The organism is Sphingomonas immobilis (genome assembly GCF_030580995.1).
In the GTDB taxonomy this organism is placed as follows: domain Bacteria; phylum Pseudomonadota; class Alphaproteobacteria; order Sphingomonadales; family Sphingomonadaceae; genus Sphingomonas; species Sphingomonas immobilis.
In genome coordinates, this window is record NZ_JAUQSZ010000002.1 from 224,554 (window position 1) to 438,290 (window position 213,737).

202 protein-coding genes, 1 tRNA gene, 1 pseudogene and 1 riboswitch (1 of these 205 running past the window's edge) are annotated in these 213,737 nt (G+C 67.8%); of the genes and pseudogenes, 108 read left to right on the forward strand and 96 right to left on the reverse strand.

What is annotated here, in order from left to right; all coding sequences use genetic code 11:
- The 8 genes from Q5H94_RS04155 to Q5H94_RS04190 form a co-directional block, all read left to right on the forward strand.
- On the forward strand, nucleotides 1-212 hold the 3' portion of the coding sequence (locus Q5H94_RS04155) for a flagellar basal body L-ring protein FlgH (protein WP_304560162.1). Its footprint begins 484 nt before the window's first position; only the last 212 of its 696 coding nucleotides appear in the window; its start codon lies off the left edge, out of view; the stop codon is at nucleotides 210-212.
- A 17-nt stretch (nucleotides 213-229) separates the two neighbouring features.
- On the forward strand, nucleotides 230-1,327 hold the full coding sequence (locus tag Q5H94_RS04160; RefSeq protein ID WP_304559960.1) for a flagellar basal body P-ring protein FlgI: 1,098 nt from the start codon (nucleotides 230-232) through the stop codon (nucleotides 1,325-1,327).
- Nucleotides 1,324-1,662 carry a rod-binding protein gene (locus Q5H94_RS04165; protein WP_304559961.1) on the forward strand — a complete coding sequence of 113 codons (339 nt, stop codon included), beginning with the start codon at nucleotides 1,324-1,326 and terminating at the stop codon, nucleotides 1,660-1,662. The genes Q5H94_RS04160 and Q5H94_RS04165 overlap by 4 nt, the downstream gene beginning before the upstream one ends.
- Nucleotides 1,659-2,996 carry a flagellar hook-associated protein FlgK gene (gene flgK / locus Q5H94_RS04170; RefSeq protein ID WP_304559962.1) on the forward strand — a complete coding sequence of 446 codons (1,338 nt, stop codon included), beginning with the start codon at nucleotides 1,659-1,661 and terminating at the stop codon, nucleotides 2,994-2,996. Before Q5H94_RS04165 ends, flgK begins: the two co-directional genes overlap by 4 nt.
- 10 nt (nucleotides 2,997-3,006) lie before the next feature.
- Nucleotides 3,007-3,906: a flagellin N-terminal helical domain-containing protein gene (locus tag Q5H94_RS04175; RefSeq protein WP_304559963.1), complete on the forward strand. Its 900-nt coding sequence runs from the start codon at nucleotides 3,007-3,009 to the stop codon at nucleotides 3,904-3,906.
- Nucleotides 3,907-4,162: 256 nt separating this feature from the next.
- On the forward strand, nucleotides 4,163-5,026 hold the full coding sequence (gene motA, locus Q5H94_RS04180; protein ID WP_304559964.1) for a flagellar motor stator protein MotA: 864 nt from the start codon (nucleotides 4,163-4,165) through the stop codon (nucleotides 5,024-5,026).
- Between the two features lie 3 nt (nucleotides 5,027-5,029).
- Nucleotides 5,030-5,932: a flagellar motor protein MotB gene (locus Q5H94_RS04185; protein WP_304559965.1), complete on the forward strand. Its 903-nt coding sequence runs from the start codon at nucleotides 5,030-5,032 to the stop codon at nucleotides 5,930-5,932.
- Nucleotides 5,933-5,968: 36 nt separating this feature from the next.
- Nucleotides 5,969-7,108, forward strand: coding sequence for a GNAT family N-acetyltransferase (locus tag Q5H94_RS04190; RefSeq protein WP_304559966.1), 1,140 nt, complete (start codon nucleotides 5,969-5,971; stop codon nucleotides 7,106-7,108).
- Nucleotides 7,109-7,245: 137 nt separating this feature from the next.
- Here the strand turns inward: Q5H94_RS04190 and Q5H94_RS04195 are convergent, their stop codons facing one another.
- The 6 genes from Q5H94_RS04195 to Q5H94_RS04220 form a co-directional block, all read right to left on the reverse strand.
- Nucleotides 7,246-8,850 carry a hypothetical protein gene (locus Q5H94_RS04195; protein ID WP_304559967.1) on the reverse strand — a complete coding sequence of 535 codons (1,605 nt, stop codon included), beginning with the start codon at nucleotides 8,848-8,850 and terminating at the stop codon, nucleotides 7,246-7,248.
- 9 nt (nucleotides 8,851-8,859) lie between these two features.
- Nucleotides 8,860-10,401, reverse strand: coding sequence for a glycosyltransferase family protein (locus tag Q5H94_RS04200; RefSeq protein WP_304559968.1), 1,542 nt, complete (start codon nucleotides 10,399-10,401; stop codon nucleotides 8,860-8,862).
- A complete protein-coding gene (locus Q5H94_RS04205) occupies nucleotides 10,398-12,092 on the reverse strand; it encodes a hypothetical protein (RefSeq protein WP_304559969.1) in 1,695 nt (564 codons plus the stop codon). Before Q5H94_RS04205 ends, Q5H94_RS04200 begins: the two co-directional genes overlap by 4 nt.
- A 131-nt stretch (nucleotides 12,093-12,223) precedes the next feature.
- Nucleotides 12,224-13,474 carry an argininosuccinate synthase gene (locus Q5H94_RS04210; RefSeq protein WP_304559970.1) on the reverse strand — a complete coding sequence of 417 codons (1,251 nt, stop codon included), beginning with the start codon at nucleotides 13,472-13,474 and terminating at the stop codon, nucleotides 12,224-12,226.
- Nucleotides 13,475-13,485: 11 nt separating this feature from the next.
- A complete protein-coding gene (locus Q5H94_RS04215) occupies nucleotides 13,486-14,841 on the reverse strand; it encodes an MATE family efflux transporter (RefSeq protein WP_304559971.1) in 1,356 nt (451 codons plus the stop codon).
- A gap of 138 nt (nucleotides 14,842-14,979) precedes the next feature.
- Complete coding sequence (locus Q5H94_RS04220) at nucleotides 14,980-15,663, reverse strand: DUF2490 domain-containing protein (RefSeq protein ID WP_304559972.1); 684 nt, start codon at nucleotides 15,661-15,663, stop codon at nucleotides 14,980-14,982.
- Between the two features lie 123 nt (nucleotides 15,664-15,786).
- Between Q5H94_RS04220 and Q5H94_RS04225 the strand changes: the two genes are divergently transcribed.
- A complete protein-coding gene (locus Q5H94_RS04225; protein ID WP_304559973.1) occupies nucleotides 15,787-16,185 on the forward strand; it encodes a DUF1801 domain-containing protein in 399 nt (132 codons plus the stop codon).
- Here Q5H94_RS04225 and Q5H94_RS04230 read toward each other — a convergent pair.
- The 3 genes from Q5H94_RS04230 to Q5H94_RS04240 all read right to left on the reverse strand — a co-directional run bounded on the left by Q5H94_RS04230 (nucleotide 16,182) and on the right by Q5H94_RS04240 (nucleotide 19,185).
- Nucleotides 16,182-17,408: an SAM-dependent methyltransferase gene (locus tag Q5H94_RS04230; protein ID WP_304559974.1), complete on the reverse strand. Its 1,227-nt coding sequence runs from the start codon at nucleotides 17,406-17,408 to the stop codon at nucleotides 16,182-16,184. The two genes, Q5H94_RS04225 and Q5H94_RS04230, sit on opposite strands and share 4 nt — an antisense overlap.
- Before the next feature lie 287 nt (nucleotides 17,409-17,695).
- A complete protein-coding gene (locus tag Q5H94_RS04235; RefSeq protein ID WP_304559975.1) occupies nucleotides 17,696-18,457 on the reverse strand; it encodes a molybdopterin-dependent oxidoreductase in 762 nt (253 codons plus the stop codon).
- Nucleotides 18,454-19,185, reverse strand: coding sequence for a cytochrome b/b6 domain-containing protein (locus Q5H94_RS04240; protein ID WP_304560163.1), 732 nt, complete (start codon nucleotides 19,183-19,185; stop codon nucleotides 18,454-18,456). The genes Q5H94_RS04235 and Q5H94_RS04240 overlap by 4 nt, the downstream gene beginning before the upstream one ends.
- A gap of 96 nt (nucleotides 19,186-19,281) precedes the next feature.
- On the opposite strand from Q5H94_RS04240, the pseudogene Q5H94_RS04245 reads away from it, so the two are divergent.
- Nucleotides 19,282-19,374: pseudogene (locus tag Q5H94_RS04245) on the forward strand (flavin reductase family protein); the annotation flags it as partial.
- A 95-nt stretch (nucleotides 19,375-19,469) separates the two neighbouring features.
- Here Q5H94_RS04245 and rlmN read toward each other — a convergent pair.
- Nucleotides 19,470-20,678 carry a dual-specificity RNA methyltransferase RlmN gene (gene rlmN / locus Q5H94_RS04250; protein WP_304560164.1) on the reverse strand — a complete coding sequence of 403 codons (1,209 nt, stop codon included), beginning with the start codon at nucleotides 20,676-20,678 and terminating at the stop codon, nucleotides 19,470-19,472.
- Between the two features lie 32 nt (nucleotides 20,679-20,710).
- The gene (locus tag Q5H94_RS04255) at nucleotides 20,711-21,169 is read right to left on the reverse strand and encodes a hypothetical protein (protein ID WP_304560165.1); all 459 of its coding nucleotides are present in this window, start codon (nucleotides 21,167-21,169) and stop codon (nucleotides 20,711-20,713) included.
- A gap of 361 nt (nucleotides 21,170-21,530) precedes the next feature.
- On the opposite strand from Q5H94_RS04255, the gene Q5H94_RS04260 reads away from it, so the two are divergent.
- Entirely contained in the window at nucleotides 21,531-22,214 is a 684-nt protein-coding gene (locus tag Q5H94_RS04260) for an outer membrane protein (RefSeq protein WP_304559976.1), read from the forward strand.
- A gap of 154 nt (nucleotides 22,215-22,368) precedes the next feature.
- On the forward strand, nucleotides 22,369-23,481 hold the full coding sequence (gene dnaN, locus Q5H94_RS04265; protein ID WP_304559977.1) for a DNA polymerase III subunit beta: 1,113 nt from the start codon (nucleotides 22,369-22,371) through the stop codon (nucleotides 23,479-23,481).
- Nucleotides 23,482-23,701: 220 nt separating this feature from the next.
- Here the strand turns inward: dnaN and Q5H94_RS04270 are convergent, their stop codons facing one another.
- Entirely contained in the window at nucleotides 23,702-24,535 is an 834-nt protein-coding gene (locus Q5H94_RS04270) for a hypothetical protein (protein ID WP_304559978.1), read from the reverse strand.
- 10 nt (nucleotides 24,536-24,545) lie between these two features.
- Complete coding sequence (locus Q5H94_RS04275; RefSeq protein ID WP_304559979.1) at nucleotides 24,546-25,112, reverse strand: carboxymuconolactone decarboxylase family protein; 567 nt, start codon at nucleotides 25,110-25,112, stop codon at nucleotides 24,546-24,548.
- A 100-nt stretch (nucleotides 25,113-25,212) separates the two neighbouring features.
- Between Q5H94_RS04275 and Q5H94_RS04280 the strand changes: the two genes are divergently transcribed.
- Nucleotides 25,213-26,370 carry a DNA replication/repair protein RecF gene (locus Q5H94_RS04280; RefSeq protein ID WP_304560166.1) on the forward strand — a complete coding sequence of 386 codons (1,158 nt, stop codon included), beginning with the start codon at nucleotides 25,213-25,215 and terminating at the stop codon, nucleotides 26,368-26,370.
- A gap of 81 nt (nucleotides 26,371-26,451) precedes the next feature.
- Nucleotides 26,452-27,225: an OmpA family protein gene (locus Q5H94_RS04285; protein ID WP_304559980.1), complete on the forward strand. Its 774-nt coding sequence runs from the start codon at nucleotides 26,452-26,454 to the stop codon at nucleotides 27,223-27,225.
- Nucleotides 27,226-27,298: 73 nt separating this feature from the next.
- On the opposite strand, the gene ribA is transcribed toward Q5H94_RS04285, so the two are convergent.
- From ribA to Q5H94_RS04305, 4 genes are all read right to left on the reverse strand, one after another.
- Nucleotides 27,299-28,336: a GTP cyclohydrolase II gene (gene ribA, locus Q5H94_RS04290; RefSeq protein WP_304560167.1), complete on the reverse strand. Its 1,038-nt coding sequence runs from the start codon at nucleotides 28,334-28,336 to the stop codon at nucleotides 27,299-27,301.
- 20 nt (nucleotides 28,337-28,356) lie between these two features.
- A complete protein-coding gene (locus Q5H94_RS04295) occupies nucleotides 28,357-29,139 on the reverse strand; it encodes an exodeoxyribonuclease III (RefSeq protein ID WP_304559981.1) in 783 nt (260 codons plus the stop codon).
- 365 nt (nucleotides 29,140-29,504) lie between these two features.
- A complete protein-coding gene (locus Q5H94_RS04300) occupies nucleotides 29,505-30,119 on the reverse strand; it encodes a LolA family protein (protein WP_304559982.1) in 615 nt (204 codons plus the stop codon).
- Nucleotides 30,120-30,187: 68 nt separating this feature from the next.
- The gene (locus tag Q5H94_RS04305) at nucleotides 30,188-32,512 is read right to left on the reverse strand and encodes a DNA translocase FtsK (protein WP_304559983.1); all 2,325 of its coding nucleotides are present in this window, start codon (nucleotides 32,510-32,512) and stop codon (nucleotides 30,188-30,190) included.
- Nucleotides 32,513-32,748: 236 nt separating this feature from the next.
- Between Q5H94_RS04305 and Q5H94_RS04310 the strand changes: the two genes are divergently transcribed.
- Nucleotides 32,749-33,966: a UbiH/UbiF/VisC/COQ6 family ubiquinone biosynthesis hydroxylase gene (locus Q5H94_RS04310; RefSeq protein WP_304559984.1), complete on the forward strand. Its 1,218-nt coding sequence runs from the start codon at nucleotides 32,749-32,751 to the stop codon at nucleotides 33,964-33,966.
- A gap of 153 nt (nucleotides 33,967-34,119) precedes the next feature.
- On the opposite strand, the gene Q5H94_RS04315 is transcribed toward Q5H94_RS04310, so the two are convergent.
- The 4 genes from Q5H94_RS04315 to Q5H94_RS04330 form a co-directional block, all read right to left on the reverse strand.
- On the reverse strand, nucleotides 34,120-34,422 hold the full coding sequence (locus tag Q5H94_RS04315; RefSeq protein WP_304559985.1) for a hypothetical protein: 303 nt from the start codon (nucleotides 34,420-34,422) through the stop codon (nucleotides 34,120-34,122).
- Entirely contained in the window at nucleotides 34,419-34,568 is a 150-nt protein-coding gene (locus Q5H94_RS04320) for a hypothetical protein (protein ID WP_304559986.1), read from the reverse strand. Before Q5H94_RS04320 ends, Q5H94_RS04315 begins: the two co-directional genes overlap by 4 nt.
- Nucleotides 34,569-34,786: 218 nt before the next feature.
- Nucleotides 34,787-35,428 (reverse strand): LON peptidase substrate-binding domain-containing protein, encoded by a 642-nt coding sequence (locus tag Q5H94_RS04325; RefSeq protein ID WP_304559987.1) that lies wholly within the window; start codon nucleotides 35,426-35,428, stop codon nucleotides 34,787-34,789.
- Complete coding sequence (locus tag Q5H94_RS04330; protein WP_304560168.1) at nucleotides 35,425-36,321, reverse strand: tetratricopeptide repeat protein; 897 nt, start codon at nucleotides 36,319-36,321, stop codon at nucleotides 35,425-35,427. Before Q5H94_RS04330 ends, Q5H94_RS04325 begins: the two co-directional genes overlap by 4 nt.
- Before the next feature lie 178 nt (nucleotides 36,322-36,499).
- Here Q5H94_RS04330 and Q5H94_RS04335 point away from each other — a divergent pair.
- Together Q5H94_RS04335 and Q5H94_RS04340 are read left to right on the forward strand one after the other, a co-directional pair.
- A tRNA-Gly gene (locus tag Q5H94_RS04335) sits at nucleotides 36,500-36,574 on the forward strand.
- Between the two features lie 149 nt (nucleotides 36,575-36,723).
- Entirely contained in the window at nucleotides 36,724-37,521 is a 798-nt protein-coding gene (locus Q5H94_RS04340) for a DUF72 domain-containing protein (RefSeq protein WP_304559988.1), read from the forward strand.
- Here Q5H94_RS04340 and Q5H94_RS04345 read toward each other — a convergent pair.
- Genes Q5H94_RS04345 through hemC form a run of 3 tightly spaced genes read right to left on the reverse strand, consistent with a single transcriptional unit; the run spans nucleotide 37,511 to nucleotide 40,044 of the window.
- On the reverse strand, nucleotides 37,511-38,443 hold the full coding sequence (locus Q5H94_RS04345; protein ID WP_304559989.1) for an MICOS complex subunit MIC60: 933 nt from the start codon (nucleotides 38,441-38,443) through the stop codon (nucleotides 37,511-37,513). The genes Q5H94_RS04340 and Q5H94_RS04345 overlap by 11 nt on opposite strands.
- 30 nt (nucleotides 38,444-38,473) lie before the next feature.
- Entirely contained in the window at nucleotides 38,474-39,136 is a 663-nt protein-coding gene (locus Q5H94_RS04350; RefSeq protein ID WP_304559990.1) for a uroporphyrinogen-III synthase, read from the reverse strand.
- A complete protein-coding gene (hemC, locus tag Q5H94_RS04355; protein ID WP_304559991.1) occupies nucleotides 39,133-40,044 on the reverse strand; it encodes a hydroxymethylbilane synthase in 912 nt (303 codons plus the stop codon). The genes Q5H94_RS04350 and hemC overlap by 4 nt, the downstream gene beginning before the upstream one ends.
- Nucleotides 40,045-40,107: 63 nt before the next feature.
- Between hemC and tsaD the strand changes: the two genes are divergently transcribed.
- Entirely contained in the window at nucleotides 40,108-41,145 is a 1,038-nt protein-coding gene (gene tsaD / locus Q5H94_RS04360; protein ID WP_304560169.1) for a tRNA (adenosine(37)-N6)-threonylcarbamoyltransferase complex transferase subunit TsaD, read from the forward strand.
- On the forward strand, nucleotides 41,142-42,113 hold the full coding sequence (locus Q5H94_RS04365; protein WP_304559992.1) for an NAD(P)H-dependent glycerol-3-phosphate dehydrogenase: 972 nt from the start codon (nucleotides 41,142-41,144) through the stop codon (nucleotides 42,111-42,113). Before tsaD ends, Q5H94_RS04365 begins: the two co-directional genes overlap by 4 nt.
- 112 nt (nucleotides 42,114-42,225) lie before the next feature.
- Here the strand turns inward: Q5H94_RS04365 and Q5H94_RS04370 are convergent, their stop codons facing one another.
- A complete protein-coding gene (locus Q5H94_RS04370) occupies nucleotides 42,226-42,384 on the reverse strand; it encodes a DUF1674 domain-containing protein (RefSeq protein WP_304559993.1) in 159 nt (52 codons plus the stop codon).
- Between the two features lie 62 nt (nucleotides 42,385-42,446).
- Here Q5H94_RS04370 and Q5H94_RS04375 point away from each other — a divergent pair, with 62 nt between their 5' ends.
- Genes Q5H94_RS04375 through purH form a run of 4 tightly spaced genes read left to right on the forward strand, consistent with a single transcriptional unit; the run spans nucleotide 42,447 to nucleotide 47,765 of the window.
- Nucleotides 42,447-43,724: an RsmB/NOP family class I SAM-dependent RNA methyltransferase gene (locus Q5H94_RS04375; RefSeq protein WP_304559994.1), complete on the forward strand. Its 1,278-nt coding sequence runs from the start codon at nucleotides 42,447-42,449 to the stop codon at nucleotides 43,722-43,724.
- A gap of 10 nt (nucleotides 43,725-43,734) precedes the next feature.
- A complete protein-coding gene (gene rpe, locus Q5H94_RS04380) occupies nucleotides 43,735-44,397 on the forward strand; it encodes a ribulose-phosphate 3-epimerase (RefSeq protein ID WP_304559995.1) in 663 nt (220 codons plus the stop codon).
- Nucleotides 44,394-46,151, forward strand: a complete 1,758-nt coding sequence (locus Q5H94_RS04385; protein ID WP_304559996.1) for a heparinase II/III family protein — start codon at nucleotides 44,394-44,396, stop codon at nucleotides 46,149-46,151. The genes rpe and Q5H94_RS04385 overlap by 4 nt, the downstream gene beginning before the upstream one ends.
- Before the next feature lie 48 nt (nucleotides 46,152-46,199).
- A complete protein-coding gene (purH, locus tag Q5H94_RS04390) occupies nucleotides 46,200-47,765 on the forward strand; it encodes a bifunctional phosphoribosylaminoimidazolecarboxamide formyltransferase/IMP cyclohydrolase (RefSeq protein WP_304559997.1) in 1,566 nt (521 codons plus the stop codon).
- Nucleotides 47,766-47,868: 103 nt separating this feature from the next.
- On the opposite strand, the gene Q5H94_RS04395 is transcribed toward purH, so the two are convergent.
- The 7 genes from Q5H94_RS04395 to Q5H94_RS04425 form a co-directional block, all read right to left on the reverse strand.
- Nucleotides 47,869-49,371 carry a lipopolysaccharide biosynthesis protein gene (locus tag Q5H94_RS04395; RefSeq protein WP_304559998.1) on the reverse strand — a complete coding sequence of 501 codons (1,503 nt, stop codon included), beginning with the start codon at nucleotides 49,369-49,371 and terminating at the stop codon, nucleotides 47,869-47,871.
- Nucleotides 49,372-49,382: 11 nt separating this feature from the next.
- A complete protein-coding gene (gene polA, locus Q5H94_RS04400) occupies nucleotides 49,383-52,148 on the reverse strand; it encodes a DNA polymerase I (RefSeq protein WP_304559999.1) in 2,766 nt (921 codons plus the stop codon).
- 92 nt (nucleotides 52,149-52,240) lie between these two features.
- Complete coding sequence (locus tag Q5H94_RS04405) at nucleotides 52,241-53,311, reverse strand: serine hydrolase (RefSeq protein WP_304560000.1); 1,071 nt, start codon at nucleotides 53,309-53,311, stop codon at nucleotides 52,241-52,243.
- A gap of 193 nt (nucleotides 53,312-53,504) precedes the next feature.
- Nucleotides 53,505-55,103: an L-aspartate oxidase gene (nadB, locus tag Q5H94_RS04410; protein ID WP_304560001.1), complete on the reverse strand. Its 1,599-nt coding sequence runs from the start codon at nucleotides 55,101-55,103 to the stop codon at nucleotides 53,505-53,507.
- Nucleotides 55,104-55,199: 96 nt separating this feature from the next.
- Nucleotides 55,200-55,475, reverse strand: a complete 276-nt coding sequence (locus Q5H94_RS04415; protein WP_304560002.1) for a hypothetical protein — start codon at nucleotides 55,473-55,475, stop codon at nucleotides 55,200-55,202.
- The gene (locus tag Q5H94_RS04420) at nucleotides 55,465-56,391 is read right to left on the reverse strand and encodes an ABC transporter ATP-binding protein (RefSeq protein ID WP_304560003.1); all 927 of its coding nucleotides are present in this window, start codon (nucleotides 56,389-56,391) and stop codon (nucleotides 55,465-55,467) included. Before Q5H94_RS04420 ends, Q5H94_RS04415 begins: the two co-directional genes overlap by 11 nt.
- Nucleotides 56,392-56,406: 15 nt before the next feature.
- On the reverse strand, nucleotides 56,407-57,366 hold the full coding sequence (locus tag Q5H94_RS04425; protein ID WP_304560004.1) for a glycosyltransferase family 4 protein: 960 nt from the start codon (nucleotides 57,364-57,366) through the stop codon (nucleotides 56,407-56,409).
- 100 nt (nucleotides 57,367-57,466) lie between these two features.
- On the opposite strand from Q5H94_RS04425, the gene Q5H94_RS04430 reads away from it, so the two are divergent.
- Together Q5H94_RS04430 and tldD are read left to right on the forward strand one after the other, a co-directional pair.
- Nucleotides 57,467-57,700: a zinc-finger domain-containing protein gene (locus tag Q5H94_RS04430; protein ID WP_304560005.1), complete on the forward strand. Its 234-nt coding sequence runs from the start codon at nucleotides 57,467-57,469 to the stop codon at nucleotides 57,698-57,700.
- 18 nt (nucleotides 57,701-57,718) lie between these two features.
- Nucleotides 57,719-59,149: a metalloprotease TldD gene (gene tldD, locus Q5H94_RS04435; protein ID WP_304560006.1), complete on the forward strand. Its 1,431-nt coding sequence runs from the start codon at nucleotides 57,719-57,721 to the stop codon at nucleotides 59,147-59,149.
- 104 nt (nucleotides 59,150-59,253) lie between these two features.
- Here the strand turns inward: tldD and Q5H94_RS04440 are convergent, their stop codons facing one another.
- Nucleotides 59,254-59,550 (reverse strand): CcdB family protein, encoded by a 297-nt coding sequence (locus tag Q5H94_RS04440; protein ID WP_304560007.1) that lies wholly within the window; start codon nucleotides 59,548-59,550, stop codon nucleotides 59,254-59,256.
- A complete protein-coding gene (locus Q5H94_RS04445) occupies nucleotides 59,550-59,798 on the reverse strand; it encodes a type II toxin-antitoxin system CcdA family antitoxin (protein WP_304560008.1) in 249 nt (82 codons plus the stop codon). The genes Q5H94_RS04440 and Q5H94_RS04445 overlap by 1 nt, the downstream gene beginning before the upstream one ends.
- A 48-nt stretch (nucleotides 59,799-59,846) precedes the next feature.
- On the opposite strand from Q5H94_RS04445, the gene Q5H94_RS04450 reads away from it, so the two are divergent.
- The 4 genes from Q5H94_RS04450 (at nucleotide 59,847) to Q5H94_RS04465 (ending at nucleotide 62,961) form a co-directional block, all read left to right on the forward strand.
- Nucleotides 59,847-60,782, forward strand: coding sequence for a DUF5996 family protein (locus Q5H94_RS04450; protein WP_304560009.1), 936 nt, complete (start codon nucleotides 59,847-59,849; stop codon nucleotides 60,780-60,782).
- Nucleotides 60,779-60,982, forward strand: coding sequence for a putative signal transducing protein (locus tag Q5H94_RS04455; RefSeq protein ID WP_304560010.1), 204 nt, complete (start codon nucleotides 60,779-60,781; stop codon nucleotides 60,980-60,982). The genes Q5H94_RS04450 and Q5H94_RS04455 overlap by 4 nt, the downstream gene beginning before the upstream one ends.
- A 170-nt stretch (nucleotides 60,983-61,152) precedes the next feature.
- Nucleotides 61,153-61,491 carry a P-II family nitrogen regulator gene (locus Q5H94_RS04460; RefSeq protein WP_304560011.1) on the forward strand — a complete coding sequence of 113 codons (339 nt, stop codon included), beginning with the start codon at nucleotides 61,153-61,155 and terminating at the stop codon, nucleotides 61,489-61,491.
- A gap of 15 nt (nucleotides 61,492-61,506) precedes the next feature.
- On the forward strand, nucleotides 61,507-62,961 hold the full coding sequence (locus Q5H94_RS04465) for an ammonium transporter (protein WP_304560012.1): 1,455 nt from the start codon (nucleotides 61,507-61,509) through the stop codon (nucleotides 62,959-62,961).
- A gap of 361 nt (nucleotides 62,962-63,322) precedes the next feature.
- On the opposite strand, the gene Q5H94_RS04470 is transcribed toward Q5H94_RS04465, so the two are convergent.
- Together Q5H94_RS04470 and purD are read right to left on the reverse strand one after the other, a co-directional pair.
- Entirely contained in the window at nucleotides 63,323-63,946 is a 624-nt protein-coding gene (locus Q5H94_RS04470; RefSeq protein ID WP_304560013.1) for a hypothetical protein, read from the reverse strand.
- 76 nt (nucleotides 63,947-64,022) lie between these two features.
- Nucleotides 64,023-65,279, reverse strand: a complete 1,257-nt coding sequence (purD, locus tag Q5H94_RS04475) for a phosphoribosylamine--glycine ligase (RefSeq protein ID WP_304560014.1) — start codon at nucleotides 65,277-65,279, stop codon at nucleotides 64,023-64,025.
- On the opposite strand from purD, the gene xseA reads away from it, so the two are divergent.
- From xseA to Q5H94_RS04495, 4 genes are all read left to right on the forward strand, one after another.
- Complete coding sequence (xseA, locus tag Q5H94_RS04480; RefSeq protein ID WP_304560015.1) at nucleotides 65,278-66,657, forward strand: exodeoxyribonuclease VII large subunit; 1,380 nt, start codon at nucleotides 65,278-65,280, stop codon at nucleotides 66,655-66,657. The two genes, purD and xseA, sit on opposite strands and share 2 nt — an antisense overlap.
- 18 nt (nucleotides 66,658-66,675) lie before the next feature.
- Nucleotides 66,676-66,873: a DUF2093 domain-containing protein gene (locus Q5H94_RS04485; RefSeq protein WP_304560016.1), complete on the forward strand. Its 198-nt coding sequence runs from the start codon at nucleotides 66,676-66,678 to the stop codon at nucleotides 66,871-66,873.
- Nucleotides 66,873-67,796 (forward strand): M23 family metallopeptidase, encoded by a 924-nt coding sequence (locus tag Q5H94_RS04490; protein WP_304560017.1) that lies wholly within the window; start codon nucleotides 66,873-66,875, stop codon nucleotides 67,794-67,796. The genes Q5H94_RS04485 and Q5H94_RS04490 overlap by 1 nt, the downstream gene beginning before the upstream one ends.
- A 221-nt stretch (nucleotides 67,797-68,017) precedes the next feature.
- On the forward strand, nucleotides 68,018-71,164 hold the full coding sequence (locus Q5H94_RS04495; RefSeq protein ID WP_304560018.1) for a TonB-dependent receptor domain-containing protein: 3,147 nt from the start codon (nucleotides 68,018-68,020) through the stop codon (nucleotides 71,162-71,164).
- Nucleotides 71,165-71,222: 58 nt separating this feature from the next.
- On the opposite strand, the gene Q5H94_RS04500 is transcribed toward Q5H94_RS04495, so the two are convergent.
- Complete coding sequence (locus Q5H94_RS04500) at nucleotides 71,223-72,839, reverse strand: tetratricopeptide repeat-containing sulfotransferase family protein (protein ID WP_304560019.1); 1,617 nt, start codon at nucleotides 72,837-72,839, stop codon at nucleotides 71,223-71,225.
- A gap of 70 nt (nucleotides 72,840-72,909) precedes the next feature.
- Between Q5H94_RS04500 and Q5H94_RS04505 the strand changes: the two genes are divergently transcribed.
- Nucleotides 72,910-73,167 (forward strand): hypothetical protein, encoded by a 258-nt coding sequence (locus Q5H94_RS04505; RefSeq protein WP_304560020.1) that lies wholly within the window; start codon nucleotides 72,910-72,912, stop codon nucleotides 73,165-73,167.
- On the opposite strand, the gene Q5H94_RS04510 is transcribed toward Q5H94_RS04505, so the two are convergent.
- Entirely contained in the window at nucleotides 73,164-74,186 is a 1,023-nt protein-coding gene (locus Q5H94_RS04510) for a hypothetical protein (protein WP_304560021.1), read from the reverse strand. The two genes, Q5H94_RS04505 and Q5H94_RS04510, sit on opposite strands and share 4 nt — an antisense overlap.
- A gap of 66 nt (nucleotides 74,187-74,252) precedes the next feature.
- Between Q5H94_RS04510 and Q5H94_RS04515 the strand changes: the two genes are divergently transcribed.
- A complete protein-coding gene (locus Q5H94_RS04515; protein WP_304560022.1) occupies nucleotides 74,253-75,539 on the forward strand; it encodes an aspartyl/asparaginyl beta-hydroxylase domain-containing protein in 1,287 nt (428 codons plus the stop codon).
- Here the strand turns inward: Q5H94_RS04515 and Q5H94_RS04520 are convergent.
- Nucleotides 75,529-76,506 carry a hypothetical protein gene (locus Q5H94_RS04520; RefSeq protein WP_304560023.1) on the reverse strand — a complete coding sequence of 326 codons (978 nt, stop codon included), beginning with the start codon at nucleotides 76,504-76,506 and terminating at the stop codon, nucleotides 75,529-75,531. The two genes, Q5H94_RS04515 and Q5H94_RS04520, sit on opposite strands and share 11 nt — an antisense overlap.
- Before the next feature lie 50 nt (nucleotides 76,507-76,556).
- Between Q5H94_RS04520 and Q5H94_RS04525 the strand changes: the two genes are divergently transcribed.
- Together Q5H94_RS04525 and Q5H94_RS04530 are read left to right on the forward strand one after the other, a co-directional pair.
- The gene (locus Q5H94_RS04525) at nucleotides 76,557-77,540 is read left to right on the forward strand and encodes a TauD/TfdA family dioxygenase (protein WP_304560024.1); all 984 of its coding nucleotides are present in this window, start codon (nucleotides 76,557-76,559) and stop codon (nucleotides 77,538-77,540) included.
- Between the two features lie 66 nt (nucleotides 77,541-77,606).
- The gene (locus tag Q5H94_RS04530; protein ID WP_304560025.1) at nucleotides 77,607-77,921 is read left to right on the forward strand and encodes a GIY-YIG nuclease family protein; all 315 of its coding nucleotides are present in this window, start codon (nucleotides 77,607-77,609) and stop codon (nucleotides 77,919-77,921) included.
- Nucleotides 77,922-78,002: 81 nt separating this feature from the next.
- On the opposite strand, the gene clpB is transcribed toward Q5H94_RS04530, so the two are convergent.
- Complete coding sequence (clpB, locus tag Q5H94_RS04535; protein WP_304560026.1) at nucleotides 78,003-80,582, reverse strand: ATP-dependent chaperone ClpB; 2,580 nt, start codon at nucleotides 80,580-80,582, stop codon at nucleotides 78,003-78,005.
- 71 nt (nucleotides 80,583-80,653) lie between these two features.
- On the opposite strand from clpB, the gene Q5H94_RS04540 reads away from it, so the two are divergent.
- The 4 genes from Q5H94_RS04540 to Q5H94_RS04555 are packed head-to-tail and all read left to right on the forward strand — an operon-like array spanning nucleotide 80,654 to nucleotide 86,662.
- Entirely contained in the window at nucleotides 80,654-81,664 is a 1,011-nt protein-coding gene (locus Q5H94_RS04540) for an aspartyl/asparaginyl beta-hydroxylase domain-containing protein (protein WP_304560027.1), read from the forward strand.
- A 51-nt stretch (nucleotides 81,665-81,715) separates the two neighbouring features.
- On the forward strand, nucleotides 81,716-84,532 hold the full coding sequence (locus Q5H94_RS04545) for a M16 family metallopeptidase (RefSeq protein ID WP_304560028.1): 2,817 nt from the start codon (nucleotides 81,716-81,718) through the stop codon (nucleotides 84,530-84,532).
- Nucleotides 84,533-84,545: 13 nt separating this feature from the next.
- The gene (locus Q5H94_RS04550) at nucleotides 84,546-84,854 is read left to right on the forward strand and encodes a hypothetical protein (RefSeq protein WP_341850086.1); all 309 of its coding nucleotides are present in this window, start codon (nucleotides 84,546-84,548) and stop codon (nucleotides 84,852-84,854) included.
- Nucleotides 84,854-86,662, forward strand: coding sequence for a DUF885 domain-containing protein (locus tag Q5H94_RS04555; RefSeq protein WP_304560030.1), 1,809 nt, complete (start codon nucleotides 84,854-84,856; stop codon nucleotides 86,660-86,662). Before Q5H94_RS04550 ends, Q5H94_RS04555 begins: the two co-directional genes overlap by 1 nt.
- 142 nt (nucleotides 86,663-86,804) lie before the next feature.
- Here the strand turns inward: Q5H94_RS04555 and Q5H94_RS04560 are convergent, their stop codons facing one another.
- From Q5H94_RS04560 to purE, 3 genes are all read right to left on the reverse strand, one after another.
- Complete coding sequence (locus Q5H94_RS04560) at nucleotides 86,805-87,299, reverse strand: hypothetical protein (protein WP_304560031.1); 495 nt, start codon at nucleotides 87,297-87,299, stop codon at nucleotides 86,805-86,807.
- A 44-nt stretch (nucleotides 87,300-87,343) separates the two neighbouring features.
- Nucleotides 87,344-88,414: a 5-(carboxyamino)imidazole ribonucleotide synthase gene (locus tag Q5H94_RS04565; RefSeq protein ID WP_304560032.1), complete on the reverse strand. Its 1,071-nt coding sequence runs from the start codon at nucleotides 88,412-88,414 to the stop codon at nucleotides 87,344-87,346.
- Nucleotides 88,415-88,545: 131 nt separating this feature from the next.
- The gene (gene purE, locus Q5H94_RS04570) at nucleotides 88,546-89,025 is read right to left on the reverse strand and encodes a 5-(carboxyamino)imidazole ribonucleotide mutase (RefSeq protein ID WP_304560033.1); all 480 of its coding nucleotides are present in this window, start codon (nucleotides 89,023-89,025) and stop codon (nucleotides 88,546-88,548) included.
- A 126-nt stretch (nucleotides 89,026-89,151) separates the two neighbouring features.
- On the opposite strand from purE, the gene Q5H94_RS04575 reads away from it, so the two are divergent.
- Nucleotides 89,152-90,156, forward strand: a complete 1,005-nt coding sequence (locus Q5H94_RS04575) for a fumarylacetoacetate hydrolase family protein (RefSeq protein WP_304560034.1) — start codon at nucleotides 89,152-89,154, stop codon at nucleotides 90,154-90,156.
- Here Q5H94_RS04575 and Q5H94_RS04580 read toward each other — a convergent pair.
- The 5 genes from Q5H94_RS04580 to Q5H94_RS04600 form a co-directional block, all read right to left on the reverse strand.
- Nucleotides 90,153-90,314, reverse strand: a complete 162-nt coding sequence (locus tag Q5H94_RS04580) for a hypothetical protein (RefSeq protein ID WP_304560035.1) — start codon at nucleotides 90,312-90,314, stop codon at nucleotides 90,153-90,155. The genes Q5H94_RS04575 and Q5H94_RS04580 overlap by 4 nt on opposite strands.
- A complete protein-coding gene (locus Q5H94_RS04585; RefSeq protein ID WP_304560036.1) occupies nucleotides 90,311-90,640 on the reverse strand; it encodes a hypothetical protein in 330 nt (109 codons plus the stop codon). Before Q5H94_RS04585 ends, Q5H94_RS04580 begins: the two co-directional genes overlap by 4 nt.
- A 35-nt stretch (nucleotides 90,641-90,675) precedes the next feature.
- Nucleotides 90,676-94,020 carry an error-prone DNA polymerase gene (locus tag Q5H94_RS04590; protein WP_304560037.1) on the reverse strand — a complete coding sequence of 1,115 codons (3,345 nt, stop codon included), beginning with the start codon at nucleotides 94,018-94,020 and terminating at the stop codon, nucleotides 90,676-90,678.
- 115 nt (nucleotides 94,021-94,135) lie between these two features.
- Nucleotides 94,136-96,085 (reverse strand): DUF6504 family protein, encoded by a 1,950-nt coding sequence (locus Q5H94_RS04595; RefSeq protein WP_304560038.1) that lies wholly within the window; start codon nucleotides 96,083-96,085, stop codon nucleotides 94,136-94,138.
- Nucleotides 96,000-96,734 carry an ImuA family protein gene (locus Q5H94_RS04600; RefSeq protein WP_304560039.1) on the reverse strand — a complete coding sequence of 245 codons (735 nt, stop codon included), beginning with the start codon at nucleotides 96,732-96,734 and terminating at the stop codon, nucleotides 96,000-96,002. The genes Q5H94_RS04595 and Q5H94_RS04600 overlap by 86 nt, the downstream gene beginning before the upstream one ends.
- A gap of 180 nt (nucleotides 96,735-96,914) precedes the next feature.
- On the opposite strand from Q5H94_RS04600, the gene Q5H94_RS04605 reads away from it, so the two are divergent.
- The 3 genes from Q5H94_RS04605 to Q5H94_RS04615 all read left to right on the forward strand — a co-directional run bounded on the left by Q5H94_RS04605 (nucleotide 96,915) and on the right by Q5H94_RS04615 (nucleotide 100,694).
- A complete protein-coding gene (locus tag Q5H94_RS04605) occupies nucleotides 96,915-98,201 on the forward strand; it encodes a 3-methyl-2-oxobutanoate dehydrogenase (2-methylpropanoyl-transferring) subunit alpha (RefSeq protein ID WP_304560040.1) in 1,287 nt (428 codons plus the stop codon).
- 172 nt (nucleotides 98,202-98,373) lie between these two features.
- Entirely contained in the window at nucleotides 98,374-99,378 is a 1,005-nt protein-coding gene (locus Q5H94_RS04610) for an alpha-ketoacid dehydrogenase subunit beta (RefSeq protein WP_304560170.1), read from the forward strand.
- 5 nt (nucleotides 99,379-99,383) lie between these two features.
- Nucleotides 99,384-100,694 carry a dihydrolipoamide acetyltransferase family protein gene (locus Q5H94_RS04615; protein WP_304560041.1) on the forward strand — a complete coding sequence of 437 codons (1,311 nt, stop codon included), beginning with the start codon at nucleotides 99,384-99,386 and terminating at the stop codon, nucleotides 100,692-100,694.
- 102 nt (nucleotides 100,695-100,796) lie between these two features.
- On the opposite strand, the gene Q5H94_RS04620 is transcribed toward Q5H94_RS04615, so the two are convergent.
- The gene (locus Q5H94_RS04620) at nucleotides 100,797-100,943 is read right to left on the reverse strand and encodes a lmo0937 family membrane protein (protein WP_304560042.1); all 147 of its coding nucleotides are present in this window, start codon (nucleotides 100,941-100,943) and stop codon (nucleotides 100,797-100,799) included.
- Between the two features lie 116 nt (nucleotides 100,944-101,059).
- Between Q5H94_RS04620 and Q5H94_RS04625 the strand changes: the two genes are divergently transcribed.
- Complete coding sequence (locus tag Q5H94_RS04625; protein ID WP_304560043.1) at nucleotides 101,060-101,380, forward strand: ArsR/SmtB family transcription factor; 321 nt, start codon at nucleotides 101,060-101,062, stop codon at nucleotides 101,378-101,380.
- On the forward strand, nucleotides 101,377-101,895 hold the full coding sequence (locus Q5H94_RS04630) for an SRPBCC family protein (protein WP_304560044.1): 519 nt from the start codon (nucleotides 101,377-101,379) through the stop codon (nucleotides 101,893-101,895). Before Q5H94_RS04625 ends, Q5H94_RS04630 begins: the two co-directional genes overlap by 4 nt.
- A gap of 90 nt (nucleotides 101,896-101,985) precedes the next feature.
- Here Q5H94_RS04630 and Q5H94_RS04635 read toward each other — a convergent pair whose 3' ends face one another.
- Nucleotides 101,986-102,771 (reverse strand): SDR family NAD(P)-dependent oxidoreductase, encoded by a 786-nt coding sequence (locus Q5H94_RS04635; RefSeq protein ID WP_304560045.1) that lies wholly within the window; start codon nucleotides 102,769-102,771, stop codon nucleotides 101,986-101,988.
- 92 nt (nucleotides 102,772-102,863) lie between these two features.
- Between Q5H94_RS04635 and Q5H94_RS04640 the strand changes: the two genes are divergently transcribed.
- Both Q5H94_RS04640 and Q5H94_RS04645 read left to right on the forward strand, forming a co-directional pair.
- Nucleotides 102,864-104,954 (forward strand): RelA/SpoT family protein, encoded by a 2,091-nt coding sequence (locus Q5H94_RS04640; protein ID WP_304560046.1) that lies wholly within the window; start codon nucleotides 102,864-102,866, stop codon nucleotides 104,952-104,954.
- 72 nt (nucleotides 104,955-105,026) lie between these two features.
- A complete protein-coding gene (locus Q5H94_RS04645) occupies nucleotides 105,027-106,025 on the forward strand; it encodes a glycosyltransferase family 2 protein (RefSeq protein WP_304560047.1) in 999 nt (332 codons plus the stop codon).
- Between the two features lie 125 nt (nucleotides 106,026-106,150).
- Here Q5H94_RS04645 and Q5H94_RS04650 read toward each other — a convergent pair whose 3' ends face one another.
- Together Q5H94_RS04650 and Q5H94_RS04655 are read right to left on the reverse strand one after the other, a co-directional pair.
- Nucleotides 106,151-106,876, reverse strand: coding sequence for a class I SAM-dependent methyltransferase (locus Q5H94_RS04650; RefSeq protein WP_304560048.1), 726 nt, complete (start codon nucleotides 106,874-106,876; stop codon nucleotides 106,151-106,153).
- Between the two features lie 3 nt (nucleotides 106,877-106,879).
- Nucleotides 106,880-107,263, reverse strand: coding sequence for a GtrA family protein (locus Q5H94_RS04655; protein WP_304560171.1), 384 nt, complete (start codon nucleotides 107,261-107,263; stop codon nucleotides 106,880-106,882).
- 107 nt (nucleotides 107,264-107,370) lie between these two features.
- Between Q5H94_RS04655 and Q5H94_RS04660 the strand changes: the two genes are divergently transcribed.
- Nucleotides 107,371-109,167: an AcrB/AcrD/AcrF family protein gene (locus Q5H94_RS04660; RefSeq protein WP_304560049.1), complete on the forward strand. Its 1,797-nt coding sequence runs from the start codon at nucleotides 107,371-107,373 to the stop codon at nucleotides 109,165-109,167.
- 105 nt (nucleotides 109,168-109,272) lie between these two features.
- Here the strand turns inward: Q5H94_RS04660 and Q5H94_RS04665 are convergent, their stop codons facing one another.
- The 4 genes from Q5H94_RS04665 to Q5H94_RS04680 form a co-directional block, all read right to left on the reverse strand.
- On the reverse strand, nucleotides 109,273-109,896 hold the full coding sequence (locus tag Q5H94_RS04665) for a MarC family protein (RefSeq protein WP_304560050.1): 624 nt from the start codon (nucleotides 109,894-109,896) through the stop codon (nucleotides 109,273-109,275).
- The gene (locus Q5H94_RS04670) at nucleotides 109,893-110,462 is read right to left on the reverse strand and encodes a hypothetical protein (RefSeq protein WP_304560051.1); all 570 of its coding nucleotides are present in this window, start codon (nucleotides 110,460-110,462) and stop codon (nucleotides 109,893-109,895) included. Before Q5H94_RS04670 ends, Q5H94_RS04665 begins: the two co-directional genes overlap by 4 nt.
- Before the next feature lie 128 nt (nucleotides 110,463-110,590).
- Nucleotides 110,591-111,466 carry a bifunctional methylenetetrahydrofolate dehydrogenase/methenyltetrahydrofolate cyclohydrolase FolD gene (gene folD / locus Q5H94_RS04675; RefSeq protein ID WP_304560052.1) on the reverse strand — a complete coding sequence of 292 codons (876 nt, stop codon included), beginning with the start codon at nucleotides 111,464-111,466 and terminating at the stop codon, nucleotides 110,591-110,593.
- Nucleotides 111,467-111,468: 2 nt separating this feature from the next.
- The gene (locus tag Q5H94_RS04680; protein WP_304560053.1) at nucleotides 111,469-111,771 is read right to left on the reverse strand and encodes a YggT family protein; all 303 of its coding nucleotides are present in this window, start codon (nucleotides 111,769-111,771) and stop codon (nucleotides 111,469-111,471) included.
- Nucleotides 111,772-111,880: 109 nt separating this feature from the next.
- Here Q5H94_RS04680 and Q5H94_RS04685 point away from each other — a divergent pair, with 109 nt between their 5' ends.
- Nucleotides 111,881-112,759, forward strand: a complete 879-nt coding sequence (locus Q5H94_RS04685) for an alpha/beta hydrolase (protein WP_304560054.1) — start codon at nucleotides 111,881-111,883, stop codon at nucleotides 112,757-112,759.
- 134 nt (nucleotides 112,760-112,893) lie between these two features.
- On the opposite strand, the gene argB is transcribed toward Q5H94_RS04685, so the two are convergent.
- Nucleotides 112,894-113,799: an acetylglutamate kinase gene (argB, locus tag Q5H94_RS04690; protein WP_304560055.1), complete on the reverse strand. Its 906-nt coding sequence runs from the start codon at nucleotides 113,797-113,799 to the stop codon at nucleotides 112,894-112,896.
- A 134-nt stretch (nucleotides 113,800-113,933) separates the two neighbouring features.
- Nucleotides 113,934-114,587 (reverse strand): queuosine precursor transporter, encoded by a 654-nt coding sequence (locus Q5H94_RS04695; RefSeq protein ID WP_304560056.1) that lies wholly within the window; start codon nucleotides 114,585-114,587, stop codon nucleotides 113,934-113,936.
- A 252-nt stretch (nucleotides 114,588-114,839) separates the two neighbouring features.
- Between Q5H94_RS04695 and Q5H94_RS04700 the strand changes: the two genes are divergently transcribed.
- A complete protein-coding gene (locus Q5H94_RS04700; RefSeq protein ID WP_304560057.1) occupies nucleotides 114,840-116,189 on the forward strand; it encodes a NupC/NupG family nucleoside CNT transporter in 1,350 nt (449 codons plus the stop codon).
- A gap of 147 nt (nucleotides 116,190-116,336) precedes the next feature.
- On the opposite strand, the gene Q5H94_RS04705 is transcribed toward Q5H94_RS04700, so the two are convergent.
- A complete protein-coding gene (locus Q5H94_RS04705; protein ID WP_304560058.1) occupies nucleotides 116,337-117,626 on the reverse strand; it encodes a phospholipid carrier-dependent glycosyltransferase in 1,290 nt (429 codons plus the stop codon).
- A gap of 206 nt (nucleotides 117,627-117,832) precedes the next feature.
- Here Q5H94_RS04705 and Q5H94_RS04710 point away from each other — a divergent pair, with 206 nt between their 5' ends.
- The 6 genes from Q5H94_RS04710 to Q5H94_RS04735 all read left to right on the forward strand — a co-directional run bounded on the left by Q5H94_RS04710 (nucleotide 117,833) and on the right by Q5H94_RS04735 (nucleotide 121,712).
- Nucleotides 117,833-119,041, forward strand: coding sequence for a trans-sulfuration enzyme family protein (locus tag Q5H94_RS04710; protein WP_304560172.1), 1,209 nt, complete (start codon nucleotides 117,833-117,835; stop codon nucleotides 119,039-119,041).
- A gap of 17 nt (nucleotides 119,042-119,058) precedes the next feature.
- On the forward strand, nucleotides 119,059-119,457 hold the full coding sequence (gene apaG / locus Q5H94_RS04715; RefSeq protein WP_304560059.1) for a Co2+/Mg2+ efflux protein ApaG: 399 nt from the start codon (nucleotides 119,059-119,061) through the stop codon (nucleotides 119,455-119,457).
- 138 nt (nucleotides 119,458-119,595) lie between these two features.
- Nucleotides 119,596-120,387: a LysR family transcriptional regulator gene (locus Q5H94_RS04720; protein WP_304560060.1), complete on the forward strand. Its 792-nt coding sequence runs from the start codon at nucleotides 119,596-119,598 to the stop codon at nucleotides 120,385-120,387.
- Between the two features lie 10 nt (nucleotides 120,388-120,397).
- Nucleotides 120,398-120,925 carry a GNAT family N-acetyltransferase gene (locus Q5H94_RS04725; RefSeq protein ID WP_304560061.1) on the forward strand — a complete coding sequence of 176 codons (528 nt, stop codon included), beginning with the start codon at nucleotides 120,398-120,400 and terminating at the stop codon, nucleotides 120,923-120,925.
- Entirely contained in the window at nucleotides 120,922-121,200 is a 279-nt protein-coding gene (locus Q5H94_RS04730; RefSeq protein WP_304560062.1) for a hypothetical protein, read from the forward strand. Before Q5H94_RS04725 ends, Q5H94_RS04730 begins: the two co-directional genes overlap by 4 nt.
- A complete protein-coding gene (locus tag Q5H94_RS04735; protein WP_304560063.1) occupies nucleotides 121,182-121,712 on the forward strand; it encodes a YybH family protein in 531 nt (176 codons plus the stop codon). Before Q5H94_RS04730 ends, Q5H94_RS04735 begins: the two co-directional genes overlap by 19 nt.
- Nucleotides 121,713-121,831: 119 nt before the next feature.
- Here the strand turns inward: Q5H94_RS04735 and Q5H94_RS04740 are convergent, their stop codons facing one another.
- The 4 genes from Q5H94_RS04740 to crtY all read right to left on the reverse strand — a co-directional run bounded on the left by Q5H94_RS04740 (nucleotide 121,832) and on the right by crtY (nucleotide 126,232).
- The gene (locus Q5H94_RS04740) at nucleotides 121,832-122,788 is read right to left on the reverse strand and encodes a phytoene/squalene synthase family protein (protein WP_304560064.1); all 957 of its coding nucleotides are present in this window, start codon (nucleotides 122,786-122,788) and stop codon (nucleotides 121,832-121,834) included.
- Between the two features lie 93 nt (nucleotides 122,789-122,881).
- The gene (locus Q5H94_RS04745) at nucleotides 122,882-123,463 is read right to left on the reverse strand and encodes an LOG family protein (protein ID WP_304560065.1); all 582 of its coding nucleotides are present in this window, start codon (nucleotides 123,461-123,463) and stop codon (nucleotides 122,882-122,884) included.
- 130 nt (nucleotides 123,464-123,593) lie between these two features.
- On the reverse strand, nucleotides 123,594-125,090 hold the full coding sequence (locus tag Q5H94_RS04750; RefSeq protein ID WP_304560066.1) for a phytoene desaturase: 1,497 nt from the start codon (nucleotides 125,088-125,090) through the stop codon (nucleotides 123,594-123,596).
- Nucleotides 125,087-126,232, reverse strand: coding sequence for a lycopene beta-cyclase CrtY (gene crtY, locus Q5H94_RS04755; protein WP_304560067.1), 1,146 nt, complete (start codon nucleotides 126,230-126,232; stop codon nucleotides 125,087-125,089). The genes Q5H94_RS04750 and crtY overlap by 4 nt, the downstream gene beginning before the upstream one ends.
- A gap of 144 nt (nucleotides 126,233-126,376) precedes the next feature.
- Between crtY and Q5H94_RS04760 the strand changes: the two genes are divergently transcribed.
- The 7 genes from Q5H94_RS04760 to Q5H94_RS04790 all read left to right on the forward strand — a co-directional run bounded on the left by Q5H94_RS04760 (nucleotide 126,377) and on the right by Q5H94_RS04790 (nucleotide 134,190).
- Nucleotides 126,377-127,132 carry a sterol desaturase family protein gene (locus Q5H94_RS04760; protein WP_304560068.1) on the forward strand — a complete coding sequence of 252 codons (756 nt, stop codon included), beginning with the start codon at nucleotides 126,377-126,379 and terminating at the stop codon, nucleotides 127,130-127,132.
- A 112-nt stretch (nucleotides 127,133-127,244) separates the two neighbouring features.
- On the forward strand, nucleotides 127,245-128,123 hold the full coding sequence (locus tag Q5H94_RS04765; protein ID WP_304560069.1) for a MipA/OmpV family protein: 879 nt from the start codon (nucleotides 127,245-127,247) through the stop codon (nucleotides 128,121-128,123).
- A 132-nt stretch (nucleotides 128,124-128,255) separates the two neighbouring features.
- A complete protein-coding gene (locus Q5H94_RS04770; RefSeq protein ID WP_304560070.1) occupies nucleotides 128,256-129,239 on the forward strand; it encodes a ferritin-like domain-containing protein in 984 nt (327 codons plus the stop codon).
- A gap of 22 nt (nucleotides 129,240-129,261) precedes the next feature.
- Nucleotides 129,262-130,329 (forward strand): ferritin-like domain-containing protein, encoded by a 1,068-nt coding sequence (locus Q5H94_RS04775; RefSeq protein WP_304560071.1) that lies wholly within the window; start codon nucleotides 129,262-129,264, stop codon nucleotides 130,327-130,329.
- A 33-nt stretch (nucleotides 130,330-130,362) separates the two neighbouring features.
- Nucleotides 130,363-130,469, forward strand: a riboswitch (TPP riboswitch).
- A 38-nt stretch (nucleotides 130,470-130,507) separates the two neighbouring features.
- Complete coding sequence (thiC, locus tag Q5H94_RS04780; protein WP_304560072.1) at nucleotides 130,508-132,370, forward strand: phosphomethylpyrimidine synthase ThiC; 1,863 nt, start codon at nucleotides 130,508-130,510, stop codon at nucleotides 132,368-132,370.
- A gap of 79 nt (nucleotides 132,371-132,449) precedes the next feature.
- The gene (locus Q5H94_RS04785; protein ID WP_304560073.1) at nucleotides 132,450-133,322 is read left to right on the forward strand and encodes a hypothetical protein; all 873 of its coding nucleotides are present in this window, start codon (nucleotides 132,450-132,452) and stop codon (nucleotides 133,320-133,322) included.
- A 55-nt stretch (nucleotides 133,323-133,377) separates the two neighbouring features.
- Nucleotides 133,378-134,190 carry a hypothetical protein gene (locus tag Q5H94_RS04790; protein ID WP_304560074.1) on the forward strand — a complete coding sequence of 271 codons (813 nt, stop codon included), beginning with the start codon at nucleotides 133,378-133,380 and terminating at the stop codon, nucleotides 134,188-134,190.
- Between the two features lie 130 nt (nucleotides 134,191-134,320).
- On the opposite strand, the gene ung is transcribed toward Q5H94_RS04790, so the two are convergent.
- Both ung and Q5H94_RS04800 read right to left on the reverse strand, forming a co-directional pair.
- Nucleotides 134,321-135,016, reverse strand: coding sequence for a uracil-DNA glycosylase (gene ung, locus Q5H94_RS04795; protein ID WP_304560075.1), 696 nt, complete (start codon nucleotides 135,014-135,016; stop codon nucleotides 134,321-134,323).
- Between the two features lie 54 nt (nucleotides 135,017-135,070).
- Nucleotides 135,071-135,451, reverse strand: coding sequence for a hypothetical protein (locus Q5H94_RS04800; protein WP_304560076.1), 381 nt, complete (start codon nucleotides 135,449-135,451; stop codon nucleotides 135,071-135,073).
- Nucleotides 135,452-135,608: 157 nt separating this feature from the next.
- Here Q5H94_RS04800 and Q5H94_RS04805 point away from each other — a divergent pair, with 157 nt between their 5' ends.
- Together Q5H94_RS04805 and Q5H94_RS04810 are read left to right on the forward strand one after the other, a co-directional pair.
- Complete coding sequence (locus Q5H94_RS04805) at nucleotides 135,609-136,103, forward strand: hypothetical protein (protein WP_304560077.1); 495 nt, start codon at nucleotides 135,609-135,611, stop codon at nucleotides 136,101-136,103.
- A gap of 22 nt (nucleotides 136,104-136,125) precedes the next feature.
- A complete protein-coding gene (locus tag Q5H94_RS04810) occupies nucleotides 136,126-136,566 on the forward strand; it encodes a hypothetical protein (RefSeq protein ID WP_304560078.1) in 441 nt (146 codons plus the stop codon).
- 302 nt (nucleotides 136,567-136,868) lie between these two features.
- On the opposite strand, the gene Q5H94_RS04815 is transcribed toward Q5H94_RS04810, so the two are convergent.
- Both Q5H94_RS04815 and Q5H94_RS04820 read right to left on the reverse strand, forming a co-directional pair.
- Nucleotides 136,869-137,891 (reverse strand): GGDEF domain-containing protein, encoded by a 1,023-nt coding sequence (locus Q5H94_RS04815; RefSeq protein WP_304560079.1) that lies wholly within the window; start codon nucleotides 137,889-137,891, stop codon nucleotides 136,869-136,871.
- A gap of 163 nt (nucleotides 137,892-138,054) precedes the next feature.
- Nucleotides 138,055-139,146: a phospholipase A gene (locus tag Q5H94_RS04820; RefSeq protein WP_304560080.1), complete on the reverse strand. Its 1,092-nt coding sequence runs from the start codon at nucleotides 139,144-139,146 to the stop codon at nucleotides 138,055-138,057.
- A 61-nt stretch (nucleotides 139,147-139,207) separates the two neighbouring features.
- On the opposite strand from Q5H94_RS04820, the gene hisN reads away from it, so the two are divergent.
- Nucleotides 139,208-139,990 carry a histidinol-phosphatase gene (gene hisN, locus Q5H94_RS04825; RefSeq protein ID WP_304560081.1) on the forward strand — a complete coding sequence of 261 codons (783 nt, stop codon included), beginning with the start codon at nucleotides 139,208-139,210 and terminating at the stop codon, nucleotides 139,988-139,990.
- A 105-nt stretch (nucleotides 139,991-140,095) separates the two neighbouring features.
- Here hisN and Q5H94_RS04830 read toward each other — a convergent pair whose 3' ends face one another.
- Nucleotides 140,096-142,255 (reverse strand): AsmA family protein, encoded by a 2,160-nt coding sequence (locus tag Q5H94_RS04830; RefSeq protein WP_304560082.1) that lies wholly within the window; start codon nucleotides 142,253-142,255, stop codon nucleotides 140,096-140,098.
- A gap of 168 nt (nucleotides 142,256-142,423) precedes the next feature.
- Between Q5H94_RS04830 and rpmI the strand changes: the two genes are divergently transcribed.
- The 9 genes from rpmI to Q5H94_RS04875 all read left to right on the forward strand — a co-directional run bounded on the left by rpmI (nucleotide 142,424) and on the right by Q5H94_RS04875 (nucleotide 151,713).
- Nucleotides 142,424-142,627 carry a 50S ribosomal protein L35 gene (rpmI, locus tag Q5H94_RS04835; protein WP_304560083.1) on the forward strand — a complete coding sequence of 68 codons (204 nt, stop codon included), beginning with the start codon at nucleotides 142,424-142,426 and terminating at the stop codon, nucleotides 142,625-142,627.
- A gap of 17 nt (nucleotides 142,628-142,644) precedes the next feature.
- Nucleotides 142,645-143,010, forward strand: a complete 366-nt coding sequence (gene rplT, locus Q5H94_RS04840) for a 50S ribosomal protein L20 (RefSeq protein WP_304560084.1) — start codon at nucleotides 142,645-142,647, stop codon at nucleotides 143,008-143,010.
- 80 nt (nucleotides 143,011-143,090) lie between these two features.
- Complete coding sequence (locus tag Q5H94_RS04845) at nucleotides 143,091-143,711, forward strand: LysE family translocator (RefSeq protein WP_304560085.1); 621 nt, start codon at nucleotides 143,091-143,093, stop codon at nucleotides 143,709-143,711.
- 59 nt (nucleotides 143,712-143,770) lie between these two features.
- On the forward strand, nucleotides 143,771-144,886 hold the full coding sequence (pheS, locus tag Q5H94_RS04850) for a phenylalanine--tRNA ligase subunit alpha (RefSeq protein WP_304560086.1): 1,116 nt from the start codon (nucleotides 143,771-143,773) through the stop codon (nucleotides 144,884-144,886).
- Nucleotides 144,883-147,264 (forward strand): phenylalanine--tRNA ligase subunit beta, encoded by a 2,382-nt coding sequence (gene pheT / locus Q5H94_RS04855; protein ID WP_304560087.1) that lies wholly within the window; start codon nucleotides 144,883-144,885, stop codon nucleotides 147,262-147,264. The genes pheS and pheT overlap by 4 nt, the downstream gene beginning before the upstream one ends.
- 181 nt (nucleotides 147,265-147,445) lie before the next feature.
- Nucleotides 147,446-148,831 carry a pyridoxal phosphate-dependent decarboxylase family protein gene (locus tag Q5H94_RS04860; RefSeq protein ID WP_304560088.1) on the forward strand — a complete coding sequence of 462 codons (1,386 nt, stop codon included), beginning with the start codon at nucleotides 147,446-147,448 and terminating at the stop codon, nucleotides 148,829-148,831.
- Nucleotides 148,824-149,255 carry a hypothetical protein gene (locus tag Q5H94_RS04865; RefSeq protein ID WP_304560089.1) on the forward strand — a complete coding sequence of 144 codons (432 nt, stop codon included), beginning with the start codon at nucleotides 148,824-148,826 and terminating at the stop codon, nucleotides 149,253-149,255. The genes Q5H94_RS04860 and Q5H94_RS04865 overlap by 8 nt, the downstream gene beginning before the upstream one ends.
- Nucleotides 149,252-150,124: an aldose 1-epimerase family protein gene (locus Q5H94_RS04870; protein WP_304560090.1), complete on the forward strand. Its 873-nt coding sequence runs from the start codon at nucleotides 149,252-149,254 to the stop codon at nucleotides 150,122-150,124. The genes Q5H94_RS04865 and Q5H94_RS04870 overlap by 4 nt, the downstream gene beginning before the upstream one ends.
- A 17-nt stretch (nucleotides 150,125-150,141) precedes the next feature.
- Nucleotides 150,142-151,713, forward strand: a complete 1,572-nt coding sequence (locus tag Q5H94_RS04875) for a peptide chain release factor 3 (RefSeq protein ID WP_304560091.1) — start codon at nucleotides 150,142-150,144, stop codon at nucleotides 151,711-151,713.
- A gap of 247 nt (nucleotides 151,714-151,960) precedes the next feature.
- Here Q5H94_RS04875 and Q5H94_RS04880 read toward each other — a convergent pair whose 3' ends face one another.
- The 5 genes from Q5H94_RS04880 to rpmF all read right to left on the reverse strand — a co-directional run bounded on the left by Q5H94_RS04880 (nucleotide 151,961) and on the right by rpmF (nucleotide 154,957).
- The gene (locus tag Q5H94_RS04880) at nucleotides 151,961-152,314 is read right to left on the reverse strand and encodes a MerR family transcriptional regulator (RefSeq protein WP_304560092.1); all 354 of its coding nucleotides are present in this window, start codon (nucleotides 152,312-152,314) and stop codon (nucleotides 151,961-151,963) included.
- The gene (locus Q5H94_RS04885) at nucleotides 152,314-152,613 is read right to left on the reverse strand and encodes an integration host factor subunit alpha (protein WP_304560093.1); all 300 of its coding nucleotides are present in this window, start codon (nucleotides 152,611-152,613) and stop codon (nucleotides 152,314-152,316) included. Before Q5H94_RS04885 ends, Q5H94_RS04880 begins: the two co-directional genes overlap by 1 nt.
- Before the next feature lie 98 nt (nucleotides 152,614-152,711).
- A complete protein-coding gene (locus Q5H94_RS04890; protein ID WP_304560094.1) occupies nucleotides 152,712-153,671 on the reverse strand; it encodes a beta-ketoacyl-ACP synthase III in 960 nt (319 codons plus the stop codon).
- A gap of 52 nt (nucleotides 153,672-153,723) precedes the next feature.
- Nucleotides 153,724-154,755 (reverse strand): phosphate acyltransferase PlsX, encoded by a 1,032-nt coding sequence (plsX, locus tag Q5H94_RS04895; protein ID WP_304560095.1) that lies wholly within the window; start codon nucleotides 154,753-154,755, stop codon nucleotides 153,724-153,726.
- Nucleotides 154,756-154,777: 22 nt separating this feature from the next.
- A complete protein-coding gene (rpmF, locus tag Q5H94_RS04900; protein ID WP_304560096.1) occupies nucleotides 154,778-154,957 on the reverse strand; it encodes a 50S ribosomal protein L32 in 180 nt (59 codons plus the stop codon).
- Nucleotides 154,958-155,151: 194 nt separating this feature from the next.
- Here rpmF and Q5H94_RS04905 point away from each other — a divergent pair, with 194 nt between their 5' ends.
- A complete protein-coding gene (locus tag Q5H94_RS04905) occupies nucleotides 155,152-155,574 on the forward strand; it encodes an MAPEG family protein (protein ID WP_304560097.1) in 423 nt (140 codons plus the stop codon).
- On the opposite strand, the gene Q5H94_RS04910 is transcribed toward Q5H94_RS04905, so the two are convergent.
- Nucleotides 155,571-156,239, reverse strand: coding sequence for an MBL fold metallo-hydrolase (locus tag Q5H94_RS04910; RefSeq protein ID WP_304560098.1), 669 nt, complete (start codon nucleotides 156,237-156,239; stop codon nucleotides 155,571-155,573). The two genes, Q5H94_RS04905 and Q5H94_RS04910, sit on opposite strands and share 4 nt — an antisense overlap.
- An 80-nt stretch (nucleotides 156,240-156,319) precedes the next feature.
- On the opposite strand from Q5H94_RS04910, the gene pabB reads away from it, so the two are divergent.
- Together pabB and Q5H94_RS04920 are read left to right on the forward strand one after the other, a co-directional pair.
- The gene (pabB, locus tag Q5H94_RS04915; protein WP_304560173.1) at nucleotides 156,320-158,074 is read left to right on the forward strand and encodes an aminodeoxychorismate synthase component I; all 1,755 of its coding nucleotides are present in this window, start codon (nucleotides 156,320-156,322) and stop codon (nucleotides 158,072-158,074) included.
- 49 nt (nucleotides 158,075-158,123) lie between these two features.
- Nucleotides 158,124-159,323 (forward strand): pyridoxal phosphate-dependent aminotransferase, encoded by a 1,200-nt coding sequence (locus Q5H94_RS04920; protein ID WP_304560099.1) that lies wholly within the window; start codon nucleotides 158,124-158,126, stop codon nucleotides 159,321-159,323.
- 264 nt (nucleotides 159,324-159,587) lie between these two features.
- Here the strand turns inward: Q5H94_RS04920 and Q5H94_RS04925 are convergent, their stop codons facing one another.
- Together Q5H94_RS04925 and murA are read right to left on the reverse strand one after the other, a co-directional pair.
- Nucleotides 159,588-161,249 carry a formate--tetrahydrofolate ligase gene (locus tag Q5H94_RS04925; protein WP_304560100.1) on the reverse strand — a complete coding sequence of 554 codons (1,662 nt, stop codon included), beginning with the start codon at nucleotides 161,247-161,249 and terminating at the stop codon, nucleotides 159,588-159,590.
- 171 nt (nucleotides 161,250-161,420) lie between these two features.
- A complete protein-coding gene (gene murA / locus Q5H94_RS04930) occupies nucleotides 161,421-162,704 on the reverse strand; it encodes a UDP-N-acetylglucosamine 1-carboxyvinyltransferase (RefSeq protein ID WP_304560101.1) in 1,284 nt (427 codons plus the stop codon).
- A gap of 198 nt (nucleotides 162,705-162,902) precedes the next feature.
- Between murA and Q5H94_RS04935 the strand changes: the two genes are divergently transcribed.
- Complete coding sequence (locus tag Q5H94_RS04935; RefSeq protein WP_304560102.1) at nucleotides 162,903-163,604, forward strand: Crp/Fnr family transcriptional regulator; 702 nt, start codon at nucleotides 162,903-162,905, stop codon at nucleotides 163,602-163,604.
- Nucleotides 163,605-163,736: 132 nt separating this feature from the next.
- On the opposite strand, the gene clpS is transcribed toward Q5H94_RS04935, so the two are convergent.
- From clpS to Q5H94_RS04950, 3 genes are all read right to left on the reverse strand, one after another.
- Entirely contained in the window at nucleotides 163,737-164,069 is a 333-nt protein-coding gene (gene clpS, locus Q5H94_RS04940; RefSeq protein WP_304560174.1) for an ATP-dependent Clp protease adapter ClpS, read from the reverse strand.
- Between the two features lie 168 nt (nucleotides 164,070-164,237).
- The gene (locus Q5H94_RS04945; RefSeq protein ID WP_304560103.1) at nucleotides 164,238-165,110 is read right to left on the reverse strand and encodes a phasin family protein; all 873 of its coding nucleotides are present in this window, start codon (nucleotides 165,108-165,110) and stop codon (nucleotides 164,238-164,240) included.
- A gap of 103 nt (nucleotides 165,111-165,213) precedes the next feature.
- Nucleotides 165,214-166,989, reverse strand: a complete 1,776-nt coding sequence (locus tag Q5H94_RS04950; protein WP_431312136.1) for a PHA/PHB synthase family protein — start codon at nucleotides 166,987-166,989, stop codon at nucleotides 165,214-165,216.
- Between the two features lie 110 nt (nucleotides 166,990-167,099).
- On the opposite strand from Q5H94_RS04950, the gene Q5H94_RS04955 reads away from it, so the two are divergent.
- The 5 genes from Q5H94_RS04955 to Q5H94_RS04975 all read left to right on the forward strand — a co-directional run bounded on the left by Q5H94_RS04955 (nucleotide 167,100) and on the right by Q5H94_RS04975 (nucleotide 173,834).
- Entirely contained in the window at nucleotides 167,100-168,305 is a 1,206-nt protein-coding gene (locus tag Q5H94_RS04955; protein WP_304560104.1) for an LL-diaminopimelate aminotransferase, read from the forward strand.
- Nucleotides 168,306-168,438: 133 nt separating this feature from the next.
- Nucleotides 168,439-170,175, forward strand: coding sequence for a sensor domain-containing diguanylate cyclase (locus Q5H94_RS04960; RefSeq protein WP_304560105.1), 1,737 nt, complete (start codon nucleotides 168,439-168,441; stop codon nucleotides 170,173-170,175).
- A gap of 110 nt (nucleotides 170,176-170,285) precedes the next feature.
- Nucleotides 170,286-170,975, forward strand: a complete 690-nt coding sequence (locus tag Q5H94_RS04965; protein WP_304560106.1) for a response regulator transcription factor — start codon at nucleotides 170,286-170,288, stop codon at nucleotides 170,973-170,975.
- Nucleotides 170,966-172,525, forward strand: coding sequence for a sensor histidine kinase (locus Q5H94_RS04970; protein ID WP_304560107.1), 1,560 nt, complete (start codon nucleotides 170,966-170,968; stop codon nucleotides 172,523-172,525). Before Q5H94_RS04965 ends, Q5H94_RS04970 begins: the two co-directional genes overlap by 10 nt.
- Nucleotides 172,526-172,649: 124 nt before the next feature.
- Nucleotides 172,650-173,834: a BaiN/RdsA family NAD(P)/FAD-dependent oxidoreductase gene (locus tag Q5H94_RS04975; RefSeq protein WP_304560108.1), complete on the forward strand. Its 1,185-nt coding sequence runs from the start codon at nucleotides 172,650-172,652 to the stop codon at nucleotides 173,832-173,834.
- Here Q5H94_RS04975 and Q5H94_RS04980 read toward each other — a convergent pair.
- Both Q5H94_RS04980 and Q5H94_RS04985 read right to left on the reverse strand, forming a co-directional pair.
- Nucleotides 173,752-174,954 (reverse strand): acyltransferase family protein, encoded by a 1,203-nt coding sequence (locus Q5H94_RS04980; protein ID WP_304560109.1) that lies wholly within the window; start codon nucleotides 174,952-174,954, stop codon nucleotides 173,752-173,754. The genes Q5H94_RS04975 and Q5H94_RS04980 overlap by 83 nt on opposite strands.
- Before the next feature lie 47 nt (nucleotides 174,955-175,001).
- Complete coding sequence (locus tag Q5H94_RS04985) at nucleotides 175,002-175,163, reverse strand: hypothetical protein (RefSeq protein WP_304560110.1); 162 nt, start codon at nucleotides 175,161-175,163, stop codon at nucleotides 175,002-175,004.
- Nucleotides 175,164-175,317: 154 nt separating this feature from the next.
- On the opposite strand from Q5H94_RS04985, the gene Q5H94_RS04990 reads away from it, so the two are divergent.
- Nucleotides 175,318-177,030: a DEAD/DEAH box helicase gene (locus tag Q5H94_RS04990; protein WP_304560111.1), complete on the forward strand. Its 1,713-nt coding sequence runs from the start codon at nucleotides 175,318-175,320 to the stop codon at nucleotides 177,028-177,030.
- Nucleotides 177,031-177,063: 33 nt separating this feature from the next.
- Nucleotides 177,064-178,158, forward strand: coding sequence for a histidinol-phosphate transaminase (gene hisC / locus Q5H94_RS04995; RefSeq protein ID WP_304560112.1), 1,095 nt, complete (start codon nucleotides 177,064-177,066; stop codon nucleotides 178,156-178,158).
- Nucleotides 178,159-178,215: 57 nt separating this feature from the next.
- Here hisC and Q5H94_RS05000 read toward each other — a convergent pair whose 3' ends face one another.
- Nucleotides 178,216-179,205, reverse strand: coding sequence for an aldo/keto reductase (locus tag Q5H94_RS05000; protein ID WP_304560113.1), 990 nt, complete (start codon nucleotides 179,203-179,205; stop codon nucleotides 178,216-178,218).
- 96 nt (nucleotides 179,206-179,301) lie between these two features.
- Here Q5H94_RS05000 and Q5H94_RS05005 point away from each other — a divergent pair, with 96 nt between their 5' ends.
- Complete coding sequence (locus tag Q5H94_RS05005; RefSeq protein WP_304560114.1) at nucleotides 179,302-180,195, forward strand: LysR family transcriptional regulator; 894 nt, start codon at nucleotides 179,302-179,304, stop codon at nucleotides 180,193-180,195.
- A gap of 3 nt (nucleotides 180,196-180,198) precedes the next feature.
- Here the strand turns inward: Q5H94_RS05005 and Q5H94_RS05010 are convergent, their stop codons facing one another.
- The 5 genes from Q5H94_RS05010 to Q5H94_RS05030 all read right to left on the reverse strand — a co-directional run bounded on the left by Q5H94_RS05010 (nucleotide 180,199) and on the right by Q5H94_RS05030 (nucleotide 187,423).
- Complete coding sequence (locus Q5H94_RS05010) at nucleotides 180,199-180,378, reverse strand: hypothetical protein (protein WP_304560115.1); 180 nt, start codon at nucleotides 180,376-180,378, stop codon at nucleotides 180,199-180,201.
- A gap of 125 nt (nucleotides 180,379-180,503) precedes the next feature.
- Nucleotides 180,504-182,099 (reverse strand): isocitrate lyase, encoded by a 1,596-nt coding sequence (locus Q5H94_RS05015; protein WP_304560116.1) that lies wholly within the window; start codon nucleotides 182,097-182,099, stop codon nucleotides 180,504-180,506.
- A gap of 138 nt (nucleotides 182,100-182,237) precedes the next feature.
- Entirely contained in the window at nucleotides 182,238-184,622 is a 2,385-nt protein-coding gene (locus tag Q5H94_RS05020) for a hypothetical protein (RefSeq protein WP_304560117.1), read from the reverse strand.
- Nucleotides 184,619-186,316 (reverse strand): Hsp70 family protein, encoded by a 1,698-nt coding sequence (locus Q5H94_RS05025; protein ID WP_304560118.1) that lies wholly within the window; start codon nucleotides 186,314-186,316, stop codon nucleotides 184,619-184,621. The genes Q5H94_RS05020 and Q5H94_RS05025 overlap by 4 nt, the downstream gene beginning before the upstream one ends.
- A 12-nt stretch (nucleotides 186,317-186,328) precedes the next feature.
- The gene (locus tag Q5H94_RS05030; RefSeq protein WP_431312140.1) at nucleotides 186,329-187,423 is read right to left on the reverse strand and encodes a DUF3667 domain-containing protein; all 1,095 of its coding nucleotides are present in this window, start codon (nucleotides 187,421-187,423) and stop codon (nucleotides 186,329-186,331) included.
- A gap of 60 nt (nucleotides 187,424-187,483) precedes the next feature.
- On the opposite strand from Q5H94_RS05030, the gene Q5H94_RS05035 reads away from it, so the two are divergent.
- The 13 genes from Q5H94_RS05035 (at nucleotide 187,484) to Q5H94_RS05095 (ending at nucleotide 197,071) form a co-directional block, all read left to right on the forward strand.
- Complete coding sequence (locus Q5H94_RS05035) at nucleotides 187,484-188,749, forward strand: glutamate-5-semialdehyde dehydrogenase (RefSeq protein WP_304560120.1); 1,266 nt, start codon at nucleotides 187,484-187,486, stop codon at nucleotides 188,747-188,749.
- Nucleotides 188,750-188,780: 31 nt separating this feature from the next.
- The gene (locus tag Q5H94_RS05040; RefSeq protein ID WP_304560121.1) at nucleotides 188,781-189,035 is read left to right on the forward strand and encodes a CopG family transcriptional regulator; all 255 of its coding nucleotides are present in this window, start codon (nucleotides 188,781-188,783) and stop codon (nucleotides 189,033-189,035) included.
- Nucleotides 189,032-189,316 (forward strand): type II toxin-antitoxin system RelE/ParE family toxin, encoded by a 285-nt coding sequence (locus Q5H94_RS05045; RefSeq protein ID WP_304560122.1) that lies wholly within the window; start codon nucleotides 189,032-189,034, stop codon nucleotides 189,314-189,316. The genes Q5H94_RS05040 and Q5H94_RS05045 overlap by 4 nt, the downstream gene beginning before the upstream one ends.
- Nucleotides 189,313-189,939 carry a nicotinate-nucleotide adenylyltransferase gene (locus Q5H94_RS05050; protein WP_304560176.1) on the forward strand — a complete coding sequence of 209 codons (627 nt, stop codon included), beginning with the start codon at nucleotides 189,313-189,315 and terminating at the stop codon, nucleotides 189,937-189,939. The genes Q5H94_RS05045 and Q5H94_RS05050 overlap by 4 nt, the downstream gene beginning before the upstream one ends.
- Before the next feature lie 8 nt (nucleotides 189,940-189,947).
- Nucleotides 189,948-190,337 carry a ribosome silencing factor gene (gene rsfS / locus Q5H94_RS05055; RefSeq protein ID WP_304560123.1) on the forward strand — a complete coding sequence of 130 codons (390 nt, stop codon included), beginning with the start codon at nucleotides 189,948-189,950 and terminating at the stop codon, nucleotides 190,335-190,337.
- Between the two features lie 34 nt (nucleotides 190,338-190,371).
- Nucleotides 190,372-190,794 carry a 23S rRNA (pseudouridine(1915)-N(3))-methyltransferase RlmH gene (locus tag Q5H94_RS05060; RefSeq protein ID WP_304560124.1) on the forward strand — a complete coding sequence of 141 codons (423 nt, stop codon included), beginning with the start codon at nucleotides 190,372-190,374 and terminating at the stop codon, nucleotides 190,792-190,794.
- Between the two features lie 3 nt (nucleotides 190,795-190,797).
- Nucleotides 190,798-191,985 carry a murein hydrolase activator EnvC family protein gene (locus tag Q5H94_RS05065; RefSeq protein WP_304560125.1) on the forward strand — a complete coding sequence of 396 codons (1,188 nt, stop codon included), beginning with the start codon at nucleotides 190,798-190,800 and terminating at the stop codon, nucleotides 191,983-191,985.
- A gap of 241 nt (nucleotides 191,986-192,226) precedes the next feature.
- Nucleotides 192,227-193,555, forward strand: a complete 1,329-nt coding sequence (locus Q5H94_RS05070) for a S41 family peptidase (protein ID WP_304560126.1) — start codon at nucleotides 192,227-192,229, stop codon at nucleotides 193,553-193,555.
- A 2-nt stretch (nucleotides 193,556-193,557) separates the two neighbouring features.
- On the forward strand, nucleotides 193,558-194,046 hold the full coding sequence (locus tag Q5H94_RS05075; protein ID WP_304560127.1) for a disulfide bond formation protein B: 489 nt from the start codon (nucleotides 193,558-193,560) through the stop codon (nucleotides 194,044-194,046).
- Nucleotides 194,047-194,090: 44 nt separating this feature from the next.
- The gene (locus Q5H94_RS05080) at nucleotides 194,091-194,582 is read left to right on the forward strand and encodes a demethoxyubiquinone hydroxylase family protein (RefSeq protein WP_304560177.1); all 492 of its coding nucleotides are present in this window, start codon (nucleotides 194,091-194,093) and stop codon (nucleotides 194,580-194,582) included.
- 30 nt (nucleotides 194,583-194,612) lie between these two features.
- The gene (locus tag Q5H94_RS05085) at nucleotides 194,613-195,032 is read left to right on the forward strand and encodes a hypothetical protein (protein ID WP_304560128.1); all 420 of its coding nucleotides are present in this window, start codon (nucleotides 194,613-194,615) and stop codon (nucleotides 195,030-195,032) included.
- Between the two features lie 67 nt (nucleotides 195,033-195,099).
- Nucleotides 195,100-195,606 (forward strand): DUF2306 domain-containing protein, encoded by a 507-nt coding sequence (locus tag Q5H94_RS05090; protein WP_304560129.1) that lies wholly within the window; start codon nucleotides 195,100-195,102, stop codon nucleotides 195,604-195,606.
- Nucleotides 195,607-195,610: 4 nt separating this feature from the next.
- Nucleotides 195,611-197,071 (forward strand): glycosyltransferase family 39 protein, encoded by a 1,461-nt coding sequence (locus tag Q5H94_RS05095; RefSeq protein WP_304560130.1) that lies wholly within the window; start codon nucleotides 195,611-195,613, stop codon nucleotides 197,069-197,071.
- Here Q5H94_RS05095 and Q5H94_RS05100 read toward each other — a convergent pair.
- Nucleotides 197,058-197,687 (reverse strand): DedA family protein, encoded by a 630-nt coding sequence (locus Q5H94_RS05100; protein WP_304560131.1) that lies wholly within the window; start codon nucleotides 197,685-197,687, stop codon nucleotides 197,058-197,060. The genes Q5H94_RS05095 and Q5H94_RS05100 overlap by 14 nt on opposite strands.
- A gap of 274 nt (nucleotides 197,688-197,961) precedes the next feature.
- Between Q5H94_RS05100 and rpiA the strand changes: the two genes are divergently transcribed.
- The 5 genes from rpiA to Q5H94_RS05125 all read left to right on the forward strand — a co-directional run bounded on the left by rpiA (nucleotide 197,962) and on the right by Q5H94_RS05125 (nucleotide 203,813).
- Nucleotides 197,962-198,642, forward strand: coding sequence for a ribose-5-phosphate isomerase RpiA (gene rpiA / locus Q5H94_RS05105; protein ID WP_304560132.1), 681 nt, complete (start codon nucleotides 197,962-197,964; stop codon nucleotides 198,640-198,642).
- Nucleotides 198,643-198,739: 97 nt separating this feature from the next.
- The gene (gene tkt, locus Q5H94_RS05110) at nucleotides 198,740-200,821 is read left to right on the forward strand and encodes a transketolase (RefSeq protein WP_304560133.1); all 2,082 of its coding nucleotides are present in this window, start codon (nucleotides 198,740-198,742) and stop codon (nucleotides 200,819-200,821) included.
- 3 nt (nucleotides 200,822-200,824) lie between these two features.
- Nucleotides 200,825-201,934, forward strand: coding sequence for a transaldolase (tal, locus tag Q5H94_RS05115; protein WP_304560134.1), 1,110 nt, complete (start codon nucleotides 200,825-200,827; stop codon nucleotides 201,932-201,934).
- A 95-nt stretch (nucleotides 201,935-202,029) separates the two neighbouring features.
- Nucleotides 202,030-203,016, forward strand: a complete 987-nt coding sequence (gene gnd / locus Q5H94_RS05120) for a phosphogluconate dehydrogenase (NAD(+)-dependent, decarboxylating) (protein WP_304560135.1) — start codon at nucleotides 202,030-202,032, stop codon at nucleotides 203,014-203,016.
- Nucleotides 203,013-203,813, forward strand: a complete 801-nt coding sequence (locus Q5H94_RS05125) for a Cof-type HAD-IIB family hydrolase (RefSeq protein ID WP_304560136.1) — start codon at nucleotides 203,013-203,015, stop codon at nucleotides 203,811-203,813. Before gnd ends, Q5H94_RS05125 begins: the two co-directional genes overlap by 4 nt.
- Before the next feature lie 33 nt (nucleotides 203,814-203,846).
- Here the strand turns inward: Q5H94_RS05125 and Q5H94_RS05130 are convergent, their stop codons facing one another.
- On the reverse strand, nucleotides 203,847-204,401 hold the full coding sequence (locus Q5H94_RS05130) for a cytochrome b (RefSeq protein ID WP_304560137.1): 555 nt from the start codon (nucleotides 204,399-204,401) through the stop codon (nucleotides 203,847-203,849).
- A gap of 112 nt (nucleotides 204,402-204,513) precedes the next feature.
- Between Q5H94_RS05130 and Q5H94_RS05135 the strand changes: the two genes are divergently transcribed.
- Nucleotides 204,514-205,947, forward strand: a complete 1,434-nt coding sequence (locus Q5H94_RS05135; RefSeq protein ID WP_304560138.1) for a glycosyltransferase family 2 protein — start codon at nucleotides 204,514-204,516, stop codon at nucleotides 205,945-205,947.
- Nucleotides 205,948-205,965: 18 nt separating this feature from the next.
- Here the strand turns inward: Q5H94_RS05135 and Q5H94_RS05140 are convergent, their stop codons facing one another.
- The 7 genes from Q5H94_RS05140 to infB all read right to left on the reverse strand — a co-directional run.
- On the reverse strand, nucleotides 205,966-206,796 hold the full coding sequence (locus Q5H94_RS05140; RefSeq protein ID WP_304560139.1) for a hypothetical protein: 831 nt from the start codon (nucleotides 206,794-206,796) through the stop codon (nucleotides 205,966-205,968).
- A gap of 125 nt (nucleotides 206,797-206,921) precedes the next feature.
- On the reverse strand, nucleotides 206,922-209,297 hold the full coding sequence (pnp, locus tag Q5H94_RS05145; RefSeq protein WP_304560140.1) for a polyribonucleotide nucleotidyltransferase: 2,376 nt from the start codon (nucleotides 209,295-209,297) through the stop codon (nucleotides 206,922-206,924).
- A 222-nt stretch (nucleotides 209,298-209,519) separates the two neighbouring features.
- Nucleotides 209,520-209,789 carry a 30S ribosomal protein S15 gene (gene rpsO, locus Q5H94_RS05150; protein ID WP_304560141.1) on the reverse strand — a complete coding sequence of 90 codons (270 nt, stop codon included), beginning with the start codon at nucleotides 209,787-209,789 and terminating at the stop codon, nucleotides 209,520-209,522.
- Nucleotides 209,790-209,808: 19 nt separating this feature from the next.
- Nucleotides 209,809-210,690 (reverse strand): tRNA pseudouridine(55) synthase TruB, encoded by an 882-nt coding sequence (gene truB / locus Q5H94_RS05155; protein ID WP_304560142.1) that lies wholly within the window; start codon nucleotides 210,688-210,690, stop codon nucleotides 209,809-209,811.
- Between the two features lie 6 nt (nucleotides 210,691-210,696).
- Nucleotides 210,697-211,278, reverse strand: a complete 582-nt coding sequence (locus Q5H94_RS05160) for a thymidine kinase (protein WP_304560143.1) — start codon at nucleotides 211,276-211,278, stop codon at nucleotides 210,697-210,699.
- Entirely contained in the window at nucleotides 211,279-211,677 is a 399-nt protein-coding gene (gene rbfA, locus Q5H94_RS05165) for a 30S ribosome-binding factor RbfA (protein WP_304560144.1), read from the reverse strand.
- A 92-nt stretch (nucleotides 211,678-211,769) separates the two neighbouring features.
- The coding region (gene infB / locus Q5H94_RS05170) for a translation initiation factor IF-2 (protein ID WP_304560145.1) at nucleotides 211,770-213,737 on the reverse strand (1,968 nt) is incomplete at its 5' end.

A 213,737-nucleotide genomic window follows, 5' to 3' on the forward strand; every position in this document is an offset into this window, starting at 1 on the left:
TCCAGGGGCAGAAGCGCGTCACGCTCAACCGCGGCGACGAGTTCGTCCAGATCAAGGGCCTGATCCGCGTGGCCGATATCGACGCCAACAACCGCGTTCTGTCGACGCGCGTGGCCGATGCCCAGATCGCCTATACCGGCAAGGGCGACGTCGCCCGCGCCAGCCGCCAGGGCTGGTTCAGCCGCTTCTTCGGCGTGATCAGCCCGTTCTGATGATGAAAGTGCCTTCCATGATCCGCAAACTGCTCATCCTGATCGCCGCGATGCTCGTCGCGACGCCGGCTTATGCCGACCGGATCAAGGATCTGGGGACGTTTCAGGGCATCCGCAGCAACCAGCTGACGGGTTATGGCATCGTCGTCGGCCTGCCGGGGTCGGGCGACGACAATCTCGAATATACCATCCAGTCGATGAAGGCGGTCGCCTCGCGTTTCGGCCTGCAACTGCCTGCCAACGTCAATCCGGGGTTGAAGAACGCCGCGGTGGTGATGGTGACGGCGGAACTGCCGCCCTTCGCCAAGCCGGGCCAGAAGCTCGACATCACCGTCGCATCGATGGGCAAGGCCAAGTCGCTGCGTGGCGGCGCGCTGATCCTGACGCCGATGCTCGGTGCGGACGGCCAGATCTACGCGATGGCGCAGGGCAACCTCGCGGTCGGCGGCCTCGGTGCCGAGGGCAAGGACGGCTCCTCGGTCGTCGTCAACATTCCCTCGGCCGGCCGCATCCCCGAAGGGGCGACGGTCGAGCGCGCGGTGCAGACCGGTTTCGAGACCGCGCCGAACCTGACCTACAACCTCGCCCATGCCGATTTCACCACCGCGCAGAACGTCGCGGGCGCGATCAACAGCCGCCTCGGCGCGGGCACCGCTCAGGCGATCGACGCCGTGTCGGTGGCGGTGCGCGCGCCGGTCGGCGGCGATGTCCGCGCGACGCTGATGAGCGAGATCGAGAACCTCGACGTGGTCTCCGCAGAGCCGCCCGCGAAAGTAATTGTTAATGCCCGCACCGGGACGGTCGTTATCAACAGCACGGTGCGCGTCGGCGCAGCTGCCGTCACCCACGGCAAGCTGACGGTGCGCATCGACGAGAAGGAAACGGCCAGCCAGCCGGCCCCCTTCAGCAACACGGGCACGACCGAGAAGCTGCAGAAGAGCGGCGTCGGGGTCGATGAGGAAAAGCATCCGATGTTCATCATCGAAGCGTCGCCGAAGCTTGCCGACGTCGTGAAGGCGGTCAACGCCATCGGCGCGTCGCCGGCCGATCTCGTCGCCATCCTCGAGGCGCTAAAGGAAGCCGGTGCGCTGAAAGCGGAGTTGATCATCCTGTGACCGATGTTCCGAACCTTTCGACGGTTGCGGCGCCGACCCAGGGGGTCGACGTCGACGCCAGCCGTCTGGCGAGCCGCGCCAACCTCGAAGCTGCGGGCAAGCAGTTCGAGGCCGTCTTCACGTCGATGATGGTCAAGTCGATGCGCGCGCCGCATCTGGCCGAGGACATCTTCGGATCGAAGGCCGGCGACACGTTCCGCGAGATGCAGGACCAGCAATTCGCCAAGACGATGGCCGAGCATGCACCGCTCGGCATCGGCAAGGCGATGACCGAGTTCCTGTCGAAATCGCAGGCGAATCTCCAGGCTGCTTCGGCTGAGAGCACCACCAAATGAGCGACATGCTCAACATCGGCGCGAGCGGCGTGCGGGCGTATCAGAGCGCGCTCACGACGGTGTCCGACAATATCGCCAATGCCGGCACCACCGGCTATGCGCGCCGCACCACCGGCCTTGCGGAAATCGCGGCGCCGAGCGGTGCGATCCAGCGTCAGGCTGTCGCGGGCAATGGCGTCATGGTCACCGGCACGGTGCGCCAGGCCGACCAGCTGCGTTCGGCCGACGTTCGCTCCGCCGCGACCGATCTCGCCAAGAGCGAGACGAGCATCACCTGGCTGACCGGCATCGAGAGCGCGCTGACGGGCAATCAGCTCGGCGACCGGCTGACCGAATTCTTCAATTCCGCGACCACCGTCGCGTCCGATCCCACCGCGAGCGCGCCGCGCACCGCGATGCTGGGCTCGGCGAGCGCGGTGGCGGGCGCGTTCACCGCGACGGGCAAGGCGCTCGACGCGATCAACGTCGATCTCGACACGACGGCGGAGACCGCGGTCTCGCAGTTGAACGGCCTCGCCGCGACGCTCGCCAAGGTCAACGAAGGCATCAGCCGTACCGCGCCCGGCACCAGCAGTGCCGCGCAACTGCTCGACCAGCGCGACCAGATCCTCGACCAGATGAGCGCGATCAGCGACACGAGCGTGTCGTTCGATGCCGCCGGCCGCGCGAGCGTCAAGCTCGGCAACGCGACCGGCCCGGTGCTGGTCGCGGGCAATGACGCCGGCGCGGTGACGTACGTGCGTTCCGACAGCGGCAACGTCTCGTTCGCGGTGCATCGCACCGGCACCGTCACCGGCTATGTGCCGCAGGGCGGCGCGCTCGCGGGTGTCGTCGACGGCGCGCAGCGCATCGCCGACGCCAAGACGCAGCTCGCGGCGGTCGCCAAGTCCTTCACCGACGGCGTCAACGCCGTGCAGGCGCAGGGCCGCGATCTCGACGCCAATGCCGGCACCGCGATGTTCAGCGCGACCGGCACCAACGTCACGCTGACGCTCAGCGACCCGCGCGGCATCGCCGCGGCGGCGGTCGGCGGCGGCCCGCGCGACAACAGCAACCTGACCGCGCTCGCCACCCTGCGCACGTCGGGCGCGTTCGAATCGAACACGACGCAGATCACCGCCAACAACGCCGCCACGCTCGCCAGCCGCAAGCAGGTGGCCGAGGCGCAGACGTCGATCCACGACGGCGCCGTCAGCGCGCGCGATGCGGTGTCGGGCGTCAATCTCGATACCGAAGCGGTCGATCTGATGCGCTTCCAGCAAGCCTATCAGGCGTCGAGCCGCGTGATCCAGGTCGCGCGCGAGACACTGCAATCCATCCTCGATATCCGCTGAGACCCACGCCATGCAGATCAGCACCAACGCCTTCTACAACCGCAACACGACGCTGATGCAGCAGTTGACGGGCAAGGCGAACGACATCCAGACGCAGATCTCGACCACCAAGAAGTTCAGCGATCCGTCGCAGGACGTGGTCGCCTATCAGCGGCTGGCGAACATCAAGCAGGGCACCGCCGACGATACCGCCTATGGCAGCAACATCGGCCTCGCGCAGAGCGTGCTCCAGCAGTCCGACACGACGCTGACGGCGGTCGAGGACCGGCTGCAGCAGGCGTCCGAGCTGGCGGTCCAGGCGAACGACGGCACGCTGACCGATTCGGCGAAGAAGACGATCGCGGTGCAGATTCGCGGTATCCTCGACGATATCGCCAACCTCGCCAACACCAAGGACGCGCGCGGCCAGCCGCTCTACGGTGCCGCGACCGGCGACACCGCCGTCACCAAGAACAGCGACGGCACGTACAGCTTCACCGGCACCGGCGATCCGGCCTCGATCCCGATCGGCGACGACGTCTCGATCCAGGCGACCGACAGCGCGAGCCGCGTGTTCGGCGGCCTCACCACGACGAGCGGCGCGACCGACGTCTTCGGTGTCCTCTCGAAATTCGCCGACGCGCTCGAAAGCGGCGGCGACACGTCGCAGGCCAGCACCGACGTCACGACGGCGCTCAACCAGATAACGAGCGTCCACGGCGCGGTCGGCGCGCGCGCCAAGCGCGTCGATCTCGAGGCGACGCGGCTGAAGGACGTCGCGGCGAATCGCGAGATCGATCGGTCGGCGCTGGAAGATACCGACATCACCGCCGCCATCACCGAGCTGCAGAAGACCATGACGGTCCTCTCCGCCACGCAGGCGAGCTTCACCAAGCTCAGCTCGCTCTCGCTGTTCGATTATCTGAAGTAATTTCGGTGGGGGCCTGATCGCCCCCGCTACCGTTCGTCCTGAGCGAAGTCGAAGGACGTGTTACGGGCGATTCCGCTGGTGGCACGTGCTTCGACTTCGCTCAGCACGAACGGGCGATTTGGTGCCTGTGCAGGCCCCGAAAAAGAATCGGCAGGCTGGTAACCGGATGGCGACGAAAGCCGGTTAATCGACAGGCCTTCCGGTCGTTTAAGCATATGACCGCGTTTCCGTGTCTCAAGGGGGATTTTCGCCAGCCATGTTCGTCATAATTGGCCTTGTCGTCCTCCTCGTCATGATCTTCGGCGGGTTCGCGATCACCGGCGGCGCCCTCGGCCCCGTCATGGAGGCGATCCCGCACGAAATGCTGATCATCGGCGGCGCGGCCGTCGGCGCGCTCATCATCGGCAACTCGATGAAGGAGCTGAAGGCGTTCGGCGGCGGCCTGGGCAAGGTGTTCAAGGGCCCGCAGTACAAGAAGCAGGATTATCTCGACGTCATCTTCCTGGTGTCGAAGCTGATGAAGATGCTGCGTACCGACGGTCCGATCGCGCTGGAGCCGCATGTCGAAGATCCCAAGTCCTCCGCGATCTTCGCCGAATATCCGCGCCTGCTGAAGGACCATTCGCTGGTCGATCTCATCGCCGACACGCTGCGCCTCGTCGTCGTCTCTTCGGGCACGCTCGACGTGCATGCGGTCGAGGAGGTCATGGACAACAAGATCAAGACGCATCACCACGAGGTCGAAGGCCCTGCCGGCACGATCGCCGGCCTCGCTGACGCGCTTCCCGCGCTCGGCATCGTCGCGGCCGTGCTCGGCGTCGTGAAGACGATGGGCTCGATCGACAAGCCGCCCGCCATCCTCGGCGGCATGATCGGCTCGGCGCTGGTCGGCACGTTCATGGGCGTGTTGCTCGCTTACGGTATCGTCGCGCCGCTCGCCAACCGGCTGAAGCAGGTGATCGATGCCGACGGCGCGATCTATCACGTCGTCAAGCAGATCATCATCGCGTCGCTCCACGGCCATCCGCAGCCGCTGGTGATCGAGGCGGCGCGCTCGGGCATCGCGCACAGCAACCAGCCGGGCTTCGCCGAAGTCTTCGACGGCCTGCGCGGACGTTAAGAGATGGCGGCGAGGGCCCCTCACGGATCGAACCAACCCCCGAAGATCATCTACAAGAAGGTCTATATCGAGGGACACGGCGGCCATCACGGCGGCGCGTGGAAGGTCGCCTATGCCGATTTCGTGACGGCGATGATGGCGTTCTTCCTGCTGATGTGGCTGCTCGGTGCCACGTCCGAGAAGCAGCGCAAGTCGATCGCCGACTATTTCTCGCCCACGCTGGTGCAGTTGAAGCAGAACAGCGCGGGTTCGAACGGCTTCTTCGGCGGCGATTCGATCACCGCGAAGGACAATTATCCGCACGGTTCGGGCCAGACCGGCACGCGCTCCATGACGATCCCGGTCGATGCGACCGGGGGGCCGCAGGTCGGCACCGGCAACCAGGGCTCGCTCAAGAACAAATCCTCGATGATGGAGGATTCGAAGAATTTCGACACGATGCGCAAGCGCGTGATGCAGGAAATGGCGTCGAGCCCGCAGCTGTCGAAGCTCAGCAGCCACGTCCGTTTCGTGCGTACCCGCGACGGCATGCGCGTCGATCTGGTCGACGATGCCGATTATTCGATGTTCGCGCTCGGCACGACGCAGCTCGACCCCAAGGCGGCGCAGTTGATCGGCATGATCGGCGAATCGCTCAAGGGGCTGCAGAACCCGATCATGATTCGCGGCCATACCGACAGTCTGGGCTACGGCGACCCGCTGGCGATGAACAACTGGATGCTGTCGACCGGCCGCGCCGAGGCGACGCGCCGCCGGCTTGCGAATGCCGGCATCCCGGAGAATCGCTTCAACCGGATCGAGGGCGTGGCGGACCGCCAGCCGATGATCGAGAAGAACCCGAGCGACCCGCGCAACCGCCGCGTCGCGATCACCCTGCTGTATCGCGCGACCGGCTTCGGCGAGTAAGTTGCCGTAAGTGCTCGCGCGCCCTAGCTAAAGGGCGTGAACGAGAACGCCGTCACCGCCCGAATCGCCGATGGCCTCGCCTCCGTCCCCGCCGCCGACTGGGATGCGTGCGCGGGGGCCGGCCACCCGTTCCTCAGCCACGCCTTCCTTTCGATCCTGGAAGACTCGGGCAGCGCCACCGCCGAGGCTGGGTGGCAGCCGGTGCCGGTGGTGATCGACGGTGCGGACGGCCGCGCGGCGGCGGTCGCGCCCGCTTATGCCAAGGGCCACAGCCAGGGCGAATATGTGTTCGATCACGGCTGGGCGGATGCCTATGCGCGGGCGGGCGGCGAGTATTATCCCAAGCTGCAGATCGCCGTGCCGTTCACGCCCGCGCCGGGTCCGCGCCTGCTGCTGCGCGACGAAAGCCTCGGCCCTGCCTTGATCGGCGCGCTCGAGGCGGTGACGCAGCGCCACGGCCTGTCCTCCGCGCATGCGACCTTCGTGTCGCCCGATCAGGTGCCGCTGTTCGAGGCGGCGGGCTGGCTGATCCGCGAGGGCACGCAATTCCACTGGCGCAACCAGGGCTATGCCAGCTTCGACGAATTTCTCGGCGCGCTCTCCAGCCGCAAGCGCAAGGCGATCCGCAAGGAGCGCAGCAACGCGCTGGAGGGCGGCATCACCGTGCGGCACCTGACCGGCAGCGACCTGACCGAAGGCGCGTGGGACGCCTTCTGGCGCTTCTATCAGGATACCGGATCGCGCAAATGGGGGCGGCCGTATCTGACGCGCGCCTTCTTCTCGCTGCTGGGCGAGCGGATGGGCGACGCGGTGCTGCTGATGCTCGCCGAGCGCGACGGGCGGCCGATCGCCGGCGCGCTCAACCTGATCGGCGCGGATACGCTCTACGGCCGCTATTGGGGCTGTACCGAGGAGGTGCCCTTCCTCCATTTCGAACTCTGCTATTACCAGGCGATCGACGCCGCCATCGCGCTCGGCAAGACGGTGGTGGAGGCCGGCGCGCAGGGCGAACACAAGCTCGCGCGCGGCTATGCGCCGGTGCCGACCTGGTCGGCGCATTACATCCCCGACCCCAATTTCCGCCGTGCCATCGCCGATTTCCTGGTGCGCGAGCGGGCGGCGGTGGAGAATGATCAGGCGTATCTGAACGAGCTGACGCCGTTCAGGAAGGCTTGATCCCCCAACACCGTTCGGGCTGAGCTTGTCGAAGCCCTGCTCTTTCTTCGTGCCAAGAAGGACAGACCCCTTCGGCTGGCTGGCAAAGCCAACCGCTCAGGACAGGCTTCGACAAGCTCAGGGCGAACGGGCGTTACTTACTGCACCCGCCGCCGCGGCGGGGTGAGCGGCGCGCGCAGCTCGACGTCGCTCACCACCGGGCCGGGCTGGCTGTGGTCGACGCGGTAGAGCACGTTGTTGCCGTCGCGCCATGTCTCCACGAGCCCCGTCGCCAGCCGCGCATCATAGGCGGGGGGATCGATCAACCAGACGTAATCGAAAGCCTCACGCGGGAAGCGCGCCAGCGAGGTCGAGATCGGCCGCCACCATTCGCGCGGGCATTGCACGCCGGTCACGATCTCCGATGGATCGTGCGCATACCGCTTGGCGGCGGCGTAGCGTGTCGTCAGCAACTGCGCGCCTGCCATCGACCATTGATCGTTCGAATAGGCCAGTCGCCGCTCCAGCGCGATCGCGGGCAGATGCTCGAGCCGGTGCCCCGACCAGTCGCTGTAGCATTTCTCGCCGACGAAGCTGACCAGCTTCGCGCCGACCGGCACATGATCGAGCGCCTTCAACTGCCGCTCGTAGCTTTGCGCGTAGATCCAGAAGCTCGCCGTCGTCGCGCCGATCCGCACGAGGAAGAAGATGAGCCCGAGCGTCGCCAGTACCGACGTGCCGCGGATCGACAGGCCGGCCTTGGGCCGCAGCGCGATCACGCCGATCGCGATCATGAACGGCACCAGCCGCATGTCGGCATAGGCCGATCCGAACACGATGCGCGGCAGGAGGATGAAGACCAGCAGCAGGAATGCCGCCGAAAGCCCCAGATTGCGCGAATATTCGATGTTCGGGTCGCGCAGGCCCTTGATGAGGATCATCAGCACCACCGCCATGCTGGCGATGTCGAACCATTCCCAGCGATCGCGAAAGACCATCACGATCCACCCGATCTTGGCCTGCCAGTTGAACCAGTCCGCCGTCTGCCCGCCGACGTGATCGCCGCTGCGCCAGAAGATCATCAGCGCCATCGGCAGCGCAAGCGGGATACAGGCGACACCGGCGTGGAAGAAGGCGCGGTGCCAGCGCCGCCCGGCATCGTGCTGGCGCATCAGCTCCGCAGAAAACGCCATCACGCCGAGCACGCCCCAGCCGAAGGTGTGGCACAGCCACAGCAGGCAGGAGAGCGGCAGGAACAGCCCGGCGCGCAGCCGGAAATGCCCGGTCCGCGCCAGCCGCAGCCAGAGCGCGAAGGCGTTGAACGCCAGCGCCATCGACAAAGCGAAGTTCACGAAACCGAAGTGGAAGGGATAGCCATAAGCGAGCGGCAGCGCGAACAAAGCGGTTGCGGGGATGCGCCCATGCACCTCGCGCGCGATCCACAGCAGGCCCGACACGGTGAGCGCGGGGATGGCGATGACGATCAGCTTCACGCCGAGCTCCAGCCCGAAGACTTTCGCGAAGGGAATGATCAGCAGGTCGATGCCGAGATTGCCGATCAGCTGCCACCGGAAATCGAACCACTCGTTGAGGAACGGATGGTCCGCGAGCGCGAGCTGCACGCGGTAGCGACCCATATGGCCGGGCAGATCGACCAGCGGCGGAATCTCGGGGCGCAGAAGCGGCAGCGCCGCGATCAGCGTGACGGCAATGACGAACAGGCGCGTCTGCCACCAGCGTGGCGCTTGGGCGGGCTCCTCCATCGCTTCGCTTTAGGGCGCGGGCTGTGGTTGCGACAAGCCGCGATGGGGAATGGCGAACAGGAAATCGCGCCCGTCGCTCCAGACTGGCCTCAGCCCGGCGGTGCGCGTTGCGAAACCGGGCGGCGGGGTGATGAGCCACACCATGTCGAACCGGTCGCGCGGCAGTTGCGTCAGCGCCTGGTCGAGGGTGCGGAATTCGGGGCTTTGCGGGCAGGGCGCGTCCATCACGATCTGCGAGGGATCGTGCGCGAAGCCGGCGATGCCGGGCGCCGTGACCGTCATCAGCGCGGTGCCGCTCTCCGCATCGAACTGGTCGTTGGAGAAGGCCGCGCGCCGTGCGATCGCCATGCCGGGCAAATGGCCGCTCCGCGCCATCCGCCACGGCTGGTCGCAGCTGTTGGCGACGAAGGCGACGACGCGGGCGCCCCTGGGTACGTGGTTCAGCGCGGCGAGGTGGCGGTCCCAGTCGGCGCTTTCGATGGCGAAGCTCGCCGTGGTCGCGGCCGTGCGCACGAGGAAGAAGGCGAGGCCGATCGCCGCGACCAGCCGCCGCTCGCGCCCGCTGATCTTCGGCCCGATGCGGATCGACAGCAATGCGAGGATGATGACGTACGGCGCGATCCGCATGTCGGCATAGGCCGCGCCGAACGGCATGGCGACGAACAGGGCGAGCATGCCGATCGCGGCGGCGAGCAGCATCGGCGCGGACTTCACGCGCGCATCGCGGAAGGCGCGGTGAAGGAGCAGCGCGATCAGAATGGCGCAAGCGACGTCGAAGATCTGCCAGCGGTCGCGCAGGACCATCACCAGCCAGCCGGGCTTCAGGCGCAGGCTTTCCAGCCAGTCGCTCGCGCCGCCGCTGCCGGGATGCCAGCCGAGGAACATCAGAACGGGCAGCGCCAGCGGGAGACAGGCGATCCCGGCCCGAAGCATCGCCTGCGGCCAGCCGTGCGCGGCGGCGCGCTGGCGCGCAACCTCAGCGGAGAAGATCACGACGCCAAGGCATAGCCAGCCGAACAGATGCGCCGTCCAGATGACGCAGGCGAGCGGCACGAACACGGCCGCCCGCACGCGCCAGTCGCCGCGCCCCATCCGCAGCCACAAGGCAAAGGCGTTGAGCGCGAGCGCCATCGCCAGCGTGTAGTTCGCGAAGCCGTAGAGGAAGGCGAGATTATAGGCGTAGGGCAGCGCGAACAGCACGGTCGGCTGCACGCGGCCGTGCGCCTCCTTGCTCAGCCAGAGGATGCCGGTGACGGTCAGCACCGGGATCAGGATGACGATCAGCTTGGTCGCGGGCTCGAGCCCGAGCAGCGGCGCAAGCGCGGCGACCGACAGATCGACGCCGAGATAGCCGATCGGCCGCCATGCGAAACGATACCAGGCGTCGAGCGTCGCGGCATCGGTGCCGAGCATCACGCGGTAGCGGCCGATGTGTCCGGGCAGGTCGGTGAGCGGCGGGATCGTGGGCCACAACAGCGGCACGGCGCTCAGCACGATGACGAGCGCGATGAACCAGCGCGTCGTCCACCACTGCTTGGGAACCGGCGTCACGAAGCGGGCGCGACTTCGTAGAGCGACAGGCCGTCACGATGCCCGAGCGGGCGCAGCCAGGCGGGCGCATGCCCGGCGCGGAGCTGGCCTGCGAAGCGCGGGGTCACGGGCAATTCGGCGAAACTGTCGTCACACACGGCGACATAGCGCACCCGCCAGCGGCTGGCGATGGCGGCGGCTTGGTCCGGCGAACCGAGGAAGAAGTGGTAGACGGCGAGGTTGCCGGCGTTGTTGCGGTGGTACGGCGCGCCGACCACGTCCAGCTTCGTGGCGGGCAGCGCCCATGCGCCGAGATCGAGCGGGGCGAGCAGGCGGCCGGGCGGCAGCGTGGCGAGGCGGGCGAGCGCGGGCGCTCCGGTGCAATCGCCGGTCAAGGTCTGCGTGGACGGCTTCGCGGCGGGCGTCAGTGCCTGTGCGGCGATCGGATAGATCATCCCCGCCGAGCCGAGCCACGCCGCCGCGAGGAACCCCGCGCCGCGCGCCCGCGCCGCCGCGATCACCGCCGCCAGCGCAGGCGCGGCGAGGATCGCGCCGGCATAGGCCCCGCGCAATTGCACGCACGTCAGCGCGACCGCGGCGAGCTGCAGCGCGAACAGCGCCGCCCAGCGCGGATCGCGCGTGCGCCGCCATTGCCACGCCGAGGCGAGCGTCCCCGCGGTCATCACCCCGGCATAGCCGAACGCGGTGGCGAGCGGCGCGGAGAACAGCGCCTGCGCCTCGCCGACGCGGCCGAGCCACAGGGTCTTGAGCAGCGGATCGACCGCGCCGTAGGGGGAGAGGCAGGCCGGCGAAACGGCCAGTGCGACCGCAGTGAAGATCGCGCCGGTGACGGCGGCGACGGCGAGGCGGTGCCGCGTGTGGCGTCCGGCCAGCACCATCGCGACGGGCGCGACCGCGAGGATCATTTCCGCGCGCCAGGCGGTGGCGGTGAAGCCGTCGCAGGCGGGGTAGAGCCACTGGTCGGTGTGAAACACGAAAGACGCGGCGAGCAGGCTTCCCGCCGTGCCGATGCCGAAGCCGAGCAGGCGCGCGCCGGTGCCACCGCGCAGCCACTCCACCACCAGCAAAGCGCCGAGCACGCCGAGCAGCGGCGCGGTTTCGAGCCCGACGACGAGGCTCGCCGCCGTCGCGGCGCCCGCGATGACGCCCGCGCGCAACGTCGGAACGGACAGCGACGCGTGGATCGCGACGAGCAGTAGCACCACCTGAAGCCCATGGTGATCGATACGGCCGGGCAGGAAGATCGTCGTCGCGGGGTAGGCGATAGCCGCGACCACTATGGCGGTCCGCGCGATATTGGCGTCAAGGCCGCGGGCGATGCGCGCGACCAGCGCCAGCGCCACGGCGAAGAGCGCGCCCGGCCAGACGATCACGGCGGTCAGTTCGGCGGCGTGCGCGCCGGTCAGCGGCGTCAGCGCGGCGATGATCGCGCCCGGCACGAGGTCCGCCAGCCGCGACCAGTGCATCGCGAGCCCCCCACCGAGCCGGTGCTGCGAAAGATCGGCGAAACGCTGCCCCGCGAGCCAGTCGCGGATCTGCTGCAGCCGCATGACGTCATCGGTATCGGGCAGCCGCAGCGCGGAGAGGTTCGGCCAGTCGCGCAGGGCCCACACGCCACCGAGCACCAGCGCCAGCAGGCACGCCACCGCGATATCGCCGAAAAATGCCTGCCGATCGGACCGGGTCGCCATCCCTGCGGCCTAGCGCAACAGGGTTAATGGCGCGTTAGGCCCAGCATCGTCACCCCAGCGCAAGCTGGGGTCTTTCGGGGCGCGGGCGCACCCGCCTCCACAAGATCCCAGCTTTCGCTGGGATGACCTGTTTACTCCCGGTCGCGCCGCCCCAGCAGCCGCAGGCGCAGCGCATTGAGCTTGATGAAGCCCGCCGCGTCGCGCTGGTCGTAGGCGCCCTGATCGTCCTCGAAGGTGACGACCTTCTCCGAATAGAGCGAATAGGGCGACTTCCGCCCCGTCACATAGACGCCGCCCTTGTAGAGCTTGAGGCGGACGGTGCCGGTCACCTTGTCCTGGCTGTGGTCGATCGCCGCCTGCAGCATCTCGCGCTCGGGCGAGAACCAGAAGCCGTTGTAGACCAGCTCGGCATAGCGCGGCGCGAGCTCGTCCTTGAGGTGCGCCGCGCCGCGATCGAGCGTGAGCTGCTCGATGCCGCGATGCGCGAGGTGATAGATCGTGCCGCCCGGCGTCTCGTACATGCCGCGCGATTTCATGCCGACGAAGCGGTTCTCGACGAGATCGAGGCGACCGATGCCGTGCCTGCGGCCGAGCTCGTTGAGCGCCTCCAGCAGCGTCGCGGGGCTCATCGCCTCGCCGTTGAGCGCGACGCCGTCGCCATGCTCGAAATCGATCGTGATGACCTCGGGCGTGTCGGGCGCGTCCTCCGGGTTCACGGTGCGCGAGTAGACATAGTCGGGAACCTCGTCCCACGGGTCTTCCAGCACCTTACCTTCGGACGAGGTGTGGAGCATGTTGGCGTCGGTCGAGAAGGGCGCTTCGCCGCGCTTGTCCTTGCTGACCGGGATCTGGTGCTGCTCGGCGAATTCGATCAGGCGCGTGCGGCTGGTGAGATCCCACTCGCGCCACGGCGCGATCACCTTGATGTCGGGGGCGAGCGCGTAATAGCCGAGCTCGAAACGGACCTGATCGTTGCCCTTGCCGGTCGCGCCGTGGCTGACGGCGTCGGCGTTGACCTGACGCGCGATCTCGATCTGGCGCTTGGCGATCAGCGGCCGTGCGATCGAGGTGCCGAGCAGGTACAGCCCCTCGTAAAGCGCGTTGGCGCGCATCATCGGGAAGACGTAATCCTTGACGAACGTCTCGCGCAGGTCGTCGATGAAGATATGCTCGGGCTTGACCCCCGCCATCTCCGCCTTCTTGCGCGCCGGCTCCAGCTCCTCGCCCTGGCCGAGATCGGCAGTGAAGGTCACGACCTCGCAACTGTAGGTCTGCTGGAGCCACTTGAGGATGACGGATGTGTCGAGGCCGCCCGAATAGGCGAGGACGACACGGTTTATGCCGGCGTCGCCGGCGGGACGCTTGATGGAGGAATCGGTCATGGGGCGGGCGTCTAGGGTCCGACGGCCGGTTCGGCAAGGCTTCGTGGGCCCTTGGCGTCACGAAGCAGCGCGGGAAACCACAGGCCGAGTGCCCCGGCGCGAAAGACGTAGCTGAGCGTGAGCGCGATCCACACCCCGGCCGCGCCGAACGGCCGCAGCGCCAGGTCGACCGCGATGTAGAGCGCGGTCGCGAGGATCGCGGCGTTGCGCAAAGCTCTGCCCCGAGTCGCGCCGATGAACACGCCGTCGAGCAGCCACGCGGGCGCGCCGATCAGCGGTTGCACCGCGGCGAAGGCGATGAGCGGAAGCGCGGCGGCGCGGACGGCGGCGTTGCTCGTCAGCAGATCGATCAGCGACCCGCCGCAGGTGAGGATCAGGAGCGCGAAGGCGAGCCCCGTTGCGGCGCAGAACTCCCCCGTCAGCCGAATCGCGCGGAGCATCGCCGTCCGGTCGCGCGCGCCGAATGCCGCGCCGACGCGCGCCTCGGCGGTGAAGGCGAACCCGTCGAGCACGAAGGCGGAGAAAGATACGAACTGCAGCAGCACGTGATTGGCGGCGAGCGCGACGTCGCCGAGCCGCGCGCCCGCGTTGGCGAGCCAGCCGAACATCGCCAGCAGCGCGACGGTGCGCACCATGATGTCGGCATTGACGCCGAACAGTCGCCTCAGCGCGGAAGATTCGAAGGCATGAGCGGCTTCGGCGCGCAGCGCGGTGCGGCCCTCGCGGCCGAGCAGATGCGTGACGATGCCGAGCCCGGTCGCCAGCGCGACCCACTCCGCGCTCGCCGTGCCGAAGGCGATGCCGCGCGCGCCCCAGCCGAAATGCCAGACCAGCAGGATATCGAGCCCGACGTTGGCGAGGTTCATCACCACCTGCAGCAGCAATGCGTGGCGCGTCCTCCCGAGCGCGAGCAGCCAGCCGTTGATCGCGAAGCCGGCGAGTGCCGCGGGCGCACCGAACAGCCGCGCCGCCACGAAGCCGCGCGCGGCATGGTCGAGCGTCGCCGATCCGCTCATCAGCGCGAAGGCGGCGGGGATCAGCACGATCTGCAGCGCGAACAGCGCGGCCCCCAGCGCGAGCCCCGCCGCGACCCCGCGCAGCAGCAGCGCCCGCACCTCGCGCGCGTCGCCTGCGCCGTGCGCCTGTGCGGTGAGGCCGGTCATGCCCATGCGCAGGAAGCCGAACGCCCAGAACAGGAAGGTGACGACGAACCCGCCGAGCGCCACCGCCGCCAGCGCCGCCGCGTCGCCAGTCCGCCCGATGATCGCGGTATCGACCAGCGCCACCAGCGGCACGGTGATCTGGCCGAGCATGATCGGCCACGCCTGCCGCGCGATCGCGCGGCGGGTGAGCGGGGCGGGGGTCATGGGAGGCGGATAGGCGGCAGGCTATCGTGACGCCAGCCTTCCGTCGTCGCCCCGGCGCAGGCCGGGGCCGCTGCGTTTGTGGCGGCTGCTTCGTCAAATCGCCCAAAGGCCCCGGCCTGCGCCGGGGCGACGACCATGTCAAAAGCGGTAGATCAGCATGGTCGCCGCGATATGGTCCATGCGGTCGTTGCCGGTGCGGCGCCAGATATAGCGGTTCATATAGCCGAGGTCGGTGCTCAGGCCCTTGCCGACGGGCACGTTGACGCCGACGAAGTTGCGGATCTGGTCCATGCCGCCGGCCTGACCGAAGGCGGTATCGTTGAGCGCGACGAAGGGCTCGCTCTGCAGCACGATCAGCGTCTTTCCGCGCGAGATAGGGTGGGTGTAGCGCAGCATCTCGCGCAGGCGGTATCCCGTCCCCGCCTGCCCCTCGACGAAGCGCGCCTCGATGCGTGTGCGCGCGACGAGCGCGCTGCGGCCCGGCAGCGGCGGGTTCCACAGGATCTGCCCGACCGCGCGGTGTTCGGCGGTGACGCCGGTGGCATTGGGGCCGGCATCGGGATAGGTCGCGACATAGGTATAGCCGCCCCACAGGCTCAGCCGCTTGGTGACGGCCACGCCGATCAGCGGGCGCAGCAGGAGGGTGGGGCTGCGCGTGCCCTTGTCGTCGGCGCGCAGCGACACGTCGACCGAGGCGAGCAGCTTGCCCGAGACCTTGCCGGTCGCCCAGCCCGACACCCAGATCTCGCCGTCCGAATCCTGCGCCTGGACGGCGGCGGGAACGAGCAGGGCCAAGGCGGCGAGGATGCGGAGCAGGATCATAAGCCGGGAAAGCCGTAGCCGATCCGGCGATGCAAGTAACGTAATGTTGCTGGCGGTGCCGACCATGCGCGCCGGATATGAATCGCGCTAGACTGTCGCCGCGACTCGAACGGGGAGGGGGCGATGGCGGCGGCGAACAAGACGCGGGCGACGGCGGTGAGCGTCGATGCGTTTCTCGGCGGCATCGAGCCGCCCGCGCGCATCGCCGACGCACATGCGCTCGCCGCGCTGATGGCGCGCGTGTCGGGCGAGCGCGCGACGATGTGGGGCCCGGCGATCGTCGGCTTCGGCGTGCGCCACTATAGATACGACAGCGGGCACGAGGGCAGCATCTGCCGCGTCGGCTTCTCGCCGCGCGCGGGCAAGTTCGCGCTCTATCTCAGCTGCGATCTCGACGCGCAGCAGCCGCTGCTCGATCGGCTCGGCAAGCATAAGCGCGGGAAAGGCTGTCTCTACATCAAGACGCTGGCCGATGTGGACGCGGGCGCGCTGGAGGGTCTGGTGCGCGCGGGGCTGGGTTAGCCCCGCAACGCCCGCTCGCCCGCGATCATGTAATCGCGCGTGATCGGCAGGACGTGGCGGTCGCGCGAATATTGCAGCTGGTAATTGACGAGGCTGCCGTTCTTGAACGCCGCCGCCGCGCCCGCAAGGTAGAAGGTCCACATGCGGAAGAACGGTTCGTCATAAAGCGCGACGATGGCGTCCTTCGCGGCGACGGTGCGGTCGTACCAGTGATCGAGCGTGTAGCCATAGTGCAGCCGCAGCACCTCGACGTCGGTGAGCATGAAGCGCAGGCCCTCATTGGCCTCGACGATCTCCGACAGTGCCGGGTTGTAGCCGCCGGGGAAGATGTATTTCGCCGTCCATTTGTCGGTGACGCCGCGCTTGCCCGCACGGCCGATCGTGTGGAGCAGCATCACGCCCGTGTCGGTCAGCAGGCTGCGGCATTTCCTGAAGAAGGTGGTGTAATGCGCCGGGCCGACATGCTCGAACATGCCGACCGAGACGATGCGGTCGAAAGGACCGGTCACGTCGCGGTAATCGATCAGTTCGAAACGCACCTTGTCGGCGACGCCCGCTTCCTCGGCGCGGCGGCGGGCGACCTTGAGCTGTTCCTCGGACAGCGTGATGCCGAGCACCTCGGCGCCGAGCTTCTCGTGCAGGTACAGCGCCATCCCGCCCCAGCCGCAGCCGATATCGAGCACCTTCATGCCCGGCTCGATGGCGAGCTTGGCGGCGATATGCGCCTTCTTGTCGGCCTGCGCCTGTTCCAGGCTGTTGGCGGGATCGGTGAAGTACGCGCAGCTATATTGCCGGTCGGCGTCGAGGAAGAGATCGTAGAGCCGGTCGTTGAGATCGTAATGATGCGCGACGTTCTTCTTCGACCGGCGCGCCATGTTGATGCGGCCGAGCCGGTGCGTGACGGCCTGCAGCGCGCGGACCGGAAGCGGGGGGAGGAAATAATCGCCTGCCACCTCCCACGGATCATTGCCGGTCAGCAGGTTGATGAGGTCGCGGATATCGCCCTGCTCGACGACGAGGCGGCCGTGCATATACGCCTCGCCCGCGCCCACGCCGGGATCGCGGATGATCGAACCGACCACATATTTGTCGGTGAAGCGGATCGTGACGGTCGGGAAATCGGGGTCGGGCGTCCCGAAAACCTTGGTCTTGCCGTCTGCGTCGTGGAGGGTGAGTTGCCCGCGCTTCACCCGCGCGGAGAGGAACATGTCGATCAGCGCCATGGACGGCAGCGTAACGAATGGGGGTCGAAACTCAACTAGAACGCGGTCGTGACGGAGCCGATTTTGGCGCCAGGCAAGGCGCAAGGAGGGAGCGATGGATTTCCATCGTGACCGACGCGGGGGCGCCGCGTGGCGCCAAAATCGGCCCGCCCCGAAGGGGTTGTCCGGAGAAGCCCGCCGGCTACGTCACTTGCTTGCGCGTAGCTTCAGCTACGCGTCTGCGCTGCGTTCCTTGCCGGCGGGCTTCTCCGGGCAATCACGATCCGTGTTCTAGTTGAGTTTCGACCCTAGATGCCCGCATACCAATCGTAATCGACATGATCTTCCCAATATCCGCCCTTGCCGAGGCCGATACCGGCGAGGCTGGCGACCGCGTCGATCTTCATCACATATTTCGCGTGCTTGTAGCCGAGCTGGCGCTCGACCCGCAGGCGCAGCGGCGCGCCGTGGCCGACGCTGAGCGCGTGGCCGTTGAGCGCCCACGCCATGATCGTCTGCGGGTGGAAGGCGTCGATCAGGTCGATCGATTCGTAATAGGGCTTGCCGTCCATCAGATCTGCGCAGGTGAAAACGACGTAGCGCGCGCTGCTCCGCACCCCCGCCGCCTTCAGGATCGTGCCGAGCAGCGGGCCGTGCCACTTGCCGATCGCGCTCCAGCCCTCGACGCAGTCATGGCGGGTAATCTGCGTGCGCGCCGGGATGCCGCGGATCTGCGCGAGCGACAGTGCGAGGGGGCGATCGACGAGGCCGCCGACCTGTAGCCGGTAGCTCGCGAAATTCTCGGCGAGGAGCGCGTCGTAGGCCGGATTGACCGGCTTGTGCGTGCCGTTGACGCGGAAGCGCGGCGACATCTGTGCCTCGCTGAATTCGGGCGCGAGCGCAGCGCGGTCCGACAGCGCGCGTTGCAGGCCCTGGTTCATCGCGTCGCCCGACAGCAGGATCTTGCGGAACGCCGGCACCTGCGCGACCTGGTCGCAGCCCGAGAGCAGCAGCCCGGCCGAGGCGGCGCCCCCCGTGATCAGCGCGCGGCGGGTGAGGATGCCGCTCATGCCTCTTCCTCATCGGGAACGGTCCAGCGGCCGGTGACCATCGAGCGCACCTCGTTCCACGCGCCCGCCAGGATGACGAGGGTGAGGTGGACGATGATGAAAACCACCAGTCCGCTCGCCGCGATGAAGTGAATCGACCGCGCCGACTGCCGCCCGCCGAACAGATCGAGCAGCCACGGCCACGCCGCATCCATCGCCGGCGACATGGCGAGGCCGGTGAAGATCATCGTCGGGATCAGCCCGAAGACGACGAGCACGTAGGAGAGCTTCTGAAAGATATTGTACGCACCCGGGTTCGCCGCATCGTGGAAGCGGAAGGCGAGATGCTCTTTCAGGTCGTGCCACAGATGCCGCGCCGACAGCTCCTTCGCCCGCACGCGCAGATCGCGCTGGAAGTGGCGGTTGACGACGCTGACGATCATATAGCTCAGCAGGCCGAACCCCAGCACCAGCGCGAACAGCAGGTGCCAGCGCCGCGCGATCGCGAGGTTGTAATGGCCCGGAATCGTCAGAAAGCCGGGCCAGCGCGGCGTGTGCAGCCACGCGTGATCGTAGTTCGCGCCGTACGCCCCCCAATAGAGATGCGGGTGCGCGTTGAGGATCGTCAGCCCGCTGCCGATCATGATGATGATCGTGACCGCGTTGACCCAGTGCCACAGCCGCGTCGAGGCACGGTGACGGTAGATCGCGGGCCGCGGCGGGCCCGGCGCGGGGGCGGCATCCTCCATCGGCAGGGCAGCATCGATCGGCATGGTATTCCTATACGCGAGGTGCGGAAGAACGGTTACAGGCTAATCGCACTTACGAACGAGAACGGCCGCCGGATGCCCGAGCCGCATTTCTACCAGCCCTCCGAAGGCCACGGCCTCGCGCACGATCCGATGAACGCGATCGTGGCACCGCGCCCGATCGGCTGGAGGGCGGGGTCTACGCGCAGCCGGTGACGTGTGGCTGCGGCCCGGCGGACTGGTTCGAAGTGGGCGAGCTGTTCAGGCTCGTCCCGCTCGATCCCTCAGCCTAGCGCCGCCAGTTTCTCCTCGGCCTGACGGTCGAGCTCCGCCCGCGACTTCTTCTCGCTCGCGGTCTTGAGCTGGCCGCAGGCGGCGTCGATGTCGCGCCCGCGCGGCGTGCGGACAGGCGCGGAGATGCCCGCCTCGAACACGATGTTCGAGAAGCTCCGCACGCGCTCTGGCGTGGAGGTGTCGTAAGGCGCGCCGGGCCAGGGATTGAAGGGGATCAGGTTCACCTTGGCGGGCAGCTTGTAGTGTTTGATGAGGCGGACGAGCTCGCGTGCGTCGGCGTCGCTGTCGTTCTTGTCCTTCAGCATCACATATTCGAAAGTGATGCGGCGCGCGTTGTTGGCCTGCGGGTAATCGGCGCAGGCCTGCAACAGTTCCTCGATGCCGTATTTGCGGTTGAGCGGCACGATCTCGTCGCGCACCTCCTTCGTCACCGCGTGCAGCGACACAGCGAGGTTGACGCCGATCTCCGCGCCGGCGCGCGCCATCATCGGCACGACGCCAGAGGTGGAGAGCGTGATGCGGCGCTTCGACAGCGCGAGGCCGTCGCCGTCCATCACGATCTTGAGCGCATCGCGCACCGCGTCGAAATTGTAGAGCGGCTCGCCCATGCCCATCATCACGATGTTGGTGAGCATGCGCCCCTCCGGCTGCGACGGCCATTCGCCGAGCGCGTCGCGCGCCAGCATCACCTGCCCGACGATCTCCGCCTCGGTGAGGTTGCGCACGAGGCGCATCGTGCCGGTGTGGCAGAAGCGGCAGTTGAGCGTGCAGCCGACCTGCGAGGAGACGCAGAGCGTGCCGCGGTCGGCATCGGGGATGAAGACCATCTCGTAATCCTGCGCGTCGGGCGTGCGCAGCAGCCATTTGCGCGTGCCGTCCGTCGAAACCTGCGCCTCGATCACTTCCGGCCGCGAGATGACGAAGCGATCGGCGAGCCAGGGCTGCATCGTCTTGGAGATGTCTGTCATCAGCGAGAAATCGGTGACGCCGCGATTGTAGATCCAGTGCCAGAGCTGTTTCGCGCGCAGCTTCGCCTGCTTGGGCTCGAGTTGCGCGGTCTCCAGCGCGAGGCGGAGATCGGGCTTGCCGAGGCCGAGCAGATCGATGCGGCCGTCGGGCCGGGCGACGAAAGCGCGCGGCACGGGCACGGGATCGATGTGCCCGGGGATGGGCATGGAGAGCGGCGCATCTGTCTGCATGCGGGCCATATAGCCGCTTTCGCGCAATTTTTCTACTGGCGCTTCACGCACCCAAGCGACGCTGCGTCGATCGCTGTGGCGGCACCGCGCAGCGCATACGTGTCGGCGAAGGGGCCGCCGGATTTCGCGACCGTCTCCACGCTCATGCTGCGGCCCGAGCGGATCGCCGCCACGACGGCGGCGTCGGTGCGGGCGTCGGGCGCCCAGGCGTCGGCGCGGCCGGCGACGAGTTCAAAGCGGCGCTCGCCGACCGACAATGTGACGTGCGCGCGCGGATCGCGTTCGCGGCTGAGGCGGATGTGGAGTTGGTTGCGCGCCAGCACGCCGCCCTTGCTCGCGGGCCAGGTCGCGATGCTGGCGAACGGCCGCCAGCGCGACGCGCCGCCGCTGCGCACCGGCTCGGCGATGGCGAAGCAGCGCGCCGGGGCGGTGTCGGTAAAAGCACCCCAGCTATCGAACACGCCCAGCGAATCGCGCGCGATCGCGGGCATGGCGAACAGCAGCGCGGCAACGGCACCCGCTTGCCTTGTCTTTTTCCAGACCGGCGCGTGCGCGTTTGTTGCGATCTTGAAACGGGTGGCCACGATATGGGCTCGATTGAGGCATGCGCCGAGCCGTTCGACACCGTTGGCGCCCGGCCCGTCCTGCGAAACGGGCCCATCGCGGCGACATTCGGGCAGCATCGCGGCGTTGGCGTCCATCGCCGGGGTTTCAACCCCCCGTGGCCCAGAAGCAACGGTTTTCCGCGTTTATCTGAGGTTCATGCAACCTCCGCCGCGTAAGGCCATTTGAGCATCCCCGCACCGCAGCATTTCCCTTCGCGGTGCGGGAAAATGCAATGGAGTTCGTACTATGCGTAAGTTTCTTCTCACCGCCGCCGTCGCCTCGATCGGTCTGGGCGCCGCCGTTCCCGCGCTCGCGCAGGACGGTCCGCCGCCCCCGCCGCGCGACGATCGCGGCGCCTTCGATGGCCCGCGCGCCGGCGTGATCCTCGGCTATGACAAGCTGCAGCCGGGCCGTGGTCCGAACTCCGACATCGGCAGCGATCGCAAGGCGGACGGCCTGCTCTATGGCGGCGACATCGGCTACGACAAGGATCTCGGCCGCGTCGTGATCGGTGCCGAAGCCGAACTGACCGGATCGACCGGCGACGTCAGCAACGCGCCGACCTCCGCGGGCGCGCTCGGCTATGGCCGCGTCAAGCAGGGCCGCGACATCTACGGCGGCGTGCGTGTCGGCTACAAGGTCGCGCCGGATACGCTCGTCTACGCCAAGGGCGGCTACACCAACGGCCGGCTCGATCTGACGGCGGACAACGGCACCGTGACCACGGCGGCGCACTATAATCTCGACGGCTACCGCGTCGGCGCGGGCGTGGAGGAAAAGATCGGCCGGACGACCTATGCCAAGATCGAATATCGCTATTCGAACTATGGCAGCGCGCGGCTGGAATATCCCAACGGCACCAACACCAACAACTTCGCGGTCGATACCGACCGGCACCAGATCGCTGTCGGCGTCGGCGTCCGGTTCTGATCCAATCGGGTGACCGACGGCCTGTTTCTCAGGCGTTAAAAGGGGGTCGGGGCGCTTGCCCCGGCCCCTTTTTCCGTTAAGGATCGGATACGGCGTATTGCCCTTCGGATGGGGCTCCGGCGGGATTGATTGGCCATAGGGCCGGGGGATTGTGATGAAGGCGACGATCGAACGCGCGACTCTGCTCAAGGGGCTCAGCCACGTGCAATCGGTGGTCGAGCGGCGCAACACCATCCCGATCCTGTCGAATGTGCTGATCGAGGCGACCGCCGACGGCGGGCTCAAGCTGATGGCGACCGACCTCGACCTGCAGATCAACGAGACGATCGCGGCCGCCGTCGACCAGCCGGGCGCGACCACCGTATCGGCGCACACGCTGTTCGATATCGCTCGGAAACTGCCCGAGGGATCGCAGGTGAGCCTCGCGGCGGCCGAGGGCAAGATGACGATCATGGCGGGCCGCGCCAAGTTCCAGCTCGGCACGCTGCCGCGCGACGATTTCCCGGTGATCGCCGAGGGCGAATTGCCCGTCAGCTTCGAGCTGCCGGCCGAGACGCTCAAGCAGATCATCGACAAGACGCGCTTCGCGATCTCGACCGAGGAGACGCGCTATTATCTCAACGGCATCTTCCTGCACGTCTCGGACGATCCGCAGCCGGTGCTGAAGGCGGCGGCGACCGACGGCCACCGCCTCGCCCGCGTGACGATGCCCCGCCCGGACGGCGCAGAGACGATGCCCGACGTGATCGTGCCGCGGAAGTGCATCGCCGAGTTGCGCAAGCTGCTCGACGAGATCGACGGTTCGGTCGGCGTGTCGCTGTCGCCGACCAAGATCCGCTTCGATCTCGGGCAGGCGCTGCTGACGTCGAAGCTGATCGACGGTACGTTCCCGGATTACAGCCGCGTGATCCCGACCGGCAACGACAAGATCCTCAAGATCGACCCGCGCAGCCTGGAGGAAGGCGTCGACCGCGTCTCGACCATCGCGACCGAGAAGACGCGCGCGGTGAAGATGGCGCTCGACCGCGACAAGGTGACGCTGTCGGTGACGAGCCCCGACAACGGCACCGCGGCGGAAGAAGTGCCGGGCGACTATGCCGCGACGAGTTTCGAGATCGGCTTCAACAGCCGCTATCTGCTCGACATCCTCGGGCAGCTCGACGGCGACACGATCGAGGTGCATCTGGCCGACGCCGCCGCACCGACGCTGATCCGCGAGAACGACAAGGCGCCTGCGTTGTATGTTCTCATGCCTATGCGTGTGTGAGCGGCGGCGACGGGATTAGCGCAGCTAATCTCTAGCTTCAGCCGCGAGCGGCCGGCGGCGCTACGGCGCCGACCGACGACGCGGCTTTGCCGCGGCGCTGGTTTCGGGGTAAATCGTGCGGCTAGCGTTTCGCTTCTAGGTTCTTTTGGCGCGCTCGCGGAGCCTTGGACGCCGGAACAAGTCCAGGGCGACGGGTTGGAGGGGCGTTGGCCCCCATACCTCACGGCCGCTCGTCCGGTTCCTTGTCCTTAGGCGCGCGGGTGAAATCGAAGTGGATGCGCACCCACGCGCCGATCTGCGCCTTGCCGTTCACGCGCGGTGGGCGGACTAGGAATTGCCACGCGGCCTGACGCAAGCCCCGAGCGAGGCCCGATCCCGGCGGTGATTCGCCGAGAGCACGGCAATTTTCGACGTGATAATCCTCAATCGTCTTGCAGGCGATGTCCGCCCAGGCTCCGGGCTCGGCGGGAGGCAGATAATGCGCGAGCTCGGCGTCGCGCGGTTCGCGATACCATTCGGCGTTGAACAGGCGCGCGCCGCCGGGGCCCGCGCCGGGGCCATAGGCCGCGCCGCCGCTGTTGCCGCCGGCGCTGTCGCCCGCACCCGAATCGCCGTGCATCTTGGAAATGTCGGCGGCGGCCATGTCGGCGCTGTTCATCTTCAAGAGCGCGGGCTGTTCGACCGGCGGGGGCGGCAGCGGCGGCGTGACCTGCGGCTTGGGGGTCGTCACCTTCGCCTGCGCGGGCGGCGGGGAATTGCGCTCGGGCGATTTCTGGCCCTTGGCGGCGGGCTTTTCGGGGCTCGGCATGTCGCTGACGGCGATCAAGCGGAAGTCCTTCTGTTTTTCGGGCGGCTTGTGCAGCGCGCGGTCGCCGAAGAACAGCAGCAGCAGGAAGATCGTGATCTCGATCGCCAGCGCCAATGCGACCGAGATCGCGCGGCGGCGCACCGCGGGGTCGCGGAATTCGTCTCTGAACCAGGCAAGCGATACCATGCGCGCGCGCCGTAGCGTGGCGTGGCGGTTGCGGGAAATGAAACCGCTTTCGTCGTTCATTCGCGTGCGCTCATTCTCTTTCCGGCACCGGCACGTTGAATCCGTTGAGCGTCGTCGAGACGAGGCAATAGAGCCCGACCAGATAGATCAGTTCGTTCGCGCCATGCTGCCCGAACGTGGCGACAGCGAGGCGGTAGCAAGGCTCGGGCAGCACGCCGCCGTTTACCAGCGCGAAGGCGACGTCATAGGCGACACTTTCCTGCGCGTTGAGATCGTTCGGCTTGATGTTGGCGCACAGCTCGGACAGGCGCGTTGCGCTCATCTTCTCGCGCTCGGCGACGGCGATGTGCGCGTAGATCTCGTATGCCGCATCGAAATGCGCGCCGGTGACGAGGATCGCGACCTGGCGCGCGTCGTCGGGCAAGGTCGCCTGTATCGACATCGCCTTGGTCAGCTCCCACACCGCTCCGCCCATCACCGGCTCGTGCAGCCACGGGTTCCACGGGCCGATCAGCGCGCCGTTTTCATCGACGGTCTTGAAGTCGTTGAAGTTGGAGGAGATGCCCTTCTTCATGTCCTCGTAAAGCGGCTGCTGCTCAGGGGTGAGGTCGGCGGGAGCGATCGGGGGCAGGCGCATCAGCGATTCTCCTGTGGGGGAAGCGCTTCTCTAGCGCCTTCGCGCGGCGGTCTCCCGTGAAACTGGCGTCATGATCGCGCCGACCCTAAGGCATACGGCGATGCTGTCGCGCCTCGTCCTCACCGATTTCCGCAATCATGCCGATCTGACGCTCGTGCCCGGCGCGGGCTTCGTCGTGCTGACGGGGGAGAACGGTGCGGGCAAGACCAACGTGCTGGAGGCGGTGTCGCTGCTCGCGCCTGGGCGGGGGCTGCGGCAGGCGACGCTGAGCGCGGTCGCGCGGCAGGGCGGGCCGGGCGGGTTCGGTGTGGCGGGGAGCTTGTCCCCCTCCCGCTTGCGGGAGGGGTTAGGGGAGGGCCCGCCAACAAGCGCTTTTCCAGACGGACAGCCCCTCCCCCAGCCCCTCCCGCAAGCGGGAGGGGAGATTTTGTTGGCCACCGGCACCGCGCCGTCCGCGCCCGAGCGGCGGATCGTGCGCATCCAGGGCGCGGCGGCGTCCGCGACCGCGCTGGCGGAATGGCTGACGGTGCTGTGGCTTACGCCGGCGATGGACCGGCTGTTCGTCGAGCCCGCATCGGAGCGGCGGCGCTTTCTCGACCGGCTGACGCTGGCGCTCAGCCCCGGCCACGCGGTTCATGCAAATCGCTACGAGGCGGCGATGCGTGCGCGCAACCGGCTGCTGGCGGAGGCGGCCGAGGGCGCGCGGATCGACGGCGAATGGCTCGGCGCGCTCGAGGCGCAGATGGCGGAGCACGGCGCGGCGATCGACGCGGCGCGACGCGAGACGGTCGCGGCGCTCGGCGCACGGCTGGCGGGGCAGGCGGAGGGGCCGTTCGCGCGCGCGGGTCTGGCGCTGGAGGGCTGGACCGGCGCGGGCGACACGCTCGCCGCCGATCTCGCGCAGGGGCGCAGGCGCGACATGGCGGCGGGGCGGACGCTGGCGGGACCGCACCGCACCGATCTCGCCGTCACGCATCTCGGGAAAGGGCAGGCGGCGGGGCTATGCTCGACGGGGGAGCAGAAGGCGCTGCTGCTCGGGATCGTCATCGCCCATGCAGGTCTTGTCGCCCAGCGGACCGGACGGCGGCCGGTCCTGCTGCTCGACGAGGTCGCCGCGCACCTCGATCCGCGCCGCCGCGCCGCGCTGTTCGCAGCCCTCGCCGATACCGGCCAGGTGTGGATGACCGGCACCGAGGATGCGCTGTTTGCGGAACTCTCCGGCACCGCCTCGCATTTCACGTTGCCCGTCCCGCGCTGAACCGCACCTGTCGATCGGGCTCACGGCGCGTTCAAGCGCGGGCTGCGACAGCGGTACCGGGCGGGCGACAGGAGACGAACGATGAAAACGATCAACCGGATGATGCTTGGGGCCGCGACCCTGACGATGCTGGCGGCGAGTGCCCCCGCGATGGCGCAACCGCGTGGCGAGCTTGGCCGCTGGGACTGGAGCGCGGGCGACCGGCCGTACCGCCTCGCCGGGCGCGGCGTGCCGATCCTCTACCCCGAATTGCGGACGACGATGCGCGGCCGCGCCTTCGTGATGCGCAATTTCGACTTCAACCATGACGGGCGGGTCGCGCCGCGCGAGGCGGCAGCCGCCAACCGCGCCTTCGCCGATGTGGCGGGCGACCGGCGTGATCGCTTCGACTGGGATCATCCGCAGGCCGTCATCGTCACGCCGGTCGCGGGTGGCGGCTTCTATCGCGGCGCGATGGCCGATTATCATTTCCGCCAGACGGCCGAGGGCGCGCGCATGACGTTGCAGGAGGACGTGCTGTTCCGCACCGACTCTGCCGAGTTGCGCCCCGGTGCGGTCGACAAGCTGCGCGCGCTGGCGGGCTATCTGAAGGATAATGAGGGCGTACGCGTCAGCATCGACGGCTATACCGACTCGCGCGGCACCGATGCGCACAACCAGACGCTGTCGGAACGGCGTGCGGAAAGCGTGCGCGACGCCTTCGACGATCTCGGCGTGACCGAGGCGCGCTTCCGCGTGCGCGGGCACGGCGAGAGCGATCCGGTCGCGAGCAACGCCACCGACGGCGGCATGCGCCAGAACCGGCGAGTCGAGGTGACGTTGTTGGGGCAACGCGCGGACAGTTTCGCGCGGTAACGTTATTAACATTCGTTCGCCCTGAGCGAAGTCGAAGGGCATGCGCTTCGACTTCGCTCAGCACGAACGGCGGTTAGAATTGGTGCCCGGTCCGGTCGCGCTTGGTGGCGAGATAGCGTTCGTTGTGCGGATTCGCGGGCAGGATGTGCGGCACGCGCTCGGCGACGGCGATGCCCGCCGCTTCGAGTGCCGTGACCTTGTTGGGATTGTTGGTGAGCAGCCGTACCGAGTGCTGGCCGAGCAGCGAAAGCATCCGCGCGGCCACCGCGAAATTGCGCGAATCAACCGCGAAGCCGAGCCGCGTGTTGGCGTCAACCGTGTCGAAACCCTGATCCTGCAGCGCGTAGGCGCGCAGCTTGTTGATCAGGCCGATACCGCGCCCTTCCTGCCGCAGGTAGAGCAGGATGCCCCAGCCGCTTGCCGAAATGGCCTGGATCGCGGCGTCGAGCTGCGGGCCGCAATCGCATTTCAGGCTGCCGAGCACGTCGCCGGTCAGGCATTCGCTGTGCAAGCGAACGAGCGGCGGATTGCCGTCGGGCTCGCCGATGAGCAGCGCGATATGCTCGCCGGGCATTTCGGGTGTGCGGAAGGCAACGATCTCGGCATTTTCCGCGCCCGAGACGGGGAGGTGCGCGCGCGTCGCGATGGCGAGGCGCGCGGCATCCTCATGGGCGGCGATATCGGCGGGGGTGATCGCCAGAGTTGCCGAGCCCTCGGGCAGCGCGAAGAAGGCGGGCAGCATCCCGGCGATCCGCGCCAGCCCGATCGCCGCCGCCGCCGCCTCCGCCGCATCGATGTGGACCGCGCGAAACGGGCCCTTCATCGGATCGCGCAGATCGAATTGCGGATCGGCGAGGGCGGTGGCGGTCGCGAAATCGAGCCACGGCGCGCGCTCGACCAGTACGGCCGCGTCGGGGGCGGCTGCCTCGATCTGGTTGGCGAGCTTCAACGTCGCGGCGCGGCCCGCGCTCAGCAGCAGCGGGGCCGTTGCATTTGGATCGAAGGCGGCAAGACGCGCCGGGTCCGCGGTTTCGACCGGCAGCAGCGCGAGTGTGCCGTCTGCGCCCGCGATCGCGATCGGCCAGCCGCGCCGCAGCGCGTCGATCGCCATCGCCGTCTTCGCGGCGTCGCTCACGCCTGAAACTCGGTCATGATCGGCACGTGATCGGACGGCTTGAGCCAGTTGCGGCAGCCTTCGAACACTGTGTGCGACGTCGCCTTCGCGGCGACGTTCGCGGTCGCCCACATATGATCGAGCCGCCGCCCGCGATCGTTGACGGTCCAGTCGGGCGAGCGATAGCTCCACCACGTGTGCAGCCGTGCGGGCGCGGGATGGAAATGCCGCCCGAGATCGACCCAGTCGTTCGATGCCTTCAGCGCATCGAGCGCGGCGACCTCGATCGGCGTGTGGCTGACCGTGCCGAGCAACTGCTTGTGGCCCCATACGTCCGACGGCAGCGGCGCGATGTTGAAATCGCCGACCAGCAGCGTGGGGACCGACAGCCCTTCCGACCACCGTGTCATCCGCTCCACGAAATCGAGCTTCTGGCCGAATTTCGGATTCACCTCGCGATCGGGCACGTCCCCGCCCGCCGGCACGTAGACATTCTCGATCCGCATGCCGTTTTCCAGACGCACGCCGACGTGCCGAGCCTCGCGATTCGCCTGCCAGTCTAAGCGGTCGTCCTCGACCAGCGGCACGCGGCTGATGATCGCGACGCCGTGGTGCATGCGCTGGCCGTGGAGGACGATGTGCTTGTAGCCGAGCGCTTTGAACGGCGCGGCCGGGAAGTCGCCGTCGATCACCTTGGTCTCCTGCAGGCACAGGATGTCGGGCGACACCTCGCGCAGGAAACGCTCGACGATCTCGATGCGGAAACGCACCGAATTGATGTTCCAGGACACGATCTTCACTCGGGGGGACCTAGTGCGGTGGAAGGCGTTCGACAAGCAACGCGACCCGGCAAAGCCGCGTCGTCGGACGGAGCTTGGCTCCGCCGGCCGGTTGAAGGCGAGTCTGTGGTGACACGCCGCATGCCGCCTTCAAACAGAAAGGCCCTTGCTCCGGGGGCATGGAGCAAGGGCCGACCTGGCGTTCGTCACGCAGGCGGGAAGCGGGGCCTCGAGCAACAGGGGGAAATCCCGAGGTGAACCCGCATCCGCAAGATCGTTTCTAACGGCACCAACCTGTCGCCACTATGAACGGAACCTGCAGCTTTCAGTCATGCAGGTGATGATTTCGTCATGTTGCCGGCGCCGCGCGCACGCGGAAAGGGGCGTCACTTGGGCGTCTTGGGGCGCGGATCGTTCCAGCGGAACATGTTTTCATCGACGGGCGCGTTGAAATGCTGGTTCGACAGGCGGATCGTCGTGCGGTTGTTCTGCGAGTCGAGCGCGACCCAGCCTTGCAGCATCAGCCCGGACGGTGCCGATGCGTTGCGCGCGAACACCAAGGTGATACGGCCGTATTCCGGGTGCTTCGGATCGTAGGCATCGACCGAGACGATTCCCGTATCGCCCGTCTCGATCACTTTCGCGACGCGCGAAATATCCTTCTTCGGGTCGAGCAGTACACCGAGCGGCGACGCGCCGATCGGCCAGCGCTGCACCTGCTTCACCGAATAATCGATGAATGTCAGCGCCTTGCCATCCCCAACGATCAGAACCGGATAGCCCTTCTGATACTGGAAGCGGATCTTGCCTGGCTTCTTGAGCGTCAGCGTGCCGGTGACGACCCTGCCGGCGCGGTCAGTCTGGCTGAAAGCGGCGGTCATGCTCTGCACGCCCGAGAGATGTGCCTGCACCGCGGCAAGATCGCCGGTCGGCGCGGCGGCGATGAGGGCGGGTGCCGCCAGAGAAACGAGCGCGGGCAGCGCCCAGGCCGGACGGATCATCGGAAAACTCCTGAAAACATCGGCCCGGTCTGGGCAAGACGGCTTGAACCCGTTCTGAACGCTCGCGGCTAGAGCGGGTTGCCGTCGCGGTCGCGCAGCACGTCGCGGCGGCCGACGTGATCGGGGCGGCTGACGATGCCGTCCTTCTCCATGCGCTCGATCAGGCGCGCGGCGGAGTTGTAGCCGATGCGGAGCTGGCGTTGCAGCCACGAGGTCGAGGCCTTCTGGCTTTCGCAGACAAGCTGGATCGCCGAGCGATATTGCTGGTCCTCGGCCGAATCCTCGCCCGATGGCGCACCGTCGAGGTCGAAGCTCTCCTCCGGCTCCTCGGTGACCGACTGGATGTAATCGGGCCGGCCCTGTGCGCGCCAGTGATCGGCGACGGCGCGGACCTCGTCGTCCGACACGAAGGGGCCGTGGACGCGGACGATGCCCTTGCCGCCGGGCATGTAGAGCATGTCGCCCTTGCCGAGCAGCTGCTCCGCGCCCTGCTCACCGAGGATCGTGCGCGAATCGATCTTCGAGGTGACATGGAAGGAGATGCGCGTCGGCAAGTTCGCCTTGATGACGCCTGTGATGACGTCGACCGAGGGGCGCTGCGTCGCCATGATGAGGTGGATGCCGGCGGCGCGCGCCTTCTGCGCGAGCCGCTGGATGAGGAATTCGACTTCCTTGCCCGCCGTCATCATCAGATCGGCGAGCTCGTCGACGATCACCACCACCTGCGGCAGGATCTGATAGTCGAGCGTCTCCTCCTCGTAGATCGGCTGGCCGGTGTCGGCATCGTAGCCGGTCTGGACACGCCGCCCGAGCGGCTGGCCCTTGGCCTTGGCGGCGCGGACCTTGTCGTTGAAGCCCGCGAGGCTGCGCACGCCGACCGACGACATCTGGCGGTAGCGATCCTCCATCTGCTCGACCGCCCATTTCAGCGCGCGCACCGCCTTGGCGGGATCGGTGACGACAGGAGAGAGCAGGTGCGGGATGTCGTCGTACATGCTCAGTTCGAGCATCTTCGGGTCGATCATGATCATTCGGCACTGATCGGGGCGTAGCCGGTAGAGCAGCGACAGGATCATGCAGTTGAGGCCGACCGACTTGCCCGATCCGGTCGTGCCGGCGACGAGCAGATGCGGCATGGGTGCCAGATCGGCGATGACGGGATCGCCGGCGATGTTCTTGCCGAGCACCAGCGGCAGCGTGCCGGGCTCGTCGCCGATCGCGCCGACGAGTTCGCGCAGGCCCACCATCTCGCGCTTGGCGTTGGGCAGCTCGATGCCGATCACGGTGCGGCCCGGGATGGTCGCGACGCGCGCCGACACGGCGGACATATTGCGCGCGATATCGTCGGCAAGCTGGATGACGCGGCTCGCCTTGATGCCGCTGTCGGGCTCGAGTTCGTACATTGTCACCACCGGGCCGGGGCGGACCTGGACGATGCGGCCGCGCACGTGGAAATCGTCGAGCACCGATTCGAGCAGGCGCGCATTGCGATCGAGCGCGGCCTTGTCGATCGGCCCGCCCAGCGACGGCGGCGCAGGCTTGAGGAGGTCGATCGGCGGCAGTTGCGAATTGTCGCCGAGATCGAACGAGGTCTGCTTCGCCTTGGGTTTCGCGGGGCTCGGTTGCGAGATGGTGCGCTCGGAGATGACCGGGCCGGGGCGTTCGTCGGGCATGGCGACGGCACGCGGGCGGCTGGGGCCGCGCTGCTGCTCGACAGTAGGCTCCTCGTGCTCGGTGCTGCCGCGCATATCGACAAGCAGCGGCTGGCGGGGGACGCGCAGATCGGGGAGCAGCTTTACGCGCTCGCTCATCGTAGCACCGTCGAGGCCGACGACGAAGCTCGACGCCCAGCAGGCGAGACCGGCGATGCCGGCGAGCAGGCCAATGACGCGTGCGATCCACAGCATCACCGATTCGCTGCCGACGAAGCTCAGCGCCCAGCGTACGAGGTCGGCGATGGTAAGGCCGAACAGTCCGCCCCAACCCGCCGGCAGCCACAGCACTGCGGTGCTGGAGATCAGCGCGAGCGTCGTGCCCATCAGGACGGTGCCCGTGACGCTCAGCAGCAGCATCAACCGCCAGCGGCCGACGGGCACGTCGCGCCAAAGACGCAGCGCGATCAGCAGGCCGACCGGAATCAGCAGCACGACGATCGGGCCGAACAGGAACAGCGCGAGGTCGCTCGTCCAGGCGCCGACGGGGCCGAGCCAGTTGCGCGCGGGGCCTGCCGAAGCTGTGTTGAACGAGGGATCGCCCGAATGATAGCTCGCCAGCGCGACGACGAACACGATCAGGAACAGCACGATCGCCATCGCGCCGATGACGCGCGTGCTGCGCGCGGCACCCGCCTTCACCGTTTCACGCCAGAGCGGCGGCTGCGCCCGCGTCGCCATCCCCACAAGTTCCCCGAATGTCCGCTATCTGTTTCGATAATCGCGGTTGCGGACTCTGGCGTCAAGGCGGGTGGTTTACGGAGGCGCAAAGCCCCTCCCCTTCAGGGGAGGGGTTGGGGTGGGGCCGTGCCGCGAGCGAGCTCTCTGCGAGGCTTCCCCCACCCCCTACCCCTCCCCTGAAGGGGAGGGGCTAAGCGTGCATTGGCACGTAGGCGCGGGCGCGCTAGACCCGCCCGATGGAAAAAGCGGACGTCATCATTCTCGGCGGCGGGCTCGTCGGCAGCGCGCTTGCGGTGGCGCTCTCCGCGCATGGGCTCGGCGCGATCGTCATCGACATTGCCGACCCGGAGGTGATCCTGGCGGCGGGCTTCGACGGCCGCGCCTCGGCGATCGCGAGCGCACCGTACCGGATGCTCGGCGCGATCGGCGTGCTGGAGCGGCTGGCGGGCGCGGGCTGCCCGATCGAGGGGATTCGCGTGAGCGACGGGCTGGAGCCCGGCAAGCTCGACTTCACGCCGGACGAGGGCGAGGGCGCGCTCGGCACGATGTTCGAGAACCGGCTGCTGCGGCGTGCCTTGTTCGAGGCGGCGAGCCATGCCGAGGGCGTCGCGGTGCGGATGAAGACGCGCGCCGTGGACGTGGTGCGCGGCGATCACGGCGTGACCGTCACGCTCGATTCGGGCGATGTCATCACCGCGCCGCTGCTGGTCGCCGCCGAGGGCCGCAATTCGCCGACGCGCGAGGCGGCGGGGCTGAAGGTGGCGCGCTGGACCTACGACCATGCCGCGATCGTGACCTCGCTGCATCACGAACATTCCCACGAGAATATCGCCTTCGAGATCTTCTACCCGCAGGGGCCGTTCGCGATCCTGCCCTTGAACGACGACGCGGAGGGGCATCGTTCGGCGATCGTCTGGTCGGTGAAGCGGCACGAATCGCCGGGCTATATGAAGCTGTCGGAGCGCGGCTTCCTCGCCGAATGCGAGAAGAAGATGGGCGGCTTCCTGGGCAAGCTCGGGCCGCTCGGCGGGCGGTGGAGCCATCCGCTCGGCTTCCATCATGCCGCGACGATCACGTCGAACCGCCTCGCGCTGGTGGGGGACGCGGCGCACGGCATCCACCCGATCGCGGGGCAGGGCGTCAACGTGGGGTTCCGCGACGTGGCGACTTTGGTCGAGGTGCTGGTCGAGGGCAAGCGCACCGGGCTCGACCTCGGCGACCCGGCGCTGCTGGCGCGCTACGACCGCTGGCGGAGCCTCGACACGTTCATGGTCGCGGCGGCGACCGACGGACTGACGCGGCTGTTCGGCGTGCCCGGCAGGACGGCGAACGCGGTGCGGCGCTTCGGGCTGTCGGCGGTGGACCGGGTGCCGGCGCTCAAGAACCGCTTCATGGCCGAGGCGCGCGGCGAGAGCGGCGACGTGCCGAAGCTGCTGCAGGGGCTGACGGTGTGACGCTGGCGCGTGAAAGTGATAGCTCGCTTGACAGATTGACACCTGAATCGAAAATGTAAGGCGCGATCGTTTCCGATTTTGCACTGATCCCGTGACCGACGATGCGAAAGAGCGGTGGCAAAAATAGCGTAGTCACGCGGTGTAGGACAGCGGCTAGAGGCTCGCCATCGCCACGACGAGCCACAAAAACGCCGCCGCGGGGATCAGCAAGGCCGCGAGGATGCGGAAGCGCGTGAAGCGGATCGCTGCGGCGACCGCGAAGCCGCTGCCCACGAACAGCGCGGCCGGCAGCGCCCAGGTCGCATAGAAGGCGCGCCACAGCTCGGGCTTGAGCTCCGATCCCGGCGCGTCGAACATCATCACGCTCATCGCCGCGAGGAACAGCGCGAGCAGCATCGCCACCAGCTCGGCGACCGCGAGCAGGATCGCGACGATGCGCCTGGCGGCGGGGGTCATGTGGGCCCCGACAAGACTTCGCCGCACGCGAGATCGAACAGGAACGCGCCGTTGGGGCGCAGGACATTGGGAGCGTATTCGCGCCACCACGCCGCCGCCGCGCGGTTGCTCTGTTCAAGAATATCGACGGCGACCGCCGCGCGCACGCGGTACCCCTGCCTTCGCACGATTCGCCCAAGCAAGGTGCCGCGTATGAACCCGATCAACGACGTTACCGGATGGAGGACGCCGGTCGACAAAGCTGTAACTGGACGATCGTTGATCAGCGGCAGTTCGACGCCGATCCAAGCGTCCCGTATCCATTCAGGCGCCTCGCCGAGTGGTCGCGACGTTATGCGCAGCGTAGCACTCGCCGACTCACCCCTCACTGCAAAGTCACCGAATCCTCGCCGTCGTGGCGGCCGAAGAATTGCATGAGCTGGACGATCAGCTCCGCCCGGTCCTCGATGCCGTCCGCCTCGAGCAGTGCCTGTTTGGCGGCCACGTCGAACGGCGCGATCTGGGCGATGCCGTTGACGAGCGCCTCGTCGTCGAGCCGTGTCACCTGATCCCAGTCGACCGCATAGCCCTGCGCATCGGCGAAGGCGCGCGATTCGCTTTCCAGCAGCGAGCGGCGCGAGAGCGACAGCGTTTCGGGCTCGGCATTGACCGGCAGCAGCTCGGCCTCGACCTGGCGGAAGGCGGTCGTCACGTCGAGCTCGCGGACGATGCGGAACAGCGAGAGGCCTTCGAGGACGAGGTTGTAGCGGCCGTCCTCGCTCGCTTCGAACTCGCCGATCTTGCCGACGCAGCCGATTTCGAACAGCGGCGGCGTGTCGCGGCGGCCGACCTTGTTCGCGCGCGGCTGGATCATGCCAATGCGACGGTCGCGCGCCATCGCGTCGGAAACCATCGCGCGGTAGCGCGGCTCGAAGATGTGCAGCGGCAGGTGCATGCGCGGGAACAGCAGCGCCCCCGGCAGCGGGAAGATCGACAGCCGGGTGGTGGTTGCCGCGGCTTCGCTCATCCGAACAGGATCGCCGACAATTTGCGGCGCTGCGCCGACACCCAGGGGTCTTCGAGCCCGACCACGTCGAACAGCTTGAGCAGCTGCGTGCGTGCCGCGCTGTCGTTCCAGGCGCGATCGTCGGCGATCATCGCGAGCAGCGTGTCGGCGGCGGCGTCGCGGTCGCCCGCCGCCATCTGGCCGCCGGCGAGTTCGAAGCGCTTGTCCATGTTCTCGGGATCGGCGGCGGCCTCGGCGGCGAGCGCGGAGAGATCGTCGACCGGCTTGGCGCTTTCGGCGAGCGCGAGCGCCGAGCGGGCGCGCTCGATCTCGGGCGCCTTGGCGGCCTCTTCTGGCACGGCCTCGAGATGCGCACGCGCCTCGTCGATCATGCCCGCCGCCACCAGCGCGCGGACATAGCCGGCGTGGACGGCGGGATTGTCGGGCGCCATCTCGGCGATCTGCGCATAGATGTTGGCGGCGCGCGCGCCGTCGCCCTCGGCCAGCACCTGCTCCGCCATCGCGATCAGCGGCTCGATCTCGGCTTCGGCCTGCGCGGCTTCGCTCTCGATCGGCAATTGCTTCAGGATCTGGTCGAGCGTCGCGCGCATCTGCGACTCGGTGCGCGCCTGCGTCAGGTCGGCGACGAGCTGGCCCTGGAACATCGCGTAGATCGTCGGGATCGACTTGATCTGGAATTGCGCGGCGATGAACTGGTTCTTGTCGGTATCGACCTTCGCCAGCACGACGCCCTTGTCGGCATAGGCCGCGGCGATCTTGTCGAGCATCGGCGCGATCGCCTTGCACGGCCCGCACCATTCCGCCCAGAAATCGATGATGACGAGCTTCGTCATCGACGGTTCGACGACGTCCTTGCGGAAAGCCTCGACGGCCTCGCGTTCGGCGGCGCTCATGCCCAGGGTTGCCAAGTGATGCTCCAGTGTTTCGGTCGTTGGCGCCTTATGTGGGCGCTCGGGCCCTCAAGCCAAGGCTTTTCGATGGTTGCGCAAATGGGGGTTGCCAGCCCGCGGGGCTGGCGCTATCAGCCGCCCTCCTTACCCGCCCCCCTCACCGGGAGCGCGTGGCGCCAGAGCGGGCGTAGCTCAGGGGTAGAGCACAACCTTGCCAAGGTTGGGGTCGAGGGTTCGAATCCCTTCGCCCGCTCCAGCGGTCGCAGCGATTTGGCTGCGCCAAATCGTGACCAGCGACCGCTCGGCCGGCCTCGCACAAGCGAGCACCGACGGCGAAGAGCATCGTCTGCCTCTCTCCGCAAGAACCGGGATGAGCCGCGGGCCGTCCCGCGCTATCACCGGCGCATGAACAAGGCAGCGATTCGCGTCGGCATCGGCGGTTGGACCTACGAACCCTGGCGCGGGACGTTCTTTCCCGAGAAGCTCGCGCAGAAGAGGGAGCTCGAATATGCGGCGTCGCAGCTGACCGCGATCGAGGTCAACGGCACCTACTACAGCAGCCAGAAGCCTGCGACCTTCGCAGGCTGGGCAAAGGCGGTGCCCGACGGTTTCGTCTTCACGCTGAAGGCCTCGCGCTTCTGCACCAACCGCAAGGTGCTGGCGGAGGCCGGCGAATCGGTGGCGAAGTTCGTGGGGCAGGGGATCGTCGAGCTCGGCGACCGGCTCGGGCCGATCCTGTGGCAGTTCATGGCGACCAAGAAATTCGACGCGGAGGATTTCCGCGCGTTCCTCGCGCTGCTGCCGGACCGTCACGAGGGCGTGACGCTGCGCCATGCGGTGCAGGTGCGGCACGAGAGCTTCGCCTGCCCGGAGTTCGTCGCGATGATGCGGGAGCGCGGGGCGGCGATCGTCTACGCCCATTCGCCCGAATATCCGGCGATCGCCGACGTGAGCGGCGATTTCGTCTATGCGCGGCTGGAGAGCGGAGTCGACGAGGAACCGACCGGTTATAGCGAGCGGGCGCTCGACGAGTGGGCGGATGCGGCGCGCATCTGGTCGGCGGGGGGCCGGCCGGAGGGGCTGCCCTATGCCGCCGATCCCGCGCCCAAGACGCCGCGCGAGACCTTCGTGTTCTTCATCCACGGCGGCAAGGTGCGCGCGCCGCACGCGGCGATGGCGCTGATCGAGCGGCTCAAGGCCTAGGCGTCGGGCTCGGCGCCGGTGCGGGGGGCGGCGCGGGCGTGGCGACCGATCCGGCGGCCTGGCCGAGCAGCGCCGCGGTCTCGATGATGTCGAGCGCGCGGCGCGTCTCGATGTAGCGCTTGGCGGCGTCGGTCCAGCGCGTCGCACCGGCGGCGCCGGGCAGGTGCGCGACCTCGGCAAGCGCCGCCTCGACCTGCCCGATCTCGAGCAGCCGCCGCGCCCGCGCCAGCCGCTCGCCCGGCAGCGGGGAAGGCGCATCGGCATTGTGGAGGACGACGAGGCTGGAAAGCTCGCGTTGCAGGCTGGTGAAGAAGCCGCCCGACAGGCCGCCGGTGACGAGGCTGGGCGCGACCGCCTCCAGCCCGCCGCGCAGATCCTCCAGCGTGACCGGCTGGCGCGCGGCCTGCACGATCGTCGCGACCGCCTGACCCTGCGCACCGCCGAAGCGGTCGCGCAGCCGGCCCTCGATGAAGCCGAGCGACGTGCCGCGATCGAGCGCGCGGCGCGCGGCGAAGGCGATCAGCATCCCTTCCGCGCGGGTGGCGTTGCCGGCGGCGGCCTGCGCATCGGCGCTGACGCCTGCCGTCCGCCCCTCGAGCGCGTTGAGCTGTGCGGCGAGCGCGGTCTCGCGGTTCGACAGCGCGTCGAGATCGATGGTCGCGCTTTGCGAGGTGCCCTTCGACGGCACGATCACGACCGGCGCCTGCGGGCCCGATGCGCCCGGTGTGACCGGCAGCGTCAGCGTGGCGACCTTGGGCGCGGGGGCGAGATCGAAATGGCGAATCGCGAAATATGCGGCGGCGGCACCGATCAGGATGAGGACCAGCGCGAGAACCGCGAAGATCGGCCAGCGCGGTTTGCGGCGCGCCGCCACCTCGATCGGCACCCCGGTCGACAATTCTATCGGCGGGTCTTGATCCATGTCACCTTATCCGCGCGGGGAGGCGGGTGGTCAACGGCCAAGCGCGCGGACGGCGTCTAACAGCGCGGCGTCGGTGGGCGCGGCGGCGGTGGCGACGGTGGACCAGCCGCTGCCGGCGGCTTGCGCGATGGCGGGGCTGAAGGCGGCGACGGTGATGCCCGCGCGGGGAATCGCGGCGGCGTCGAGCAGGGCAGCGAGCGTGCGCGCGGCGCGGGCGGAGTGCAGCAGGGCGGTGGTGCCGGTGAGCAGGGCGAGCCGTTCGGGCGGCACCGCGAGAGGTTCGCTGGCGTAGACGGTCTCGGTGCGGGTCACGCCGGGCGGGGCCGGGGTGCGGTCCTCTCCGGCGAGGTGGAGGACGCGGGAGAAGCCGTGCGCGATCAGCAGCGCGGAGAGGGCGGCGGCGTCGCTGTCGCCGGTCGCGACGACGGTGAGACCGGCGGCACGCGCGGCGGCGGCGGTCGAGTCGCCGACCGTCACGACCGGCAGCGCCGCCAGCGCGCCGAGCGGCCCGGCGCTGCGCACGGCGTTGGCGCTGGTGAGGAGGAGGGCGTCGTGACCGGCGGGATCGGGATGCGTCCAGGCGCGCGCGGCAATTTCGAACAGCGGCAGGCGGAGCGTCTCGAAACCCGCGGCGGCGGCCCGCGCGCGGGTGGCCGCGTTGCCGGGTTCGGGACGGAGGATGGCGAGCTTCACCCCGCGAACAGCCGCCGCACGGCGTCCGGCGCGCGGGCGAGCAGGTCCGTCGCGAGCGTTTCTGCAAGATCTTCGCCGCGCGTGCCCTCGATCCGGCCGGTGACGTGCTCCGCGCCGTCCTCGGACAGCAGTTCCGCCGCGAGCGTCATCCGCCCGCCCGCCAGCGTTGCCAGCGCCGCGACCGGCGAGTGGCAATCGGCGACCAGCCGCGCGAGCAGCGCGCGTTCGGTCAGGACGCAGGCGTGCGTGTCGGCATGGTCGATCGCCGCGACCAGCGCGGCGGCGGGCGACCCCGTCAGCGTCTCGATCCCGACCGCGCCCTGCGCCGGGGCGGGGAGCATCGTCTCGGGCGCGATCGCGACGCCGGTGTCGCCGCGCCCGAGCCGGTCGAGCCCCGCCGCCGCCAGCAAGGTCGCATCGACCTCGCCCGCCGCCAGCTTGGCGAGGCGCGTGTCGACATTGCCACGGAACACCACCGTCGCGATATCGGGGCGCAGGCGCTTCAATTGCGCGGCGCGGCGCGGGCTGCTCGTGCCGACGACCGCGCCCTTGCGCAGAGCGGCGATGCTTTCCGCGCCGATCAGCCGGTCGCGCACGTCGGCGCGCGGCAGCATCGCCGCGATGGCGATCTCGGCCGGGCGGATCGTCTCGACGTCCTTCATCGAATGGACCGCGCAGTCGATCGCGCCATCGAGTAGAGCGCGGTCGAGTTCCTTGGTCCACAAAGCCTTGCCGCCGATCTCGGCGAGCGCGCGGTCCTGCACGCGGTCGCCGGTGGTGCGGATGACAGTGATCTCAACCGCATCCTCGCGCCAGCCGTGCGCGGCGCACAAAGCGGCGCGCACCATCGCGGCCTGGGTGAGGGCGAGCGGCGAACCGCGCGTGCCGAGGCGGAAGGTCGAGGTCATCGCTCCTCCTAAAGAAAAGCGGCCCCCTTCGACAAGCTCGGGGCGAATGACTAACTGGGGGTGATGAGTGCAAAAGTGATCCTCGGCCTCGAATCGAGCTGCGACGAGACCGCCGCCGCCGTCGTCACGTCGGACCGGCGCGTGCTCGCGCATCGGCTGGCGGGGCAGGAGGCGGCGCACCGGCCGTACGGCGGCGTCGTGCCCGAGATCGCGGCGCGCGCGCATGTCGAGGCGCTGATCCCGCTGGTCGAGGGCGCGCTGGCCGATGCCGGGCTGACGCTCGATCAGATCGATGCCGTTGCCGCGACGGCGGGGCCGGGGCTGATCGGCGGCGTGATGGTCGGGCTCGTCACGGGCAAGGCGCTGGCGCATGCCGCGGGCAAGCCGCTGGTGGCGGTCAATCACCTCGAGGGCCATGCGCTGAGCCCGCGCCTTTCCGATCCCGATCTCGATTTTCCCTATCTGCTGTTGCTGGTGTCGGGCGGGCATTGCCAGTTGCTGCTGGTCGAGGGCGTCGCGCGCTATCGCCGGCTCGCCACGACGATCGACGACGCCGCTGGCGAGGCGTTCGACAAGAGCGCCAAGGTGCTGGGCCTCGGCTTTCCGGGCGGCCCGGCGGTGGAGCGCGCCGCCGCGCTGGGGCGCGACGTGGTGCCGTTGCCGCGCCCGCTGAAGGGATCGGCCGAGCCGCATTTCTCCTTCGCGGGCCTCAAGAGCGCGGTGGTGCGCGCGCACGATTCGGGCCGGTGGAGCGTCGAGGATATCGCCGCCAGCTTCCAGGCGGCGGTGGTCGATTGCCTGATCGACCGTACTATCAGGGCGCTGGCGCATGCCGACGCGGCGACGGCGCTGGTCGTGGCGGGCGGGGTCGCGGCGAATCAGGCAGTGCGCGGCAGCCTGTCGGCGCTGGCGAGCGCCAACGGCCTGCGTTTCGTGGCGCCGCCGCTGTGGTTGTGTACTGACAATGCCGCAATGATCGGCTGGGCCGGGGCGGAGCGCTTCGCCGCCGGCCTCACCGATCCGCTCGACATGCCCGCCCGCCCGCGCTGGCCGCTCGACCCGGCGGCGGAAGCGGTGCGCGGGGCGGGGGTGAAGGCATGAACATCGGTGTGATCGGCGGCGGAGCGTGGGGCACCGCGCTGGCGCAGGTGCTGGCGAGCGGCGGGCATGACGTGACCCTGTGGGCGCTGGAGCCCGAGGTCGTCGCGGGCATCAACGCCGGCGAGAATGCGATTTACCTGCCCGGCGTGCCGCTATCGGGCTTTCGCGCGACCGGCGATCTCGCGCCGCTCGCCGGGGCGGAGGCGATCCTGGTGGTGACGCCGGCGCAGCATACGCGCGGCGTGCTGGCGAAGCTGCCGGCGACGCGCGCGCCGCTGCTGCTGTGTTCGAAGGGGATCGAGGCGGGCAGCCACAAATTGCTCAGCGAAGTCGCGGCAGAGGCGCAGCCCGGTGCGGCCGTCGGCGTGCTGTCGGGCCCGACCTTCGCCGCCGAGGTCGCGCGCGGGCTCCCGACGGCCGTCACCATCGCGATGGAGGATGCCGATGCGGCCGAGCGCATGGCCGAGGCGATCGCGCTGCCGAGTTTCCGCACCTATGCCTCGACCGACGTGATCGGCGCGGAGATCGGCGGGGCGGTGAAGAACGTGCTGGCGATCGCGTGCGGCGTCGTGGAGGGCGCGGGGCTCGGCCAGAATGCGCGCGCGGCGCTGATCGCGCGCGGCTTTGCCGAGATGACGCGCTTCGGGCTGGCGCGCGGCAGCCGGGCGGAGACGCTGGCCGGGCTGTCGGGGCTCGGCGATCTGGTGCTGACCTGCTCGTCCACCGCCTCGCGCAATTTCTCGCTGGGCGTCGGGCTGGGGCAGGGGCGCGCGGCGACGGAGCTGATGGCGGATCGCCGCACCGTTGCGGAAGGGGCGTTCACGGCACCGGTGCTGTGCGAGGCGGCAGAGGCGGCGGGGATCGACATGCCGGTCGCGCAGGGCGTGCGCGCGCTGCTGGAGGGGGCCGACGTGCGCGCCGTGATCGGCGAGCTGCTCGCCCGCCCGCTGACGCGCGAGCATGTTTGAAGACCTCGCCCCATGAGCGTCGCCCCGGCGGAGGCCGGGGACGTTGTGGTGTTGGGCGAACCGGGCAGACCCAAACGCAGCGGCCCCGGCCTTCGCCGGGGCGACGGGTCGGTCAGAAATCGACCGCAAGCCCCTTCAATTCCCAGTCGCCGTAGCGTGTCGGATCGAGGCCGAGCGGGTCTTTCGTTTCCTTGAGCGGCTCGGGTTTGGGCACCGGCGTGTTCTTGGAAAGATGCGCTGGCGGCTTCACATGCGGCGGTCGTCGGGTCATGGAGGCTATTCCTTCGCGGCTTGCACACCATTTCGGCCGCGCAACCCAAGAGTTCAAGCGTTTTGGCCAAACCTCCCACCACTCCCGACGCTCCCGGTGTCCCCGCCCGCCGTGCCGCGCTCAAGCTGCTGGATGCGGTGCTGCGCCAGGGTCTGCCGCTCGAAGCGGCGCTCGGCCGCGCGACGCAGGGGATCGAGCGCGCCGACGACCGCGCACTCGCCCATGCCATCGCGGCCGAGGCGCTGCGGCGGCTGCCCGATCTCGATGCGCTGATCGATTCGGCGACGCCGCGCGCGCTGCCGGAGGATGCCAAGGCGCGCTTCGCCCTGCGCATCGCTTTGGTGCAGGCGCTGTCGCTCGGCACGCCGCCGCATGCCGCCATCGCCACGGTGCTGCCGCTGGTCGACGGGGGGCCGCGCAAGCTGGTGCATGGCGTGTTCGGCGCGCTGTCGCGGCGCGGCGAACAACTGCCCGAGATCCCGACGCTGCCCGATGCCACCGCGCTGCGCTGGCATGCGGCCTGGGGCGACGATGTGATCGAGGCGGCGGAACACGCCATCGCCGCCCCGCCGCCGCTCGACCTGACGCTCGCCGACGTGGGCGCGACGGCGCGCTGGGCGGACGACCTCGGCGGCACCTCGCTGATGCCGGGCCATGTCCGGCTCGAGTCGGCGCACGTGCCCGAGCTACCGGGCTTCGAGGAGGGCGCGTGGTGGGTGCAGGATATCGCCGCCGCGCTGCCCGCACGCTTGCTGGGGAAGGGACCGGGCACCGCGCTCGATCTCTGCGCCGCGCCGGGCGGCAAGACGATGCAGCTCGCCCATGCCGGCTGGCAGGTGACGGCGATAGACGCTTCGGAGGCGCGGCTGGGGCGGCTGCGCGACAATATCGCGCGCACCCATGTGACTGCGCGCGTCATCACCGGCGACGTGCTGCACTGGACGCCGCAGGAACCCGCCGACGCGGTGCTGCTCGATGCGCCGTGCAGCGCCACCGGCATCTTCCGCCGCCACCCCGACGTGCTCCACCGTGTCCGCCCCTCGGTGATCGCGCAGATGGCGGCGACGCAGATGAAACTGCTCGCGCGCGCCGCCGGCTGGGTGAAGCCGGGCGGGCGGCTGGTCTATGCCACCTGTTCGCTGGAGCCGTCCGAAGGCGAGCGCCAGATCGAGGATTTCCTGAGCGGCCATCCCGATTTCGCGATCGAGCCGGTGCGGCAGGAAGAGCTCCCGTCCGGCATGGCGCCCGAGGAACGCGGCTGGGTGCGTGCGCTTCCGGGACAGATATCGCCGGGCGGCAATAACGGCTTCTTCATTGCGCGCCTCGTTCGTGCTGCCTAGAGAAACCAGGATGCAGAACCCCGTCCGTATTGCGCCCTCTATACTTTCCGCCGACTTCGCCAAACTTGGCGAGGAAGTGCGCGCGATCGACGCGGCGGGTGCGGACTGGATTCACGTCGATGTGATGGACGGGCATTTCGTGCCGAACATCACCATCGGGCCGATGGTGGTGAAGGCGATCCGTCCGCACACGACCAAGCCGCTCGACGTCCATCTGATGATCGCCCCGGTCGATGCCTATCTCGACCAGTTCGCCGAAGCGGGCGCGGACACGCTGTCGATCCATGTCGAGGCGGGGCCGCACACGCACCGCAGCCTCCAGCACATCCGCAAGCTCGGCAAGCGCGCGGGCGTGGTGCTGACCCCGCAAACGCCGGCCAAGGCGCTCGACTATCTGATCGAGGAGGTCGATCTGGTGCTCATCATGAGCGTCAATCCCGGCTTCGGCGGGCAGGGCTTCATCCCGAGCGCGCTCAGGAAGATCGAGGCGGTGCGCAAGATGATCGACAAGGGCGGCTACACCGTCGATCTCGAGGTCGACGGCGGCGTCGACCAGGCCAATGCCGCGACCGTGATCGCGGCGGGGGCCGATGCGCTGGTCGCGGGCACGGCCACCTTCAAGGGCGGGCCCGATGCCTATGCCGCCAACATCAAGGCGCTGAGGGGGGCGTGATCGATCGTTCGCCGGAACCGGAGACCGGCTCCGGGCTGGACGACGACCTCGACACGGTGGACGAGGGCAAGCGGCTCGTCCGCGTCGGCGGCGCAAGCGGATTGTCGCTTGCCGAGCGCCTGACCGAACGCTTTCATCGCCTGACGTGGCGCACGCCGATTCACGGCATGCGGTTGAAGGGGCGACATCCGTTGAAGCTGATCGCGGTTCCCGACGATCCGTTTCTGGGCGACGTGAAGCGCGGGCAGGCGCTGCTGTCCGGGCAGGTGACGTTTCGCGGCGAGACGCGCGCGGTCGCCGCGCTCAACTTTGCCAAGCCCGATTTCTCCGACGATTTCTCCGAATATCTGCACAGCTTCGGCTGGCTGCGCGATCTCTCCACCGTGGCGACGCGCGCGCAGGGCGTGCCGGTGGCGGAGGCGATCATGCGGCAATGGCTCGCGGTCCATGCCGACAAGGTGAGCGAACCGGCGTGGCGTGCGGACCTGTGGGGGCGGCGCATCCTGGCCTGGTCGGCGCACGCGCCGCTGATCCTGTCGTCGGCCGATCTCGTCTATCGCAGCAAGGTGCTCAACACCTTCGCGCGCGGTGCGCGGCATCTCGACCGCGGTGTGGACAAGCTGCCGCCGGGCGCACCGCGCGTCGCCGCCAATTGCGGCGTCGTCGCGGCGAGCATGCTGATATCGGGCAACGAGACGCGGCGTGGCGCGGCGGAAGCGGCCCTCGCGCGTGCGATCGCGACGTCGGTGTTCGAGGATGGCGGCGTGGTGTCGCGATCGCCGACCGCGCAGATCGACGTCATCATGCTGCTGACCGCGCTGCGCTGCGTCTACGACGTGCGCCGGTTCGACGCGCCGGAGATCATCGCCGATACGCTGGCGAAGATGGTGCCGGCGCTGCTCGGCGTGTGCATGGGCGACGGCGCACTGTCGAGCTGGCAGGGCGGCGGCCCGGTCTCCGCCGCGAGCGTGGCCGACGTGATCGCCGCGACGGGCGTGCGCACGCGGCCGCTGCGGCAGGCGCGCGAATGGGGCTATCAGCGGCTCGCCTCTGGCCAGTCGGTGCTGGTGATCGATGCCGCCCCGCCGCCGGTCGCGCGGCTCATCAAAGGAGGCTGCGCCTCGACTCTGGCGTTCGAATTTTCGGACGGGCCGCACCGCCTGATCGTCAATTGCGGGGGCGCGCGCGCGGGCATCGTGCAGATCCCGGCCGCGCTGTCGGAGGGGATGCGCACCACCGCCGCGCATTCGACCTTGGTGGTCGGGGACAGCAATTCGACCGCCGTCCACGCCGACGGCACGCTCGGGCGCGGTGTCGGCGAGGTCGAGCTGGCGCGGCAGGAGAGCGAGCAGGCCAGCCGTATCGAGGGCAGCCACGACGGCTATGCAAGGCGCTTCGGCTTCACGCACCACCGCCAGCTCATCCTGTCGGGCGACGGGCGCGAGCTGCGCGGCGAGGACATGCTGCTGCCCTCGCACCGCAGGCGGCGAATCGCGACGATGGGCTTCGTCATCCGCTTCCACCTCGGCCTAGGGGTAGAGGTCTCGCCGACCGCGGACGGCATGGCGGCGCTGCTGCGGCTGCCGGGTGCGCCGCTCTGGCAGTTCCGTGTGCGCGGCGGCACGCTGAGCGCCGAGGAGAGCGTGTGGATCGATGCCGAGGGGCGGCCGCAATCGACCAGCCAGCTCGTCGTCACGGGCGAATCGCCGGCGGGCGGCGCGAACATCAGCTGGGTCTTGAAGCGCGCGGTCTAAGCGGGCAGGGGCCCGCGTGCGTTCGCACGCAAACGAAAGACTCCGCCCATGACCCAGATCACCATCAAACGCGCCCTTATCTCCGTCTCCGACAAGACCGGGATCGTAGACCTCGCAACCGCGCTCGCCGCCAAGGGCGTCGATCTCGTCTCGACCGGCGGCACCGCCAAGGCGCTGCGCGACGCAGGGCTTGCGGTGCGCGACATTTCCGATCTCACCGGTTTTCCCGAGATGATGGACGGCCGCGTCAAGACGCTGCATCCGAAGGTCCACGGCGGGCTGCTCGCGGTGCGCGACGATCCCGCGCACGCCGCCTCGATGGCGGAACATGAGATCGGCGCAATCGACCTCGTCGTCGTCAATCTCTATCCGTTCGAGGCGACCGTCGCGAAGGGCGCTGAGCGCGACGAGGTGATCGAGAATATCGATATCGGCGGGCCGTCGATGGTGCGCTCTGCCGCGAAGAACCACGCTTTTGTCGCGATCGTCACCGATCCCGCCGACTACGCGCTGGTTTCGGGCGGCACGACGACGCTGGAGGACCGCAAGCGCTTCGCGATGAAGGCCTATCAGGCGACGGCGGCCTATGACGCGGCGATCGCCGGCTGGTTCGCGCATGTCGACCAGGGTGAGCGCTTCCCGGCGCGGGTCTCGGTGCCGATGATCAAGCAGGCGGAGCTGCGCTACGGCGAGAATCCGCACCAGATCGCGGCGCTCTACACCCAGCCCGGCGGTGGCGTGAACGGTGTCGCGCAGGCCGTGCAGGTGCAGGGCAAGGAGCTGTCGTACAACAATTACAACGACGCCGACGCCGCGCTCGAGCTGGTCAGCGAATTTCGCGACGGCCCGCCGACGGTGGTGATCGTCAAGCACGCCAACCCTTGCGGCGTGGCGACGGGCGAGACGCTGATCGAGGCTTATAAGGCCGCTTTCGCCTGCGACACGGTGTCGGCGTTCGGGGGCATCATCGCGGTGAACCGCCCGCTCGACGGGCCGACCGCAGAGGCGATCTCGGGCATCTTCACCGAAGTGGTGGCGGCGCCCGACGCGGACGACGCGGCGCGCGCGGTGTTCGCGAAGAAGAAGAATTTGCGCCTGCTGCTGACCAATGACCTGCCCGATCCCAAGCGCAAGGGCCGCGTGATGAAGTCGATCGCGGGCGGCTTCCTGATCCAGTCGCGCGACGATGCCTCGTCGCCGGAGCTGAAGGTGGTGACGAAGCGCGCGCCGACCGAAGAAGAACTGGCCGATTGCCGCTTCGCCTGGACGGTCGCCAAGCATGTGAAATCGAATGCCATCGTCTATGCCAAGGGCGGCAGCACGGCGGGCATCGGTGCGGGGCAGATGAACCGCCTCGAATCGGCGCGCATCGCCGCGTGGAAGGCGAAGGACGCCGCCGACAAGGCCGGCTGGGGCGCGCCGCGCACGATCGGCTCGGCGGTTGCGTCCGATGCGTTCTTCCCGTTCGCGGACGGGTTGCTGGCGGCGGTCGAGGCCGGTGCGACGGCGGTGATCCAGCCGGGCGGTTCGATCCGCGACGACGAGGTGATCGCGGCCGCCGACGCGGCCGGGCTGGCGATGGTGTTTACCGGGGTGAGGCACTTTAGGCATTGAGCCCCATCCGTTCGTGCTGAGCGAAGTCGAAGCACGTGAGCTGGGCGTATCGCCTGTGGCACGTGCTTCGACTTCGCTCAGCACGACCGGGGGAGAGTGAGGCTTACGCTGCAGCCACTTTCGGCGCGGGCGTCCGCCTGAGCAGCGCCTTGTCCTCGTCGTCGAAGGCGGTTTTCCACAGCACGAACAGATAGGTCGCGGCGATGACCGGCACGCCGATGATGAGCTGCGCCCATTCGAAGCGGTGCGGGAGCGAGGTGAAGATCGTCCCCACCGCGACCGCCGCCGCCGCCGCCGCCAGCAATTGCCAGCGCCAGCCGCGCGTCGGCGCGCCGAGCAGGCGGGCGAGCAGCTCCGACTTCACGATCGAGGACGCACCCATCGCCACCAGCAACGCGACCGCCGGCCCCGCCGCCTGCCAGTTGGGCGGCCAGTCGAGCGCGCGCATCAGCAGGATCAGGCCGAAGCTGAGCGCGATCTGGAACGCCAGTGCCCCGATCGAGATCATCAGGTTCACGTGTCGCGAGACGTAGACGAGCGCGCTTTCGCACACCGCCCCCGTCGAGGCGGCGACCTCCGCGAACAACAGGAACGCCATCGCCGCGGTGCCCGCGACGAATTGCGGGCCGACGACGCCCATCACCGCCTTGCCGGGGATCGATCCTACCAATGCGAGCCCCGCCTGCGCGGTGATGATCCAGAAACCGACCTGCCGCACCTGATGCGCCACCGCCGCCTTGTCGCCGATCGCGAGGCTGTGCGTGATGACCGGGCCGAGGATCGGATCGAAGCTGGTCTTGAGCTTGCCGGGCAGCGAGGCGACCTGCACCGCCATGTAGTAGATGCCGACCACGCGCGGTTCGAACAGATAGCCGAGGATCGCGCGATCGACGTTGCGCGTCGCCCATTCGATCGCATCGGCTCCCGCCAGCGGCACGTTGTAGCGCGCGAGATCCCACAACCGCCCCGGATGCGGCCGCCAGCCGACCGGCAGGCCGTAGCTGCGCACGAACGGCACCAGCGACGCGGCGAGCGCGACCATCATCGACAGCATGTACGACAGCACCAGCCCCTCGTGTTTCGTCACGAAGGAAAAGACGAAGGCGGCGATGCTGATCGTCCACGGCTCCAGCACGGCGCGTGCCGTCACCGCCGCGCGCAGGTTGCGGCGATAGGCGAGTGCCGCCAGGCTGATCTCGGTCCAGGCGGTGGTGAACACGACGAGCGGCAGATAGCGTTCGAGCGGGCCGACGCCGCCGCTGGGGAAGAGGATTTCGGGAAAGACGAACAGGATGACGGAGGCGATCGCCGAGGCTACGCCGGCGACCGTCATCGCATCCCACACGACATGCGCGTGCGGGCGGTCCTCCGCGCTCGACAGCGCCTGGGCGAGGCCGCGCTTGAGCCCGAGGGTGGCGAGCTGCGCCGCGAATTCCACCACCACGACGGCGAGCGCGAAGCGCCCGACGAGATCGGGCCCGTAGCTGCGCCCGGCGATGAACAGGAACGGCAGCCGCGCGGCGAGGCGCAGCAGGAAGCCGAGGATGTTGGTCCGCCCGCCCTTGGCAAGCGCGTTGATATCGTCGTCGGGCGCTGCTGCGGCCACGGGAATACTGCTCAATGCGCGGCGCCCCAGCTCGCGCCCGCGCCGATCTCGACGCCGAGCGGCACCGAGAGCGTGACGGCGGGTTCTGCGGCGGTCGCCATCACGCGCTCGATCACGGAGCTTGCCGCTTCGACGTCGCCTTCGGGCAGCTCGAACACCAGCTCGTCGTGTACCTGCAGCAGCATCCGCACGTCGGGCAGCCCGGCGTCGACGAGGGCCGGCGTCATGCGCACCATCGCGCGCTTGATGATGTCGGCCGACGTGCCCTGGATCGGCGCGTTGATGGCGGCGCGTTCCGCCCCCTGGCGCTCGTGCTGGACGGAGGATTTGAGGCGCGGGAAATGGCATTTCCGGCCGAACAGCGTCGTCGTGTAGCCGGTCTCGCGCGCCGCCGAGGTGGTGTTGGCGATATAGTTGCGGATGCCGGGGAAGCGCTCGAAATAGCGTTCGATCATCGCCTGCGCCTCGTCCGCGCTGACGTCGAGCCGGCCGGCGAGGCCCCAGCGCGAGATGCCGTAGAGGATCGCGAAGTTGATCGTCTTGGCGCGCCCGCGCGTGTCGCGGTTGACCTCGCCGAACAGCTCCTGCGCGGTCAGGCTGTGGATGTCGTCGCCGTTCGCGAACGCCTGCCGCAGCGCGGGCACGTCGGCCATGTGCGCCGCCAGGCGCAGTTCGATCTGCGAATAGTCGGCGGCGAGGATGACGTTGCCGGGTTCCGCCACGAAGGCGTCGCGGATCTGGCGGCCGATCTCGGTACGGATCGGGATGTTCTGCAGGTTCGGGTCGGTCGAGGAGAGGCGGCCGGTCTGCGCGCCCGTCAGGCTGTAGCTGGTGTGGACGCGGCCCGTCGCCGGGTTGATCTGCGCCTGCAGCGCGTCGGTATAGGTCGATTTCAGCTTCGAGAGCTGGCGCCAGTCGAGCACCTTTGCGGCGATGCCCGCGCCGGGCGAATCCTTGTCCGCCGCGATCCGCTCCAGCTCGTTGACGTCGGTGGAGTAGACGCCCGACTTGCCCTTACGCCCGCCCTTGATGCCCATCCGTTCGAACAGCACGTCGCCCAGTTGCTTGGGGCTGCCGATCGTGAAGGGACCGCCGGCGAGGCCGTGGATCTCGGTTTCGAGGCTGGCGATCTGGTGGGCGAATTCGGTCGAGAGACCGTTCAGCTTCTCGCGGTCGACCTTGATGCCGTGCCGCTCCATCTGCGCGATGACGGGCGCGAGCGGGCGATCGACCATCTCGTAGACGCGCGTGCCGCCCTCGGCGGCGAGGCGCGGCTTGAAGCGCCGCCACAGCCGCAGCGTCACATCGGCATCCTCGGCGGCGTATTTGGTTGCGGCGTCGAGGTCGATCTCGTTGAACTGACGCTGCGACTTGCCGGTGCCGACGACGTCCTTGAAGGCGATGCAACTGTGCGAGAGGTGCGTCGCGGCGAGCTCATCCATGCCGTGACCGTGCAGGCCCGCATCGAGATCGAAGCTCATCAGGATCGTGTCGTCGTGGGGTGTCACGTCCACCCCGAGCCGGCCCAGCACGATCATGTCGTATTTGAGGTTGTGCCCGATCTTGAGAACGGACGGATCCTCGAACAGCGGCTTGAGCTTGGCGAGCGCCACCTCCGTGCTCAACTGCACGGGCTTATCCGCGAAGAGACCTGTTCCGCCATGTGCCAGAGGTACGTAGCAGGCGAGATTCGGATGCAGCGCCATGCTGATCCCGACCAGCTCGGCGCGGGTGGCGTCGACGCCGGTCGTCTCGGTATCGATCGCGACCCAGCCCTGATGGCGCGCGACGGTGATCCAGCGGTCGAGCGCGGCCTCGTCCACGACCGTCTCGTATTTGTCGTGTTCGCAGGGCGGGTCTTCCTCCTGCGGGATCGCGGTCGGCGGGGCCTGATGCGAAACCGGCGCGTCGGCGACCTGGCTGAGCCGCGCGAGCAGCGACTTGAAGCCGTGATGTTCGAGGAAGGCGCGCAGCGGCGGTTCGGGCAGGCCCTTGAGCTCGAGATCCTCGAGCGGCTCGGGCAGCGGCGCGTCGCATTTCAGCGTGACGAGCACTTTCGAAAGGCGCGCATTCTCCGCCTGTTCGATGAGGTTGTCGCGCAGCTTGCCCGCCTTCATCGCGGGGGCGGCAGCGAGGACGCCTTCGAGATCGCCATGTTCGAGGATCAGCTTGGAGGCGGTCTTGGGCCCGACGCCCGTCACGCCCGGCACGTTGTCCACGCTGTCGCCCATCAGCGCCAGCACGTCGCCGAGCTTGTCGGGGCCGACGCCGAACTTCTCGACGACGTAATCCGGGCCGAGCCGGCGGTTGTTCATCGTATCGTACATATCGACCGACGGATCGGTCATCAGCTGCATCAGATCCTTGTCGGAGCTGACGATCGTCACCGACCAGCCCTGCGCGAGCGCGGCCTTGGTATAGCAGGCGATGATGTCGTCGGCCTCCAGCCCCTCCTCCTCGATGCACGGCAGCGAGAAGGCGCGCGTGGCATCGCGGATCATCGGGAACTGGGGTACGAGATCCTCGGGCGGCGGCGGGCGGTGCGCCTTGTACTGATCGTAGAGATCGTTGCGGAAGGTGTGGCTCGACTTGTCGAGAATGACGGCCATGTGCGTCGGCCCGTCCGCCTTGTGCAGCTCGTCGGCGAGCCGCCACAGCATCGTCGTATAGCCGTAGACCGCGCCGACGGGCTCACCATGCACGTTGGTGAGCGGCGGGAGGCGGTGGTAGGCGCGGAAGATATAGCCCGAGCCGTCGACGAGATAGAGATGAGGCATTGTGCGCGGGGAGATAGCAGCGAAGCGGGCAAGGCCCAAGGGGATGTTGGGCAGGCGGGTAAGGCTATCCTCTTTCCGTCACACCGGTGTGTTCAATACGGCTTGTGGTTCGCGACGACGCTGGCGACGACCTGCTGCATCAGCATCTGGCGCTCGGCGGGGGGACGCGGGGTGTCGCCGATCATCACGGCGATGGCATAGCCGTGGCCGTTGGGCGCGGTCAGCACGCCGACGTCATTGAAGCCCGCCGTGCGGCGGCCGAGATCCTGCCCCGTCCCGGTCTTGTGCCCGAAGGTCCAGCCCGCCGGGATCGCCGCGCGCATGCGGTAGCGGCCCGTCTTGGACGATTCCATCGTGTCGATCAGATAATGCGTCGAATCGTCCGACAGCAACTGGCCCTTCTTGAGCCGGGCGAGCGCGTCGGCGATCGCCACCGGGGCGGCGCCGTCGATCGGGTCCGCCACATAGCTTTCGAATGCCGCCAGCCGCGCCGATTGCGGCAGGCGCGCACGCGCGAGGGTGAAGGCGTTGCCGAAGGCATATTCCGACCGCCACGCGAGACCGGCGGTCTGGCTCTGCAACAGCCGCTCGCCGGGGCCGAAGCGGATGTTGCCGAGCTGCTTGCGGGCGATGAAGCTGCGCACCGCCGCCGGACCGCCGACATAGCGCAGCAGGCGATCGTTGCAGGTGTTGTCGCTCATCGTCAGCGCGCGCTGGAGCAGCTCGCCGACCGTCGTCTTGTATTCGCCGTTCTTGAGCAGATAGGCGATCGGCTGGTGGAAGACGGTGAGATCGGCCTTGGTGATGGTGATCGGATCGTCGAGCCGCAGCCGCCCGGCGTCGCGCGCGTCGAGCACGGTCATCGCCACCCACAATTTGCTGACGCTCTGCTGCGGCAAACGGACGTCGCCGCCCTCGCTGATCGTCCAGCCGGCATCGATGCTGCGCACGGCGATGCCGACGCGGCCGTCGAAATTCTTCGCCAGCGTGTCGATCGCGCGGGTGAGGCCGACGGGCGCCTGCACCGGGCGCGGCGTCGATTGCGGCACCGGCAGGACGAGCTGATAGGGGTTGCGCTGATAGGGAGCGGGGCGCGGCGCGCCATAGGCGGCATGATCGAGCCGGGTATCATGGACGCAGGCGCAAAGCGCTGCGGTCAGCAACAATCCGGCGCCAAGTCTCGAAACGCTAACGACCAAATTCGCGATCACTTTTTTCTGCTCCTGCATGCCCCTGCAGGAAGCCAGAAAAATGCTGAATAAAGTGTGACTTGGCAATATCGTAGAACCCGCAACCGGCGCGCCTGTGGGACGAGCCGGGGGATATCGGCGATGAGACGGTATTTCATAGGCGAAATCAGGGAACCAAAACCGTGTCGATCGCCTCCGGCAGCATGTCCGGGTAATCGAGCGTGTAGTGCAAGCCCCTGGATTCCTTGCGGTGGAGCGCCGAGCGGACGATCAGTTCCGCGGTCTGGAGGAGGTTGCGGAGTTCGATCAGATCGGGCGTGACGCGGAAATGGCCGTAGTAGTCGCCGACCTCCTCGTTCATCATCTTGATGCGGTGCTGCGCACGTTCTAGCCGCTTGGTAGTGCGCACGATACCGACATAGTTCCACATGAAGCGCCGGATCTCGGTCCAGTTCTGCTTGATGACGACCTCTTCGTCGGAGTCCGTCACGCGGCTCTCGTCCCACGGGCGGATGACGGGGACGGGGGGCAGATCGTCCCAATGTTCCGCGATGTGGCGCGCGCACGCCTCGCCGAACACGAAACATTCGAGCAGCGAGTTGGAGGCGAGGCGGTTGGCGCCGTGCAGCCCGCTCTCGGTACATTCGCCCGCCGCGTAGAGCCCGGGCAGATCGGTGCGCCCGTCGAGATCGACGATGACGCCGCCGCAGGTGTAATGCTGCGCGGGCACGACAGGGATCGGCTGCGTCGTCATGTCGATGCCGAGGCCGCTGAGCTTTTCCTGGATGTTGGGGAAATGCTCGTGGATGAACGCCGGGCCCATGTGGCTGATGTCGAGATGGACGTAATCGAGGCCGAGCCGCTTGATCTCATGGTCGATCGCGCGGGCGACGATATCGCGCGGGGCAAGCTCCGCGCGGGGATCGAAATCGGGCATGAAGCGGTAGCCCGTATCGGGGAGCAGCAGGTGCCCGCCCTCGCCGCGCACGGCCTCGGTGATGAGGAAGTTCTTGACGTCGAGATTGTAGAGGCAGGTCGGGTGGAACTGCATCATCTCCATGTTGGAGACGCGCGCGCCTGCCCGCCACGCCATCGCGATGCCGTCGCCGGTGGCGCCGCGCGGGGCGGTGGAGAACAGATAGGTGCGGCCCGCACCGCCCGTCGCGAGGATCGTCGCGCGCGCGGTGAACAGCTCGACGCGGCCGGTCTGGCGGTTGACGGCATAGACGCCCCAGACATGGCCCGATCCCGAATAGCGCTGCTCGTGCTTGCCGGTGGCGAGGTCAATCGCGACCATATCGGGGACGAGGCGGATGTTGGGATGCGCCTCGGCCGCGTTCTGCAGCGCGACCTGTACGGCCCAGCCGGTGGCGTCAGCGACGTGCGCGATGCGGCGGTGCGAATGGCCGCCCTCGCGCGTCAGGTGGAGCGCGCCAGCGCCACCCTCGCCTTCGTGATTGAAAGGCACGCCGAGCTCCTCCAGCCGGGCGATGGCGGCGGGCGCGTTCTCGACGACGAACTCGACGGTGGCGCGGTCGTTGAGGCCCGCGCCGGCGATCATCGTATCCTCGATATGGCTCTCGAACGTGTCGCCGGGCTCCAGCACCGCGGCGATCCCGCCCTGCGCCCAGGCGGTCGAACCCTCGTTGAGCCCGCCCTTGGCGAGTACCGTCACCCGGAACTGATCGGCGAGGTTGAGCGCGGCGGTGAGCCCGGCCGCGCCCGAGCCGATGATGAGGATGTCGCTGCTGTGCGGATCGTGCAAGCCGATCTCTCCGTGGTCGCGAGCGTCGTCGAGACCGTCTCTCCGTATCGCCGTTGACGCAGGGACTACGCCCGAACGGCGGGCGATATCAACTCGCTACACGCGCCGCTGGATGACGATGCCGCCGAAGCGCGCCTCGTCGGCGTGGCAGAGGACGCCGTCGACGTAGCAATCGTGGCTGCCGTAGGGCGTGCCATTGTCGGCATAGCGCGCCTCGTACCCGCCGCTCATGTCGGTGTTGAAGAAGGTGAGCGGACGCCCGTCGGAGCTTTTCGCGCGGACGGCGCAGGTCTGGCACAGGTAGTTGGGATAGCGCGGATTGGGCCGGACGGCCGTCCCGCAGATCGGGCAATGCTGGATCTCAGGCAGCATTCGCCGCGCGGGTGAGGTTGAGGAACACGTCCTCGAGATCGGCCTCGCGCGTGCTGACATCGACGATGCCGAGGCCCGCCGCCTGCACCGCCGCCAGCACCTCGCCGGCGTTGACCTGATCCTTGCGGTAGGTGATTTCCAGCGTGCGGCCGGCCTTCAGCTCGATCTTTTGAAAAGCGGGCGATTGCGGGGCTACGGCGAGATCGCGGTCGACCGTGACTGCGACGAGTTTCTCCTGCGCCATGCCGACGAGGTCGCGCGTCGGCTGGTTGGCGATCACCTTGCCGTGATTGATGATGGCGATACGGTCGCAGAGCTGCTCGGCTTCCTCGAGGTAATGCGTGGTCAGCACCACCGTCACGCCCTGCTCGTTGAGCGAGCGGACATAGGCCCAGAGCTGCTGGCGAAGCTCGATATCGACGCCCGCGGTCGGTTCGTCGAGCACCAGCACCGGCGGCGAATGGACCATCGCCTTCGCCACCATCAGACGCCGCTTCATGCCGCCCGACAGCGTGCGGGCATAGGCATTGGCCTTGTCCTCCAGATGTACCGCGCGCAGCAGCTCCATCGAGCGGCGCCGGCCCTTGGGGATGCCGTAGAGCCCGGCGAAGATCTCCAGCGTCTCGAACGGCGAGAAGAAGGGATCGAACAGGATCTCCTGGTTGACGATGCCGATCGACGCCTTGGCGTTGCGCGGGTGCTGATCGATGTCGAAGCCCCAGACGGTGGCGGTGCCGCTGGTCTTGTTGACGAGGCCCGCCAGAATGTTGATCAGCGTCGACTTGCCCGCGCCGTTGGGGCCGAGCAGCCCGAAGATTTGCCCGCGCGGCACGTCGAACGTGACGCTGTCGAGCGCGCGCTTGCCGCCCTGATAGGTCTTGCAGAGATCGGTGATGGCGATGGCGGCTTCGGTCATGCGGCGAGGGATAGCCTAGGCGGCGGCCTCGATCCAGCGCTGCGCCAGCCAGTCGACCGAATGGCCCGGCGGCGTCGCATCGGCGAAGCCTTGCAGCAGCGCCGGATCGTCGAGGCAGCGGCGGATCGCGGCGGCGATGGCGTCGCCGGTCACGTCGGGCAGGACGATGCCGTCGATGCCGTCGCGCACCACGTCGCCGCAATGGGCTGAGGCGATGATCGGCAGCCGCCACGCCTGCGCTTCGAGCTGGGTGAGCCCGAAGCCGTCCGAAAAGGTCGGGAACAGGAAGACGTCGGCGTCGCGGTAGAGCGCGGGCGTCGCGCTGTGCGGCACGCCGCCGGGCAGGCGCACCGCCGGGTTGGCGGCGATGTCGGCGGGGATGGGGATCGCCGGGTGGCCGACGATGTCGAAGGTTACGGGCAGGCCCTCGAGCGCGCGGATCGCATCGAACAGCGGCATCAGCCCCTTGCGCGAGATCAACTGGCCGAGGAACAACGCGCGTAAGGGGCGGGTGGCATCGAAGTGCTGCGGGTATCGGCGCGACACAGCCTCCGCCGGCTTTTCGTAGACGAGCGGAACGACGCGCAGCTTCTCCGCCGGGATGCCTTCCTCCAGCAGCAGCGTGCGCGACCATTCGGAATTGACGACGATACGGTCCGCCAGCGCGCATTCGCGGCGCCAGCGCTCCCATGTCTCGGGTGAGCGCAGCGGCGCGGCGGGGTCGAACCCGGCGACCAGCCGCTCCTCGCCGGGGCCGGGATCGATCTGGCACAGCACTGTCCTCCAGCCGCGCGTCCTGGCGTAGGCGAGCAACCCCTCGGCGGCATAGCTGTAGGCGGCGAGCACGCGCGGCTGGTCGCCGGGGACACGCTTCAGCCGCGCGACGCAGCTTTGCTGGAACAGCGCGTCGCGCGCCACGATCCGCCGCCGCCCGTCCCACCGGCCGATCCGCATCCGCGCCTCCAGCGCCAGCATCGACAGGCCGGGTGTCCATACATCGGCATCGTCTTTTCGCCTTCAAATCCCGTGCCGCTGAGGCTTGCCCGCTTAACGCTGCCCCCTTATGAAGTCGACCATGCTGCCACCGCCCGAAACCCTGCGCGTCCACTCCCCCCGCGTCGCCTGCGACGGCGCGAGCGACATTCCCGGCGGCGCCGCGCTCGGCCATCCGCGCGTGTGGCTGCAGATCGACGAAGAGGGATATGTCGATTGCGGCTATTGCGACCGCCGCTTCGTGCTGATCGGCGGCGTCGCCGATCATGCGGATCAGGCGAGCCTCCCGGATCATGCGGCTGGCGCGAGCGCCTAACCTGCCTATATTGCCGGGATGAACAGTCCCGCAGATCCCCGCGCCTTCCTCTATCACGACGGCGCGCTGTCGCCCGATGAGGCGCAGCGCCTCACCGCCTCGGCGCTTTCAAAGGCCGATGACGGCGAGCTCTACCTGCAATATCGTAAGTCCGAGGCGTTCGGCTTCGACGACGGGCGGCTGAAGACCGCGAGTTACGACACGCATTCGGGCTTCGGCTTGCGCGCCGTGTCGGGGGAGACGACTGCCTTCGCGCATGCCAACGAACTGAGCGGCGCGGCGATCAACCGCGCGGCGGAGACAATGGCGCTGATCGACCCCGCGACCGGGCCCAAGGCCGCGCCGCCGCGCGCCACCAACCGCCATCTCTACACGGCATCCGATCCGCTCGATCTCGTGCCCTTCGCCGACAAGGTGAATTTGTGCCAGACGATCGACGCCGCCGCGCGCGCGCGCGATCCGCGCGTGTCGCAGGTGTCGGTCTCCTTGATGGGAAGCTGGCAGGTGGTCGAGATCGTCCGCCCCGACGGCTTCATCGCCACCGACGTGCGGCCGCTGGTGCGGCTCAACGTCTCGATCGTGGTTGAACAGAACGGGCGGCGCGAGACCGGCAATCACGGTCTGGGCGGACGCTATCTCTATGCCGACCTGTTCGAGCCGGCGACGTGGAACCGCGCGATCGACATGGCGCTTTCGCAGGCTCTGGTGAATCTCGATTCCGTTGCGGCACCAGCGGGCGAGATGACGGTGCTGCTCGGACCCGGCTGGCCCGGCATCCTGCTGCACGAGGCGATCGGGCACGGTCTCGAAGGTGATTTCAACCGCAAGGGCACCTCGGCCTTCTCCGGGCGGATCGGCGAGCGCGTCGCGGCGCAGGGCGTGACCGTGGTCGACGATGGCTCGATCATGGACCGGCGCGGCTCGCTGTCGATCGACGACGAAGGCACGCCGACGCAGGAGAACGTGCTGATCGAGGACGGCATCCTCAAGGGCTATATCCAGGATCGCCTCAACGCGCGGCTGATGGGCGTGGAACCGACCGGCAATGGCCGCCGCGAAAGCTTCGCCCATGCGCCGATGCCGCGCATGACCAACACTTTCATGCGCGGCGGGAGCGACGATCCGGCCGAGCTGCTGAGCCGCGTCAAGAGCGGGATCTTCGCCAAGAGTTTCGGCGGCGGGCAGGTCGATATCGTCTCGGGCAAGTTCGTGTTCAGCTGCACCGAGGCGTACAAGATCGAGAACGGCAGGCTCGGCGCCCCGATCAAGGGCGCGACGCTGATCGGCGACGGGCCGTCGTGCCTCACGCATGTGAAAGGCATCGGCAACGACTTCGCGCTCGACGAGGGTGTCGGCATGTGCGGCAAGGGCGGGCAGAGTGTGCCGGCGGGCGTGGGGCAACCGACGCTGCTGGTCGAAGGGCTGACGGTGGGCGGGACGGCGGTCTAGCTTCGTGCAGCGGATTAGCGTGGCTAGTCCGCGTCTCGGCACGAAGCGCGGCCGGCCTCGCGCAGCGAGGTCCGACGGCGTGGCTTCGCCACGCCGCGCCGCGATCAGATGCCGGAAACCAGCATGTCGAGCGCGGCCTTGATTTCATATTCCTGCGCGATGAGCGATCCGACGCGACGACCCAATGCGCGCGCCGGGATTGCACCTGCCAGTTCGGTGACCATCATCATGGTGATGCCTTCGACAACGAAATGAGGATGGAACCGGCCGATAGCTTGTCGTCCATCCGAGGCCGTCGAAAGCGGCACCGTGAAACGGGATTCGAGGTGCGACAGCAGATCCGACTGGCAGTCGATCAGATATTGTCCCGATCTAACCTCATACACATCGAACTGCGCCATTACCAAAGGCGCAGGTCGGCGTAGGGAATCCCATTCTCCTCGACCCAGCGGTTGTTCGCCTCGATCGCGTCGCGGTTTTCCTCCTGCCAGCGCCGCCAGCGTTCCTCCTTCACCGCTTTCGCGAGCGCGGCTTCGCTGGTGCGCGACAGGCTGATGCCGTATTCGCGCGCCTCCGCCACCACCGCTTCGTCGAGCGACAGGTTGACGGAGCGGCGGCGCTTGGCGGGCGGTTGCGATCGCGCGTTCATGCGCATAAAGTATGCGCACACGACATGCGGGTCAACGAAAGCGAAGCGATGAGCAACACCTGGCCCGCGCTCGAATGGTCTGCCTGGCGTGAGACCGCGATCGCGCTGCAGCTCCGCACGCAGATCATCGGCAAGGTGCGGCTCGCGCTCACGCCGTGGCTCAATCACAGCTGGCATGTGCCGCTCTACGTTTCGGCGCGCGGGCTGACGACGTCGGCGATTCCGGTCGGCGACCGCATCCTCGAGATCGAGTTCGATTTCCTGCACGACCGGCTGGTGATGACGACGAGCGACGGGCGCAGCCGCGGCATGGAGCTCGGCCCCGGCAGCATCGCGGACTTCCACCGCACCGTCCGCGTGATGCTCGACGATCTCGGTGTTCCCTCGGCGTTCGATGGCGCGCCCAGCGAGATCGCCGACGCCTTGCCCTTTGCAGAGGACGACCGCTGGCGCGGCTATGACAACGAGGCGGTCTTTGCCTTCTGGCAGGTGCTGATCCGCGTCGCGCGCGTGTTCGGGCAATTCCGCACCGGCTTCCTCGGCAAGGCGAGCCCCGTGCATTTCTTCTGGGGCAGCTTCGATCTTGCCGCGACGCGCTTTTCCGGCCGGGTCGCGCCGCGCCATCCCGGCGGCATCCCCGCGCTGCCCGACGACGTGACGTGCGAGGCGTACAGCCACGAGGAGGCGAGCATCGGCTTCTGGCCGGGCAGCGACGCCTATCCGCAGGCCGCCTTCTACGCCTATGCCTATCCCTCGCCGGAGGGCTATGCCGGAGCGAAGGTCGCGCCCGAGGAAGCGGCCTGGGACACGGCGCTCGGCGAGTTCATCCTGCCCTATGCGGCGGTGCGCGCGGCTAGGGATCCCGATGCGGCGATCCTCGCCTTCTGCCAGTCGACCTATGATGCCGCCGCCGATCTCGCGAAATGGGACCGCGACAAGCTCGAATGTCCGCTCGGCCGCCCGCGCGTGGTGCGGGTGGTATGAGTCTGGTCGAGATCGGCCGCTTCAACCGCAACGAGGCGCATATCCTGATCGGCCGGCTCGAGTCCGAAGGCATCCCGGCGGTCGCGCTCGACGCCAATTCCAGCATCGCCGACGGCAGCTATCTCTTCATCCCGGTGCGCGTGATGGTGGATGAGGACGATGCGGACATCGCGCGCAGGATCGTCGCCGCCGCTGCCTGACTATCCCGCCCGAATGCGCTGCCCGAATTTTGGGCAGAGCTTCGCAACTGCACAAATTTTTACACATCTGTAACTTTTGCGGACGCGATTCCGCGCGTTTTCGCGCCATTTCGACTCTGGCACGGGGATTGCTGACTGCTCCCCGGGACAAAACGAAAAGGGGGCGTCGAGTGAAGCTCGTTATTGCCATCATCAAACCGTTCAAGCTCGACGAGGTGCGCGAAGCCCTCACCGAGATCGGGGTCGCGGGCATGACCGTGACGGAAGTGAAGGGTTTCGGCCGCCAGAAGGGCCAGACCGAAATCTATCGCGGTGCCGAATACAGCACCAACATGGTGCCGAAGATCAAGATCGAGATCGTCTGCGCGGCCGACCTCGCCGCCAAGGTGGTCGAGGCGATCCAGGCCGCCGCCAACACCGGCGCGATCGGCGACGGCAAGATCTTCACGCTCGACGTTGGTCAGGCCGTGCGCATCCGCACCGGCGAGACCGACGAAACCGCGCTCTAAGGGAAGGGGGAAACAGTGAAGCTTTCGACCAAGATTCTGGCCGGGCTGGGAGCGATCGGCGTTGCCGCGACGCTTAGCCACCCCGCTTTCGCGCAGGCGGCCGCCGCCGCTCCGTCTCCGATTCCCGAGGCGACGATCGACAAGGGCGACACCGCCTGGATGCTCGTTGCCTCGCTGCTCGTGCTGATGATGTCGGTGCCGGGCCTCGCGCTGTTCTACGGCGGCCTCGTCCGCACCAAGAACATGCTGAGCATCCTCACGCAGGTGCTGATGATCGTCTGCATGGCATCGGTGATCTGGGTCACCTGGGGCTATTCGGAAGCCTTCACCGAGGGCAATGCCTTCGTCGGCAACCCGCTGACCAAGCTGTTCCTGCAGGGCGTCGATGCCAACAGCAAGGCGGCGACCTTCTCGAACGGCGTATATCTCCCCGAATACGTCTTCATCGTCTTCCAGATGACCTTCGCCTGCATCACGCCGGCGCTGTTCGTCGGATCGGTGGCGGAGCGCGTGAAGTTCTCGCCGCTGATGCTGTTCACCGCGCTCTGGCTGACGCTCATCTATTTCCCGATGGCGCACATGGTCTGGTATTGGGACGGCCCTGACGCGATCGCGACCGCCGCGCTTGCCGGTGAAGCCGCGCTCAAGACTGCCAACGACCACTCCGGCTATCTGTTCGGCATCGGCGCGCTCGACTTCGCGGGCGGCACCGTCGTCCACATCAACGCCGGTATCGCCGGCCTGGTGATGTGCCTCCTGCTCGGCAAGCGTTCGGGCTATCCGAAGGAGCCGATGCCGCCGCACTCGCTGACCATGACCATGATCGGCGCGAGCCTGCTGTGGGTGGGCTGGTTCGGCTTCAACGCCGGTTCCAACCTCGAATCGAACGGCGTCACCGCCGTCGCCTTCATCAACACCTTCGTCGCCACCGCCGCCGCCGGTCTCTCCTGGCTGCTCGTCGAGCAGGTCGTGCGCGGCAAGCCGTCGCTGCTCGGTGCTGCATCGGGTGTGGTCGCCGGCCTCGTCGCCGTCACCCCGGCGGCCGGTTTCGCCGGGCCGATGGGCTCGGTGGTGCTCGGCCTGATCGTGTCGCCGATCTGCTTCTTCTTCGTCAGCGTGGTGAAGTCGAAGTTCAAGTACGACGACTCGCTCGACGTGTTCGGCGTACACTGCATCGGCGGCATCACCGGCGCGATCGCGACCGGTATCCTCGACGCACCGTACCTCGGCGGCCAGGGCATCGCGGACTATGCCGCGAAGCCCGGCACGATGCAGGCGGGTGCGTACGACATGCTGGCGCAGGTCGGGCACCAGGCCTGGGGCGTCGGCCTGACGCTGCTGCTCTCGGGCATCGGTTCGGCGGTTCTCTTCATCATCATCGACAAGACCTGGGGCATGCGTGTCACCGAGGAAGTCGAACAGGAAGGCCTCGACATCGCCGAGCACGGCGAGCGCGCCTACCACTATTGACCAGATCGGGGCCGGCCTGACGGTCGGCCCCCCAATTCGTTCCTCCTGCGGACGACCTAAGGCCGGTGCGGCAACGCACCGGCCCTTTTTTTGTCGGGCGCAGGCGCGCAAGCGCCGGGCAGCGCCCGACCGGACGGCGGGTCGGCGCGAAGCTCCGAACCCGGCCGACGGCTTTGCCGGCGGCGAACCAAGGCAGGCGCTCAGGAGAGCTTTTGCCGGCTGCCACGCTGAGGCAAGCGCTCGGGTAGAACTTTGTTAGCCAGCGAAGGCGAATGTCCCGTGCGTGACGGCCCACCCCCGCCCCTCCCTTCCAGGGAGGGGAGCCACCTTTCACTATGCCTTTCAGCTTTCTGGGCTCGCTCTACAATTTCCCGAACTGCGCCTCGTAGCCCGCCCGGTCGCCCGCGCTCAGCAGCTTGGCCTGTTCGATCCAGCGATCGCGCGCCATGCGGCCCTGGAACGCGCCGAGCCGCGCGTCGAGCGCGGCGGCATCTTCCGGGGTGAGGGCGGCGATCTGGGCGATGTGGGTGTAGCCGAGCTCGGCGAGCGTCGCGGCGAGTTTGGGGCCCAGGCCTTTCAACTGCGTGAGGTCGCTTGGCGCATCGGCAATGGGAGCGGGGGCAGGCGCGGCGGGCTCGCGAAGCGATTCCTGCACGGGCGGTGCTGGCGTTTCCGCGGCTGGGGCCTCCCGCGACACTTCGGCCGGCTGCGGCGTTTCCTCGCCCGCGATTTTCAAAGACCCGCCGTCGGGCTGGTTGGGATCGGCCTCCTGCGCGGGCACGGTCGCACCGGCCTCCTCGGCGATGCGGCGGTCCTCTTCGACCTGCTGCTCGGCTTCGCGGCGGCGGCGGCGCTGGACCCCGCCGTACCAGATCATCAGCACCGCCGCGGCGGCGAGCGCGACCATCAGGATGACGTGGATGATCGTGATCGGCCCGACGATGGACTGGGCGAAATCGTGATTGGTGGTGGTCGTGCTGTCCATGCGTCATGCTCCGTGGCGGGTCGGCGCGCTCTTAACGCACGACCCGCCCAAAACACCAACGGCGCGCCAACTCTGCCTAGCGCGTGCGCGCGATCTCGCGCCAGCCGATGTCGCGGCGGCAGAAACCCGATGGGAAGTGGATCGCGTCGACCGCGCGGTACGCCGCCGCCTGCGCGTCCGCCACGTCCGCACCGGTCGCGGTGACGGCGAGAACGCGGCCGCCCGATGCGACGAGCTTGCCGTTGGCAAGCTTCGTGCCGGCCTGGAACACGGTCGCACCCTCGACCGCGTCGAGCCCGGCGATCGCGCCGCCGCTCTCGGGCGTACCGGGATAGCCGCGCGCCGCCATCACCACCGTCAGCGCGGTTGCGTCCGAGAAGTGCGCCGGCGCGCGCTCGCCGAGCCGCCCTTCGGCGACCGCGAGCATGACGTCGAGCAGATCGTCCTCCAGCCGCAGCATCAGCACCTGGCACTCGGGATCGCCGAAGCGGGCATTGTATTCGATTAGCTTCGGGCCATCGGCGGTCAGCATCAGCCCGGCGTAGAGCACGCCCGAAAACGGCGTCCCCGCCGCCGCCATGCCGCGCACCGTCGGCAGCACGATCTCGTCGATGGCGCGAGCCTCCAGCTCCGGCGTGAGGACGAGCGCGGGGCTGTAGGCGCCCATGCCGCCGGTGTTCGGCCCCACATCGCCGTCGCCGACGCGCTTGTGATCCTGCGCGGAGCCGAAGGGCAGGATATCCTTCCCATCGGTGAGGACGAACAGGCTGGCCTCCTCGCCCTCCAGGAACTCCTCGATCACCGCTTCGCCGCCGGCGCCGTCGAACAGATCGTGCAGCGCGGCCTCGGCCTGCGCGCGCGTTTCCGCAACGGTGACGCCCTTGCCCGCCGCGAGGCCGTCGGCCTTGATGACGACGGGAATGCCGAAGCCGCCGAGCGCCGCCAGCCCTTCGCCGAGCGACGAGACGCGGGCATAGCGCGCGGTCGGGATGCCCATCCGGTCGCACAAAGCCTTGGTGAAACCCTTCGATCCTTCGAGCTGCGCCGCCGCCGCCGAGGGGCCGAACACGGCGATGCCCGCGACGCGCAAGGAATCGGCGAGACCGTCGACCAGCGGCGCTTCCGGCCCGATCACGACGAGGCCGATCGTCTTTTCCCGCGCGAAGGCGATGACGGCGGCGTGATCGGTCACGTCGACGGGGGCGATCGTCGCATGGTGCGTGATGCCGGGATTGCCTGGGGCGGCGAACAGCGTATCGAGCCCCGGCGATTGCGCCAGCTTCCACGCGAGCGCATGTTCGCGGCCACCCGATCCGATCAGCAGGACGTTCATGTCAGACTTTACCTCCGAAGACGCGCGGCTGGTAGCCGAGGCGACGCCGGGCGACAACGCCGCGCCGCTTTCGGTCGGCGAGCTGGCGCAGAAGCTCAAGCGCGTGGTCGAGAGCGAGTTCGGCCATGTCCGCCTGCGCGGCGAGATTTCGGGCTACAAGCGCGTCGCCTCGGGCCATGCCTATCTCGCGCTGAAAGATGGCGACGCGGTGATCGACGGCGTGATCTGGAAAGGCAGCGTCGGCGCGCTCGCCTTCCAGCCGCAGGACGGTATCGAGGTGATCGCGACGGGCCGCGTCACGACCTATCCGGGGCGCTCCAAATACCAGATCATCATCGAACGGATGGAGCTGGCGGGCGAGGGCGCGCTGATGGCGCTGCTCGAGAAGCTCAAGGCGAAGCTCGCCGGTGAGGGGCTGTTCGACGGCGCGCGCAAGAAGCGGCTGCCGTATCTGCCGCGCGTCATCGGCGTCGTCACGTCGCCGACGGGGGCGGTGATCCGCGACATCCTGCACCGGCTGGAGGATCGCTGCCCGAGCCACGTCATCGTCTGGCCGGTCAAGGTGCAGGGCGACGGATCGGCAGCGGAGGTCGCGGCGGCGATCCGCGGCTTCGATGCGCTTCCCGAAGGGGGGCCGGTGCCGAGGCCCGATCTCGTCATCGTCGCGCGCGGCGGCGGCTCGATCGAGGATCTGTGGTCGTTCAACGAGGAGGTCGTGGTGCGCGCGATCGCCGGTTGCGCGATCCCGATCATCTCGGCGGTGGGGCATGAGACCGACACCACGCTCGCCGATTATGCCGCCGACCTGCGCGCGCCGACTCCCACGGCGGCGGCGGAGATGGCGGTGCCGGTGCTCGCCGACCTGCGGCTGACGATCGCATCCCACGCCAACCGCACCGAACAATGCGCGCGCCGCTATCACGAACGCGCGCGCGAGCGGCTGGAGGCGCTGGTGCGTGTCATCCCCAAGCGCGACGCGCTGCTCGGGCCGCAGCGCCAGCGGCTCGACGATACCGCCGCGCGGCTGTCGCGCGGGCTGGAGCGGCGCGTGACGGTGGCGCGCGGGCTGCTCGACCGCGCGGGCGGGGCGTTGCGCCCCGCCATCCTGCAACGCCAGCACGACGCCGCGCGCGAGCGGTTGGAGGCGACGTGGCGGCTGGTCGAATCGCTCGATCCCAATAAATTGCTCGATCGCGGCTATGTCCGCGTCACCGCGCGGCCCTCCGGCGATACGCTGGTGACGGCTCAGGCGACGCGGAGTGCGGGCGCGGTAACGCTGCATTTCCGGGACGGGCCGGTCGACGCGAAGGTTGAGCGCGCAGGCGCAAAGGCCTATGATCGCACTCGTGATCCGGCCGACCAGCCGAGCCTCCTCTAGAACGAAGCGCGCAATCCCATGCTGATGTCCAACACCGATCGCCTCGCGCGCCTGCATTACATGGCGAACGGCTTTCGCGTGCTGGTGCCGGGCGACCATGTCGTCTGCGCGGTGACGGGCGCACGCATCGCGATCGAGGATCTCCGTTACTGGAGCGTCGCGCGGCAGGAGGCCTATGCGAGCTCCGTCGTCGCCACCGAAGCGCTGACGCCCTGATGCGCGGCCGGGGGGCGCTCGCGATCGGTGTGATGCTGCTGGCGGGAAGCTGCGAAGCGCCGCGCCCGCAGAATATCCAGCCGCTGCCGCCCAGTCCCGTCGAACGCCGCCCGACGTCCCAGCCCAACCGCCCCCCGGCGCGCACCGCGTTCAGCTATTCGGGCAGCCTCGTGCAGGGCGGGCTCGTCATCGGCATCGCGCCGTCCGATACGCGGATGCTGGCGATCAACGGCGCGTGGGTGCCGGTCGCCCCCGACGGCCGCTTCGCCTTCGGGCTCGATCGCGACGCCGGGCCGACCGCCATCCTGCTCGCGACGCTCGGCGATGGCCAACAGGTGCGCGACCAGCTCACCATCGCGCCGCGCGCCTGGGATATCTCGCGGCTGTCGAGCCTGCCCAAATATCCGGTGCCGCTGCCGGCGATGGAGCGCTTGCGGCCCGCGGAGCTCGCCGAGATCAACGCCGCGCGCCGCATCCAGAGCGAGGCGCAGGGATGGCGTCAGCCGTTCGTGTGGCCGACGACCGGCCGCATCTCGACGATGTTCGGGTCGCAGCGCATCTACAAGAACGGCGAGGCGGGATCGTATCATTCGGGGCTCGACGTCGCGGTGCCGACCGGCACGGTCGTGCGCGCGCCCGCCGACGGCGTGGTGATCCTCGCCAGCGACCGGCCCTTCACGCTGGAGGGCAATCTGCTGATGATCGATCACGGCATGGGCGTGAACAGCGCCTTCCTCCACCTCTCGCGGATCGACGTGCGCACCGGCGATCATGTCCGGCGCGGGCAGCCGGTGGCGCTGTCGGGTGCGACCGGCCGCGCGACGGGGCCGCACCTCCACTGGGCGATCCGCTGGGGGCAGGCGAAGCTCGATCCGCTGCTCGTCGCGGGGCCGATGCCGGGGCCCAATTCGGCCGGGCAATAGCGCCCGCCGCGCTGCACGTCGTTTGTTACGGGCGTATTTCGATCTGTTGCAATTTGGATACATCCGTCACGAAAGTGCGGTGCAGCACCAACCGCAGCTTTACAGTCCTAAATCACCGCTTCATCCAAGGGGCATTGTCCCGAGACGGTCTTAACAGCCGCCAGGGATGGGATTACCCGGCTGGCGTCCGCACGACGGCCGGGGAAAACAGAGGGACCCCCATGACCAAATCCACGATTTTTGCAGGCAAGTCGCGTCTGCTGATGACCGCGGCGCCGTTCGCGCTCGTGCTCGGTGCAGCGCCCGCCTTCGCGCAGGACACCGCTCCGGCCGCACCGCTGCCCGCCGACACGACCGAGGCGCCGACCAAGGACATCGTCGTCACCGGCACGCTGATCCGCAACCCGAACCTGACCGCGTCGAGCCCCGTGTCCGTTATCGGCAAGGACGAGCTCACGCTGCGCCAGACCAACACCGCCGACCAGGTTCTGCGCGATCTGCCGGGCGCGGTTCCGAGCATCGGTTCGGCCGTCAACAACGGTAACAACGGCGCGTCCTATGCCGATCTTCGCGGCCTGGGCAACTTCCGCAACGTCGTCCTGCTCGACGGTATCCGCGTCACGCCGTCGACCAACGTCGGCCGCGTCGATCTCAACAACGTCCCGCTCGCGCTGGTCGAGCGTGTCGACACGCTGACCGGCGGCGCCGCCACCACCTACGGCGCAGACGCCGTGTCGGGCGTCATCAACTTCATCACCCGCAAGGACTTTTCGGGGATCGAGGTCGCCGTGTCGAACCAGATCACCGGCGAGGGCGACGGTCATTATTTCCGCGGCGACGTGACGATCGGTCACAACTTCGCCGACGGCCGCGGCAACATCGTGCTGTCGGGCGGCTATCAGAAGTCGGACCCCGTCTATCAGGGCGCACGCCGCATCTCGCAGAACAACTACACCTCGACGACCGGCGCACGCGGCGGTTCGGGCACGACCGTTCCGGGCCGCTTCACGCTGGGTTCGAACTTCAACACGATCCAGCCGGGCAACGGCACGCTGCGTCCCTATGTCGGTTCGCGTGACGGCTTCAACTTCAACCCGTACAACGTCTTCCAGACGCCGTTCGAGCGTTTCAACGTCTATGGCGCCGGTAACTACGAAGTCACCGACAACGTCGAGATCTACGGCCGCGGCATGTGGTCGCAGAACACCGTCGACACGATCATCGCGCCGTCGGGCGTGTTCGGCCAGCTGCTCACCATCCCGGTAAGCAACCCGTATCTGCCGGCGAACGCGCGCAACCAGTTCTGCGCCAACAACGATTTCGATCCCAACACCGCGGGCATCCAGACGCTGACGCAGGCGCAGTGCGACGCGGCCGCAACGGCGACCAACCCGAACGATCCCAACTTCCGCTCGTTCACCACGACGGTCGGCCGCCGCACCACCGAAGTCGGTCCGCGTCTGTCGAACTTCGTCACCAAGTTCTTCGATTTCCACGGCGGCGCGAAGATCACGCTCAGCCCGTCGATGACGCTCGACCTGTCGGGCAGCTACGGCGAATCGTCGAACGTGCAGCGCCAGTCGGGCTATGTGCTGATCTCGCGTCTGCGCAGCGCCGTCTACGCGACCAACACCACCAGCTGCCTGAGCGCGTCGCCGGTCGTTCCCAACCCCAACCCGGCGCTTCCGCCGCTCGCCGCCGCCGGCGCGTCGATCACGGCGGGTTCCGGCTGCGTTCCCGTCAACATCTTCGGCGCCGATGGCTCGATCCTGCCCAACCAGGTTCCGTACCTGACGGCATCGGCCTTCACCGAGCAGCAGACCTCGCTGGCCCAGGCCCGCGCGCTGCTGACCGGCGACCTCGGCGTCACCTCGCCCTGGGCCGATCAGCCGATCGGCTTCGCGGTCGGTGCCGAGTATCGCAAGTACACCGCACGCCAGATCGCCGACATCCTGTCGCAGACGGCGGGTGAGCTCGGCGGTGCCGGCGGCGCTGTGCCCAACTACAGCGGCTCGTACGATGTGAAGGAAGTCTACGGCGAGGCGATCATCCCGCTCGCCGCAGGCAAGCCGTTCTTCGAGAGCCTGACGCTCGAACTCGGCGCGCGTTATTCCGCCTACAAGATCCAGACGGCGGGCGATCCGGGCTACGACACCTTCACCTGGAAGGCGAACACCACCTGGGAGCCGGTCGACGGCGTCAAGTTCCGCGGCGGCTTCCAGCGCGCGGTGCGTGCCCCGAACATCGCCGAGCTGTTCGCGCCGATCAACACCGGCCTGACCAACCTGTCGCAGGATCCGTGCAGCGGCAGCCGTCCGGTCGGCAATGCGGCGCTGACCGCGGTCTGCATCGCGCAGGGCGCACCGCTGGCGTCGATCGGTTCGATCGCCAACCCGACGGCGGCACAGGCCAACGTCACGACCGCCGGTGGCACCTATCTGCGGCCGGAAACGTCCTACAGCTACAACTTCGGTGTCGTCCTGCAGCCCAAGTGGGTTCCCGGCCTGTCGTTCACGGTCGATTACTATAACATCAAGGTGAAGAACGCGATCTCGCAGCCTGGTCCGGGCGATCTCGTGGCGGCTTGCTTCGGCAACAATGCGGGTGCCGCGGCGAACGTCAACAAGGCTGCTTGCGCGCTGTTTGGCCGCAACCCCGTCACCGGCGCGCTCGATGGCGATCCGGCGACCACGAAGGGCCTGATCCTGCCGTCGTCCAACTCGGGCCGGATCACCACCGACGGCATCGATTTCGGCGTCAACTACCGCCACGATTTCGGCTGGACCAAGCTGGCGCTGAGCTTCATCGGCAACTACACGCTGAGCTCGGCCTTCCAGGCGATCGTGCCGGGTTCGATCATCCCGCCGGGCTATCCGGGGGCTGGCGGTCCGATCGCTGCGGTCGATAACCGCGAGTGCATCGGTCTGTACGGCCAGAACTGCGGCTCGCCGGGTTCGGCCGGTCCGTCGTCCTCGCCGGGCTCGCTGCAGCCGCAGTTCAGCTTCAGCCAGCGCACGACCTTCACCTTCGGCCCTGCGGACCTCTCGCTGCTGTGGCGTCACATCAGCCCGATGGACGTCGAGCCGGGCGTGACGACCTTCTCGGGCACGATCGGTTCGGGCGCGCTGGCGGGCGAAGTGGTCAACTTCGGGCATATCAACGCCTATGACTATTTCGATCTGTCGACCCGCGTCAGCGTGGCGAAGAACTTCCAGTTCACCTTCACCGTGATGAACCTGTTCGACCGTCAGCCTCCGATCGTCGGCGGCACCGTGGGTTCGACCTCGTTCAACAGCGGCAATACCTATCCGTCGACCTACGACGCGCTGGGCCGTCGCTTCGCGGTGGGTGCGACCGTCAAGTTCTAAGACGAACGTACCGACGCAAAATCAGGGGCGGGCCGAAAGGCTCGCCCCTTTTTGTGCGTCAGTCCGGCGTGCCGAAACGCGCGATCCACGGCGCCAGAATCGGCAGCACCGGTGCCAGCTCCGCCGCATAGCGCCGCCACTGGCCGCCGCCGTTGTAGAGACCTTTCCGCACCTGCGTGGCGCTCGCGGTGCGCACGCCGCGCGCCTTGGCGGTCTTGTCGAAGGCGGCGAAATCGTCGGTCCATTCCAGCCCGATGAACGCCGCCAGCGCCGCCACCGTCGGCTTGAAATCCGCCACCAGCCGGTCGTAGCGCACCTCGTGGCAGGCGAGCGGCAGGTTTCCCCGGCAGCAATCGATCAGCCGCATCAGCGTATCGTAGTGCCGCGCGGTCTCCTCAAGGTCGCTGAACGCCCAGGCCCCCGCGCCCGGCGTGAAATTCACGCGGAAGCAGCTCAGCACCACGTCGCGCGGGTCGCGCCGCATGATGACGATCCGCGCCTCCGGGAACAGCCGCGCGAGGATCGGCAGCTTGATGCCGTTGAACGGGTTCATGTCGACCAGGGTCTTGCCCGCGACATCGCCGCCGAGCGTGCGCACCCGCGCCCAGTAGGCGGCGCGCAGCCGCGCGACCAGCGCCGGGTCCAGGCTGTCGAGCGGCGGCATCGTCCCGTCGTTGGCGAGCAGCGCGGCGTCGATCTCGGTCAACGTGTCGCGCTCCTCCAGCGCGACGACGCCCGGCGCGCTCGCCAGCACGTTCTCTATGAGCGTGGTGCCCGATCGCGGATAGCCGAGCAGGAAGACATGGGCGGCGGCCTCCCCCGCGACCGGGGTAACCGTCGGCAGCGCGGCCACCGCCCCGGTTTGCTCGACCTGACGCAGGATCGTCTCGATGAAGCTGCGGTGTGACGGCCGGTCGGGACCGGGCTCCAGAAACGCACGGTATGCATCGCGAAAATTCGCCTGCGCGCGACTGTAGGTCGCAAAGGCGTCGGCGGTGCGATCCTGCTTGTCATAGGCATCGCCGAGCAACGTCAGCGTGCGCGTACGATCTTCGGGTGTCAGCCGGGTCGCGAGCAGCGCCTCCAGCAACGCCGCGCCGCGCGCCCCGTCCTTCGCCTCGATCGCAAGGAAAGCCTCGGCGAATACCGCCGCCGGCTCCGCCGGGTTGAGCGCCAGCGCACGCGCGGCATAGCCCGCGCTCGCCTCCGCATCGCCGCGCCGCGCCGCCGCATCGGCGAGCTTGCCGAGCGCGGGCGCGAGCCCCGGATCGATCGCCAGCGCGCGCAGATAGCTCTCCGTGGCCTTCGCGTCCGACCGCAGTTCGTCGAGGACATAGCCGCGCTCCAGCCACGCGGCGGCATGGCGCGGCTCGCTCGCGACGACGCGGTCGAGCAGGGCGAGCGCCTCGTCGAGCAGGCCCTGCTTGCGCAGCACCGCGCCGATCGATCCCAAAATCAGCACGTCGCCGGGCGACAGCGCCAGCGCGCGCTGCAGCAGCGCATAGGCTCCGGCGAAATCGCCCGCCTCCTCCTTGCGCCACGCCGCCAGGTTCAGCACCAGCGGATCGGCCTGACCCGCCGTCAGCAGCGCGGCGGCATGTCCGGCGGCGCGCTCGATATCGCCGGCGCCGAGCGCCTGTTCGAGCCGCGTGCGCAAAACCCGGATGTTCGCCATGCCTTGAAAACGGTCCTCGCTATGATAGCGTGTATTGCAACACTATGTCCCTCGGGGGGAAGCCTTCCTTATGTTGAAACTCCTGGCCCTGATGCTCGCCGCCGCCGTCGCCCAGCAGACGGTTTCCGCGCAGACCGGCGAGCGCGCGACCGATGCCGATGACAAGGTCATCTGCAAGCGCTTCACGGTGACGGGCTCGCTCGTCGCCTCGCGCAAGGAATGCAAGACCAAGCGCGAGTGGGAAACCGACCGCGCCAACCTGCGCGCGCAGGGCGGCCCGGCGGTGAGTTCCTGCCAGACCGGCAACGGCGGCACGGGCTGCAGTTAAACGAGCGCGGCGGGCAATGTCAGGCTGACGCCCGCCCCGGCCGCGACCGCTTCCGCCCAGATCGCGACCTTGTCGATCTCGTCGGCATGGACGCGCGCAGCGGCATCATGCTCGCTCGCGCGGTCTCCGGCGTCGAACGCCGCGCCCGATTTCGAATGCGTGCGAAAGGCGGGACCGGCGAGCATCTCCGCCACCGCCGCATTGTCCAGCGGCTTGCCGAACAGCATTCCCATCGCCCGTAGCGCGCCGCCGGGATCGGCCAGCAGCGTCGCGCTGTCGAGCGTGCGGACCCGGCCCGGAAATGCCGCCACCAGTCGCGCGAACAGCATCTGGTGCGCGAGCCAGCCGACCGCCGCCACCTGCAGGTCGGTCTGGCCGAGATAGTCGCGCGGCTCGAAGCCGAGATCGATCAGCCGGTCGTCGAGCATCCCGTTCAGCAACGTGCGCACCCATAGCCGACCGTCGATCCCCTTCTTCGCGATCGAGGCGAGATAGGTGCGCAACGGCGCGTACATCAGGATGGCGTGCGCCTCCGGCCGCAGCGTCAGCATCGCCTGCGCGAGGCCGTTGACGGCGGTCGACGGCTTGGCGATCACCGCCTCACCCGCGCCGAACGGCCGCGCGAGCAGCGTCAGCGTGTCGGCGAGCACCTGCGCCATGTCCGGGCCCCGCCCGCCGCGCCGCCGCCAGCCGTTGATGTCGTTGAGGATGACGGGCTCCTTCAGCCCCATCGCCCAGCCCGGCCGGTCGGCCGCGCGCGCCAGCAGCGTCGAGCAGCAATAGGCCGAGTGGAACAGGAAGTGCAGCGGCGCGGGCGGCGGTGCCGCTGCCATCGCCTCGCTCCGTCGAACGACGAGCGGCGTCAGGCCGGCGGGCAGATATTCGTCGGTCAGGAACGTGGCGCCGGCGTGGTCCGCACGGCTCACCGGCAGGAAATGGACCGCATCGGCTTGCGGGTCGTAGCGATGCGCGAGCCAGCGCGCGTCGCCGGCCGCTTCGGCGGGAGTGGGGGGCGTCATCGCGCGGCAATCTGGGTCCGGCGCCGCGCGTTGTCTAGCCGGGAAGGCCGGGATATGCTCGGCCGCGTGAACGACGCGCAGATCCAGCAGATGTTGACCGCCGCCGTCCAGGAGCGCCGCGCCGGCCGGATCGACGCGGCGATGCGCATCTTTCGCGGGATCATCGCGCAGACCGAGCATCCGCAGGCGCTCAATGCGCTCGGCCTCAACGCGCTGAAGCAGGGCGATCACGCCGCCGCCGCCGCGCTGCTGGAGCGCGCCATCGCCGCCGACCCCGATGCGCCGGAATTGCGCCTCAACCTCGCCCGTGCGCGGCGCGACCAGAACGACGACAAGGGCGAGGAGGCGGCGCTGCAGGGCGCGCTGTCGCTCGACCAGCGCAATTTTCCGGCGCTGGCGCGCATGGCGGAACTGCTCGAACGGCGCGGCGACGTCGCGGGCGCGTCGGAGCGGTGGAGCGGCGTGCTGGCGATGGCGCCGATGATCGAGGAGCGTTCGCCCGAGCTCGAGGCGATGCTGGAGCATGCCCGCGCCTTCGTGGAACATGCGCGCGCCGCCTTCGCCGCGCGCATCGACGCCGGGCTCGCGGAGAGCCGTGCCGCCGCGTCGCCGCGCGACCTGCGCCGCGTCGATGCCTGCGTCGACCATGCGCTCGGCCGCCGCGAGATCTTCGCCAACACCTGCGCCGGGATGCACTTCCCCTTCCTGCCCGCCGACGAATTCTTCGACCGCGACCACTTTCCCTGGCTCGCCGATCTGGAGGCGCAGACCGACGTCATCCGCGCCGAGATCGCGGCGGTGCTGGCCGAGGATGCCGCCGCGATCCGCCCCTATGTCGCGATGGCGCCCGGCACGCCCGCCAACAAATGGTCGCCGCTCGACCGGTCGCTCGACTGGGGGGCCATGCATCTGTGGAAGGACGGGCAGCGCGACGATGCGGTCTGCGCGCGCGTGCCGCGGACGGCGGCGATCGTGGAGACGCTGCCGCTGTCCGACCTGCCCGGCCGCACGCCGACCGTATTCTTCTCGCTGCTGCGTCCCGGCGCGCATCTCCCCGCGCATACGGGCGTCAGCAACGTGCGCACGATCGTCCACCTGCCGCTGATCGTGCCGCCCGGCTGCGCCTTCCGCGTCGGCGGCGAGACGCGCGAATGGCGCGAGGGCGAGGCCTTCGCCTTCGACGACACGATCGAGCATGAGGCGTGGAACCGCTCGGACCAGATCCGCGCGATCCTGATCCTCGACGTGTGGAATCCGTACATCACCCCGGTCGAGCGGGAGCTGCTGCGCCGCTTCTACGCCGTCGCGGCGGAGGCGCACGACGCGCCGGGCGCGATCGGCGTCAGCGAATGAGCGCGCCCGCGATCAGCGGCGCTTCGGCGTCGTCCGCGGCATTGCGCGCGATCCACGCCGCCGCCGCATCGAGCTCGGCAGAGATCGCGCGCTCCAGTTCCTGACGGCGCGCGACCCGCGCGGCATTGTCGAAGGCCTGCGCCGGGTTCTTCGAATAGGTCGAGAACAGCGGCCCCGCGACGGTCGCCGCGATCGCGGCGGGGGCGAGCGGCACGCCGAGATGCGCGGCGGCCGCATTCAACACCGCCTCGGGCTCCGCGAAGAACGCTTCCGCATTCAGCGCACGCGCCCCCGGCATCGCAACGAGCGCACCGGCGAAGGCCCGCGCCTGCGCCAGCCACAATGCGGCCGCGCGCTCGGCATCGGACAGCGCCGACAGGTCGCCGAGATAGCGCGCGAGCTGCCCGGTCACGTTGCGCAGCCAGGTGCGATGCTCGTCGTTGCGCAGGATCGCCAGCAGGTAATCGCGCAGCGGCAGATACAGCAGGATCGCGCGCGCCTCCGGGTTCGCCCCCGCCAGCTTCGGCAGCAGGAAGTTGACCGGCACGTTCGCCTTGACGAGGCTGGGCGCGTCCGCCCGGTAGCGCTTGCCGAGCATCGCCAGCACCAACGCCAGCCGCCGGTCGTCGGGGTGGATCGCGCATTGCCGCAGCGCCAGCGGCTCGCGCAGGACGAGGCTCGCCTCCACCCCGTCGAGCGCGCGGGCGAGCAAGGTCGATCCGACATGCGCCATGTGGAATATCCACGCCGTCGCCGCCGCCGGCCGCACCCCCTGCAGGACCGTCGCGAGCGGCAGCGCCATCGATCCGTCCTCGGCCGGCGATATCCGCCCGTCGAGGAAGATCGAGCGGTGATAGGCGGCGCGGTCCATCGGCACGAACACCGCCTGATCGCCCCCCGAAGAAAACGCGAAGGAATGGAGATAGTGATCGGGCGTGGCGAACAGATCGTCGAGCGTCAGCGGCATGGCTCCGGCTATAGCGCGGGCGCGCGAAGGCCGCTATCCGTGGCGCCACCATGCCGCACGTCCATCTGCCAGCCCCCCGCCAGCCGCACGTCATCGTCGTGGCCGACGGGGAGGGGAGCGTGCTCGATCTCGATCCGGCGCTGGTCGTCGATCTCTACAAGACGCACGGCGCGATCCTGTTTCGCGGCTTCGGGCTAGACGTTGCGGCGTTTCGCGATTTCGCGCGGCAATTCTGCACGACGTCGGTCGTCAACGAGAGCCCCGGTCGAGAGGCCGTGGACGGCCCCGCCAACGTCTTCACCGTCGATCCCGGCGTGCGGGCCTTCTCGCTCCATCCCGAATTGTCGCGCGAACCGTGGAAGCCCGACGTCGCGTTCTTCGGCTGCCTCGTCGCGCCGCGCGCGGGCGGCCAGACGACGCTCTGCGACGGCGTCGCGCTGGTACGGGCCTTGCCGCCCGGTCTGTATCAGGCGCTCGCGCACCGCCGGCTGCTCTACATCAAGCAGACCTGGCCCTCCTTGCTGCGCTACTGGCTCGGCACCGAAACACCGAGCGACGCGCAGCTCGCGTCGCCGCCGCCGGGCTGCCCCTATGAATTCCGGCGTTTCCCGGATGGCGAGATCGTCCGCTATTTCACGCGGCCGGCGCTGCACAAGCCGATGTTCATCGATGCGCCGGCCTTCGGCAATTTCCTGCTGTTCGCGCGCTTCAACCATGGCCGCAACGATCATCCCGTGATGGACGACGGCAATCCGATGCCCGAGGCGTGGCTGCACGCGATCCGCGATACGGGCGCCGCGCTGGAGGTGCCGGTCGGCTGGCAGGCGGGCGATCTGCTGATGCTCGACAACACGCGCTTCATGCACGGCCGCACCGAAATCACCGACCCGTCCGAGCGCCGCATCCTCACCTATTTCGGCTATCTCGGCTTCGCCGTCCCCGATTCCGAGGAGCCGCACGACGCAATCTGGCGGCGCGAGAATTTCGAACCCCCGCTGCGGCCGGACCATCCGCGGTACGTGGAAACGGCGTGACCTGCGACTGACCCCAACCGTCACCCCGGCCTTGTGCCGGGGTCCAACGCGCGGCACACGCCCCGTGTGAAGGTCGAGCGCGTCCCCTGCGTCTATATTCTGGCGAACCGCTATCTCGGGGCGCTGTATGTCGGGGTAACATCAAACCTTGTCGGTCGCCTGCAACAGCACCGAGACGGTGTCTTCGACGGACATACGCGCAAATTCGGAATCCACCGGCTCGTCTACTACGAGGTTGCTGACACGATGGAGCAGGCGATCGCGCGCGAGAAACAGCTCAAGCGATACCGGCGCGATTGGAAGTGCAACCTCATCGAACGCGAAAATCCGACGTGGAGCGATCTCGCGGTCGGGTTGGGGCTGGAGCCGCTGGCGGATTGAGCGTGGCCCGTTGGACCCCGGCACAAGGCCGGGGTGACGACTGGCTCAAGCAGGGCGGCGGATGCCGCCCTGCTTCCCCGTTTACCCCACCACCAGCTCCAGCTTGCCGTCGCCTTCGTCCACCTTCACCGTCGCGCCGTCCTTTACCTCGCCGCGCAGGATGAGGTCCGCCAGCGGATCCTGCAGGTAGCGCTGCACGGCCCGCTTCAGCGGGCGCGCACCGTAGACCGGATCGTAGCCGACCCGCCCCAGCCAGGTGCGTGCGCCCTCGGTCAGTTCCAGCGACACCTTGCGGTCCGCCAGCAGCTTGTCGAGCCGGGCGACCTGGATGTCGACGATCGGCGCCATCTCGCTCTGCCCCAGCCGGTGGAACAGCACGATCTCGTCGAGCCGGTTGAGGAATTCGGGGCGGAAATGCCCGCGCACGATCTCCATCACCTGCGGCTCGACCGCGGCAACGTCCTGCCCGTCCTCCAGCGTCGTCAGGAATTGCGAGCCGAGGTTCGAGGTCAGCACGATGATCGTGTTGGTGAAATCGACCGTGCGGCCCTGCCCGTCGGTCAGCCGCCCGTCGTCGAGCACCTGCAGCAGCACGTTGAACACGTCGCCGTGCGCCTTCTCGACCTCGTCGAACAGGATCACCTGATAGGGCCTGCGCCGTACGGCTTCCGTCAGCACGCCGCCTTCCTCATAGCCGACATAGCCGGGCGGGGCACCGATCAGCCGCGCGACCGCATGCTTTTCCATGAACTCGCTCATGTCGATGCGCACCATCGCGGTCGGATCGTCGAACAGGAACTCCGCCAGCGCCTTGGTCAGCTCTGTCTTGCCGACGCCGGTGGGGCCCAGGAACAGGAACGATCCCATCGGCCGGTTCGGATCCTGCAGCCCCGCGCGCGCGCGCCGCACGGCGGTGGAGACGGCGCGCACGGCGGCCGCCTGGCCGATCACGCGCTTGCCGATCGCGTCCTCCATCTGGAGCAGCTTGGAGCGTTCGCCCTCCAGCATCCGCTCCATCGGGATGCCGGTCCATTTGCTCACGACCGAGGCGATGTCGTCGGCGGTGACTTCCTCGCGCAGCATCGCGCCCTTGGTCGCGCCCTGCGCTTCCTCGAGCTGCTTGGTGAGCGCGGGGATGGTGCCGTAATTGAGCTCGGCCATCTTGCCGAGATCGCCGGCGCGCTGCGCCTGTTCGACCTCGAGCCGCGCGGCGTCGAGCTGTTCTTTCAGCTTCGCCTCGCCGGCGATCTTGTCCTTTTCGCCCTGCCAGCGCGTCGTCAGCTCGGCCGATTGCTGTTCGAGATTGGCGAGATCGGCCTCAAGCGTCGTCAGCCGGTCCTTCGACGCCGCATCGCTTTCGCGCTTCAGCGCCTCGCGCTCGATCTTGAGCTGGATGATGCGGCGGTCGAGCGTCTCGATCTCCTCGGGCTTCGACTCGACCTCCATGCGGATGCGGCTGGCGGCCTCGTCCATCAGGTCGATCGCCTTGTCGGGCAGGAAGCGGTCGGTGATGTAGCGGTTGCCGAGCGTCGCCGACGCGACGATCGCGCCGTCGGTGATACGCACGCCGTGATGGAGCTCGTATTTCTCCTTGAGGCCACGCAGGATCGAGATCGTGTCCTCGACCGTCGGCTCGCCGACGAACACCGGCTGGAAGCGCCGCTGGAGCGCCGGGTCTTTCTCGACGTACTTGCGATATTCGTCGAGCGTGGTCGCGCCGACGCAGTGCAGCTCGCCGCGCGCGAGCGCGGGCTTGAGCAGATTGCCCGCGTCCATCGCACCTTCGGATTTGCCCGCGCCGATCAGCGTGTGCATCTCGTCGATGAACAGCACGATATCGCCCTCGCCGGCCTTCACCTCGTCGAGCACGCCCTTGAGCCGCTCCTCGAACTCGCCGCGATATTTCGCGCCGGCGATCAGGCTGCCCATGTCGAGCGCCATCAGCGTGCGGTCCTTGAGCGTGTCGGGCACGTCGCCATTGGCGATGCGCAGCGCGAGGCCTTCCGCGATGGCGGTCTTGCCGACGCCGGGTTCACCGATGAGGACGGGGTTGTTCTTGGTGCGCCGCGCAAGGATCTGGATCGTGCGGCGGATTTCCTCGTCGCGGCCGATGACCGGATCGAGCTTGCCGTCGCGCGCCGCCTGCGTCAGGTCGCGCGCGAATTTCTTGAGCGCGTCGTAGCGGTCCTCCGCGCCCGCCGTGTCGGCGGTGCGGCCGCCGCGCAGCGCGTTGATCGCGGTGTTGAGCGCTTCGGGAGTCACGCCCGCCGTCTTGAGCGCCTTGCCCGCCGCCGTGTTGAGCGAGAGCGCCAGCGCGACCAGCAGCCGTTCCACAGTGACGAAGCTGTCGCCCGCCTTCTGCGCGATCTGCTCGGCGCTATCGAGCACGCGGACGAGATCATTGTCCACGCCGGGCGATGCCTGCGCGCCCGATCCCGACACGGCGGGAATCTTCGCCAGCGCCAGGTCGGTTTCGGACAGCGCGCGCTTCGCGTCGCCCCCGGCCGATGCGATCAGGCCCGATGCCATGCCCTGCTCGTCCTCGAGCAGCGCCTTCAGCAGATGCTCGGGCGCGATGCGCTGGTGGCTCATGCGGATCGCGACGGTCTGCGCCGATTGCAGAAAGCCCTTGGCGCGGTCGGTGAATTTTTCCAGGTTCATGGGGTGGATGATCCCTCCTTTTCGGCAGCGCATATAGTGTTGCACTTTTGTCACACAAGAGGAGTCGCATGATGGCCGATATGCGCGAGGATCCAGAAGTTACCGCCCTCAACCAGCGGCTGATCGCCGACCCGCGCCACATGCCGAGCCTGCTGGCGATGGCCGAACTGAAGGCGCGGCACGGCGACGACCGCGCGGCACAGAGCTTCTACCAGACCGCGCTCAACACCGCGACGCAGCCCGGCGCGCGCGTCGACCCCGCGCTGTTCCCGCGCCTGCGGCAGGGCGAGGTCTTCATCGCCGCCGCCGCGCGCCGCTTCGCCGATCATCTCGAACGCGGTATCGCCGAGGCCGGGTTGGCAAACGGCGCGGCGGGCGCGCGCGTCCGCGCCGCGCTCGACCTGCTGCTGGGGCGCAGCGAGGTCTACCTCCAGCAACCGTCGATGTTCTATTTCCCCGGCCTCGCCCAGCGCGCCTTTTTCGAGCGCGCCGAATTCGACTGGCTGCCCGCGCTGGAAGCCGAGACGGAGGCGATCCGCGGCGAGTTGCTGACCACAATGCAGAGCGGCGGGTTCGATCCGTATGTCGATCGCACGCCCGGCCGCCCCGCGCCGGCCAATCCGTTGCTCGGCGATCCGAGCTGGGGCGCGCGCTATCTCTACCGCTCCGGCCTGCCGGTCGAACCGAATTGCCCCGCCACCCTCGCCGCGCTGCGCCACGCGCCGATGCCGGAAATCGCCGGGCGTTCGCCGACCGCGCTCTTCTCGCTGCTCAAGCCCGGCACGCACATCCGCCCGCATCACGGGCTGCTTAACACGCGCCTGATCTGCCACCTGCCGCTGATCGCTCCGCCTGGCTGCGCCCTCCGCGTCGGCGCCGAGACACGCGAATGGCGCGCGGGCGAGACGTTGATCTTCGACGATTCGTTCCAGCATGAGGCCTGGAATCGCGGCACCGAAACGCGCGTCGTCCTGCTGTTCGAAATCTGGCGGCCCGAACTCAGCGCCGACGAGCGGGTGGCGCTGACGCGGATGTTCGAGACGATCGACAGCTATCGCGGCGTGACGACGGACCAGGGGTGATTGCGTCGGGCGGCGCGAGTCCTATAGCAGGGCACCCCCGGGAGGATCACCATGAAGACAAGGCTGCTCACGTTGTCGCTCGCCACCATCATCGCCAGTGCGCAGCCTGCTCTCGCACAAACCGCTCCCAAACCTGCCGCCAAGCCCGCGCCCGTCGCCGCGCTGATCAAGCAGGTCGACATCCCCTACACGCAGTTCACGCTGGCGAACGGCCTGCGCGTGGTCGTCCATACCGACCGCAAGGCGCCGGTCGTCGCGGTGTCGGTCTGGTACAACGTCGGCTCCAAGTTCGAGCCCAAGGGCAAGACCGGCTTCGCACATCTGTTCGAACATCTGATGTTCAACGGCAGCGAGAATGCGCAGAGCGATTTCTACGAGCCGCTCAAGCAGGTCGGCGGCACCGACATGAACGGCTCGACCTATTTCGACCGCACCAATTATTTCGAGACGGTGCCCAAGACCGCGCTCGACCGTACTTTGTTCCTCGAAAGCGACCGGATGGGCTATCTGCTCGGCGTCGTCACGCAGGGCCGCCTCGATAAGCAGCGCGGAGTCGTCCAGAACGAGAAGCGCCAGGGCGACAACCGCCCCTACGGTTTGTTCCAGTACAAGCTGCTGGAGGGGCTGTTTCCGGCCGATCATCCTTACGGCCACACCACGATTGGATCGATGGCCGATCTCGACGCCGCCAGCCTCGACGATGTGAAGAGCTGGTTCAAGGATCACTACGGGCCCAACAACACCGTGCTGGTGCTGGCCGGCGACATCGACGAGGCGACGGCCAGGCCGCTCGTCGAGAAATATTTCGGCGCGATCCCGCGCGGGCCGCAGAACGTCGTGCCGCAGGTGACGATCCCGACGCTCGCCGCGCCGAAATCGGTCGTCACGAAGGACCGTGTCGCGGCGACGATGTTGGTGCGTGCCTGGACGGTGCCGGGTCTCAGCGACAAGGATTCGACCGCGCTCGACGTCGCGGCGGGCGTGCTCGGCGGGCTCGCCAGCAGCCGCCTCGACAATGCGCTGGTGCGTGGCGAGAAGCTCGCGGTCAACGTCAACGCCTCCAACTCCAGCTTCTCTCAACTCGGCTATTTCACCATCAGCGCGGTCGTGAAGCCGGGTGTCGATCCAGCGACCGTCGCCACGCGGCTCGATGCGCTGATCGCCGATTTCCTCGCGCATGGGCCGACCAAGGACGAGGTCGACCGCTACGTCACGCGCGAGGTGTCCGGCACCATCGCCGGTCTCGAGCAGGTCGGCGGGCGCGGCAAGGCGGCGACGCTGGCGGAGGGCGCGCTTTATTCGAACGATCCCGGCTTCTACAAGAAGCAGCTCGCCGATCTCGCCGCCACCACGCCGCAAAGCGTGCAGGCGGCCGCGAAGAAATGGCTCTCCCGCCCGGTGTTTTCGCTGACGATCGAACCCGGCGCGCGCGAGGCTTATGCCGAAACGGTGACGCCGCCCAAGCCTGAGGTGAAGGATCCGCCGTTCACCGGCACGCGCGGGGCGATGCCTGCCGCCGGCGCGCTGCAGGACCTTGTCTATCCCAAGGTCGAGCGCACGAAGCTCAGCAACGGCGTTGAGCTGGTCTATGCGCAGCGCACCGCCGTGCCCTTCACGCGCGCCATTCTCAGCTTCGACGCAGGTGTCGCCGCCGACGTGCCCGGCAAGCTCGGCACCGAATCGCTGATGCTCGGCATGCTCGACGAGGGCACGGAGACGCTCAACTCGATCCAGATCGCCGAGACGAAGGAGCGGCTCGGCGCGTCGATCGGCATGGGCATGGGATCGGACCGGTCTACCGCCTATGTCGCCGCGCCGAGCGCCAATCTCGCCCCGGCGGTCGATCTGCTCGCCGACATGGTCCGCCATCCCGCCTTCTCGCCCGCCGAGGTCGAGCGGCTGCGCAACGCCCAGCTCGCCGGCATCGCGCAGGAGCTGACCGATCCGGGCTCGCTCGGCCGCCGCGTGCTGCCGAAGCTGATCTACGGGCCGGGCTCGCCCTATGCCAAGGCGGCGGGGGCGGGCGATCCGGCCGCCGTCGCAAAGCTCACTCGCGACGATCTGATCGCTTTCCATCAGGCGTGGTTCCGGCCCGAGAAGCTCAAGATCTTCGTCGTCAGCGACCTGCCGCTCGCCGACGTGAAGGCCGCGCTCGATCGCGGCTTCGGCGACTGGAAGGGAACGGGGGCGCCCGGCGTGAAGGCGTTCGATCAGGCGACCAAGGCCTCCAGCCCGCGCATCGTGCTGATCGACCGCCCCGATTCGCCGCAATCGGTGATCATCGGCGCGGTGCCGACGGCGCTCTCCAACAGCGACGATTTCCTTCCGCTCACCACCGCCAACGATGCGCTCGGCGGCGGCTTCCTCGCGCGTATCAACATGAATCTCCGCGAGAACAAGCATTGGGCCTATGGCGCCAGCGGCAGTTTCGTCCGCGACGAACATGCCGCACCGTATTTCGTCAACGCCCCGGTCCAGGCCGACAAGACCGGCCCCGCGATCGTGGAATTGCGCAAGGAGCTGAGCGGCTATGTCGGCACCGCACCGATGACGCAGGTGGAGTTCGACCGTGCCATTGCCGGCGGCACGCGCTCGCTGCCGGGCAGCTTCGAGACGTCGAACGCATTGCTCAGCGCGATGCAGGCAAACGACCTGTTCAAGCGGCCCGACGATTATTACGCGACGATCACGCAGAAATACCGCGCGCTGACGCTGCCGCAGCTCAACGCCGCGATCCGTGCTGCGGTCGATCCGACCAAGGCGGTGTGGGTCGTGGTCGGCGACGCCAAGATCGTGAAGCCGCAGCTCGACGGGATCGGCCTGCCCGTCACCGTGCTGCCCGCCGCTGCGGTCGGCAGCCTGCGCTGATTATCCAAGGAGAATGCGTGTGTCTGGAGTTGATGGAAGCTGGGAAATCGTGGTGCGCACGCCGATCGGCGATCAGCGTGCGACGGTCGCGATCACGAGCGCGGGGAACGGCTTCAGCGCGGTCGTCAGCGGCGCGATGGGCTCGCTCGACGTGGACGGCGGCGTGATCGAGGGTGATACGCTGCGCTGGCAGATGAAGACCAAGGTGCCGATGCCGATGACGCTCGATTGCACCGCGACCGTAGAGGGCGATGCGATGACGGGCAGCGTCAGCGCGGGCGGTTTCGGCAACTTCCCGATGTCGGGCAGCCGGGTGTCCTGATGGCGGAGGTCGATCGCCGGACGGTCCTGCTCGGCGGTGCCGCTGCGGGCGCGCTGGCGTTCGCGCCGGGAAGCGCGCGGGCGGATGCAGGCGCGGAGCTCGCCATTCTGTTCGACACGCTGTTTCAGGAGAGTTTGCGGCTGCGGCCGGAGAGCGCGACGTTGCTGGGGCTCGACAAGGGTGTCAACGCCGATCTGCGCGGCAAGCTGAGCGATGAAAGCGACGCGGGCCGCGCGGCGCAGCGCACACAGACGCAGGACCAGCTCAAGCGGCTGCGCGCGCTCGATCCCGCGAAGCTGTCGGCCACCGACCGTATCAATTACGACACCGTACTCTACACGCGCGAATCCGCCGCGGGCTTGCAGAAATATGATTTCGGCGGCGGCGGCTCCTCGCCTTATGTCATCAGCCAGCAGAACGGCGCGTATCAATCGACGCCGAGTTTCCTCGACACCAAGCACCCGATCGACACGGCGGGCGATGCCGACGCCTATCTCGCGCGGCTCACGGCCTATGCGGGACAGCTCGACGCGAACACCGCGCGGCTGAAGCACGATGTCGCTGCGGGCGTCGTCCCGCCCGATTTCCTGCTCGACAAGACGCTGACGCAGATGGGCCTCGCGCACGTGCCCGCCGATACCGCGACGGTGGTGAAGTCGCTCGCGGCGCGGGCGAAGGCGAAGGGGCTGGGCGATCGCTTCGCCGCCGATGCCGCGAAGATCTACACCGAGCGGGTGCTGCCGGCGCTCGACCGCCAGATCGACGAAGTGCGCGCGGTGCGCAGCCGCGCCACGCACGATGCGGGCGTGTGGAAGCTGCCGCAGGGCGACGCCTTCTACCGCACGGCGCTTGCCGCCAGCACGACGACGCGCTTCACGCCCGAGGAGGTCCACACATTCGGGCTCGAACAGGCGCGCGAGATCGTCGCGCGGATCGAGCCGCTGCTCGTCAAGGCGGGGCTGACCAAGGGCACGACCGGCGAGCGCATCGCCGCGCTCTTCCAGCAGCCCGGACAGCTCTATCCCAATACCGACGAGGGCAAGGCGGCGGCGATCGCCTTCTGCAACGACCGGCTGGCGGCGGTGCGGACGCGGCTGCCGCGCGTGTTCAAGCGCGTGCCCTCCTACACGTTCGAAGTGCGGCGCGTGCCCAAGGAGAATGAGGCAGGTGCGTCATCGGCCTTCAGCCAGGCGCCGTCGCTCGACGGATCGCGGCCGGGCTTCGTCTATTTCAACCTGCAGGATTCGGCGGAATGGCCGAAATTCATGCTGCCGACGGTGATCTATCACGAGGGCCTGCCGGGGCATCAGTTCGAGGGTGGACTGGCGCTGTCGAACACCAACCTGCCGCTGATCCGCAAGACGATCGGCTTCTCGGGCTATGCGGAGGGGTGGGCGCTCTACGCCGAACAGGTGGCGGACGAGATCGGCATGTACGACGATGATCCGCTGGGGGTGATCGGCTATCTGAAGGAGGCGCTGTTCCGCGCGCAGCGCTGCGTCGTCGATACCGGGCTGCACCATTTCAAATGGAGTCGCGAGAAGGCGATGGCGCAGTTCGTGACCGAGCTCGGCGAGGCGCCGGGCTTCGCGGAGCGCGAGATCGACCGTTACTGCGCCAATCCGGGGCAGGCGTGCAGCTACAAGCTCGGCCACGCCACCTTCGTGAAGCTGCGCGCGGCGGCGCAGGCGAAGCTGGGCGCGAAATACGACATCAAGGATTTCCACGAGGCCGTGCTCGGCTGCGGCCGCGTGCCGCTGGAAATTCTGGAGCGCGTGGGCAACGAGTGGATCGCTTCGAAAGCCTGATTCGCTGTACGCAGGCGGCGAAGGTAACGAAGGTAACGCAAATCGCAGGCGAAAATGCGACGAACCGAGTGCGCCGGGGGCTGACGTTTTCAAAGAGCGGGTGCGTTATCGCCGATCGCCGGCGTGTAGGACAGCGGTGTCGTTACGCCGTGCCGAAGAATCTTCTCAGGTGGGCGACCAGCCGTTGCATGTCGGCATGGAGATCGCGCGCACGCGCGGCGATGTCGTCCTGATCGACGACAAGAATCCGGCGGTCGCTATTTCCGCCACCAAGCTCGATCATCGTCAGGACGGCCAGCCATCTTCCCTTGCGATCCAGCGCGATCCGCGCCGCGCCGTGCGTGAGGAAGTGGCGCAACGTATCCCGCTTCCGGAAAGCGGCGAGCGCCGCGAGCGCCGGCGCTGCCCCTTCCACGCCCTCCAGTGCCGCGGCGAGCAGGTCGTATCTCGCCCCGACCGGCGGCGGCGGCTTGATCGGGCGGCCCTGTTTCACAAGCGCGAGCAGGGCCTCGCTGGCGGCGGCTTCCGCCGATGCGAAGGAAGCGATGCAGCGCCCGCGCCATTCGTTGAAAGCCGAAGTCGCCGCAGCGAAAGCGTCGGTCTCGACAAACTGAAGGGAGGAGACGGGGGCGTTCATCCCCCATATCCTATCGCGGGAATACTTGCCGTTGCGTTGCCGCGTCAGCCGCGGCCCAGCCGGGTGACGTGGCCCATCTTGCGACCGGGGCGGACCTCCTTGCCGTAGAGGTGGAGGTGTGCGCCCGGATCGGCGAGGATCGCCTCCCACCCGTTCGCCGCTTCGCCGATCAGATTTTCCATCGCCACGCTCGGCGCGGTCAGCCCCGTATCGCCGAGCGGCAGTCCGCAGATCGCGCGGATGTGATTCTCGAACTGCGAGGTGACGGCGCCCTCGATCGTCCAGTGGCCCGAATTGTGGACGCGCGGCGCCATCTCGTTGAAAACGGGCCCGTCCCTGCCCGCGAAGAACTCGCAGGCCAGCACGCCGACATAGCCGAGCCGGTCGGCGATACGCCCCGCCAGCGCCGCCGCCTCGCCCCATTGCGACGCGATCTCCGCGGGCGCGGGCAGGGTGGAGCGGGCGAGGATGCCGTCCTCATGCTGGTTCCACGGCGGCGGATAGCTCACCATCGCGCCGTCGCCGCGGCGTACGAGCAGGATCGAGAATTCGTGGCTGAACGGCACGAAGCCTTCGAGGATGGCGGGGCGCTGGCCGATGGCCTCCCACGCCGCCTCGGTCTCCGCCGCATCGTGGATGCGGACCTGGCCCTTGCCGTCGTAGCCGAGCCGCAACGTCTTGAGGATGGCGGGCGTACCGATATCGGCGAGCGCGGTGCGGAGATCCTCGAGGCTCTCGATCTTCGCCCACGGCGCGGTCCGCCCGCCGAGCTCGGCGACGAAGGTCTTTTCCTCGGCCCGGTCCTGAGCGACGCCGAGCGCCGCGGGCGCGGGATGCACGGGCACCTTGGCGGCGAGATAGACGATCGGGTCGAGCGCGATATTCTCGAATTCGTAGGTCACGACGTCGGCGATGGCGGCGAATTCGTCGAGCACGATGCGGCTGTGATAATCGGCGCGCGTGAAGCTGGAGGCGGTCTGCGCCGCCACGCTCTCCGCATCGGGCGCGAGGACGTGGGTGCGATAGCCGAGCTGCGCGGCTGCGACCGCAAGCATCCGCCCGAGCTGCCCGCCGCCGAGGATGCCGATGGTGGAACCGGGAGGGAGGGCTTGCATGGTCAGTTCCTGGCTTCCGTTCGGGCTGAGCTTGTCGAAGCCCTGTTCTTCTTTGCCCGCTAAGAAGAAAGGCAGCCGTTGAGCAAGCTCGCCCTTTGGGTCGACAAGCTCAGGGCGAACGGATGTTGGGACTAGGCCGGATCGATCGCGACGCTGTCCGTCTGCGCCGCGCGCCAGGCCTGCAGCCGCTGCGAGAGCGCATCGTCCGACAGCGCGAGGATCGCCGCCGCCAAGAGCGCCGCGTTCTTCGCGCCCGCCTTGCCGATGGCGAGCGTGCCGACGGGGATGCCGGCAGGCATCTGGACGATCGAATAGAGGCTATCGACGCCGTCCAACGCCTTCGACTGTACCGGCACGCCGAGCACCGGCAGGTGCGTCATTGCCGCCGTCATGCCGGGCAGGTGCGCGGCGCCGCCCGCGCCGGCGATGATGACCCTGAGCCCGCGCCCCGCCGCTGCACCCGCATAATCGTAGAGCCGTTGCGGCGTGCGGTGCGCGGAGACCACCTTGCTTTCGTGCGCGACGCCGAGTTCGCCGAGCAGATCGGCGGCATGGTGCATCGTCTCCCAATCGGAGGTGCTGCCCATGATGATGCCGACCTGCGGTTCCATCCTCCGCCCCTAGCGAGGGCGAGGCGGCAGGGCAAATCCGACGCGCAAATCTTTCGCGATTTCTGGGGTGGCCCCGCCGCCGGAGAGGCTTATGCTCCCCTTCCAAACAATAGCAGGAGAGCGCCGATGAAACTCGCAAGCCTGAAAGGAGGCCGCGATGGCCGCCTCGTCGTCGTCTCGAACGATCTCGCCTGGTACGCCGATGCCGCGCATATCGCGCCGACGCTGCAGGCCGCGCTCGACGATTGGGAGCGGATCGCGCCCGATCTCGCCAATCTGCAGACCGACCTCGAGCATGAGGCGATCCCGATGCGCCGCTTCCACGAGCGCGAGGCGGCGGCACCCCTGCCGCGCGCATATCAATGGGCGGACGGATCGGCCTATGTGAACCACGTCGCGCTGGTGCGGCAGGCGCGCGGAGCGGAATTGCCCGAGAGCTTCTGGACCGATCCGCTGATCTATCAGGGCGGATCGGACGGGTTTCTCGGCCCGCGCGACCCGATCCCGCTGGCGGACGAGGCCTGGGGCGCGGACCTCGAGGGGGAGATCGTGGTGATTACGGGCGACGTGGCGCAGGGCGCGAGCCGTGAGGAGGCGCTGGCGGCGATCCGCCTGGTCGGCCTCGCCAACGACGTGTCGCTGCGCGGGCTGATCCCCGACGAACTTGCCAAGGGTTTCGGCTTCTTCCAGTCCAAGCCCGCGAGCGCGCTGTCGCCGGTGCTGGTGACGCCCGATGCGCTCGGCGACTGGTGGCGGGACGGCAAGCTGCACCGCAAGCTGCACGTCGATGTGAACGGTGCGCCGCTCGGCCGCGCCGATGCGGGCGAGGACATGACCTTCGATTTCGGCGCGCTGATCGCCCATGCCGCCAAGACGCGCGCGCTGGCGGCGGGGACGATCATCGGCTCTGGCACCGTCTCGAACCGCGGCGCGGACGGAGGGCCGGGCAAGCCGGTGAGCGAAGGCGGCGTCGGCTATTCCTGCCTCGCCGAATTGCGCAGCGTCGAGACGATCGGCGGCGGCGCCGCGAAGACGCCGTTCCTGAAAGCGGGCGACACCGTTCGCATCTGGGCCGAGGACGACAAGCATCATCCGATCTTCGGGGTGATCGAGCAGGTGGTGGCGGGTTAGAAAAGCGAACCCTGCCGCACGAAAAGCGGCCAGCGGCCGAGCAGGTCGTGCCGGCCATGGCCGCTGCGGATCAGCAGGAACTCGTCGACCGTCCAGCCAATGGCGGACTCGAGCTTGCGGATGCCGGCGATCGCCGGGCCTTCGTAGGCGAGCGTCATGTGCAGCCAGAAAGTGTGTTCGGGAAGCTGCACGCCGCAGCCTTGCGCATGCTTGCGAAGCGTCGCGTGAAAGCGCGTCGCAGCCGAGCCCTTGGCGCCGCGCAGGATACGGCCTCGATCTGGTCGAAAGTAATTGCGAACGGATCGAAGCGAACCGCGTCGAACGTCTCCGACAGGCGTGCGAGCGCAGCCGGCGGCCAGTCCAGTTCGCTGCCGAGCCGCAGCATCGTGCTGTGAAACCGTGCCGGATCGTAATGTTCGTCGAGCCTGTTCGCGATGCGGCAACCACAGGTCTGACGGCGCGAAGCCTCGGGCGGCTTGATCATGACGTAAAGTTTGGGGGGCGTGAACATGGTGTGGCTCAATGGAAATTGCGGGATTTGACCGGAATCGTGTCCGTGCTGCGGGGCGGCCAGGCCTCGGCGGCGCGTTGTTTCGGCCAAGCCTGCTTGCGATCGCGCGGATCTATCGTTCCGCCGTGCGTCGCGCCGTCGCCGGGCGCCGTCATGCGCGGCAGATCGAGATCGCCGACCTGCCGCAGCCACCCCGTCAGATCGGTCATCTGCTCTGCAACGACGTGGATGACGATTCCTTCGCGCTGAACCTTGCCGCGGATGGCGAGCATCGTCGCGGTCATGATCGTGCGGCGATTGGCTTCGAACCGATCTGCCCATAGAACGGCGTTGGCGATGCCGGTTTCGTCCTCAAGTGTCACGAAAACGACGCCGTTGGCGCTGCCGGGCCGCTGGCGAACAAGGATGAGGCCTGCCACTTCGACGCGGTCGCCGTCCTTCATCGCCATCAGGTCTCCGCATCTAACGATCCGCCGCGCGCTCAGCCGGTTGCGCAGGAACGAGACGGGGTGGGCGCGCAGCGAGAGTTGCGTCGCGCGGTAATCCTCGACGACCTCGCGCCCTGCGGTCAGCGGTTTCAGCATCACCACTGGCTCTGCGCTTTCGGGCACGGTTTCGCCCAGACGCGCGTCGGCGGCTGTGAACAGATCGAGTGGCGCCAATCCCCATGCCTTTATCTGCCACAGCGCCTCGCGCCGGTTGATGCCGAAGCCCTGGAACGCATCCGCCCTCGCCAGGTGCTCCAGGGCCGCAGGCTTCACGCCGGCGCGGCGCCAGACGTCTTCGACCGAAACGAACGGGCCGCCGGCGCGGCGCGCCTCAAGAATTTTCACGGCATCGGCGATCGCCAGGCCCTGAACGATCCGCATGCCCAGCCGTACCGGCCTGAGGCTCATCCAATCCGCATCCGTGCCGCAAAAGGCCGCCAGCAAAGGCCGCTCGTTCGGCTCGGCATCCGCCATGCGCGTATCCCAGTCGCTCTCGTTGATACACACTGGCAGCGCCTCGACACCGTGCGCGCGGGCGTCGCGGACCAACTGTGCGGGGGCGTAGAAGCCCATTGGTTGCGCGTTGAGCAGGGCCGCGCAGAAGACATCGGGATGGTGGCATTTCATCCAGGACGAGGCGACCGCGATCTTGGCAAAGCTCGCCGCATGGCTTTCGGGAAAGCCGTAATTGCTGAAGCCCTTGATCTGCGCGACCAGCCGTTCGGCAAATTCGAGCGAAATGCCATTCGCCAGCATGCCTTCGATCAGTTTAGGGCCGAACTCGCCGATATCGCCGCTCGACTTGAAGGTCGCCATCGCGCGGCGCAGGCGGTCGGCTTCGGCGGGTTCGAAGCCCGCGCCTTTGACCGCGACCTGCATTGCCTGTTCCTGGAAAAGCGGCACGCCGAGCGTCTTTTTAAGGACTTCCTCAAGCGCCGGCGACGGATAATCGACGAGATCGGGATTCTCCCGCCGCTTCAGATAAGGATGGACCATATTGCCCTGGATCGGGCCGGGCCGGACGATCGCCACCTGGATCGCGATGTCGTAGAAATCGATCGGCTTCATGCGCGGCAGCATCGACATCTGGGCGCGGCTTTCGATCTGGAACACGCCGAGCGTATCGGCCTGACGGATCATTTCGAAGGTCGGTCCGTCATCGTCCTGCAGAGTCGGAGATGCCAGATTCAGCAAGACCTGCTTGTGTTCGGCGAGCAGATCGAAGCAACGGCGCATGCAGCCCAGCATGCCGAGGCCGAGGATATCGACCTTCATGAAGCCGAGATATTCGATGTCGGTTTTCTCCCACTCGACGACGCGGCGGTCGATCATCGCGGCGGGCTCTACGGGCATGAGATCGTGCAGCGTGTCGCGTGTCAGCACGAATCCGCCGGGATGTTGCGAGAGGTGGCGCGGCGTACCGATCAGTTCGCGCGCCAATTGCAGCGCCAGCGCCAGGCGGTGATCGGTAGCGTCGAGATTGAGCGCGGCGACATGCTTGTCGGGAACGCCGTCGTTCGACCAACCCCACACCTGGCTGGCGAGGCCGGCGGTCATGTCCTCGGGCAGGCCGAGCGCCTTGCCGACCTCTCGAATCGCGCCACGCGAGCGGAAGCGGCTGACCACCGCCGTCAGCGCGGCGTGATCAAGGCCGTATTGCTCGTAGATCCACTGGATCACTTCTTCGCGCCGCTCGTGTTCGAAATCGACGTCGATATCGGGCGGCTCCTTGCGCTCCGTCGAGATGAAGCGCTCGAAGAGTAATTGATGCTTGATCGGATCGATCGAGGTAATGCCGAGTACGAAGCAGATGACCGAATTGGCGGCCGAACCGCGGCCCTGACACAGGATTTGCTGGCTACGCGCAAACTGCACGATCGAGTTCACGGTAAGAAAATAAGGTGCATACTCCATCTTGGCGACCTGCTTCAGTTCGTAATCCAGCAGATCGGCATAGGCTTTGGGCGGATAGGCCCCGAATTTTTGCTTCAGTCCGCTCCGGGACAAGGCCTCGAGGGCTTGCTGCGGCGTCTTACTTTGAAAGACGTTTTCTTCTGGATACTGATGCTCCAGATCCCGCAACGTGAACCGGCACCGTTCCGCGATCGCGGCACTTGCCGCCACCGCTTGCGGGTAGCGGCGGAAGCGGCGGGCCATTTCCTGCGGGCTCTTGAGATGGCGGTCGGCGCTGCGGGTGCGGCGGTGGCCGAGATCGTCGATCGTGCATTTCTCGCGGATCGCCGTCACGACGTCCTGCAGCATGCGGCGATCGGGCGTGTCGTACAATATGTCGCCAGTCGCGAGCGGGGTTAGGCCGTGGGTGCGCGCGGCTTCGGCAAGCGCGGCGAGGCGGGGGGCTTCGTCGGGGCGGCGGTGTTGCGTCAGGCAGAGATGGCCGTGCGTGTGCCCGAAAATGTCCGCCATCCAGCGCAGTTGTAGCGGATCGCCGAGGTCGGTGAGGCCGGGGACGAGCGCGGCGACGAGGCCCTGCGCGTACTCCGCAACATCCTCCCAATGAAGGAAACACTGGCCCTTCTCGCCCTTCTGGGCATTGGCGCGGCTCTTGCCGAGCGTCAGCAGACGGGTGAGGCGGCCCCAACCTGCGCGGTCCTCCGGCCAGACCAGCAGCGATGCGCCGTCGACCAGATCGAGCCGGCAGCCGGGGATCGAGCGGATCTCGACGCCGGCTTTCTCGATCTCGTCGCAGGCGTAAAGCGCGCGCACCACGCCCGCTACCGAGTTGCGATCGGTCACGGCCATCGCCGGCATGCCCATCGCCGCGGCGACCGAGAACAGTTCTTCGGGCGAGGATGCGCCGCGCAGGAACGAATAGTGCGTCGTGACCTGAAGCTCGCAGTAGGTCATGTGCGAAACCCCGCCGCGTCTCCGCGCCTCCGCGTAAGAAAGAAGAGTGTTTCACGCGGAGGCGCGAAGACGCGGAGAGAAAGAGCGAAAGCGGCCGCGCCGCGAAGAAGGGCGCTCATCCGAATGCGCCGTGGATGAACCAGGCGAGGTCGCCGGTTTCGGGACGTTCGCCGTCGCCGCGGCGGAACAGCCAGAAGCGACGGCCGGCCTCGTCCTCGACGCGGAAATAATCGCGCACACTCTGCGCCTCGCTCGTGCGCAGCCACCATTCGCCGAGGATGCGCTCGGGCCCGTCGGCGCGGATCACGCGGTGCGTTTCCCCGCGCCAGTCGAAGCGGCGCGGCGGCTGATCGGGCAGTTCGGCGATGACGTGATCCAGCAGTTCCGGGCGGCGCAGCAGGCGCGCGGGGCGCGGCCAGCGCGGGTGCCATGGATGGGGTGCCTCGGTGCGGCTGAGGCGGCGGACGTCGTCGGCCTTCAGGCGCTGGTCAGGGCGGGGCGGCGGATCGAGCGGCGGGGCGGGGGCAAGCGAGCGTTCGGGCACGTCGCTTTCGACCGGGCGCATCCGCCACAGCCGTTTCTCGCCGATGCGATTGGCGAGCGCATCGACCAAAGGTGCGATGTCGGTGGGTTTGTCTTCGAGCCGCTCCTCGAAAGGCTGCGCCCCGAGTGGATCGGCGCGGCGGACGTGCAGCGCCAGCGCGTCGATGCCGTAGCCGGGCGCGATCTCCTCGATGCGACGCGTGATGAGGCGCAGCATGTGCGGCCCGTCGCGGCTCGGCCGGGCGAGACCGATCGTGAGCCGCTGCGGCACGCCGTCGATCCGGTCGGCGACGAGCTCGATCGCGCGCACGCCCTTGCCGGCATCGGCGAGCGCGGTGACGAGACGCGGCATGAGCTGCCCCAGCCAGTGTTCGATGGCCTCGGCAGTGGCGATCGGCTCGGCGAAGCGCTGAACGGCGGCGATCGGCTCGGCGGGCACGACGGGATCGAGCGGCTCGGCGACGCGGCCGCTCGCCTGATCGAGCCGTAGCGCAATCGCGCCGCCGAAGCGGCGGACGAGCGGCGCGCGCGGCATCGCCGCAAGCTGCCCCACGCTATCGACGCCGAGGTGGAGAAGCGCGTCGACCGCCCTGGAATCGAGGCGCAGCGCGGCGAGCGGAAGCGGGGCGAGCGCGTCGATATGGGCGGCTGGGGCGACGATGGTCAGCGCGTCGCGTCCGTAACGCGCCATAGCCCAGGCCGCGCCCGTCGTGTCGGCAACCGCGACGCGCGCGGTGAAGCCGAGCCGCGCCATCAGCCGCACGATCCGCCGCGCCATCCGTGCCTCGCCGCCGAACAGATGCGCGGTGCCGGTGACGTCGAGGAACAGCCCGTCGGGCCCGGAAAAGGCGACGATCGGTGCCCAGCGGCGCGCGGCGGTGATGGCGAGGCGGGTCAGATCGGTCTGGTCGCCTTCACGATCGGCCGGGCGGATGTCGAGCCCGGGGACGAGCGCGCGCGCCTGCGTGATGGGCATGGCGGGGACAAGGCCGAGCGCCTGCGCGGCCGGGCATGCCGCGCCGATGATGAGGCGGCTGCCGTCCTTGAGGCTGGTGACGAAGGGTGGATATTCCTCCCCGGCACGGGGAGGGGGACCGTCCGCGTAGCGGATGGTGGAGGGGACATGCCGCGAGCGATCCGCTTGTGGCGTTTCCCCTCCACCACGCGCTGAAGAAGCGCGTGATCCTTCTCCCCGTGCCCGGGAGGAATATGCTTCATCCGGCCGCATTGCGCGGAACGGGGGTTTGGCCGCCTCGTCGCGGCGGCCGATGTCGCGGTGCGGGGTCTGGCGGGGATCGGGCATCGCGGCACCCGATCCGTCCGTCCGTGCCCAGCGCGCACCCGGCCGCCAGCCGCCGCCGCGCGGCACAGAACAGGCGACCGCCTGTTCCGCCGCGGCCGCCTTCAACAGCGGATCGAGCGAAGCCTGTACCGTGTCAGGCTGCTTGGCGTTGGTCCGCTCCGCCCGACGCAATCTTTCGATTGGCCAGTCGGGCAGGTAGAGCGAGGCGACCCGTTTCATCGCATGCCTCCAGGATGGTTTCAAAGGGTTCGCCGCCGCGCTGGCGCACCAGCGACACGTGCCAGCACGCCCGCCCCAGCGCGTCCTCGGCGAGATGGCCAGGCAGCGGCACCGACGGCGCGCTGCCGATGCGCCAGCGCGTGACGGCGGCGGAGGGCACGGCGAGCGGGTTTCTGTCTTCCCGCGCATGGCGTTTCTGGAGGAGCGCGATGGTGCGCCCGCCCTCGGCCGCAAGCTGCAGCCGCCGCGTGTTCGCCATCGCCGCGCGCTGCACCTCGCCGACGACGGCGCCCAGGCCCCGGTGGCGCAGGCCCTCCTCCATCAGCGCGAGCAGTTCGGCATCGTCGGCGGCCTCGGCATAGAGCAGCCGTTCGGGTGCCAGCCCCGCCTGATACAGTCCCGGCGCGAACAGATCGCGCCTACGCACCACCCATAAAACCGGCCCCCAGGCGCGCGCGGCGATGCCCGCCATGAACAGGGTCGCGGCGGCATCGTCGCTGGCATCGGGTGTCGTGGCGGCGATCTCGTGCAGCGAATCGAGGCGCAGCCCGGTCGACGCCAGCCGCCCGTCGAGCGCGCCGACGCCGAAGGGCAGCACCGGGCGGCGCTTGAGCCCATCACCTTCGATGGCACGCAGGCTTTCGCGCAATTCTGCTATGCTGGCTGACACCGACTCGACTCGCTCAAATGTGTGTTCCTATTTTGTTCTCAATTCCAGCAGAGTCAACCGCGCTTCAGACTCGCCATGACCGTTGAAATATAATAACAACGGAGCATAAGATGATTTCGGGCGTTTCCATCAGCGACCCGGCGACCCTTTGGAGACGAGATGGCTGACGAGCCGACCCGCACCAACCTGCCCCCGCTGTCGCTCTACGTGCCCGAGCCCAAGTTCCGGCCCGGCGACGCGGTCGATTTCACCAGCGTGCCGATCCCGCCCGCCGGCGAGACGCGGCGGCCCGACACCGCCGACGCGGCGGGCGACTTCACCGATCTCGCCTATCAGCTCGTCCGCGTGCTCGACGAGGATCACGCGGCTGTCGGCCCGTGGAACCCACGCCTTTCACCTGATGTCCTGCGCAAGATGCTGCGCGCGATGGTCGAGGTGCGCGCCTTCGACGAGCGCATGTTCCGCGCGCAGCGGCAGGGCAAAACCAGCTTCTACATGAAATGCACCGGCGAGGAGGCGGTCTCCGTCGCCGCCGCCACCGCGCTCGCGTCCGACGATATGTGCTTCCCGTCGTACCGCCAGCAGGGCCTGCTGATCGCGCGCGGCTGGTCGATGGTCGACATGATGAACCAGATCTATTCGAACAAGGGCGACCGGCTGCAGGGCAAGCAGCTTCCCATCATGTATTCGGTGCGCGACGCGAGCTTCTTCTCGATCTCGGGCAATCTGACGACGCAATATCCGCAGGCCGTCGGCTGGGCGATGGCGAGCGCCGCCAAGGGCGACACGCGCATCGCGGCGGCGTGGTGCGGCGAGGGATCGACGGCGGAGGGCGACTTCCACTCGGCCTGCACCTTCGCGAGCGTGTACCGCGCGCCGGTGATCTTCAACGTCGTCAACAACCAGTGGGCGATCTCGAGCTTCTCTGGCTTCGCGGGGGCGGAATCGACCACATTCGCGGCGCGGGCGATCGGTTACGGCATCGCCGGGCTGCGCGTCGACGGCAACGACGCGCTCGCCGTCTACGCCGCCACCGCCTGGGCGGCTGAGCGGGCGCGGACCAACCAGGGGCCGACGCTGATCGAGCATTTCACCTACCGCGTCGAAGGCCATTCGACCTCGGACGACCCCGGCCAGTACCGCTCGGCGGGCGAGCCGAGCGCGTGGCCGCTCGGCGATCCGGTCGCGCGGCTGAAGGCGCACCTCATCGCGATCGGCGAATGGGACGAGGAGCGCCATGCGGCGCAGGACAAGGACGTGGCGGAAGGCGTGAAGCGCGCGCAGAAGGAGGCCGAGGCCAACGGCATCCTCGGCCACGGCCTGCACCAGCCGCTCGACACGTTGTTCGACGGCGTGTTCGAGGAGATGCCGTGGCATTTGCGCGAACAGCAGGCGCAGATGATCGCGGAAGAGACGGCAAGCGGCCGTCCGTGGGCGCGCAAGTGATGGGCGGCCTTATTCGCGGCGTAGCCGCTTTCACTCTTTCTCTCCGCGTCTCCGCGCCTCCGCGTGAGACATTCTTCTTTTTGTTCACGCGGAGGCGCGGAGACGCGGAGAAGAAGAGATTTGAAGCCGCTGGCGCGGCGGGGGTCGCGGCATGACCGAACCCACCACCCGCATGAACATGATCCAGGCGATCAACTCCGCGATGGACGTGATGATGGAGCGCGATCCCGACGTCGTCGTGATGGGCGAGGACGTCGGCTATTTCGGCGGCGTGTTCCGCGCGACGGCGGGGCTCCAGTCGAAATACGGCAAGCGCCGCGTGTTCGACACGCCGATCACCGAATGCGGCATCATCGGCGTCGCGGTGGGCATGGGGGCGTACGGCCTGCGTCCGGTGCCGGAGATCCAGTTCGCCGACTACATCTACCCCGCGCTCGACCAGCTCGTCAGCGAGGCGGCGCGGCTGCGCTATCGTTCGGCGGGGGAGTTCATCGCGCCGATGACGGTGCGCTCGCCCTTCGGCGGCGGCATCTTCGGCGGGCAGACGCATTCGCAGTCGCCGGAGGGCATCTTCACCCATGTCTCGGGCGTGAAGACGGTGATCCCCTCGACGCCCTATGACGCCAAGGGCCTGCTGATCGCGGCGATTGAGGATAATGATCCGACGATCTTCTTCGAGCCCAAGCGCATCTACAACGGCCCGTTCGACGGCCATTGGGACCGCCCGACGCAGAACTGGTCGCAGCATCCGGCGGGCGACGTGCCGACGGGCTATTACAAGATCGAGCTCGGCAAGGCGCAGATCGTGCGGCCGGGCGAGGCGTTGACGGTGCTGGTCTACGGCACGATGGTGCATGTCGGCCTGGCGGCGATCGAGGAGGCCGGGATCGACGCCGAAGTGATCGACCTGCGCACGCTCGTGCCGCTCGATATCGCGACGATCGAGGCCTCGGTGAAGAAAACCGGGCGCTGCATGATCATCCACGAGGCGACGCGCACATCGGGCTTCGGCGCGGAGCTGTCGGCGCTGGTGCAGGAGCGCTGCTTCTACCATCTCGAGGCGCCGATCGAGCGCGTGACGGGCTTCGACACGCCCTATCCGCACAGCCTCGAATGGGCGTATTTTCCGGGCCCCGTGCGCATCGCCGAGGCGCTCAAGAAAGTGATGAGGGACTGATTCCGATGGCGCGCTTCACCTTCAAGCTGCCGGATATCGGCGAAGGCATTTCCGAGGCCGAGATCGTCGCTTGGCACGTGCGCGTGGGTGACCGCGTGGAGGAGGACCAGCAGGTCGCCGACATGATGACCGACAAGGCGACCGTCGAGATGGAATCGCCGGTGTCGGGCGTGGTGGTCGAACTGGCGGGCGAGGTCGGCGATCAGGTGTCGATCGGCGCGGCGCTGATCGTGGTCGAGACCGATGCCGATACGGCGGCGGCGCCGGAGGTGATCGAGGAACAGGTCGCGGCGGAGACGCCGGGGGTCGAGGAAGCGGAGCCGGCGAAGGCCGAGGCGGAAAAGTCCTCTCCCCGCTTGCGGGGAGAGGATTTAGGAGAGGGGCAGCCTCAGAGCGCAGCGCCCGCGACTGCCCCTCTCCCCGGCCCTCTCCCCGCAAGCGGGGAGAGGGAGCAGAAAGTCCTCGCCTCCCCCGCCGTGCGGGAGCGGGCGCGCGATCTCGGTATCGATCTTGCGCAGGTGAAGCCCGCCGAGGGCGATCGCGTCCGTCATGCCGATCTCGACGCATATCTGCGCTATGGTTCCGGCCAGGGCTATCACGCCCCGCACGCCAGTCGCGCGCGCGCCGACGAGCCGATCAAGGTCATCGGCATGCGCCGCCGCATCGCCGAGAACATGGCCGCATCGAAGCGGGCGATCCCGCACTTCACCTATGTCGATGAGATCGACGTGACCGCGCTGGAGGATGTCCGCGCCGATCTCAACGCCAATCGCGGCGACCGGCCCAAGCTCACCTTCCTGCCGCTGTTCATCGCCGCCGTCTGCAAGGCGGTGCCCGATTTCCCGATGATCAACGCGCGCTACGACGACGAGGCGGGCGTGGTGACGCGCCACGGCAGCGTGCATCTCGGCATGGCGACGCAGACCGATGCCGGGCTGATGGTGCCGGTGATCCGCGACGCGCAGGACAGGAACGTCTGGCAGCTCGCGAGCGAGATCGCGCGCCTCGCCGACGCCGCGCGCACCGGCAAGGCGAAATCGGAGGAATTGTCGGGATCGACGCTGACCGTCACGTCGTTGGGCCCGCTCGGCGGGATCGCGACGACGCCGGTCATCAACCGGCCCGAGGTCGCGATCATCGGGCCCAACAAGATCGTCGAGCGGCCGGTGTTTCAGGGCGACGAGATCGTGCGTGCGAAGCTGATGAACCTGTCGATCAGCTGCGACCACCGCGTCGTAGACGGCTGGGACGCGGCGAGCTTCGTGCAGTTGCTCAAGAAGTATCTCGAGACGCCCGTTCTTCTATTTGCGGAATAGACCTGACCGCTCTCTCCGTTCGTCCTGAGCTTGTCGAAGGGCGTGTCACAAGCGTTGCGCCTGGTTCACGTGCTTCGACAGGCTCAGCACGAACGGGAAGTTCTATACCGAGCGACGACCCGTGATGAGCTGGAACACCACCACCACGACGGCAATCACCAGCAAGAGGTGAATGAGCCCGCCGCCGATATGCACGGCGAAGCCGAGCAGCCACAGTACGACGAGCACGACCGCGATTGTGTACAGCATCTTCAGGATCCTCTTTGTTTCTGAAGCGTGACAACGTCTCGCGCGGCCAGCGTGTTCCGGCGGATTCGTTAAACCGATCGGTTGACTGATCGGGCGATGCTCGATATCTCAACCATATGGTTGAACGACTCGATGCCACCTTCGCTGCGCTGGCCGATCCGACGCGGCGCGCGATGCTTGCCGCACTCCAATCGGGCGAGCGCAGCATCGGCGATCTCGCCGCGCCGCACGCGATGAGCTTCGCGGGCGCGGCCAAGCATGTCGGCGTGCTCGAACGCGCCGGGCTGATCGAACGCCGCAAGGCCGGGCGGCAACAGCTCTGCCGCCTGCGCGCGGCACCCTTGCGCGAAGCCGACGACTGGCTGCGGCAATGGAGCGCCTTCTGGACCACCAGCCTCGACCGGCTCGAGGCGATCATCGCGGAGGACACGCCATGACCCTGACGCAAACCGCCCCCGACACGATCCGTGTCGAACGCCTGATCGACGCGCCGCCCGAGACGGTGTGGGCTTATCTGGTCGAGGACGAGAAGCGTGGCCGCTGGTTCGCCGCCGGGCCGCTGGAGCCGCGCGTCGGCGGTGCGCTGACCTTCACCTTCGATCACGACAATCTCTCGGCCAACCCGGTCGCCTATCCCGAGAAATATGCCGCCAGCAAAGGCTTCGTCTCGCACGGCACCGTCACCGCCTTCGATCCGCCGCGCCTGCTGGCGTTCGAGGGCGGGACGGGCAGCGGCGAGGCGCGCTTCGAGCTGACGCCCGAGGAGGGCAAGACGCGCCTCGTCATCATCCATTCGGGGCTGCTCACGCGCGGCGACCGGACGGGTACGGCGGCGGGCTGGATCTCGCATCTCGACGCGCTGGCGGCGGTGCTCGCGGGTGGGCAGCTTCCCGATTTCTGGGCGGCGCATGCTAAGAGCGAAGCGGCGGCGGAAGCGGCGTTGCCGGAATAGCCGTCGCCCCGGCGCAAGCCGGGGCCGCTGCGTTCGGGGTACGCGATCAGCCAGACAACGGGACAGCCCCGGCCTGCGCCGGGGCGACGCTTACCCCGCCAGCGACTTCTGCACCCGCGCCGATATCCGCCGCACCAGCCCGCGCGGGGCGAAGCCGACCGTGCCGGCCATCACCGCGTTCATCACGCCCGATACCTTGATCGCGCGGTTGCGCTTCAGCGCGGCGAGGCCGTCGCGCACCACCTTTGCCGGATCGGCGGCGAGCCGATCGAAGGTTTCGCTGCCGCCCATGCCCGCCACTTCGGCGAACTCGGTGCGCGTCGGGCCCGGGCACAGCGCCGACACGGCGATGCCCGAGCCGCGCAATTCCTCGTGCAGCGCCTCTGAAAAGCTCAGCACGAATGCCTTGGTCGCGTAATAGACCGCCATGCCCGGCCCCGGCTGGAAACCCGCGGTCGAGGCCACATTGAGGATGGCGCCGTGGCGCAGCTTGACCATGCCGGGCAGCACGGCGTGCGTGAGCTCGACCAAGGCGCGGCAATTGAGGTCGATCATCCCTGCCTGCGTCGCCACCTCGCTGTCGGCGAATGCCCCGCGCGCGCCGAAGCCGGCGTTGTTGATCAGCGTATCGACGCTCAGCCCACGCCGCGCGATCTCCGCGATCAGCGTGGTGCAGGCGCCCGGCGCAGCGAGGTTGCTGACGATCGGTGTCGCCGTCACATTATGCGCCGCGCTCAGCCGTGCGGCCAGATCCTGCAGCCGGTCCATGCGCCGCGCGACGAGGATCACGTCCTGGCCGCTCTTGGCGATTTCCTCCGCGAACAGCGCGCCGAGCCCCGCCGACGCCCCCGTGATCAGGCAGCTTTGCGTCGTCATCGCCGTCTCCCAACCGCAACACCTGCGGCTTAACATCCTCGCAGAGCAACAAACTGTTGCCAAGCGGCGGCACGCCCCCCCATCTTGATGGCGTGCTGCGCCAATACGAACTGGTCGATCGGGTGTTGAGCTACGATCCCGACGCCGACGAGGCGTTGCTCAACCGCGCCTATGTGTTCTCGGTACAGGCGCACGGCACGCAGAAGCGCGCGTCGGGCGATCCCTATTTCAGCCACCCGATCGAGGTGGCGGGCATCCTCACCGATCTCCACCTCGACGACGAGACGATCGCGACCGCCATCCTGCACGACACGGTCGAGGACACGGTCGCCACGCCCGAGCAGATCGAGAAGATCTTCGGCCCCGCCGTCGCGCGCCTCGTCGACGGCGTGACGAAGCTCTCCAAGATCGAGGCGCAGACCGAGAGCGAGCGCGCGGCGGAGAATCTGCGCAAGTTCCTGCTGGCGATGTCGGACGATATCCGCGTGCTGCTGGTGAAGCTCGCCGACCGGCTGCACAACATGCGCACGCTGCACTTCATCAAGAGCGAGGAAAAGCGCCGCCGCATCGCCAAGGAGACGATGGACATCTACGCGCCGCTCGCCGAGCGGATCGGCATGTACGAGTTCATGAAGGAGATGCAGACGCTCGCCTTCCAGCAGCTCGAACCCGAGGCGTATGAATCGATCTCGAAGCGGCTGGAGCAGCTCAAGGAGGGCGGCGGGGACCGCATCGCCAAGATCGGTTCCGGCCTCAAGCTCCTCCTCTCGCGCCACGGCATCGAGGCCGAGATCAACGGGCGCGAGAAGCACCCCTATTCGATCTGGAAGAAGACCAACGAGCGCCACATCAGTTTCGAGCAGCTCTCGGACATCATGGCCTTCCGCGCGATCGTGCCGACGGAGGAGGATTGCTACGCCGCACTCGGCGTCATCCACAGGCGGTGGCCGATGGTGCCGGGGCGCTTCAAGGATTACATCTCGACGCCCAAGCGCAACGGCTATCGTTCGCTCCACACTTCGATCATTCACGCCGAGAACCGCCGCATCGAGATCCAGATCCGCACGCCCGACATGCATCAGGAGGCCGAACTCGGGCTCGCCGCGCACTGGGCCTACAAGCAGGACAAGGTGCGGCCCGAAACGCAGGTCAGCTGGATCCGCGACCTGATCGAGATCCTCGACACGGCCGAAAGCCCGGAGGAGCTGCTCGAACACACCCGCATGGCGATGTATCAGGATCGCATCTTCGCCTTCACCCCCAAGGGCGAACTGCACCAGCTCCCCAAGGGCGCGACGCCGATCGACTTCGCCTACGCCGTCCACACCGATCTCGGCGATCAGGCGGTGGGCGCGAAGGTCAACGGCCGCGTGGTGCCGCTGCGCACGATCATCGAGAACGGCGATCAGGTGCAGATCCTGCGTTCCAAGGCGCAGAGCCCGCAACCCAACTGGATGAACTTCGCGATCACCGGCAAGGCGCGCGCGGCGATCCGCCGCCATCTGCGCAACAAGGAGCGCGAGGAAACGCAGACGCTCGGGCGCAAGCTCTACGAGGAGGTGGTGGCGCGGCTGCCAGCCCCGCTCGGCAAGGACGCGCTCCGCGTCGCGCTCACCCGGCTGAAACTGCCCGACGAGGCGGCCTTGCTCGAGGCGATGGCGCGCAGGCGCATCCCCGATGCCGAGGTGATGGAGGCGCTGATGCCCGGCTCGGTCGAGGCGGGCGGCCAGCAGCAGGTGCCGCCGCAGACCAAGGCGATCTCGATCCGCGGCCTGACGCCGGGCGTCGCCTATGATCTTGCCGAATGTTGCCATCCCGTGCCGGGCGACCGCATCGTCGGGCTGCGGCGCCCCGATCAGGGCATCGAGGTGCATGTCATAGACTGCCCGGTGCTGGCGCAGGGCGACGACGCCGATTGGGTCGATCTCGCCTGGGGCGACAAGACCGAGGGCGGCACCGCGCGCATCGCGGTGGGGGTGAAGAACGAACCCGGCGCGCTCGGCACGATCGCGACGATCATCGGCGCGCAGAAGGCCAACATCGTCAACATGCGCCTCGACAACCGCGATACCGGCTTCCATTCGAACACGTTCGACGTCGAGGTGCATGACACCACGCACCTGATGCGCCTGATCGCCGCCCTGCGCGCGGCGGACGCGGTCAATGGGGTGGAGCGGGTTTAGGTATCAGCCGTCACCGCGGTGCGGGATCGCGGCTTATCGACCTCGCGTACGCGAGGCGCTATGCACGCGCGCATGCAACGTCCCGCGCTCTCGATCGTCGTTCCCTGTTATAACGAAGCGGCCTGCCTCGATCAGCTCCACGCCCGCGTCTCCGCCGCCGCGCGCGCTTCGGTGGGCGAGGATTTCGAGCTCGTCTTCATCAACGACGGATCGAAGGACGATAGCTGGGGCGTGATGCAGCGGCTGTCGGCCGCCGATCCGCATCTCGTCGCGATCAACCTGTCGCGCAACCACGGCCACCAGCTCGCGCTCACCGCCGGGCTCGATCTGTGCAGCGGCGCGCAGATCCTCATCATCGACGCCGATCTCCAGGATCCGCCAGAGCTGCTCGTCGACATGCGCAGGGCGATGGTCGAGCAGCAGGCCGACGTCGTCTACGCCGTGCGGCGCAAGCGCGAGGGCGAGAGCCTGTTCAAGAAGGCCACCGCCGCCGCCTTCTACCGCCTGCTCGACCGCGTGACCGATACCGCCATCCCGCTCGACACCGGCGATTTCCGGTTGATGAGCCGGCGCGCGCTCGACGCCTTCCTGTCGCTGCCCGAACAGGCGCGCTTCATCCGCGGCATGGTCGCATGGGTCGGCTTCCGCCAGGTGCCCTTCGTCTACGACCGCGCCGAGCGCTTCGCGGGCGAGACCAATTATCCGCTCGGCAAGATGATCCGCCTCGCGCTGGACGCCGTCACCGGCTTCTCCACGACGCCGCTGCGCCTCGCCAGCCATCTCGGCCTGTGGCTGACGGCGGCGTCGCTGCTGCTGTTCCTCTATATCGCGATCGGGTTCTTCACCGGCAGCGCGGTGGCGGGCTGGACCTCGACGATGCTGGTGGTGGTGCTGCTCGGCGCGTTCCAGATGTTCGTGCTCGGCATGATCGGCGAGTATCTCGGGCGGCTCTACGTCGAATCGAAGCGCCGCCCGCTCTATCTCGTCGCGGATGTGGCGGGGCCGGTGAAGGGCCGCGCGACCCTCGGCTACCGCTTCGCCGACGACGAGGCGGAAGTGCCTGGGGAATAGTCCTCCGTTCGCCCTGAGCGTGTCGAAGCCTGTCCTGAGCGGCTGGCTTTGCCAGCCAGCCGAAGGGGGCTGCACTTTCTTCGTGCCGAGAAGGACAGGGCTTCGACAGGCTCAACCCGAACGGGTTACTTGGATGCCAGCGTGATGATCGACACGCCCGGCGTCAGCGGAATGCGCCCGATGAGGTGACGCTCCAGCCGGAACACGCCGCCGAACAGCGTGTTGACCGGGCCCGGTGGCGGCGAATCGTCGCTGTCGTCCTTGCCCATGATCCGGCCGGCGATGCGTGAGGCGGCCGCCAGGGGGAACAGCAGGGAGTTGAAATAGCGCAGGCCATTGTGCTTCAGCCCGGCCTTGCCGATCGCCGCGCGCAGCGTCGCCTTCGAATAGCGGCGGTGGTGGTGGTTGACGGTGTCGTGCGCGCTCCACATCCACTGGTGCGCGGGCACGGTGATCAGGATCTTGCCGCCCGGCTTCAGGCAATCGGCCATCGCCTTCAGCGCGGCGACGTCATCCTGGATATGCTCGACCACGTCGAGCACCGCGATCATGTCGTAGACGCCACGCTCCACCCCCGGCAGTTCGGGCAGCGGCGCATCGAGCACCGGCTTGCCGAGCCGCTTGCTGGCGATCACTGCCGCGGCGGGATCGATCTCGATCGCCTCGACCGATCCGAACGCGCCGAGCATCGGCAGATTGTGCCCGGTGCCGCAGCCGATCTCGAGGATGCGCGCGCCCTTCGGCAGGCCCGCGTAGCGGCCGATATAGTCGGCGAGGATGTCGCGCCGGGCGACATACCACCAGTGGCTCGAATCATGTTCCGCCATGCGGTCGTAGACGATGCGGTCCATTTTCTATCCAAAAACCCACTGTCGGTTGAGCGCGAAGGTCGCGACCGGCGTGATCGTCACGATCGGAATCAGCGGCACCCAGTTGGGCTGGTGCAGCGGCCCGGTGAAAAGCCAGGTGAAGAAGGCGTTGAGCACCAGCCCCACGCCCTGCACGGCGATGAACTTGAGATGCTGTTTCCCGCTCTGGTCGCGCGTGCCGTGGCCCCGGAAACTCCAGTAGCTGTGCAGGAAGAAGCCGCACGTTACCGCGACGGCGAAGGCGAACGGCACCGCCAGCACCGCGCGGCCGTGCGGAAAAACGTAGAAGGACAGCGGCAGGTACACCGCCGAATAGATGACGGTCGAAAGCCCTCCGGCGATGCCGAAGCGGATCAGCTGGCCGAGCATCCCGCTCGACCGCCAATGTTCCACCCGTTCGAGGATCGCCGTCACGTCATCTTGCCCTTTGCGTTGGCGTCACTAGAGCGCGGATATGGACGTGGAAAGTGTTTTGCATGGCTAACGCCCCGGGTGCCGCTTTCGGCGGCGATTTCGACGGCAAGGTGCTCGATCGCTACTGGGTCCGCCTCGCGCTGCTCGCCTGGGTGCTGATCGCGGGCTATTATCTCTACGAACGCTGGCCGCAGATGCGCTTCCTCGCGCTGCCCGACACCGACGACAACATGCGGCTGATGCAGGTGCGCGGCCTGCTGAACGGGCAGGGCTGGTACGATCTGCGCCAGCACCGGATGAACTCGCCGCTGGGCTTCGACATCCACTGGAGCCGCCTCGTCGACCTGCCGATCGCGGGGCTGATCCTGCTGCTCAAGCCCTTCGTCGGCACCGTCTGGGCCGAGCGCGCGGCGTGCTGGATCGCGCCGCTCCTCCCCTTGAGCATCGCTATCCTCGGCCTCGGCGCGACGGTGCGGCGGCTGGTGAGCCCGGTCGCGTGGCCGCTCGCGATCGTGTTCCTCATCGGCTGCACCGCGACGATGCTGATGTTCATGCCGGAGCGCATCGATCATCACGGCTGGCAGCTCGCGATGCTGAGCCTGACGGTGGCGGGCCTCGCCGATCCGAAGGGCGCACGCGGCGGCATCACCGTCGGCCTCGCCAGCGCGGTGTCGCTGACGATCGGGCTGGAGATGCTGCCGTTCTGCGCCGGTGCGGGCGCGATCATCGCGCTGCGCTGGGTATGGGACCGCGCCGAGGCGCCGCGCATGAGCGCCTATGCGCTGACGCTGGCGGGCGGCAGCACGCTCGGCTTCGCCGCTTTCGCGAGCGAGGCGAACCGGGTGCTGCGCTGCGACGCGCTCACCCCCGTCTGGCTGAGCGTGATGATCGCGGCGGGGGCGCTGCTGTTCATCCTCGCGCGCATCGGCCCGGAGAAGCGCGCCGTGCGGTTGATCCTCGCGGTGCTGGCCGGGGCGGCGATCGTCGTGGGCTTCGCGCTGGTCTTTCCGCAATGCCTCGGCCGGCCGGAACAGGTCTCGCCCGAACTGGCGAAGAACTGGCTCAACAACGTGCGCGAGGCCAAGCCGATCTACCAGCACCCGCTGCGCAGCGCCTTTCCGATCGCGACGCTCCCCATCATCGGCGTGATCGGTGCGGCCGTCGCGACATGGCGCGCGCGCCGCACGCCGCGGATGATCGGCTGGGTGGCGGTGCTGCTGTTCACCACCTTCGCCGCGCTGATGCTGCTGTGGCAGATGCGCGCGGGGCCCGGCGCGCAACTGCTCGCGGTGCCCGGTGCGGTCGCGCTGGGATGGATCATCTTCCCGCGCCTGCTCGCCAGCAAGATCATGCTGGTGCGCGTGGTCGGCACCGTTGTCGCCTTCCTGATCGTCTCGGGCCTCTTCGCCGGATACGCGATCCAGTATCTGCCGATCGACCGGCCGAGCGCGAGGGTGAACACGATCAACAAGGCGAGCGGCAATTGCTCCGCCAATTATGCGCTGCGCCCGCTCGACAGATATCCGGCGCAGACGGTGTTCACCTTCGTCGATCTCGGGCCCCGCCTCATCACGCTGACGCACCATGATGCGATCGCGGGGCCGTATCACCGCAACGGCCCCGCGATCCTCGACGTGCAGCACGGCTTCGGCGGCACGCCCGAGAATTTCCGCGCCATCGCCAGGCGTCACGGGGCGACGTTGCTGCTGGTGTGCCCGAACATGGCCGAATCCACCGTCTACCGCTCGCGCAACAAGGGCGGGTTCTACGACCAGCTCGCGCACAACGAGGTGCCGGCGTTCCTGGAGCCACTGCCGCTGCCCGACAAGTCGCCGCTGCGGCTGTTTAGGATCAACTAGGAGGTAGGCCCGCACGCTGCGGGCCGGTGCGCGAAGCGCAGCCTCCTAGTCGGACGGCGGGTCGCTTCAGCGAGCCCGGCCGACGGCGGCTTTGCCGCCGGCGCGTCAAACCCCCAGAGCGATCTTCACCCCGTCGATCACGAACTGCACCGCCAGCGCCGCCAGCAGCACGCCGAGGATGCGCGTGATCACCGCCTCGATCTTCGCGCCGAGCAGGCGCATCAGCGGCCCGGCCGCCAGCAGCGCCGCCAGCGTCAGCACCAGGATCGTCGCCAGCGCCGCCAGCACGACCGCGACGCGCTGCACGCCGTGATTGTGGCTCATCGTCAGCATGACCGAGGCGATCGAGCCGGGGCCGGCGATCATCGGCATCGCCATCGGGAAGATCGAGACGTCGACCACGTCGGGCGTCTGCGCGACCTTGGCGGCGCGATCCTCGCGGCGCTCGGTGCGCTTTTCGAACACCATTTCCAGCGCGATCAGGAACAGCATGATCCCGCCCGCGATGCGGAACGCCGACAGGCTGACGCCGAGCGCGCGCAGGATCGCCTCGCCGACGGCGGCGAAGACGAACAGGATGATCGCCGCGACCGCGACCGCGCGGATCGCCATCGATCGCCGCTGCGCGGCCGACGCGCCCGCCGTCAGCCCTGCATAGATCGGCGCGCACCCCGGCGGATCGATGACGACGAAGAAGGTCGCGAGCGCGGAGAGATAGAGCTCGATCATTTGGGAGGGGCGATGCGGTTATCGATCACGACCTGCCAGCGGCGGCCGGTCCAGGCCGAGGCGAAGAAGGATCGGCTCCCATCTTTCTCGACGGTCCAGCGATACAGCAGAGACTGATCTTCCGCGTGACCGAAATCGTCGCTCCCGTCTCCTCTCAGAACAAAGCCGCCCATGTCGATCTCAGCTTTGCCCTCACAGCTGGCCCGAGACACTTTGAGCGCGCGGCGTCGCGCCACCTTCAGATCGTCCCCACCATCGACGATCCACTTCCAGCCGCCATCCTTCTGCCGCTGCCACACGGTCGAGAAATAGCCGACCGCGCCGCCCGGCGCCTTCCACCCGCCGGTATTGACCGCCAGCGACCCGTCGCACGAGACGTAGCTCGCGGTCGGCCACCATTCGAGCGCCTTTGCGGGATCCTTCTTGTCCTTCAGATACGCCTGCGCCTTGACCGGCTGCGGCGCGAACATCGTCGCGTCCTCGGCCGCCCACTTGCGGAACGCCGACCATTGCCCGATCTTCTGCGCGTCCGCCGCGAAGGCGCGTTCGGCGTCGACTGCGCTCATGCCCCTACCATCCGTTCGTCCTGAGCCTGTCGAAGGGCGTGTCTCTGGCGCTGCGGCCAAATCACGTGCTTCGACAGGCTCAGCACGAACGGGGAGAAGAAGGAACGCGACGAGCGCCGCGCGCGCGATCAAAGCGCGTCCTTGTCGTAGGCCACGCCCGCGCGGCGGTGCGCCGAGATCAGCGTATTGCGCAGCAGCACCGCGATCGTCATCGGGCCGACGCCGCCGGGCACCGGCGTGATCGCGCCCGCGACGCTCGCCGCGCCCGCGAAATCGACGTCGCCGACGAGGCCGTCCTCGGTGCGGTTGATGCCGACGTCGATCACGGTCGCGCCGGGCTTGATCCACTCGCCCTTCACCATGTGCGGCACGCCGACCGCCGCCACGACGATGTCGGCGCGGTGGACGACGCTCGCGAGATCGCGCGTGCGCGAATGGGCGACGGTGACGGTGCAGCTTTCCTTGAGCAGCAATTGCGCCATCGGCTTGCCGACGATGTTCGACCGCCCGATCACCACCGCGTCGAGCCCGGTGAGATCGCCGAGTTGCTCCTTCAGCAGCATGATGCAGCCATAGGGCGTGCATGGCACGAAGCCGTTGAGCCCCGTCGCCAGCCGCCCGGCATTGACCGGGTGGAAGCCGTCGACGTCCTTGTCGGGGTCGATCCGCGTCGTCACCGCCTGTTCGTCGATATGCTTCGGCAGCGGCAGCTGCACGAGGATACCGTCGACCGCCTCATCCGCGTTGAGGCTGTCGACCAGCGCGATCAGTTCGTCCTGCGACACGTCGATCGGCAGCTTGTGCTCGAAGCTCGCCATGCCCGCCGCGATCGTCGCCTTGCCCTTGGAGCGGACATAGACCGACGACGCCGGATCCTCGCCGACCAGCACCACCGCGAGGCCGGGCTTCCGCCCAGCGCGCGCGACGAAACCCTCCGTCTGCAGCCGGATGCGTTCACGCAGGGCGGCCGCCGCCGCCTTGCCGTCGATGATCGTCGCGCTCATCCTTACAGCGGCGTGCCGTAGCGCAGGTTCGCGGCGACGTTGCCCAGCACCAGATCGAGGATGATGAGGATCACGACGACGACCAGCGGCGAGAAATCGATCGCGCCGGTATTGGGCATGAAGCGGCGGATCGGCCGGTAGAGCGGCTCGGTCACGCGGGTCAGCCCGTTGTCGAGCGAGCGCACGAAATCATTGTGCGTGTTGACGACGTTGAAGGCGATCAGCACCGACAGGATGAACTGGATGATGAGGATCCACCAGACGATGTGGACCAGCACCTGCAGGATCTGGATAAGCGTGATCAACTTGGGCGACCCTTCCGAACTTTTGGTGCGCTCACCCTAGCCAGCCCGCGCGCTTTCGAACAGGGGCTTTAGCCGGGTGATACACCGAGTCGGGACGGGAGCGGGCAGGATGCGGCGATGGCGGATGCGCTGGTGGCTGCCGCCGCTCGTGCTGGTGGCACTGTTCGGCTGGGGGATCTGGTCGGTCGGCGGGCGGCTGACGGCGGCGACCAACGCGGCAGTTCCGCCGCTGCCCGCGCCGGCGCAGGTCGTGCGCATCGCCAGCGACCCCGGCATCACGCTCGCCGCCAGTTACTGGCCCGCTCCGCCCAAGGCACCGGCGGTGCTGTTGCTTCACGGCAACGGCGGCAACCGCGACAACCTCACCCCGCTCGCGACGTGGCTGAGCGCGCAGGGCTACGGCGTGCTGGCGATCGATTTTCGCGGCCACGGCGCTTCGACGCCCGCGATCAAGAGCTTCGGCCTCACCGAATCGGCCGATGCGCATGCCGCGCTCGCCTGGCTGAAGGCGCGGCATCCGGGCAGCGCGACCGCCGCGATCGGCATTTCGCTCGGCGGGGCGGCGGCCCTGCTGGGGCCGCGCGGGCCGCTGCCGGTCGATGCGCTGGTGCTGGAGGGCGTCTATCCCGACATCCGCCACGCCATCTACAACCGCGTCGCGTCGGTCGGCGGCAAGGGGATGGCGGCGGTGATCGAGCCGCTGCTGAGCGTGCAGGCGCTGCCGCGCTACGGCGTGTGGCCCTCCGCGATCTCGCCGGTGACGGCGGCGCGGCAGGTGCGCGTGCCGGTGCTGGTGGTGGGCGGCGGCGCGGACGTCTTCACCCCGCCTGCCGAAACGCGCGCGCTGTTCGACGCCCTCCACAGGAACGGCGAGCTGACGTTCCTGCCCGGCGCGAGCCACGGCATGATCGTCGCGGCGAACGATACCGATCCGCTGCGCGCCCGGATCGGCGCGTTTCTGGAGCGGTATTTGCGGCGCAAGGCCTAACCTGATCCCGTTCGCCCTGAGCTTGTCGAAGCCTGTCCTGAGTGGCTGGCTTTGCCAGCCAGCCGAAGGGGGCTGTTCTTTCTTCGGGCCAAGAAGGACAGGGCTTCGACAGGCTCAGCCCGAACGGGGTAGGTTCAGGCGTGGACCAGCGTGCCCGCGCCGCGCTTGGTGAAGATTTCCAGCAGCATCGCATGCGGCACGCGGCCGTCGAGGATAACCGCCGCTTCCACGCCGCGCTCGACCGCCATCACGCACGTCTCGACCTTGGGGATCATGCCGCCGCTGATCGTGCCGTCGGCCATCAGCGCGGCGATGCCGGCGGGGTCGAGATCGGTGACGAGCTGCTTGTCCTTGTCGAGCACGCCGGCCACGTCGGTCAGCAGGAAGAAGCGTTTCGCGCCGAGTGCCGCGGCGATCGCGCCCGCCATCGTGTCGGCGTTGATGTTGTAGGTCTGGCCGTCCTTGCCGTGCGCGATCGGCGCGATCACCGGGATCACGCCCGCGTCGGAGAGCGTGTCGATGATCCGCCGGTCGACGCCGACCGGCTCGCCGACGAAGCCGAGGTCGACGTGACGCTCGATGCCCTGCAATTTGTCGGGCTCGCTGCGCTGCACCTTCTCCGCCGTCACGAAATTGGCGTCGCGCCCGGAGATGCCGACCGCGCGGCCGCCGGCCTGGTCGATCCAGCCGACGATTTCCTTGTTGATCGACCCCGCCAGGACCATTTCCGCGATCCGCGCCGTCTCCGCATCCGTCACGCGCAGGCCGCCGACGAAGGTCGATTCGACGCCGAGCCGCTTCAGCATCGCGCCGATCTGCGGGCCGCCGCCATGCACCACGACCGGGTTGATGCCGACCGCCTTCATCAGCACCACATCCTCGGCGAAGTCGCGCGCGGCCTCGGGGTCGCCCATCGCGTGGCCGCCGTATTTGATCACGAAGGTCGTGCCGGCGTGGAGCTGCATATAGGGCAGCGCCTCGACGAGCGTCTCCGCCTTGGCGAGCAGTTCGGGCAGGTTGGGAGGGGTATCGTCGGTCATGCGCGCGCCCATAGCGCGCGCGGGCGGGATTCGAAAGCGCTCTCCCTCATCGTCACCCCAGCGCAAGCTGGGGTCTTCACATTGGCGGGCGCAGCACCCGCCTCACAGAGATCCCAGCTTGCGCTGGGACGACGCTAATGGCTCGGCCGATCCAGCCGCCGCCCGAGCGCGACGAAGCCCGTGATCAGGATCGGCACCAGCACGATCGACAGCACCACCTTGGTCAGCATCTGCCCGCCCATCAGCGCGAGGATCGGGCGCTCGCCGTAGAAGGAGATGGTGATGAAAAGCACCGTATCGACGATCTGCGAGACGATGCTGGCGATCATCCCGCGCAGCCACAGGAATTTGCCGTCCGGGCGGCGCAGCTTGTCGAACACGAAGACGTTGAGCGTCTGCGACGTGCCGTAGCTGATGAGCCCCGCGATCATCATCCGCGCGCCCTGCCCGACGACGATCGGGAAGGCACCAACGGCGGGCGGATACATGCCCGGATCGGTCGGTAGCGCCAGTACGAGCTGGATCAGCAACGCGGAGGCGATCAGCGGCACGAAGCCCACCCGGACCAAGGCGGTCGCGGTCTTCTGCCCGTAAAGCTCGGCGACCGCGCTCGACAGCGCGACGAGCAGCAGGAACGCGAAGATCCCCGCCTCGACCGCGAGCGGCCCGAGCGCGACTTGCTTCACCCCCAGCACCCCCGCGATGACGACCATGCCGCCGTAGAACAGGGAAAAGAGAAAGAGCGCCGTTGGGATTTGGCGCGGGATCGCGGGTGCGGCTTGAGTCATCGCGGGCACGCTAGTGGGTTTCGCGCGCGGGTCAAACCCACCGCCTATGCGCAAACCCACCCCGTTCGTCCTGAGCGAAGTCGAAGGACGTGCCGCACGCGATACGCCCGAAACGCGCACTTCGACTTCGCTCAGTGCGAACGGTTTGGTTTGAGGCTCGGCGGGCGGGGAAGGGGCTGGCACCACATCGCGTCCCCTGTATGGTGCCCCGTCGCGGCAGGGGGCCGCTGGTTAGGGCGCACGTTTATCCGCATGAGCAATTTCCTGGGCATCGCCGGCATCGTGGTCATCCTGCTGCTGGCGTTCGCGCTTTCCACCAATCGCCGGGCGATCCGGCCGCGCGTGGTCGGCGCGGCGTTCGCGCTGCAGGTCGTGTTCGCGATCCTCGCGCTGTATCTGCCCGCCGGGCATCAGGTCGTCGGCTGCAATTATTTCTACCTGCCCAACGGCATCGCCTCGGCCGATTATTTCCGCTCCACCGGCCATGAGGGCATCGTCTGCCTGTCGAGCGGCGTCACCAACATGCTCGGCTATGCGCATGAGGGCACCAACCTGATCTTCGGTGCGATCGCCACCGATCCCAAGTTCGGCAATTCGTTCGCGATGGGCGCGCTGCCCGTCATCATCTTCTTCGCCGCGCTGGTCGCGGTGCTCTACCATGTCGGCATCATGCAGTTCATCATCCGCTGGATCGGCGGCGCGATCGAAAAGCTGATCGGCGTGTCGAAGGTCGAGAGCCTGTGCGCCGCCGCCAATATCTTCGTTGGCCAGTCGGAGGCGCCGCTGGTGATCCGGCCGTATCTGGCCGCGCTCACCCCGGCGCAGCTCTTCGCGGTGATGACGGTCGGCATGGCGGGCGTGGCGGGGACGATCCTCGCGGCGTACGCGCTGCTGCTCGGGCCGGGATCGTTGCCCTATCTGCTCGCCGCGTCGTTCATGTCGGCGCCCGGCGGGCTGCTGATGGCGAAGATCATCATGCCCGACGATATCGTCCCCGCCGGCGAGCTGCCGCTGGAGGATGCGAAGAGCTTCCTTGCGCACGAGGATCACGGCGTGGTGCTGTCCGAAGGCCATCCGCAGGAGGAGCGTGCCGCCAACATCATCATGGCGGCGGCGAACGGCGCGCAGACCGGCGTCAAGATCGCCGTGTCGGTGGCGGCGATGGTGCTGGCGTTCGTGTCGCTGGTCGCGCTCGCCAACGGCATTCTCGGCGGCGTCGGCGGCTGGTTCGGCTATCCGCAGCTCAGCTTCCAGGGCATTCTCGGCTATGTCTTCGCGCCGGTGATGTTCCTGCTCAACATTCCGTGGAACGAGGCGACGGTCGCCGGGCAGTTGTTCGGGCAGAAGATCGTGCTCAACGAATTCGTCGCCTTCATCGAACTCGGCAAGCTGCAGGGGCTGAGCAAGCACACGATCGCGATCGTCACCTTCGCGCTCTGCGGTTTCGCCAATTTCAGCTCGATCGCGATCCAGATGGCCTCGACCGGCAGCCTCGCCCCCAACCAGAAGCCGATGATCGCCAAGCTCGGCCTGCGCGCGCTCGCGGCGGGGAGCCTCGCGAACCTGATGTCGGCGGCGCTGGCGGGGTTGCTGGTGGCGTGAGGTGCGCCAGAGTTATAGTTCGCTTGACAGATTGACACCTGAATCGAAAAAATCGCTGCCGATCGTTTCCAAAACTGCACCGATCGATTTCAAAGAGCGCCGACCTTCTCGCACGATCGCGGCGTGTAGGACAGCCCGCGAGAGTGGTCACGGCCAGGTCGGGAACCACATCCAGCGCCGGAAATCCTGCGGATCGTGGAGCGGTGCGGCCGACAGGATCGGGAAGAAGATCACGAACAGCCCGGCCGCGATGATCACGAACGCCTCGTCCCAATGTTCGAACCGGCCCTTGCAATAGCGCGCCAGCGCAGCGGCGATGGCGACAGGCAGGAAGATGCTCGGCAGGTAATAATAATAGAAGAAGCCCAGCGATTTGGGGATGACGATCCACGGCAGATACGCCCCGGCCCACAACCCCGCCGCCGCCGCCAGCTTCGCCGACCCGTCGCGCCACGCCGCCCAGAGGCACGCCGCCACCGCGACCAGCCCGCCCCATAGCACCGCCGGATTGCCGAGCATCAGCACGCCGCGCGTCGCGCCGTCGGCCATTTCGTAGAGATACCAGATCGGCCGGATCATCAGCGGCCAGCTCCACCACTGCGACTGATACGGGTGCTTGGGCAGCACCTGCGTCTGCTGGCCGTACATCTCGCCCTGGAAGGCGATGAGGTGCGACAGCGTCATCGGCCGCATGTGGTAGAAGAAGGCCGGTGCGAAGGTGAGGAAATAGACCGCGACCGCGACCGCCCCCAGCACCATCAGCGCCGGCACCGCCGCGAGGCCGGGCCAGTGGCGATGGCCGCCCGCATTCAACGCCCACCACACCGACCGGCCGTGCCGCCGCGCCTCGATCGCGCGCACCGCGAGGAACCCCGCGCCGGCATAGACGAGGAACGGCACCGCCGCCCATTTCGCCCCCACCGCCAGCCCGAACAGGACGCCCCCCAGCACCCAGCGCGTCCACGCCGCCGGGGCGGATCGCGCGCGCATCGACCACAGCAGGCTCGCGATCCCCAGCACCACGAACGCCGCCATATAGCCATCGAGCATCGCGATCCGCGCCTGCACGTAGACGGTGAAGTTCAGTAGCGTCAGCAGCCCGGCGATCGCCGCCGTCCGCACGCGCCCGAACATCAGCATGGCGATGGCGAACACCCCCAGCACCGTCGCCGTCCCCGCCACCGTCGACAGCGCGCGCCAGCCGAGCGCGTCGTCGCCGAACAGCGACATGCCGAGCGCGATCATCTCCTTGCCGACCAGCGGATGCTCGGTATTGGCGGGCGCGCCCAGCGCCAGCAGCGCGCGGGCGGCGGGCACGTAATGCACCTCGTCGAACATCAGCTTGCTGGGGATCGTCAGGCGAAAGCAGAACAGCGCTTCGGCCAGGATCGCGAGGATCGCGGCGGCCAGCCACGGACGGGACTTGGTGTGCTCCACGCCGTCGCTATCCGCGCTTCGCGGGCTGGATTCAACTCCTGTTCCCCGGCGAAGGCCGGGGCCCAGTTGTGATACGACAATTGGCTGATGCTGCGCTCCATTACCGCGAGCTCGCCAACTGGACCCCGGCCTTCGCCGGGGAACAGCCGGGCCGGGATTCGCCTAGACCATTGACGCACCCGCCGCTCCCGCCGCAAAGCATGGCGATGAAGCGCCGCACCGGACAGGACCAGACCATCACCCGCGCATGGCGGCCCGCCACGCAGGCCGTGCGCGGCGGCACCGCGCGCAGCGAGTTCGGCGAGACGTCCGAGGCGATCTTCCTCACCTCGGGCTATGCGTACGATTGCGCCGCCGACGCCGCCGCGCGCTTCGCCGGCGAGCAGACCGGCATGACCTATTCGCGCCTGCAGAACCCGACGGTCGAGATGCTCGAGAACCGCATCGCGCTGCTCGAAGGGGCAGAGGCGTGCCGGTCGATGGCGACGGGCATGGCGGCGATGACGGCGGTGCTGCTGTGCCAGTTGCAGCAGGGCGACCACCTCGTCGGCGGCCGCGCCGCGTTCGGATCGTGCCGCTGGCTGACCGATACCTTGCTGCCGAAGTTCGGCATCGAGACGACGGTGGTCGACGCGCGCGATCCGCAAGCGTGGATCGACGCGACGCGGCCCAACACCAAGGTGTTCTTCTTCGAGACGCCCGCCAATCCGACGATGGACGTGGTGGACCTGAAGGCCGTCTGCGCGATCGCGAAGGAGCGCGGCATCACGACGGTGGTCGACAACGCCTTCGCCACGCCCGCGTTGCAGCGGCCGATGGAATGGGGCGCGGACGTGACGGCCTATAGCGCGACCAAGATGATGGACGGGCAGGGCCGCGTGCTCGCCGGTGCGGTCTGCGGCACGAGCGCCTTCATCAACGACGTGCTGCTGCCCTTCACGCGCAACACCGGGCCGACGCTCAGCGCGTTCAACGCCTGGGTTGTGCTCAAGGGGCTCGAGACGCTCGACCTGCGCATCCGCCGCCAGAGCGAGAACAGCCTCAAGGTCGGGCAATTCCTCGAAAAGCGCGTGCCGAAGATTCTCCACCCCGGCCTCGCCAGCCATCCGCAACACAATCTCGCGATGGCGCAGATGGATGCCTGTGGCCCGATCTTCGCGTTCGAGGTCGAGGGCGGGCGCAAGCAGGCGCACGGTCTGCTCGATGCGCTGGCGCTGGTCGACATCTCGAACAATATCGGCGATTCGCGCTCGCTGATGACGCATCCGTCCTCCACCACGCATTACGGCGTCGCCGAGGACAAGCGGATCGAGATGGGCGTCACCGAGAACCTCCTGCGCCTCAACGTCGGGCTGGAAGACCCGCAGGACGTGATCGAGGATCTCGACCAGGCACTCGCGCAGGTCGGACTGTGACGAGCGGCAGCGCCGCGATGAAGATGCTCTTCCCGCATGTCGCGGAGACGAAGGGCGTGATCGTGCGCGTCTCGGTCAGCTACCTGCCCGAACAGTCCGAGCCCGGCCGCGGCCGCTGGTTCTGGGCCTATCACGTCCGCATCGAGAACGAGGGCGCGCAGGGCGTCCAGCTCCTGACGCGCCACTGGATCATCACCGACGGGCGCGGCAACCGCCACTCGGTCGAGGGCGAGGGCGTGATCGGCGAGCAACCGCTGATCGCGCCGGGCGGCAGCTTCGATTACGTCTCGGGCTGCCCGCTCGCGACGCCGAGCGGCGCGATGCAGGGCACGTATCACATGGTCGGCGCGGACGGCGCGGGTTTCGACGTGGATATCCCCAAGTTCGCGTTGCTGGCGCCGGCGGTGGGGGCGTGACGTTTTCGGGCACGCCGGGTGCAACAAAACTAGCCCCTCCCCTTCAGGGGAGGGGTTGGGGTGGGGAAGTCCGAGGCGATGCGCTCTGCGAGGCATCCCCCACCCCCTACCCCTCCCCTGAAGGGGAGGGGCTTTGAAGTGAAACGCACGCACCTCCCCCTCAACGGCCTGCGCGTGCTCGATGCCGCCGCGCGGCACCTGTCGTTCACCCGCGCCGCCGACGAGCTCGCCGTCACGCCCGCCGCCGTCGGCCAGCAGATCCGCGCGCTGGAGGATACGCTCGGCGTCGTGCTGTTCCGCCGTACCACGCGCGGGCTGGAGCTGACGCCCGAGGGCGAGGCCGGGCTCGAGGCCCTGCGCGGCGGCTTCCTCCAGTTCGAGGAAGCGGTGCGCGCGATGCAGGCGGGGCAGACGAGCAAGTCGCTGACCATCGCCGCGCCGCGCGACCTCACCGAGAAATGGCTGATGCCGCGCCTCGCCGAGATCGCGCGCGGCGACGGCGAGCTGCGCTTCTCGCTGATCTCCGCCGACGAAGTGGTCGATTTCACCGAGGCCAATCTCGATCTCGCGATCCGCTGGGGCGACGGGCCGGGCGAGCATGAGGGCGAGGCGCTCGAATCCGACGGCATGGTGACGATCGAGCGCCCCGGCGGCGGTGCGGATACGCGCATTTCCTGGCCGGGCTGCCTCAACGACGATGCCGTCTCGCTGGTGCGCGTCGGCGACGCCGGGCTCGCGATCGACGCGGCGGCCGAGGGGCTGGGCCGCGCGACGGTGCCCGAATTGCTCGCCTCGGCCGATATCGCCGCTGGCCGCATCGTGGTGGTGGGCGATCCCAAGCCCTTTGCGAAGGGCTATTGGCTGGTCGCCCCGCTGCCGCAATGGCGCCAGAAGAAGGTCAAGGCGCTGGTCGAAGCGCTGACCCAATGAAGACTCCCCGATGAGCGGGATGTTCGCCAGCGAACGGCTGGTGATGCGGCCGCTGCGCGCCGACGATGCCGATGCGCTTCACGTCGCCTACCGTGACGAAGCGCTGATGCGCTATTGGTCGAGCGCGCCGCATGTCAGCCTGGAGGAAACGCGCGCCTATGTCGCGGGCCGCGTGGACAAGACCGACTGGCGATCCTGGGTCATCACCGTGGCGGGCGACGACACCGCGATCGGCACGCTCGCTGCGCTCCCCCGGCGGCCCGGCGTCAGCGAGATCGGCTACCTCCTCGCGCGCAGCGCCTGGGGCAAGGGCTATGCGCGCGAGGCCGTCACGCGCCTCATCGATCTGCTGATCCGCGAGGAGGGCCATCGCCGCGTCTTCGCCGATACCGACCCCGACAACGTGGGCTCCAACCGGCTGCTCGAATCGCTCGGCTTCCGCCTCGAAGGCGTGCTGCGGGCCGAGTGGGAGACGCATATCGGCGTGCGTGACACCAACCTCTGGGGCCTGCTCGCCGACGAATGGAAAGCCCGATGAGCGCGCCCGACCTTTCCGATCCCGTCCAGCGCGCCGCCTACCAGCGCGAGCTGCGCGCCGTCGCCTGGCCGATCCGCGTCATGGGCGTCGGCCTCGCCTTTGCCGGGCTGATTGTCGCGGTGCTCCAGCGCACGCGCTTTCCCGGCATCCCGAGCGTCATTCCGCTCGTGCTGGTTGCGCTCGGCGCGCTGCACATGCTTGCCGGCATCGCGATCCGCACCAAATATCACGCCAAGCGCATGAAGGGAGAAACGACATGGTCCGATACGCCCTGATTCATCCGGCCCTGATGGCCCTCGCGATACTGGCGATGCCCGCCACCGTCGACGCCGCTCCGCCGAAAGCCCGGCCGAAAGCCGCTGCGAAAACGGTCGCGAAGCCGGCGCCCCAGCCGGCGGATGCGCAATCGATCGAGGCCGCCACGCACGACGCCTATCTCGCCGCGATCAACAGCAACGACATCGCCGCCTTCTCGGATGCCGTCACCGACGATGCGGTCTTCCAATATCCCGGCGCGCCGCAGATGGTGGGCAAGAAGGCGATCGTCGCCTGGGCCACCACCTATTTCCAGCTCTACACGACGCGGTGGGAGAAGGTCGCGACCGGCTTCACCGTCGCCGGCGACTGGGCGTTCGAACATTATACCTACAAGTCGCTCGATACCGACAAATCGACCGGCACGGCCAGCTACGATGCCGGCAAGGGCGTCGCGGTCTTCCATCACGACAAGGACGGCAAGTGGCGCGTCGCGATCGACGGCTGGAGCTCCGACAGCGGCGGGAAATAGCCGCCCACGGGTCTTGAAACCCGTTCGCACTGAGCGAAGTCGAAGTGCGTGTTACGAACGCAGCGCTTGCGGCACGTGCTTCGACTTCGCTCAGCACGAACAGGGGTAATGGCGGACTGTCAGTCGCGCGGCCGCATCCACAATTCCGGGTTGCGTGCGGTGGGCGGATAGAGCCGCGTGCGGTCGCGTGCCTGGCCCCAGGCCTGCGCGATGAAGCGGACCTTTTCCCAGCGCGAGGTCGTCACGCGGTGGTCCCACGCATGGTCTCCGCGATCCGCCACCTTGCGCCCGATCGCGCCGTAGATCGCCGCCGCCGACAGCACCGCCCAGGCCGAGCGGAACGGCAGCGCCGGTGCGCCCAGCCGTGCGCTGTCCTCGAACGCCGCGCCCGCATCCGCCAGCCGCCGCGCCAGCACCGCCAGCCGCTTGCGGAACGGCGGCTTCATGTGCTGGCCGGGCGGCATGTCCATCTCGACCAGCCATTCCTCGGGGAGGTAGCAGCGGCCGGCGCGGTCATCCTCTTCGATATCACGCGCGATGTTGGAGAGTTGGAAGGCCATGCCGAGGTCGCAGGCGCGGTCGAGCGTCGCGTCGTCGTCGGGGGAAACGCCCATGATGACCGCCATCATGCAGCCGACGACGCCCGCGACGTGATAGCAATAGCGGTAGAGATCGTCCTCGCTGCGCGGCCGCCAGTCGTCGGCGTCGAGCGCGAAACCCGCGATCAAGTCGCGCGTGAAGCGGGCGGGCAGGCGTGTCTCGGCGGCGACGATGCGCAGTGCGTCGAAGGCGGGATCGCCGATGATGTGCCCGGCGAGCGCCGCGTCGGTCTTGGCGGTGATCTCCGCCAGCCGCGCTGCGGGGTCCGAAACGCGCGCCATGTCGCCGCCGAAATCCTGCCCGTCGGCGATGTCGTCGCACGCGCGGCACCAGGCGTAGAGCAGCCATGCCCGCTCGCGCGTGGCGAGGTCGAACAGGCGGCTCGCGGCGGCGAAACTCTGCGACCCGCGCCCGATCCGCTCGCGCGCCGTCGCGACGATCGCGTCGCGGGAGGGGAGGCTCTGTTGCGAACTCACGCCTACACCCGTTCGCCCTGAGCGCAGTCGAAGGGCATGCGCGACGCATGGGCTTCGACTGCGCTCAGCCCGAACGGAATTGGGTGGCGCATACTAAAGATCCGACTTGCGCATCTTGGTGATCGTCTCGACCGGCAGGTGCGCGGCCATCTTGTCGAGCAGCGGCTCGATCTGCGCATCGTGGATCAGCAGCCCCTGATGCTGCGACCGCACGAAGCCGACGTCGCCCATGTGTCCGACGAAGGCGAGCAGATCGTTGTAATAGCCCGCGACGTTGAGCAGCCCCACCGGTTTCGCGTGATAGCCGATCTGCGCCCAGCTCAGCGCCTCCCACAATTCGTCCATCGTGCCGGTGCCGCCGGGCAGGTTGACGAACCCGTCGGAGAGATCGGTGAAGGCTGCCTTCCGCTGGTGCATCGTCTCGACGACGTGGAGTTCGGTGAGCCCGCGATGCGCGACCTCGGCATCGACCAAAGCCTGCGGGATGATCCCGATCACCTCGCCCCCGGCGGCGAGCGCGCTATCGGCGACCGCCCCCATCAGGCCGAGCTTGCCGCCGCCATAGACGACGCCGATCCCGCGCTCGGCGAGGAGGGTGCCGACGTAGCGGGCGGACTCGATATAGACCGGATCGGCGGGCGACGCTGAGCCGCAGTAGATGGCGAGGCGTTTCATACTTCGAGCCCCTCCCCTTCAGGGGAGGGGTTGGGGGTGGGGGTGGGGGAGGCCTCGCAGAGACCGCCTTCGCGGCACGGCCCCACCCCAACCCCTCCCCTGAAGGGGAGGGGCTTTGTCTCGTACATGCTCACCGCATTCCCTCCATCATCAGCGCCGCCGTGGCCTTGGCACTCCCGACAACGCCCGGAATCCCCGCGCCCGGATGCGTGCCGGCCCCCACGAAATAGAGGTTCGGGATCTGGTCGTCGCGGTTGTGGACGCGGAACCAGGCGCTCTGCGTCAGGATCGGCTCCAGCGAGAAGGCGCTGCCGAGGTGCGCGTTGAGGTCGCCCGCGAAATCCTTCGGCGTGTAGCTGAACTTCGTCACGATCCGATCGTGGATGTCGGGGATCAGCCGCCGTCCGATCTCGTCGAGGATGCGCTTCTCCAGCACCGGCGCGATCTCGTCCCAGTCGACCGGGAACTTGCCGAGATGCGGCACCGGCGCCAGCGCGTAGAAGCTCGAGCAACCCTCCGGCGCCATGCTCGGATCGGTGACGGTCGGGTGATGCAGGTAGAGCGAGAAATCCTGCGGCAGCACGCCGTGATCGTAGATGTCGGCGAGCAGCCCCTGATAGCGCGGCCCGAACAGGATCGAATGGTGCGGGATGCCCGGCCACGTCCCCTTTACGCCGAAATGCACGACGAACAGCGACGGCGAATAGCGCTTGCGCTCAAGCCGCGCCCTGGTGCGCTGCGCGCTGCGCGATCCGCTCAGCAGGTCGCGGTAGGTGTGCATGATGTCGCCATTGCACGCGACCATGTCGGCATCGCCGTGCCAGCCGCTTGCCGTCGTCACGCCCGTCGCGCGGTCGCCGACCGTCGCGATGTTGACCGCCGCGTCGCCGAGCCTGAGTGTCCCGCCGAGCCGCTCGAAATGCGTCACCATGCCCGCGATCAGCCGGTTGGTGCCGCCCATCGCGAACCACACGCCGCCGTCCTTCTCCAGCTTGTGGATCAGCGCGTAGATCGCGCTCGTGTGCATCGGGTTGCCGCCGACGAGGAGCGTGTGGAACGACAGCGCCTGGCGCAGATGCTCGTCCTTCACGTAGCTCGACACGATCGAATAGACCGAGCGCCATGCCTGATATTTCGCGAGGCTCGGCGCGGCCTTTATCATCGTCGCGAAGTCGAGGAACGCCGTCGCGCCCAGCTTCTTGTAGCCCTCGTGATAGACGCCGGCCGAATATTCCAGGAACTTGGCGTAGCCGTTCACATCCTCGGGGTTCAGCTTCGCGATCTCGAGGTTGAGCGCGGCCTCGTCGTTCGAATAGTCGAACTGCGTGCCGTCGGGCCAGCTCAGCCGGTAGAAGGGCGTGACCGGCACGAGCGTCACGTCCTCGGCCATGTCGCGCCCGGTCAGCGACCACAGCTCCTTCAGGCACGGTGGATCGGTGATGACGGTCGGCCCGGCATCGAAGGTGAAGCCGTCCTGTTCCCACACGTAGGCCCGCCCGCCGGGCTTGTCGCGCGCCTCTACGATCGTGGTCTCGATCCCCGCCGATTGCAGCCGGATGGCGAGCGCGAGCCCGCCGAACCCTGCGCCGATGATGATCGCGCTGCGTTTTGCGCCCGTATCGATCACGAGCGCAGCGCCGCGACGGCGCGGCCGATGGGCACGGGCGGCTTGCCCGAGAGGATGCGGACCTTGTCGGCCAAATGGGTATTCCCTGCGTAAAAGCGCCCGATCAGGCGCGCGTCGAGCCGATAGAAACGTTCCAGGATGCGGTATCGCTCGGGTGGGTCGGCGGCGCGGAACAGCATCTTTGCAAGGATACGATAGAAGCCGCGCGCGCGCCACAGCCTGCGCGCATATCCGTGCGTGAGATCGTGCAGCGCCGCGCCCGACAGGTCGCCGGTCCGCGCGATCAGGCTGGCGAGGCGCACCGCATCGGGCAGCGAATAGCCCGTCATCGGGTGGAACAGCCCGGCGCGCATCCCCGCCTTGGCCACGCCGTCACGGCCCCAATAGCCCTCGAAATCGCCGCCCATCGCCACCGGCAGCACGCCCGTTTCCTCGCGGCGAACCTCGGTGACGTCCCAGCCGCGTCCCTTTGCGTAATTGGCGATGCGCAGGCCGAGCAGCGCCGCGTCGAGCACCGGCGTCTCGCTGTAATAGGTATCCTCGACGAACATCCGCTCCGGGCCGAAGGGCAGGCAATAGACGAAGCGATAGCCGTCGTCCTGCGGCACGGTGGCGTCCATCACCAGCGGATGCGCCGCGCCGTGCGGCGCACTCAGCAGCAATTCCTGCCCGGCGAACTTCTGCCAGCCGAGATCGAGCAGGCCGAGGTCGCCCGTCCCGCGCGCGTCGATCACGCCCCTGGCGGCGATGGTCGTGCCGTCGGCCAGCGTCACGCCGGTCGCGGTGGCCTCGACGACGCGGGCGCTCAGCAACGTCCCCGGCGCGAGGCTTGCGCGCACGACCGCATCGAAGCGCTCCGAATCGATCGAGCGATACGGCTCCGAAATCGCCCGCCGGTGCGCGGGGAAGGCGACATCGTACCCGTCCCAGCGGTGCGCGATCAGCGGCTCGATCAGCCAGCGATCAGCGTCCGCCACGTCGCTCGCGAAGAACGACCAGACGTGATTGCCGCCGAGCGCCCCCTCCGCCTCGATGACCGCCAAGTCGAGATCGGGCCGCTTCGCGCGCAACGCCAGCGCGATCAGCCCCCCGGCCAGACCCCCGCCAAGGATCGCGAGGTCGCAGGTGTGGGGGGTGGGCATCGCATCGCCCTATCACCCCCGTCACCCCGGCAACAACCCGTCACCCCAGCGAAAGCTGGGGTCTCTCCGTGACGGGGCGCGACCCTTCCCGCGAGATCCCAGCTTTCGCTGGGATGACGTGTGGGGCCGGTGTAGGTGACGTCGATGCCCCTCACCCTCGCCATCCTTGCCTCCGCGCTCGCCATGTCGGCGATCGTCGCGGTGCGTTATCTGGTCGCGAGCGGGGCGTTCGATCTGGCGACGCGCGCGAAGCACCCCGGCCTCTACCGCCAGCTCGGCCCGCAGATCCGGCGCGAGATCGGTTGGAGCCTCGCCTCGGCGCTGATCTACGGCATACCGGCGGGGGTGGTCGCCTGGGGCTGGCAGAATCGCGGCTGGACGCTGATCGAGAATCCCGCGCATCCGCTGCCGCTCTGGTATCTCCCCATCTCGGTGCTGCTCTACCTCGCCGCGCACGACACCTGGTTCTACTGGACGCACCGCTGGATGCACCGGCCGAAGCTGTTCCGCATCGCCCACGCCGTCCACCACGCCAGCCGTCCGCCAACCGCCTGGGCGGCGATGGCGTTCCATCCGATCGAGGCACTGTCGGGCGCGCTCGTCATCCCGGCGCTGGTGTTCGTCATCCCCATTTCGCTCCCCGGCCTCGCCATCGTGCTTAGCGTGATGACGGTGATGGGCATCACCAATCACATGGGCTGGGAGATTTTCCCGCGTGCCGTCTGGCGCGGGCCGCTCGGCGGGTGGCTGATCACCGCCAGCCACCATCAGAAGCATCACGAGGCGTATAACGGCAATTACGGCCTCTATTTCCGCGTGTGGGACCGGCTGTGCGGCACCGATCAGGGGCTCGGCGATTTCGCCAGGGCGCATGCGAAAGCGGCGTCGTCCGCGCGATAGTGATGCCGATCGGCAACATTGCGGAAACGAAATCCGTCACGATATCGGCCGCTTCGGAGCCATTTGCCGCATCGCAGCGTTACGCGGACATCATCAAAGGGGATTTCCACCAGTGAATCGCAGCACCAACCGCCGCCTGCTCGCCACTTTCGCCGCCGCCACGACGCTCGCCTTCGCCGCGCCCGCCTTCGCGCAGGAAGGTGCCGCCGCCGCCGCGCCCGACGCCACCGTCGGCAAGGTCACCGGCGACAGCCTCACGATCGGCGCGGCCGGCGTCTACATTCCCGATTACGAAGGCTCGAACGACTATCGCTTCGCGCCGGCGCCGATCGTGCTCGCCAAATGGCACGGCTTCGGGCTGCAGATTCTCGGCAACCGCGCCTCGGTCGATCTCATCCCAGATCGCGGCCAGTGGAATTTCGAGGCGGGGCCGATCGGCGTCATCAACTTCAACCGCTCCGATCCCGATGCGATCAAGGATATCCGCGTCGCCCGCCTGCGCGAGCGCGGCAATGCGTTCGAACTCGGCGGCTATCTCGGCGTCAGCAAGACGGGCGTCATCACCAGCCCTTATGACACGCTTTCGCTGTCGGTCAGCTACCGCCACGATCTGACGCGCGCGCACGACAGCGGCATCTGGCAGCCCTCGATCAGCTATGTGACGCCGCTCAGCCGCAAGCTCGCGGTCGGCATCAATGCCCAGGCGCAGCATGTCGAGCGCGGCTATGCCAATGCCTATTTCAACATCGGCCCGATCCAGAGCGCGGCGAGCGGCCTGCCGCAATATTCGACCGACGGCGGCTGGAAGAGCTACACCGTCGCCGCCTTCGTCACGCATTCGCTGACGGGCGATCTGCTGCACGGCTTCAAGATCGTCGCAGGCGGCGGCTATACCCGCCTGCTCGGCGGTTTCGCGCGCAGCCCGATCGTCACGGTCGCGGGCACGCCGAACCAGTGGTTGGGCGCGGTCGGGGTTGCGTACACGTTCTAAACCGTCTCTACGGATGCGCATGTGCGCGTCCCGCTTCGACTCCGGCCGTTCCCGCCATCCGGCGCGAGCGGCCGTGTTGCATTCGACAGGCGGTCCCCGCGTGAACGGGTTCAGGTGACGGAGAGAAAGACCATGGCTGCCCCGCAAGAGGACATGCTCGACCAAGACGTGGAACGCAGCAGCGAACGCCGCGAGTTCTTCCGCAGCGCGCTGGGCGCCGCCGCGGTCGCCGCGACCGGCGTCGCCGCCGTGTCGATCGGCGCGATCGCCAGCGCGGCGACCGTCGCCGATTCGGACATCCTCAACTTCGCGTTGCAGGTCGAATATCTGCTCGCGCAATATTACGGCGTCGCCTCGGGCGTGGGCCCGCTCGCCGCCGGGCAGCTGACTGCCGGTTCGACCGCCACGGGCACCAACGTCGCGGGGGCCGCGACCGGCGCGGCCGCGGTCAGCTTCACCGATGCCAACGTCGCGCAGATCGTGCGCGAGATCGCTTTGGAAAAGGCCGCACACGTCGCCTTGCTGCGCACCGCGACCGGCACTGATGTCGCCGCGCAGCCCGCGATCGATCTCGGCGTCACCGCATCGGGCGCGTTCAGCACGGCGATGCGCGCCGCCGGCGTCATCACCGGCTCGACATCGACCTTCGACGTCTATGCCAATGACGGCAATTTCCTGCTCGGCGCGTTCCTGCTCGAGGATGTCATCACCTCCGCCTACCGCGCGATCCTGTCGAGCGTGGGCGATGCGACCAACCGCGAATCGGTCGCGGGCCTGCTCGGCGCGAGCGCCTATCACGCCTCGGCGATCCGCACTTTGCTGTACGCCAAGGGTTCGGTGTCGGGCTCGACGCTGCGCGCCAATGCCGATGCGATCTCGGATGCGCGCGACAAGCTCGACGGCGTGCCCGGCGACGACGATCAGGGCATCTCGCCCGCCACGGTCGATGCCAAGCTGGTGTCGAACATCCCGCCCGCCGGCGCGGATGGCCTCGCTTTCGGGCGCGGTTCCGCCTTCGTGCTCAACATCCTGTATCTGAACAGCGCGAGCGTCTCGAAGGGCGGCTTCTACCCGGCGGGCGTCAACGGCACCATCGTCGCCTCCTCGCAGAACTAACGTTTCCCCCGGAGACCGTATCGTGATCGATCAAGACACCCTCGCTCAGGCGATTGAAGCCGACGACCGCCGCCGCGCCGCGCGCCGCGATTTCCTGCGCACCGCCAGCCAGCTGACGATCGCCGCCGGCGGCACCTCGCTGCTCGCGGCGTGCGGCGGCAGCGGCACCGCGACGCCCACGCCAACCTCGTCGAGCGCGACGCCGACGCCGAGCCCGAGCTCGACCGACGCCATCCGCGATACCGCGGCGCTCAATTTCGCGCTGCAGCTTGCCTATCTGCAGGCGCAGTTCTTCACCTATGCCACCACCGGCAGCGGCGTCGGCGCGCTGCCCGCCTCGACCAGCCTGCCCGGCGGCGGCGCGGCGCTGCTCACCGGCCCCGGCGGTGCCGCACCGGGCACCGTCACCGGCGGTCGCGCCGTGACCTTCACCGATCCGCTCGTCGGCGAATATGCGCGCGAGATCGCAGCGGACGATCTCGCCCACCTCAAGTTCCTGCGCTCGGCGATCGGCAGCCAGGCGACGGCGATGCCCGCGATCGACATCGACGGCAGCGCCACCAGGTCGACCGGCGCCTTCACCCAGGCCGCGCGCCTGGCGAATTACGATTTCAACGCCGGTGCCAGCGTTCTGTTCGGCTTCGATCCCTATGCCGGCGATCTCAACTTCCTGCTCGCCGCCTTCTTCCTGAAGGATGTCGCGGTGACGGCGTACAAGGGTGCCGCCACGGTCATCACCGCCGCGCTCTACCTCGATTCCGCGGGCGGGCTGCTATCGACCCAGGCCTATCACGCCGGCCTCATCCGCACGACGCTCTACGTGAAGGGGCAAGGCGCGCTGACGCAGCAGTTCAGCGATGCGCGCGACGGGCTCGACGGTTCGACCGATATCGACCAGGGCACCGGCAGCGCCGGCGGCACCGCGAACATCTCGCCGACCGACGCGCAGGGTCGCGTCTACACGCGCACCTCGGGACAGGTGCTCAACATCGCCTATCTCAACGCCGCCGCCGTCACGTCGGGCGGGTTCTTCCCGGCGGGCGTCAACGGCAGCATCAAGACGTCCGCGAACAGCAGCGTCGCGACCTGATCCCTTCCCAACGCCCGCCAAAAGCGGTACGCAAGGCCATCCCCGGGGAGCCATGAGGCTGAGAGGGGCGGTGAAAATCCGCCCGACCCGCACGACCTGATCCCGTTAGCACGGGCGTAGGGAGGGAGCGGTCTTTGCCCCAAAGCCCGTTTTCTCCTTCGATATTTGGAGAAGACGCATGGCCGACCTGCCCACCCGCACCGAAATTGGCGTAACCACCGGCCCCATCCGCGGCAGCCGCAAGGTGCATGTCGGCGATCTCAAGGTCGCGATGCGCGAGATCGACCTCGAACCCTCCTCGGGCGAGCCGCCGCTTCGCGTCTACGACACGTCGGGCCCCTACACCGATCCCGACGCCCTCATCGACATCAACATGGGCCTCGCCCAGCTCCGCCGTCAGTGGATCGAGGCGCGCGGCGACGTCGAAAGCTACGACGCGCGCGAGACCAAGCCCGAGGACAACGGCCAGCTCGGCCCGGACCGTTCCGGCGGCGTCCCGCAATACCCGAACGTCATCAAGCGCCCGCTGCGCGCCAAGGCCGGCCACAACGTCAGCCAGATGCACTATGCCCGCCGCGGCATCATCACGCCCGAGATGGAATATGTCGCCATCCGCGAGAACCTCGGCCGCGCGCAGCTCAAGGAAGCGATGATCCGCGACGGTCAGGATTTCGGCGCGTCGATCCCCGATTACGTCACGCCCGAATTCGTCCGCGACGAGGTCGCGCGCGGCCGCGCCATCATCCCCAACAACGTCAACCACCCCGAGAGCGAGCCGATGGCGATCGGCCGCAATTTCCTCGTCAAGATCAACGCCAACATCGGCAACTCCGCCGTCGCCAGCAACGTCGCGGCCGAGGTCGACAAGATGGTCTGGTCGATCCGCTGGGGCGCGGACACGGTGATGGACCTCTCCACCGGCCGCAACATCCACGACACGCGCGAATGGATCATCCGCAACGCGCCCGTCCCGATCGGCACCGTGCCGATCTATCAGGCGCTCGAAAAGGTCGGCGGCGTCGCCGAGGATCTGACGTGGGAGATCTTCCGCGACACGCTCATCGAGCAGGCCGAACAGGGCGTCGATTACTTCACCATCCACGCCGGCGTCCGCCTCGCCTACATCCCGATGACGGCCAAGCGCGTCACCGGCATCGTCAGCCGCGGCGGCTCGATCATGGCGAAATGGTGCCTGTCGCACCACAAGGAGAGCTTCCTCTACGAGAAGTTCGACGAGATCACCGAGATCATGAAGGCGTATGACATCGCCTATTCGCTCGGCGACGGCCTGCGCCCCGGCAGCATCGCCGACGCCAATGACGAGGCGCAGTTCAGCGAGCTCTACACGCTCGGCGAGCTCACCCACCGCGCGTGGAAGAGCGACGTGCAGGTGATGATCGAGGGCCCCGGCCACGTGCCGATGCACAAGATCAAGGAGAATATGGACAAGCAGCTCGAAGTCTGCGGCGAGGCACCCTTCTACACGCTCGGGCCGCTCACCACCGACATCGCGCCCGGCTACGACCATATCACCAGCGGCATCGGCGCGGCGATGATCGGCTGGTACGGGACGGCGATGCTCTGCTACGTCACGCCGAAGGAGCATCTCGGCCTGCCCGACCGCGACGACGTGAAGGTCGGCGTGGTGACGTACAAGCTGGCCGCCCACGCCGCCGATCTCGCGAAGGGCCACCCCGCCGCGAAACTCCGCGACGACGCCGTCAGCCGCGCAAGGTTCGAGTTTCGCTGGCGCGACCAGTTCCACCTGTCGCTCGACCCCGACACGGCGGAAAAATACCACGACGAGACGCTCCCCGCCGAGGGTGCCAAGACCGCACACTTCTGCTCGATGTGCGGCCCGAAATTCTGCTCGATGAAGATCACGCAGGAAGTCCGCGACTTCGCTGCGAAGCAGAACGCGCCGGCCGACACCTTCCTCGCGGCGGAAGACGCCGAGGCGGGCATGGCCGAGATGAGCAAGGTGTATAACGAGGGCGGTCGCGAGCTGTATATCGGGGCGGGGGACCGGGAGCGGGATTGAAAGGTATTCGAACCGCAACTTGGCAGTGTTGAAATTCAACCAAAACTAACGCACGTTCTGGCCGGCGGGGGGCGGCTTAATGGCAACGACACTTAACTTTTTAAATCAAAATTGGGTTGGAGTCTTATTGGGGGTCGTTGCGCTATTCTATGCGCTTTATGAAGGAAATCGAAGAAGAGGGCCGCGCCTCGTTTACCAGTACTTGGGCCAGAAACTTCTTGGTGGGTCGGTCGATTTGTTACCAACGGGGCTTGAAGTAACCTTTTCGGGCGCTGCTGTCCCAAGGTTGTCATTAACGCGACTTGTGGTTTGGAATAGTGGAGCGGGACCGCTTCGCGGAACGGATATCCCATCTCATGATCCGCTTACTTTGAAATTTCACGGCGAAGCGAAGATTCTTTTAGCCGAAATTTCTCGGATCACTCGAGATGTAACGAAATTTCAGATCGGGTATGAGGCAGGAATTAGTGATAGCGTCACTGTCAATTTTGACTTCCTTGATCCAGGAGATGGCGCTCTACTGTCGATTTGGCACACCTCTACCAAGTCTATCCCAGAATTTAACGGGACTATAATAGGCCAAAAAGATGGTCCTGTATCTTATGGTAGATTTATATGGCGTGGCAGAGACGTGGCACGTCGTGGGTCCATATTTTCAAGAACATTTTCTATGATTATAGACATCGTTTTTGGTTCTCCTTTCTTTCTACCCATAATGTTAATAGCGATGGGGACATTTATCGCATTTTCTACAGGATATGAAGGATATACTGGCGTTCGACTGTTGAGTCTGGAGAAGGATAGCGATATTGCCAAATTTTGGACTCCCGCGATATTAAGTGCAGTAAATATTTGCGCAGGTATTTGGGCGGTCAATAAGATTCGACGGAAATTTCCGCGTAAATTGACGCCAGAAGACTTCGGAAGTCCGAAAATCGAAGGCGGGAACTAATTGGGGGTAGCGGCACCCCTGTCCTACACGTTCGTTTTATGTTCCATACTCCCGGATGAGCGACTCATCCGATCCCCGCTCGGCGCCGGGCCATGCGCTGACCGTCACCGATCCCGCCGACACCGCGCTCGACGCGGCCGCGCGGGCGTACGACCCGGCAGACTATCGCTGGGTGCCCGTCCGCCGCCGTCCGCGGCTCGATGGCTGGACCGAGGAGAAGCAGCGCCGCTTCATCGAGGAACTCGCCGATACCGGGCTCGTCAGCGTCGCGGCCAAGGCAGTCGGCATGACGCGCGAATCCGCCTATCGCCTGCGCCGTGCAGCGCATGGCTCGGCCTTCGCGCGCGCCTGGGACGTCGCGCGCCAACATGCCGGCGCGCTGATCGAGGACATCGCCTTCGAACGCGCGATCGAGGGTGTCGAACAGGAGGTCTATAATCAGAACGGCGAGGTCGTCGCCGCGCGTCTCGTCTATGACAGCGGGCTGCTCAAATGGCTGCTCAGCCATATCAAGCCCGAACGCTATGGCGGCGGCGGCGCGGTGCCCGCCACGGCGCCCGCACTGGAGGAGAGCCTGCGCGCGATGGAGCCGGCGCTGCCCGCCCCGCCCGAACAGCTGATGCCGCCCGAGGAACTGGAGGACGCGCTCGATCTCGCCGATGCGGCCGACGGCACGCTGCCGCATTTCCTCAACGAGCAGCGCACGCCGGAGGCGATCGCGGACCGGGACGTCGAGGCGCGCAAGGCGCGCGGTGCCGCCGCGCTCGCCAAGAGCAAGGCCGGGCAGGAACTGACCGAGGAAGAGTTCCTGGACGAATGCTGGTATCTCGATCCGGCCAGTAACAAGGGGCGGCGGCGGAGGCCCTGATCAGTGTGACCTTAGTGTGACTTTCCGCGCGGCGGCGAGAGATTGGCAAAGCCAATCGCAAGCCTGAGCCGCGCGCGGCCGGCGGGGCCAAAGCCCCGTCCGACGACACGGGCTTTGCCCGTGTCGCGCGCTAGAGTGCCGGCAACCCCCAGTCGATCTCCCCGCGCCCATGCTCCCGCAGGAAAGCGTTCGCCCTGGAGAAATGCCCGCAGCCCAGAAACCCGTTGTGCGCCGACAGCGGGGAGGGGTGCGCCGCCTTCAGCACGAGATGCCGCCCACCCTTCGACACGTCCGGGATGAACGCCGCCTTCTTCTGCGCATAGGCGCCCCACAGCAGGAACACCGTCGGCCGCGGCCCCGCCGCCACCGCCTTCACCACCGCGTCGGTGAAGCGCTCCCACCCGCGCCCCTGGTGCGAGGCGGCGGCGCCCATCCGCACCGTCAGCACCGAATTGAGCAGCAGCACGCCCTGCTTCGCCCAGCTTTCGAGGAAGCCGTGCGAAGGCCGCGCCAGCCCGAGGTCGGTGTCGAGCTCCTTGAAGATATTGACGAGGCTCGGCGGCACCCGCACGCCGGGCTGGACGGAGAAGCACAGGCCGTGCGCCTGCCCCTCGCCGTGATAGGGATCCTGGCCGAGGATGACGACGCGCACCTGGTCGGGTGGCGTCAGGTCGAGCGCGCGGAACCACTCGGCCGGGCGGGGGAAAACGCGCGCGCCGCCTGCGCGCTCGGCGGCGAGGAAGGCCTTGAGATCGGCCATGTACGGCTGTTCGAACTCGCCGCGCAGCAGGTCGAGCCAGTCGGGATGGAGGGCGATATCGCTCATCGCGGGGATGCGTGCCGGAGCCGCCCCGCCGCTGTCAATCCGGGCTTGCGCGTGTCAGCGCGTCGGCCTCGGCTCGCTCATCGGCTGGCCCGGCCGGTACTCCGGCTGCCGGTCTCGGCTGGCCTGCACCATCGCGCGGATCAGCTCCTCGGACGAGACGTCGCGGCCGCTGCGCACGTCGTCGCGGGTGCGGCTGTCATAGGGGCTGGCGTAGCGGCTGCTGCGGCTCGCTGCGGGGGTCTCGCTGTCGTCGCCGAAGCGCGCGCGGTCCATCCGTTCCTGCCGCTCGCGCGGGGTTTCGCCGCCCGCTGGGGCCGACGCGGCGCTGACGGCCGGCTCCGCACTGCCGTGCCGCGACTTGGAACACGCGCCGATCCGCACGCCGGCGACGACGAGGATCATGATGAGGAATCGGCATGCAAGGCGGAACAACATCGGCCATCTCCCGGGGCAGGTGCCGGATGGTCATACGCCACGATCGGTAAAGGGACGGTAAGCGGGGATCGCTATCGTTACGCCTACAAAACGGACTCGCGGCGGCCGAACATTGCGCCTAGCCTGCGCCGATCGGACAACGGCAAGGAACGCGCACATGGTTCTCGGGCTTTCGCTACCGGCTTTCACGCTTCTCCACGTCGCGATCAGTCTGATCGCCATCGCGATGGGGATCGTGTTCTTCGCCGCACTCGGCCGGGGCAGATGGCTCGGCACGCTCGGCAGCCTGTTCATCCTGTTCACGGTCCTGACGAGCGTGACCGGCTTCTTCTTCCCGCCCAAGCCGATCGGCCCGCCCTTCATCTTCGCCGTCGTCTCGCTGGTCCTGCTGGCGATCGCCCATTATGCGAACACCGTGGCGCGGGTGCGCGGCTTCTGGTGGCAGGTCTTCATCGTCACCGCGCTGGCGGCGCAGTGGCTCAACATGGTGGTGCTGGTGGTGCAGAGCTATCAGAAGATACCGGCGCTCCACCGGATCGCGCCGACCGGCAGCGAGCCGGCGGTGCTGCTGACGCAGGGCGCGGTGCTGCTGGTCATCCTGTTCTTCGGCTGGACCAGCTTTCGGAAACCGGGAGCCGTCCCCGCGCGTTGAGCGGCGCGGAAAGGATGTCCCCATGCGCCATTCACTGATTGCAGCCGCGTTGCTGCTCGCGAGCCCCGCCTTCGCCCAGCAGGTCGACAAGGGCCCGCCACCGGGCGTGCATGTCGAAAGCATCGCGCTTTCGCCCGGCGAAACGCGCGCCTTCACGCTGGCGCAGGGCGGCAGCCACCAGCTGCTGCGCGATACCGATCCCGCCAAGCCCGCGCCCAAGGCGATCAGCGTGACGTACAAGGTGGAGGGCGGCTGGTCCTTCGTCAGCGTGACGAGCTGGACCGGCTATCCGACCACGGCCGCCGTCCTCGCCGATCACGGCGATGGCGGCTTCAGTCAGGTGGGGTCGATCGCGTCACCGGGTGACGGCAGCACCGTCGTTCAGCGCTGGCAGGGGGCACTCGGCAAGATCACGATCGGGAAGTTCGACGGCGGGCCCGAAGGCGGCGCGCCGAAATCATAAGGAAGGGGAGGTTGTCCCGGTCAGGCGACCGGGACAACGGGGATCGAGGTGAAGACGAACAGCGCGGTCACGAAGAGGGCGCTGAGCAGCGAGACGGCAACCTTCTGGCGCGATTCGAAACGGTCGGTCATGGTGATATTCCCTTTTGATCTGGTGTGCCGGACCATCCGGCCACCGATGCCAAGGGGATTGCAGGGAGCGTGCCAGAATCGAAAAGCACGCAAATTCAGAATATTGCCTGACGCGGGTGCGGAAGTGTCGCTTTTGCTGCCGCAAAACGCGCCAACACTTGGCAATCCGCGCTAGTCTGCGCGCAGCGTATCCCGGCCCGCGTTCTTGGCGGCGTAGAGCAGCCGGTCGGCACGCGCGAAAACCGTCGGTAGCGTCTCGCCGGGGCTCGCCGTCGTCAGGCCGGCGGAGAAGGTGATCGATCCGATCGGCTCCTTCGATTCGCGCACCCGGTAGTGTTTCGCCGCCACGACGGCGCGCGCATCCTCGAGCGTGGCATAGGCCACGTCCTGGTCGACGCCGGAGAACAGCACGGCGAATTCCTCGCCGCCGTATCGCGCGACGAGATGCCCGGCGCACGATTCCGAGAGAGCGCCACCGATCGCCTTCAGCACACGGTCGCCGACGCCGTGGCCGAAGCGATCGTTGACCGACTTGAAGCGATCGACGTCGCAGATCGCGACATGGACAGGCTGTTCCTGGACCGCCGCAAAGGCTTCCTCGAAGGCGCGGCGGTTGGCGAGCTCGGTCAGCGGGTCGCGACGGGCATTGTCGCGCGCCTCTTCCAGCTTGGCGCGCAGCTCGCTCGCCTCGTTGGTCGCGACTTCCAGCTTGCTCTCGGCGGAATGGACGCGGGTCAGCATCACCGAAGTGAGGCGCACGACTTCCTCGACGCTCGACATGTCGCGCGATCCGCGGATGGCGTCTGCGGAGGCTGCGAGGTCGCGGCCGAAATCCTGCGTCTCGGCGCGCATCGCATGTACCATGTCGCTGAAACCCTCGACCTGGTGCTGCGTCCGCGCCACGAGGCCCTGCGCCGCCACCATCGGATCGGGCGCGGCGTCCGGCGTACGCACGACGTTGGCCGTGCCGGGTGCCGTTTCGGGCAGTTGCGGCGCGACCGCGCCGACCTCACCGCCGAGCAGTTCGATATCGCGTGAAGAGAGGCGGAAACCCCCATCGGTCAGCGCGCGCACCGAGCGGGCGAGTACGCCGTCGGTCTCGGTCAGCACGCGATAGGCGAAATGATAGTGTTTGGGGTCGGGGCTCAGCCGCTGGTCGATGAGAAAGTCGCGGATGCCGTCGAACAACGCCATCGCGTCGTCCTCGGTCGTAACCTCTCGTAGCGCACCCGCAGTCACGTCTCTCGTACCTTCCGTCCCGTCCGGCGCGCCTGCGCATGCCGAACCTTCCCGCTGCAATGGTTACGGCCGAAACTGCTAACATCCGGTGACCGAAGGTTAACCGCGCGGCTAGGTATTAGCGCGTAAGGGCGATCCCGAAGCGTACCCGCGTAACGTTGCGGCGATAGTCCTCCAGCGCCTCGCCGTAGCCGGTGAAGGCCTGCCCGAAGAGGTAGAGGTGCGGCAGCCGGTCGTCGATGGCGGCCAGCGGATACGATAGGAACGCCTCCGCCGCGCCCCGGCCCGTGGCGAAGTTGCCGCGCCCCGTGACGCTGAGCTTGAGGCCGTCCTGCTTGCCGATCGAGGCGGTCAGCGCGGTATAGCCGACGTAGTCGGCGATATCGGTCGCGACCCCCTTGCTGCCGACGAAGAACCACGCCTGCGGCGTAAGGTTCAGCCGCCACCCGTCGCCGAGCGCGAAATCCTTGGAGACGCGTAGGTACGGCCGGTTCATGTCGACCGAATCGGTCACGCCGCCGCCGTTCGAATCGTGGCGGAAGCCGATGCTCGCCTGCGCGGTCTCGCTCAGCGGCACGGCGACATAGAGGTCCGGGTTGTAGATCGTCGCGCGGAACGGGCCGGAGGGCAGGTTGGTCGCCCAGAACATCGTCTGCGTATAGGCGAAGTCGAGATGCGGCCCGTCGTCGTGCCCCAGCGCGCGAAAGGCGAAGCTGACCTGCAGTTTCGCGCCGTCGCTGCCCGTGCCGAATACGCCGTAGGTCGGCTCATAGGGGCGGAAGCGATCGACGAAGGCCGACGATTCGCCGCGCGCCGAGACAATGGCGGTCTCTGCCGGTTTGGACGTGTCCAGCATCGCGGCGGCTTCGGCGAGCGCCGCATCCTGCTCCTTGGTCGCACTGGCCTCGGCGCGCGCTGGCGCGGCAGCGGCAAGCCGGTAATGCACGCGCGCGAACTTGCCCGGCGCGATCGGCCCTTCGCCGTCGGGCGCGGCGATCAGCCGCAGGCGGCTGCCGTCCCTGGCGACCGTCTCGATCTCTGCCGGCCCCTCGGCCGCGACCGGCGCATCGCCCTCGTTGAGCAGGAACACCTCGACCCCCGCACGCGCCGCCGCCGCCGACGCGGGCGGCTCGACCAGCGGGCGGATCTGCGCCGCGGCCGGGGTCGCGGCGCACGCGGCCGCACCGAAGACGATCCAACTGGCGCGCACGAATCCCCCCAAAAGCCGCCCAAGGCTGGCGGTTCTCTGGCAGGGCGGCTAGGCAGACGCAATGCGCGTCACCCCTGCCGATATCGATCTCGCCAACAGCCTCGCCGATGCCGCGGGCGCGGCGATCCTGCCCTATTACCGCGCCGCGCACGGCCTCGAGGCGAAGGAGGATGCGTCCCCCGTCACCCTTGCCGACCGCGCCGCCGAAGCGGTGATGCGCGAGCTTATCGCCAAGGCTTTCCCGGACGATGCCATCATCGGCGAGGAGTACGGCGTGACCGAGGGCACGAGCGGCCGCGCCTGGGTGCTCGATCCGATCGACGGCACGCGCGCCTTCATCTCGGGCCGCCCAATCTTCGGCACATTGATCGCGCTGATGATCGACGGCTGGCCGATGCTCGGCGTGATCGACCAGCCGATCCTCAAGGAACGCTGGCTCGGCGTCGTCGGCAAGCCGACGCTTTTCAACGGCCAGCCCGCCGCCACGCGCCGCTGCGCAGAGCTGTCGAAGGCGTTGCTCGCGACGACCTCACCGGCGCTGTTCGGCGACGACCAGCTCCACGCCTTCGAACATCTCGACGGCGCGGTGATGAGCACGGTGCTGGGCGGCGACTGCTACAATTACGGCTGCGTGGCGAGCGGCTGGCTCGACATCGTCGTGGAGGCGGGGCTCAAGATCCACGATTTCGCGGCGCTGGTGCCGGTGGTCGAGGGCGCGGGCGGGCGCATGTGCGACTGGCAGGGCGACCCGCTCACCGCCGACAGCGTGGGCGAGGTGATCGCGGCGGGCGACCCCGCGCGGGTCGAGGAGATCCTCGAGGCGCTGGCCTGCCGGGGGCACTGAGCCAACCCTAACCAAAAAACCCGTTCGTGCTGAGCGAAGTCGAAGCACGTGATCAGGCGGTGTCGTTTGTGGCACGCCCTTCGACTTCGCTCAGGACGAACGGTGTTATTTACGCGGCGTCGTCCCCAGCGTCGCCGGATCGCTCCGCCCGTTTTCCGCCTTGGCGGTCGTCCCGCGCCCGACGTCGTCGCGCGGCTTGCCGCCCTTCGTTCGCTGCGCCGCCGCCGCCGCGCCTGCCAGCACCGGGCCGCACTGCGTCGCCTTGGCATCGCCGATATCGACGAAGGCGAGCAGCGCGGCGGGCGGTGCCAGCACGCCGAGCCCGACGCCCGCACCCGCCCGCGCCAGTAATTGCGGGCTGATGACGGCTATCCCAGGCTTCGCGAAGCTGCCGTTCAGCCCGACCGGCGACTGGCCGGAGAACAGGCTGATCTTCTTGCCATCGGCGCGGAAGGCGAGGTCGAGTGCCTCGCTCCTGAAGCTGAAGCCGCCGCGCCCGACGATGACGTTCTTCTGCGTGTCGATCAGGATCGGGTCGGCCGCCGCGATGCCGTCGCGCACGGTAAAGCCGATCAGCCCGCAATTGAGATGTACCGGCTCCTTCAGTTTACCCTCGAACATCTTCTGCACGAAGGTGCCGATATCGAGCTCGGAAATCTGCACGTTGCGCGCCCACATCGTGCCCTGCGGCATGATGACGGCCATGCGTCCGGTGGCGCTGGACAGCGAATCGTGAAGCGTGTCGCCGGTGCCGGTCATCTTGATGCGGCCCTTGACGACGCCGGTCGTCCCCGCCTCGTCGACGCCGTATCCCGCGAGCAGGCGCCCCATCGGTGTCGGCGCGAGACGGATGTCGTAATCGGTGCGCATCGGCGCGCGGCGTTCGTCCATCACGATATCGGCGGCGACGTTGCCGCGCGCCATGGAGAAGGTGAAGGGCGACAGCTTGAGCAGCCGGTCGACCAGCGACACCGTCAGGTCGATGTTGGAGATGGGCACGTTGCGCGATCGCACGTCCTTCACCGTCCAGCGCACGTCGGCGTCGAAATTCTTGATCGCCTCGACGCGCAAGTTTGCGTCGGGGAGCAGCCGGGCAGGGGCCGCGCCCGTCACCGCCGCCGCCGCGACCGCGCCCTTGGTCGCGACCACATCGGGGTTGTAGCCGATGAACGGCGCCACATCGACGATGTCGAGCGAGCGTGTCGCCAGCGCCGCGTCGATCTTCAGGCGCGGCTGGATGTTGCGGATCGAGAACGTGCCGCCGAGGTCGCTCGCCCCGAAGCGCCCGGCGAAATGCGTGAAGCTGTAGAGGTCGCCCGCCTTCACCAAGGTCGCTTTTGCGGTGTAGCCGCGCGTCTGCGGAATGGCGACGCCGATGATGCCGAGCAACTCCGCCGCGTTCCGCCCGCGCGCGCGGACCGCAAGCGGCACGGTCTCGATATCGGTCGCCCCCGGCAGCGTGCCCGAAACGTCGATCACGTTGTGCGCGGCATTGGCGGTAAGCTGCAGCTCGTTCTTGCCGCGATTGACGGTGTCGTTCGGCGACAGCAGCGCGCCCGTCAGCGTGAAGGGCGTATCGCGCGCCACGCCGTCGCCCGAGAAGCGGATCGCGTCCTCGATCGTCGATCCCTGCGAGCGGATCGGCTGGAACGACAGGTCCGCCGTCAGCCGCATCTGCGGGTCGCGGTAGCGCAGCGTCGTTCCCGCTACCATCGCGCGCTGGATGATCGGCAGCTCGAACGGCTTGCCGCCGCCCGTCGCATCGAAGGTCCAGGTATTGGCCTTGTGCGCCGTGTCCCATTCCAGATCGACCGCGCCCTTGCTCAGGTCGAGGAAATGGAAGCGTTTCTTGCCCCAGATCAACGAGAGCGGCGCGATCCGCGTGTCGATCCGTCCGGCCTCGAACAGGTTCGGCTTGCTCGCCCAGGCCGGGTTGGAGACCGTCATGCCTTCGGCGAGGAACTTGATCGTGATGGGATCGAAGAAGAGCTGGAAGTCGCCGCGCACCTTCACGTCGCGGTGGATGAAGCTCGTCGTGATCCGCTCGAACGGGTGCTTCAGGAAGCGCCCCTTGGTGATGTAGAGTACCAGCCAGATCAGGAAGAGGACGAGCACTACGCCCAGCACGACATTGCGCGCGATCCGCCAGCCGCGTCCGCGCCGCGCTTTTGGCGGCTGCGGCGTCGCCGGGGGGTGGCGGTCCACTTCGACGGCCTCGTCGCTGTAGACCGGTCGCACGTCATCGAGGCGGCCGGGCGTGTCCATCGCGCTTCAACCGTTCGTCGCACGCGCAAGTTCCAATCGGGGTTCCGACTTGCATTTCCCGCAGGTCGCCGGTATGCGCCCCGCTTCTTCCGCGAGTAAGAGGAACTGCCCGGCCGGTATGGGCTGCCGTGGCCGTTCATAGATCGTCGCGAAAACGAAAGGACGAAAATGCCCAAACTGAAGACGAAGAGCGGCGTCAAGAAACGCTTCAAGCTCACCGCCACCGGCCTGTTGAAGCACGGCGTCGCCGGCAAGCGCCACCGCCTGCAGCATCACAACGGCAAGTACATTCGCCAGAATCGCGGCACCAAGGTGCTGTCGAAGGCCGACACCGCTGCGGTGAAGGCCTGGGCGCCGTACGGTCTCGGTTGAGCGGAAGGAATTAGAGAATGGCACGCGTCAAACGGGGTGTAACCACCCGCGCAAAGCACAACCGGATCCTCGATGCTGCGAAGGGCTATTATGGCCGTCGCAAGAACACGATCCGCATCGCTCGTCAGGCCGTCGAGAAGGCCGGGCAGTACGCCTATCGCGACCGCAAGGTTAAGAAGCGCAACTTCCGCGCGCTCTGGATTCAGCGCATCAACGCGGCCGTCCGCGTCGAGGGCCTGACCTATGCGCGCTTCATGCACGGCCTGAAGCTCGCCGGCGTCGAACTCGACCGCAAGGTCTTGGCCGACATCGCGATGCACGAAGGCGCTGCATTCAGCGCCATCATCGCGCAGGCGAAGGCGGCTCTGCCCCAGGCCGCCTGAGCGGACTGAGGTCGACGAGAAATGGGGCGCCGGTAGCGATACCGGCGCCTTTTTCTTTGGGTTTGAAGGGGAAACGGCACATGGCACTGCAAACCTGGTGGCTCTACGTCACGGTCGTGTTCCTCATCGCGGGCACGCCGGGGCCCAACATGCTCCACGTCATGGTGCAGAGCATCCAGCACGGCCCACGCCGCGCGCTCGCCTCGATGGCGGGGCTGATGAGCGCGTTCCTGATGTGCCTGCTCGCTTCCGCCGCCGGGCTCGGCGCGCTCCTGAAGGCGTCGCCGATGCTGTACAACGCGATCCGCTATGCCGGCGTCGCCTATCTCGTCTGGCTCGGCATCAAGGCGTGGCGCGCGCCCGTCGCATCCGAGGAGGAGGCCGCCGCCACCCCGCAGCGCTCGCTGCGCGCGCTCTACCTCACCGGGCTCGGCACCGGGCTTTCCAATCCCAAGCTGATCGTGTTCGCGGCGGCACTGTTCCCGCAATTCCTCGACATCCACCTGCCGTTCCTGCCGCAGCTCGCGATCCTGGTCGGCAGCTTCGTGGTGATCGAATGTTCCTGGTACTCGGTCTATGCGGTGGGCGGCCGCTCGCTCGCGCGCTGGCTCGCGCCGGCCAATCGGCGGAAACTGTTCAACCGCGGTTCGGGCCTGATGTTCATGGGCTTCGGCGTCGCCTTGCTGGGCAGCCGCGTGTGACGGCTTGACCTGAGCCCCGCGCTCGGCTTCCACCGCCTGCGCACAAGGAAATGGAATCGATGGCTACCGATCTGGAAACTCTGACGTCGGACCTGCTCGGTGCGGTCGATGCCGCCGCCACGCTCGACGCGCTCGATGCGGTGCGCGTGACCGCGCTGGGCAAGCAGGGCTCGATTACGGCTTTGCTCAAGACACTCGGCGGCATGTCGCCCGAGGAGCGGCAGGTGCAGGGCCCGCTGATCCAAGGCGTGCGCGAGAGCGTCACCACCGCCATCGCCGCCAAGAAGGACGCGCTCGACCGCGCCGAGCTGGACGCTAAGCTCGCCCGCGAGACGCTCGACATGTCGCTCCCCGCCGCCGCCGCGCCGGTCGGCAGCATCCACCCCGTCAGTCAGGTGATGGATGAACTGGCGGAAATCTTCGCCGATCTCGGCTTCGCCGTCGCGACCGGGCCGGAGATCGAGACGCAATGGTATAATTTCACCGCGCTCAACATGCCCGCCACGCATCCGGCGCGTGCGATGCACGACACCTTCTACCTGCAGACCCCGACGCATGACACGCGCCACCCGCATCTGCGCGTGGTCGAGGAGGCGCGCGTGCTGCGCACGCACACCTCGCCGGTGCAGATCCGCGCGATGCAGGCGGCGGGCGGCGACAAGCCCATCCGCATCATCGCGCCTGGCCGCACCTATCGCAGCGACAGCGACGCCACCCACACGCCGATGTTCCATCAGGTCGAGGGGCTGGTGATCGACAAGGGCATCACGCTCGGCCATCTCAAATGGACGCTGGAGACCTTCCTCAAGGCGTTCTTCGAGCGCGACGATATCGTCCTGCGCCTGCGCCCGAGCTACTTTCCCTTCACCGAGCCTTCGGCGGAAGTCGACGTCGGTTTCTCGATCGTCAACGGCAAGCGCGTGATCGGCGGCTCGGAAGGCTGGATGGAGGTGCTCGGCTCGGGCATGGTTCACCGCGTCGTGCTGGAATCGGGCGGTTACGACCCGAACGAATGGCAGGGCTTCGCCTTCGGCTGCGGGATCGACCGGCTGGCGATGCTCAAATACGGCATGGACGATCTGCGCGCCTTCTTCGATGGCGATGCGCGCTGGCTGAAGCATTACGGCTTCTCCGCGCTCGACGTGCCCACGCTCAGCGGGGGAGTGGGGGCATGAAATTCACCCTTTCCTGGCTCAAGGTCCATCTCGATACCGTGGCGACCCTCGACGAGATCGTCGCCACGCTCACCCGCATCGGGCTGGAGGTCGAGGGCGTCGACAATCCCGGTGCCCGGCTCGTCGATTTCCGCGTGGCGAAGGTGCTGAGCGCCGCCCCGCACCCGCAGGCCGACAAATTGCAGGTGCTGTCGGTCGATGCCGGCGACGGCCCGATGCAGGTCGTCTGCGGCGCGCCCAACGCCCGCGCCGGCCTCGTCGGCGTCTTCGGCATGCCCGGCGCGACCGTGCCCGCCAACGGCATGGTGCTGAAGGTCGCGGAGATCCGCGGCGTCGTCTCGAACGGCATGATGTGCTCGACGCGCGAGCTGGAACTGGGCGACGATCACGACGGCATCATCGAACTGGCGGGGGATGCGCCCGTCGGCACGTCCTACCCCGACTATGCCGGCCTCAACGATCCGGTGATCGACATCAGCGTCACGCCCAATCGTCAGGATTGCATGGGCGTGCGCGGCATCGCGCACGATCTCGCCGCCGCCGGGCTCGGTTCGCTGACGATGCTCTATGCCGGCACCGTGACGGGCGCGGGCGAGGGCCCCGAGGTCCGCATCGACGACCCGGAAGGCTGCCCCGCATTCTACGCGCAGGGCGTCACCGGCGTCGTCAACGGCGAAGCGCCCGAATGGATGCGCCGCCGCCTGATCGCGGTCGGGCAGAAGCCGATCTCGGCGCTGGTCGATATTACCAACTACGTCTCGATCGATCTCGGCCGCCCGCTGCACGTCTATGACCGCGCGAAGCTGACCGGCGGCCTCGTCGCACGGAAAGCGGAGGGCGGGGAACAGGTCGCCGCGCTCAACGGCAAGACCTACACGCTCGAACCCGGCATGACCGTCATCGCCGACGACGCGGGCGCGCAGGGCATCGCCGGCATCATCGGCGGCGAGCATAGCAGCGTCGGCGCCGACACGACCGACATCGTCATCGAATGCGCCTATTTCGAACCGTCGGGCATCGCCCGCACCGGCCAGAAGCTCGCGCTGACGAGCGACGCGCGTCAGCGGTTCGAACGCGGCGTCGATCCCGATTTCGTCGAGGGCGGCCTCGGCATCGCGACGCAATACGTCCTCGACATCTGCGGCGGCGCGGCCAGCGAAGTGACGCGCGCGGGCGAAGCACAGGTGCCTTTGCGCGTCGGCGAATATTATGCCGAACTCACCGAGACGCTTGGCGGCCTCGTCGTCGCGCCGGAACGGCAGAAGCAGATCCTCGAAAGCCTCGGCTTCATCGTCGGCATCCCGCGCAGCGAGGGGCCGTGGCAGGTCTCGGTGCCGAGCTGGCGGCGCGACATCGACGGCCCCGCCGATATCGTCGAGGAGATCATCCGCATCGAGGGTATCGATAAGGTGCTCCCCGTGCCGCTGCCGCGCCTGCCCGGCGTCGCGCGGCCGACCGCCACGCCCGAACAGACGCGCGAGCGCCGCGTCCGCCGCGCCGCCGCAGCACGCGGCCTCAACGAGGCGGTGACGTGGAGTTTCGTGTCGGAGGCCGAGGCCGCGCCTTTCGGCGGCGGCGCATGGAGCCTCGCCAACCCGATCAGCGAAGACCTCAAGGTCATGCGCCCGTCGCTGCTGCCCGGCCTGCTCTCGGCCGCCGCGCGCAACCTGAAGCGCGGGGCCGGCGGCGTGCGCCTGTTCGAGATCGGCCGCCGCTACCTTGTCGATGAGGAGCATGCGACGCTTGGGCTGGTGCTGGCGGGCGAGCGCTCGGCCCGCGACTGGCAAAGCGGCAAGGCGCAAGGCTTCGACGCATTCGACGCCAAGGCGGAGGCACTGGCGCTGCTCGCTGCAGCCGGCGCGCCGGTCGAGAACCTGCAAATCTTCGGCGCTGACGGTCTTTGGGCAGGCGACGCCTGGCACCCCGGTCAGTCGGGCACGCTGCGGCTCGGCCCCAAGACGGTGCTGGCGGCGTTCGGCATCCTCCACCCGCTGACGCTGCGCGCCTTCGATCTCGACGGCGCGGTCGCGGCGGTGGAGCTGTACCTCGACGCGATCCCGGCGAAGCGCACGGGAACCGGCTTCATGCGTCCGGCCTATGCGCCCCCGGCGCTCCAGCCGGTCCGCCGCGACTTCGCCTTCACCGTGCCCGAGGGCCTCGCCGCCGACGCGCTGGTCCGCGCCGTCCGGGGCGCCGACAAGGCCGCGATCACCTCGGCCCGCCTGTTCGACCTGTTCGAGCGAGACGGCGTGCGCTCGATGGCGATCGAGGTAACGCTTCAACCCACCGACAAGAGCTTCACCGACGAGGCGTTGAAGGCGATCGCCGACAAGGTGGTGGCGGCGGCGACGAAGCTGGGGGCGACGCTCAGGGGCTGAGCCCCAACCGTCACCCCGGCCTTGAGCCGGGGCCTATGATGCCGCGCACGCGTCGCTCGACCCTCAGGCCGGCATGCTCGCGGAAGGATGGGCCCCGGCTCAAGGCCGGGGTGACGGAATGAGGCAGGTTCGCGCGCAACAAGCGGGAGGCGCGGCTGTGACGGCAGGCTAAGGAACACCGATGGAAAACGCCTACACCGCCATGCGATCCGCCGCCGAGGCCGCCATCGCCTATCGCCGCGATACCGCCTCCGCCGAGACCAATCCGGTCGCGACCTATGCGGACATCTTCGCCGCCTTCGACGCGCCGCTCCCCGAAACCGGCGGCGATCCGCAGGCGATCATCGCAGACCTCATCGCGCGTGCCACCCCCGGCATCCGCGCGCAAACGTCCCCCCGCTTCTTCGGCTGGGTGATCGGCAATTCGCATCCCACGGGCGTCGCCGCCGACTGGCTCGCCGCCGCCTGGGGGCAGAACGCCGCCAACGTCTCCGCCGCGCCTGCGGCTTCCGCCGTCGAGGCGGTGGCCGCGCGCTGGCTGCTCGAACTGTTGGGCCTCCCCGCCGAGGCCTCGGTCGGCGTCGTCACCGGCGCGACCGTCGCCAACTTCGTCTGCCTCGCCGCCGCGCGCAGCGCCGTGCTGGCGCGCGCGGGGTGGGACGTCGAGGCCGACGGCCTGTTCGGCGCCCCGCCGGTCACGGTGCTGATCGGCGCCGACGCCCACGCCACCGTCTATTCGGGCCTCAAATATCTCGGCCTCGGTGCGAAGCGGGTGAAGGAGATCGCCACCGACGATCTCGGCCGCATGCGCCCCGCCGCTTTCGAGGCCGCGCTGAAGGCCGCGTCCGGCCCCATCATCGCCATCGCCCAGTCCGGCCAGATCTGCACCGGCGCGAGCGACCCCTTCACCGAGATCGCGCCGCTCGCGCGCGACGCGGGCGCGTGGCTCCATGTCGACGGTGCCTTCGGTTTGTGGGCGCAGGCCGCGCCCGCCCGCGCCGCACAGACCGCCGGGGTGGAGCTCGCTGACAGTTGGGCGACCGACGGCCACAAATGGCTGCAGACGCCCTACGATTGCGGCTTCGCGATCGTCCGCGATGCCGAGGCCCACGCCCGCGCGATGGCGGTCTCCGCCAGCTATCTGCCGCCTGCCGACACCGGCGAGCGTGACCCTTCCACCTACGTCCCCGAACTCTCGCGCCGCGCGCGCGGCTTCGCGACCTGGGCGATGATCCGCCAGCTCGGCCGCGAAGGCGTCGCCGAAATGGTCGAGCGCGACTGCCGCGTCGCCGCGCACATGGGTGAGACGCTGGCACGGGAACCCGGCATCACGCTCGTCGCGCCGATCCTGCTCAACCAGTTCATGGTCCGCTTCGGCGACGACGACGCCACCACGCTGAAAGTGATCGCGCAGATCCAGCAGGATGCAGTGCTCTACGCCGGATCGGCGGCTTGGCGCGGCCAGACGGTGATGCGCGCCTCGGTCTGCTCGGTCGCGACGACGATGGCCGACGCGGATATCTCCGTCGCCGCGATCCTTTCGGCATGGCGGAGGGTACGTGGCTGATCCCGACCTTGAGCGGATGAAGCGCTTCCTCGGTATTGCCGCGACCGAAGTCATGGGCGTTCCGGCCGATAGCGAGATTCACCCCTCGCGTGTGTTGGCGGAAATCGAGGTTCGACACGGTAAGTCCAAGGCCAAAGCCGGCCTGAAGATGGCAATCAACGATATTGTCGAGATGACCGGCCGCTACGGTCATGCGGAGACGTTGCAATTTGATGCGATCCTGTCGGCACAGGACGCGATGACGCTCTCGCAAGCGCGTGCGTATTTTTCGAAGCGACTAAAGGCGATCCGCAAGCGTGGCGAAATCGCTTCCGAGGCCGAATATTATATGGTCCGAAACGCCGTGGAGGCGTTGCAACCGGATGAAGCAGGCGAACTGAACGATATGCTATCGGCGTTCGAGCAGCGGGTGGAACGGAAATGACGGGCCTTATCGAAATCGCGAGCGACCACCTCTCGGCCGCCATCAACCCGCTCGGTGCCGAACTCACGCGTCTGCGCGACGCGCAGGGTCGCGAGCTGATGACGAACGCCGACCCGGCCTTCTGGACCGGCCACGCGCCGATCCTCTTCCCCATCGTCGGCCGTCTCAACGGCGACGCGCTCCACGTCGACGGCACCGAATATCCGATGAAGCAGCACGGCTTCGCCCGCCGCCGCGACTTCGCTTTGGTCTCGCAAGACGCTGCCGGCGCGACCTTCCGCCTCACCGACGATGCCGAAACGCGCGCGGCCTATCCCTTTGCCTTCGCGCTGGAGATCGGCTTCCAGATCAGCTTCTCGACGCTCGCCATCGCGGTGCGCATCGCCAATCCCGGCGCGGTGCCGCTGCCCGCCAGCCTCGGTTTCCATCCCGCCTTCGCGTGGCCGCTGCCCTACGGCGAACCGCGCGAGGATCACCGCATCGTCTTCGAGAAGGCCGAGCTCGGCGCATTGGTTGCGCTCGCCGATGGCCTCGCCACGCCCGATCCCCGCCCGTCGCCGCTCGACGGCACCACGCTGCCCCTCACCGATGCCGTGTTCGAACAGGACGCGCTGATCTGGAACCCGGTCCAGTCGCGCACCGTCACCTACGGCGCGAGCCAGGGCCCACAGCTCCGCGTGGATTTCCCGCACACCGACAAGCTCGGCATCTGGACCAAACCCGGCGCGGCCTTCGTCTGCATCGAGCCGTGGCACGGCATCGCCGACCCTCAAGGCTTCACCGGCGATTTTCGCGAAAAACCCGGCGTGTTCGAAGTAGCACCCGGCGAAAGCTGGTCGTGCGAGATGCGGGTGACGCTGACCGCGTGAGCCGCTAGAGCGCGGCGATGAACGCCATCTCTGACCGCCGCACCTTCGCGATCATTTCGCACCCGGATGCCGGCAAAACCACACTGACCGAGAAGCTCCTTTATTTCGGCGGCGCCATCCATCTCGCCGGCGAAGTGAAGGCGCGCGGCGCCAACCGGCGTGCCCGCTCAGACTGGATGAAGATCGAGCAGCAGCGCGGCATCTCGGTCACCTCCAGCGTGATGACCTTCGAGAAGGACGGCATCACCTTCAACCTGCTCGATACGCCGGGCCACGAGGATTTCTCGGAGGATACGTACCGCACGCTGACCGCGGTCGATTCGGCGGTGATGGTGATCGACGTCGCCAAAGGCATCGAGAGCCAGACGCGCAAGCTGTTCGAGGTCTGCCGCCTCAGGAACGTGCCGATCATCACCTTCGTCAACAAGGTCGATCGCGAGGGCCGCGAGGTGTTCGAGATCCTCGACGAGGTCGCCAACCTGCTCCAGCTCGACGTGACGCCGATGACGTGGCCGGTCGGCATGGGCAGCGATTTCGAGGGCGTGTTCGATCTCGTCAGCAACCGCCTGCTGCTGCCCGAGGGGCCGAGCCGCGACTACAAGGGCAAGGTCATCCAGACGACCGGGCTCGACGATCCGCAGCTCGACGCGATCCTGAAGCCCGCCAACCTCGCCAAGCTGCGCGAGGATGTCGAGCTGGCGGGCGTGGGCTATCCCGAATTCGATGCCGAGGCCTATCGCAACGGCGATCTGACGCCGGTCTATTTCGGCTCGGCGCTGAAGGAATTCGGCGTCGATTCGCTGATCGACGCGCTCGCCCGCCACGCCCCGCCGCCGCACGCGCTGCCGGCCGAGCCCGCGCCGGTCTCGCCCGATGCCAATCAGGTGACAGGCTTCGTGTTCAAGGTCCAGGCCAACATGGACCCCAATCACCGCGACCGTATCGCCTTCATGCGGCTGTGCTCGGGCGTTTTCAAACGCGGCATGAAGCTGACCCCGACTGGACACGGCAAGCCGATCGCGATCCATTCGCCGATCCTGTTCTTCGCTCAGCAGCGCGAACTGGCGGACGAGGCCTATCCGGGCGACATCATCGGCATCCCCAATCACGGCACCCTGCGAGTCGGCGATACGCTCAGCGAGCGTGCCGATGTGCGCTTCACCGGCCTCCCCAATTTCGCGCCGGAAATCCTACGCCGCGTCGCGCTGAAAGATCCGACCAAGACCAAGCAGTTGCGCAAGGCGCTCGACGACATGGCCGAGGAGGGCGTGACGCAGGTCTTCTACCCGGAGATCGGATCGAACTGGATCATCGGTGTCGTCGGCCAGCTTCAGCTCGAAGTGCTGCTCTCGCGGCTCGATGCGGAGTACAAGGTCGATGCCGGGCTGGAGATGGCTCCTTACGAGACCGCGCGCTGGGTGTCGGCAGACAACGTGGTCGATCTCAAGGCCTTCACCGATCTCAACCGTGGGGCGATGGCCAAGGACCGCGACGGCAACCCGGTGTTCATGGCGAAATCGGCGTGGGAAGTCGGCTACATCGCCGATCGCTACCCGAAGGTGAAATTCGCGGCGACGCGCGAACGTTGAGGCGGAGGCGCGCAAGCTGCGCACCGGTGCCGACAGGCATCGCCTCAACCGGCCGGCGGGTGGCGAGAGCCCGAACCCGGCCGACGGCTTTGCCGTCGGCGAAAACGAACCGGGCGGCCTCCAAAGGGGAGGTAGGAGCCGCCCGGCCCGACGTATTCCGTAAGTCTGGGGGCCTCGGAACTGGTCACGTATGTAGCCCGAATCGGGCCACCCAGCGACTCCGGTCGTTACCGACTCGGCGAACTACCTAGCCCGCCGCGTCGTTTGCCAATGCCTCGGCCAGCGTGTCTCGCACCGCGCGGATCGCCGCGATCTGGCGCTTTCCGCCGGCCGCCGCGGGCTTGCGCTCCTCGGACAGCGCCTTCTGCACGCCGCGGATCGTGTAGCCCTCGTGATTGAGCATCGTGTGGATGCGCATCACCAGCGCCACGTCCTCGGGTCGGTAATAGCGGCGCTTGCCGGCCCGCTGGAGCGGGCGCAACTGCGGGAAACGTGTCTCCCAATAGCGCAGGATATGTTGGGGCAGCCCCGATTCGCGCGAGAGCTCGCCGATCGTCCGAAACGCCCCAGCCGCCTTTTCAGGCGCGCCGGACGACGCCATCAATCGGCCCCGACGATACGGTCACGCATCATCTGGCTGGCGCGGAAGGTCAGCACGCGGCGGGGTGCGATCGGCACCTCGACGCCAGTCTTGGGATTGCGGCCGACGCGCTCGCCCTTGTCGCGCAGCACGAAGGTGCCGAAGCCGGAGATCTTGACGTTCTCGCCCTTCGACAAGGCGGAGCACATATGTTCGAGAACCTGTTCGACGAGCTTGGCCGAGTCCGCGCGCGACAGGCCGACCTGGTGGTGCAGCGCCTCCGCAAGATCCGCCCGTGTCAATGTACCCGCCGCAACCATCCTCATCCCCTTCCCCAAGGTGTCAGGTTCGCTGCGTATCACAATGAACTCGCACTGGGAAAGAGCTTGGTTACACTTTCGTAACGGTGTTCGGCGCGTCAGTAGCGGACGACCGCCGCACCCCAGGTGAAGCCGCCGCCCATCGCCTCGAGCACGAGCAGATCGCCACGCTTGATACGCCCGTCGCGCACCGCCGTGTCGAGCGCGAGCGGCACCGACGCGGCCGAGGTATTGGCGTGCTGATCGACCGTCACGACGACCTTTTCCGGCGCTAATCCGAGCTTTTTGGCCGTCGCCTCGAGGATGCGGGCATTGGCCTGGTGCGGTACCACCCAGTCGACGTCCTTGGCCTCCAGCCCCGCCAGCGTCAGCGCTTCGGTCAGCACCGTCGAGAGGTTGACGACGGCATGGCGGAAGACCTCGCGGCCCTTCATGCGCAGCTTGCCGACTGTCCCGGTCGTGGACACACCGCCATCGACGTAGAGCAATTCGTTGTGCCGCCCGTCGGCGTGCAGCTTGCTGGACAGGATGCCGCGCGACTCGGTCTCTTCCGCTTCCAGCACCACTGCACCCGCACCGTCGCCGAACAGCACGCAGGTGCCGCGATCCTCCCAGTCGAGGATGCGACTGAACGTCTCCGCGCCGATCACCAGCGCGCGCCTGGCGGCGCCGCTGCGGATCATGCCGTCGGCCACGTGCAGCGCGTAGAGGAAGCCGGAACACACGGCGGCGACATCGAACGCCACGCAATCATTGATGCCCAGCATCGCCTGCACCTTGGTCGCGCTCGACGGGAAGGTCTGGTCGGGCGTTGCAGTCGCCAGCACGATCAGGTCGATGTCCTGCGCCGACCGACCGGCTGCCGCCAGCGCGGCCTTGGCCGCATCGCGCCCGAGCGTCGCCGTCGTCTCGTCCGGCCCGGCAATATGGCGGAAGCGGATGCCGGTACGCTCGACGATCCATTCGTCGGTGGTGTCGACAGTCTCCGCGAGTTCGGCATTCGAAACCCGGCGCGCAGGAAGCGCGGAGCCGGTGCCGGTAATCACTGCGCGGATCATCTTCGTCCCTTCATACGGCCGCTCGCGCGGCCTTGGCCCTTCACGCGGCCGCTTACGCCGCCTTGGCCTCGAAATTGCCGAGGTCTTCGGCGATGCGCCGCGTCAGGTCGTCGCGCACCATCTTGGCGGCGGCGGCGATCGCGGTCGCCACTCCGATCTCGTTGGCGCTCCCGTGGCTCTTCAGCACCAGGCCGTTAAGCCCGAGAAAAACGGCGCCATTATGGTTGTTCGGGTCGAGATGGTCGCGCAGCAACTGCGTCGCCGGCCGCGAGATCAGGAAGCCGATCTTGGAGCGGATCGAGCTGGTGAAGGCGCGCCGCAGCAGGTCGGCGACGAAGCGCGCCGTGCCCTCGGCGGTCTTGAGCGCGATATTGCCCGAAAACCCGTCGCACACGATCACGTCGACATCGCCGCGCGACAGCCGGTCGCCCTCGATGAAACCCTTGAAGGTCATCGGCAGGTGCTTTGCGGCGCGTAAAGTAGCGGCGGCATCGCGAATCTCGTCGGTGCCCTTCTGGTCCTCGCTGCCGATGTTGAGCAGGGCGACGCGGGGACTTTCAAGTTCCAGGGTGGTGCGCGCATAGGCCGCTCCCATCACCGCGAACTGGACGAGGTTGCGCGCATCGCATTCGGCATTGGCGCCGAGATCAAGCACGACGACGTCGTTCTCGCCGAGCGTCGGCATCATCGCGGCGAGCGCGGGGCGGTCGATGCCCGGCATCATGCGCAGCGACAGCTTGGCCATCGCCATCAGCGCGCCCGTATTGCCCGAGGAGACGCAAGCCGAGGCGCGGCCCTGCTTCACCATGTCGATGGCAATGCCCATCGACGTCTTCTTGGCGCGGCGGATCGCCTGGCTCGGCTTCTCGCTCGATCCCACGACCTCGGGCGCGTGGACGATCTCCGACGCGGCGCTGAGGTTGGGATGATTCTTCAGGCCCTCGACAATGGCGGCCTCATCCCCGACGAGGATGAAGCGCATCTCCTCGAACCGGCGGCGCGCGCGCGCGACGCCGGCGAGCATCACTGCAAGCCCTTCGTCGCCGCCCATCGCATCGACGGCGATCCGGGAGCCGTTCGTCACATTAGCCCCCGTATTCTCAGGGTCAGCCTTCGACCGAGACGATCTCGCGGCCGTTGTAATGGCCGCACGACTCGCACAGGTTGTGCGGGCGCTTCAGCTCACCACAGTTCGGGCATTCCTGGAAGGACGCGACCGTGAGCGAATCGTGCGCACGGCGCATGCCGCGCTTGGACGGCGTAGTTTTGCGTTTTGGGACGGCCATTTCGGCGAAACCTTGTTCTGTCTAACGGGTACGACAGGCCCGGACCAATGGCCACGCGACCGACGAACGAGTCGGCCGCGGGTGGCACCAGCGGCCGGACGCATCGCGAAGCACCGCGCCTATAGCGATTTCGCGTCGCGTTGCAAGCATATCGGTGCGATGGATGCCCACGAAAACGACGGGAAAGGGTATATATGCTGCTGCCGATCACGCTGGCGACCGCCGGGGGCGCGGGACTCATCAACCTCTGGCTGGCGATTCGCACCGGCATGGTGCGACGGCCGGCGGGCGTGATGATCGGCGACGGCGGCAACGCGCTGCTGCAGGCGCGGATGCGCGCGCACGCCAATTTCGTCGAGTACGCGCCGTTCGTCCTGCTGCTGATCGCATTGATCGAATTCGCGGCGGGCAGTTCGACCTGGCTGTGGGTCGTCAGCGCGGTGTTCCTGCTCGGGCGGCTGGCGCACCCGCTGGGGATGGAGGCCAAGGGCGGCGGCGGGATCGGCCGGATGATCGGCTTCGCGACCACCGCGCTCATACTGCTCGGCCTGTCGCTCTACGCCGTGGCATTGCCCTTCACGGCGAGCGCCGCGCCGGTTGTCCTCACGCTCGGCTAGTCCGCAAGCGCGTCGTCGCTTACGAACATATTGGTCGCCCGCTCGCGCGCGAAGGTGCTCATCGGGCCGTGGCCCGGCACGAAGCGCGTATCGCCGCCGAGCGGCCAGAGCTTCCCCGTGATCGCGTCGATCAGATCCTGGTGATTGCCCATTGGAAAATCGGTGCGGCCGATGCTTCCTGCGAACAGCACGTCGCCGACGATCGCGAGCTGCGACGGCGCGTGGTGGAACACGACATGGCCGGGCGTGTGGCCGGGGCAGTGATAGGTGGCGAGCGTCAGATTGCCGACCGTCACCTGGTCGCCGTTCACCAGCCAGCGGTCGGGTTCGAACACCGTGCCGGGGATGCCGTACTTGCCGCCATCCTCGTCCAGTCGCGATATCCAGAAGCGGTCGGCCTCGTGCGGGCCCTCGATCGGCACGCCGAGTTCCTTGGCGAAAACGCCCGCCGCGCCGCAATGGTCGATATGGCCGTGCGTCACGAGAATCTTCTCGATCGTCACCCCGTGCTGCTGTGCCGCGTGGCGGAGCTGGTGGAGGTCGCCGCCGGGATCGACGAATGCGCCGCGCATCGTCTCGGTACACCAGAATAAAGTGCAATTCTGCTGGAGCGGCGTGACCGGCACGATCGTGGCGCGCAGCGGCGGATTGGGGGCATCGGACATGCCGCCGAGATAGAGGGCGCTCCACCCTGCGACAAGGCGCTTGCCCCGCGCGCCTTCCTCAAGGCATCTGTCGGGCGGTGATACCGGCGCGCGATCCCTTCGTCCTGCTCGACGATGCCCGACAGGGCAACGCACGCCTGTACCGCGATCCGGTGCGGATCGTGTCCGCCGCGACGCGCGCGGAGGTGCTGCCCGCGCTCGCGGCGATCCGCGCGGCGCAAGCGGAAGGCCTGCACGCGGCGGGCTTCCTCGCCTATGAGGCCGCCCCGGCGTTTGAACCCGCACTCGCCGATCCGCCCGCCATCGACCTGCCGCTCTTGTGGTTCGGTCTGTTCGAACGCTTCGAAGAGGTGGACCCGGCGGCGCTCCTCCCCGATCCCGCCGGCGCGTGGATCGGCGCGCCCCACCCCGCCATCACCCGCGCCGAATATGACGCCCGCCTCGCCCGCGTGTTCGATCTGATCGTCGCCGGCGACATCTACCAGGCCAACCTCACCTACCGTGCGACCGTGGCGTGGCAGGGCGATCCGCGCGCCGCCTATGCACAGCTCCGCGGCCGGGCGCAGGCGGGCCTCGGCGCGCTCGTCCATACCGGCGCGGACTGGCTGCTGTCGCTCTCGCCCGAACTTTTCTTCGCACTTGAGGGCGGGGCCCTCACCGCCCGCCCGATGAAGGGCACCGCGCGGCGCGGCAGCATCCCGTCCGAGGACGCGGCCCGCGCCGCAGGCCTCGCCGCCGATCCCAAGCAGCGCGCCGAGAACCTCATGATCGTCGATCTGATGCGCAACGATCTCGCCCGCGTCGCGGTCCCCGGCAGCGTCGCCGTGCCGTCGCTGTTCGAGATCGAGAGCTACCCGACCGTCCACCAGATGGTCTCGACCATCACCGCCGCGCTGGAGCCGGAGCGCGACGCTGTCGACGTCCTCGCCGCGCTGTTCCCCTGCGGCTCGATCACCGGCGCGCCGAAGGTTCGCGCGATGGAGGTGATCGCGGAGGTCGAACAGGGGCCCCGAGGCGTGTATACGGGGGCGATCGGGCGGATCGATGCAGGAGGCGATGCGAAGTTCAACGTGGCGATCCGCACCCTCCATCTCCGCGACGGCGACCCTGAGGCGCGCTTCGGCGCGGGCGGCGGCATCGTCGCCGATTCGAACGCGGCCGAGGAATGGGACGAGGCGCGCGCCAAGGGCGGCTTCGTCGCGACGCCCGGCCCAGGTTTCGACCTGATCGAGACGATGGGCTTCGATCCGCGCGAAGGCCTGCTGATGCTCGAACGTCACCTTGCGCGGATGAAGGTGAGCGCGGCGATGTTCGGCTTCGCCTTCGATCGTCACGCCACGCGCAACGAATTGCAGGCCGCGACCTTCCGGCTGCGCGAGCCGCGCCGCATCCGCCTGCTGCTGGCGAGGAGCGGCGCGGTCGCGATCGAGGTGACGCCGTGCCCGGCCGTGCCCGAGGGCCCCGTCGCGGTCGCGCTGGCACCGCTACCGGTCGCGGCGGCGGACTTTCGCCTGGGTCACAAGACCACCGACCGCGCCTTCTACGACCGCGCCCGCACCGATTCGGGGGCGTTCGAAGTGCTGTTCACCGACGCCGACGGCTTCCTCACCGAAGGCAGCTTCACCAACATCTTCGTGGCCTCCGGCGACACGCTCGTCACCCCGCCGTTGTCGCGCGGGCTGCTGCCCGGCGTGCTGCGCGCTGCGCTGATCGCGGAGGGCCGCGCGGTTGAGGGCGACCTTCGGCCCGAAGACCTCGACGAAGGATTCTTTCTCGGCAATGCGCTGCGGGGACTGTTTCCTGCGGTTGCGAAAGCGGCCCGCGCAAGTCTATAGCGCCCCCCGTCTTCACCGGCTCTTTCCCAACACAGGCGCACCCGAAACCATGCAACCCTCCGCCGCGCTCGCCCGCATCAAGCCTTCGCCGACGCTCGCGATCACCAGCCGCGTGCAGGAACTGCAGCGCGCCGGCGTCGACGTGATCGGCCTCGGCGCGGGCGAGCCCGATTTCGACACGCCCGATTTCATCAAGGAAGCCGGCATCAAGGCGATCCGCGACGGCAAGACGAAATATACCAACGTCGACGGCACGCCCGAGCTGAAGGACGCGATCGCGCTCAAGTACAAGCGCGACAACGGCCTCACCTACACGCGCGATCAGATCAGCGTGAACTCGGGCGGCAAGCACACGCTGTTCAACGCGATGGTCGCCACGCTCGACGCGGGCGACGAGGTGATCGTGCCCGCGCCGTACTGGGTCAGCTACCCCGACGTCGTCCTGTTCGCGGGCGGCACGCCGGTGTTCGTCGCGGCCGGCGCGAGCCAGAACTACAAGATCACGCCCGAGCAGCTCGAGGCGGCGATCACCCCGCGCACCAAGTGGGTGATCATCAACTCGCCGTCGAACCCGACCGGCGCGGCCTATAGCGAGGCCGAGCTGAAGGCGCTGGGCGCGGTGCTGGAACGCCATCCGCACGTCTGGATCTTCGCGGACGATATGTACGAGCATATCCTGTTCGACGATTTCAAATTCACCACCATCGCGCAGGTCTGCCCCGCGCTGTACGATCGCACGCTGACCGCCAACGGCTGTTCGAAGGCCTATGCGATGACCGGCTGGCGGATCGGCTTCGCGGGCGGTGCGCCGTGGCTGATCAAGGCGATGGCGAAGCTGCAGTCGCAATCGACCAGCAACCCCTGCTCGATCGCGCAGGCCGCGAGTGTCGCGGCGCTGACCGGCGATCAGGGCTTCCTCAAGGACAATGCCGCGCTGTTCCAGCGCCGCCGCGATCTGGTGGTCGGCATGCTCAACCAGGCGGAGGGCATGACCTGCCCGCTGCCCGAGGGCGCGTTCTACGTCTATCCCGAATTCAGCGCGCTGATCGGCAAGACCACGCCGTCGGGCAAGACGATCGCGACCGACGAGGATTTCGTCACCTATCTGCTCGACGACGCCAAGGTCGCGGCGGTGCAGGGCGCGGCGTTCGGCCTCTCCCCGGCGATGCGCATCAGCTACGCGACCTCGGACGAACTGCTGACCGAGGCCTGCACGCGCATCCAGACGGCGTGCGGGGCGCTTCGTTGACGCGCTAGAGTGATAGCTCGCTTGACAGATTGACACCTGAATCGAAAATGTAAGGCGCGATCGTTTCCATTTTTGATCCGATCGGACGCTTTGGCGAAGCCGGTGATGTCAAAGAGCAGCGTCTGGCAGTATCGCAGGATCGGGCAGTGTAGGACAGCGGCAATGCGGCGTGGCGAAGCCACGCCGTCGGTCCTCGTTAGTGCGAGGCCGGCCGGGCTTCGCGCCGAGACGCGGATTCGCTTCGGCTAATCCGCTGCGCGAAGCCTAGAACAGCCCCTCGATCTTTCCATCCGCGCCGAAGCGGATCGCCTCCGCCGCCGGCACGCGCGGCAGACCCGGCATCGTCATCAGGTCGCCGCAGATCGCCACGACGAAGCCCGCGCCCGCCGCGAGCCGCACTTCGCGGATCGGCACGACGTGGCCGACAGGTGCGCCGAGCAGGGCGGGGTCGGCGGAGAAGCTGTACTGCGTCTTGGCCATGCACACCGGCAGGTGGCCGAAGCCCGCCGCCTCCCACCGTGCGAGCTGCGCTACCACGGCGGGCGTCGCGGCTACGTCGTCGGCGCGGTAGATGCGCGTCGCGATCGTGCGCATCTTCTCCAGCAGCGGCAGGTCGTCGGCGTAGAGCGGGCGGAAATCTCCGCCTCCGCGTTCGATCCGCGCCACCACCGCCTCCGCCAGATCGACCGCGCCCGCGCCGCCATCGGCCCAGTGGCGGCAGAGCAGGGCCTGCGTGTCATGCGCCGCCGCAATGGCGCGCACCGCGTCGATCTCGGCCTCGCTGTCAGTGCCGAAATGGTTGATCGCGACCAGCACCGGCACGCCGAACTGGCGGACGTTCTCGATATGCCGCGCGAGGTTGACGCCGCCGCGCTGCACCGCCGCCACGTCCTCGCGCGCCAGATCGGCCTTGGCGACGCCGCCGTTCATCTTCAGCGCGCGCACCGTCGCGACGATGACGGCGGCGGCAGGCGTCAGGCCCGCCTGCCGGCACTTGATGTCGAAGAACTTCTCCGCGCCGAGGTCCGCGCCGAACCCGGCCTCCGTCACCACATAGTCGCCGAGCGCGAGCGCCGCCCGCGTCGCGATCACCGAGTTGCAGCCGTGCGCGATATTGGCGAACGGCCCGCCGTGCAGCAGCGCGGGATTGCCCTCCAGCGTCTGCACGAGATTGGGCTTGATCGCCTGGGCCAGCAGCACCGCCATCGCGCCGTCGGCCTTGAGGTCGCGCGCGGTGACGGGGCGGCGGTCGCGCGTCTCGGCGACGATGATGCGACCGAGCCGCTCTTCCAGATCGGCGGCGTCGGAGGCCAGGCACAGCACCGCCATCACTTCGGAGGCGACGGTGATGTCGAACCCGCTCTCGCGCGGGAAGCCGTTCGCGACGCCGCCGAGCGACTGGGTAATCGCGCGCAACGCGCGGTCGTTCATGTCGAGCACGCGCCGCCACGTCACGCGCCGCACGTCGATATCGAGCGCATTGCCCCAGTAGACGTGATTGTCGATCATCGCGGCGAGCAGATTGTGCGCCGACGTGATCGCATGGAAATCGCCGGTGAAGTGCAGGTTGATATCGACCATCGGCGCCACCTGCGCATGGCCGCCGCCGGTCGCCCCGCCCTTGGTGCCGAAGCACGGCCCCAGCGACGGTTCGCGCAGCGCCAGCACCGTCTTGCGCCCGATCCGGTTGAGCGCATCGGCCAGCCCGACCGAGGTGGTGGTCTTGCCCTCGCCGGCGGGCGTCGGGTTGATCGCGGTGACGAGGATCAGCTTGCCGGGGTCGCGCGGCGGCAGCACGGCGGGATCGAACTTCGCCTTGTCGCGGCCGTATGGTTCGGTCGCGTCCGCGCCGAGGCCGATCTTCGCGGCGACATCGGCGATGGGCAGGAGCGTCGCGGCACGGGAGATTTCGATGTCGGTGGGCATTCGTTTTCCTATTCCCCAACCGTCACCCCGGCCCCTTCGGCTGGCTGGCTAAGCCAGCCGCTCAGGACAGGCTTGAGCCGGGGCCCATGGTGCCGCGAACGCATCGCTTGATCCTCTAGCCGGCACGTTTGCCGATGCATGGGTCCCGGCTCAAGGCCGGGATGACGGAAATCAGCCGTCCCCGGCGCGCTCGATATCCGCGCCGACCGCCTGCAGCTTCTCCTCCAGCCGCTCATAGCCACGGTCGAGGTGATACACCCGCGCGACCTGCGTCTCGCCCTCCGCCGCCAGCCCCGCGAGGATCAGGCTCATCGACGCGCGCAGGTCGGTCGCCATCACCGGCGCGCCGTTGAGCTTGGCGACGCCGCGCACCACCGCCGTGCGGCCGCTGACATGGATGTCCGCCCCCATCCGCGCGAGCTCGGGCACGTGCATGTAGCGGTTCTCGAAGATCGTCTCGGTCAGCACGCTCGCACCCTCGGCCAGCGTCAGCATCGCCATGAACTGCGCCTGCATGTCGGTCGCGAAGCCGGGGAAGGGCGCGGTCGCCAGCGTCAGCGGCTTGAGCGGGCCGGGCGCATTGACGCGCAGCACGTCGCCCTTCTCCTCCACCTCGACGCCCGCCTGGACCAGCGCGGTAATCGTCGCGCGCATATCCTCGATATCGACGCCCGCCAGCTCCAGATCGCCGCCGGTGATCGCGGCTGCGCAGGCATAGCTGCCCGCCTCGATCCGGTCGGGCATCACCGCGTAGGTCGCGCCGTGCAGCCGCTCGACGCCGGTGATGATCAGCGTCTCGGTGCCGATGCCGCTGATCTTAGCCCCCATCGCGACGAGGCAGTTGCACAGATCGACGATTTCGGGCTCCCGCGCGGCATTGCCGATCCGCGATACGCCGCGTGCCGTCACCGCCGCCATCACGACATTCTCGGTCGCGCCGACCGAGACGATCGGAAAGACATAATCGCCGCCCGGCAGCCGCCCGCCCGGCGCGGTCGCCTTGACGTAGCCCGCCGCGAGCTCGATCTCCGCACCGATCGCCTCCATCGCCTTGAGGTGGAGGTCGATCGGGCGGTTGCCGATCGCGCAGCCGCCGGGCAGCGACACCACCGCCTCGCCGCCGCGCCCGACCAGCGGGCCGAGCACGAGGATCGACGCGCGCATTTTCCGCACGATGTCGTAGGGCGCTTCCGTCGACGTGAGCTTGCCGGCGCGGATCGTCATCACCCGCCCGAAATCCTCGGGCCGCGCGCCCTCGATCTGCGTCGATGCGCCGAGCTGGTTGAGCAGATGCCCGAAGCTGTCGACATCGGCGAGGCGCGGCAGGTTGCGCAGCGTCAGCGGCTCCTCGGTCAGCAAGGCGCAGGGCATCAGCGTCAGCGCCGCGTTCTTGGCCCCCGAAATGGGCAGGCGGCCGGACAGGCGCTTGCCGCCGCGAATGATGATGCGATCCATCCCCGCGCTTCTATCGCCTCCCCCCATCCACGCAAGACATGCAGGCGAAACGCACGGATATGGCCGTGATGGTCACATCAGCGTCATATCGCTTGATCGACTTTAATGCGCTGATTTCCCAGCACTGCTTTGGGTGGTGAAGGGTTGGGGGGAAATCACCGAGTGTCAGGGAGTTGCTTCGCCGAACGATTGAGCGACATGGTAGCACTGACCGAAACCGAACACCGGGCGCTGGCGCGTCTGGAGGAGCGGGAGCGGCATTTCCGCCGTGGTGCCACGTTGCAGCGCGAGAACGATCGTACCGGCGAACTGTTCGTGCTGCGCAAGGGCGTGGTGATGAGCAGCGTGCTGCTCGACGACGGCAGCCGCCAGATCCTGCGCTTCCATTTCCCCGGCGATCTGCTCGCGGTGTCGAGCCTGATCTACAACGAAGCGCCCGAGACGATCACGGCGCTGTCCGACTGCACCGTCTGCCCGTTCGAGCGACCGACGTTCAGCGCGCTGATGATCGAACATCCGCGCATCGCCGCGCTCGTCCTCGTCTACAACCAGATCGAGCGTGTCGCGCTTACCGACCGGCTGGCGGCGCTGGGGCGCACATCGGCCAAGGCGCGCGTCGCGGCGGTGCTGATCGAGATGCGCAACCGTATGCGGATGCTCGACAAGCGCATCGGCGACAGCTTCGTGCTCGGCCTCACGCAGGAGGAGATCGGCGACGCGACGGGGCTTACCGCGGTCCACGTCAACCGCATGCTCCGCCAGCTCGAGGACGAGGGCATGATCGCGCGCGAGGCGGGGCGGATGCGCCTGCTCAACGAACCGGCGCTGGCGCGCGCGGCGAACTTCGTCGATCGCTACAAGGGGCTCGACCTGAGCTGGCTGCCCGCGTCGCGGGGGTGAGGGAAAGGCAGAGTATCGCCGTTATCCTTGGTGGGCTGACTTTCTCCCCTCCTTGAAAGGGAGCTGAGTCCGCTTCGACCCAAACAGCGTCGTTAGCAATTCGCCACCGCATCGCTACCGGCGATCCGGCCCTTACGCCTTCTCCAGCATGCACTGCAGCGGGTGCTGGTTCTGCCGGGCGAAGTCGATCACCTGGCTCACCTTGGTCTCGGCGACCTCGTAGCTGAACACGCCGCATACGCCGACGCCCTTCTGGTGGACGTGGAGCATCACGCGAGTCGCGGCCTCCATGTCCATGCGGAAGAAACGCTGCAGGACGAGCACGACGAATTCCATCGGCGTGTAATCGTCGTTGAGCAGCAGGACGCGGTACGGCGTCGGCTGCTTGGTCTTGGCGCGGGTGCGCGTAGCGACGCCCAGGCCATTGCCTTCGTCGTCACCCTCGCCGTCGCGGCGCTCGGCCATCGCCTGAATGTCTTTACCGTCGATCATGAGATGAAGAAAATATGGCATTGCCGGGGCCTAGGGCAAGGGGCGTTCAAGCGTTCACCCTGATTTTTCGTGCGGGACGGGGGCAACGAAAAAGGGCGGCCCCGGCGGGACCGCCCTTCTTGCGTAGCGTGGAAGCGCGGATCAGGCCGCGAGCTTCACCTTCTCGGCGGCGAGCGAGACGCGGTTCGAGATCGGCTGCGCGACCTCGCCGGCCAGCTTCAGCATGGCTTCGGTGGTCTTCGACGACTCGGCGACGAGCGCGTCGAACGACGAGCGCAGATAATCGCTCTGCAGCTTGAACAGCTCGGTCGGCGACTTCACCGATGCGAAGCTCTTGGCGATCGCGGTCGCGCCTTCGAACTGCTTGCGGGTATATTCCGCGGCGTCCTGACCGAGCGTCTCGAGGCCCTTGGCCGCGATCTTGCCCGATTCGACGACGGCTTCGAGGTTGCCCTTGCTGAACTCGTTCATCTCTTCGAACAGCTTGGTGCTCTTCTCGAACGCAGCCTTGGCGCGCTCATTGGCTTCGCCGAAGAAAGCCTGGGCCTTGTCGGTAGCGGCGGCGGTGTTGAACGTGGTTGCCATGATTGTCTTTTCCTTCTGCAGAGGCGCCGGAGGGGGCGTAGTTTCGGTGGGTTCGGGTTTCGTCTGGGGTGCGGCGGCGACCGGCGTGGGTGCCGGCTGGGGCTTGGGTTCGGGTTTCGCCACCGGCGGAGTCGCGATCGCGACGGGTGCAGGCGGCGTGACCGCGACGGGCTTGGGTGCGGGCTCGGGCGGCTTGGCCGCGACCTTGGCGACGGGCTTCGGCGCGACCGGCTTCGCCGCTACGGGCTTGGCGATGGCGGCCTTCAGCGCTTCGGCCTTCTTCTCGGGCGCGGGCGCAACCTTGGGCACTGCGATCTCGACGGGCTCGGCCTTCGCCAGCACAGGCGGGACGGCGGGCATCTCCACGGCCGGAGACGCCTTCACCGGCGGCTTGGCGGTGGATCCGGGTTTCGGGCCTTTGCTGGCCATGAAGACCTAACTCCTGCGACGTTGCTGCATCGCATATAGGAAAATGCTGCAGCAAATGCAAGAATTTTGTTGCGGCGCAACATAAGTGTCACCGGGGCCGGAATCAGCGCGTTCGGACGTAGCTTCCCGGTGCATCCTCCAGCGCGGAAAGTGTCCCGTTTCCAGGGACTCGCGCGCCGTCTGCTTGTACGCTCTCCGGATCCTGCTGTCGCAGCCATTCGACCCAATCGGGCCACCAGCTGCCGCGCGTCTCCTTCGCACCTGCGATAAAAGCGTCGAGGCTGTCGGTTTGTTCCGGGTTGACCCAGAATTGATATTTGCCGGACGTCGGCGGGTTGATGACGCCGGCGATATGGCCCGACCCGGCCAGGACGAAGCGCACCGGCCCGGCGAAATGCGATTGCAGCTTCCACACGCTCCTGGCCGGCGCGATATGATCTTCGCGGCCCGCCTGGATATAGGCCGGCGTCTTGATCCGCGTGAGGTCGATCGGCGTCCCGCAGACGCTGAGCGCGCCCGGCGTGGCCAGCAGATTGTCGCGGTAGAGATCGGTCAGATAGCTGAGGTGCCATTTGGCGGGCAGGTTGGTGGTGTCGCCGTTCCAGTGCAGCATGTCGAAGGGCAGATAATCCTGGCCGAGCAGGTAGTTCGACGTGACGTAGTTCCAGATCAGATCCCGCCCGCGCAGCAGGTTGAAGGTCGCCGCCATGTAGCGGCCGTCGAGAAAGCCGTCGGGCGTCAGCGTCTTGAACAAAGCGAGCTGTTCGTCGTCGACGAAGTGGAGCAGATCGCCCGCTTCGGTGAAATCGACCTGCGTCGTGAAGAAGGTGGCGCTGCGCACTGTGTCCGCCTCGCCTCGTTCGGCGAGCAGCGCCAGCGTCGCCGCCAGCGTGGTGCCCCCCACGCAATAGCCGACGGCATGGACGGCCGGCACGTCGAGCCCCGCCCGAATCGTGTCGATCGCGTCGAGCTGTGCGGCGACATAATCGTCCCACACGATGTCCTTCATGCTCGCATCGGCGGAGCGCCAGGAGACGACGAACACCGTCAGCCCCTGTTCGACCGCCCAGCGGATCAGGCTCTTCGCGGGATCGAGGTCGAGAATGTAGAAGCGGTTGATCCATGGCGGAAAGAACAGCACCGGCGTCGTCATCACGCTCGGCGTGGCGGGCGCATACTGGATCAGCTCGTAGAGCGGGGTGCGGTGGACGACCTTGCCCGGCGTCGTCGCCAGGTTGCGCCCGAGTTCGAACGCACCCGCCTCGGACTGCGTCATCTGTCCCTTGGACAGATCGGCGAGGATGTTCTGCAGGCCCTTGATCAGATTTTCGCCGCCGGTTTCGATCGTCTTTTCGAGGACGAGGGGATTGGTGGCCGGGAAGTTGGTTGGACTCATCGCATCGACGAAGCTGCGCGTGATGAAGCGGAGCTGCTCCTTCTGTTTGGGGTCCAGTCCCCCGGCGCCGGCGGGCAGCGCATCGACACCGCTGAGCAACTGATCGGAGATCAGGAAATAGCTGCGGCGGATCCAGTCGAACACCGGACTGTCGTGCCAGCGCGGATCCTTGAAACGGCGGTCGGCCGCTTGTTCGGGCCGCTCGGGAGCAGGCGCGAGCGCGGGATCGAGCAACCGTTTCCAGAGGTTCGCGCTCTCGCGCCAGAAGTCCTGCGTGCGACGGATCGTGTCGGGGTCGGTAAAACCGGGGATGGCGGGAAGCGCGCCGAAACCCGTCATGGTCTCGGACGGCTGCATCGCGCCGAAGCCGTGTTCGAGCATCAACTGCTGTGCCTGGCCGAGAATGCGCGTCCAGTGCTGCATCTCTTCCAGACTGGGAATCCCGGACCCTGGCGCGCCGCTGTTCGTGTCGCTCACTCGCATCCTTCCACGTCGCCGCCCGCGTCTTTTGCTTTCGCCGCGCGCGAATAGGGGTAGTATAGGCGCGGTGTTGCGCCTTTGCGACCACGCCAACCACGATTGGGAAAATTACCGTGTCCGACGAATTCTACCGCATGAAACGCCTGCCCCCGTACGTCATCGCCGAAGTCAACGGCATGCGGGCAGCGGCGCGTGCGGCGGGTGAGGACATCATCGATCTCGGCATGGGCAACCCCGATCTGCCGCCGCCCGAGCATGTGATCGAGAAGCTGATCGAGGTTTCGCGCAAGCCCGATGCGCACGGCTATTCGCAGTCGAAGGGCATCCCCGGCCTGCGCCGCGCGCAGGCGAACTACTACGGCCGCCGCTTCGGGGTCGAGCTCGATCCCGAGACCGAGGTGGTGGTCACGATGGGGTCGAAGGAGGGCCTCGCCAGCCTCGCCACCGCGATCACCGCGCCCGGCGATGTCGTGCTCGCGCCCAACCCGAGCTACCCGATCCACACCTTCGGCTTCATCATCGCAGGGGCCACGATCCGCGCGGTGCCGACGACGCCCGACGAGGCCTATTTCGAAGCGCTCGAGCGCGCGATGGCGTTCACCGTGCCGCGCCCGTCGATCCTGGTCGTCAATTATCCGTCGAACCCGACCGCCGAGACCGTCGATCTCGCTTTCTACGAGCGGCTTGTCGCCTGGGCAAAGGAGCATCAGGTCTGGATCATCTCCGACCTTGCCTATTCGGAACTCTATTACGACGGCAATCCGACCGTCTCGATCCTGCAGGTGAAGGGCGCGAAGGACGTCGCGATCGAATTCACCTCGCTGTCCAAGACCTATTCGATGGCGGGCTGGCGGATGGGCTTCGCGGTCGGCAACCCGAAGCTGATCGCGGCGATGACGCGGGTGAAGTCGTATCTCGATTACGGCGCGTTCACCCCGATCCAGGCCGCCGCCTGCGCCGCGCTCAACGGCCCGCAGGACATCGTCGAGAAGAACCGCCAGCTCTATCACAAGCGCCGCGACGTGCTGGTCGAGAGCTTCGGCCGCGCCGGCTGGGATATTCCGAGCCCGCGCGCCTCGATGTTCGCCTGGGCACCGCTCCCGCCCGCGCTCCAGCATCTCGGTAGCCTCGAATTCTCGAAGCAATTGCTCAGCCATGCCAAGGTCGCGGTGGCGCCCGGCGTCGGCTACGGCGAGAACGGCGAGGGCTTTGTCCGCATCGCGATGGTCGAGAACGAGCAGCGCCTGCGCCAGGCGGCGCGCAACGTGCGCAAATATCTGCAGAGCATGGGGGTCAACACACCCGCGCGTTCGGCCTGACGGACTTTCCCGCCGCCTGCGAATTGCCCGAAATGGAGCTTTTGCAGGCGGGCGTCGAAACGGGTCGTTAAGGGGAATCCCCTATCTCCCCGGCATGAGGTTTGGGGGTTGGTCACGCAGGCTGTGGGGAGCCGTGTTCGCGACGTTTGCGAGCTATGCAATCCTGACGTTCGCGGCGAGCGAGCTGATGCGGGCCGGCCATGGTATCGCGCTGATGTGGCTCGCCAACGGTCCGCTGCTCGCGGTGCTGTGCGCGGTGCCGACGCGGCGCTGGCCACCGCTGCTTGCGGCCGCATTCGCGGGCGGCTTGAGCGTGGCCTTGGCGCTCTATCCCCTGCATTGGGGTATGCCGTGCGTTATCGCGTCCGAAGTCGCGGAGGCCGCCATCGCGGCCTGGCTGTTGCGACGCTGGGACGTGGACGAGGGGCTGTTCCAGCGTGTCGGCACGGTGCCGCTGTTCGCGGGCGCGTGCATCGTCGCCGCCCTGGCGAGCGGCGTGCCGGTCGCGGCGATCGCGGCAGCGACCACCAACAACCCGTTTCCATGGATCCTGCGCGACTGGATGATCGGCCATGCGCTCGGGCTGCTGATTCTGACGCCGACCGCCTTCGTGCTGCTGCGCCGGGATGAATGGGCCGCGCTGTGGAGCCCGCGCCGCGCAGCCGTTGCGGTGGCGATGGTGGCACTGGTCTCGGGCACGGCGATCATCACCTTCGGGCAGGATCAATTGCCATTGCTGTTCCTGCCGGCGTTGCCGGTCGTGATCGCGACCTTCGCGATGCAGCGGGTCGGTGCCGCGCTCAGCATCGGCATCATCGCGGCGATTGGCGGCTATCTGACCGCGCATGGCCACGGCCCGGTCATGCTGATGCAGAGCAGCGCGGTCGCACACCTGCAATTCTTCCAGATCTATCTTGCCGCCCTGTTCGCGACCGCGTTGCCGATTGCGGCGATGCTGACGCAGCGTGCGGCACTGGTGCGCGATCTTGCGGAGAGCGAGGCGCGCTACCGCCTGCTCGCCGACAATGTCACCGACATCATGCTGACGCTCGCGCCCGACGCGACGATCCGCTTCGCTTCGCCTTCGGTGCGGGAGATCACGTCGCTCGATCCGGCAAGCCTGGTCGGTACGCCTGCGATAAATCTGGTGCTGGAGGACGATCGCGATCGTATTCGCGGCATCCGCCATGATGCGATGAACGCGCCAGGCCGCACCGTGTCGGTCGAATTCCGTGTGCGGAAGCCCGACGGGACGATCACCTGGTTCGAAAGCAATTTCCGCGCGGTCGAGCAGAGCGACACGGACGTCGCCGTCGTTTGCGTGCTGCGCGATCTTGGCGGCCGCAAGTCGCGCGAGGCGGAGCTCGAACGCGCCGCATCCACGGACGCGCTCACAGGCCTGCTCAACCGCAATGCCTTCCGGGACCGCGTCGTGGAGGGGCTGCGCAGCAACGATCCGCCTGGCGCGCTGGCGCTGATCGATCTCGATCATTTCAAGCAGGTCAACGATCGCCACGGCCATGCCGCGGGCGACGCCGCGCTGCTCGCGCTGGCCGATCTGCTGCGATCCAACCTGCGCGCCGAGGATGCGATCGGCCGGATCGGTGGCGAGGAATTCGCCATCCTCTTCGCCGGCCACACGCCGGGCCTGGCCGAGACGATCTGCGACCGGCTGCGCGAGGCGCTGGCGCATACCGAGATCCCGACCGGCATTCCCGGCGCCACCGATGTCTTTTCGATCACGATGAGCATCGGCGTCGTGCCGCTTGCGGCAGGGGCGGGGGCGGAAGAGCATTTCGCCAGCGCCGACGCCGCGCTTTACCGTGCCAAGGCACAGGGCCGGAACCGCACCGAGCGCGCCCAGGTCTGACCGCACGTGCGACTGCACGAAAAATGCACAGGCGGCGGATCATGCGTCGATCCCCCGCCGCTACGCACCCGGTTGACCGCAACCACCGGGACGCTGAGAATATGAAGCTCATGAGCCGCCACATCCTCGTCGTCGATGACGATCCGCATATCCGCGAGCTGCTCGCCTTCGCGCTGACCAAGGCGGGGATGATGGTGAGCGAGGCGGGCGACGGCGAGGCGGCACTGGCCGAGATCGGCCGGCGGATGCCCGATCTGATGATCCTCGACATCAACATGCCGCGCCTCGACGGGCTCGAGACCTGCCGGCGATTGCGCGGGGGGACGAGCGAGCAGGCAAGTCTGCCGATCCTGTTCCTGTCCTCGCGCGACGACGAGATCGACCGTATCGTCGGCATCGAGATCGGCGGCGACGATTATGTCGTGAAGCCGTTCTCCCCGCGCGAGGTCGTCGCGCGCGTCGGCGCGATCCTGAAGCGCGGGACCGCGCCGCAGCCGAAGGTCGCGCGGATCGACCACGGCCGCCTCGCGCTCGATCCCGAGAGCTGGGAGGCGCGGTGGGACGATGCGCCGGTCGCGCTCACCGCCACCGAGTTCGAGCTGCTGGCGTTGCTGGCGGGCCTGCCCGCGCGCGTCTTTACCCGCGACATGATCATCGACCGGCTGCACGGCCCCGGCTTCGCGATCACCGACCGCACGATCGACAGCCATGTCCGCAACCTGCGCGCGAAATTCCCGCACGGCGCGGACCTGATCGAGACGCGCGCGGGGATCGGCTACCGGATCGGCGCTTGCGGTTGATCGCAGCCTTAAAGGCGGTTGCGAAACGGCACTGGCCACAGCTTCGCATCCGCACGATCCTGTTCGGGACATTGCTGTTCGTGGCGGCGCTGCCCGGCGTGGCGGCGCTGTTCCTGCGCGTCTATGAGAACACCATCGTCCAGCAGACCGAGGCCGAGCTGATAGCACAAGGCGCGGTGATCGCGTCGGCGTACAAGGTCGCGTGGCGTGGCGGCGTGCCCGATCCGACGCCGCGCCGGCTCGCGCCCGAATATCCCAGCATCGACCTGCGCGGGATGCCGATCCTGCCCTCCAACCTCGCGACCTCGGCGCGGTTCAGGCCCGATCCGCGCGCGGCCCGCGCCGCCAGAGCGACGCTGCCGATCGCCAGCGACGCGGTGGCGGTGACGCTGACGGCGACGCGATTGCTCGACGCCCACGGCATCACGCTGATCGGGCGCGACGATGTCGGCGTGTCCTATGCCGGCCTGCCCGAGGTGCGCGCGGCGCTGGCCGGGCGGCCCATGACGGTGCTGCGCGCGCGCAGCCATGCCGAGCTGCAGAGCTGGCAGGCGGTGCTCAGCCGCGCTTACGCGATCCGCGTGCATCACGCGCGGCCCGTCATCGACGGCGGCAAGGTAATCGGCGTGGTGATGCTGTCGCGCTCCCCGCGCGGGCTGTTCGTCGGGCTCTATCAGGATCGCGGCTCGATCATCCTCGGCATCGGCCTGATCTTCGCGACGTTGCTGGTGCTGGTGGCTCTCCTCTCGCGCGGCATTGCGCGCCCGATCCGGGCGCTTGCCCGCGCCTCCGAGGATGTCGCGCGCGGGCCGGTGCAGGTGCCCGAGACGCCCGTCACCGCCGCCATCGAGATCGCCCAGCTCTACGACAATTTCCGCAGCATGGCCGAACGGATCGAGCGCCGATCGCGCTACCTCAAGGATTTCGCCGCCGCCGTCAGCCATGAGTTCAAGACGCCGATCGCGGGGATACGCGGCGCGATCGAACTGCTCGACGATCACGGCGAGAGCATGAGCGCCGAGGAACGCCGCCGCTTCCTCGGCAATGCGAGCGCCGATGCCGACCGGCTCGCGCGGCTCGTCCAGCGGCTGCTCGATCTCGCGCGCGCCGACATGACGACGATCGACGCGGACGCCCGCGCCGACGTGACGGACGCGGCGCGACGGGTGGCCGATTCGTTTCGGAGCGATGCGTTCGCGGTGCTGGTCGAGGGTGCGCAGGTGCCGCCGGCGCGCGTTACGGCGGCGGCGATCGAGACGATCCTCGAGACCGTGGTCGAGAATGCGCGGCAGGCCGGGGCGACGCGCGTGACGATCCGCATCGCGCACGCGGACGGCGTGCGGATCGCGGTCGGCGACGATGGCCCCGGCATCGCGCCCGCCGACATGGAGCGCATCTTCGAGCCCTTCTTCACCGGCCGCCGCGAAGAGGGCGGGGCAGGCCTCGGCCTCGCCATCGCCCGCTCGCTGCTGGCGGCGAGCGGCGGGACGATCCGGGCGGTGACGGTTGAGCGGGGGGCGTGTTTCGAGATTTGTCTGGTGGCTGCCTAGATCCCCCTCCCGCCTGCGGGAGGGGTTAGGGGAGGGCCTGTCCAGCATCACTTCCCGACGTAATCGCGGAACTGCCCTCCCCCAGCCCCTCCCGCAAGCGGGAGGGGAGCGCTAAGGGCGTCCGATGAAACCAGAAACCTACGATGCGATCATCCTCGGCGCGGGTGCCGCCGGCATGATGTGCGCGGCCGTCGCCGGGCAGCGCGGCAAGCGCGTGCTGCTGATCGACCATGCCGACGAGCCCGGCAAGAAAATCCTCATCTCGGGTGGCGGGCGGTGTAATTTCACCAATATCCACACCGCGCCCGACCGCTACCTTTCCGCAAACCCGCATTTCGCCAAGTCGGCGCTGGGCCGCTACACGGCGGCGGATTTCATCGCGCTGGTCGATGGCTACGGCATCGCCTGGCACGAAAAGACGCTCGGGCAATTGTTCTGCGACGGCTCGGCCAAGCAGATCGTCGCGATGTTGCTGGAGGAATGTGCGAAGGGCGGCGTCGCCGTCGCGCTCGGCGAGGCGGCGAGCGTGGAGCATGGCGACGGCCAGTACCGCGTCACTTACGGTACGCGCACCGCCTCCGCGCCCGCGCTCGTCGTCGCGACCGGCGGCCCGGCCATTCCGCAGATCGGCGCGACCGGTTTCGCCTATGATCTCGCGCGGCGCTTCGGCCTCAAGGTGGTCGAGCCGCGCCCGGCGCTGGTGCCGCTGACGCTCGGCGGCGACGAGACGTTGTTCCGCGCGCTGTCGGGCGTCGCGACCGAGGTCGTCGCTCGTGCGGGTAAGGCGGCTTTCCGCGAGGCGGCGCTCTTTACGCATCGCGGCCTGTCGGGGCCGGCGATCCTGCAAGTGTCGTCTTACTGGCGGCACGGCGAGAGCGTCGGGATCGACTTCCTGCCGTCGCTCAGCCCCGACTGGCTGCTCGCCGCCAAGCGCAATCGCCCGCGCACCACGCTGGCCGCCGCGCTCGACAATCACATCCCCGCGCGCCTCGCCGAGACGCTGGCCGACGGGATCGGCATCGAGGGCGAGCTTCACGCATGCACCGACAAGGCGCTGGATGCCGCGGCGCGGAAGCTCGCCGACTGGCGCTTCTTCCCCAACGGCACGGAGGGGTTTGCCAAGGCCGAGGTGACGGCGGGCGGCATCGCCACCGCTGGCCTCTCCTCGCAGACGATGGAAGCGCGTACCGTCCCCGGCCTCTATGCGATCGGCGAGGCGGTAGACGTCACCGGGTGGCTGGGAGGCTATAATTTCCAGTGGGCATGGGCCAGCGGCTGGGCGGCGGGGATGGCGCTTTCCCGGACGTAGCGGGCGCCGTGCCACCGTAGAGCAGCCGCAACAGCGCCACGCGCTCGACCAGCGCGGCAAGCCCCGCCGAGATCGCCAGCGCCGCCGCCGTCACGAACAGGAACGCCGGTCCCGCCGGCAGCGACCAATGATCGGCGAGCAGCGCCAGCCAGGCGATGACCGGCACATGCACGAGGTAGATCGTGAACGATCGCCGCACGATGCGATCGACCATCGCGCTCGGCCGGTCGAAGGCGCGGCGCGCGCCCGCGATGATCGATTGCGTCACCAGCAACGCCGCGATCGATCCGGCGAAGCGATAGACCGGCGGCGGGGCCGTCTTGAACAGCATCAGACTGCCGGCGACCGCGACTACCGCCAGCACCGTCCAGCGCCAATCGAAGCGGGTGAAGGCCTCGCGCCCCTGCGGGCTGCGCTGCAGGACCAGACCGATGCCGAACCACGGCAGCGCGCCGAGCAGATCATCGAGGCGCAGGATTTCCTGCGGGATCGTGGTGTTGAGGTGCGCCGTGTAGAAAGTCTCGATTGCTCCGGCTTCGAACAGCCCCGCGAGCGTCGCCACCGCGAGTAGTGCCGCGAGCGGGTGCCGCGCCACCCAGCCGTCCGCGCCCACCGGCAGGCGCAACGTCCGCAGCGATGGCACCGCCCGGACAGCAAGCGCCGCACCGCCGCTCAGATAGAGCAGGACGATGAGGAACCAGAGGTGCCGCACCCAATAGCCGCCCGACGTCAGCGACAGGTTCCAGAACGATGCCAGCGCAGCGCCCGGCGCAAAGTTCGACAATTCGCAGGCGATGTTGAGGACCGGGATGAGCGTCAGCAGCGCCGCGACCAATGGTACGCCCAGCCGCATCACGCGCCCGCGCAGCCAATCTCCGGGTGCGCGGCGCGCCAGCAGCATCGCCGCGAAATAGCCCGCGACGAGGAAGAAGGCGGGCATGCGGAACAGGTGGATTGCCTCTGCCGCATAATCGAGCACGATCGAGTGGTTGTGCGTGGCGACGATCCACCATCCGGTCTGGAAGGCGAGCGCCGCGTGGAAGGGGATGCCGAGCAGCATGAGCAGCGCCCGGGTCGCGTCCCAATAATGCTCGCGGCTGGCGGTCGCGGTGTGTGTCATTCCAGGAGAAAATGCGCGGATGCGCCATTCGGTCCCGGTCCGAAACTCTAGTCGGCGATGCGCCAGGCTCCGTTCGTCCGAATCATCGGCTTGCGGCACCATTTGCAGATGCTTCGCCGCTCGCCGTCGATCATGCGCGAATGATCGTGGCTACGACGGTGCGCGCCCCACAGGCAGGCGAGGTAGGGAATATTGTCCTTCCAGGCCATGCGCCCCTCCTTTTGCCCGGCGATCATAGCATCGCGGCGATGCCGCGTAATCTGACAAAGGCGTTATCCGCGTGACACCCGTCGCGTTTTGCGCGCGACTATGTTAAGGGCTGCCTTTGCCGCGCACCGCCGCCGCCCCCATATCCGGACGATCATGCCCTTCACACACCTCCCCGCGCTTCTTGGCGAAGCGCTTGTCTCGCGTGGCTATGCCGCGCCCACGCCTGTCCAGGCCGCCGTCATCCAGCCAGAAGCCGAAGGCCGCGATCTGATCGTCTCGGCGCAGACCGGATCGGGCAAGACCGTCGCCTTCGGCCTCGCCATCGCCCCGCAGCTGCTGACCGAGGACGGCAAGCTGCCGAGCCCGCGCGCCCCGCTCGCGCTCGCCATCGCGCCGACGCGCGAACTGGCGCTGCAGGTCAGCCGCGAGCTGGAATGGCTCTACGCCAAGGCCGGCGCACGCATCTCGACCTGCGTTGGCGGCATGGACGCCAGCCGCGAGCGCCGCTCGCTCAGCCACGGCGCGCATATCGTCGTCGGCACGCCGGGCCGCCTGCGCGACCATATCGAGCGCGGCGCGCTCGACCTGTCCGACCTGCGCGTCGCGATCCTCGACGAAGCCGACGAGATGCTCGACATGGGCTTCCGCGAGGATCTCGAGCAGATCCTCGACGCGACGCCCGATGGCCGCCGCACGCTCCTCTTCTCGGCGACGATGCCCAAGTCGATCGTTGCGCTCGCCAAGCGCTACCAGAAGGATGCCTTGCGCATCTCGACCGTGGGCGAGGATCGCGGGCACGGCGACATCAGCTATCAGGCCGTTACCGTCGCACCCGCCGATATCGAGAATGCCGTCGTCAACCTGCTGCGCCTGCACGAGGCCGAGACGGCGATCCTGTTCTGCGCGACGCGCGACAATGTCCGCCACCTCCATGCCGGGCTGATCGAGCGCGGCTTCTCGGCCGTGGCGCTGTCGGGCGAGCATAGCCAGAACGAGCGCAACGCCGCGCTGCAGGCGCTGCGCGACCGCCGCGCGCGCGTCTGCGTCGCGACCGACGTCGCGGCGCGCGGCATCGATCTGCCGACCGTCACACTCGTCATCCATGTCGAGCTGCCGCGCGATGCCGAGACGCTGCAGCACCGCTCGGGCCGCACCGGCCGCGCAGGCAAGAAGGGCACCGCGGTCCTGATCGTGCCGTATCAGCGCAAGCGCCGCGTCGAGATGATGCTGCGCGGCGCGCGCATCGCGGTCGAATGGCTCAATCCGCCGACGGTCGACGATATCCGCAAGGCCGATCACGAGCGCCTGCTCACGCAGCTCATGGAGCCGGTCGAGGTCGATGACGATGACCGCGCGCTCGCCGCGAAGCTGCTCGAGACGAAGAGTGCGGAGGATATCGCCGCGGCCCTCGTCCGCTCGTACCGCGCGCGCATGCCGGCGCCCGAGGAAATGCTGGAGCAGGGCGGATCGTCCGAGCGCGCGCCGGGCAAGGAGCATCACCGCGAAGGGTTCGACGACGTCGTCTGGTTCCGCATGGACATCGGGCGCAGGCAAAATGCCGATCCGCGCTGGATCCTGCCGCTGATCTGCCGCCGCGGTCATATCACCAAGAACGAGGTCGGCGCGATTCGCATCGCCCCGAACGAGACCGCCTTCCAGATTCCGCGCGCGTTGGCGGGCAAGTTCATCGCCTCGGTGAAGCGCACGGCGGGCGAGGAGGCGGAAGGCAACGTCCGTTTCGAGGCGCTGCAGGGCAGTCCGCAGGAGGCCCCGCGCGGACCCCGGCGCGCCAATGGCCCGGCGCCGGTACGTCACGCGCCGCGCCCGACGCTCCGTCCCGGTGGAAGAGACCGTCCGCGGGGGTAGCGTTGGCAGGGTCCGGGCGCTAAGCGGCTGCGAATGAACGGACCCAAACCCAAAGACTGGATCATGGCGATCGCCCCCTATGTGCCGGGGCGATCCAAGACCGACGACGGCAAACCCGTCATCAAGCTGTCCTCGAACGAAAATCCGCTCGGCACCAGCCCGGAGGCCGTGGCGGCCTTCACCGCGCATGCCGCCGATCTCGCACGCTATCCCGACGCCGGCGCGGTCGCTTTGCGGGAAGCGATTGCGGCGAAATACGATCTCGACCCGGACCGGATCATCTACGGCACCGGATCGGACGAAGTTCTGCACCTCGTCGCGGGTGCCTATGCGGGGCCGGGCGACGAGATCATCCACGTCCGCTACGGCTTCGCGGTCTACGAGATCGCGACGCGGCGCGTGGGCGCTTTGCCCGTCATCGCGCGCGACAAGGATTATGCGACCGACGTCGATGCGATCCTGGCGGCGCTGACGCCAAAGACGCGGCTGATCTACATCGCCAATCCCAACAACCCGACCGGCACCTTCATCGACAAGGCCGAGATCGCGCGGCTGCACGCCAATCTGCCCGGCCGGGTGATGCTGGTGATCGACCAGGCCTATGCCGAATATCTCGCGCCCGACAATGACGACGGCGGGCTGGAGCTGGCCAAGACCGCGCCGAACGTGGTAATCACGCGCACCTTCTCGAAGATCCACGGCCTTGCTGCCGAGCGGATCGGCTGGGGCTACGGCTCGGCGGAAGCCGTGGCGGCGATGCACCGCATCCGCGCGCCGTTCTGCGTGACCACCGCCGGGCAATCGGCCGCGATCGCCGCGATCAACGCCGATGCGTTCATCGATGCGACACGCGCGCACAACGACCAGTGGCGGGCGTGGTTTTCGGACGAGATCGCCAAGCTCGGCAATGCCGGCCTGCGTGCCGTGCCGAGCGAGGCGAACTTCGTCCTCGTCCTGTTCGAAGGCGATGTGACGGCGGAGACCGCCTACAACCAGCTGATGGCGCGCGGCTATATCGTCCGCTGGCTGCCGGGACAGGGGCTGGCGAACGGCCTGCGCATCACCATCGGCACCGAGGCGGAAACGACCGGCGTCGCTGCGGCGCTGCGCGAGATCGTCGGAGGTTAGAGCTTCCGCGTCACCCCGGCTCAAGGTGCGTCCGGGTCGGGGTGACGAACGGGTGCCCTAGCGCCCGACCACCTGCATCATTTCCGGCCGGTAGCGGTCGCCCTCGATCGGGATCGCGGCCACCGCCGTATCGATCTTTTCCAGATCGCCCGCGCCCAGCGCCACGTCGGCCGCGCCGAGATTTTCCTCGAGCCGGGCGAGCTTGGTCGTGCCCGGGATCGGTGCGATCCACGGCCGCTTGGCGAGCAGCCAGGCCAGCGCGATCTGTGCAGGCGTCGCGCCTTTGTCCGCCGCGACCGTCTTGATGAGATCGACGAGCGCCAGATTCCTGTCGAGCGCATCGGGTGCGAAACGCGGCAGGTTGGCGCGGAAATCGTTTTTCGCGAGTTCGGTATCCCTGCCGATCGCGCCGGTCAGGAAACCGCGCCCCAGCGGGCTGTACGGCACGAGCCCGATGCCGAGTTCCTCGCACACGGCGAGGATGCCATTATCCTCGACGGCGCGTTCCCACAACGAATATTCGTTCTGGATCGCCGCCACCGGCTGCACCGCGTGCGCGCGCCGCACCGTCCCGACGCCGGGTTCGGACAGGCCGAAATGCTTTACCTTGCCCTCCGCGATCAGATCCTTGACCGCACCCGCCACCTCCTCGATCGGCACGTCGGGATCGACGCGGTGCTGGTAGAGCAGGTCGATCGTCTCGATGCCGAGCCGCTTCAACGAAGCCTCGGCCACGGCACGGATATGCTCGGGCCGGCTGTCGAGGCCGCCCGGCACGCCGTCCTGAATCTTGAAGCCGAACTTGGTCGCGATCACCACCTGATCGCGGACCGGCTTCAGCGCCGCGCCGACAATTTCCTCGTTGATGAAGGGGCCGTAGACCTCGGCGGTATCGAAGAACGTCACGCCGCGCTCAACCGCCTGCCGGATCAGCGCGACACCGTCTTCGGTGCTCAGTGCGGAATTGTAGGCATGGCTGATACCCATGCAGCCGAGGCCGAGCGCCGAAACCTCGAGGCCGCTATTTCCAAGAACACGCTTCTGCATCGCCAAGTCTCCTGATGGGGCAGCCGACAGATGGGGTGGCGTCCGGTGAGCGATTAGATCATGGAAACGGCATGAAGCGATACCCGGCATTCATATATGCGGCGTGAGGAGCTGGTCGATCTCAACGCCTTCCTGACGGTGGCGGAGGCACGTAGCTTCACGCGCGCGGCGGCGGTGCTGGGCACGTCGCAGTCCGCGCTCAGCCATACCATCCGGCGGCTGGAGACGCGGCTGGGTGTGCGGCTGCTGACGCGCACCACGCGCAGCGTCGCCGCGACCGAGGCGGGCGAGCGGCTGCTGGCGACGCTCCGCCCGGCGCTCGACACTATCGCCGCGGAACTGACGTCGCTCGGCGATCTGCGCGAGAGGCCGGCCGGCAAGATCCGCATCACGCTCACCGATCACGCCGCCGAGAATCTGGTGTGGCCGCGCCTCGTTCCGCTGCTGCGGGAATATCCCGATATCCATGTCGAGCTGAGTATCGACATGGGCTTCACCGACATCGTCGCCAATCGCTTCGATGCGGGGGTTAGATTGGGCGAAGCGCTCGCCAAGGACATGATCGCGGTGCCGATCGGGCCCGAAGTGCGGATGGTGGTGGTGGGATCGCCTGACTATTTCGCACGCCACCCGGCGCCGCGCAGCCCGCAAGACTTGGGCACACACCGCTGCATCAACCAGCGGCTGGCGAGCTCCGGTGGCTTCTACGCCTGGGAACTGGAGAAGGACGGGCGCGAGGTGCGTGTCCGCGTCGAGGGGCCGGCCGCCTTCAACAGCAGCCGGATGGTGGCGGGCGCGGCGGTGGCCGGGCTCGGCCTCGCCTTCGCGATGGAGGATTCGATCACCGCCGAGCTGGCCAACGGGCGGCTGGTCCGCGTGCTGGAGGACTGGTGCCCGCCGTTTGCGGGCTACCACCTCTATTACCCCAGCCGGCGGCAGCCCTCGGCGGCCTTCAGTCTGCTCGTCGAGGCGCTGCGCTGGCGGGGGTGAGAGTCAGCCCAGCCGGCCGAGGCGGTGGTAGAGATTGCTGTACTTCACCGACTCGGGCTCGTCCTTGATCGCCTGCGTGTAGTGCGCGACGGCGGTGCGCAGGAGTTTGAAATCCTCGTTCGAGAAGACCGGTCGGGCCTGGGCGGGTTCGGGACGCTTGAGGGTTTCGGTCTCGGTGGTCATGGATGCTCTCCTTGAGGTGGTTCTGGTGAGATGCGTCGCGGCGAAGCCGCGCCGTCGGACGGCGGCTTTGCCGCCGCCGGCCGGGCGTGTCCGTCTCGGGGGCAGCGTGGCTGCCCCCGTGCGGATCACGCCGCGAACTGGTTCATCGTATTGTGCGCTCCGCCGGCCTTCAGCGCGGCCTCTCCGGCGAAATACTCCTTGTGGTCGTCGCCGATGTCGCTGCCCGACATATTCTGATGCTTCACGCAGGCGATGCCCTCGCGGATTTCCTTGCGCTGCACGCCCTTCACGTAGCCGAGCATCCCCGCGTCGCCGAAATACTCCTTGGCGAGATTGTCGGTCGACAGCGCCGCCGTGTGATAGGTCGGCAGCGTGATGAGATGGTGGAAAATGCCCGCCCGTGCCGCCGCGTCCTTCTGGAAGGTGCGGATGCGCTCGTCGGCCTCGTCGGCCAGTGGCGTGCCGTCGTAATCGACCGACATCAGCCGTGCGCGGTCATAGTCCGACACGTCCTGCCCGCCTTCCGACCACGCATCGAACACCTGCTGGCGGAAGTTGAGCGTCCAGTTGAAGCTCGGCGAATTGTTGTAGACCAGCTTGGCGTTGGGGATCACCTCGCGGATGCGGTCGACCATGCTCGCGATCTGCTCGATGTGCGGCTTCTCGGTCTCGATCCACAGCAGGTCGGCGCCGTGCTGGAGCGAGGTGATGCAGTCGAGCACGCAGCGATCCGCGCCCGTGCCCTTGCGGAACTCGAACAGGTTCGAGGGCAGGCGCTTGGGCCGCAGCAGCTTGCCGTCGCGGTTGAGGATGACGTCGCCGTTCTTCGCCGTCGCCGGGTCGATCTCCTCGCAGTCGAGGAAGCTGTTGTAGAGATCGCCGATATCGCCCGGCTCCTTGGAGACGGCGATCTGCTTGGTGAGGCCCGCGCCGAGCGAATCCGTGCGCGTGACGATGATGCCGTCCTCCACGCCGAGTTCCAAAAAGGCGTAGCGGCAGGCGCGGACCTTCGCGAGGAAGTCCTCGTGCGGCACCGTCACCTTGCCGTCCTGATGGCCGCACTGCTTCTCGTCGCTGACCTGGTTCTCGATCTGCAGCGCGCAGGCACCGGCCTCGATCATCTTCTTGGCGAGCAGATAGGTCGCCTCGGCATTGCCGAAGCCCGCATCGATATCGGCGATGATCGGCACGACATGCGTCTCATAGGTGTCGATCGCGTGCAGCAGGCGCTGCGCCTCGATTTCGTTGCCGGTCTCGCGCGCCTTGTCGAGCTCGCGGAACATCATGCCCAGCTCGCGCGCGTCGGCTTGGCGCAGGAAGGTGTAGAGTTCCTCGATCAGCGCCGGAACGCTGGTCTTTTCGTGCATCGACTGATCGGGCAGCGGCCCGAAGTCGCTGCGCAGCGCCGCGACCATCCAGCCCGAGAGATAGAGGTAGCGGCCCTTGGTAGTGCCGAAATGCTTCTTGATCGAAATCATCTTCTGCTGGCCGATGAAGCCGTGCCAGCAGCCGAGCGACTGAGTGTAGTCGGCCGGGTTCACGTCGTAGGCGGCCATGTCGCGGCGCATGATCGCGGCGGTGTACCGCGCGATGTCGAGCCCGGTCTGGAAACGGTTCTGCAATCGCATCCGCGCGACCGATTCGGCGTCGATGCCGTCCCAGGTGCCGTTGAAGCTGGAGATCAACTGGCCGGTGCGGGCGATCTGGTCTTGGTAGGTCACGGATGATTGTCCTTGCAGGTGTAAGTTGCAAGGATCAATACATGACAATGCCGGTATTTAGCGGGGTTGAAGCACGAAAATCCGGTTTTGCGGTCAATTCCTTGTGCGACGCAATGTAAATGTGTAAATATATTTACATCATCGAACCGGCTCCGATGCGATGCCGCGACCGATCGTTCTGCGCAGGCGCTCCACGACCGGCGCGCGTTCCAGCGCCTCTGCCATAGCAATGCGTGCATCGCATTGCGCCGCGGGTCCGCTGCTCCCCGCAAGGGCGCGCGCAAAAGAAGCGCCGTCTTCGCCCGCCAGAGCCGCAACCTCGCTGGCGGAATAGGGATCGGCATCGAACCGGATATTCGTACTGGGCCCCGAGCCGGAGGCGACGTTGAAGACGTGCGCGGTCGCGCGGGCGCGCAGCGACGTGGGCAGAACAGGGTCTTCGAGAGCCGTGCGGAGGCTCAGGCATGTCTCCGGCGAGATGGCGCGAAGCGCGCGGAGCCGCGCTGCGCGGATCCGCAGTTCTTCTCTCAGCAGCCCGTCGTCCGCGTCTGGCAGTCGCGCGGCGTAGGCTGTCGTGACAAGTGCCATGATGCGGTCAGCCGCCGCCTCGTCAGCCCCGGATGCGTCGCCCCGGGCTCGAACCACAGCCGCGATCTGCGCATCCAGCGCCGGATTGCCGTCCGCGATCTGCCGGAAGGCGGCGATGCCGTGCAACTGCTCGATCGCGCGGTCGGCATGCGGATCGGTCGCGAGGGCGGTAGCGATGCGGTCGCGCAGGGGTGAGCCGCTGTAATTGTCATCGGCGGCTTCATCCCCCTCTTGCGTGGCAACCGGCACCGTCACCGATCGCTTCACCGGCTTGATCTCGGTCGTTGCGAAAATGGCGATGCCGGCGAACAGCGCGACCAGTGCGATCTTGAGGAAGCGGACGATGCGGACGTCGCCGTCCGTTCGGGTCGCCGTCAGCCTTGCCGCACTCGTCACCAGCAAGCCGAACAGCAGGGTCAGCGCGGCCGGATAGAACAGCTTGGTGAAGCCAAGCGGAACGTAGAGCCGCGACGCGGCGAAGGCGATGACAGCGTAGACGGCCGCCAGCACGACCGCGCCCAAGGCGTTCGGCATTAACCGCCGCGCGCCGATCTCGGCCGCCTGCCGCAGCGGACCCGCCGCGATGCTGAGTGCCAGCGCGGCGGTGATGGTCAGCGCGGCGACGCGGCTTCCGCCACTCGTCACCAGCCCGATCGGCACCGCGAAGAGGCAGCCGATCGCGACGATCCAACCTCCGCGCAGCCGTGCCTTGATCTCCGCCAGATCGGCCGATCCGCCCGCGACCGACATCCACAGCCAGACCAGTGCGGCGGCTCCGGCCAGCGGCCACAGCGCCCAGTCGTGCGGCGGCAGAAACGCCGCGGCGAGGAACACCACGCCGATGCCCGCGACCCAGCCTTCCTGCAGAACCGCCGGGCGCGGCGCCGCCAGCCATGTCCGCCGCAACAGCCGCGCCACAAACGGCGCGATCGGTGCGAGGATCGCCAGCAGCGGCGCCCAGATCGCATAGGGTGCGATCGCCGCGACCGGCTTGCCGAGCCCGTTTTGCATGGCGAAGAACACCACCAGCATCAGCGGGATCGCGGCGAACATGCCGAGCGTCACGTGCGGGCGGGCGAGGAAAGCCTGCCAGCGCGCGACCGAATCGGCCTTGAACGAATGGGCGAGCCCCGGCGTGATCGGCCCGCGCTCCCCCAATAAGGTCTCGACGCCGGTCTCCATACCCGGCCGGAAGGCGTCGATCCTCCACGACCAATAGGCGCCGGCGGGGCGCGTCAGCGTGTTCCACGCCGGATGCAGCGGATGACTATCGCGGCCGAGGTTCTCGATGACCGCCCATTCGTCGAGCCGCTCGATCGCGCGCGCGACGGCGGGGCTCAGCCCGCTCTGCCGGTCCTGCACCCAGCCAAAGGCGCGCGCCGCCTGCGCCAGGATCGCGTCGCTGCGCGGGATGGTCGTCGCGATGAGGTGCGCGATCCAATGCTCGACATCGTCGCGCACGCTGATCTCGCCCATCGCATTGGCGCGCATCACCTGTTCGAAGGTGGCGACGAGCACGCGGTCGTCGCCCGCCCAGGGCCCGCGCAACCCCGCGTCGAGCTTGCCGAGCAGATCATTGAGCGCGGCGATATCGGCCTCGCGTTCGGCGAGGAGGGCGTCGATCTCGGGCTCGGGCCCAGACGATTCGGTCGCGAAGGTGGGGCGCTCGGGTTCGGGCGCGTGCGCGTCCAGCATCGTCGCCAGTTCGCCCTCGGTGACGATCATGGTGAAGCCCGCGGCCCCATCCTCGTTCTCGTCCCCGGCGAAAACGCGCCCGTCGGCATAAGCGAGCGCCATCTCATAGGCGGCGCGCAGTTCCTTGAAGCCTTCGGGATCGTCCTCGGGATGCGTCTCGCGCAGCTTCTTCGCATAGCCGCGGCGGATCGCGGCGCGGTCGCTGCCGGCGGGAAGCCCGAGGATTTCCCAGATGGTCAAAGGAAGCGCTCGCCCTCGATGCGGTCGAGCGCCGTGTGGAAGGCCTCCCGCGCGTGTTCGACGGTGCGCGGGTCCTGGCCCTCGATCGCGCGCTGGAATTCGGCGATCAGCCAGTCGATGTGCGCGCGTTCCTCGCCGAGGAAATTCTCGTAGAGCTTCTCGCCGCGCGCCAGCGCCGCGCGGTTGAGCGCATCGTCGCGCGGATGCGTCTTCAGCGCGGCGAGCGCCTCCCGGCGCTGAGCGATGCTCTCGTCGTCGCCCGCCTGATCGTCGTTGATGACGAGGCTCGTGCGCTCGCCCGATTGCTCGACGAGGATATCGACCTCGAGCAGGCCGGACACATCGTAGGAGAAGCGCACGTCGATGCGCTGCCCCGCCGGGCCGCGCGGCACCTTCACGCGCGTCTTGCCGATCTCGACATTGTCGCGCACCAGCCGCGCCTCGCCCTGATAGATGCCGAACAGCACGTCGGGCTGGTTGTCGGCGAGGGTCACGAACGAATGGACGCGGCTGGCCGGGATGACGGTGTTGCGCTCCAGGATCGGCGCGAAGATCCCGTGTTCGAAGCCGCCGCCGGGGATCGCCCGGCTGATATTGACGCCGAGCGAATAGGGGCAGACGTCGGTGACGACGACTTCCTTCAGCGCCGCGTCCCGCGCCTTGAGCCCCGCCTGCACCGCCGCGCCGAGCGCGACCGCCTCGTCGGGGTTGACCGTCGCGTTGGGAAAGCGCCCGAACATGCGCGCGACGGCGCGGCGCACCAGCGGCATGCGCGTCGCCCCGCCGATCAGGATGATGTCGGAGAGGCCTTCCGGGCGCAGTTCGCTGTCGCGAAGCGCGCGCAGCACCGGCTCGCGCAGCCGCTCGACCAGCGGCGCGGCGGCGACCTCGAAGGCGGTGGTCTGGACCTCCATCTCGTACGGAGTCTCGCCCCACATCACCCGCATCGTCGCCGACGGCGCGGTCGACATGGTGCGGCGCGCTCGCTCGGCCTGTTCGCGGATGCGCTGGTAGAGCCGGTCGTCGCGCACCGCATTGCCCCATTCGCCCGCGAACCGCTCGCGCATCATCGTGATCAGCACCTCGTTGAAATCCTCGCCGCCGAGCTGGTTGTCGCCCGTTGACGCGCGGACCTCGATCACCCCCTCGAAAATCTCGACGATCGACACGTCGAAGGTGCCGCCGCCGAGATCGAACACGAAGAAGCGCGCCTCGCGGTCGAGATGGTGGATGCCGTAGGCGAGGGCGGCGGCGGTCGGTTCGTTGATGAGGCGCTCGACGCGCAGGCCGGCAAGCTCGCCCGCGCGGTGCGTCGCCTTGCGCTGCTGGTCGTTGAAATAGGCCGGAACGGTGATGACGGCCTCGGTGACGGGCTCGCCGAGGAACACCTCGGCATCCTCCTTGAGGCTGCGCAGGACGAGCGCCGACAGCGCCTCGGCGGAATACATCTTTCCGCCGAGCTTGGTGGTGCGCTTGGTGCCCATGTAGCGCTTGAAGGCGGTCGCCGTGACCTCGGGGTGGTTCGCCTGCCGCTCGCGCGCGGCGAGGCCGACAAGGATCTCGCCGCTCTCGTCGAGGCTGACGGCGGACGGGGTGAGCGTCTGGCCGAGGCGGTTGGGGATCAGCATCGGCGCGCCGTCCCGGAACACCGCGCAGGCGCTGTTGGTCGTGCCGAGATCGATGCCGATGATCATGCGTGGGTCCGTTTATTCGCTGGCCGGGCCGACGAGGAAGCCGACCAGCAGCGCGAAGAACAGCGCGCACGCCAGCCCCGCGAAAAGGACGAGCGCCGCCGTCCGCCACAGCGCGCCGCCGCGCGTCAGGCCGTAGGCGCCCTTCAACTGCCGGTACATATGGAACGGCCCGCCGATCGCGATCGCCAGCCAGATGAGCGTGCCGGGAATGCCGATCCAGCGCAGGATGCTGAGACCCACCACGCCGAGCGTCATCGCCGACAGCGAATAGATCGCGAAGATCGCGTGATCGTAGGGTCCGACGTCGCGGCGGAAGGCGAACAGCAGCCAGATAAAGGGCAGCGAAATCGGGATCAGCGCCCAGCTGAACTTGTAGGCGGTCGATTGCAGCTTGTACGCGTAGTAGCGCGGTTCCTTCAGGACATGCGCGGCACGATCATCGATGAAGGCATTGCCGGTATCGACCTTGAGCTTCGCCATGTCGGTATTGGCGGTATCGATCGCGACGCCGGTCGCACGCAGCGCCTTGATCTGCTCGCGCACACCGTCGATCTTCTCGTCGACAGCATCGGTGTCGGCGTCGGCCTTGTTGAGCCGTTTCCGCTCGGCGACCAGCGCGGTCTCGGTCGCCCGCGCCTGTTTCAGCTGTTCGGCGACCTTGCCGCTCACCAGCACCTTGTCGGGCCCCTTGACGTGCGATTTGGCGAAGAACGGCCCGCCGATCGTCTCGATCGTCGCCACCATCAGGAACACCGAGAACAGGAACAGCGCGAGCGGCGAGATGAAGCGCGCGCGCTCACCGGCGATGTAGCGCCGCGTGAGCTGGCCGGGCCGCCGGAACAGCATCGGCAGCGTCCGCCAGATCTTGCCCTCGAAATGGAAGACGCCGTGGAGGAGATCGTGGAACAGCGAGTGCAGCGTGTTGTGGATATGCACCGTCTGCCCACAGGCGAAGCAGAACTCGCCCTGCAGCGCGGTGCCGCAATTGAGGCAGAGGCCGCCGCCGTGCGTGCCTTGCCCGTGCTGCTCGCCCGCCTCCGATTCGACGGCGCGCCCGATCAGAGCGCCCGTGGCGATATCGCCCGCTGCTTCGATTCCCCCGTTCATCCCGCCACGAATATCATCGACTTCGCGAAAGGCGATAGGCGTGATATCGGCGGCACCGTCATGACCGAGCATCAATCCCTGCCCAAAAATCTGGTCGCCGATCTCGGCGCCCGCGCCCGCAATGCCGCCGCGATGCTTGCGGCGCTGCCGGCGGACACCAAGCGCACGGCGTTGCTGGCGGTGGCGGAGGGCCTGCGCGCGGCGACGGCGGAGATCGAAGCGGCCAACGCGCTTGACATGGCGCGCGGGGCCGAGAACGGCCTGTCGCCGGCGATGCTCGACCGGCTGCGGCTGGATGCGAAGCGGATCGCGGGCATGGCCGACGGCGTCGCGGCGGTGGCCGGGCTCGACGATCCGGTCGGCCGCGTGATCGATACGGTCGAACGGCCCAACGGGCTCGTGCTGTCGCGCGTGCGCGTACCCATCGGCGTGATCGGCATCATCTACGAAAGCCGTCCCAACGTGACGGCGGATGCGGCGGCGCTTTGCGTGGCGTCGGGCAATGCCGTCATCCTGCGCGGCGGATCGGAAGCGATCGAGAGCAATCGCGCGATCCACGCCGTCTTCGCGGGCGCGCTGGCGGCGAACGGCCTGCCCGCCGACGCGGTCCAGCTCGTCCCCATCACCGACCGCGCGGTGGTCGGCGCGATGCTGACGGCGGAAGGCGTGATCGACATGATCGTGCCGCGCGGCGGCAAGAGCCTCGTCGCGCGCGTCCAGGCCGAGGCGCGCGTGCCGGTGCTCGCGCATCTCGACGGCATCAACCACGTCTTCGTCCATGCCTCCGCCGATCAAGCGATGGCGGAGGCGATCGTCGTCAACGCCAAGATGCGCCGCACCGGCGTCTGCGGCGCGATGGAGACGCTGTTGATCGACCGCGCCTATCCCGCCATCCCCGCGCTCATCGCGGCTCTGAAGGTGAGCGGATGCGAGGTGCGCGGCGGCCCCGGCCTGCGTGCGATCGTCCCCGATCTCGTTCCCGCGACCGACGAGGATTGGGACACCGAATATCTTGAGGCGATCGCGAGCGCCGGGCTTGTCGACGGGCTGGAAGGCGCTCTCTGCTTCATCGCTAGGCACGGCTCGCACCACACTGACGCGATCGTCGCCGAGGATGCGGAGGTGGCGGAGGCGTTCCTCGCGGGCGTAGACAGCGCGATCGTGCTGTGGAACGCCTCGACGCAGTTTGCCGACGGCGCCGAATTCGGCCTCGGCGCGGAAATCGGCATCGCCACCGGCCGCCTCCACGCGCGCGGCCCCGTCGCGCTGGAAGGGCTGACGACGTACAAGTGGATCGGGCGGGGCAGCGGTCAGGTCCGGCCTTGATGATCAGCCGGCAAGGGCATATTCTGAGTGCATGAACGCCCATAGCGGAATCACGGCGGCGCTAGATGCCGATACCCGCGCGATGCTAGATCGTGTCGCGGCGGAACGCGGTATGTCGCCCGAGGCATATGCGGCTGAAGCCATTCGCCGTGCCGCGGAGAGCGATACCGATTTTCGCGCCTTCGTTCAGGCTGGTATCGACTCCGCCGATCGTGGCGAACTTACGCCGCACGGCGAGGTATTCGCGAGTCTGCGTCAACGAAGGCAGTCGCGCGGGATTGCATGAGCCAGATATTCTGGTCCGATCTCGCCATTGCTGATCTTCAGGACATTGACGACTACTGGTCCCAACACTCCCTGGATGTTGCGGAGCGCATGGCTGACCGGATCGAGCATGCGGCCGCTTTCCTCGTCACTGCGCCGCGCGCCGGGCCCGCGATCCCGGACAGCGAAGCACGCAAGTGGGGCGTCGCATCGACACCATATTTGCTGGTCTATCGCCTGAAAGAGCCGGCCATAGAGATCTTGCGTATTCACCACGGCCGACAGAATTGGCGCGACGTCTGAACCGCATCGGCATCCTCGGCGGGTCGTTCAATCCGGCGCACAAGGGGCACCGCGCGATCAGCCTTGCCGCGATCGACGCGCTTGGGCTCGATGAAGTGTGGTGGCTGGTGTCGCCCGGCAATCCGCTGAAGGAAAAGAGCGGCGACATGGCGCCGCTCGCCGCACGCTTCGCCTCGGCGCGCAAGATGGCGCGCTATGCCCCCATCCGCGTCAGCGCGATCGAGGTGCGGCTCGGCACGCGCTACACCGTCGACACGATCGTAAAATTGCGCCGACTGTACCCCAAGAACCGCTTCATCTGGCTGATGGGGTCGGACAATCTCGCCCAGTTCGATCGCTGGAAAGGATGGCGGCGGATCGCGCGCGAGGTTCCGATTGCGGTTGCGGCCAGACCGGGCTATGATCATGCTGCCCTCGCGGCTCCCGCGATGGGTTGGTTGCGGCGCTTCATCCGGCCCGCAAACCAGGCAATGCGCTGGACGAAGTGGAGAATGCCGGCACTCGTGCTGTTGCGATTCCGTCTCGACCCGACCTCGGCGACCCGGCTGCGTGCAGCCGATCCCGCCTGGCAACTGCGTTTTGTCGAAAGACTGGGGCATGACCCCGAACCACCCACACTTTAGGAACCCACTTGGCCTCTGCACCCCAATCCTATCGCGCGTCGGACTCAGATGAAGTCGAGGCGTTGCATCAACTCGTCCTGTCGTCGCTCGACGACGATCAGGCGGTCGACACCATCTCGATCCCGCTCGCGGGCAAATCGAGCATCGCCGATCACATGGTGATCGCGAGCGGCAAGTCGACGCGCCAGGTCGCCTCGATGGCGCAGAAACTGGCGGAGAAGATCAAGGCGGAACTCGGTCGCACGTCGCGGATCGAGGGCCTGCCGACCGCCGACTGGGTGCTGATCGACGCGGGCGACGTGATCGTCCACCTCTTCCGCCCGGAAGTGCGCAGCTTCTACAATCTCGAGAAGATGTGGGCCTTCGGCGACGCACCGACGCCGGTGGCGAGCGCCTGATCCAATCCGCCGTTCGTACCGAGCGGAGTAGGGGATGCTCCTTCACATCGTCGCGCGCGGGCGCATCGGACGGTCGCCCGAGGCCGAGCTGGTCGATCGCTACGCCAAACGGCTGAGCTGGCCGTTCAAGGTCACCGAACTGCCCGATACCGGCGGCAAGATGCCCGCCGTCGAGCCGGGAACGAAAATCGTCATGCTCGATGAAACCGGCGAGGTGATGGGCTCGCGCGACTTCGCCGCGCGGCTCGAGAGATGGCGCGACGGAGCCACGCGCGAAACGCGCTTCCTGATCGGCGCGGCGGACGGCTTCGACGATGCGCAACGCAAGGAGGCCGACCTTCTCCTCAGCTTCGGCCGCGCGACCTGGCCGCACATGCTTGCCCGCGCGATGCTCGCCGAGCAACTCTGGCGCGCGACGAGCATCCTTGCCAATCACCCCTATCACCGCGAGGGATAGCCGATGCGGGGCGGGCTCATTCTGTGCGCGGTAACGGGAACGGCGGTGATCGCCGCCGTCGCGGTCGCGCAGGGCGCGCCGGAAAATCAGGCCGGGCGGCTCGCGATGGCGAAGGCGGAGTCGGTCGCCGCCGCCGCGCGCTCCGCCGCGCTCGAAGCCGCCGCGACCCGCGAGAAGGACGAGGCCGCCAGGGCGCGCACGCAGGAGGCCGCCGTCGCCGCGCGCGTCCAGCAGGCGGAGGCCGATATCGCCGCCGGGCAGGCACGCATCGCCATCACCGGCAAATTGCTCGCCGATCAGCGCGCGCGCCTCGCCGAGAAACAGGGGCCGATCGCGCGGCTGATCGCGGCGCTGCAATCGCTCGCAAGACGCCCGTCGCTGATCAGTATCGTCCAGCCGGGGTCGGTCGACGATCTCGTCCATGTCCGCGCCGTCCTCGCCAGTACGATGCCGATCGTGCGCGCCCGCACCGCCGCCTTGCGCGCCGATCTCGATCGCACGCGCGCTTTGCAGGCCGACGCGACGCTCGCCGCCGCCGCGCTCGCCGAGAGCCGCACCCGGCTGGAGGCGCAGCGCCTCGCGCTCACCCGGCTGGAGGCGGAGCACCGGCTGAAGTCGCGCGCGCTCGGCCGCGATGCTTTGTTCGAATCGGACCGCGCCATCGCGCTCGGCGAGCGCGCGCGCGACATCGTCGATCTGATGACCAAGCTTGGTGATCAGGCGTCGGTGCGCGAGAGTCTGGCGACGCTGCCCGGCCCGCTGCCGCGCCCGCCGCGCCCGGGCGAGGTCGCCTCCCCGCTCGATACGGTGTCGTGGTCGGCGGCCGCGCCGCCGTACCGGCTGCCGGTCGTCGGGCGGATCGTGACCGGCTTCGGCGAGCTTTCCGACAGCGGCGTGCGCTCGCGCGGGCTCACCATCGCCTCGGCACCCGCCGCGCAGGTGATCGCCCCCGCTGTCGGGCGCGTCGCCTATGCCGGGCCGTTCCGCGATTACGGCACGATCGTCATCCTCGATCATGGCGGCGGGTGGACGACTTTGGTCGACGGCCTCGCGGCGACGACGTGCAAGGTCGGCGAGCGCATTGCGCAAGGCGCCCCGATCGGCCGTGCGGGCGAGGGCGAGGATGCGCGCGTGACGGTCGAACTGCGCCGCCGCGACCGGCCGGTGGACATGACGCCGCTGGTGGGGTGAGGGGCTGTCCTACAGACCGTCGATCTGCGAGATGCAGGGCGCTGGTCTTTCGACATCGCCGGCCCCCCAAGCGGACGATCGCTTTCGCGGAAACAGGCGCGATCAGTGTGACCTTAGTGTGACTTTCCGCGACGAGTACGTAGTCCCGCTCAGCCACGGTTCATCCGCAAGCATGCTTTTGTCTCGCGGGGAAAGCCGCTACGATGGCCGATCCTTCGTGAAGACTGGAATGTAGCTGCCGATGTCCCGCGCGTTTCTTCAGGCCACCGCCATCGCCGCCGTCCTCGCCGTCGTGCCGATCGGCACCCAGGCGATGGCCGCGGTTGACAGCAGCACGTACCGCGAAATCGCGCTGTTCATGGACGTCTTCAATCGCGTGAAGGCGGAATATGTCGACAAGGTCGACGACAAGACTTTGGTGAAGGGCGCGATCGACGGAATGCTCGCCGCGCTCGATCCGCATAGCGGCTACGAGACCGGGCTCGATTACGACAACCTCCGCATCCAGACGACGGGCAGCTACGGCGGCCTCGGCCTGACCGTCACGGCGGAGGACAGCGCGGTCAAGGTGATCGCGCCGCAGGAGGATACGCCGGGCTGGCGCGCGGGCGTGAAGGCGGGCGATTACATCACGCATATCGACGGCAAGTCGATCTTCGGCGACACGCTGGACGAGGCGATCGCGAAGATGCGGGGGCGTCCCGGCACCAAGATCAGCCTGACGATCCTGCGCCCCGGCCGTCCCGAGCCGATCCAGGTGTCGATGGTGCGCGAGACGATCGTGCAGAAGCCGGTCAAATGGTCGGTCAAGGACGGCGTCGGCATCATCAACATCAACTCCTTCTCGGAGCACACCGGCGACGCCGTGAACGCGGCCATCGTCGGCATCAACCGGCAGCTCGGTCATGCGCCGACCGGCTATGTCGTCGACCTGCGCGACAATGGCGGCGGGCTTCGCGACGAGGCGGTCGCGGTCGCCGACAATTTCCTGTCCTCGGGCGTTATCGTCTCGCAGCGCGGGCGCGACCGGGCCGACGTCGAGACTTTCTATGCCGAAAGCTATTTCAAGGGCGATCCTTCGCGCGGGCTGCCGGTAATCGTGCTGACCAACGCCGGCACGGCGTCGGCGTCGGAGATCGTCGCGGGCGCGCTGCAGGATCATCACCGCGCGCTGGTGATGGGCGAGCGCAGCTTCGGCAAGGGTTCGGTCCAGACGGTGATCGACATGGGCTCGAACGCCGCCCTGCGGCTCACCACCTCGCGCTATTTCACGCCGTCGGATCGTTCGGTGCAGGAAGGCGGCATCGAGCCCGACGTGCAGGTGCCCGAAATCTCCGATCCCGATTACAAGCGCCGTCCGGTGTTCCGCGAGGACGATCTGCGCCGCCACCTCATCAACGAGGCCAAGGCGGACAATGCCGCGGTCGAGGATGACAGCAAGCCCGATCCGCGCTTCTCGGCGACGCCGGAGCAGCTCAAGGCCAAGGGCATCGACGATTTCCAGCTCTATTACGCGCTGAACGCGATCAAGCGGCTCGGCCCGGTCGCGCAGGTGGCGTCGAAGAAGTAACGATGGTCCGCGATCCCGCCACCACCGCGCGCGCCCTCGCGCTTGCCGTGCCCGCCGCGCTGCTCGGCGGGGCCTATGCGTTCCAATATGTCGGCGGGCTCTATCCGTGCGAAATGTGCTGGTGGCAGCGGTATCCGCTGTTCGTGGCGCTCTTTTTCGCGGCCTTCGCATTCCTGGTGCGCGGCAAGATCCGGCGGCGCTTGCCGGTCGCCATCGCGGGCCTCGCGATCCTGGTGAGCGGGGCGATCGGCCTGTTCCACGCCGGCGTCGAATATCATTGGTGGAACGGCATCACCGCCTGCACCACGACCATGTCGGGCAGCGGCGGATCGCCCGAGGACATGCTCAAGCGGCTGATCGCCGCGCCGATCATTCGCTGCGACGTTGCGCAGTGGCGGCTGTTCGGCATCTCGCTGGCCGGGTTCAACGCCCTCATCTCGATCCCCGCCGGGCTGATCATCCTCGGCCTGCTGACGAGGCGCAGCCGGTGAGCGGCGGCTGGAAACCCGGCGACCGGCGGCGCAATACGGCGTCGATGATCCGCGTCGATCAGGCCGGCGAATATGGCGCGACGCGCATCTACGCCGGGCAACTGGCGGTAATGGGCGATCGCACGCCCGCCGCGCGCGCCATCGCGGGCATGGCGAATCAGGAAACGCGACATCAGGCGTTTTTCGACGCGATGGTCGCGAAACGGGGTGTACGGCCGACGGTGTTGCAACCGGTGTGGAGCGTTGCTGGTTTTGCCCTTGGTGCGGTTACGGCGGCGCTTGGGCCGGAGGCGGCGATGGCGTGTACCGCCGCGGTCGAGACCGAGATCGACCGGCATTATTCGGATCAGCGCGCCGCGCTGGGCGACAGCGACCCGGAGCTTTCGGCGGCGATCGAGGAGTTTCAGGAGGAAGAACTGGAGCACCGCGCGACCGCGCTGGCTTCGGGGGCGGAGAACGTGCCGGGCTATCCGGTGTTGAGTGGATTGATCGGGCTGGGCTGCCGCGTCGCGATTGCGGCCGCCAAGCGATTTTGACGGGCTGGGACCCGTTTCGGGAGTGATGCGATGACGAGCAAGACCCTATTCCGACTGGCGGCGACCGCCTTGTGCCTGGCACCCGCCCTGGCGAGCGCCCCCGCTGTGGCGCAGGCCAACAAGCAGATTCCGACGATGACCATCTATGGCGACCAGAAATGCCCGACCGACAATGAGGGCAACGAGGTCGTGGTCTGTGTCCGCCGCCCGGCGAGCGAGCAGTTCCGCATCCCCAAGGAGCTGCGCGATTTTAAGGTGACGCCGCAGAACGAATCCTGGGCGGCGCGCGTCGCCGCGACCGACAATGCCGGCGCGAGCGGCATCGGCAGCTGCTCGACCGTCGGACCGGGCGGCAATACCGGCTGCTTCCTCCAGCAATCGAAGAACAACCGCGCGACCAACAAGGAGCGCAAGGCCGACCAGCGCGTGATGGAAGAATCGCTGCCGTAACGCGCGGCGGGTTTTGGTCGGCGCAGCAATCGTCTAACGTGCCCCGGTACGGATTTGGGGGCACGATTTGGCGACGATGGCTGACGGAGCGAAGCGGGTGAAACCGCTGACGCCCGACCTGTACGAGAAGCTGCTGTCGGCCGGCGCGATCGTGCTGCTGGCGGCGGTGATCGTCGCGCTGGCGAAGGGATATCCGCACTGGGGGCAGGTGCCCGGCATCGTGTGGGCGCACCTCGTCACGATCCTGATCGCGCTGGTGCTGACGCCCGTCATGCTGCTGCGCCCGCGCGGTACGAGGCTGCACCGGCAGCTCGGCAAGATCTGGGTCGTGGCGATGTTCCTGACCGCCGCGATTTCGTTCGGGGTGCGCGGATCGTCGGGGCAGTTCAGCCTGATCCACATCCTCTCGGTGTTCGTCGTCGTCATGGCGCCACTCGTCTGGCTGTCGGCGCGGCAGCACAATATCGTCCGCCACCGCCGGATCGTGCGCGGCATGGTGACGGGGGCGCTGCTGATCGCGGGCTTCTTTACCTTCCCGTTCGGCCGGATGCTGGGCAGCTGGCTGTTCGGCTGAGGCGATGCGCGACGTAAAGACCGTTCGCGGCCCCCATGCGGTCGCGCTGGCGCTGTTCGGCCTCGTCTGGTTCTCGTGCGTCTGGTTCGGATCGTGGGAGTTCAACCCCAACAACGCGACCCGTCTGTTCGCCGCCATCGCCATCGTCGAGCGTGGCGAGACGAGGATCGACCGCTACCAATCGCTGACGATCGACAAGGCGCAGTTCGGCGAGCATTTCTACATGGACAAGGCGCCGGGCATGACGCTGATGGCGCTGCCGGTCGTATGGGGCTTCAAGGCGGCGACGGGCGGCGACACGCGCGATTATGTGATCGACGTGACCAATCCCAAGCTCGGGCGTTTCATGGCGGTGCGGCAGCGCGTCGCGGTGGCGCTGGGCGTGGCGATCCTGACCGCGTTCGCGAGCGTGCTGCTGCTCGATCTGGCGACGGGCATCACCGGCAGCCCGGCGGCGGGGACGTTCGCGGCGCTGGGCTATGCGATGGGATCGATCGTGTGGGGCTGGTCGACGACGTTGTTCGGCCACGCGCCGGTCGCGGCGCTGCTGCTGATCGCGACCTGGGCGATCTGGCGAGGCACGAGTACCGTGCGCGATTTCGGGCGCTGGCACTATCCGGTGATGGCGGGGGCGGCGCTCGGCTGGGCGGTGGTGATCGAGTTTCCGGCAGCGCTCGGCGGCGTCGCCATCGGGCTGTGGGCGCTGTGGCGGGCGTGGGGCCATCCGGCGGCGCAGCGCTGGCGTGTGCTCGGCGTCGCGGTCGGCGTCGCGGTGGTGACGGTCCTTCCGCTGTTCGCTTACAACATCGCGGCGTTCGGGACGCCGTTCCGGCTCGGCTATTCGGGCGTGGTCGGTTTCAACGGCATGCAGCAGGGGCTGTTCGGGCTGACCTATCCCAAGCCCGATGCGCTGTTCGGCATCCTGCTCGGCACGCGGCGCGGGCTGTTGTGGTGTTCGCCGGTGATCCTGCTCGGGGCGTGGGGGCTGGTGCAGCTGATCCGCGACCGGGTGACGCGCGACCTCGGGGTGTTGTGTGCGATGCTGGTCGTCATCGTCGTCACCGTCAACGCGTCCTACGTCTATTGGGACGGCGGTGCGTCGATGGGGCCGCGCCATGCGGTGCCGGCGATTCCCTTCCTCGCGATCGGGCTGGCGCGCGTCTGGGCGCAATGGAGCGGGCGGTGGGCGCGGGCCGGGCTGATGGGGCTGATGGCGGTATCGATGCTGCTCAACTTCGCGATCGCATCGACCGACGTGTTCGCGTCCGAGGCGTATGACAATCCGGTGTGGGATCTGACGATCCGCACGATGGTGCCGCTCGGCCTGTTCCGCACCCTTCCAAACGACTTCTGGGGCTGGCCGGGGTGGCGCGGGATATTGCTCTACCTCGTCGTTGCGCTGCCCGCGCTGTGGGTGATCCTGCGCTGGACGCGCGATGCGGAAGCGAAGCTCAGCGCTTCCTGAGGCCGTGCAGGCGGTGCCACACGAAGAAGCCCGCCAGTGCCAGCAGCACCACCGCGATCACCACGTCGGCGGAGTGGAAAGCGGCCTTCACGCGCGGATCGCTGTCCCACTTCTCGCCCAAAGTCGCGCCGAGCCACGCCAGCCCGAAGCACCACGGCCATGATCCGATGAAGGTGTAGATGTGGAACGGCACCAGCGGCATCCGCGCAACGCCCGCCGGAAAGGCGATAAACGAGCGGATCAGCGGCAGCAGCCGCGCGATCAGCACCGCGATGCCGCCGAAACGCTGGAAAAAGCGATCCGCCGTATCGAGCTCGCCGGGGCCGACGAGGACGTAGCGGCCCCATTTCTCCGCCAGCGGCCGGCCGCCATGCTTGCCGATCTCATAGGCGACGATCGAGCCGAGGTTGCAGCCGATCGCGCCCGCTGTGGCGACCAGCAGCAGGTTCATCTCGCCCTTCCACACCAGATAGCCCGCGAACGGCATGATGATCTCGCTCGGCAGCGGGATGCACGCCGATTCAATCGCCATCAGCAGCACGATGCCGAGATAGCCGCCGCTGGAAATCACCCAGATGATCCAGGTGGCGAGGAAGGTGAGGATTTTCTCGATCATGGGAGGCGGCAATGCCTTGCGCAGGCATTGCTCGCCAGAAAAATATCGTTGCTCGCGCGTTTCTTCACGAACGGCGTGGGCGAAGGTGTCGAAGGTGACGCAACATCACCGCGAAAATGCGACGAACCGAGTGGCAAGAGACGAATTGCGATAGAGGAGACGCGAGGGCGGTGGCGACCATGTCCGCTTCATGCCGGATTACGCTAGTGTAGGACAGGGTTCTTCTCCCCTCCCTTCCAGGGAGGGGAATTCTGAAGCGTATGCGGAGACCGAAGTGGCCAACGAAGCAGACAAACGCGCCGCTGCGCTCGCCGCCGCGGAAGAGATCGAGAGCGGGATGCTGATCGGGCTCGGCACGGGCACCACCGCCGCCTTCGCGATCGCGCGCGTGGGGGAACTGGTGCGCGGCGGGCTCGCCGTCCGCGCGGTCGCGACGTCGCTGGAAACCGAGCGGCTGGCGCGCGCCGCAGGGATCGCCATGCTCGATTTCGCCGATGTGCCCGCGATCGACCTCTGCATCGACGGCGCGGACGAGATCGACGCGCGTCTCCACGCTATCAAGGGGGGCGGCGGGGCGATGCTGCGCGAGAAGATCGTCGCCAGCGCGGCGCTGCGCATGGTGGTGATCGCCGACGCATCGAAGCGCGTCGAGGCCATCGGTCGCGCGGGGGTGCCGGTCGAAACCTTGCCCTTCGCACGCGCCTTCGTCGCCGACCGGCTTGAGTCGCTGGGCGCGGAAGTCACGCTCCGGCACCGCGGCGGGGCGCCGTTTGCGACCGATCAGAACAATATCATCCTCGACTGCGCATTTTCGGCAATCGACGATCCGTGCCGTCTGGCCGACGAAATCGCCCGGATTCCCGGCGCTTTGGGCCACGGACTGTTCGTGTCGGAGGTCGATGCCGCCTATATCGCGACAAACGGGCGCGTGACTCGACAGACCCGGCCCGTATAGGCGAGCGGAACGCGCGCGAAACGGTCGGGTGACGACGGTTTCACGCAACCACATCAACATGGTGGCGTTAGGGTCACCAGCAACGAAGGTTCCCTGCATGTCCGACGCCCCCACCATTGCCCCGGTCGCAGGTCTGCACGAGGACGGCAGCCCCGAGCGGCTGGCGATCGACACGATCCGCACCTTGTCGATGGATGCGGTGCAGGCGGCCAATTCCGGCCACCCCGGCACGCCGATGGCGCTGGCGCCGGTCGGCCATACGCTGTGGACGAAGTTCCTGCGCTACGATCCCGCCGCTGCCGACTGGCCCAACCGCGACCGCTTCGTGCTGTCGGTCGGCCATGCCTCGATGCTGCTCTATGCGCTGATCTATCTGGCGGGGATCGAGGAGATCGATGCGGAAGGGCGCAAGACCGGCAAGCCCGCGCTCAGCCTCGACGACATCAAGGCCTTCCGCCAGCTCGGCTCGAAGACGCCGGGCCATCCCGAATATCGCCACACCACCGGCGTCGAGACCACGACCGGCCCGTTGGGGCAGGGTTGCGGCAATTCGGTCGGCATGGCAATCGCCGAGCGCTGGTTCGCGGCGCGCTACAACAAGCCCGATCACGTGCTGTTCGACCATGACGTCTACTCGCTGTGCGGCGACGGCGACATGATGGAAGGCGTCTCGGCGGAAGCCGCGTCGCTGGCGGGGCACCTCAAGCTCTCCAACCTGTGCTGGATCTACGACAGCAATCACATCTCGATCGAGGGCGGCACCGATCTCGCGTTCGACGAGGACGTCGGCATGCGCTTCCAGGCCTATGGCTGGAACGTCATTCATGTCGACGACGCCAACGACATCGCCGCACTGACCGCGGCGTTCGACACGTTCAAGGCGACGACCGACAAGCCGACCTTCATCGTCGTCCATTCGGTGATCGGCTGGGGTTCGCCGCGCGCCGGGTCCGAAAAGGCGCACGGCGAGCCGCTGGGCGAGGACAATGTCCGCGCCACGAAACAGGCCTATGGCTGGCCCGAGGACAAGAATTTCTACGTGCCCGAGGGCGTACAGGCGGCGTTCCAGCAGACGCTGGCGAGCCGCGGCGGCGCGCTGCATGCGGCCTGGCAAGTGACGCGCGAAAGCTATCGCAGCGCCTTCCCGGACCTCTCGGCCGAGCTCGACGCGATCCTGTCGGACTCGCTGCCCGAGGGCTGGGACGCCGACATTCCGGTGTTCGAGGCGGATGCCAAGGGCCTCGCCAGCCGCGATGCGGGCGGCAAGGTGCTCAACGCCATCGCCAAGCGCGTGCCGTGGCTGCTCGGCGGATCGGCCGATCTCGCGCCGTCGACCAAGACCGACATCAAGGGCGCGCCCTCGTTCGAGGCGGACAATTACGGCGGCACCAACTTCCACTTCGGCGTGCGCGAACACGGCATGGGCGCGGTGGTGAACGGCATGACGCTGTCGCACCTGCGCGGCTATGGTTCGACCTTCTTCGTCTTCCTCGATTACATGCGCGCGCCGGTGCGCCTCTCGGCGCTGATGGAGCTGGGCGCGGTGTGGGTGTTCACGCACGATTCGATCGGCGTGGGCGAGGATGGCCCGACGCACCAGCCGATCGAGCATCTCGTCACGCTGCGCGCGATCCCCGGTCTCGACACGATCCGCCCGGCCGATGCCAACGAGGTCGCGGCGGCGTGGAAGGCGATCGTTTCGAAGGCCAATCACCCGACCGCGCTGATCCTCTCGCGCCAGGCGCTGCCGACGATCGATCGTTCGAAATACGCCAGCGCGGACGGCGTCGCCAAGGGTGCCTATGTGCTCGCCGACAGCGACAGCCCGGAGTTGATCCTGATCGCGACCGGCTCCGAAGTGAGCCTCGCGCTGGATGCTTACGAGAAGCTCAAGGCCGAGGGTGTGCAGGCGCGCGTCGTGTCGATGCCGAGCTGGCACCGCTACGAATTGCAGGATCAGGCGTACAAGGAATCGGTGCTGCCCAAGGCCGTGCCCGCGCGCATCGCCATCGAGATGGGCGGCGAGATCGGCTGGGACCGCTATGTCGGCCTCGACGGCAAGACCATCACCATGTCGACCTTCGGCGCATCGGCCCCGCTCGCCAAGCTGCAGGACAAGTTCGGCTTCACCGTCGACAACGTGCTGAAGGTCAGCCGCGAACTGCTCGGAAAAGGATAAGTCATGAGCCTTCTCAAGGATCTCGGCAGCCACGGCCAGGCGGTGTGGCTCGATTTCGTCGACCGCAAGTTTCTTGCGGACGGTGGTTTGCAGAAGCTGGTCGATGCGGACGGGCTGACCGGCGTCACCTCCAATCCCTCGATCTTCGAGAAGGCGATGGGCCACGGCGACGCCTATGACGCCGATCTCGCCGCGTTCGACAAGGCCAATCCGGGCGCGAGCGCGATGGCGCGCTACGAGCATCTCGCGATCGGCGATATCCGCACCGCCGCCGACACGCTGCGCCCGGTCTATGACCGGCTCGACGCGAAGGACGGCTATGTCAGCCTCGAAGTGTCGCCCTATCTCGCCAACGACACCGACGGCACGATTGCGGAGGCCGCGAAGCTGTGGGGCGAGGTCGACCGGCCGAACCTGATGATCAAGATCCCCGGCACCCCCGCCGGCGTGCCCGCCATCGCCGCGACGATCGCGGCGGGGATCAACGTCAACGTGACGTTGTTGTTCTCGATCTCGGCCTATCAGGCGGTCGCGCTCGCCTATGTCGAGGGGCTCGAGGCGCGCGTCGCCAGGGGCGAGGCGATCGACAGGATCGCATCGGTGGCGAGCTTCTTCGTCAGCCGCATCGATGCGAAGATCGACGACAAGATCGATGCCGGCGTAGGCGGCGACGATGCCAAGGCGCTGAAGGGCAAGGTCGCCATCGCCAACGCCAAGCTAGCGTACGACTGGTATCGCGATTTCGCCAAGTCGGCGCGCTGGCAGGCGCTCGCCGCCAAGGGCGCGCAGCCGCAGCGGTTGCTGTGGGCATCGACCGGCACCAAGAACCCGGACTATCCCGACACGCTCTATCTCGACACGCTGATCGGCGCGGAAACGGTCAACACCGTGCCGCCCAAGACGATGGATGCCTTCCGCGATCACGGCACCGTCGCCGACACGCTCGGTGCGGATATCGCGGGCGCGCGCCATGTGATCAGCGAGGCGGAACGGCTCGGGCTCGATCTCGACGGCGTCACCGATACGCTGGTCGAGGAGGGCGTCGGTTCGTTCTCCAAGGCGTTCGACGATCTGCTCGGCGCGATCGCCGCGAAACAACCCGCCACGGCCTGATCTTATCACCGTTCGTGCTGAGCGAAGTCGAAGCACGTGCCCGGAACACACCCTTCGACTTCGCTCAGGGTGAACGGAAGTAGGAGCGTGCGACTATGAAGATCGGCATCATCGGCCTCGGCCGCATGGGCGGCAATATCGCCAAGCGGTTGATGCGCGCGGGGCACGAAGCCGTCGTCTATGATCGCAACCAGAGCGCGATCGACGAACTGGTGAGCGGCGGCGCGGTCGGCGCGTCCTCGCTGGAGGACATGCACGCCAAGCTCGCCGATCCGCCGATCTACTGGGTGATGCTGCCCGCCGGCGACCCGACCGAACAGACGATCGAGGCGCTCGCCGGTCTGTGCAAGTCCGAAGCGATCATCATCGACGGCGGCAACACCTTCTACAAGGACGATATCCGCCGCGCGAAGGCGCTCGCCGAAAAGAACGTCAAATACGTCGACGTCGGCACGTCGGGTGGCGTGTGGGGGCTGGAGCGCGGCTATTGCATGATGGTCGGCGGGCCCAAGGAAACGGTCGACCTGCTCGATCCGATCCTCGAGGCGCTGGCGCCCGGGCTCGGCACGATCCCGCGCACGCCGGGCCGCGACGGCACGCCGAACGAGGATCCGCGTGCGGAGAAGGGCTATATCCACGCCGGCCCCGCCGGTGCCGGGCATTTCGTGAAGATGGTTCACAACGGCATCGAATACGGCCTGATGGCGGCCTATGCGGAAGGCTTCGATATCCTCGCGGGCAAGGGCTCCGAGAAACTGCCCGAGGACGAGCGTTTCGACCTCAACCTAACCGATATCGCCGAGGTGTGGCGGCGCGGCAGCGTGATCTCGTCGTGGCTGCTCGATCTGTCGGCCTCGGCGCTGGCGAGCGATCAGGAGCTGGCCAAGTTCAGCGGCAAGGTCGCCGATTCCGGCGAGGGCCACTGGACGGTCGAAGCGGCGATGGAGGAGGCGGTGCCGGCATACGTCCTCTCCGCCGCGCTGTTCGCGCGCTATCGCAGCCGCGTCGATCACACGTTCGGCGACAAGTTGCTGTCGGCGATGCGCTTCGGCTTCGGCGGGCATGTCGAGATGCCGCAGTGAGTGTGAAGCTCGTCGTTTCGGACGTGGACGGAACCTTGGTCGACAAGGAAAAGAAGCTGACGCCCGGCACGATCGCGGCGGTGAAGCGGCTGCAGGCGGCAGGCGTCGGTTTCACGATCATCTCCGCGCGGCCGCGATCGGGCATGATGCCGATTGCCGATGCGCTCGACCTCGACGTGCCGATGGGGGCGTTCAACGGGGGCACGATCTTCCGCCGCGACGGCAGCGTGACGTGTCAGCACCGTATCCCGCGCGCGGTCGTCGAGGGCGTGTTCGCCTTCGCCGACGGGCTCGCGGTCGATCGCTGGGTGTTCGCCGATGATCGTTGGTACGCGAGCAGCCTGGAAGGGGTGCATGTCGAGCATGAGCGCATCGCCTCCAACCAGGAGCCGGTGCTGACGCAGGATTTCACCGGGCTCTACGACCGCGCCGACAAGGTTACATTCGTCAGCGACGCGCCGCGCGTGTTGTCGAGCCTCGCCGGGCGGATCGGGCTGTTCGCGGGGCAGGCGACGATCGTCCAGTCGCAGGTCTATTATCTCGACGTAACTGCGCTCGCCGCCAACAAGGGCGACGGCATCGCGCTGCTTGCCGAGGCGATGGGCGTGCCGCTCGCCGACACCTGCGCGATCGGCGACCAGCACAACGACCTGCCGATGTTCGCCCGCGCCGGCCTGTCGATCGCGATGGGGCAGGGGCCGGCGGAGGTGCGCGCGAAGGCGAAGCACGTCACCGCCGGCAATGACGAGGACGGTGTGGCCAGGGCGATCGACGGGATCATCCTCGCCGGGCGCTAATTTGATCCTCCTCCTGGCCGGGGAGGATGGAAATCAGGGCAGCATCCGCTGCAATTCGGGTTCGCGATCGAGGAACTGGTGCTTCAGCGCGCCACCGACATGCAGCGCGAACAGCGCGTAGAGCGCGTATGCGAACCAGCCGTGCAGCGCCCCGAACAGATCGTGCAGATAGTCGCGCGTTGCGGGCTCCAGCGACTGGAAGCCGCCGATGCGCGGCCATTCAAACAGGTGGAACCAGTACATCGGATGCGTCGCGGCATCCTTCCATGCCGAATCCATGATCCACCCGGTCAGCGGCATGGCGAACATGATGAGATAGAGCAGCCAGTGCGTAACGTGGCTCGCCGTGACCTCCCATTTCGCATAGCCGGTGGGCAGCGCTGGCGGCCGGTGCGTCAGCCGCCACAGCAGCCGCATGATGGCGAGGCCGAGGACGAGGATACCGATCGACTTGTGATTGTCGATCAGCGGCCGCACGCTTTCGTCCGCCACGTTGGGCCACGCCCAGGCGAGGCCGACGTTGACGACGATCAGCAGCGCGATCAGCCAGTGGAGCGCCATCGCGGTCTTGGTATAACGCCGGATCATCGTTGGCCCTCCATTTGTCATGAGCGCGAACCTAGCGCCGGGCTGCCCCGCCCGCTAGATGCGACGGGTTCGCAATGCCCCGTTCATCCACGATCCTTATGCAGCGCCCGCAATGACCACGCTTTCCCAGACGCTGCACCGTGAATCGCCGCGCTACACGCCGCGTGCGATCGGTTGGCCGAGCCGGCTGATCGGAGCGTTCGCGCCGATCCTGTTCATCGCGCTGATCGTGCAGGCGTTCGAGCGACAGGGGGTCGCGGTGTGGTCGGTCGGCATCGCTTACATTCTCTACGACACGATGCTGCTGGTGTTCACCGCGTGGAACATCCGCGATCTCGCCGTCGCCGCGCCGGTGAAGAGTGGCGCGTGGCAGCCCTCGCTCGGGGTGATCGTGGCGGCGCATAACGAGGCGGGCGTGCTCGACGCGACGATCGCGCGGCTCGCCGGGCAGAGCGACCCGCCCGACCTGATCCTGATCGCCGACGACGGATCGAGCGATGCGACGCCGCAGGTGCTGGCGCGCTACGGCCTCGACATTCCGGCTTGGGGCGAGATGACGGCGGGTGCCTCCAACCTGCCGTCGCTGCGCTGGCTGCGGCTGCCGCACGGCGGCAAGGCGCGCGCGCTGAACGCCGCGATCGAGCGTGTCGACACACATATCGTCATCACCGTCGATGCCGACACCCTGCTCCAGCCCGGCGCGATCGGCGCGATGCGCGCGGCCTTCGTGGCGGAGCCCGAACTGGTCGCGGCGACCGGCGTGCTCGCGCCGATCTGCGGGCCGGACCTGCAGGGGCGGCTGTTCGAGTGGTTCCAGTCCTACGAATATGTCCGCAACTTCCTGTCGCGCCATGCCTGGCAGCGGCTCGATTCGCTGCTGCTGATCTCGGGCGCGTTCGCGGCGTTCCGGCGCGATGCGGTGGTGGCGGTCGGCGGCTTCGACGATGATTGCATGGTCGAGGATTATGAGCTGATCCACCGGCTGCAGCGTCACGCGGGCGACCACCGGCTCGACTGGCGCGTGCGCGTGGTCGGCGGGGCGCTCGCCTATACCGATGCGCCCGCCAGCCCGATGGCGTTCCTGCGCCAGCGGCGGCGCTGGTTCGGCGGCTTCCTGCAGACGCAGTGGTGGAACCGCGACATGGTCGGCAACCGCCGCTACGGCTGGCTCGGGATGGCGATGCTGCCGGTGAAGGCGCTCGACACGCTGCAGCCGATCTACGGCCTCGTCGCGTTCGCGATCCTGGTGACGCTGGTGGCGACGGGCAAGTTCACGATCGCGCTGCCGATCCTGATCGTGATGATCGCCAAGATCGTCGTCGACCTCAGTTTCCACCTCTGGTCGCTCGGCATGTACAAGCGCTGGACCGGGCAGCGCGAGGGGCTGCGCATCGGCCCGGCGCTGGTCGCGTCGCTGGCGGAGCCGTTCACTTTCCAGCTGCTGCGCCATGCCGGTGCGGTGTGGGGCTGGTGGGCGTTCCTGAACGGCGGCGGATCGTGGGGCAAGCAGCACCGCACGGCGATCGTAGCGGGGGCACGGACCTAGGCCAGGCCCGCTCGCCGCTCAGGGCAGGCGGCTCAGCACCCAGCCACGCTTTTCTGCCGGATCGAGCATGATCGTCAGCTTGCGCATCAGTGGCAGGCCGATGTTCGTCGCCTCGCCGAGGAAGGTCACCTCGGGATCCTTCAACACCAGTGGACCGATCGCGATCGTGCCGCGCACTTGCCCGCCGTAGACCTCGCCCTCGGTGTTGATCGACTTGAAGCGACCCACGACTTTCGCGGGCGCCATCAGCGGCACCTTGCCCATCATCGCGACCGGCAGGCTGATTGGCCCGTCGAAGCCGGTGTCGAGATTGGCGGCGAGCGTCGATCCGTCGGGCATCGTGACCGATACTGCGGGCAATCCGCCCTGATAGGGTGTGGCGGGGGCGGTCGGAGTCGTGCCGGTGCCTTTCGGCAGGATGCGCGCACGGTTCGCGCCCAGTTCCAGCGCGACGAGGTGCCCAGCGAACATCTCGGACGAGATGATGCCCATCGCGTCGCTGCGGTCGTAATCCAGGCCCGCGCCGTCGATCCGCCCGACATGCAGGCCGCCGATCGTCGCATCGGGGATCGCGTAGACCGGCAGCGTGCGGCGCTTGCCGGTGGTGCCGTCGTGCTCGATCGTCTCGCCGACGCGCTTCAGCCGGTTCTGTGCGATCAGCAGCCGGTCGAACGAATGACCGTCCGATCCGGTGTCGAACACCATCGGCACCAGCTCGCCGTCGCCGACGCGCATCATCACCAGCACGCGGCTTTCGGACTGGAACAGCTCGATCGTGCCGGTGGGCAGGCCGGACGCCCCGGCGGGCGCGGACGCGAGCAGCAGCGCGAGGATGGCGAGGCGTGGCATGAGGCGATCTCCCGATGAAGCTGCAATGACTACAAGTGTAGTCGTTATCGGTCAATCGCACGTCGCGCATGAAAAAGGCCCGGAGGTTTCCCTCCGGGCCTTTATTTTTCAGTAGATCGCGAAGATCAGTCCTTATCGCCGGTCAGGAACGCCGGGGCGAACTCGGGCGCGGGGCCGTCGTCGTTGCCGCCTTCGCTGCGCTCACGGCGCGGACCACGGTCCCCACCGTCGCGACGCGGGCCGCGACCACCGTCGCCGTCACGGCGGGGGCCACGGTCGCCCCGACCTTCACCGCGTCCGCCGCCATCGCCGCGCGGACCACGACCACCGTCGCCATCACGACGCGGACCACGCGGACCACGATCGCCACCTTCACGCGGCTCGCGTGCCGGGCGGGTGTCTTCCAGCTCGGCACCGGTTTCCTGATCGACGACGCGCATCGACAGGCGGACCTTGCCGCGCGGATCGATCTCGAGAACCTTGACCTTGACTTCCTGGCCTTCGCTCAGGACGTCCGAGACCTTCTCGACGCGCTCGTTCTTGATCTCCGAGACGTGGACGAGACCGTCCTTGCCGCCCATGAAGTTCACGAAGGCGCCGAAATCGACGAGGTTGACGACCTTGCCGTCATAGACCTTGCCGACTTCCGCCTCCTCGACGAGGCCCTTGATCCACTTGATCGCGGCCTCGATCTGCGCCGGATCGGACGACGACACCTTGATCACGCCCTCGTCGTCGATATCGACCTTCGCGCCGGTGGTGGCGACGATCTCGCGGATCACCTTGCCGCCGGTGCCGATTACTTCGCGGATCTTCGACTTGTCGATCTGGAAGCTCTCGATGCGCGGGGCGTGCGCCGACAGTTCGGTGCGAGTCGAGGACAGGGCCTTGTTCATCTCACCCAGGATGTGCGCGCGGCCTTCCTTGGCCTGGTTGAGCGCGACACGCATGATCTCCTCGGTGATGCCGGCGATCTTGATGTCCATCTGCATCGTGGTGATGCCGGCTTCGGTGCCCGCCACCTTGAAGTCCATGTCGCCGAGGTGATCCTCGTCGCCCAGGATGTCCGACAGGACGGCGAAGTCCTTGCCTTCGAGGATCAGGCCCATCGCGATGCCCGAGACCGGGCGCTTCAGCGGCACGCCGGCGTCCATCATCGAGAGCGAACCGCCGCAGACCGTCGCCATCGACGACGAGCCGTTCGACTCGGTGATGTCGGAGAGGACGCGGATCGTGTACGGAAACTCGTCCTTCGACGGCAGCACCGGATGCAGCGCGCGCCAGGCGAGCTTGCCGTGGCCGACTTCGCGGCGGCCCGGAGCGCCGAAGCGACCCACTTCACCGACCGAATAGGGCGGGAAGTTATAGTGCAGCATGAAGTTCTCGTACGAGAGACCCGACAGGCCGTCGATCATCTGCTCCGCATCCTTGGTGCCGAGCGTGGTCGTGCAGATCGCCTGCGTCTCGCCGCGGGTGAACAGCGCCGAGCCGTGCGTGCGCGGCAGGAAATGCACCATCGCCTCGATCGGACGGATCTGCGTGGTGGTGCGGCCGTCGATGCGCTGGCCGTCCTTGAGGATGGCACCGCGAACGATCTCGGCTTCCAGCTTCTTCATCAGCTTGCCGGCGGCCATCTGGTCCTGCGGGCTCGCATCGGCGAAAGCGGTCTTGCCCTTGGCGCGCGCCTCGTTGAGCAGGTTCGAACGCTTGGACTTGTCGGTCACCTTGTAGGCGGCGGCGATGTCCTTGCCGATCAGCTTCTTCAGCTTTTCCTTGGCGGCCGACAGGTCGGCCTGGGCGGCCATTTCCCACGGATCCTTGGCGGCCTGCTCGGCCAGATCGATGATCGCGTTGGCGGCTTCGCGGCAGGCCTTGTGGGCGAACTGCACGGCACCGAGCATGATCTCTTCCGAAAGCTCCTTGGCTTCCGATTCGACCATCATCACGGCTTCGCCGGTGGCGGCGACGACGAGGTCGAGGTCGCCCGACTTGATCTGCTCGACCGTCGGGTTGAGGATATACTCGCCATCGACATAGCCGACGCGCGCGGCGCCGATCGGGCCCATGAAGGGCACGCCCGAGATGGTGAGCGCGGCCGAGGCGGCGACCATCGCGAGGATGTCCGGCTCGTTCTCGCCGTCATAGCTCAGCACCTGGGCGATGACGTTGATCTCGTTGTAGAAACCTTCCGGGAAAAGCGGGCGGATCGGACGGTCGATCAGGCGGCTTGTCAGCGTTTCCTTCTCGGTCGCGCCGCGCTCGCGCTTGAAGAAGCCGCCGGGGATGCGGCCGGCCGCGCTATACTTTTCCTGATAGTGAACGGTGAGCGGGAAGAAATCCTGCCCTTCCTTCACGCTGCGCGCCGCGGTGACGGCGCAGAGAACGACGGTTTCGCCGAGCGTCGCGATGATCGCGCCGTCGGCCTGGCGGGCAACGCGGCCCGTTTCCAGCGTGAGGGTCTTGCCGCCCCACTGGATGCTCGTGGTCTTCGTGTTGAACATTTGATTTCCTTCACTCCGGTGCGCCAGATGCGCAGCGGGGCCTGTCTGCGGGCTAAGCCGGCCCGCGCGGTGTGGAGCTTTTTCTTTGCTCCGAGCCATCGCACCGGATTGTGCTTTGGCTGTGTACCCCCGCGAAGGCGGGGGTCCAGACTGGGCTCCCGCCTTCGCGGGAGCACAAGTGTTGTATAGCAAAACGGCGCCTCCGAAGAGGCGCCGCCCGGATTATTTGCGAAGGCCGAGCTTCGCGATGAGATCGGTGTAGCGCTGGCCGTCCTTGTGGCGGAGGTAGTCCAGCAGCGAACGCCGCTTGTTGACCATCATGAGGAGACCACGACGCGAGTGGTTGTCCTTCTTGTGGCCCTTGAAATGCTCGGTCAGGTTGCGGATGCGCTCGGTGAGGATCGCGACCTGAACCTCGGGGGAGCCGGTGTCGCCTTCGACGCGGCCATGTTCCTTGACGAGCGCGTTCTTGCGCTCTGCAGTGATCGTCATGTGTCTTCCTTCGACATCGTCACAAGTTGAAACCGCGAACGACGCGGACCTCGCGGTCCTGAACCTCGACCAGAGCAACCGGAACATCGTCCGAAATCGCAAAGTATTGGCCATCGTTAGCGGCAATCCCGACCAGAACCCGCCCCTGTCGGAGCAGCCCTGCCTGATCGGGGGTGAGGGGTAGAGCCGGGATGTCGTCCAGCCCCGCCCTCAACGGCAGGAGTATGTGTTCAAGCGTGCGCGCCTTAGCGTGTTCGGCGAGATTGTCCAGCGATATCGCCTGATCGAGGCCGAACGGCCCGGCCTTCACGCGGCGGAGCATGGTGACATGCCCCACGGTGCCGAGCGCCTTCGCGATGTCGCGCGCGAGCGAGCGGATGTAGGTGCCCTTGGAGACGAGGGCGGTGAGGGTGGCTTCCTCCGTCGTCACCACACGGAGCGAAAGCGCGTGGACAGTGATCGACCGTGTTGCCAGCACCACCTCTGTGCCTGCCCGCGCCAGATCGTACGCCCGCTCGCCGTCTACCTTGAGCGCGGAATACACCGGCGGCACCTGCTCGATCGGCCCGGTGAAACGCGGCAGCACCGCCTCCACCTGGGCGCGCGTAGGCCGCACGTCGCTTTCCGCGATCACCTTGCCCTCGAGGTCGAGCGTATCGGTCTCGCTCCCGAAGCGCACCGTGAAGTCGTAGGCCTTGTCGCTGTCGAGCATCCGCCCGGCGAGCTTGGTCGCCTCGCCGATCGCGATCGGCAGGACGCCCGTCGCCAGCGGATCGAGCGTGCCGCCGTGCCCGACCTTCGCCTTCGCATAGCCGCCCTCGCGCAGCGCGCGCTTCACCGCCGAGACGCCCTGCGTCGATCCCAGCCCGAGCGGCTTGTCGAGGATGATCCAGCCGTGCATCCGCGCTTAGCCTCGCGCACCAGCGAGCGCGTCGGTGAAATGCCGCCGGCACATCGCGACATAGCGCTCCTCGCCGCCGATCTCGGTCTGCGCACCCGCCGCGATCGCCTGTCCCGCACCATCGACGCGCAGGTTCATCGTCGCCTTGCGCCCGCAATGGCAGACCGACTTGATCTCCACGAGCGAGTCCGCCAGCGCCAGCAGCCGCGCAGACCCTTCGAACAGCTTGCCCTGAAAGTCCGTGCGCAGCCCGTAGGCCAGCACCGGAATGCCATGTGTATCGGCGATGGCGGCGAGTTGATCGACCTGAGCGGCCGTCAGGAATTGCGCCTCGTCGACCAGCACGCAGGCGGGCTTCGTCGTCTCGGCCAGTGTGATAGCCGCCAGATCGGTCGCCACATCGAAGCACGTCGCCGCGCGCTCCAGCCCGATCCGCGAGGTGATCGTCCCCGCCGCGAAGCGGTCGTCGATCGCCGCGGTGAACAGGAGTGTCGCCATCCCGCGCTCGCGATAGTTGAAATCGGCCTGCAGGAGCGTGGTCGATTTCCCCGCATTCATCGAGGCATAGTAGAAATAGAGCTTGGCCATTCAGGCGTCGTCGTCGCCCAGGTCGCGCGCCACGTGCGGGTTGCGGAGCAGCGCGTCGATGTGGCTGCCTTCGTCGAAGCTCTCGTCCGCGACGAACTTGAGCTTCGCGGCATAGCGCGTCTGCACGCGCCCGGCGACTTCGCGCTGGAGGTACGCGGTGTTGGTGCGCAGCGCCTTCAGCACCGCTTCCTCGTCCTTGCCGAGCAGCGGCTTCACAAAACAGGTCGCGTGGCGCAGGTCGGGCGACATGCGCACCTCGGTGATCGTCACGGCGTGCTTGGCGAGCGTCTCGTCATGCACGTCGCCGCGCGAGAGGATGTCAGACAGAGCATGGCGCACCTGCTCGCCCACACGCAGCACGCGGACGGAACGGGTTTCGGGGGTTTCGTTCTGTTTCATTACATTCCTGGATCCATGGGCGGGACTCGAACCCGCCAAACGATCAGCGTCCGCTGAACGCCCCCGCCGACCGGGTCAGGACCAAAACCCTCTTACAGCGTCCGTTCGCGCAGTTCGACTTCGAACGTCTCAAGGAAGTCGCCCGCCTTGATGTCGGTGAAGTTCTGCGTGAACGTCACGCCGCATTCCAGACCCGCGCGCACCTCGGCCACGTCGTCCTTGAAACGGCGCAGCGAGGCGATTTCGCCCTGGTAGATGATGACGTCGTCGCGCGTGATACGCGCCTTGAGCGCCTTGCGGATGATGCCTTCGGTGACGAGCAGACCCGCCGCCTTGCCGTGCTTGCCCGCCGAGAACACCTCGCGGATTTCGGCGCGGCCGACGACCGTCTCGAACGCTTCCGGCCCGAGCTCGCCTGCCATGCCGGCGCGGATCTCGTCGATCAAATCGTAGATCACGTCGTAATATTTGAGCGCGACCTTCTGCCGTTCGGCGATCTCGCGTGCCTTGGCATTGGCGCGCACGTTGAAGCCGATGATCGGCGCGCCCGAGGCGCCTGCGAGGGTCACGTCGCTCTCGGTGATGCCGCCGACGCCCGAATGGAGCACGCGCGCCTTGATGTCGTCGGTCGAGATCTTGTTGATCGACGCGACGATCGCCTCGACCGAGCCTTGCGTATCGGCCTTGACGACGAGCGGATATTCGATCGCCTGCTTGTCCTTCAGCGCGGAGAACATGCTCTCCAGGCTGGCCGGGGCCGACGTCGTGCGCTTGCTGGTGATCACGCCTGCACGGTATTCCGCGACCTCGCGGGCACGCGCCTCGTTCTCGACGACCGAGAGCAGATCGCCCGCGCGCGGCACGCCCGAGAGACCGAGCACCTCGACCGGCATCGACGGACCAGCTTCCTTGATCTGCTGGCCCTTGTCGTTGGTCATCGCGCGGACCTTGCCGCTTTCCGCGCCGACGACGAACACGTCGCCGACCTTCAGCGTGCCGCGCGTGATGAGCACGGTCGCGACGGGCCCGCGGCCCTTGTCGAGCTTCGCCTCGATCACATTGCCCTCGGCCATGCGGTCGGGATTGGCCTTCAGCTCGAGCAATTCGGCCTGCAGCTGAATCTTCTCGATCAGTTCGTCGAGGCCGGTCTTCTTGAGCGCCGACACCTCGACGTCCTGCACGTCGCCCGACAGTTCCTCGACGACGACCTCGTACTGGAGGAGCGCCTCGCGGACTTTCTGCGGATTGGCCTCGTGCTTGTCGACCTTGTTGATCGCCACGATCATCGGCACGCCGGCCGCCTTGGTATGGTTGATCGCCTCGATCGTCTGCGGCTTGAGGCCGTCGTCGGCCGCCACCACGAGCACGACGATGTCGGTCACGTTGGCGCCGCGCGCGCGCATCTCGGTAAAGGCCTCGTGGCCCGGCGTGTCGAGGAAGGTGATCTTCGACTTGTCCTTCAGCGTCACCTGATAGGCGCCGATATGCTGGGTGATGCCGCCAGCCTCGCCCTTCACCACGTCGGTGCCGCGCAGGGCATCGAGCAGCGAGGTCTTGCCGTGATCGACATGGCCCATGATCGTCACTACCGGCGGACGCGGCTTCAGCGCCGCCTCGTCGTCGGTATCGGTCTCGATCGCGAGATCGATGTCGCTGTCGGACACGCGGACAATGTTGTGGCCGAATTCGGTGACGAGCAGCTCGGCCGTATCCTGGTCGATCGTCTGCGTCATCGTGACGGGCATGCCCATCTTGAAGAGCGTCTTGACGAGATCGGCGCCCTTCTCGGCCATGCGGTTGGCGAGTTCCTGGACGGTGATCGCCTCCGGCACCTGCACGTCGCGGATCTGCTTGGCCTGCACCTCGCGCGCGCCGCCGAAGCCGCGCTTCTCCTTCTCGCGCGCACGCTTGAGCGCGGCGAGGCTGCGCGAGCGTGCGCCATCGTCGCCGAGCGCGCGGTTGACGGTCAGCTTGCCGCCGCGACGCTCGTCGCCCTTGCGGTCGCGCTGGCCGGGGCGCTGGCTGTCGTTGGCCGGCACGCCGGCGGGACGGCGCAGCGC

Bases quoted from the DNA above. Each gene is read 5' to 3' on its own strand.
- Q5H94_RS04160 (WP_304559960.1), top strand. From the start codon at position 230: ATGATCCGCAAACTGCTCATCCTGATCGCCGCGATGCTCGTCGCGACG.
- flgK (WP_304559962.1), top strand. From the start codon at position 1,659: ATGAGCGACATGCTCAACATCGGCGCGAGCGGCGTGCGGGCGTATCAG.
- Q5H94_RS04175 (WP_304559963.1), top strand. From the start codon at position 3,007: ATGCAGATCAGCACCAACGCCTTCTACAACCGCAACACGACGCTGATG.
- motA (WP_304559964.1), top strand. From the start codon at position 4,163: ATGTTCGTCATAATTGGCCTTGTCGTCCTCCTCGTCATGATCTTCGGC.
- Q5H94_RS04185 (WP_304559965.1), top strand. From the start codon at position 5,030: ATGGCGGCGAGGGCCCCTCACGGATCGAACCAACCCCCGAAGATCATC.
- Q5H94_RS04195 (WP_304559967.1), bottom strand. From the start codon at position 8,850: ATGGAGGAGCCCGCCCAAGCGCCACGCTGGTGGCAGACGCGCCTGTTC.
- Q5H94_RS04205 (WP_304559969.1), bottom strand. From the start codon at position 12,092: ATGGCGACCCGGTCCGATCGGCAGGCATTTTTCGGCGATATCGCGGTG.
- Q5H94_RS04210 (WP_304559970.1), bottom strand. From the start codon at position 13,474: ATGACCGATTCCTCCATCAAGCGTCCCGCCGGCGACGCCGGCATAAAC.
- Q5H94_RS04215 (WP_304559971.1), bottom strand. From the start codon at position 14,841: ATGACCCCCGCCCCGCTCACCCGCCGCGCGATCGCGCGGCAGGCGTGG.
- Q5H94_RS04220 (WP_304559972.1), bottom strand. From the start codon at position 15,663: ATGATCCTGCTCCGCATCCTCGCCGCCTTGGCCCTGCTCGTTCCCGCC.
- Q5H94_RS04225 (WP_304559973.1), top strand. From the start codon at position 15,787: ATGGCGGCGGCGAACAAGACGCGGGCGACGGCGGTGAGCGTCGATGCG.
- Q5H94_RS04230 (WP_304559974.1), bottom strand. From the start codon at position 17,408: ATGGCGCTGATCGACATGTTCCTCTCCGCGCGGGTGAAGCGCGGGCAA.
- Q5H94_RS04235 (WP_304559975.1), bottom strand. From the start codon at position 18,457: ATGAGCGGCATCCTCACCCGCCGCGCGCTGATCACGGGGGGCGCCGCC.
- Q5H94_RS04240 (WP_304560163.1), bottom strand. From the start codon at position 19,185: ATGGAGGATGCCGCCCCCGCGCCGGGCCCGCCGCGGCCCGCGATCTAC.
- rlmN (WP_304560164.1), bottom strand. From the start codon at position 20,678: ATGCAGACAGATGCGCCGCTCTCCATGCCCATCCCCGGGCACATCGAT.
- Q5H94_RS04255 (WP_304560165.1), bottom strand. From the start codon at position 21,169: ATGCCCGCGATCGCGCGCGATTCGCTGGGCGTGTTCGATAGCTGGGGT.
- Q5H94_RS04260 (WP_304559976.1), top strand. From the start codon at position 21,531: ATGCGTAAGTTTCTTCTCACCGCCGCCGTCGCCTCGATCGGTCTGGGC.
- dnaN (WP_304559977.1), top strand. From the start codon at position 22,369: ATGAAGGCGACGATCGAACGCGCGACTCTGCTCAAGGGGCTCAGCCAC.
- Q5H94_RS04270 (WP_304559978.1), bottom strand. From the start codon at position 24,535: ATGAACGACGAAAGCGGTTTCATTTCCCGCAACCGCCACGCCACGCTA.
- Q5H94_RS04275 (WP_304559979.1), bottom strand. From the start codon at position 25,112: ATGCGCCTGCCCCCGATCGCTCCCGCCGACCTCACCCCTGAGCAGCAG.
- Q5H94_RS04280 (WP_304560166.1), top strand. From the start codon at position 25,213: ATGCTGTCGCGCCTCGTCCTCACCGATTTCCGCAATCATGCCGATCTG.
- Q5H94_RS04285 (WP_304559980.1), top strand. From the start codon at position 26,452: ATGAAAACGATCAACCGGATGATGCTTGGGGCCGCGACCCTGACGATG.
- ribA (WP_304560167.1), bottom strand. From the start codon at position 28,336: ATGGCGATCGACGCGCTGCGGCGCGGCTGGCCGATCGCGATCGCGGGC.
- Q5H94_RS04300 (WP_304559982.1), bottom strand. From the start codon at position 30,119: ATGATCCGTCCGGCCTGGGCGCTGCCCGCGCTCGTTTCTCTGGCGGCA.
- Q5H94_RS04305 (WP_304559983.1), bottom strand. From the start codon at position 32,512: ATGGCGACGCGGGCGCAGCCGCCGCTCTGGCGTGAAACGGTGAAGGCG.
- Q5H94_RS04310 (WP_304559984.1), top strand. From the start codon at position 32,749: ATGGAAAAAGCGGACGTCATCATTCTCGGCGGCGGGCTCGTCGGCAGC.
- Q5H94_RS04315 (WP_304559985.1), bottom strand. From the start codon at position 34,422: ATGACCCCCGCCGCCAGGCGCATCGTCGCGATCCTGCTCGCGGTCGCC.
- Q5H94_RS04325 (WP_304559987.1), bottom strand. From the start codon at position 35,428: ATGAGCGAAGCCGCGGCAACCACCACCCGGCTGTCGATCTTCCCGCTG.
- Q5H94_RS04330 (WP_304560168.1), bottom strand. From the start codon at position 36,321: ATGAGCGCCGCCGAACGCGAGGCCGTCGAGGCTTTCCGCAAGGACGTC.
- Q5H94_RS04340 (WP_304559988.1), top strand. From the start codon at position 36,724: ATGAACAAGGCAGCGATTCGCGTCGGCATCGGCGGTTGGACCTACGAA.
- Q5H94_RS04345 (WP_304559989.1), bottom strand. From the start codon at position 38,443: ATGGATCAAGACCCGCCGATAGAATTGTCGACCGGGGTGCCGATCGAG.
- hemC (WP_304559991.1), bottom strand. From the start codon at position 40,044: ATGACCTCGACCTTCCGCCTCGGCACGCGCGGTTCGCCGCTCGCCCTC.
- tsaD (WP_304560169.1), top strand. From the start codon at position 40,108: ATGAGTGCAAAAGTGATCCTCGGCCTCGAATCGAGCTGCGACGAGACC.
- Q5H94_RS04365 (WP_304559992.1), top strand. From the start codon at position 41,142: ATGAACATCGGTGTGATCGGCGGCGGAGCGTGGGGCACCGCGCTGGCG.
- Q5H94_RS04370 (WP_304559993.1), bottom strand. From the start codon at position 42,384: ATGACCCGACGACCGCCGCATGTGAAGCCGCCAGCGCATCTTTCCAAG.
- rpe (WP_304559995.1), top strand. From the start codon at position 43,735: ATGCAGAACCCCGTCCGTATTGCGCCCTCTATACTTTCCGCCGACTTC.
- purH (WP_304559997.1), top strand. From the start codon at position 46,200: ATGACCCAGATCACCATCAAACGCGCCCTTATCTCCGTCTCCGACAAG.
- polA (WP_304559999.1), bottom strand. From the start codon at position 52,148: ATGCCTCATCTCTATCTCGTCGACGGCTCGGGCTATATCTTCCGCGCC.
- Q5H94_RS04415 (WP_304560002.1), bottom strand. From the start codon at position 55,475: ATGCTGCCTGAGATCCAGCATTGCCCGATCTGCGGGACGGCCGTCCGG.
- Q5H94_RS04420 (WP_304560003.1), bottom strand. From the start codon at position 56,391: ATGACCGAAGCCGCCATCGCCATCACCGATCTCTGCAAGACCTATCAG.
- Q5H94_RS04425 (WP_304560004.1), bottom strand. From the start codon at position 57,366: ATGCTGGCGCTGGAGGCGCGGATGCGGATCGGCCGGTGGGACGGGCGG.
- Q5H94_RS04430 (WP_304560005.1), top strand. From the start codon at position 57,467: ATGCTGCCACCGCCCGAAACCCTGCGCGTCCACTCCCCCCGCGTCGCC.
- tldD (WP_304560006.1), top strand. From the start codon at position 57,719: ATGAACAGTCCCGCAGATCCCCGCGCCTTCCTCTATCACGACGGCGCG.
- Q5H94_RS04440 (WP_304560007.1), bottom strand. From the start codon at position 59,550: ATGGCGCAGTTCGATGTGTATGAGGTTAGATCGGGACAATATCTGATC.
- Q5H94_RS04445 (WP_304560008.1), bottom strand. From the start codon at position 59,798: ATGAACGCGCGATCGCAACCGCCCGCCAAGCGCCGCCGCTCCGTCAAC.
- Q5H94_RS04450 (WP_304560009.1), top strand. From the start codon at position 59,847: ATGAGCAACACCTGGCCCGCGCTCGAATGGTCTGCCTGGCGTGAGACC.
- Q5H94_RS04455 (WP_304560010.1), top strand. From the start codon at position 60,779: ATGAGTCTGGTCGAGATCGGCCGCTTCAACCGCAACGAGGCGCATATC.
- Q5H94_RS04470 (WP_304560013.1), bottom strand. From the start codon at position 63,946: ATGGACAGCACGACCACCACCAATCACGATTTCGCCCAGTCCATCGTC.
- xseA (WP_304560015.1), top strand. From the start codon at position 65,278: ATGTCAGACTTTACCTCCGAAGACGCGCGGCTGGTAGCCGAGGCGACG.
- purD (WP_304560014.1), bottom strand. From the start codon at position 65,279: ATGAACGTCCTGCTGATCGGATCGGGTGGCCGCGAACATGCGCTCGCG.
- Q5H94_RS04485 (WP_304560016.1), top strand. From the start codon at position 66,676: ATGCTGATGTCCAACACCGATCGCCTCGCGCGCCTGCATTACATGGCG.
- Q5H94_RS04490 (WP_304560017.1), top strand. From the start codon at position 66,873: ATGCGCGGCCGGGGGGCGCTCGCGATCGGTGTGATGCTGCTGGCGGGA.
- Q5H94_RS04495 (WP_304560018.1), top strand. From the start codon at position 68,018: ATGACCAAATCCACGATTTTTGCAGGCAAGTCGCGTCTGCTGATGACC.
- Q5H94_RS04500 (WP_304560019.1), bottom strand. From the start codon at position 72,839: ATGGCGAACATCCGGGTTTTGCGCACGCGGCTCGAACAGGCGCTCGGC.
- Q5H94_RS04505 (WP_304560020.1), top strand. From the start codon at position 72,910: ATGTTGAAACTCCTGGCCCTGATGCTCGCCGCCGCCGTCGCCCAGCAG.
- Q5H94_RS04510 (WP_304560021.1), bottom strand. From the start codon at position 74,186: ATGACGCCCCCCACTCCCGCCGAAGCGGCCGGCGACGCGCGCTGGCTC.
- Q5H94_RS04520 (WP_304560023.1), bottom strand. From the start codon at position 76,506: ATGCCGCTGACGCTCGACGATCTGTTCGCCACGCCCGATCACTATCTC.
- Q5H94_RS04525 (WP_304560024.1), top strand. From the start codon at position 76,557: ATGCCGCACGTCCATCTGCCAGCCCCCCGCCAGCCGCACGTCATCGTC.
- clpB (WP_304560026.1), bottom strand. From the start codon at position 80,582: ATGAACCTGGAAAAATTCACCGACCGCGCCAAGGGCTTTCTGCAATCG.
- Q5H94_RS04540 (WP_304560027.1), top strand. From the start codon at position 80,654: ATGGCCGATATGCGCGAGGATCCAGAAGTTACCGCCCTCAACCAGCGG.
- Q5H94_RS04545 (WP_304560028.1), top strand. From the start codon at position 81,716: ATGAAGACAAGGCTGCTCACGTTGTCGCTCGCCACCATCATCGCCAGT.
- Q5H94_RS04550 (WP_341850086.1), top strand. From the start codon at position 84,546: ATGCGTGTGTCTGGAGTTGATGGAAGCTGGGAAATCGTGGTGCGCACG.
- Q5H94_RS04555 (WP_304560030.1), top strand. From the start codon at position 84,854: ATGGCGGAGGTCGATCGCCGGACGGTCCTGCTCGGCGGTGCCGCTGCG.
- Q5H94_RS04560 (WP_304560031.1), bottom strand. From the start codon at position 87,299: ATGAACGCCCCCGTCTCCTCCCTTCAGTTTGTCGAGACCGACGCTTTC.
- Q5H94_RS04565 (WP_304560032.1), bottom strand. From the start codon at position 88,414: ATGCAAGCCCTCCCTCCCGGTTCCACCATCGGCATCCTCGGCGGCGGG.
- purE (WP_304560033.1), bottom strand. From the start codon at position 89,025: ATGGAACCGCAGGTCGGCATCATCATGGGCAGCACCTCCGATTGGGAG.
- Q5H94_RS04575 (WP_304560034.1), top strand. From the start codon at position 89,152: ATGAAACTCGCAAGCCTGAAAGGAGGCCGCGATGGCCGCCTCGTCGTC.
- Q5H94_RS04580 (WP_304560035.1), bottom strand. From the start codon at position 90,314: ATGACGCTCGCCTACGAAGGCCCGGCGATCGCCGGCATCCGCAAGCTC.
- Q5H94_RS04585 (WP_304560036.1), bottom strand. From the start codon at position 90,640: ATGATCAAGCCGCCCGAGGCTTCGCGCCGTCAGACCTGTGGTTGCCGC.
- Q5H94_RS04590 (WP_304560037.1), bottom strand. From the start codon at position 94,020: ATGACCTACTGCGAGCTTCAGGTCACGACGCACTATTCGTTCCTGCGC.
- Q5H94_RS04595 (WP_304560038.1), bottom strand. From the start codon at position 96,085: ATGAAACGGGTCGCCTCGCTCTACCTGCCCGACTGGCCAATCGAAAGA.
- Q5H94_RS04605 (WP_304560040.1), top strand. From the start codon at position 96,915: ATGGCTGACGAGCCGACCCGCACCAACCTGCCCCCGCTGTCGCTCTAC.
- Q5H94_RS04610 (WP_304560170.1), top strand. From the start codon at position 98,374: ATGAACATGATCCAGGCGATCAACTCCGCGATGGACGTGATGATGGAG.
- Q5H94_RS04615 (WP_304560041.1), top strand. From the start codon at position 99,384: ATGGCGCGCTTCACCTTCAAGCTGCCGGATATCGGCGAAGGCATTTCC.
- Q5H94_RS04620 (WP_304560042.1), bottom strand. From the start codon at position 100,943: ATGCTGTACACAATCGCGGTCGTGCTCGTCGTACTGTGGCTGCTCGGC.
- Q5H94_RS04625 (WP_304560043.1), top strand. From the start codon at position 101,060: ATGGTTGAACGACTCGATGCCACCTTCGCTGCGCTGGCCGATCCGACG.
- Q5H94_RS04630 (WP_304560044.1), top strand. From the start codon at position 101,377: ATGACCCTGACGCAAACCGCCCCCGACACGATCCGTGTCGAACGCCTG.
- Q5H94_RS04635 (WP_304560045.1), bottom strand. From the start codon at position 102,771: ATGACGACGCAAAGCTGCCTGATCACGGGGGCGTCGGCGGGGCTCGGC.
- Q5H94_RS04645 (WP_304560047.1), top strand. From the start codon at position 105,027: ATGCAACGTCCCGCGCTCTCGATCGTCGTTCCCTGTTATAACGAAGCG.
- Q5H94_RS04650 (WP_304560048.1), bottom strand. From the start codon at position 106,876: ATGGACCGCATCGTCTACGACCGCATGGCGGAACATGATTCGAGCCAC.
- Q5H94_RS04655 (WP_304560171.1), bottom strand. From the start codon at position 107,263: ATGCTCGGCCAGCTGATCCGCTTCGGCATCGCCGGAGGGCTTTCGACC.
- Q5H94_RS04660 (WP_304560049.1), top strand. From the start codon at position 107,371: ATGGCTAACGCCCCGGGTGCCGCTTTCGGCGGCGATTTCGACGGCAAG.
- Q5H94_RS04665 (WP_304560050.1), bottom strand. From the start codon at position 109,896: ATGATCGAGCTCTATCTCTCCGCGCTCGCGACCTTCTTCGTCGTCATC.
- Q5H94_RS04670 (WP_304560051.1), bottom strand. From the start codon at position 110,462: ATGAGCGCAGTCGACGCCGAACGCGCCTTCGCGGCGGACGCGCAGAAG.
- folD (WP_304560052.1), bottom strand. From the start codon at position 111,466: ATGAGCGCGACGATCATCGACGGCAAGGCGGCGGCGGCCGCCCTGCGT.
- Q5H94_RS04685 (WP_304560054.1), top strand. From the start codon at position 111,881: ATGCGGCGATGGCGGATGCGCTGGTGGCTGCCGCCGCTCGTGCTGGTG.
- argB (WP_304560055.1), bottom strand. From the start codon at position 113,799: ATGACCGACGATACCCCTCCCAACCTGCCCGAACTGCTCGCCAAGGCG.
- Q5H94_RS04695 (WP_304560056.1), bottom strand. From the start codon at position 114,587: ATGACTCAAGCCGCACCCGCGATCCCGCGCCAAATCCCAACGGCGCTC.
- Q5H94_RS04700 (WP_304560057.1), top strand. From the start codon at position 114,840: ATGAGCAATTTCCTGGGCATCGCCGGCATCGTGGTCATCCTGCTGCTG.
- Q5H94_RS04710 (WP_304560172.1), top strand. From the start codon at position 117,833: ATGAAGCGCCGCACCGGACAGGACCAGACCATCACCCGCGCATGGCGG.
- apaG (WP_304560059.1), top strand. From the start codon at position 119,059: ATGAAGATGCTCTTCCCGCATGTCGCGGAGACGAAGGGCGTGATCGTG.
- Q5H94_RS04725 (WP_304560061.1), top strand. From the start codon at position 120,398: ATGAGCGGGATGTTCGCCAGCGAACGGCTGGTGATGCGGCCGCTGCGC.
- Q5H94_RS04730 (WP_304560062.1), top strand. From the start codon at position 120,922: ATGAGCGCGCCCGACCTTTCCGATCCCGTCCAGCGCGCCGCCTACCAG.
- Q5H94_RS04735 (WP_304560063.1), top strand. From the start codon at position 121,182: ATGGTCCGATACGCCCTGATTCATCCGGCCCTGATGGCCCTCGCGATA.
- Q5H94_RS04745 (WP_304560065.1), bottom strand. From the start codon at position 123,463: ATGAAACGCCTCGCCATCTACTGCGGCTCAGCGTCGCCCGCCGATCCG.
- crtY (WP_304560067.1), bottom strand. From the start codon at position 126,232: ATGCCCACCCCCCACACCTGCGACCTCGCGATCCTTGGCGGGGGTCTG.
- Q5H94_RS04760 (WP_304560068.1), top strand. From the start codon at position 126,377: ATGCCCCTCACCCTCGCCATCCTTGCCTCCGCGCTCGCCATGTCGGCG.
- Q5H94_RS04770 (WP_304560070.1), top strand. From the start codon at position 128,256: ATGGCTGCCCCGCAAGAGGACATGCTCGACCAAGACGTGGAACGCAGC.
- thiC (WP_304560072.1), top strand. From the start codon at position 130,508: ATGGCCGACCTGCCCACCCGCACCGAAATTGGCGTAACCACCGGCCCC.
- Q5H94_RS04785 (WP_304560073.1), top strand. From the start codon at position 132,450: ATGGCAACGACACTTAACTTTTTAAATCAAAATTGGGTTGGAGTCTTA.
- Q5H94_RS04790 (WP_304560074.1), top strand. From the start codon at position 133,378: ATGAGCGACTCATCCGATCCCCGCTCGGCGCCGGGCCATGCGCTGACC.
- ung (WP_304560075.1), bottom strand. From the start codon at position 135,016: ATGAGCGATATCGCCCTCCATCCCGACTGGCTCGACCTGCTGCGCGGC.
- Q5H94_RS04800 (WP_304560076.1), bottom strand. From the start codon at position 135,451: ATGTTGTTCCGCCTTGCATGCCGATTCCTCATCATGATCCTCGTCGTC.
- Q5H94_RS04805 (WP_304560077.1), top strand. From the start codon at position 135,609: ATGGTTCTCGGGCTTTCGCTACCGGCTTTCACGCTTCTCCACGTCGCG.
- Q5H94_RS04810 (WP_304560078.1), top strand. From the start codon at position 136,126: ATGCGCCATTCACTGATTGCAGCCGCGTTGCTGCTCGCGAGCCCCGCC.
- Q5H94_RS04815 (WP_304560079.1), bottom strand. From the start codon at position 137,891: ATGGCGTTGTTCGACGGCATCCGCGACTTTCTCATCGACCAGCGGCTG.
- hisN (WP_304560081.1), top strand. From the start codon at position 139,208: ATGCGCGTCACCCCTGCCGATATCGATCTCGCCAACAGCCTCGCCGAT.
- Q5H94_RS04830 (WP_304560082.1), bottom strand. From the start codon at position 142,255: ATGGACACGCCCGGCCGCCTCGATGACGTGCGACCGGTCTACAGCGAC.
- rpmI (WP_304560083.1), top strand. From the start codon at position 142,424: ATGCCCAAACTGAAGACGAAGAGCGGCGTCAAGAAACGCTTCAAGCTC.
- rplT (WP_304560084.1), top strand. From the start codon at position 142,645: ATGGCACGCGTCAAACGGGGTGTAACCACCCGCGCAAAGCACAACCGG.
- Q5H94_RS04845 (WP_304560085.1), top strand. From the start codon at position 143,091: ATGGCACTGCAAACCTGGTGGCTCTACGTCACGGTCGTGTTCCTCATC.
- pheS (WP_304560086.1), top strand. From the start codon at position 143,771: ATGGCTACCGATCTGGAAACTCTGACGTCGGACCTGCTCGGTGCGGTC.
- pheT (WP_304560087.1), top strand. From the start codon at position 144,883: ATGAAATTCACCCTTTCCTGGCTCAAGGTCCATCTCGATACCGTGGCG.
- Q5H94_RS04860 (WP_304560088.1), top strand. From the start codon at position 147,446: ATGGAAAACGCCTACACCGCCATGCGATCCGCCGCCGAGGCCGCCATC.
- Q5H94_RS04870 (WP_304560090.1), top strand. From the start codon at position 149,252: ATGACGGGCCTTATCGAAATCGCGAGCGACCACCTCTCGGCCGCCATC.
- Q5H94_RS04875 (WP_304560091.1), top strand. From the start codon at position 150,142: ATGAACGCCATCTCTGACCGCCGCACCTTCGCGATCATTTCGCACCCG.
- Q5H94_RS04880 (WP_304560092.1), bottom strand. From the start codon at position 152,314: ATGGCGTCGTCCGGCGCGCCTGAAAAGGCGGCTGGGGCGTTTCGGACG.
- Q5H94_RS04885 (WP_304560093.1), bottom strand. From the start codon at position 152,613: ATGGTTGCGGCGGGTACATTGACACGGGCGGATCTTGCGGAGGCGCTG.
- Q5H94_RS04890 (WP_304560094.1), bottom strand. From the start codon at position 153,671: ATGATCCGCGCAGTGATTACCGGCACCGGCTCCGCGCTTCCTGCGCGC.
- rpmF (WP_304560096.1), bottom strand. From the start codon at position 154,957: ATGGCCGTCCCAAAACGCAAAACTACGCCGTCCAAGCGCGGCATGCGC.
- Q5H94_RS04905 (WP_304560097.1), top strand. From the start codon at position 155,152: ATGCTGCTGCCGATCACGCTGGCGACCGCCGGGGGCGCGGGACTCATC.
- Q5H94_RS04910 (WP_304560098.1), bottom strand. From the start codon at position 156,239: ATGTCCGATGCCCCCAATCCGCCGCTGCGCGCCACGATCGTGCCGGTC.
- Q5H94_RS04920 (WP_304560099.1), top strand. From the start codon at position 158,124: ATGCAACCCTCCGCCGCGCTCGCCCGCATCAAGCCTTCGCCGACGCTC.
- Q5H94_RS04925 (WP_304560100.1), bottom strand. From the start codon at position 161,249: ATGCCCACCGACATCGAAATCTCCCGTGCCGCGACGCTCCTGCCCATC.
- murA (WP_304560101.1), bottom strand. From the start codon at position 162,704: ATGGATCGCATCATCATTCGCGGCGGCAAGCGCCTGTCCGGCCGCCTG.
- Q5H94_RS04935 (WP_304560102.1), top strand. From the start codon at position 162,903: ATGGTAGCACTGACCGAAACCGAACACCGGGCGCTGGCGCGTCTGGAG.
- clpS (WP_304560174.1), bottom strand. From the start codon at position 164,069: ATGGCCGAGCGCCGCGACGGCGAGGGTGACGACGAAGGCAATGGCCTG.
- Q5H94_RS04945 (WP_304560103.1), bottom strand. From the start codon at position 165,110: ATGGCCAGCAAAGGCCCGAAACCCGGATCCACCGCCAAGCCGCCGGTG.
- Q5H94_RS04950 (WP_431312136.1), bottom strand. From the start codon at position 166,989: ATGCGAGTGAGCGACACGAACAGCGGCGCGCCAGGGTCCGGGATTCCC.
- Q5H94_RS04965 (WP_304560106.1), top strand. From the start codon at position 170,286: ATGAGCCGCCACATCCTCGTCGTCGATGACGATCCGCATATCCGCGAG.
- Q5H94_RS04975 (WP_304560108.1), top strand. From the start codon at position 172,650: ATGAAACCAGAAACCTACGATGCGATCATCCTCGGCGCGGGTGCCGCC.
- Q5H94_RS04980 (WP_304560109.1), bottom strand. From the start codon at position 174,954: ATGACACACACCGCGACCGCCAGCCGCGAGCATTATTGGGACGCGACC.
- Q5H94_RS04985 (WP_304560110.1), bottom strand. From the start codon at position 175,163: ATGGCCTGGAAGGACAATATTCCCTACCTCGCCTGCCTGTGGGGCGCG.
- Q5H94_RS04990 (WP_304560111.1), top strand. From the start codon at position 175,318: ATGCCCTTCACACACCTCCCCGCGCTTCTTGGCGAAGCGCTTGTCTCG.
- hisC (WP_304560112.1), top strand. From the start codon at position 177,064: ATGAACGGACCCAAACCCAAAGACTGGATCATGGCGATCGCCCCCTAT.
- Q5H94_RS05000 (WP_304560113.1), bottom strand. From the start codon at position 179,205: ATGCAGAAGCGTGTTCTTGGAAATAGCGGCCTCGAGGTTTCGGCGCTC.
- Q5H94_RS05005 (WP_304560114.1), top strand. From the start codon at position 179,302: ATGCGGCGTGAGGAGCTGGTCGATCTCAACGCCTTCCTGACGGTGGCG.
- Q5H94_RS05010 (WP_304560115.1), bottom strand. From the start codon at position 180,378: ATGACCACCGAGACCGAAACCCTCAAGCGTCCCGAACCCGCCCAGGCC.
- Q5H94_RS05025 (WP_304560118.1), bottom strand. From the start codon at position 186,316: ATGATCATCGGCATCGATCTCGGCACGACCAACAGCGCCTGCGCGGTG.
- Q5H94_RS05030 (WP_431312140.1), bottom strand. From the start codon at position 187,423: ATGAACGGGGGAATCGAAGCAGCGGGCGATATCGCCACGGGCGCTCTG.
- Q5H94_RS05035 (WP_304560120.1), top strand. From the start codon at position 187,484: ATGACCGAGCATCAATCCCTGCCCAAAAATCTGGTCGCCGATCTCGGC.
- Q5H94_RS05040 (WP_304560121.1), top strand. From the start codon at position 188,781: ATGAACGCCCATAGCGGAATCACGGCGGCGCTAGATGCCGATACCCGC.
- Q5H94_RS05045 (WP_304560122.1), top strand. From the start codon at position 189,032: ATGAGCCAGATATTCTGGTCCGATCTCGCCATTGCTGATCTTCAGGAC.
- Q5H94_RS05060 (WP_304560124.1), top strand. From the start codon at position 190,372: ATGCTCCTTCACATCGTCGCGCGCGGGCGCATCGGACGGTCGCCCGAG.
- Q5H94_RS05065 (WP_304560125.1), top strand. From the start codon at position 190,798: ATGCGGGGCGGGCTCATTCTGTGCGCGGTAACGGGAACGGCGGTGATC.
- Q5H94_RS05070 (WP_304560126.1), top strand. From the start codon at position 192,227: ATGTCCCGCGCGTTTCTTCAGGCCACCGCCATCGCCGCCGTCCTCGCC.
- Q5H94_RS05075 (WP_304560127.1), top strand. From the start codon at position 193,558: ATGGTCCGCGATCCCGCCACCACCGCGCGCGCCCTCGCGCTTGCCGTG.
- Q5H94_RS05080 (WP_304560177.1), top strand. From the start codon at position 194,091: ATGATCCGCGTCGATCAGGCCGGCGAATATGGCGCGACGCGCATCTAC.
- Q5H94_RS05085 (WP_304560128.1), top strand. From the start codon at position 194,613: ATGACGAGCAAGACCCTATTCCGACTGGCGGCGACCGCCTTGTGCCTG.
- Q5H94_RS05095 (WP_304560130.1), top strand. From the start codon at position 195,611: ATGCGCGACGTAAAGACCGTTCGCGGCCCCCATGCGGTCGCGCTGGCG.
- Q5H94_RS05100 (WP_304560131.1), bottom strand. From the start codon at position 197,687: ATGATCGAGAAAATCCTCACCTTCCTCGCCACCTGGATCATCTGGGTG.
- tkt (WP_304560133.1), top strand. From the start codon at position 198,740: ATGTCCGACGCCCCCACCATTGCCCCGGTCGCAGGTCTGCACGAGGAC.
- tal (WP_304560134.1), top strand. From the start codon at position 200,825: ATGAGCCTTCTCAAGGATCTCGGCAGCCACGGCCAGGCGGTGTGGCTC.
- gnd (WP_304560135.1), top strand. From the start codon at position 202,030: ATGAAGATCGGCATCATCGGCCTCGGCCGCATGGGCGGCAATATCGCC.
- Q5H94_RS05130 (WP_304560137.1), bottom strand. From the start codon at position 204,401: ATGATCCGGCGTTATACCAAGACCGCGATGGCGCTCCACTGGCTGATC.
- Q5H94_RS05135 (WP_304560138.1), top strand. From the start codon at position 204,514: ATGACCACGCTTTCCCAGACGCTGCACCGTGAATCGCCGCGCTACACG.
- Q5H94_RS05140 (WP_304560139.1), bottom strand. From the start codon at position 206,796: ATGCCACGCCTCGCCATCCTCGCGCTGCTGCTCGCGTCCGCGCCCGCC.
- pnp (WP_304560140.1), bottom strand. From the start codon at position 209,297: ATGTTCAACACGAAGACCACGAGCATCCAGTGGGGCGGCAAGACCCTC.
- rpsO (WP_304560141.1), bottom strand. From the start codon at position 209,789: ATGACGATCACTGCAGAGCGCAAGAACGCGCTCGTCAAGGAACATGGC.
- truB (WP_304560142.1), bottom strand. From the start codon at position 210,690: ATGCACGGCTGGATCATCCTCGACAAGCCGCTCGGGCTGGGATCGACG.
- Q5H94_RS05160 (WP_304560143.1), bottom strand. From the start codon at position 211,278: ATGGCCAAGCTCTATTTCTACTATGCCTCGATGAATGCGGGGAAATCG.
- rbfA (WP_304560144.1), bottom strand. From the start codon at position 211,677: ATGAAACAGAACGAAACCCCCGAAACCCGTTCCGTCCGCGTGCTGCGT.